At 56.4% G+C, this 230,686-nt stretch carries 204 protein-coding genes, 5 tRNA genes, 1 riboswitch and 2 other annotated features (2 of these 212 running past the window's edge); of the genes, 154 read left to right on the top strand and 55 right to left on the bottom strand.

The genetic code is table 11. From position 1 onward, the window contains the following. Both gltB and MJA45_RS23160 read left to right on the top strand, forming a co-directional pair. Positions 1-3,010 carry the 3' portion of a glutamate synthase large subunit gene (gene gltB / locus MJA45_RS23165; RefSeq protein ID WP_315604261.1) on the top strand. 1,583 nt of this gene lie to the left of the window's left edge, so the window shows 3,010 of its 4,593 coding nt (coding positions 1,584-4,593); its start codon lies beyond the left edge, outside the window; its stop codon occupies positions 3,008-3,010. Between the two features lie 19 nt (positions 3,011-3,029). Next, positions 3,030-4,514, top strand: a complete 1,485-nt coding sequence (locus tag MJA45_RS23160) for a glutamate synthase subunit beta (protein ID WP_315604260.1) — start codon at positions 3,030-3,032, stop codon at positions 4,512-4,514. A gap of 186 nt (positions 4,515-4,700) precedes the next feature. Here the strand turns inward: MJA45_RS23160 and MJA45_RS23155 are convergent, their stop codons facing one another. Beyond that, positions 4,701-5,075, bottom strand: a complete 375-nt coding sequence (locus MJA45_RS23155) for a c-type cytochrome (protein WP_315604259.1) — start codon at positions 5,073-5,075, stop codon at positions 4,701-4,703. A gap of 193 nt (positions 5,076-5,268) precedes the next feature. Here MJA45_RS23155 and MJA45_RS23150 point away from each other — a divergent pair, with 193 nt between their 5' ends. The 6 genes from MJA45_RS23150 to MJA45_RS23125 all read left to right on the top strand — a co-directional run bounded on the left by MJA45_RS23150 (position 5,269) and on the right by MJA45_RS23125 (position 15,786). After that, entirely contained in the window at positions 5,269-6,072 is an 804-nt protein-coding gene (locus tag MJA45_RS23150) for a gluconate 2-dehydrogenase subunit 3 family protein (protein WP_315604258.1), read from the top strand. A 31-nt stretch (positions 6,073-6,103) separates the two neighbouring features. Further along, on the top strand, positions 6,104-7,828 hold the full coding sequence (locus tag MJA45_RS23145) for a GMC family oxidoreductase (protein WP_315604257.1): 1,725 nt from the start codon (positions 6,104-6,106) through the stop codon (positions 7,826-7,828). Positions 7,829-7,845: 17 nt separating this feature from the next. Continuing rightward, positions 7,846-8,574, top strand: a complete 729-nt coding sequence (tatC, locus tag MJA45_RS23140; protein WP_315604256.1) for a twin-arginine translocase subunit TatC — start codon at positions 7,846-7,848, stop codon at positions 8,572-8,574. Between the two features lie 13 nt (positions 8,575-8,587). After that, positions 8,588-8,782, top strand: a complete 195-nt coding sequence (locus MJA45_RS23135) for a twin-arginine translocase TatA/TatE family subunit (protein ID WP_315604255.1) — start codon at positions 8,588-8,590, stop codon at positions 8,780-8,782. A gap of 189 nt (positions 8,783-8,971) precedes the next feature. Then, a complete protein-coding gene (locus tag MJA45_RS23130) occupies positions 8,972-14,620 on the top strand; it encodes an S-layer homology domain-containing protein (RefSeq protein ID WP_315604254.1) in 5,649 nt (1,882 codons plus the stop codon). After that, positions 14,617-15,786 carry a HupE/UreJ family protein gene (locus MJA45_RS23125; protein WP_315604253.1) on the top strand — a complete coding sequence of 390 codons (1,170 nt, stop codon included), beginning with the start codon at positions 14,617-14,619 and terminating at the stop codon, positions 15,784-15,786. Before MJA45_RS23130 ends, MJA45_RS23125 begins: the two co-directional genes overlap by 4 nt. Before the next feature lie 302 nt (positions 15,787-16,088). Here the strand turns inward: MJA45_RS23125 and MJA45_RS23120 are convergent, their stop codons facing one another. Both MJA45_RS23120 and MJA45_RS23115 read right to left on the bottom strand, forming a co-directional pair. Further along, entirely contained in the window at positions 16,089-17,288 is a 1,200-nt protein-coding gene (locus tag MJA45_RS23120; RefSeq protein ID WP_315604252.1) for a MalY/PatB family protein, read from the bottom strand. A 109-nt stretch (positions 17,289-17,397) separates the two neighbouring features. Next, positions 17,398-17,991: a DUF421 domain-containing protein gene (locus MJA45_RS23115; RefSeq protein ID WP_315604251.1), complete on the bottom strand. Its 594-nt coding sequence runs from the start codon at positions 17,989-17,991 to the stop codon at positions 17,398-17,400. A gap of 165 nt (positions 17,992-18,156) precedes the next feature. On the opposite strand from MJA45_RS23115, the gene MJA45_RS23110 reads away from it, so the two are divergent. Both MJA45_RS23110 and MJA45_RS23105 read left to right on the top strand, forming a co-directional pair. Then, complete coding sequence (locus MJA45_RS23110) at positions 18,157-18,828, top strand: response regulator transcription factor (RefSeq protein WP_315604250.1); 672 nt, start codon at positions 18,157-18,159, stop codon at positions 18,826-18,828. Beyond that, positions 18,825-19,889 (top strand): sensor histidine kinase, encoded by a 1,065-nt coding sequence (locus MJA45_RS23105; protein ID WP_315604249.1) that lies wholly within the window; start codon positions 18,825-18,827, stop codon positions 19,887-19,889. Before MJA45_RS23110 ends, MJA45_RS23105 begins: the two co-directional genes overlap by 4 nt. Positions 19,890-19,967: 78 nt before the next feature. On the opposite strand, the gene MJA45_RS23100 is transcribed toward MJA45_RS23105, so the two are convergent. Continuing rightward, positions 19,968-21,935, bottom strand: a complete 1,968-nt coding sequence (locus MJA45_RS23100; RefSeq protein WP_315604248.1) for an ABC transporter permease — start codon at positions 21,933-21,935, stop codon at positions 19,968-19,970. Beyond that, complete coding sequence (locus tag MJA45_RS23095; RefSeq protein ID WP_315604247.1) at positions 21,932-22,690, bottom strand: ABC transporter ATP-binding protein; 759 nt, start codon at positions 22,688-22,690, stop codon at positions 21,932-21,934. Before MJA45_RS23095 ends, MJA45_RS23100 begins: the two co-directional genes overlap by 4 nt. Before the next feature lie 185 nt (positions 22,691-22,875). Between MJA45_RS23095 and MJA45_RS23090 the strand changes: the two genes are divergently transcribed. Beyond that, entirely contained in the window at positions 22,876-23,199 is a 324-nt protein-coding gene (locus MJA45_RS23090; protein WP_315604246.1) for a hypothetical protein, read from the top strand. 127 nt (positions 23,200-23,326) lie between these two features. Here the strand turns inward: MJA45_RS23090 and MJA45_RS23085 are convergent, their stop codons facing one another. From MJA45_RS23085 to MJA45_RS23075, 3 genes are all read right to left on the bottom strand, one after another. Next, positions 23,327-24,073 carry an ABC transporter ATP-binding protein gene (locus MJA45_RS23085; protein WP_315604245.1) on the bottom strand — a complete coding sequence of 249 codons (747 nt, stop codon included), beginning with the start codon at positions 24,071-24,073 and terminating at the stop codon, positions 23,327-23,329. After that, on the bottom strand, positions 24,073-24,915 hold the full coding sequence (locus MJA45_RS23080; protein WP_315604244.1) for an ABC transporter permease: 843 nt from the start codon (positions 24,913-24,915) through the stop codon (positions 24,073-24,075). Before MJA45_RS23080 ends, MJA45_RS23085 begins: the two co-directional genes overlap by 1 nt. A 93-nt stretch (positions 24,916-25,008) precedes the next feature. Then, positions 25,009-26,091 carry an ABC transporter substrate-binding protein gene (locus tag MJA45_RS23075; protein WP_315604243.1) on the bottom strand — a complete coding sequence of 361 codons (1,083 nt, stop codon included), beginning with the start codon at positions 26,089-26,091 and terminating at the stop codon, positions 25,009-25,011. Between the two features lie 325 nt (positions 26,092-26,416). Between MJA45_RS23075 and MJA45_RS23070 the strand changes: the two genes are divergently transcribed. Continuing rightward, positions 26,417-27,634 carry a class I SAM-dependent methyltransferase gene (locus MJA45_RS23070; RefSeq protein WP_315604242.1) on the top strand — a complete coding sequence of 406 codons (1,218 nt, stop codon included), beginning with the start codon at positions 26,417-26,419 and terminating at the stop codon, positions 27,632-27,634. A 225-nt stretch (positions 27,635-27,859) separates the two neighbouring features. Here MJA45_RS23070 and MJA45_RS23065 read toward each other — a convergent pair whose 3' ends face one another. After that, on the bottom strand, positions 27,860-28,564 hold the full coding sequence (locus MJA45_RS23065) for a response regulator (RefSeq protein ID WP_315604241.1): 705 nt from the start codon (positions 28,562-28,564) through the stop codon (positions 27,860-27,862). A 54-nt stretch (positions 28,565-28,618) separates the two neighbouring features. Next, on the bottom strand, positions 28,619-29,836 hold the full coding sequence (locus tag MJA45_RS23060) for a sensor histidine kinase (RefSeq protein ID WP_315604240.1): 1,218 nt from the start codon (positions 29,834-29,836) through the stop codon (positions 28,619-28,621). Between the two features lie 207 nt (positions 29,837-30,043). Between MJA45_RS23060 and MJA45_RS23055 the strand changes: the two genes are divergently transcribed. The 7 genes from MJA45_RS23055 (at position 30,044) to MJA45_RS23025 (ending at position 38,504) form a co-directional block, all read left to right on the top strand. Next, a complete protein-coding gene (locus MJA45_RS23055; RefSeq protein ID WP_315604239.1) occupies positions 30,044-30,967 on the top strand; it encodes an ABC transporter ATP-binding protein in 924 nt (307 codons plus the stop codon). Continuing rightward, positions 30,951-31,904 carry an ABC transporter permease gene (locus tag MJA45_RS23050; protein ID WP_315604238.1) on the top strand — a complete coding sequence of 318 codons (954 nt, stop codon included), beginning with the start codon at positions 30,951-30,953 and terminating at the stop codon, positions 31,902-31,904. Before MJA45_RS23055 ends, MJA45_RS23050 begins: the two co-directional genes overlap by 17 nt. Positions 31,905-32,188: 284 nt before the next feature. Beyond that, positions 32,189-33,781 carry an extracellular solute-binding protein gene (locus tag MJA45_RS23045; protein ID WP_315604237.1) on the top strand — a complete coding sequence of 531 codons (1,593 nt, stop codon included), beginning with the start codon at positions 32,189-32,191 and terminating at the stop codon, positions 33,779-33,781. Positions 33,782-33,853: 72 nt separating this feature from the next. Continuing rightward, positions 33,854-34,753 carry an ABC transporter permease gene (locus tag MJA45_RS23040; RefSeq protein WP_315604236.1) on the top strand — a complete coding sequence of 300 codons (900 nt, stop codon included), beginning with the start codon at positions 33,854-33,856 and terminating at the stop codon, positions 34,751-34,753. Between the two features lie 16 nt (positions 34,754-34,769). Next, the gene (locus MJA45_RS23035) at positions 34,770-35,642 is read left to right on the top strand and encodes a carbohydrate ABC transporter permease (RefSeq protein ID WP_315604235.1); all 873 of its coding nucleotides are present in this window, start codon (positions 34,770-34,772) and stop codon (positions 35,640-35,642) included. Between the two features lie 35 nt (positions 35,643-35,677). Continuing rightward, positions 35,678-37,456, top strand: coding sequence for a cache domain-containing sensor histidine kinase (locus MJA45_RS23030; RefSeq protein ID WP_315604234.1), 1,779 nt, complete (start codon positions 35,678-35,680; stop codon positions 37,454-37,456). Next, entirely contained in the window at positions 37,449-38,504 is a 1,056-nt protein-coding gene (locus tag MJA45_RS23025) for a response regulator (RefSeq protein ID WP_315604233.1), read from the top strand. Before MJA45_RS23030 ends, MJA45_RS23025 begins: the two co-directional genes overlap by 8 nt. Before the next feature lie 66 nt (positions 38,505-38,570). Here the strand turns inward: MJA45_RS23025 and MJA45_RS23020 are convergent, their stop codons facing one another. The 4 genes from MJA45_RS23020 to MJA45_RS23005 are packed head-to-tail and all read right to left on the bottom strand — an operon-like array spanning position 38,571 to position 43,320. Beyond that, positions 38,571-40,295 carry a GerAB/ArcD/ProY family transporter gene (locus MJA45_RS23020; protein WP_315604232.1) on the bottom strand — a complete coding sequence of 575 codons (1,725 nt, stop codon included), beginning with the start codon at positions 40,293-40,295 and terminating at the stop codon, positions 38,571-38,573. Next, entirely contained in the window at positions 40,276-40,536 is a 261-nt protein-coding gene (locus MJA45_RS23015; RefSeq protein ID WP_315604231.1) for a hypothetical protein, read from the bottom strand. Before MJA45_RS23015 ends, MJA45_RS23020 begins: the two co-directional genes overlap by 20 nt. Further along, positions 40,533-41,714 (bottom strand): Ger(x)C family spore germination protein, encoded by a 1,182-nt coding sequence (locus MJA45_RS23010; protein ID WP_315604230.1) that lies wholly within the window; start codon positions 41,712-41,714, stop codon positions 40,533-40,535. The genes MJA45_RS23015 and MJA45_RS23010 overlap by 4 nt, the downstream gene beginning before the upstream one ends. Beyond that, positions 41,683-43,320: a spore germination protein gene (locus MJA45_RS23005; RefSeq protein WP_455430389.1), complete on the bottom strand. Its 1,638-nt coding sequence runs from the start codon at positions 43,318-43,320 to the stop codon at positions 41,683-41,685. Before MJA45_RS23005 ends, MJA45_RS23010 begins: the two co-directional genes overlap by 32 nt. Before the next feature lie 66 nt (positions 43,321-43,386). On the opposite strand from MJA45_RS23005, the gene cls reads away from it, so the two are divergent. Beyond that, positions 43,387-44,949 (top strand): cardiolipin synthase, encoded by a 1,563-nt coding sequence (gene cls / locus MJA45_RS23000; protein ID WP_315604229.1) that lies wholly within the window; start codon positions 43,387-43,389, stop codon positions 44,947-44,949. A gap of 2 nt (positions 44,950-44,951) precedes the next feature. Here the strand turns inward: cls and MJA45_RS22995 are convergent, their stop codons facing one another. Genes MJA45_RS22995 through ku form a run of 3 tightly spaced genes read right to left on the bottom strand, consistent with a single transcriptional unit; the run spans position 44,952 to position 47,565 of the window. Continuing rightward, the gene (locus MJA45_RS22995; RefSeq protein WP_315604228.1) at positions 44,952-45,836 is read right to left on the bottom strand and encodes a DNA polymerase domain-containing protein; all 885 of its coding nucleotides are present in this window, start codon (positions 45,834-45,836) and stop codon (positions 44,952-44,954) included. Beyond that, entirely contained in the window at positions 45,833-46,723 is an 891-nt protein-coding gene (locus MJA45_RS22990) for an ATP-dependent DNA ligase (protein WP_315604227.1), read from the bottom strand. The genes MJA45_RS22995 and MJA45_RS22990 overlap by 4 nt, the downstream gene beginning before the upstream one ends. Before the next feature lie 17 nt (positions 46,724-46,740). Then, positions 46,741-47,565 carry a non-homologous end joining protein Ku gene (gene ku / locus MJA45_RS22985; RefSeq protein ID WP_315604226.1) on the bottom strand — a complete coding sequence of 275 codons (825 nt, stop codon included), beginning with the start codon at positions 47,563-47,565 and terminating at the stop codon, positions 46,741-46,743. Positions 47,566-47,753: 188 nt separating this feature from the next. Here ku and MJA45_RS22980 point away from each other — a divergent pair, with 188 nt between their 5' ends. From MJA45_RS22980 to MJA45_RS22940, 9 genes are all read left to right on the top strand, one after another. Next, complete coding sequence (locus MJA45_RS22980; protein ID WP_315604225.1) at positions 47,754-47,960, top strand: hypothetical protein; 207 nt, start codon at positions 47,754-47,756, stop codon at positions 47,958-47,960. 36 nt (positions 47,961-47,996) lie between these two features. After that, the gene (locus MJA45_RS22975) at positions 47,997-48,179 is read left to right on the top strand and encodes an H-type small acid-soluble spore protein (protein WP_315604224.1); all 183 of its coding nucleotides are present in this window, start codon (positions 47,997-47,999) and stop codon (positions 48,177-48,179) included. A gap of 114 nt (positions 48,180-48,293) precedes the next feature. Then, positions 48,294-49,637, top strand: a complete 1,344-nt coding sequence (locus tag MJA45_RS22970) for a cytochrome P450 (RefSeq protein WP_315604223.1) — start codon at positions 48,294-48,296, stop codon at positions 49,635-49,637. Between the two features lie 342 nt (positions 49,638-49,979). Continuing rightward, positions 49,980-51,020, top strand: coding sequence for a thiamine-phosphate kinase (gene thiL, locus MJA45_RS22965; protein WP_315604222.1), 1,041 nt, complete (start codon positions 49,980-49,982; stop codon positions 51,018-51,020). 235 nt (positions 51,021-51,255) lie between these two features. After that, on the top strand, positions 51,256-51,741 hold the full coding sequence (gene tsaE / locus MJA45_RS22960; RefSeq protein WP_315604221.1) for a tRNA (adenosine(37)-N6)-threonylcarbamoyltransferase complex ATPase subunit type 1 TsaE: 486 nt from the start codon (positions 51,256-51,258) through the stop codon (positions 51,739-51,741). Next, positions 51,738-52,730, top strand: coding sequence for a tRNA (adenosine(37)-N6)-threonylcarbamoyltransferase complex dimerization subunit type 1 TsaB (gene tsaB / locus MJA45_RS22955; RefSeq protein WP_315604220.1), 993 nt, complete (start codon positions 51,738-51,740; stop codon positions 52,728-52,730). The genes tsaE and tsaB overlap by 4 nt, the downstream gene beginning before the upstream one ends. A 28-nt stretch (positions 52,731-52,758) precedes the next feature. Further along, entirely contained in the window at positions 52,759-53,202 is a 444-nt protein-coding gene (gene rimI / locus MJA45_RS22950; protein ID WP_315608086.1) for a ribosomal protein S18-alanine N-acetyltransferase, read from the top strand. Between the two features lie 70 nt (positions 53,203-53,272). Beyond that, a complete protein-coding gene (tsaD, locus tag MJA45_RS22945; protein WP_315608085.1) occupies positions 53,273-54,316 on the top strand; it encodes a tRNA (adenosine(37)-N6)-threonylcarbamoyltransferase complex transferase subunit TsaD in 1,044 nt (347 codons plus the stop codon). 486 nt (positions 54,317-54,802) lie between these two features. Then, positions 54,803-55,119, top strand: a binding site (T-box leader). Between the two features lie 65 nt (positions 55,120-55,184). Beyond that, entirely contained in the window at positions 55,185-56,765 is a 1,581-nt protein-coding gene (locus tag MJA45_RS22940) for a 2-isopropylmalate synthase (RefSeq protein ID WP_315604219.1), read from the top strand. A gap of 453 nt (positions 56,766-57,218) precedes the next feature. On the opposite strand, the gene MJA45_RS22935 is transcribed toward MJA45_RS22940, so the two are convergent. Both MJA45_RS22935 and MJA45_RS22930 read right to left on the bottom strand, forming a co-directional pair. After that, positions 57,219-59,159 (bottom strand): ABC-F family ATP-binding cassette domain-containing protein, encoded by a 1,941-nt coding sequence (locus MJA45_RS22935; RefSeq protein WP_315604218.1) that lies wholly within the window; start codon positions 59,157-59,159, stop codon positions 57,219-57,221. Between the two features lie 150 nt (positions 59,160-59,309). Then, positions 59,310-59,690 carry a DUF2500 domain-containing protein gene (locus MJA45_RS22930; protein ID WP_315604217.1) on the bottom strand — a complete coding sequence of 127 codons (381 nt, stop codon included), beginning with the start codon at positions 59,688-59,690 and terminating at the stop codon, positions 59,310-59,312. Positions 59,691-59,875: 185 nt separating this feature from the next. Here MJA45_RS22930 and MJA45_RS22925 point away from each other — a divergent pair, with 185 nt between their 5' ends. From MJA45_RS22925 to MJA45_RS22885, 9 genes are all read left to right on the top strand, one after another. Further along, positions 59,876-60,511 (top strand): 5-formyltetrahydrofolate cyclo-ligase, encoded by a 636-nt coding sequence (locus tag MJA45_RS22925; protein ID WP_315604216.1) that lies wholly within the window; start codon positions 59,876-59,878, stop codon positions 60,509-60,511. Positions 60,512-60,588: 77 nt separating this feature from the next. Beyond that, positions 60,589-61,086, top strand: a complete 498-nt coding sequence (gene moaC, locus MJA45_RS22920) for a cyclic pyranopterin monophosphate synthase MoaC (protein ID WP_315604215.1) — start codon at positions 60,589-60,591, stop codon at positions 61,084-61,086. A 33-nt stretch (positions 61,087-61,119) separates the two neighbouring features. Beyond that, on the top strand, positions 61,120-61,611 hold the full coding sequence (locus MJA45_RS22915; protein ID WP_315604214.1) for a MogA/MoaB family molybdenum cofactor biosynthesis protein: 492 nt from the start codon (positions 61,120-61,122) through the stop codon (positions 61,609-61,611). Next, a complete protein-coding gene (locus MJA45_RS22910) occupies positions 61,608-62,639 on the top strand; it encodes a molybdopterin-binding protein (protein ID WP_315604213.1) in 1,032 nt (343 codons plus the stop codon). Before MJA45_RS22915 ends, MJA45_RS22910 begins: the two co-directional genes overlap by 4 nt. A 37-nt stretch (positions 62,640-62,676) precedes the next feature. Continuing rightward, complete coding sequence (locus MJA45_RS22905) at positions 62,677-62,943, top strand: twin-arginine translocase TatA/TatE family subunit (protein WP_315604212.1); 267 nt, start codon at positions 62,677-62,679, stop codon at positions 62,941-62,943. 50 nt (positions 62,944-62,993) lie between these two features. Next, the gene (gene tatC, locus MJA45_RS22900) at positions 62,994-63,749 is read left to right on the top strand and encodes a twin-arginine translocase subunit TatC (protein WP_315604211.1); all 756 of its coding nucleotides are present in this window, start codon (positions 62,994-62,996) and stop codon (positions 63,747-63,749) included. Between the two features lie 513 nt (positions 63,750-64,262). Then, a complete protein-coding gene (groES, locus tag MJA45_RS22895) occupies positions 64,263-64,544 on the top strand; it encodes a co-chaperone GroES (RefSeq protein ID WP_315604210.1) in 282 nt (93 codons plus the stop codon). Between the two features lie 108 nt (positions 64,545-64,652). Further along, a complete protein-coding gene (groL, locus tag MJA45_RS22890) occupies positions 64,653-66,290 on the top strand; it encodes a chaperonin GroEL (RefSeq protein ID WP_315604209.1) in 1,638 nt (545 codons plus the stop codon). Positions 66,291-66,573: 283 nt separating this feature from the next. Beyond that, positions 66,574-67,944 (top strand): sugar phosphate nucleotidyltransferase, encoded by a 1,371-nt coding sequence (locus tag MJA45_RS22885; RefSeq protein WP_315604208.1) that lies wholly within the window; start codon positions 66,574-66,576, stop codon positions 67,942-67,944. A gap of 40 nt (positions 67,945-67,984) precedes the next feature. On the opposite strand, the gene MJA45_RS22880 is transcribed toward MJA45_RS22885, so the two are convergent. The 3 genes from MJA45_RS22880 to MJA45_RS22870 form a co-directional block, all read right to left on the bottom strand. Beyond that, a complete protein-coding gene (locus tag MJA45_RS22880; protein WP_315604207.1) occupies positions 67,985-69,610 on the bottom strand; it encodes an S-layer homology domain-containing protein in 1,626 nt (541 codons plus the stop codon). Positions 69,611-69,713: 103 nt separating this feature from the next. Next, entirely contained in the window at positions 69,714-72,173 is a 2,460-nt protein-coding gene (locus tag MJA45_RS22875; protein WP_315604206.1) for an O-antigen ligase family protein, read from the bottom strand. Between the two features lie 101 nt (positions 72,174-72,274). Beyond that, the gene (locus MJA45_RS22870; protein ID WP_315604205.1) at positions 72,275-73,261 is read right to left on the bottom strand and encodes a Wzz/FepE/Etk N-terminal domain-containing protein; all 987 of its coding nucleotides are present in this window, start codon (positions 73,259-73,261) and stop codon (positions 72,275-72,277) included. 193 nt (positions 73,262-73,454) lie between these two features. Here MJA45_RS22870 and MJA45_RS22865 point away from each other — a divergent pair, with 193 nt between their 5' ends. The 12 genes from MJA45_RS22865 (at position 73,455) to MJA45_RS22810 (ending at position 86,951) form a co-directional block, all read left to right on the top strand. After that, complete coding sequence (locus MJA45_RS22865) at positions 73,455-74,684, top strand: hypothetical protein (protein WP_315604204.1); 1,230 nt, start codon at positions 73,455-73,457, stop codon at positions 74,682-74,684. A 137-nt stretch (positions 74,685-74,821) separates the two neighbouring features. Then, positions 74,822-75,745, top strand: a complete 924-nt coding sequence (locus MJA45_RS22860; protein ID WP_315604203.1) for a glycosyltransferase family A protein — start codon at positions 74,822-74,824, stop codon at positions 75,743-75,745. Positions 75,746-75,772: 27 nt separating this feature from the next. Next, positions 75,773-76,891 (top strand): GDP-mannose 4,6-dehydratase, encoded by a 1,119-nt coding sequence (gene gmd, locus MJA45_RS22855; protein ID WP_315604202.1) that lies wholly within the window; start codon positions 75,773-75,775, stop codon positions 76,889-76,891. A 10-nt stretch (positions 76,892-76,901) separates the two neighbouring features. Then, positions 76,902-77,819: a GDP-L-fucose synthase family protein gene (locus MJA45_RS22850; RefSeq protein ID WP_315604201.1), complete on the top strand. Its 918-nt coding sequence runs from the start codon at positions 76,902-76,904 to the stop codon at positions 77,817-77,819. After that, the gene (locus MJA45_RS22845) at positions 77,816-78,991 is read left to right on the top strand and encodes a DegT/DnrJ/EryC1/StrS family aminotransferase (RefSeq protein ID WP_315604200.1); all 1,176 of its coding nucleotides are present in this window, start codon (positions 77,816-77,818) and stop codon (positions 78,989-78,991) included. Before MJA45_RS22850 ends, MJA45_RS22845 begins: the two co-directional genes overlap by 4 nt. Beyond that, entirely contained in the window at positions 78,988-80,034 is a 1,047-nt protein-coding gene (locus tag MJA45_RS22840) for a CgeB family protein (protein WP_315604199.1), read from the top strand. Before MJA45_RS22845 ends, MJA45_RS22840 begins: the two co-directional genes overlap by 4 nt. After that, on the top strand, positions 80,024-81,451 hold the full coding sequence (locus MJA45_RS22835; RefSeq protein WP_315604198.1) for a lipopolysaccharide biosynthesis protein: 1,428 nt from the start codon (positions 80,024-80,026) through the stop codon (positions 81,449-81,451). The genes MJA45_RS22840 and MJA45_RS22835 overlap by 11 nt, the downstream gene beginning before the upstream one ends. A 19-nt stretch (positions 81,452-81,470) precedes the next feature. After that, entirely contained in the window at positions 81,471-82,250 is a 780-nt protein-coding gene (locus MJA45_RS22830) for a glycosyltransferase (RefSeq protein WP_315604197.1), read from the top strand. A 38-nt stretch (positions 82,251-82,288) separates the two neighbouring features. Further along, positions 82,289-83,164: a glycosyltransferase family 2 protein gene (locus tag MJA45_RS22825; protein WP_315604196.1), complete on the top strand. Its 876-nt coding sequence runs from the start codon at positions 82,289-82,291 to the stop codon at positions 83,162-83,164. Positions 83,165-83,200: 36 nt separating this feature from the next. Further along, positions 83,201-84,280, top strand: a complete 1,080-nt coding sequence (locus MJA45_RS22820) for a glycosyltransferase family 4 protein (RefSeq protein ID WP_315604195.1) — start codon at positions 83,201-83,203, stop codon at positions 84,278-84,280. A gap of 85 nt (positions 84,281-84,365) precedes the next feature. Beyond that, the gene (locus tag MJA45_RS22815; RefSeq protein WP_315604194.1) at positions 84,366-85,493 is read left to right on the top strand and encodes a glycosyltransferase family 4 protein; all 1,128 of its coding nucleotides are present in this window, start codon (positions 84,366-84,368) and stop codon (positions 85,491-85,493) included. Between the two features lie 48 nt (positions 85,494-85,541). Further along, positions 85,542-86,951 (top strand): undecaprenyl-phosphate glucose phosphotransferase, encoded by a 1,410-nt coding sequence (locus MJA45_RS22810; protein ID WP_315604193.1) that lies wholly within the window; start codon positions 85,542-85,544, stop codon positions 86,949-86,951. Between the two features lie 34 nt (positions 86,952-86,985). On the opposite strand, the gene galU is transcribed toward MJA45_RS22810, so the two are convergent. Further along, positions 86,986-87,870, bottom strand: a complete 885-nt coding sequence (gene galU / locus MJA45_RS22805; RefSeq protein WP_315604192.1) for a UTP--glucose-1-phosphate uridylyltransferase GalU — start codon at positions 87,868-87,870, stop codon at positions 86,986-86,988. Between the two features lie 105 nt (positions 87,871-87,975). Beyond that, positions 87,976-88,917, bottom strand: a complete 942-nt coding sequence (locus MJA45_RS22800; protein ID WP_315604191.1) for a carbohydrate kinase family protein — start codon at positions 88,915-88,917, stop codon at positions 87,976-87,978. A gap of 224 nt (positions 88,918-89,141) precedes the next feature. On the opposite strand from MJA45_RS22800, the gene MJA45_RS22795 reads away from it, so the two are divergent. From MJA45_RS22795 to MJA45_RS22770, 6 genes are all read left to right on the top strand, one after another. Beyond that, complete coding sequence (locus MJA45_RS22795; RefSeq protein WP_315604190.1) at positions 89,142-89,276, top strand: hypothetical protein; 135 nt, start codon at positions 89,142-89,144, stop codon at positions 89,274-89,276. Positions 89,277-89,752: 476 nt separating this feature from the next. After that, on the top strand, positions 89,753-91,114 hold the full coding sequence (locus MJA45_RS22790) for an outer membrane lipoprotein carrier protein LolA (RefSeq protein WP_315604189.1): 1,362 nt from the start codon (positions 89,753-89,755) through the stop codon (positions 91,112-91,114). 163 nt (positions 91,115-91,277) lie between these two features. Beyond that, positions 91,278-92,456 (top strand): alanine racemase, encoded by a 1,179-nt coding sequence (gene alr, locus MJA45_RS22785; RefSeq protein ID WP_315608084.1) that lies wholly within the window; start codon positions 91,278-91,280, stop codon positions 92,454-92,456. A 523-nt stretch (positions 92,457-92,979) separates the two neighbouring features. Next, positions 92,980-93,258, top strand: coding sequence for a CopG family ribbon-helix-helix protein (locus MJA45_RS22780; RefSeq protein ID WP_315604188.1), 279 nt, complete (start codon positions 92,980-92,982; stop codon positions 93,256-93,258). Positions 93,259-93,261: 3 nt separating this feature from the next. Continuing rightward, complete coding sequence (locus MJA45_RS22775) at positions 93,262-93,612, top strand: type II toxin-antitoxin system PemK/MazF family toxin (protein WP_315604187.1); 351 nt, start codon at positions 93,262-93,264, stop codon at positions 93,610-93,612. Positions 93,613-93,761: 149 nt separating this feature from the next. Further along, the gene (locus tag MJA45_RS22770; protein WP_315604186.1) at positions 93,762-95,975 is read left to right on the top strand and encodes a Tex family protein; all 2,214 of its coding nucleotides are present in this window, start codon (positions 93,762-93,764) and stop codon (positions 95,973-95,975) included. Positions 95,976-96,140: 165 nt separating this feature from the next. Here MJA45_RS22770 and cmpA read toward each other — a convergent pair whose 3' ends face one another. Continuing rightward, positions 96,141-96,272 (bottom strand): cortex morphogenetic protein CmpA, encoded by a 132-nt coding sequence (gene cmpA / locus MJA45_RS22765; protein ID WP_315604185.1) that lies wholly within the window; start codon positions 96,270-96,272, stop codon positions 96,141-96,143. A gap of 232 nt (positions 96,273-96,504) precedes the next feature. Further along, positions 96,505-96,861 carry a hydrolase/acyltransferase gene (locus MJA45_RS22760; RefSeq protein ID WP_315604184.1) on the bottom strand — a complete coding sequence of 119 codons (357 nt, stop codon included), beginning with the start codon at positions 96,859-96,861 and terminating at the stop codon, positions 96,505-96,507. Positions 96,862-97,142: 281 nt separating this feature from the next. Between MJA45_RS22760 and MJA45_RS22755 the strand changes: the two genes are divergently transcribed. The 3 genes from MJA45_RS22755 (at position 97,143) to MJA45_RS22745 (ending at position 97,809) form a co-directional block, all read left to right on the top strand. Next, positions 97,143-97,616: a SprT family protein gene (locus MJA45_RS22755; RefSeq protein WP_315604183.1), complete on the top strand. Its 474-nt coding sequence runs from the start codon at positions 97,143-97,145 to the stop codon at positions 97,614-97,616. A 17-nt stretch (positions 97,617-97,633) separates the two neighbouring features. Further along, a tRNA-Asn gene (locus MJA45_RS22750) sits at positions 97,634-97,709 on the top strand. Between the two features lie 9 nt (positions 97,710-97,718). Continuing rightward, positions 97,719-97,809 (top strand) — tRNA-Ser (locus MJA45_RS22745). Positions 97,810-98,077: 268 nt separating this feature from the next. Here the strand turns inward: MJA45_RS22745 and corA are convergent. Beyond that, positions 98,078-99,010: a magnesium/cobalt transporter CorA gene (corA, locus tag MJA45_RS22740; protein ID WP_315604182.1), complete on the bottom strand. Its 933-nt coding sequence runs from the start codon at positions 99,008-99,010 to the stop codon at positions 98,078-98,080. 173 nt (positions 99,011-99,183) lie between these two features. Here corA and MJA45_RS22735 point away from each other — a divergent pair. The 3 genes from MJA45_RS22735 (at position 99,184) to MJA45_RS22725 (ending at position 99,502) form a co-directional block, all read left to right on the top strand. Further along, positions 99,184-99,258 (top strand) — tRNA-Glu (locus MJA45_RS22735). Between the two features lie 26 nt (positions 99,259-99,284). Continuing rightward, positions 99,285-99,360, top strand: a tRNA-Lys gene (locus MJA45_RS22730). Positions 99,361-99,417: 57 nt separating this feature from the next. Then, positions 99,418-99,502, top strand: a tRNA-Leu gene (locus MJA45_RS22725). Positions 99,503-99,777: 275 nt separating this feature from the next. On the opposite strand, the gene MJA45_RS22720 is transcribed toward MJA45_RS22725, so the two are convergent. Genes MJA45_RS22720 through MJA45_RS22710 form a run of 3 tightly spaced genes read right to left on the bottom strand, consistent with a single transcriptional unit; the run spans position 99,778 to position 103,693 of the window. Then, positions 99,778-100,992 (bottom strand): Ger(x)C family spore germination protein, encoded by a 1,215-nt coding sequence (locus tag MJA45_RS22720; protein ID WP_315604181.1) that lies wholly within the window; start codon positions 100,990-100,992, stop codon positions 99,778-99,780. Further along, the gene (locus MJA45_RS22715) at positions 100,989-102,581 is read right to left on the bottom strand and encodes a spore germination protein (RefSeq protein ID WP_315604180.1); all 1,593 of its coding nucleotides are present in this window, start codon (positions 102,579-102,581) and stop codon (positions 100,989-100,991) included. The genes MJA45_RS22720 and MJA45_RS22715 overlap by 4 nt, the downstream gene beginning before the upstream one ends. After that, positions 102,578-103,693 (bottom strand): GerAB/ArcD/ProY family transporter, encoded by a 1,116-nt coding sequence (locus MJA45_RS22710; protein WP_315604179.1) that lies wholly within the window; start codon positions 103,691-103,693, stop codon positions 102,578-102,580. Before MJA45_RS22710 ends, MJA45_RS22715 begins: the two co-directional genes overlap by 4 nt. Before the next feature lie 165 nt (positions 103,694-103,858). Between MJA45_RS22710 and MJA45_RS22705 the strand changes: the two genes are divergently transcribed. The 3 genes from MJA45_RS22705 to MJA45_RS22695 all read left to right on the top strand — a co-directional run bounded on the left by MJA45_RS22705 (position 103,859) and on the right by MJA45_RS22695 (position 106,856). Next, the gene (locus MJA45_RS22705) at positions 103,859-104,986 is read left to right on the top strand and encodes a GerAB/ArcD/ProY family transporter (RefSeq protein ID WP_315604178.1); all 1,128 of its coding nucleotides are present in this window, start codon (positions 103,859-103,861) and stop codon (positions 104,984-104,986) included. 212 nt (positions 104,987-105,198) lie between these two features. Then, a complete protein-coding gene (locus MJA45_RS22700) occupies positions 105,199-105,558 on the top strand; it encodes a Lin0512 family protein (protein ID WP_315604177.1) in 360 nt (119 codons plus the stop codon). Positions 105,559-105,716: 158 nt separating this feature from the next. Continuing rightward, positions 105,717-106,856, top strand: a complete 1,140-nt coding sequence (locus tag MJA45_RS22695; RefSeq protein WP_315604176.1) for an LCP family protein — start codon at positions 105,717-105,719, stop codon at positions 106,854-106,856. 257 nt (positions 106,857-107,113) lie between these two features. Here MJA45_RS22695 and MJA45_RS22690 read toward each other — a convergent pair whose 3' ends face one another. Then, entirely contained in the window at positions 107,114-107,932 is an 819-nt protein-coding gene (locus MJA45_RS22690) for a phytanoyl-CoA dioxygenase family protein (protein WP_315604175.1), read from the bottom strand. Between the two features lie 72 nt (positions 107,933-108,004). Between MJA45_RS22690 and MJA45_RS22685 the strand changes: the two genes are divergently transcribed. From MJA45_RS22685 to MJA45_RS22655, 7 genes are all read left to right on the top strand, one after another. Next, positions 108,005-108,838, top strand: coding sequence for a helix-turn-helix domain-containing protein (locus MJA45_RS22685; RefSeq protein WP_315604174.1), 834 nt, complete (start codon positions 108,005-108,007; stop codon positions 108,836-108,838). 66 nt (positions 108,839-108,904) lie between these two features. After that, positions 108,905-109,192 (top strand): alpha/beta-type small acid-soluble spore protein, encoded by a 288-nt coding sequence (locus MJA45_RS22680; RefSeq protein WP_315604173.1) that lies wholly within the window; start codon positions 108,905-108,907, stop codon positions 109,190-109,192. 91 nt (positions 109,193-109,283) lie between these two features. Further along, positions 109,284-111,173: an MHYT domain-containing protein gene (locus tag MJA45_RS22675; RefSeq protein WP_315604172.1), complete on the top strand. Its 1,890-nt coding sequence runs from the start codon at positions 109,284-109,286 to the stop codon at positions 111,171-111,173. An 87-nt stretch (positions 111,174-111,260) separates the two neighbouring features. After that, a complete protein-coding gene (locus MJA45_RS22670; RefSeq protein WP_315604171.1) occupies positions 111,261-111,731 on the top strand; it encodes a hypothetical protein in 471 nt (156 codons plus the stop codon). Positions 111,732-111,908: 177 nt separating this feature from the next. Beyond that, on the top strand, positions 111,909-112,634 hold the full coding sequence (locus MJA45_RS22665) for a superoxide dismutase family protein (RefSeq protein ID WP_315604170.1): 726 nt from the start codon (positions 111,909-111,911) through the stop codon (positions 112,632-112,634). 175 nt (positions 112,635-112,809) lie between these two features. Continuing rightward, positions 112,810-113,124, top strand: coding sequence for a hypothetical protein (locus MJA45_RS22660; RefSeq protein ID WP_315604169.1), 315 nt, complete (start codon positions 112,810-112,812; stop codon positions 113,122-113,124). 22 nt (positions 113,125-113,146) lie between these two features. Beyond that, positions 113,147-113,641, top strand: a complete 495-nt coding sequence (locus MJA45_RS22655) for a type II toxin-antitoxin system VapC family toxin (RefSeq protein ID WP_315604168.1) — start codon at positions 113,147-113,149, stop codon at positions 113,639-113,641. A gap of 80 nt (positions 113,642-113,721) precedes the next feature. Here the strand turns inward: MJA45_RS22655 and MJA45_RS22650 are convergent, their stop codons facing one another. The 3 genes from MJA45_RS22650 to MJA45_RS22640 all read right to left on the bottom strand — a co-directional run bounded on the left by MJA45_RS22650 (position 113,722) and on the right by MJA45_RS22640 (position 117,975). Continuing rightward, on the bottom strand, positions 113,722-116,130 hold the full coding sequence (locus MJA45_RS22650) for an ABC transporter permease (RefSeq protein ID WP_315604167.1): 2,409 nt from the start codon (positions 116,128-116,130) through the stop codon (positions 113,722-113,724). After that, positions 116,123-117,217, bottom strand: coding sequence for an ABC transporter ATP-binding protein (locus MJA45_RS22645; protein ID WP_315604166.1), 1,095 nt, complete (start codon positions 117,215-117,217; stop codon positions 116,123-116,125). The genes MJA45_RS22650 and MJA45_RS22645 overlap by 8 nt, the downstream gene beginning before the upstream one ends. A gap of 323 nt (positions 117,218-117,540) precedes the next feature. After that, positions 117,541-117,975 (bottom strand): DUF2621 family protein, encoded by a 435-nt coding sequence (locus MJA45_RS22640; RefSeq protein WP_315604165.1) that lies wholly within the window; start codon positions 117,973-117,975, stop codon positions 117,541-117,543. Between the two features lie 205 nt (positions 117,976-118,180). Here MJA45_RS22640 and MJA45_RS22635 point away from each other — a divergent pair, with 205 nt between their 5' ends. The 6 genes from MJA45_RS22635 (at position 118,181) to ppnP (ending at position 125,074) form a co-directional block, all read left to right on the top strand. Next, positions 118,181-118,657 carry a MarR family winged helix-turn-helix transcriptional regulator gene (locus tag MJA45_RS22635; RefSeq protein WP_315604164.1) on the top strand — a complete coding sequence of 159 codons (477 nt, stop codon included), beginning with the start codon at positions 118,181-118,183 and terminating at the stop codon, positions 118,655-118,657. After that, complete coding sequence (locus MJA45_RS22630) at positions 118,650-120,296, top strand: MDR family MFS transporter (protein ID WP_315604163.1); 1,647 nt, start codon at positions 118,650-118,652, stop codon at positions 120,294-120,296. The genes MJA45_RS22635 and MJA45_RS22630 overlap by 8 nt, the downstream gene beginning before the upstream one ends. 184 nt (positions 120,297-120,480) lie before the next feature. Beyond that, positions 120,481-121,599 carry a deoxyribonuclease IV gene (locus MJA45_RS22625; RefSeq protein ID WP_315608083.1) on the top strand — a complete coding sequence of 373 codons (1,119 nt, stop codon included), beginning with the start codon at positions 120,481-120,483 and terminating at the stop codon, positions 121,597-121,599. A gap of 121 nt (positions 121,600-121,720) precedes the next feature. Then, the gene (purU, locus tag MJA45_RS22620; protein WP_315604162.1) at positions 121,721-122,614 is read left to right on the top strand and encodes a formyltetrahydrofolate deformylase; all 894 of its coding nucleotides are present in this window, start codon (positions 121,721-121,723) and stop codon (positions 122,612-122,614) included. Between the two features lie 99 nt (positions 122,615-122,713). Next, a complete protein-coding gene (gene tkt, locus MJA45_RS22615; RefSeq protein ID WP_315604161.1) occupies positions 122,714-124,732 on the top strand; it encodes a transketolase in 2,019 nt (672 codons plus the stop codon). A 24-nt stretch (positions 124,733-124,756) separates the two neighbouring features. After that, entirely contained in the window at positions 124,757-125,074 is a 318-nt protein-coding gene (ppnP, locus tag MJA45_RS22610) for a pyrimidine/purine nucleoside phosphorylase (RefSeq protein ID WP_315604160.1), read from the top strand. Between the two features lie 79 nt (positions 125,075-125,153). On the opposite strand, the gene MJA45_RS22605 is transcribed toward ppnP, so the two are convergent. Next, positions 125,154-126,080: an NAD(P)-dependent oxidoreductase gene (locus tag MJA45_RS22605; protein ID WP_315604159.1), complete on the bottom strand. Its 927-nt coding sequence runs from the start codon at positions 126,078-126,080 to the stop codon at positions 125,154-125,156. A gap of 325 nt (positions 126,081-126,405) precedes the next feature. Here MJA45_RS22605 and MJA45_RS22600 point away from each other — a divergent pair, with 325 nt between their 5' ends. The 4 genes from MJA45_RS22600 to MJA45_RS22585 all read left to right on the top strand — a co-directional run bounded on the left by MJA45_RS22600 (position 126,406) and on the right by MJA45_RS22585 (position 132,897). Further along, positions 126,406-127,761: a glucose-6-phosphate isomerase gene (locus MJA45_RS22600; protein ID WP_315604158.1), complete on the top strand. Its 1,356-nt coding sequence runs from the start codon at positions 126,406-126,408 to the stop codon at positions 127,759-127,761. 113 nt (positions 127,762-127,874) lie between these two features. Continuing rightward, positions 127,875-128,513: a YigZ family protein gene (locus MJA45_RS22595; protein WP_315604157.1), complete on the top strand. Its 639-nt coding sequence runs from the start codon at positions 127,875-127,877 to the stop codon at positions 128,511-128,513. 76 nt (positions 128,514-128,589) lie between these two features. Beyond that, complete coding sequence (locus tag MJA45_RS22590; RefSeq protein WP_315604156.1) at positions 128,590-129,177, top strand: TetR/AcrR family transcriptional regulator; 588 nt, start codon at positions 128,590-128,592, stop codon at positions 129,175-129,177. 153 nt (positions 129,178-129,330) lie between these two features. Then, entirely contained in the window at positions 129,331-132,897 is a 3,567-nt protein-coding gene (locus MJA45_RS22585) for a CheR family methyltransferase (RefSeq protein WP_407083068.1), read from the top strand. A 28-nt stretch (positions 132,898-132,925) separates the two neighbouring features. Here MJA45_RS22585 and MJA45_RS22580 read toward each other — a convergent pair whose 3' ends face one another. Further along, a complete protein-coding gene (locus MJA45_RS22580; protein WP_315604154.1) occupies positions 132,926-133,942 on the bottom strand; it encodes a DUF1835 domain-containing protein in 1,017 nt (338 codons plus the stop codon). A gap of 5 nt (positions 133,943-133,947) precedes the next feature. Next, positions 133,948-134,346 carry a secondary thiamine-phosphate synthase enzyme YjbQ gene (locus MJA45_RS22575; protein ID WP_315604153.1) on the bottom strand — a complete coding sequence of 133 codons (399 nt, stop codon included), beginning with the start codon at positions 134,344-134,346 and terminating at the stop codon, positions 133,948-133,950. Between the two features lie 134 nt (positions 134,347-134,480). Here MJA45_RS22575 and MJA45_RS22570 point away from each other — a divergent pair, with 134 nt between their 5' ends. Further along, positions 134,481-134,705 (top strand): DUF1128 domain-containing protein, encoded by a 225-nt coding sequence (locus tag MJA45_RS22570; protein ID WP_315604152.1) that lies wholly within the window; start codon positions 134,481-134,483, stop codon positions 134,703-134,705. A 136-nt stretch (positions 134,706-134,841) separates the two neighbouring features. On the opposite strand, the gene MJA45_RS22565 is transcribed toward MJA45_RS22570, so the two are convergent. Next, positions 134,842-135,339: an SRPBCC family protein gene (locus MJA45_RS22565; RefSeq protein ID WP_315604151.1), complete on the bottom strand. Its 498-nt coding sequence runs from the start codon at positions 135,337-135,339 to the stop codon at positions 134,842-134,844. A 326-nt stretch (positions 135,340-135,665) separates the two neighbouring features. On the opposite strand from MJA45_RS22565, the gene MJA45_RS22560 reads away from it, so the two are divergent. The 4 genes from MJA45_RS22560 to MJA45_RS22545 all read left to right on the top strand — a co-directional run bounded on the left by MJA45_RS22560 (position 135,666) and on the right by MJA45_RS22545 (position 143,116). Continuing rightward, entirely contained in the window at positions 135,666-137,525 is a 1,860-nt protein-coding gene (locus MJA45_RS22560) for an NHL repeat-containing protein (RefSeq protein WP_315604150.1), read from the top strand. Next, on the top strand, positions 137,522-138,562 hold the full coding sequence (locus MJA45_RS22555) for an alpha/beta hydrolase family protein (protein ID WP_315604149.1): 1,041 nt from the start codon (positions 137,522-137,524) through the stop codon (positions 138,560-138,562). Before MJA45_RS22560 ends, MJA45_RS22555 begins: the two co-directional genes overlap by 4 nt. Before the next feature lie 225 nt (positions 138,563-138,787). Continuing rightward, the gene (locus MJA45_RS22550; protein ID WP_315604148.1) at positions 138,788-141,628 is read left to right on the top strand and encodes a carbohydrate binding domain-containing protein; all 2,841 of its coding nucleotides are present in this window, start codon (positions 138,788-138,790) and stop codon (positions 141,626-141,628) included. 129 nt (positions 141,629-141,757) lie between these two features. Beyond that, positions 141,758-143,116 carry a hypothetical protein gene (locus MJA45_RS22545; protein ID WP_315604147.1) on the top strand — a complete coding sequence of 453 codons (1,359 nt, stop codon included), beginning with the start codon at positions 141,758-141,760 and terminating at the stop codon, positions 143,114-143,116. Between the two features lie 164 nt (positions 143,117-143,280). Here MJA45_RS22545 and MJA45_RS22540 read toward each other — a convergent pair whose 3' ends face one another. Beyond that, on the bottom strand, positions 143,281-144,222 hold the full coding sequence (locus tag MJA45_RS22540) for a hypothetical protein (protein WP_315604146.1): 942 nt from the start codon (positions 144,220-144,222) through the stop codon (positions 143,281-143,283). A gap of 256 nt (positions 144,223-144,478) precedes the next feature. On the opposite strand from MJA45_RS22540, the gene MJA45_RS22535 reads away from it, so the two are divergent. The 7 genes from MJA45_RS22535 (at position 144,479) to MJA45_RS22505 (ending at position 152,291) form a co-directional block, all read left to right on the top strand. Continuing rightward, the gene (locus MJA45_RS22535; protein WP_315604145.1) at positions 144,479-145,495 is read left to right on the top strand and encodes an NAD-dependent epimerase/dehydratase family protein; all 1,017 of its coding nucleotides are present in this window, start codon (positions 144,479-144,481) and stop codon (positions 145,493-145,495) included. Between the two features lie 3 nt (positions 145,496-145,498). Then, positions 145,499-146,566, top strand: coding sequence for a dihydrodipicolinate synthase family protein (locus MJA45_RS22530; protein WP_315604144.1), 1,068 nt, complete (start codon positions 145,499-145,501; stop codon positions 146,564-146,566). Between the two features lie 26 nt (positions 146,567-146,592). Next, the gene (gene sdaAB / locus MJA45_RS22525) at positions 146,593-147,270 is read left to right on the top strand and encodes an L-serine ammonia-lyase, iron-sulfur-dependent subunit beta (RefSeq protein WP_315604143.1); all 678 of its coding nucleotides are present in this window, start codon (positions 146,593-146,595) and stop codon (positions 147,268-147,270) included. A gap of 50 nt (positions 147,271-147,320) precedes the next feature. Next, entirely contained in the window at positions 147,321-148,241 is a 921-nt protein-coding gene (gene sdaAA, locus MJA45_RS22520) for an L-serine ammonia-lyase, iron-sulfur-dependent, subunit alpha (protein WP_315604142.1), read from the top strand. Next, positions 148,222-149,430 (top strand): M20 metallopeptidase family protein, encoded by a 1,209-nt coding sequence (locus MJA45_RS22515; protein ID WP_315604141.1) that lies wholly within the window; start codon positions 148,222-148,224, stop codon positions 149,428-149,430. Before sdaAA ends, MJA45_RS22515 begins: the two co-directional genes overlap by 20 nt. Before the next feature lie 520 nt (positions 149,431-149,950). Further along, positions 149,951-150,763, top strand: coding sequence for an SDR family NAD(P)-dependent oxidoreductase (locus tag MJA45_RS22510; RefSeq protein WP_315604140.1), 813 nt, complete (start codon positions 149,951-149,953; stop codon positions 150,761-150,763). After that, the gene (locus MJA45_RS22505; protein ID WP_315604139.1) at positions 150,750-152,291 is read left to right on the top strand and encodes an AMP-binding protein; all 1,542 of its coding nucleotides are present in this window, start codon (positions 150,750-150,752) and stop codon (positions 152,289-152,291) included. The genes MJA45_RS22510 and MJA45_RS22505 overlap by 14 nt, the downstream gene beginning before the upstream one ends. A 37-nt stretch (positions 152,292-152,328) precedes the next feature. Here the strand turns inward: MJA45_RS22505 and MJA45_RS22500 are convergent, their stop codons facing one another. Continuing rightward, positions 152,329-153,219 carry a helix-turn-helix domain-containing protein gene (locus MJA45_RS22500; protein ID WP_315604138.1) on the bottom strand — a complete coding sequence of 297 codons (891 nt, stop codon included), beginning with the start codon at positions 153,217-153,219 and terminating at the stop codon, positions 152,329-152,331. A 236-nt stretch (positions 153,220-153,455) separates the two neighbouring features. On the opposite strand from MJA45_RS22500, the gene MJA45_RS22495 reads away from it, so the two are divergent. Then, positions 153,456-154,307, top strand: a complete 852-nt coding sequence (locus MJA45_RS22495; RefSeq protein ID WP_315604137.1) for a sugar phosphate isomerase/epimerase family protein — start codon at positions 153,456-153,458, stop codon at positions 154,305-154,307. Beyond that, positions 154,307-155,332, top strand: coding sequence for a Gfo/Idh/MocA family protein (locus tag MJA45_RS22490; RefSeq protein ID WP_315604136.1), 1,026 nt, complete (start codon positions 154,307-154,309; stop codon positions 155,330-155,332). The genes MJA45_RS22495 and MJA45_RS22490 overlap by 1 nt, the downstream gene beginning before the upstream one ends. 161 nt (positions 155,333-155,493) lie before the next feature. On the opposite strand, the gene MJA45_RS22485 is transcribed toward MJA45_RS22490, so the two are convergent. Together MJA45_RS22485 and MJA45_RS22480 are read right to left on the bottom strand one after the other, a co-directional pair. Then, positions 155,494-155,907 carry a collagen-like protein gene (locus MJA45_RS22485; protein WP_315604135.1) on the bottom strand — a complete coding sequence of 138 codons (414 nt, stop codon included), beginning with the start codon at positions 155,905-155,907 and terminating at the stop codon, positions 155,494-155,496. A 103-nt stretch (positions 155,908-156,010) separates the two neighbouring features. Continuing rightward, complete coding sequence (locus MJA45_RS22480) at positions 156,011-156,985, bottom strand: RluA family pseudouridine synthase (RefSeq protein ID WP_315604134.1); 975 nt, start codon at positions 156,983-156,985, stop codon at positions 156,011-156,013. Positions 156,986-157,217: 232 nt separating this feature from the next. Between MJA45_RS22480 and MJA45_RS22475 the strand changes: the two genes are divergently transcribed. The 3 genes from MJA45_RS22475 to MJA45_RS22465 all read left to right on the top strand — a co-directional run bounded on the left by MJA45_RS22475 (position 157,218) and on the right by MJA45_RS22465 (position 159,711). Further along, on the top strand, positions 157,218-157,454 hold the full coding sequence (locus MJA45_RS22475) for a hypothetical protein (RefSeq protein ID WP_315604133.1): 237 nt from the start codon (positions 157,218-157,220) through the stop codon (positions 157,452-157,454). A 228-nt stretch (positions 157,455-157,682) separates the two neighbouring features. Beyond that, entirely contained in the window at positions 157,683-159,455 is a 1,773-nt protein-coding gene (locus MJA45_RS22470; protein ID WP_315604132.1) for a B12-binding domain-containing radical SAM protein, read from the top strand. A 19-nt stretch (positions 159,456-159,474) separates the two neighbouring features. Further along, complete coding sequence (locus tag MJA45_RS22465) at positions 159,475-159,711, top strand: hypothetical protein (RefSeq protein ID WP_315604131.1); 237 nt, start codon at positions 159,475-159,477, stop codon at positions 159,709-159,711. A 166-nt stretch (positions 159,712-159,877) separates the two neighbouring features. Here the strand turns inward: MJA45_RS22465 and MJA45_RS22460 are convergent, their stop codons facing one another. The 3 genes from MJA45_RS22460 to MJA45_RS22450 all read right to left on the bottom strand — a co-directional run bounded on the left by MJA45_RS22460 (position 159,878) and on the right by MJA45_RS22450 (position 162,471). Beyond that, positions 159,878-160,840, bottom strand: a complete 963-nt coding sequence (locus MJA45_RS22460; protein ID WP_315604130.1) for a type I phosphomannose isomerase catalytic subunit — start codon at positions 160,838-160,840, stop codon at positions 159,878-159,880. A gap of 93 nt (positions 160,841-160,933) precedes the next feature. Next, positions 160,934-161,512 carry a tRNA 5-(aminomethyl)-2-thiouridylate-methyltransferase MnmM gene (locus tag MJA45_RS22455; RefSeq protein ID WP_315604129.1) on the bottom strand — a complete coding sequence of 193 codons (579 nt, stop codon included), beginning with the start codon at positions 161,510-161,512 and terminating at the stop codon, positions 160,934-160,936. A 2-nt stretch (positions 161,513-161,514) separates the two neighbouring features. Continuing rightward, positions 161,515-162,471 (bottom strand): tRNA modification radical SAM protein MnmL/YtqA, encoded by a 957-nt coding sequence (locus MJA45_RS22450; RefSeq protein ID WP_315604128.1) that lies wholly within the window; start codon positions 162,469-162,471, stop codon positions 161,515-161,517. A gap of 166 nt (positions 162,472-162,637) precedes the next feature. On the opposite strand from MJA45_RS22450, the gene MJA45_RS22445 reads away from it, so the two are divergent. From MJA45_RS22445 to trmB, 3 genes are all read left to right on the top strand, one after another. After that, entirely contained in the window at positions 162,638-163,108 is a 471-nt protein-coding gene (locus tag MJA45_RS22445) for a WGxxGxxG family protein (RefSeq protein ID WP_315604127.1), read from the top strand. A 280-nt stretch (positions 163,109-163,388) separates the two neighbouring features. Then, positions 163,389-163,595 carry a hypothetical protein gene (locus MJA45_RS22440; RefSeq protein ID WP_315604126.1) on the top strand — a complete coding sequence of 69 codons (207 nt, stop codon included), beginning with the start codon at positions 163,389-163,391 and terminating at the stop codon, positions 163,593-163,595. A 133-nt stretch (positions 163,596-163,728) separates the two neighbouring features. Then, on the top strand, positions 163,729-164,442 hold the full coding sequence (gene trmB / locus MJA45_RS22435; RefSeq protein ID WP_315604125.1) for a tRNA (guanosine(46)-N7)-methyltransferase TrmB: 714 nt from the start codon (positions 163,729-163,731) through the stop codon (positions 164,440-164,442). A gap of 120 nt (positions 164,443-164,562) precedes the next feature. On the opposite strand, the gene MJA45_RS22430 is transcribed toward trmB, so the two are convergent. Continuing rightward, on the bottom strand, positions 164,563-165,087 hold the full coding sequence (locus MJA45_RS22430) for a phosphatase PAP2 family protein (protein ID WP_315604124.1): 525 nt from the start codon (positions 165,085-165,087) through the stop codon (positions 164,563-164,565). 580 nt (positions 165,088-165,667) lie between these two features. On the opposite strand from MJA45_RS22430, the gene MJA45_RS22425 reads away from it, so the two are divergent. The 10 genes from MJA45_RS22425 (at position 165,668) to MJA45_RS22380 (ending at position 174,987) form a co-directional block, all read left to right on the top strand. Beyond that, on the top strand, positions 165,668-166,903 hold the full coding sequence (locus tag MJA45_RS22425) for a glycosyltransferase family 2 protein (RefSeq protein WP_315604123.1): 1,236 nt from the start codon (positions 165,668-165,670) through the stop codon (positions 166,901-166,903). A gap of 52 nt (positions 166,904-166,955) precedes the next feature. Next, positions 166,956-167,091 (top strand) — a sequence feature (ribosomal protein L20 leader region). Between the two features lie 52 nt (positions 167,092-167,143). Continuing rightward, positions 167,144-167,638, top strand: coding sequence for a translation initiation factor IF-3 (gene infC / locus MJA45_RS22420; protein WP_315604122.1), 495 nt, complete (start codon positions 167,144-167,146; stop codon positions 167,636-167,638). 41 nt (positions 167,639-167,679) lie between these two features. Beyond that, positions 167,680-167,880, top strand: coding sequence for a 50S ribosomal protein L35 (rpmI, locus tag MJA45_RS22415; RefSeq protein WP_315604121.1), 201 nt, complete (start codon positions 167,680-167,682; stop codon positions 167,878-167,880). Positions 167,881-167,923: 43 nt separating this feature from the next. Further along, positions 167,924-168,283 carry a 50S ribosomal protein L20 gene (gene rplT, locus MJA45_RS22410; RefSeq protein WP_315604120.1) on the top strand — a complete coding sequence of 120 codons (360 nt, stop codon included), beginning with the start codon at positions 167,924-167,926 and terminating at the stop codon, positions 168,281-168,283. Positions 168,284-168,420: 137 nt separating this feature from the next. After that, positions 168,421-168,849, top strand: a complete 429-nt coding sequence (locus MJA45_RS22405; RefSeq protein WP_315604119.1) for a MarR family winged helix-turn-helix transcriptional regulator — start codon at positions 168,421-168,423, stop codon at positions 168,847-168,849. A gap of 72 nt (positions 168,850-168,921) precedes the next feature. Further along, entirely contained in the window at positions 168,922-169,443 is a 522-nt protein-coding gene (locus MJA45_RS22400) for an NAD(P)H-dependent oxidoreductase (protein ID WP_315604118.1), read from the top strand. 469 nt (positions 169,444-169,912) lie between these two features. After that, the gene (ilvB, locus tag MJA45_RS22395; protein WP_315604117.1) at positions 169,913-171,655 is read left to right on the top strand and encodes a biosynthetic-type acetolactate synthase large subunit; all 1,743 of its coding nucleotides are present in this window, start codon (positions 169,913-169,915) and stop codon (positions 171,653-171,655) included. Then, on the top strand, positions 171,652-172,143 hold the full coding sequence (gene ilvN / locus MJA45_RS22390; protein WP_315604116.1) for an acetolactate synthase small subunit: 492 nt from the start codon (positions 171,652-171,654) through the stop codon (positions 172,141-172,143). Before ilvB ends, ilvN begins: the two co-directional genes overlap by 4 nt. A 123-nt stretch (positions 172,144-172,266) precedes the next feature. Continuing rightward, a complete protein-coding gene (gene ilvC / locus MJA45_RS22385; RefSeq protein WP_315604115.1) occupies positions 172,267-173,259 on the top strand; it encodes a ketol-acid reductoisomerase in 993 nt (330 codons plus the stop codon). A gap of 180 nt (positions 173,260-173,439) precedes the next feature. After that, positions 173,440-174,987: a 2-isopropylmalate synthase gene (locus MJA45_RS22380; RefSeq protein ID WP_315604114.1), complete on the top strand. Its 1,548-nt coding sequence runs from the start codon at positions 173,440-173,442 to the stop codon at positions 174,985-174,987. 167 nt (positions 174,988-175,154) lie between these two features. Here the strand turns inward: MJA45_RS22380 and MJA45_RS22375 are convergent, their stop codons facing one another. Then, the gene (locus MJA45_RS22375) at positions 175,155-176,351 is read right to left on the bottom strand and encodes an aminotransferase-like domain-containing protein (protein WP_315604113.1); all 1,197 of its coding nucleotides are present in this window, start codon (positions 176,349-176,351) and stop codon (positions 175,155-175,157) included. A gap of 307 nt (positions 176,352-176,658) precedes the next feature. Between MJA45_RS22375 and MJA45_RS22370 the strand changes: the two genes are divergently transcribed. Then, on the top strand, positions 176,659-177,204 hold the full coding sequence (locus MJA45_RS22370; protein ID WP_315604112.1) for a peroxiredoxin: 546 nt from the start codon (positions 176,659-176,661) through the stop codon (positions 177,202-177,204). A gap of 95 nt (positions 177,205-177,299) precedes the next feature. After that, a complete protein-coding gene (gcvH, locus tag MJA45_RS22365; RefSeq protein ID WP_315604111.1) occupies positions 177,300-177,686 on the top strand; it encodes a glycine cleavage system protein GcvH in 387 nt (128 codons plus the stop codon). Between the two features lie 144 nt (positions 177,687-177,830). Here the strand turns inward: gcvH and MJA45_RS22360 are convergent, their stop codons facing one another. Then, entirely contained in the window at positions 177,831-178,304 is a 474-nt protein-coding gene (locus MJA45_RS22360) for a DinB family protein (protein ID WP_315604110.1), read from the bottom strand. A gap of 308 nt (positions 178,305-178,612) precedes the next feature. Here MJA45_RS22360 and MJA45_RS22355 point away from each other — a divergent pair, with 308 nt between their 5' ends. The 4 genes from MJA45_RS22355 (at position 178,613) to MJA45_RS22340 (ending at position 182,757) form a co-directional block, all read left to right on the top strand. Then, positions 178,613-179,035 (top strand): hypothetical protein, encoded by a 423-nt coding sequence (locus tag MJA45_RS22355; RefSeq protein WP_315604109.1) that lies wholly within the window; start codon positions 178,613-178,615, stop codon positions 179,033-179,035. A 259-nt stretch (positions 179,036-179,294) separates the two neighbouring features. Beyond that, positions 179,295-180,116 (top strand): RNA polymerase sigma factor SigI, encoded by an 822-nt coding sequence (gene sigI, locus MJA45_RS22350; RefSeq protein ID WP_407083067.1) that lies wholly within the window; start codon positions 179,295-179,297, stop codon positions 180,114-180,116. After that, entirely contained in the window at positions 180,109-181,551 is a 1,443-nt protein-coding gene (locus tag MJA45_RS22345; protein ID WP_315604107.1) for an anti-sigma factor domain-containing protein, read from the top strand. Before sigI ends, MJA45_RS22345 begins: the two co-directional genes overlap by 8 nt. 189 nt (positions 181,552-181,740) lie before the next feature. Continuing rightward, positions 181,741-182,757: an aldo/keto reductase gene (locus MJA45_RS22340; protein ID WP_315604106.1), complete on the top strand. Its 1,017-nt coding sequence runs from the start codon at positions 181,741-181,743 to the stop codon at positions 182,755-182,757. 98 nt (positions 182,758-182,855) lie between these two features. Here the strand turns inward: MJA45_RS22340 and MJA45_RS22335 are convergent, their stop codons facing one another. Continuing rightward, positions 182,856-183,407: a hypothetical protein gene (locus MJA45_RS22335; RefSeq protein ID WP_315604105.1), complete on the bottom strand. Its 552-nt coding sequence runs from the start codon at positions 183,405-183,407 to the stop codon at positions 182,856-182,858. Between the two features lie 194 nt (positions 183,408-183,601). Here MJA45_RS22335 and MJA45_RS22330 point away from each other — a divergent pair, with 194 nt between their 5' ends. The 5 genes from MJA45_RS22330 (at position 183,602) to MJA45_RS22310 (ending at position 188,389) form a co-directional block, all read left to right on the top strand. Continuing rightward, positions 183,602-184,192 (top strand): sulfite oxidase-like oxidoreductase, encoded by a 591-nt coding sequence (locus tag MJA45_RS22330; RefSeq protein WP_315604104.1) that lies wholly within the window; start codon positions 183,602-183,604, stop codon positions 184,190-184,192. Between the two features lie 140 nt (positions 184,193-184,332). After that, positions 184,333-184,746, top strand: a complete 414-nt coding sequence (locus MJA45_RS22325; protein WP_315604103.1) for a hypothetical protein — start codon at positions 184,333-184,335, stop codon at positions 184,744-184,746. Positions 184,747-185,000: 254 nt separating this feature from the next. Next, positions 185,001-186,377 carry a sugar porter family MFS transporter gene (locus MJA45_RS22320; protein ID WP_315604102.1) on the top strand — a complete coding sequence of 459 codons (1,377 nt, stop codon included), beginning with the start codon at positions 185,001-185,003 and terminating at the stop codon, positions 186,375-186,377. 223 nt (positions 186,378-186,600) lie between these two features. Next, positions 186,601-187,074: an SRPBCC family protein gene (locus MJA45_RS22315; RefSeq protein ID WP_315604101.1), complete on the top strand. Its 474-nt coding sequence runs from the start codon at positions 186,601-186,603 to the stop codon at positions 187,072-187,074. A gap of 61 nt (positions 187,075-187,135) precedes the next feature. Next, positions 187,136-188,389 (top strand): ATP-binding protein, encoded by a 1,254-nt coding sequence (locus MJA45_RS22310; RefSeq protein WP_315604100.1) that lies wholly within the window; start codon positions 187,136-187,138, stop codon positions 188,387-188,389. A gap of 18 nt (positions 188,390-188,407) precedes the next feature. Here the strand turns inward: MJA45_RS22310 and MJA45_RS22305 are convergent, their stop codons facing one another. Beyond that, a complete protein-coding gene (locus MJA45_RS22305) occupies positions 188,408-189,898 on the bottom strand; it encodes a GGDEF domain-containing protein (protein ID WP_315604099.1) in 1,491 nt (496 codons plus the stop codon). A 187-nt stretch (positions 189,899-190,085) separates the two neighbouring features. On the opposite strand from MJA45_RS22305, the gene MJA45_RS22300 reads away from it, so the two are divergent. Together MJA45_RS22300 and MJA45_RS22295 are read left to right on the top strand one after the other, a co-directional pair. Continuing rightward, positions 190,086-192,470, top strand: coding sequence for a TPM domain-containing protein (locus MJA45_RS22300; protein ID WP_315604098.1), 2,385 nt, complete (start codon positions 190,086-190,088; stop codon positions 192,468-192,470). Positions 192,471-192,594: 124 nt separating this feature from the next. Further along, entirely contained in the window at positions 192,595-193,062 is a 468-nt protein-coding gene (locus MJA45_RS22295) for a GNAT family N-acetyltransferase (RefSeq protein WP_407083066.1), read from the top strand. 104 nt (positions 193,063-193,166) lie between these two features. Here MJA45_RS22295 and MJA45_RS22290 read toward each other — a convergent pair whose 3' ends face one another. Beyond that, positions 193,167-194,009 carry an NAD-dependent epimerase/dehydratase family protein gene (locus MJA45_RS22290; RefSeq protein ID WP_315604096.1) on the bottom strand — a complete coding sequence of 281 codons (843 nt, stop codon included), beginning with the start codon at positions 194,007-194,009 and terminating at the stop codon, positions 193,167-193,169. Between the two features lie 129 nt (positions 194,010-194,138). Here MJA45_RS22290 and MJA45_RS22285 point away from each other — a divergent pair, with 129 nt between their 5' ends. The 3 genes from MJA45_RS22285 to sigJ all read left to right on the top strand — a co-directional run bounded on the left by MJA45_RS22285 (position 194,139) and on the right by sigJ (position 197,158). Continuing rightward, positions 194,139-194,963: a helix-turn-helix transcriptional regulator gene (locus MJA45_RS22285; protein WP_315604095.1), complete on the top strand. Its 825-nt coding sequence runs from the start codon at positions 194,139-194,141 to the stop codon at positions 194,961-194,963. Between the two features lie 89 nt (positions 194,964-195,052). Further along, positions 195,053-196,249, top strand: a complete 1,197-nt coding sequence (locus tag MJA45_RS22280) for an NAD(P)/FAD-dependent oxidoreductase (RefSeq protein WP_315604094.1) — start codon at positions 195,053-195,055, stop codon at positions 196,247-196,249. A 45-nt stretch (positions 196,250-196,294) separates the two neighbouring features. Continuing rightward, the gene (gene sigJ / locus MJA45_RS22275) at positions 196,295-197,158 is read left to right on the top strand and encodes an RNA polymerase sigma factor SigJ (protein ID WP_315604093.1); all 864 of its coding nucleotides are present in this window, start codon (positions 196,295-196,297) and stop codon (positions 197,156-197,158) included. A 123-nt stretch (positions 197,159-197,281) separates the two neighbouring features. Here sigJ and MJA45_RS22270 read toward each other — a convergent pair whose 3' ends face one another. Further along, complete coding sequence (locus MJA45_RS22270; protein WP_315604092.1) at positions 197,282-198,961, bottom strand: alpha-keto acid decarboxylase family protein; 1,680 nt, start codon at positions 198,959-198,961, stop codon at positions 197,282-197,284. Between the two features lie 188 nt (positions 198,962-199,149). Between MJA45_RS22270 and MJA45_RS22265 the strand changes: the two genes are divergently transcribed. From MJA45_RS22265 to MJA45_RS22195, 15 genes are all read left to right on the top strand, one after another. Beyond that, entirely contained in the window at positions 199,150-199,524 is a 375-nt protein-coding gene (locus MJA45_RS22265) for a hypothetical protein (RefSeq protein ID WP_315604091.1), read from the top strand. A 26-nt stretch (positions 199,525-199,550) separates the two neighbouring features. Next, on the top strand, positions 199,551-200,021 hold the full coding sequence (locus MJA45_RS22260; protein WP_315604090.1) for a hypothetical protein: 471 nt from the start codon (positions 199,551-199,553) through the stop codon (positions 200,019-200,021). Positions 200,022-200,272: 251 nt separating this feature from the next. Then, positions 200,273-202,147: a 3D-(3,5/4)-trihydroxycyclohexane-1,2-dione acylhydrolase (decyclizing) gene (gene iolD, locus MJA45_RS22255; protein WP_315604089.1), complete on the top strand. Its 1,875-nt coding sequence runs from the start codon at positions 200,273-200,275 to the stop codon at positions 202,145-202,147. Between the two features lie 26 nt (positions 202,148-202,173). Next, the gene (gene iolE, locus MJA45_RS22250; protein ID WP_315608082.1) at positions 202,174-203,085 is read left to right on the top strand and encodes a myo-inosose-2 dehydratase; all 912 of its coding nucleotides are present in this window, start codon (positions 202,174-202,176) and stop codon (positions 203,083-203,085) included. Between the two features lie 2 nt (positions 203,086-203,087). Continuing rightward, positions 203,088-204,098, top strand: coding sequence for a 5-dehydro-2-deoxygluconokinase (gene iolC / locus MJA45_RS22245; RefSeq protein WP_315604088.1), 1,011 nt, complete (start codon positions 203,088-203,090; stop codon positions 204,096-204,098). A 25-nt stretch (positions 204,099-204,123) separates the two neighbouring features. Further along, positions 204,124-205,569 (top strand): CoA-acylating methylmalonate-semialdehyde dehydrogenase, encoded by a 1,446-nt coding sequence (locus MJA45_RS22240; RefSeq protein WP_315604087.1) that lies wholly within the window; start codon positions 204,124-204,126, stop codon positions 205,567-205,569. Between the two features lie 44 nt (positions 205,570-205,613). After that, complete coding sequence (gene fba, locus MJA45_RS22235) at positions 205,614-206,492, top strand: class II fructose-1,6-bisphosphate aldolase (RefSeq protein ID WP_315604086.1); 879 nt, start codon at positions 205,614-205,616, stop codon at positions 206,490-206,492. Then, positions 206,489-207,532 (top strand): inositol 2-dehydrogenase, encoded by a 1,044-nt coding sequence (gene iolG, locus MJA45_RS22230; RefSeq protein ID WP_315604085.1) that lies wholly within the window; start codon positions 206,489-206,491, stop codon positions 207,530-207,532. Before fba ends, iolG begins: the two co-directional genes overlap by 4 nt. Positions 207,533-207,581: 49 nt before the next feature. Next, positions 207,582-208,421, top strand: a complete 840-nt coding sequence (iolB, locus tag MJA45_RS22225) for a 5-deoxy-glucuronate isomerase (RefSeq protein ID WP_315604084.1) — start codon at positions 207,582-207,584, stop codon at positions 208,419-208,421. A gap of 238 nt (positions 208,422-208,659) precedes the next feature. Beyond that, on the top strand, positions 208,660-209,673 hold the full coding sequence (locus tag MJA45_RS22220) for a LacI family DNA-binding transcriptional regulator (protein WP_315604083.1): 1,014 nt from the start codon (positions 208,660-208,662) through the stop codon (positions 209,671-209,673). 186 nt (positions 209,674-209,859) lie between these two features. Beyond that, positions 209,860-211,050, top strand: coding sequence for a hypothetical protein (locus MJA45_RS22215; RefSeq protein WP_315604082.1), 1,191 nt, complete (start codon positions 209,860-209,862; stop codon positions 211,048-211,050). Further along, positions 211,047-211,691, top strand: a complete 645-nt coding sequence (locus MJA45_RS22210; RefSeq protein WP_315604081.1) for a DUF4129 domain-containing protein — start codon at positions 211,047-211,049, stop codon at positions 211,689-211,691. Before MJA45_RS22215 ends, MJA45_RS22210 begins: the two co-directional genes overlap by 4 nt. Next, complete coding sequence (locus tag MJA45_RS22205; RefSeq protein ID WP_315604080.1) at positions 211,675-212,817, top strand: DUF4350 domain-containing protein; 1,143 nt, start codon at positions 211,675-211,677, stop codon at positions 212,815-212,817. The genes MJA45_RS22210 and MJA45_RS22205 overlap by 17 nt, the downstream gene beginning before the upstream one ends. After that, positions 212,814-213,734 carry an AAA family ATPase gene (locus tag MJA45_RS22200; protein WP_315604079.1) on the top strand — a complete coding sequence of 307 codons (921 nt, stop codon included), beginning with the start codon at positions 212,814-212,816 and terminating at the stop codon, positions 213,732-213,734. Before MJA45_RS22205 ends, MJA45_RS22200 begins: the two co-directional genes overlap by 4 nt. Next, positions 213,685-215,112, top strand: coding sequence for a DUF58 domain-containing protein (locus tag MJA45_RS22195; RefSeq protein WP_315604078.1), 1,428 nt, complete (start codon positions 213,685-213,687; stop codon positions 215,110-215,112). Before MJA45_RS22200 ends, MJA45_RS22195 begins: the two co-directional genes overlap by 50 nt. 33 nt (positions 215,113-215,145) lie before the next feature. Here the strand turns inward: MJA45_RS22195 and MJA45_RS22190 are convergent, their stop codons facing one another. Next, a complete protein-coding gene (locus tag MJA45_RS22190; protein WP_315604077.1) occupies positions 215,146-216,111 on the bottom strand; it encodes a stage II sporulation protein M in 966 nt (321 codons plus the stop codon). Positions 216,112-216,172: 61 nt separating this feature from the next. On the opposite strand from MJA45_RS22190, the gene MJA45_RS22185 reads away from it, so the two are divergent. From MJA45_RS22185 to MJA45_RS22165, 5 genes are all read left to right on the top strand, one after another. Beyond that, complete coding sequence (locus tag MJA45_RS22185) at positions 216,173-216,964, top strand: RDD family protein (RefSeq protein ID WP_315604076.1); 792 nt, start codon at positions 216,173-216,175, stop codon at positions 216,962-216,964. Between the two features lie 118 nt (positions 216,965-217,082). Beyond that, entirely contained in the window at positions 217,083-217,844 is a 762-nt protein-coding gene (locus MJA45_RS22180; RefSeq protein WP_315604075.1) for a sugar phosphate isomerase/epimerase family protein, read from the top strand. 263 nt (positions 217,845-218,107) lie between these two features. Further along, the gene (locus MJA45_RS22175; RefSeq protein ID WP_315604074.1) at positions 218,108-219,709 is read left to right on the top strand and encodes an ATP-binding protein; all 1,602 of its coding nucleotides are present in this window, start codon (positions 218,108-218,110) and stop codon (positions 219,707-219,709) included. Between the two features lie 33 nt (positions 219,710-219,742). Beyond that, complete coding sequence (locus tag MJA45_RS22170; protein WP_315604073.1) at positions 219,743-221,434, top strand: thiamine pyrophosphate-binding protein; 1,692 nt, start codon at positions 219,743-219,745, stop codon at positions 221,432-221,434. A 113-nt stretch (positions 221,435-221,547) separates the two neighbouring features. Continuing rightward, complete coding sequence (locus MJA45_RS22165) at positions 221,548-221,925, top strand: carboxymuconolactone decarboxylase family protein (protein WP_315604072.1); 378 nt, start codon at positions 221,548-221,550, stop codon at positions 221,923-221,925. Here MJA45_RS22165 and MJA45_RS22160 read toward each other — a convergent pair whose 3' ends face one another. Further along, the gene (locus tag MJA45_RS22160) at positions 221,926-222,723 is read right to left on the bottom strand and encodes an AraC family transcriptional regulator (RefSeq protein WP_315604071.1); all 798 of its coding nucleotides are present in this window, start codon (positions 222,721-222,723) and stop codon (positions 221,926-221,928) included. 127 nt (positions 222,724-222,850) lie between these two features. Here MJA45_RS22160 and MJA45_RS22155 point away from each other — a divergent pair, with 127 nt between their 5' ends. The 6 genes from MJA45_RS22155 (at position 222,851) to MJA45_RS22130 (ending at position 230,366) form a co-directional block, all read left to right on the top strand. Further along, a complete protein-coding gene (locus tag MJA45_RS22155; protein ID WP_315604070.1) occupies positions 222,851-225,100 on the top strand; it encodes an FAD-dependent oxidoreductase in 2,250 nt (749 codons plus the stop codon). 257 nt (positions 225,101-225,357) lie between these two features. Beyond that, a complete protein-coding gene (locus MJA45_RS22150) occupies positions 225,358-227,448 on the top strand; it encodes a sensor histidine kinase (protein ID WP_315604069.1) in 2,091 nt (696 codons plus the stop codon). Positions 227,449-227,547: 99 nt separating this feature from the next. Further along, positions 227,548-228,252: a response regulator transcription factor gene (locus MJA45_RS22145; protein ID WP_315604068.1), complete on the top strand. Its 705-nt coding sequence runs from the start codon at positions 227,548-227,550 to the stop codon at positions 228,250-228,252. Between the two features lie 153 nt (positions 228,253-228,405). Further along, positions 228,406-228,489: riboswitch (cyclic di-GMP riboswitch) on the top strand. A 21-nt stretch (positions 228,490-228,510) separates the two neighbouring features. Continuing rightward, positions 228,511-228,735: an anti-repressor SinI family protein gene (locus MJA45_RS22140; protein WP_315604067.1), complete on the top strand. Its 225-nt coding sequence runs from the start codon at positions 228,511-228,513 to the stop codon at positions 228,733-228,735. Between the two features lie 152 nt (positions 228,736-228,887). Next, the gene (locus tag MJA45_RS22135; RefSeq protein ID WP_315604066.1) at positions 228,888-229,844 is read left to right on the top strand and encodes a thymidylate synthase; all 957 of its coding nucleotides are present in this window, start codon (positions 228,888-228,890) and stop codon (positions 229,842-229,844) included. A gap of 24 nt (positions 229,845-229,868) precedes the next feature. Beyond that, on the top strand, positions 229,869-230,366 hold the full coding sequence (locus MJA45_RS22130) for a dihydrofolate reductase (protein WP_315604065.1): 498 nt from the start codon (positions 229,869-229,871) through the stop codon (positions 230,364-230,366). Between the two features lie 235 nt (positions 230,367-230,601). Here MJA45_RS22130 and leuB read toward each other — a convergent pair whose 3' ends face one another. Next, positions 230,602-230,686 carry the 3' end of a 3-isopropylmalate dehydrogenase gene (leuB, locus tag MJA45_RS22125; RefSeq protein WP_315604064.1) on the bottom strand. It continues 1,010 nt past the right edge of the window, so the window shows 85 of its 1,095 coding nt (coding positions 1,011-1,095); the start codon falls outside the window, past its right edge — the gene reads right to left on this strand; it ends in the stop codon at positions 230,602-230,604.

The raw sequence follows: 230,686 nt of genomic DNA, 5'->3' as shown, positions 1-230,686 counted from the left end.
CCCGCCGATCGACTCCAACTTCGAGGAGATCATCACGGCCCAGGAGACGACCATCGGGGCCGAGGGCAACCTCATTCAGCCGGCGCCCGAAAGCTGCCGCCAGATCCGGATCAAGACGCCGATCCTCACGAACGACGAGCTGGCGAAGCTGAAGCACGTGTCCCGCCAGGGCCACAAGGCAGTCACGCTTTCGATGCTCTATCCGGTTGCCGACGGGGCGGCCGGGCTGGAGCAGGCGCTCGAGGAGCTGTACGCGGAAGCGGACCGGGCGATCGCGGACGGAGCCACGCTTCTGATCCTGTCCGACCGCGGCATCGAGGCGAGCCGGGCGGCCATTCCGGCGCTGCTCGCGGTTTCCGGAACCCACCATCACCTCATCCGCGAAGGAACGCGCACGAAGGTGGGGATTGTCGTCGAGTCGGGCGAGCCGCGCGAGGTGCATCATTTTGCCCTGCTGATCGGCTATGGGGCGGGGGCCATCAACCCTTACCTCGCGCTCGAAACGCTGGATGACATGATCCGGCAGAACCTGCTTAAGGACACGACCCACGAGAAGGCCGTGTACAACTATATCAAAGCCGCTACCAAGGGAGTCGTGAAGGTGCTGGCGAAGATGGGCATTTCCACGATCCAGAGCTACCGCGGCGCCCAGATTTTCGAGGCGATCGGCCTGAACCGGGCGCTTGTCGATAAGTATTTCACCTGGACGGCTTCCCGCGTCGAAGGAATCGGCCTGGATGTCATCGCCCGCGAGTCGGAAATGCGGCATGAGCGTGCGTTCTCGCCGCAGGAAGGCGTGGATCCCGTCCTGGATACGGGGGGCGACCTGCAGTACCGGGTGAACGCGGAGGAGCATCTGTATACGCCGGAGACCATCCATGCCCTGCAGACGGCCGTGCGCACGAACAACTACAGCATGTACAAAACGTTCGCCGGCTTCCTCCAGCGGGATTCCGAGAAGCAGTTCAACCTGCGCGGGCTGTTGAAGTTCAAGAAGAACCGCCGTCCCGTGCCGATTGAGGACGTCGAGCCGGTGGAAGAGATCTTCAAGCGCTTCAAGACCGGTGCGATGTCGTACGGCTCCATCTCGAAGGAAGCCCATGAAGCGCTCGCCATCGCCATGAACCGCATCGGCGGCCGCAGCAACACGGGCGAGGGAGGGGAGCACCCCGACCGCTTCACACCGGATGCGAACGGCGATCTGCGCCGCAGCGCCATCAAGCAGGTGGCGTCGGGACGCTTCGGCGTGACGAGCAGCTATCTCGTCAATGCCGACGAGATCCAGATCAAGATGGCGCAGGGCGCGAAGCCGGGCGAAGGCGGCCAGCTGCCGGGCACGAAGGTGTACCCGTGGGTAGCCGAGGTCCGCGGCGTGACGCCGGGCGTAGGCTTGATTTCGCCGCCGCCGCACCATGACATCTACTCGATCGAGGATCTGGCCGAGCTGATCCACGATCTGAAGAACGCGAACCCGCGGGCCCGCATCAGCGTCAAGCTGGTGTCCGAGGTCGGCGTGGGCACCATTGCCGCCGGCGTGGCCAAGGGCAAGGCCGACGTCGTGCTCATCAGCGGCTACGAGGGCGGCACCGGGGCGTCTCCGCAAACGTCGATCCGCCACGCGGGCCTGCCTTGGGAGCTCGGCCTCGCCGAGACCCACCAGACGCTCGTGCTGAACGACCTGCGGAGCCGCATTACGGTGGAGACCGACGGCAAGCTGCTGACCGGCCGCGACGTCGTGGTCGCCGCCCTGCTCGGAGCCGAGGAATTCGGCTTCGCGACGACGCCGCTTATCGGGCTCGGCTGTATCATGATGCGCGTCTGCCATCTCGATACATGCCCGGTCGGCGTGGCGACGCAGAATCCGGAGCTGCGCAAGCGGTTCGCGGGCGATCCGCAGCACGTCGTGAACCTGATGCATTTTATTGCCCAGGACGTACGCGAGCTTATGGCGGAACTCGGCTTCCGCACCATCGAGGAGATGGTGGGAAGAACCGATGCGCTGGAGCCGAAGCAGGCGGTCGCCCACTGGAAGGCGAAGGGCGTCGACCTGAGTGCGCTGCTGCACCGTCCGGACGTGCCGGATAGTGTGGGACAGTTCTGCAGCCAGGAGCAGGATCACCGGTTGGACCGTTCGCTCGATATGACGCGGCTGATTCCGATCAGCAAGCCGGCGCTCGAGAACAAGGAGCACGTTCATGCGATCCTGCCGATTCATAACACGAACCGCGTCGTCGGGACGATTCTCGGCAGCGAGGTGACCCGCCGCTATGGGCTCGAGGGGCTGCCGCACGACACGATCCGTCTGCATTTCAACGGATCGGCGGGGCAGAGCTTCGGCGCCTACGTGCCGAACGGCATCACGCTTTCGCTCGAAGGCGACGCCAACGACTATGTCGGCAAGGGCCTCTCGGGCGGCAAGCTCGCGATCTTCCCGCCGGAGCGCTCCTCCTTCGTTCCCGAGGAGAACATCATTATCGGGAACGTGGCGTTCTACGGGGCGACGAACGGGGATGCGTACATCCGCGGCCGCGCGGGCGAACGGTTCTGCGTGCGCAACAGCGGCGTGCGCGCCGTTGTCGAGGGCGTGGGCGACCACGGCTGCGAGTACATGACCGGCGGACGCGTGGTCGTGCTGGGCCCGACGGGACGGAATTTTGCCGCAGGGATGTCGGGCGGGATTGCGTACGTCTACGACGCCGACGGCCAGTTCAGGAGCCGCTTGAACGCCGAGATGGTGCACGTCGAGCCGATCACGGAGTTCTATGAAGTAAATGAAGTCCGGACCTTGATCCGCAATCATCATAAATTCACCAGCAGTACGGTCGCACACCGCATTCTTGAGAACTGGGAAGAGGAAGTCTTCAACTTCGTGAAGGTCATTCCGAAGGATTATAAGCGGATGTTCGAAGCGATCGAGCGGGGCAAAAAAGCCGGGCTCGACAACGACCAGGCGATCATGGTCGCCTTCGAGGAAAATACGAAGGACGTTTCCCGCGTAAGCGGAAACTAGAGAGGAGCGGAGGAGAACAATGGGTAAACCGACAGGATTTCTAGAATACAAGCGCGAAGTTCCCAAGGAAGACGATCCGCTTCTTCGGGTAAGCCATTACCGGGAATTCCACGAGCGTATGCCGGAGGAGAAGCTTCGCGTGCAGGGAGCACGCTGCATGGACTGCGGCATCCCGTTTTGCCACACGGGCAAGCTGATCAGCGGAATGGCTTCCGGCTGCCCGGTGAACAACCTCATTCCCGAGTGGAATGACCTGGTGTACCGCGGCCAGTGGAGGGAAGCGCTCGACCGGCTGCACAAGACGAACAATTTCCCGGAATTCACCGGACGCGTCTGCCCCGCTCCTTGCGAAGGCTCGTGTACGGTGGGCCTGAACGATTCGGCCGTTACGATTAAGACGATCGAGCGGAGCATCGTGGACAGAGGCTTCGACGAAGGCTGGATCGTTCCCGAGCCGCCGGAGAAACGCACCGGCAAGAAGGTGGCTGTCATCGGCTCCGGCCCGTCCGGACTCGCCGCCGCGGCCCAGCTGAACAAGGCCGGCCACAGCGTGACGGTGTTCGAGCGCAACGACCGCATCGGCGGTCTGCTCATGTACGGCATCCCGAACATGAAGCTCGACAAGAAGATCGTGCAGCGCCGGATCGGCCTGATGGCCGCGGAGGGCGTGACCTTCATCACGAACACCGAGGTCGGGGTGAACTACCCGGTGGAGCGGCTGAAGGAAGAATTCGACGCCATCGTGCTTTGCGGCGGAGCCACGAAGGGCCGCGACCTTCCGATCGAGGGCCGCGAACTGAAGGGCATCCATCTGGCGATGGAGTTTCTGCACAAGAATACGAAGAGCCTGCTGGATTCGAATCACGAGGACCAAGCGTACATCTCGGCAAAGGATAAGGACGTGATCGTCATCGGCGGCGGGGACACGGGGACCGACTGCGTGGGCACCTCCATCCGCCACGGCTGCAAGTCCGTGACCCAGTTCGAGATCATGCCGAAGGCCCCGGAGAAGCGGGCGGCGAACAACCCTTGGCCGGAATGGCCGAAGGTGTACAAGATGGATTACGGCCAGGAGGAAGCCGCAGCCAAATTTGGCGGCGACCCGCGCCAGTACCTCATCAACACGAAGAAATTCGTTGGCGATGAGAACGGGAACCTGAAGGAGCTGCACACCGTGCTCGTCGAGTGGAAGAAGGACGACAACGGCCGCTTCTTCCCGGCGGAAGTTCCGGGCAGCGAGAAGGTCTACCCGGCACAGCTCGTGCTTCTGGCTATGGGCTTCCTCGGACCGGAGAACCAGCTGCTCGACCAGCTCGGCGTCGAGAAAGACGAGCGCTCCAACGCGAAGGCCGAGAAGGGCAAGTACGCCACGAACGTAGAGGGCGTCTTTGCCGCCGGCGACATGCGTCGCGGCCAGAGCCTCGTCGTCTGGGCGATCAACGAAGGCCGCGAGGCGGCGCGCGAGTGCGACCGGTTTTTGATGGGCGCGACGAATTTGCCGTAAGCCCGGCCCGTTCCGGCGCCCGAAACACGGCGGGTGGGCGTGATCCGCTCCTAGCGTTAGCCCCACCTGCGCCAGGCGAAACCCATAACCCAAAGACCCGAAGCGGCTCCTAACGGAGAAGCTTCGGGTCTTTTTGGTGTTGGGGAGGGAAGCGGGGGTAAGCCCCCGTTATCCCTGGTAAATGGCTTATTTCTTGGCCGCGAGCCAGTCCGCCAAGGCGGAGATCTCGTCCGGCTTCAGCTTGCTGCCGAAGGCCGGCATGCCGTTGCCCCCGTTCGTGATCTGGGCGGTAATCTGGTCCTTGGATTTCCGTCCCCCTACCTTCGTCAGGTTAGTGTTGCCGCCCATGCGGCCCTCCAGGTTGTCCCCGTGGCAGGTTACGCAGTTCGCTTTGTAAACGGCTTGGGCATCCACCGTAGCGCCGCCGGTCGTACCCCCTGGCGTAGCGGCGCCGCCTCCGGGGCTCGGACTTGCTCCCTGCTTATTCCCTCCGCAAGCGGAGAGGGACAGAGCGAGAAGAACGGATACGGATAGGCCGGCCCATCTGCTTTTTGACATCATGAATGATTAACCTCCTTGCCAGTTAAGATGGCTAAGTTCTTAGAGCTTCGGTTAGCTTATCCTCTTTTTGTCGTATCATTCATCCCTTACCCTCCGGAGAGGCCTTTCAACCATATAAAAAATAACGGATAAAGAAAACATTCCCGGGCATAATTCCTCCAAAGGCATTACCATCCAGCGAGGAGGTCCAGGCATGGCTGACGAAACAAAAGAACCTACCGGAGGGACACCGGGAGACTCCCCCCGGCGGCCGCCCGATGAATCCCGTCGAAGCTTCCTGAAAGTTTCAGGGGCTGCGGTAGGTGGAGTGGTGGCAGGCGGGGTCATCGGGGGGCTTATCGGGAACGCTATCGGCCGAAAGAACAAGCCCCAGCAAGGGGGAGGCGGCGGAGCGGCACCCGCTCCGGCCAAAGACTTCAACCAGGCGTTAATGTTCTTCACCCAGGATCAGTTCCGGATTGCGGAAGCGGCCGCGGAGCGCATATTCCCGAAGGATGATCTGGGACCGGGCGCCAAGGAACTCGGCGTCGCCTATTTCATCGACCACCAGATGGCCGGGCAGTACGGCATGAACGGGAAGGACTACATGATGGGTCCCTTCTCCAAGGCGGAAGCCACCCAGGGCTATCAGGCGAGCTTTAAGCGGCATGAGCTGATCACCATGGGGCTCGAGGCTCTGAACGAGTACAGCCAGAAGAAATATTCCGTGAACTTTCCGGAGCTGAAGGAAGATCAGCAGGATGAGGTGCTGACAGCCTTTGAGAAGGGACAAGGGGTGCTGCTGAAGGATGTGCCGGGCAGCCTGTTCTTCAACCTGTTCCGGTCGCTTACGATTGAGGGAGCTTATGCGGATCCGCTGTACGGCGGAAATAAGGGCATGGGGGGCTGGAAGATGAAGGGCTATCCGGGAGACCAGATGGCTTACATCGACAAGATCGAGAAGGATGGCTTCATCAAGATGGATCCCGCCAGTCTGCATGATCATATGGGACATTAACCGTTAAGGAGAATTTAAGGAGGGATAACCCATGGCTACCAAATTGCCCAAGGTTCCGGTCGTCATCGTCGGGATGGGCTGGGCGGGAACGATTATCGCGTCGGAGCTGACGAAGGCGGGAACGAAGGTCGTCGGCCTGGAGCGCGGCAAAAACCGCAGCACCCAGGACTATTTCATGGTTCACGATGAGCTTCGCTATGCTCAGCGGTATGAAATGATGCAGGACCTTTCCCGGGAAACCATCACGTTCCGTAACACTGAGAAAGTGAAATCGCTGCCGATGAGGTCTTACGGTTCTTTCCTGATGGGAGACGGGCTTGGAGGCGCAGGAATTCACTGGAACGGGCAAAATTTCCGCTTCCTCCCGTATGATTTCGAGATCTACTCGAAGACGGTGGAGCGCTACGGCAAGAAGAAGATCCCGGACGGGATGCAGCTGCAGGACTGGGGCATAACCTATGACCAGCTGGAGCCTTATTTCGATAAGTTTGAGAAAATGGCGGGCATTTCCGGTGAGAAGGAACAGAATCCGATGGTGGGTAAGCGCTCCGCCCCTTTCCCGGTTGGTCCGATGAAGAAGTCGCCGATGATGAAAATGTTCGAGGACGCCTCGAAAAAGCTCGGGTTTCACCCTTATGTGATCCCTTCCGCCAATCTGGCGGACGCCTACACGAACTCGGACGGCATCTCCCGGGCGGCCTGCCAGTACTGCGGGTTCTGCGAACGCTTCGGCTGTGAATACGGAGCGAAGGCGGACCCGGTCGTTACCGTGCTGCCCGTCGCCCAGAAGACCGGGAATCTGGAGGTTCGTACGTTCTCGAACGTAATCCGGGTGCTGCACACCGGGAGCAAGGCGACCGGCGTCGTGTATGTCAACACGATGACCGGGGAGGAATTCGAGCAGCCTGCGGACGTGGTCGTTCTGACGAGCTATGTCTTTAATAACGTGAGACTGCTGCTGACCTCCAAGCTCGGCAAACCCTACGACCCGCAGGCCGGTACCGGGGTCATCGGCAAGAACTACGCCTACCAGATTGTCGGCGGCCAGACGGTCGGCTACTATGACGACAAAGAATTTAACCTGTACATGGGAGCGGGTGCCCTGGGCAGCGCCATTGACGATTTCAACGGGGATAACTTTGACCATGGGAGCTTGAATTTCCTCCATGGGGCGAACATTCGGATCACCCAGACGGGCATGAGACCCATCGCCAATAACCCGACTCCGAATGGAACGCCCAAATGGGGCAAAGCTTTCAAGCAGGCGTCCATCAAGTACGCGAACCGCAATCTCGTTGTAGCGACCCAAGGGTCGAACATGGCGTGGAGGCATCATTATCTGGACCTGGATCCTACTTACAAGGATGTATACGGTCTGCCGCTGCTTCGCCTGACATACGACTTTGAGGACCAGGACAAGGAATTGGTTAAGTTCATGGCTACCAAAACCAGTGCGATCATGAAGGAAATGAAGCCGACCAAGCAGGAAACGGCCAATGTCATCACGACCTACAACATCGTCCCGTACCAGTCCACTCACAATACGGGCGGGGTCATCATGGGAGCCGATCCGGGCACTTCGGCGGTAAACAGCTACCTGCAGATGTGGGATGCGGATAATGTCTTCGTGGTCGGAGCTTCGGCTTTCCCGCACAACAGCGGATACAACCCGACGGGGACGGTGGGAGCGCTCGCGTACCGGGCGGCCGATGGTCTTCTCCAGTATTTGAAAAAAGGCGGAGGCTCGCTCGTCTAGAAACGGAGGGATGCAGCATGGAAGCGAAGGAGATGGTGGGGCATCTAACCGAGCTCCGGCGGAGGCTGCTCATTGCCGCGGCGTGGTTCCTGCTGATGCTGGTGGCGGGACTGTATGTCTCGCCCCATCTGCTGCGGTACATCCAATCGCAGCCTGCCGCGGTTCCCATCGAGTGGAACGTGTTCGGCTTTACCGACGGACTGGCCATCTATATGAAATGCGCGTTTGTCTTTGCGGCTTTGTTTACCCTCCCGGTGCTTATGTACCAGGTCTGGCATTTTGTCCGGCCGGGTCTCACGGAAGAAGAAGCCAGGGGAACGCTCCTGTACGTGCCCGCCTCGTTCGTGCTGTTCGGGATTGGACTTACGTTCAGCTACCTCGTGGCGTTTCCCATGATGGTCGGCTTCATGAAGAAGCTGAACGGCAGCATCGGAGCGGTGGAAACGTACGGGATCGACAAATACTTCACGTTCCTGTTCCACACGGTGGTCCCGCTCGGCTTTGCCTTCGAGATGCCGCTTGTGGTGCTCTTCCTGACCCGGCTCGGGCTGCTGACGCCCGAGCGGCTGAAGGCTACACGCAAATATGCTTACGTGGGACTGGCCGTGCTCGGCACCTGCATTTCGCCGCCGGATTTCGTTTCCCATCTGTCCGTGACCATTCCGCTTATTCTGCTGTTTGAGGTTAGTACGGCCGTGGCGGGAAGGTACTACCGCCGCCGTTTGTCGGCTGTCCCCACTCCATGAAAGGAGGTAAACCATGTTTAACAACATAGGCATTTCCGGCCTGGTGATCATTCTGCTCATCACCCTCGTCGTATTCGGGCCGTCCAAGCTGCCGCTCCTCGGAAGAGCGGTAGGCGACACCTTGCGGGAGTTCCGCAATTCCACCAAAGGAATGGTGGAGGAAGCGACGCTGGAGGAAGGCAAGACGGAGAAGAAGACTTGGGAATAGGGGAATAGGGAAGCTTAGGCTTCCTGTGAAGACCGGTCTCCTCGGAGGCCGGTTTTTTCGCATTTTAACAAATTCTTCAAGCTGCCGTAATGCGGCGCATACAATCCTTTTCTACAATTTAACAAATAGGCTTGTCTTCTAATTCTGGAAAAGGAGACCGGTTAGTAGGAAGAAAGGGAAGGGTGAATAATGGTCAAGCGTAAGATTTTGAGCATGTTTCTGTCGCTAAGTGTTCTGGTTACCGGATTTCCGCTGGCCGGAACGGTCCCCTCGGTTAGCGCCTCGGCCGCTCAGCCGTATCTGTTGATAACGGAGCTGGTTGCCAACTCCAAATCGGCTCCAGGCGGGACGAGTGAGGCTTATGAGTTTATCGAGGTGTACAACAATAGCAGCCGCACGGTTAACATGAAGGATTACAAGGTCGTTTACGATTATTACGACAACCGGACTCCGCTGGAGTGGGATATGGCGGACGACCGCCCGCTCGCCCCCGGAAAGACGATGGTTCTGTGGAACCTCACCGATCCGGCGACCAACGGCGGAATAACTTACGACTTGGAAAAGTTTAACGCTATGTATGGAACGAATCTGACCGATGCCCAGGTGGCGGTCTTTCATTCCGGAGGGATGGCCAACAAAGGCGGCCGCAGCTTGTCCATCGCCCCGGATCACGGCCTGAACCGGATCTCGACGGCAAGCTACAACGGACCTACCTCCGACGACAGCACGGATGATGCGGACGGCAAGAGCGTCACCTACGGACCTCCTGCAGAGGGGACGAGCCGGATGACTAAGCTCGCCTCCAAGCAGGTGCCGACACCGGGAACGCTTGTGGCCGGTCAAACGCCTGGACAGCCGATCGAGCTTCCGGAGGATTATTTCGAGCCGGTCATCCAGCACAGCCGGCCCTTTGCTAACATGGAGGTCCAGGATTTGACCATTTCCGCCTCCGTCTACGAGGAAACCCGGCTCGACTCCGTCACGCTTTATTATGAGACGGATAAACAAGACACTTATACGTCAGTGCCGATGAGTGTGACAGGTGCCGCTTATTCCGCCGTCATTCCCCAGGCCGTTCTCCAGGGAGCTTCTTCTCTGAAGTATTACCTGGAGGCGTCGGACGGCACCCACGTCACCCGTCTGCCGGAACAGGCGGATCAAACGTTTGACATTTCCATTTTCGAAGCCTTGGATTACACCAAGCTGCCCGACCTGCTTATTACCGAGATCGTGCCGAACCCGGACAGCGCTCAAACCTATGAGTACATAGAGGTTTATAACTCGACGGATCAGCCCGTTAACTTGAAGGACTATAAACTGAAATATATCTATCCGAATAATACCTTCAAGGACTGGGATCTGGATGAGGACAGGCTGCTGGCTCCGCAGCGCAGCATGGTGCTGTGGATTAACAACCTGGCAAGCCAGGGCAAAACCTTGGCTGATTTCAACGCCAACTTCGGGTCCGCCGTCACGGAAGACCAGATCATGCGCACCACTCCTAACGATGGGATGATCAATTCGGACAAACGGACCTTGGCCATCGTCACCGACACCGGGCTCGAGATCAGCCGCGCCTCCTACAATGACGGAGAAGTGATGAACGAAGCCGTCAGCAAGAAAGGGATCGGCTACGAGTATCCGAAGGACGGAACCAACGTCATGATCAAGCAGGGCTACGGCCTGACGGCCAGCCCGGGGAGTGTAACCGCGAGCCAAGTGCCCGGCCAGCCGAAAACTCTGTCCGCGGATGCCACCGCTCCGGTGATTTCACACACCCCGCCTTTTGCCATGACTCCTCCCGTGGATATTATCTTGAAGGCAGGGGTAACGGATGACAGCAGCATCAAGCGGGTCACGTTCTACCATAAAGCGAAGGAAGAGGACACCTACCAAGGGGAGAACCTGGAGAGGGACGCGGAAGGGAATTATACGGCCAAAACCATTTCCTTCTACGACCTGCTGAAAACGAAGGCTCTGGAGTATTATTTCGAAGCCACCGACGGGCGGAATATGATATCCAGCCAGGCTCAAAATGGCGGCAAGCCTTATTCGATCACCATTCAGCACGAAGAAGTGGATCCGCTAACCTTGAATGTTAAGGACGGGGACTTCCTGTCGGGAACCCGTAACCTGCTCGGGGCGAGCAGCGATGAGAATGAAGCGACCAGCCTCTGGATCGATGGGGTCCAAGTGCCCGCGGTGGACAAGATGGTCCGTTCCGCTACCTTCGTCATGGAAGTGGACGGCTTCAACAAAGGCTACAAGAACGGTGTTCTCGCCGGGAACAAGGTGCTGAAGGTATTCGATGAGAGCATCACCGGCAACCGGCTGGTGACGGTCGATATTCCGGCAGAGGAGCTAAAGGCGGGCGCCAATGTCTTCTCCGTTTCCTCGGGCAACCGGGTGGATCCTCTCGATACGACGGACAACAACGATGATTTCAGCATTCAGAACGTCCGCCTGGTGCTTCCTGACGGGACGGTCATCCCGGTGGAGTCCACCAAGATCAAAATCGGGAACGGCACTTATGCCGACGGACCGATTACCAAAATCTCGCTTGGCGACGGGTCTTTCAACGACCAGACGGCCAAGGAGCGCGCGGACATGACGTTTACCATCCCGGAATCCAAGCTGACCGGCCGGTCCTACGATTGGGATACGAGCCGGGTGGCAGAGGGCGGGCACCTGGTGGCTCTGCAGGTGGACGGGACGACTCCACTGAAGCAGATCACAGCGAACGTCATCGTGGACAACACCAAGCCGGCGTTTACCTCCCTGTCCATTGAGGATAACAAGGCTTACCGCGGCGAAATCACCTTCTCGGCGGAAGCCTCGGACGACCGTTCCGGCGTGGCCGGGATCAAGGGCAAGCTGGATGGGCAGGAGATCGCGGTGCCGATGACGGCCCCCAACCTGTCGCTCACGCCGGGTGCCCACCAGGTTGAATTCATCGTAACGGATAAGGCGGGCAATGAATTCAGCCGGACGGTGCCGTTTACGGTGCTGCAGGAGCATCCTTACCAGCCCGAGAATCCAGCACCCGCACAGGGCGAGACCGGGGTGGACCGCAACGCGAAGCTTGGGGTAACGGTCAGCGACCCGACCGGAGATCCTCTGAACGTAAGCTTCTACAAGGCGTATCAGTATGATTTTACGGATAACACCGCAAAGCAGGCCTTCTCGAACGGCTCGGACCGGGAGCCTCCTCTGGAGCTTGCCCCGGCGGGAGAGGTTCCTTTCAGCCAGGAAGCGATGAATTCGGTTAAGGCGGTGGACGGGCAGTATTTTACGACCGACTACAACGAGAAGTTCCCTTACCAGCGCTTCGAATTCACGGTAGCCGATGATTTGACGGGGATCGAGCAGGTAGAAGTGCTGTGGCGCGGCCATTCGAAGCCGGACCGGCAGGTCACGCTCTACACGTGGAATCATACAACGGGGAAATGGCAGGCCGCCGCTTCCGGGGTAGGGGAGCAGGATTTCACCCTGAAGGCCAATGTAAGCGTTGCGGACATGGTCAAGGACGGCAAAATCGACGTGCTGGTGCAGGATCTGGTGCCGTCTCCGGACGATTATGATTTTGCTTTTGCGTGGATGAGTGATACCCAGTATTACTCCGAGAGCTGGCCGCAGACGTACAAAACGATGACCCAATGGATCGCCGACAACCATGTCGAGAAGAAGATCGACTATGTGGTTCACACGGGAGACATCGTGGACAACTATGATGTGCCGGAGCAGTGGGATGCCGCCGATGCGGCGATGAAGGTGCTGGACGATGCCCGTGTTCCTTACGGGGTCGTAGCCGGGAACCATGACGTGAACCATGTCGAGGCCCGCTACAACGAATATTGGGACCATTTCGGCCGCCAGCGCTTCGAGAACAACCCTTGGTACGGCGGAGACTTGAACAACAACCGTGACCACTACGACCTGATCTCGTCCAAAGGCAACGACTTCATTATCCTGTATCTGGGCTGGTCCATTACGGATGAGACGATCCAGTGGGCGAACGATGTTCTGAAGCGGTACCCGGACCGCAATGCGATTATCGCCACCCACGAATACATCGCCCCGGGCGGCTTCTATGCCGGACAAGGGGAGGACCTGTGGAAGAAGCTCGTGGCGAAGAACCAGAACGTCTTCCTGGTGCTCTGCGGCCATATTCACGGCGTCGCCTATAACGTCAAGCATGCGGAGGACGGACACGCCGTCATCGAGATGCTGATGGACTACCAGTCCGGACCGGAGGGCGGACTTGGCTATATGCGCCTTCTGCAATTCGACATGGACAACAAGCAGATGCTCGTCAACACCTACTCGCCGAAGCTGGATGACTACATTTACTTCGACGACAAGCCGGAATCGGAGGAGTTCAGCCTCCCGATCAACCTGAAGCCGATTGCGAAGCAGGTGGCAACGGATTATATCGGGGTGAATGTGTACACGGACGAGCTTATCGGGGAGCGTAAGAACGTCAAGAGCGGCGAACGCGCCGAAGTGCCGTGGAATCTGGACAAGCCGTCAAAGATGTACCATTGGTATACGACGCTCGCCGATGATTTTGGCGGGTATACCCGGTCGGATCTTTACGAGTTCACGACGGAGGCCTTTGAACCCGGCAGCGGAAACGGCGGCGGGAATGACAACGGCAACAACGGCAATAACGGTAATAACGGCAGCAACGGCAACGGTAGTGGGAATGGCAGCAGCAACGGCAATGGAAACGGCGGAGGGACCGGCGAGGGCAGCGGCAAGCCGAATCTTCATACGGTGAAGCCGGAGGAGCTCAAGCAAGCGGAAGGTAAACCGATGATCGCCTTGCCAGAGGGTAAGGTTGGGGTTTCCCTTCCGGCCCGTGCTGTCGAATCGATCGGAGAGCACGGCTCGCTTACCTTGGCCAAAGGAGAGCTGAAGCTCACCCTTCCGGCGTCTGTCCTCGCCTCGGCGGCCTCTCTGCTTCCGGCAGGGGAGCTGGATTCCGCCAGCCTGGAAGTGCAGGTTAAACCGGTGGAGTCCGCTTCCAAGCCCGGACTTAAGCCGTCCGGAAGCACCTATGAGCTGACGATCGAAGCCGTGTCGAAGGACGGGAAAGCCTACCGGCTGTCCCAATTCTCCACGCCGGTTACGATCACCCTCCCGGCTGATTTAACGGACAGTCCGAAGCTTGCGGGCATCTATTACATCGATGCCGACGGACGCTTCGAGCGGATTGGGGGCACCTACAAGGACGGGGCCTATACGGCTGAACTGAGTCATTTCAGCACGTACGGAGTCTACGAATACACCAAAACCTACAAGGATGTTCCTGCGGCTCATTGGGCCTTCCCGATGATTCAGCAGCTATCCTTCCAAGAAATTGTTCAGGGTGTGACGGACGACCGGTTTGCACCGGAGCAGCAGGTCACCCGGGCGGAATTTGCCGCCCTGCTCGTCCGGGCCCTAGGCCTTAAGGCGGACCCGGCTTCCAAGCTTCCTTTCTCGGATGTGAGAAGAGAAGACTGGTTTGCGGAACCCGTGCTGGCCGCCTACGGAGCGGGCCTGATCGAAGGAGTCAGCGCTTTGGCATTCGATCCGAACCGGTCCATCTCCCGGGAGGAGTTGGCAGTTATGACGGTAAGGGCGCTGGAGAAGAAGCAGGGACGCGCGCTTGCGGAAGGGGTTCTGCCTTTCGGGGACAAAGCGGAGATCAGCGGCTGGGCACAGGCCGCTATTGCCAAAGCCTCGGTCGCCGGCATTCTTGACGGCCGGGCCGAAGGCAGGTATGCGCCCAAAGGCAGCGCCACCCGCGCGGAAAGCGCCAAGCTGATTCTCAGCCTGGTGGAACGGCCATGATCCGGGCGATCCGGTATGCGGCATCGATTCTCTTCGCCGTCCTCCTAATGGCGGGGACGGTGGGGAATCCCGCTCGGGTCCAGGCCCATATCGGGACGATCGGATACTCGGAGATCCGTGCGGCGGACCATACCCTGTCCTATACCCTCCACCTGGAGGCGAGGGAGGTAGAGCAGTGGGTAACGATCCGCAGCCGGAAGACCGTTGTCATCGACCCGGATTCGACGGCTAAGCCGGACGGCCCCTCGTGGACGGATTCGGACCTGCTGAGGATGATCGGAGAGACGCTGGAGGTAACGGCGGACGGACAGAAGGGCCGGGTGGACCTGAAGGCTTCCTCGGTCGACAAGAAGAACGGGATCGACATGCTGACGCTTCAGCTGGAATATCCGTTCCCCAAGCCGGTTGGGGAATATAAGGTCAACTATCACTTCTTCTATGATCTCGATGACCCGCAGCATCAAAATTTCGTCACTCTGTGGGAAAACGGAAAGCAGGTGCAGAGGGTATTCAACAAGGACCTGAGGGAGATTAAGCTTACACCATCCGGAGCCGAACAGACGACAGCGGCTGCGTCTAAGCCCGAGAAGGAGCTTTCCTCCCATGCAAAAGCCGGCGGGTCCTGGACCATCACTTTCCGCGACTTCTTCGTGACGGGAGTCAGGCATATCTGGACGGGCTATGATCATCTGCTGTTCCTTCTCGGGCTGCTCATTCTGAAGCAGAGCACAAAAGCGTACATCCGGATCGTATCCGCTTTTACAGTAGGGCACAGCGTCACACTCGCCCTTGCCGCTCTGGATATCGTCCGCGCGCCGCTTTCGGTCATCGAGCCGCTGATTGCCTTGAGCATCGTCTTCATCGCCGTGGAGAACCTCTGGTTCAAGCGGCACGGGCACCGCTGGCTGATCGCCCTTGGGTTCGGCTTCATCCACGGGTTCGGATTCGCGGACATTCTGCATGGAGCCCTCGGGGAGCATTACTTGTCGGCCTTGCTCTCGTTCAATCTGGGTGTGGAGGCGGGCCAGCTGGTCGTGCTGGGAGCCCTGCTGCCGCTTCTTCTCTACCTGAGACGGGTAACGTGGTACCCGCGGGTCCTCTATGCGGCCTCCGGCCTCATTGCCTTGATGGGCACCTATTGGTTCATCGGACGAATAGCCATCTAAGCTCGTAAAAAGAAAAAGGTACCCGCCGGCTTACGCTGTAAGCCGAGGGTACCTTTTTGGCGTGGTGGGAACCAAACCGGCTGCAGGCATCGCTTCCCGCCTGGCCGCCAAACCGGTCGAATTTGAAGCAGAGGCCTCGTCCGGCTGAGAACCATGGCGTCTGGGGGAACAGCAGCCGCGTCTGACCGGAAATCCCGGCCGGATGGAGAGGCAGAAGCCATGCGCGCGCCAAACCGGTCAACCGGATGGAGGGGCAGCCTTAACCGGAAATCCCCTCCGGACCGGCGTAGGGACCAGCTGGCTTAAGGACTCGGCTGCCCCTCGGTCTCCCGCCATTGCTCCATCGCCTTGTGAAGCCGCCTCATGGCCTCCTCGACCATGGAGCGTGGGCAGCCGGCGTTCAGGCGCATGAAACCTTCTCCTCCCGGACCGAAGGCTGTGCCCGCATTCAACCCGAGTCCCGCTTTATCGGCCAGGAAACGCGCGAGCTCGCGGTCGTTCATGCCGAGCCGGCGGAAGTCCATCCACAGCAGGTAGGTGCCCTGGGGGATGTTCACGCTTATCTCCGGAAGGTGTTCGCCCACATAGCCGCGGATGTAATCCAGGTTTCCTTTTACATAGGGGAGGAGGGCGTCGAGCCATTCGCTTCCCTCCCGGTACGCCGCTTCCGCAGCGGCCATGCCGAGCGGGGTGATGGAGCCGAGGAAGAAGCGCTGGATTTCCTTGCGGAACCTGTTGCGCAGCCCAGCATTCGGTATGATGATATTCGCGGTATTAAGCCCAGCGATGTTGAACGTTTTGCTGGGTGCGGTACAGAGGAACGTCCGGGAGGCGGCATCCGCCGAAAGAGAAGGGTACGGAATGTGCGAGCCGGGCTCGTGGACGAGGTCGGCGTGAATTTCGTCCGACACGACAAGCACGTTGTAGCGGCTGAGCAGCTCCTCCAGCCTCGTCAGCTCCTCCCGGGACCAGACGCGTCCGACGGGGTTGTGCGGGCTGCAGAGGAGAAACATCCGGATGTCCCCGCCGGAGAGCTGCTTCTCCAGATCCTCGAAATCCATCGTATAGCCGCCGTCTTCCCCGAGCTTCAAGGGATTCAGGGCCACCCTCCGGCCGTGTCCATCCACCACCTTGAAGAAGGGAGGATAGACCGGCGACTGCACGACAACGGCATCCCCGGGCTCCGTGAAGGCCTGAACGATAAGGCCCATGGCCGGAACGACACCGGGACAGTGCTGGATCCACTCCGGCTCGACCGGATAGCCATGACGGGTGCGCATCCAGCCGGCAAGCGACGCCTTGTAGGAATCCGTCGGATACGTATACCCGAGCACCCCGTGGTCCACACGGGAATGGAGGGCTTTAAGGACCGGCTCGGGTGCGGCAAAATCCATGTCCGCCACCCACATCGGAAGAATATCGGACGCTCCGAACAGGGAAGCCGCCTGGTCCCACTTCTCGGAGGCGGTCAGCTTGCGGTTAATCGGGTTATCAAACTTCATGAGTGTCTCTCCTATAAGAAAGATTGGTCCTCTCCCCGGGCAGGCAGGACCTTGCACTTCCTAGTATAGACATAACCGGTTCCCAACTCCACAGGCCTCCAGCCCTTCTTTACTGCAGCGGCTCGGGGGCCTTTTCCCCGGGCGGGTAGCCCGTCGTGATCTCCGTGAACAGGTTCTTCTGCGCGGGTTCTTCTCCTTGACGCCTACTCATCGGAAAGCGTTGCTCCAGAAGCTTCTCCATATCCGCCAAGGTCAGCGGCCGGGCGTGAGGAAAGAGCTCGTACCCGAGCTCTCCGTTATCCTCGATCGTTCCGTTCTTGATGTCCTCGATTCGGGAGAGCCCGGCCATCCGAAGCCTTTTTTCGAGGTCATCCACAGAGATTCGTAGGATTTCAAGGTTGCGGGTCAGAAGGCGGCCTTCTTGAATAACCGTTACCGCTTTGCCTTTGAGAAGGGTCTCGGCCCGGTTCCAGTGGACGGTCAGCCATTCGAGTCCTGTCAGGAAAACGACGAAAACCGCGACGGCGGCTAAGGAATACCTCACCCCTTTGCCGCCCACTTCGGAGCCCAGAACCGTACCGATCATGAGCAGGATGGTGATTTGCGGGGGAGCCATTTGGGCAATGGATTTCCGTCCCGCCAGTCTAAGGAGAATGACGCCCGCCACAGCAAGCACCAGGGAGCTTCCGATAATCGTCCACATAACCGTTTCCTCCTTTTGGATGGGGTTAGGTTCCCCGGATTCCTTTCGCCCCATCCATTTTTCCCCATGAGGTGCCGTTGTCACATCCGCATCGCCTCTCTCTTCTTCTTACGTTAGCGTGCTATACTGGTCTTACTACCGATTAGTGGAAGGGAGTCAGTGCTTTTGTTTCGGATTATGCTGGTGGAAGACGACGAGAGAATCCGCTCCATCGCGGCGGAAACCCTTCGCAAATGGCAGTACGAGGTGATCGAGCTAACCGCCTTCGGCCAGGTCAAGGACGATTACGAACGGCATCAGCCCCATCTGGTTATTCTGGATATCAACCTGCCGGTGTACGACGGGTTTCATTGGTGCCAGCAGATCCGCTCGGTGTCGAAGGTGCCGATTCTGTTCCTGTCTTCCCGCAGCGAGAACCTCGACATCATTATGGCCATCAACATGGGCGGAGACGATTTTATCCAGAAGCCGTTCGACCTCGGGGTGCTGGTGGCGAAGGTAAGCGCCCTGCTTCGCCGCAACTATATGTATCAGGAAGAGAGCCAGAAATGGAGCCACCGGGACTTGAGCTTCCATCTGTCCAACTCCACCGTCGAGTATGGGGGGCGGACGGCCGAGCTGTCGCGCAATGAATTCATCCTTATGCAGGCGATGATGCGCCGCATCGGCCGGATCGTTTCCCGCGAGGACCTGATGCAGGCGCTTTGGAACGACGACCAGTTTGTGGACGACAACACCCTGACCGTTAATGTCAACCGCCTCCGGCGCAAGCTCTCGGACCTCGGCCTCGAGTCCTTCATTGCCACACGCAAGGGAATGGGGTATATCATCGAATGAGCATCCTCCGGTTTCTGCGTTATGAATGGCCTTATCTCTTCCTGTATGGAGGCGGCCTGTTCCTGACCGTTGCCGTGGTTTACGCGGAGTCCCCGGCCGCCATAAGCTGGACAGGCTTCCTTTATCTTCTGATGCTCCATGGCTTGCTGCTAGCTGCTTTCGTGGCATTCAGGTATGGGCAAGCGCTCAAAGCGATCCGCCTGCTGGGGGAGGAAGACCACGAACCGATGTCCATGGAAGCGGAGGCATACGGGGAGGTTCTGGAGGCGAGGGAACGGGAACACATTCTGGAGCTAAACGAGATGCAGGAGAAGCAAAGGGAATACCACGATTTCATCGTCTCCTGGTTTCATGAGATCAAGACCCCCATCTCCGTTCTCCGCCTTATGCAGCAAACCGAGGTGGACAAGGCAGGCTTGGAGCAGGAGCTGTCGCGCATCGAGCATTATGTGGACCAGGCGCTCTATTATGCTAAGCTCGACAGCTTCAGCCAGGACTACCGGATTGTTCCCTGCGAGCTGGAGCCGCTTGTGAAAGAGATCGTGAAAGCCCGCGCGACCGCCTTTATTTCCCGCCGGATCCGGCTTCAGCTGGACGTAGGTGGACTAACGGTCCAAAGCGACCCCAAGTGGCTCCGGTTCATTGTGGATCAGCTCGTGTCGAACAGCCTTAAGTATACAAGTGCAGGGGGAACCGTCCGCATAACCGGTCATTCGGCATCCGACGAGAAGCAGCTTATCCTTCGCGACAGCGGAATCGGAATCGATCCGGAGGACCTGCCCCGAATCTTCAACCGGGGCTTTACGGGGGCCAACGGGCGCAGCTTCAGCCAATCCACGGGGATGGGCCTCTACCTGGCCCAGGAGCTGTCGGTTAAGCTGGGGCATTACTTGACCTGTTCCTCGGTGCCGGGTGAGCATACCGAAATGAGGATTCATTTTCCTAAGAACAGCGACCGGTACTTGGACACGCTGCGAAGCGGGAAGGACGGAGGAAGGGGAGGGACCGATAAGGCCTTATCCAGCAAAGGAAGCTCCGCTTCTCTTGTCGGACGGAGATAAACGAAAGTAAACAACCCTGCGGTGCACGGTCACTGCAGGGTTGTTTTTGGCGTATAAAGAAGGGGGCGGCTGCCTGTGTCAAGCGGTCCGCCCGCTTGCGATTTTGTAGTACAGGCTGCTGGAGGAGAGGTAGAGCAGGGCATAGAGGAGGAAATAAGCCCCGAGGGTCCCCCAGACGAGAGCGCTTATGTTGGGATAATCCTTGACCGAATCGACGATGTAGGTTTTGATGATCAGTCCGCTGTTCATCAAACCGAGGGCGAGCGGCGGCAGGAAGACGAAAAGCAGCTGCTTGCGGATGACGCTTTTCATCTGGCGCTGCTCCACACCCATTTTGCGCAGGATGGTGAAAGACGGCCGGGCTTCCGTGGCTTCCCGCAGCTGCTTGAAGTAGATGACGCTCGCCAGGGCGAACAGGGCGATAAGCGCGAGGAAAGCCCCGGAGAACAGCATGAGCGAGGAACCCTCGATCTGCCTGGAATAAACATCCGCAAAGGAAGAGTAGTAGGCTCCCGGGGTTTCCGTTACGGCCGCGTGCAGCTTCTCTGACAGCTTCTCCGCTCCTTTGGCGTTCCCGATCTGGTACAGGTGAAAGGTCCGGTGGGGAGCCTTGCCCGCCAGCTCCCGATAAGCTTCGTCGGATACGACGAGCACGGCGGGCTTCTTGAGCATGGACGAAGCCGGATCCGTAGCCCAGCCGAGAAGGGCATAGTCCTTTTTCTCGACTAAGGTGAAGGAGGTCTCCGTCTGGGCATTCACCCGGAAAGGCGGCTCCCCGCCTGAAGGATAACGCTGCGGAAAATCGGAGCCTTGGGCCAAAGCGGCCGCCTGCTTCCCTTGAAGCTGAACCGACTGGCCGTCTCCCCGCATCGCGGCGATCTCGTTGTAAGCCGACTGGCTCACGAGCAGAACCTTGGGGAGGTAATACTCCGGATTCTCGAAGGCCGTATCCAGACTCGTGACCGGTTCGGTCTCCAATGCTTCCAGGGTGCGGTGCTTCTTCACGGGATGGCCCTCTTCCTCCATGAGAAGGGCAAGCCTGTCGGGAAGGGCAGGGTCCTGCGCCTCGAAGGCGACATCATTGGGCAGGTTTTGCCCAACCGCCTGGAATTGCACCGTGTAATTGATCGAGACGAAGCACATGAGCATGATCAGGACCGTGCTGAACAGGGAAATGAAGCTGAGGTTCAACGTGTTCCCCCGGATCTGGAACCGGAGGGCGGCCGTCCACAGGACGGTATTGCCCTCATGGTAGCCTTTTCTGCGGCTGACCAGCCGGAGAAGCCAGCCGGCAAACTGACGGAAGAACAAGTAAGTTCCGGCGATGATTCCAATCGTGCAGGCAATCAGACTTGCGGACGTATAGTCCTGCCACATGACCGAGCCTTTGCCGCTTGCCAGGAGGAGATAGGAGGCCGCCAGCATGGCCGCAGATAGGATCGCCCAAGGGGCCGACACGGCTACCGGCTTCTCGCTCCGGGCTTTGGCGTGAAACAGATCAATGAGCTGAACCCGGCGGACCATGAAGAAGCTCTGGATGCTTATGATCACGGCGAGCAGCAGGAAGACGCCGGCGGTGGACCCGACCGCCTCTAATGGAAAGGACAGGGAGACGGCCTGCTCGTAGTCCATCAGGTTCATCAGCAGCATCCCGAACAGCTTGGACAGAAGGCCCCCTAGCAGAATGCCGGCGGCAAGCGAAACCGCTCCGATCGTGAGCGTTTCATAGAAGATCATCAGGGTAACCTGTTTCTCGCTCATGCCGTACAGCAGGTACATGCCGAATTCCTTTTTGCGCTGCCTCATGAAGAACGAGTTGGCATACAGGATGAAGAAGACGATGAACAGGAAGATCACCACCGATGCGATGGTGACGCCCGTTTGAAAGTTCTGGCGGGCCTTCAGAGCGTTGAGAATATCTTCGTTGTACATCAGTGACGAGAACGTGAAATAAATAAGGACGCCCGTAATCATGGAGAACAGGTAGACGGAATAGAGGCGGAAATTGCGCCGGACGTTTCTCAGCGTGAGGTCCAAGAGGCTCATCGGATCCCCCCTCCAAGCAGGCTTTGGGTTTCGAGGATGCGGTCGTAGAAAACTTTCTGGCCGATTTCGCCGGCATACAGCTCATTCACGATAACCCCGTCCCGCAGAAAAATGACCCGTTTGCAGAAGCTCGCGGCATAGACGTCATGGGTCACCATGAGGATGGTCGTCCGGAAGCTTTCGTTCAGGGCGGCGAGCTCTTCGAGCAGCTGAGTGGCGGCACGGGAGTCGAGCGCCCCGGTCGGCTCATCCGCAAAGACGACGGACGGCTTGGTGATGATGGCCCGCGCACAGGCGGTACGCTGCTTCTGGCCACCTGACAGCTCAGCCGGGTATTGGCCGAGGAGGCCGTCTAGGCCAAGCGCTTTCGCGATGGGGCCGAGCCGGGCTTCCATCTCGGTTTCCGCGACTTTCTGAAGGGAGAGGGGAAGCAGGATGTTTTCCTTGACGGTCAGAATGTCGAGCAGGTTATAGTCCTGGAAGATAAAGCCCATCCGCTCCTGGCGGAACCGGCGGAGCTCCTTCCGGCTTAAGGAAAGCAGGGACTTGTCCTCCAGCCGGACTTCTCCTCCCGACAGCCGGTCGATGGTGGAAAGGACGTTCATCAAGGTGGATTTGCCGGATCCGGACGGGCCCATGATGGCCGTGAATTCGCCGGAAACGACCGTAAGGTCGATATTTTTCAGAACCAGGGTTTTGCCGTAGCTTTTGGTCAGATGGCGTGCTTGGATAACGGGGGTTCGGGTTGTGGTCATAGCGCTTCTTCCTCCTTCTTCCTCTACTATAGAGGACAGGGGCGGATGGTTCCATCGATCGGGAAGACAGGCAGGTGACGGTTTTGTCACTTTGGCTTTTTTCGGAAGTAGGGCTCTGCGCTGACATTCCGGCACGATTGCGCTAGAATAGAAGCATCCATCCCCGTACGTTAGAAGGAGAGCTTATGGACCCCAAAGACATTTTGACGACCGAAGAACTGGAAGCACTTCTGTCTCCGGAGGAACGGGCCTACTACAGAAGCCGGCGTTCCTCCGGAGCTGACGATTCGTGGGTGGGGGAGCTGCTGCTGCGACTCCGCCGGTTGGAGAACAAGGTGGAGCAGCTGACGGCCCGGGTCGAGTGGCTGGAAGCCCGAGGGGAAAGCGCCCCTGCTGCGGAGCCGGCTGCCTCGCCGGTGGAAGTGGAATCCGCTGTCGCGGAAGAGCCGGCTCCCGTTGTCCTATCCCGGGTAGAACGTTATCGGCGGGAACGAAACAAGGGCCGGTAAGCCGGATTCCCTCCCCGGTCCACGTCCGTTCTGCCTCTGTCTGGCTTGGACCTCCCCACGTGAAAGCTAATGCCCCTAACCGAAAAGAACCGGCCTGGAAGCGAACTTCCAGGCCGGTTTTGTTATATTAGATCGAATACGTGCCGATGTCCAATCCGTCCATGATCTGCTGCCGCAGCTCCACGAAACGGGAGCCGTTGCGGTTGCGGGGACGCGGCATGTCCGCCTGCAGCGTTTGGACGATGCGGCCGGGACGCGGGCTCATCACGTAGATCGTATCGGCCAGGTAGACGGCCTCGTCGATGTCGTGGGTGATGAGGAGCATCGTCTTGCCGGTGCCCCGCCACAGCTTGATAAGCTCATTCTGCATCGTCAGCCGCGTAATCGCGTCCAGCGCGCCGTATGGCTCGTCCAATAGAAGCACGTCCGGGTCCATGACGAGCGCCCGGGCGATAGAGGCCCGCTGCTTCATCCCGCCGGACAGCTGGTGCGGATAGTACTTCTCGAAGCCGGACAGGCCGACCTTCTCCAGTATGTCCTTGATCCGGTCCTTGCGCTCCTTCTCCGGAACATCCGCCAGCTCCAGGCCGAAGCCGACGTTTCTCTCTACCGTCCGCCAAGGGTACAGGGCGTGCTCCTGAAAGATCAGGATGCGCCGGGGGTCGGGTTTGGTGATGGTCTCCCCGTTTGCCGTGACCTGGCCGGAGCTCGGCGTCTCCAGGCCGGCGAACATGCGCAGGGCGGTGCTTTTGCCGCAGCCGGAAGGGCCGACAATGGCGGCGAATTCCCCCTGCTTGATCGTCAGGTTAATGTTGGACAGGACCTCCAGCGGTCCGAACGATTTCGTAACGTTTTTCAGTTCCAGGGTCTGCATTATTTACCACTCCCTCCCGATACATAGCGCCAGTGCAGCAGTCGCCGTTTCAGCCGCTCAAGCAGCACCAGATCAATCAGGGCGGCGATCGTGCCGATCACGATGATGCTGATGAGAACGCCCTGCATGTCGGCGATTTCGGAGCGGTAGCTCAGGTAGCGGCCGAGGCCGACCGAAGCCCCGCCGAACATCTCGGCTGCGATTAGGGACCGCCAGGCGTTCCCGAAGGAAAGCTGGGCGCCGGTGACGAGGGCGGGCAGCGATTCGGGTGCGAATACCCGCGTGATCAGCTGCTTGCGGCTCGCGCCCAGTACCCGGGCGAGCTCCAGGTGCGTCTTGTTCACGCCCTCGGTTCCGTTAAGCACGGACAGGGCCATCGGGAAGAAGCTCGCGATGGTGATGATCGTGATGATCGTCTGGCTGCCGAAGCCGAGTAGAATCATGAAGAACGGAACCCAGGTGATGGGCGGAATCGACTGCAGGATGGAGATGAGGCTCCGCAGGTAGACGGCGAAGGTTCTCGAGATTCCCCCGAGCAGCCCGAGCAGCGCTCCGAACAAACAAGCGGTGGGATAGCCGATGGCCAGGCTGTACAGTGAGCTCCACAAGCCCTTGGTGAATTCCGGGTTAGAGAATACCTTCAAGAGCCGGGGAAGAACGGCGGGAATGCCCGGCAGCAGAAAAGGTTTATTCAGCGCCAGGGAGGTTAGCTCCCAAATGGCGAGCAGGGTGCAGACGGCGGCCAGATAGGGCCAGGTTTTGCCGAAGCCCCGGGTGAACGCGTTTCCTTGAGGCTTCTTCGGGGCAGGTATCGAATTGGGTTGTCCAGTATCTTTACTCACGGCGTTAGCTCCCTTTTAGAGATAGGGCCCGCTGACCCGGATTGGGAATCAGCAGGCCCTGATTAGGTTAAATGGATTAGCGCGGCAAACCGGTTACTTCTTAACGGACTGCTGCCAGCTCAGATCCAGGATGTCCTCCACCTTCATAGGCTTGTCAAGGGCTCCCTGCTTCTGCATGATATCGGCCATTTCCTGCATGCGCTTGACCTGATCCGGGTTGATTTCCCAGTTAAACGTCTGGGAAGCGATGGATTCCTTGATGACTTCCTTCGCGGAAACCTTGCCGTTAGGCGTGTCCAGCGAATCGCCTTCAATAAAATGCTTCGTGATCTTATCGGCCGCGGCTTGAGGATCCTTCTGCAGCATCTCGATCGCCTCTTTCTGGGCGTCGAGGGCACGGTTGATCAAATCGCGGTCTTTCTTCAGCACGCTGTTAGACGTGATCATCACCATGCAAGGGAACGGCCATTCCTTGCCTACTTCATAGATCGGCTTCGCCCCAAATTGCTTCTGGGCGATCTTGTCGAACGGCTCGAAGACGAAGGCGGCGTCCACCTGGCCGGCTTGAAGCGCCTGAATAGCAGCGGCCGGCTCGACATATTTCATGTCGAGGTCCTTGTTCGTCAGGTTGGCCTTCGCGAGGGCGACCCCGTTCAGAACCACGTCCGCGGTGCTGCCCGGCTTCTGCGAAGCAAGTTTCTTGCCCTTCAGGTCGGCTACGCTCTTAATGGAGCTGTCCTTGCCGACGAGAATGCTGTGGAAGCCCATCTGGGCGCCGCCCACTACCTTCAGGTCGGCTCCCTGCGCCGACCAGGTCAGGGCATTGGTGAAGCCGAGGACGCCCGCATCCAGCTGGCCGCCGGCGATGGCCTTGATAAGGTCCGTACCGCTGTTGAACTTCGTCATTTCGGCCTTCAGCCCCTGCTTCTCGTACAGTCCCGCCTCATAGGCCAGAATGGCTTGGGCGTCATCCATAACGGCGAGGTAGCCGATCTTGATCGTCTTCGTTTCTTTCTTGGCCGGTGCGGAGGCGCCGGGAGCGGCCGAACCGGCCGGAGCCGGCGAACCGGAGGAGCCGCTGCTCTCGTTATTGCCGCAGGCGGCGAGAGCGGCGGAAAGCGTAACGGCAAGAGCAATCGTTCCGAGACGGCGGCGTCCGGATTTGTTGGTATTCACGTATGAGTCCCCCTAGACTAAATTCCATAATTCCTACTAGTTTAATAGGAATATTATAAGTAGAAAGAGAGAGACCGTCAAGTCTTTTTCTGGATGGTTGTCCCGATCTATGGAGGGTTTTGTCGAACGGAAGACTTGCGGGTAACGAGCGAATGGGCCTTATTCACCCGAGGTACGCCGAGGGTTTGCTCAGCCGGAACGAGCTTCGGCGTCTACGGTCCCCGAACCGGCCTTCCGGTGCAAAGATGGGGTCGTTGGTTGAGTTGCCTGAGCCGGACGATTATAATGAAACCATCAACGACTATAGAAAATGGAGCTTATTCTAATGGAAGAAATCGAAGTGCTTGTTAACCGGCTGATCGGCGAAGGGCAGCTGCTGCAGGCCGTGCTAAGCGGGCCCCGGCGCAAAGCCCCGGACCAGGCATCCAAAATAAAGGTGAAACCCGTCCTGCTGAAGGGAAAGCTTCACTACCAGTTCTCGAGCACTGTGGGACAGAAGGAGCTGCATGACAACCTGGAGCCGGCTCCTGCGGCCTTGAAGCTTGCGGAGCTTCTTCGGGAGGCGTTCAAGCAGGGGCTTCTTCAGTCGGCGGAGGCGGATTACCAGGTCCTCGTTAACAAGAAAGGGAAGGCGGCCCTTCTCCGGAAGCCCGCTACGAGGAAGCCGGAAGAGGCGGGTCTCTCCCACAACCGGCGCAAAAACTACCTGCTGGAGGAAGGCGTCCCGGTTCCCTTCCTGGTCGAGCTCGGCGTAATGACGCGCGAGGGGAAGGTGGCGGCCGCCAAATACGACAAGTTTCGGCAGATCAACCGCTTCCTCGAAATGATCGACGATGTCATGCCTGCCCTGGCGGACAAGGAGCAGATCCGTATCATCGATTTTGGCTGCGGCAAATCTTACCTGACCTTCGCCCTGTATCACTATCTTGTGCAGCTGCAGGGGAAAAAGGTGACGGTCACCGGCCTTGATCTCAAGGAGGATGTCATCCGTCACTGCAGCGCTCTGGCCGCCCGGCTCGAGTACAGCGGGCTGCGGTTCGAGATGGGCGACATCGCTGATTATTCGGACGCGGGCCGGGTCGACATGGTCGTGACGCTTCATGCGTGCGACACCGCGACCGACGCGGCGCTCGAGAAGGCCGTGCGCTGGGAGGCGGATGTGATCCTCTCCGTGCCGTGCTGCCAGCATGAGCTCTTCGGCCAGGTCAAGAGCGAGACGCTGGCCCCGATGCTGACGCACGGCATCATCAAGGAGCGGTTCTCCGCGCTCGCCACCGATTCCGTGCGGGCCCGGCTGCTGGAGCTGGTCGGCTACCGGACCCAGCTGCTCGAATTCATCGACCTGGAGCACACGCCCAAAAACCTGCTCATCCGGGCGGTTAAGCAGAGCCCGCCCGATAAGGAGACGCTGGCCCGTCTGGCAGCGGAATACAAGACCTTCCGGTCCTTTCTCGCCATTGATCCTTATCTGGAGCGGGCGCTGGCCGACCGGCTGGGGGACGTTCTTGCCGGCCGTCAGGACCAAGACGCTGATCGGCCCTAAGGCCCGGAGGTAGCTGCAGCGGTCCCTGCCACTCTTCCCTCTCAGAAAGAAAGCCCGCCCCGGTCGGCGACCAGGGCGGGCTTTCTTTCATGTATCCTTCGAATTATCCTCGAAGCGGCTCTCCAACTCGGTCAACACCCTTACCGGAAGGAGGCGAAAGCCGTTTCCCGTTCGTTTGGATTATCCGGCTTTCTTTAAGTCCATCGCGGGGAAGGCGAGCTGAGGCTACAGCATGCCCTCCTGCCGGGCTTTTTTCGCGGCCTGGATGCGGTCCCGCACGTCCATTTTGGAGTAGATGCTGGAAATGTAATTCTTAACGGTTCCCTCCGACAGATAAAGCTTCTCGGCGATTTCCCGGTTGTTCAGGCCGTCGGCGATGCAATGAAGCACCTGCAGCTCCCGCTCGCTCAGGCCGTAGGTTTCGGGCGGGGCACCCGTGGGTGCTCCACCCGATTCGCGTGACGAGCCGGCTTGTCCGGTCCCGGGCTCGGCCGCGGCGGCTCCGGCCCCCTGCGCCTTCGCCACCAGCATCCTCGCGATGTCCTGGGGAATCAGGGTGCCTCCCCGGCTGACCCATTTGATTCCGTCGGCCAGCTCACGCGGGTGAATGGCTTTCAGCAGGTAGCCCTCCGCGCCGGCTGCCAGGGCATCGACCACATAGTCCACTTCCTGGAAGGTGGTCAGAATAATGACGCGGATCTGGGGCCAGCGGGCCTTGATCCGGCGCGTCGCCTCCACCCCGTCCATCTCGGGCATATGGATATCCATCAGCACGATGCCGGGAGCGGCGCTTTCGCAAAGCTCCAGCGCCACACGGCCGTTCTCGGCCATCCCGACCACTTCTATCTCCGGATCCATATCCAGCACGATGTGAAGGCTTTCCCGGATCAAATCCTGGTCGTCCACGAGCAGCAGTTTGATGTCTTTCATTCCCATCCTCCTTATCGTAAAACGGTTAACAAGAACAGTCCCGTCTTCCGCCTTCTATTGTTCACCCTTGTTCCCAGCACCTGCCGCAGCCGGCCGGACAGGCACCGTGCAGACGACCGTGGTTCCTCCGTCCGGCTGGGAGCGGATGTCGAGCGAGCCGTTCAGAGAAGCCAGCCGTTCCTTCATCGCGCCAAGGCCGAAGCCCGCCACGAGCTCGCCTGTGCCTGTGCCGTTGTCCACGACATACAGCTGCAGCTGGGCAGGCTGGTAGGCCAGCACGATCTCGACCGAGCTCGCCTCCCCGTGCCTCTTGGCGTTGGTGAGGGACTCCTGCAGGCAGCGGACCATCGTCAGAACGGCGGTTTGAGGGAGATCGGTTTCTACGCCCACGGTCTCTATCCGGATCCGCGTCCCCGTATGAGCGCTGAACTCCCGGGCCAGCTTTTCCAGCTGCTCGTAAAGGGTTCCTTCCTCGGGCGGGGCAATCTGATGGATGCTTTTCCGGACTTCCTCTAAACCGCGGCGGGTGACGTTCCGAAGCACCTCCAGCTTGGCGGCCGCCTTGTCGGGAGCGGAAGCCAACAAATACGAGACGGCATCCATCCCCATGATAACGGAGGTGAACGTATGGCCCACCGTATCATGAAGCTCCCGGGCCAGCCGGTTCCGCTCCTCCAGAAGCGTCAGCTTCTCCACCTGCCCGGCATATTGGGCAAGAGCGGCATTCTGCTCCCGGATCAGCTCATACTGGCGGAGGTTCTCCTCGTAGAGCCGTTTGGTTCTCAGGTGGGTCCGCCAGATCCGCTGAATGGCATAGCCGATTCCATACAGGAGTCCATGGTTGAGCGTTTGCCCGATCATGTCTCCGACATAGGGATAGTCGCCGACCAGGAGCCAGTCCGCCAAGGGAATCCCCAGCACGAACACGGGTGCGGTCCACCAGGGCGAACGCCCGCGGGAGAAGAACCCGATGACGAGGCAGGGAAGCGTAAGGATGCCCGCGGCTTTCCCGGTCTGTAAGCTCAGGTACAGCTCCGCCGGCCCGCTTGTCAGGAGCAGAGCGAGCAGGAACCACCGGCGGCGGATATAGCCCGGGCGCCAGAACACGAAGGGAAGGTAGCAGAGAAGCATCAAGCTTCCCGTGACCGGCCAGGAAGCCCGCTCGGCAAGCTCGGGATCCAGAATCGTTTTGATAAAGGCAAGTCCGTACCAGGAGGCCAATACCCCGTAGAGGGCCCAGTCCAGCCACTGCCATTTGGTTTTCTCCGTCATGGGACCAACCGCTCCCGTCGTTAAAGGCACTTGTTACCCTACAGTTTACTTGACCCCGGGGGAAGACTCCAGTGAAATCGGTCATATGACTTAGTCATGACGGAGGGCACTAGCTTTTTGGATAGGCGAAAGCTTATGATGAAGCGGACAGAGCTGATCTTATGGATAACCCGGCCGCTTTGGGGGCCGACAGATAGGGAGGAAACCATGAACGAACCGATTGTACAGCTGCGCGGCGTGACCAAGCGCATTGGGTCCAAAACCATTGTCGACGGCTTAAGCTTCGATGTCCCGAAAGGGGAGGTATTCGGCTTTCTGGGACCGAATGGAGCGGGGAAAACCACCACCATCCGGATGATGGTCGGGCTGATGAACATTACGGAAGGGGAAGTGCTGATCGAGGGCCACAGCATCGCCAAAGACTTCGAGAAGGCCATCCGGCACGTAGGGGCCATTGTCGAGAACCCCGAAATGTACAAATATTTGACCGGGTACCAGAACCTCGTCCACTTTGCCCGGATGGTGCCGGGGGTGACCAAGCACCGCATCCAGGAGGTGGTCTCGCTGGTCGGCTTGAACAACCGCATTCACGACAAGGTGAAGACGTATTCGCTTGGGATGAGGCAGAGGCTGGGCGTGGCCCAGGCTCTTCTTCATAAGCCGTCGCTGCTTATTCTCGATGAGCCGACGAACGGGCTCGATCCGGCGGGAATCCGCGAGCTGAGGGACTACCTGCGCCAGTTGACGAAGGAAGAGGGCATCTCGGTCGTCGTCTCGAGCCATCTTCTTTCGGAGATGCAGCTGATGTGCGACCGGGTCGCGATCATCCAGCAGGGCCGGCTGATTGACGTCCGGCTGGTGAACGAATATACCGACGAAGTGGGCAAGCGTTCCGTGCTTTTCGAGGTGGATGATGCGGAGCGTGCGCTGGCGGCGCTAACGGAAGCGCGCGATGACCTTAAGGCCAATACCGGCCAGGGCGGCATCGAGGTTTCCCTGGACCGGGAGGAGACTGCCGAGATCAACTCCATGCTGGTGGGAGCCGGGGTCAAGGTTTATGGCATCCGGGCGCTCACCAAGACGCTGGAGGATAAATTCCTGGAGATTACGGGGGGTGATCAGATTGCTTAACCTGGTCCGCAACGAAAATATGAAAATCTACCGCCGTCTCCGCACCTGGATTCTCGTCGGTATTCTGATGGCCATTACCGTGGCCGCCGCGATTCTCATCGAGCGCAACAGCCCGAGGGCGGATAACGCCGACTGGCGTGCGGAGACTTCCCGGCACATCGAGGAGAACAAACGGAATACGGCTCAGCCGGGCGTTCCGGATTCGTATAAGCAGATGCTGGAGCGCGACACCAAGGTAATGGAGTACCGGCTTCAGAACGACCTCCCGCCGGCGGATAAGAATACCCTCTGGAAAGGGGTGCTGGATTCCGCGAACCTGATTTCGCTCGTTACGATTTTCACGGTGATCATTGCCGCGGATATCGTAGCGGCTGAGTTCGCAACGGGGACGATCAAGATGCTGCTCATCCGTCCGGCCAGCCGGGCCAAAATCCTGCTTTCCAAATATGCGGCGACCCTGGCCTTTTCGATCCTGCTGCTGGTCATCCTGTTTGCGACGTCGTTCGTCATCAACGGCATCCTTTACGGCTTCGGCGGGGCGGACCTGCCCTATCTGTACGCGTCGAAGGACGGCGCCGTTCACCAGACGGGCATGCTGGTTCACGCGCTTCAGACGTACGGGCTTAACTGCGCCGGACTGGTGATGATCGTGACCCTGGCGTTTATGGTTTCGACCATCTTCCGGAGCTCGTCCATGGCCATCGGCCTCTCGCTCGGGGTCATGTTCCTCGGCCAGCTCATTCTCGGCTTCTTCAGCAAATACAATTGGATCAAGTATTACCTGTTCGCGAATACGGACCTGACGGTCTATCTGACGGGAATGCCTCCGAAGGAAGGCATGTCCATGGGGTTCTCGCTTGCGGTTCTCGCAGTCTATTTCCTGATCTTCAACATCCTGTCCTGGTCCATCTTCATGAAAAGGGACGTGGCGGCCTGACCGGTTGTCATCCGGGACCGGCCGGACACGGCTGACCCGCCGGATACCTCCGGGAACGCAGAGGTAACAAAGAGGCTTCATGTCTAGCAGTCCGTCGGCATGAAGCCTCTTTGTCCTGCAGGCGCCGACGCTTCCTCAGCCGGGACAGAGACGGATTCATTTTTTTGAAAAATCACATAGCTGCTCTTAAAAATGACATAGGAAAGCGCTTTAATTCCCTGTACGATGAAAGCGAATCGAGGAATTCGATTCGGTAACCTATGTCATGAAAGGGGATACAAGGTTTGAAAAAAAAATGGACCGTTCTTCTCGTGACCTCATCGCTCTGTCTGGGCACCGCGCTTTCCGCCTGCAGCAAGTCGGAGCCCGCTGCGTCGCCGCAGTCGACCTCGCCCGCCGGAACGGCGGCAAATGCTCCAAAGAAGCTTCACGTCCTGCTGTCCCATTCGGAAGCCGCCTACGCGAAGCAGGCGAAGGATGACGATCCTTATGTCAAAGAACTCAGCAAACTATCCGGCTATGACCTGAAATTCGAGTTCCTGGGGCATGCCGATTACGGCCAGCAGTTGTCTCTCCGGTTCGCTTCCGGCGAGCTGGCCGATCTCGTTCGTACGGACTCCATCAACTCGACGAACCATTCCGGAGCGGTCGACCAAGGCGTCTTCCAGGAGCTGGGGCCGCTGATAGACAAATACGCGCCGAGCCTGAAGAAAAAAATCCCGGAGACGGCCTGGAAGAGTCCGCGCGTCACCAAGGACGGCAAAATCTACGGCATCCCCGTAGGGACCGGAATGCCCGCCGACGGAGTCGTCTTTATCCGGCAGGATTGGCTCGACAAGCTCCATATGAGCATGCCGAAGACGCTTGACGACTATCTGAAATTTTTCGAAGGCGTCAAGAAAGAGGACATGAACGGAAACGGCGATCCGAACGACGAGTACGGAATAGGCATCTTCAACAGCTTCTGGGGCGATTACTTTATCCCCGCCTTCGGCGTTCATCCCGGCTTGTTCAATCTGCGCGACGGCAAGCTGACGCCCGATTTCCTCGATCCGAAAATGAAGGATGCGATAGCGTTCTGGAAGAAGCTGTACGACAACGGCTATGTGAACCCGAATCTGTTCACCAAGAAGGAGGACGAACACAACGCCTCGATCGCCAAAGGGGAGGTCGGGTCCTGGGGAGCCGCCGTCTACCAGTATTCGGCGGGCTATGGTAAGGATAACGCGCCGAAGACGTTCATAAACCAGCCGGGAGCCTCGATCAGCATGGCCGAAGCGCCCAAGGGCCCGGACGGCAAGGGCGGAATCGGCGTTCAAGGCGACGGCATTTATTTTGTCTGGGTCATCCCGTCCAAGTCGAAGAACGTAGAGGAATCGCTGAAGTTTCTGGAATGGGCATGGACCAGCCCGGAAGCCGAAAAGTTTTACGCCTACGGCATCAAAGGCGTGAACTACACGGAAGAGAACGGCAAGATCAACTACGATTCCTCCGCTCCGGCCAATGCCGACAAGAACGCCTTCCAGATGTATCAGCTGTCGCTGAACATGAAGGAAATCGGCTTCGCTTCGCCGCTCGTGCTCAAGGTGGCGCCGGAAGCCGACAAGCTTATCAAGGGTTATGAGACCGCCTCCCGGAATATGATCAAGCATGACGGCCTGTATATGCCGCGCTTGAAATCACTCTCCAATAAACCAGAGCTGGCGCTCGGCTTGGGCAGCTCCAATCTCTTCACCGACATGTTCGCCAAGGTGGTGACCGGAAAAGCCCCGCTCGACTCCGCCTTCGACAATTTCGTGGCCGACTGGAAGAAGCGGGGCGGCGACGAAGTCATTCAAGAGGCGACGGAATGGTACAACAGCTTCCATAAGAAATAACCGTTCGCGCGGGCGGCGGCCCGGCAAGGGCCCCCCCGACGCTAACGGTTGGAAGGGAAGGGAGAGAGCCCAGTGAACAAATCGCTCAAAAAGAAGGATGCGCAGGTTCTGTTCCTGATCGCGCTGCCCGGTCTGCTGCATTTTCTGATCTTCAAGTACGTCCCCCTTGCCGGCAACGTCATCGCGTTTCAAAATTACAATCTCTTCCAGGGTTTTCTGAACAGCGAGTGGGTCGGCTTCGATCATTTTATCCGGATGTTCCGGTTTGAGGACTTCTCCCGCATTTTCCTCAACACGCTCCGTCTGGGCATCTACTCGATTGTGTTCGGGTTTCCCGCCCCGCTGGTGCTTGCGCTCCTGCTGCATGAAGTCCGCGCCCTGTGGATGAAGAAGCCCGTCCAGACGCTGCTCTACTTGCCGCATTTTCTGTCCTGGGTCATCGTGGGCGGTATCTTCCTTAATTTTCTGGACGTAAAGGGGCTGATCAACGGCCTGCTCCTGCGGATCGGCATCGGTCCGATTGACTTTATCGGGGATTCGGCCTACTTCATCGGCACCTTGATCTCCATCGGCATATGGAAGGAGGTCGGCTGGGGAATGATCATCTACCTGGCCGCTCTGGCGGGGATCAATCCCAATCTGTACGAGGCTGCCATGGTCGACGGGGCCGGGCGCTGGAAGCGGATGTGGCACATCTCGCTGCCGTCGCTCATGCCGGCCATCGTCGTGCTCCTGCTGCTGCGAATCGGGAATCTCATGGACGCCAACATAGAGCAGATGCTCATCTTCCTGAACCCGCTCGTCCGCGACGTCGGCGAAGTGTTCGACACCTATATTTACCGCGTCGGCCTACTCGGCAGCCAGTTCAGCTACACGACCGCCATCGGGATCTTCAAGTCCGTCATCGGGCTGCTGCTGATCGTGTTCGTCAACTCGCTCAGCAAGCGGACGACCGGCGAGAGCATTTATTGAGAAAGGAGAGGTTGCCATGATCCGCACGAGACAGGACCGGATGTTTGCCTGTATCAACGGATGCCTATTGCTCGGAATCAGCTTCCTGATGGTCGCCCCCATGATTCATCTGCTGGCGGTGTCCTTGAGCGCTCCGCAGTTCGCCAACGCCAAACTGGTCGGGCTTTGGCCGCGGGGCATCCAGTTCGACGTCTACAAGAGCATTTTGGACTCCGACTCGCTCTGGCGGGCGATGTCCATCAGCGTCTACATTACCGTGCTGGGCACGTTCCTGGCGCTTCTGCTGAACGGCTCGCTTGCCTACGCGCTGTCGAGAAGCGTCATGCCGGGGAGGAAGCTCGCGCTCCAGCTGATTCTGGTGACGTTCATCTTCCCGGCCCCGCTCATCCCGACTTATTTGCTCATCAAGGAGCTCGGCATGGTCAACTCGCTGTGGTCCTTGATGATTCCGGGAGCGATGGGCGCCTTTTACGTCTTCATCATGAAGACCTTCTTCCAGGGCATTCCCGGCGAATTGTTCGACGCCGCGAAGATCGACGGCAGCGGGGAAATACGCCTCTTCGCCCGGATCGTCCTCCCCTTGTCGATGCCGGTCATGGCGACGATCGCCCTGTTCCATGCCGTTGGGCAATGGAATTCGTATTTCTCGGCGCTCATCTTTTTGCGGACCAAGAGCTTGTATCCGCTTCAAGTGATGCTGCAGAATCTAATCGTGCAGGACGGTGCAAATTCCGGCGTCGACAACAATTTTCAGCTGAGCATGCAGTTCACGCCCGAGATGATGAAGGCGGGAGTCGTTCTGTTTGCGACCGCTCCCATCCTGATCGTTTATCCGTTTCTGCAAAAATATTTTGTCCAAGGCGCGCTGCTCGGTTCGCTGAAGGAATAACACCGGCCCAACATTAGAAGCAAAGTGGTGAAGGTATGCGGAGAGGGAAGCCGACAATCAAGACGAGGCTGCTGCTGCTGTTTTTCGTGTTTTTTCTCGTACCGTTCTCCGTGTCCGCCGCGATTTGGTACGGCAAGTCGAGCAAGTCGCTGGAGGACAACGCGGTCGATTCGACCGGTCTGCTCGTCAAGCAAATCAATCACAATCTCGATTTCTACTTTGACGATATCGAAAAGGCGACCCTGCCGCTCTTGACCAACAAGCTCGTTCAGGAATTCGTGAAAATCGATCCCCAGGACCAGTACCAGTATTTCTATACGAGCAATCAGCTGCTGGCCGAGGTCTATCCCCGGTATGTGTACGGCAGAGGAGATATTTACGGCTTCACGGTGCTGTCCAACCGCGGCGTCTACTACAGCAGCACGTCCCTCGCAGACAGGATCGAGCAATACCGGAACGTCAGCGCGGACGGACCCAATTACCGGATTCTCGGCATCAGCAAGGTCAACGATACACCCGTGCTTACGGTGCACCGCCGCATCATCGACAATCTGACGTACCGTCCGGCCGGAGCCATCGTGATCGACTTGTTCCTGGACCGGATTCTGGAGATTATCGATGAGGTGCGGATCGGGGGCACCGGCTTCGTCTACATTGTCGACGAAAACGGCCGTTATCTGTACCATCCGGACCATGAGCTGTGGGGCAGACCCGCCTCCGTCCGTCCGGAGGGAGGCTCGATGATAACCGGGAAGGGGCATGACCGGAAGATGGTCATCTCCGACCGCTCCTCTCTGACCGGGCTTACCCTGGTCGCGGAAATTCCGCGGGACATGCTCATGGGCAAGCTCAACGCGACGCGCGATATGACGGTTTTCGTCGGGGGGCTGCTGTTCCTCTTCGCCCTGGTGACGGCGGCCATGTTATCACTGTCCATAACCCGTCCGCTGTCCCATCTGCTGAAGCTGATGAAGAAGGCCGAGATGGGCGATCTGCATGTGCGCGCCCCGGTGCGTCAGGACGAAATCGGACGGCTGAATCAGGGCTTCAACCACATGCTGGACGAAATCGGACGGCTCATTGATGTGGCCCACCGTTCGCAAATGCGGGAGATGGAGATGGCGATCAAGCAGCGGGAAGCGCTTCTTCAGTCGATGCAGTCCCGGATCAATCCGCATTTTCTGTACAATACGCTGTCGGTGATCAATTCCCACGCTATCGTGTCCAAGGTGAAGCCGATCAGCCAAATGACGGTGTGGCTGTCCCAGATTCTGCGCTACAGCCTAGACGTCTCCGAGAAGCCCGTCCCGCTGGAAGAGGAATTGAACCATGTGCTGACCTATATCAAGATTCAGAAAGCCCGGTTTAAGGATCTGGAGGTGGATGTCGGCTTGAATCCCGACTGGGGCGTTCGGGTCGAGAGCCTGAGGCTAATCATCCAGCCCGTCGTGGAGAATGCGTTCGCGCACGGCTACGAGAAGCACGGGCGCAAGCCCGGCTATATCGGCATCTGGGGGGAAGCGGACAGCCGCTGGTTTACGCTGCGCATCGCCGATAAGGGAAGCGGGATGGAGCCGGATCTGCTCGGGCGGTATCGGGACGCCCTCGCCTCCTTCTCTGAGCAGGATATGCTGGATACGGGACGCCAGCCCTTCGAACGCATCGGATTGTGGAACGTGCACTGCCGGCTGCGGCTCGCTTTCGGGCCGCCCTACGGCGTCTCCATCGCCGCGTCGGATACGGCCGGTACCATCATCGAGCTGAAGCTTCCTTACGCGCCTGCGGACGAAAGGAGGGGACTCCGTCTTGTATAAGGTTCTGCTGGCGGATGACGAGCATATGGTCACAACGGGGCTGCGGACGCTGATCGATGCCGATGCGGACGGCTTCACCGTTATCGGGGAAGCGGAAGACGGCATGCAGGCGCTTATCCTTGCTGAAGAACTGACTCCCGACCTCATCATTACGGACGTGCGCATGCCCGTGATGGACGGCCTCACGTTCATGAAGGAGCTGCAGCGCAAGTCACATCGGGCCGAAATCATCGTCGTGTCCGGGTACGGCGAGTTCGAGTACGCCCAGCAGGCGATCCGGTGTGGAGCAGCCGATTATTTGCTGAAGCCCGTCGACTCCGATTATCTGCTGGAGGTGCTCGGCCGCTTCCGGGATAAATTCAACGAGCGGAGTCCGCTTCCCGAAGGCGATCCCGACCGTCTGATGCTCCTTGACGATTGGCTCGCGAAGCAGACCGCCGAGGAGCTGTGGAACTGGAACGAAGAGGGGATTGCGCGGATGCGCCGTCTGCTCACAGGCGAGCTGGCGTCCGAGAAGGCCGGCGCGGAGGAGAAAAGGCGGGGGGCGCATGCTTTTCTTGCCGGACTGTATCAGGAGCTTCGCGAGAAAAGCGGGGGAGCGTGCTGTGCGTCCGATCCGGCCGAATACGGCGCAGAAGAAACCCTGACGCTGCCGGAGTGGCTCCTGGACCGGCTTGACGATGCGGCCCGGCAGGTACGGCTGTCGCGTCACTGGGGCTACAAGCAGCTGGTGGCGTCGGTCATGCCGTACATCGAGAGCCGGATCAGCGACCCTGGGTTCTCGATGGCCGAGGCTGCGGAGCGGTTGAATTTGTCTCCCGCCTACTTCAGCTATATATTCAAGAAGGCCGAGAGCATGACCTTCATGCAGTTCCTGAGCGGCCGGCGGATGGAGCAGGCCAAGCTCTTATTGGCCGATCCCGCCAGCAAAATCTACGAGGTCGGCCATAAGGTCGGCTACGCGGATTACATTCATTTTACGAAAGCGTTCAAGAAGTACGTAAGCATGACCCCGACGGAATATCGCAGGCAGCGGGCCGGCCGTTAACGGCTGTTCCGCGGATTGGATTAGCAAAACGGGGGTTATCGACAAGCTGAAAGCAAAGCAGGGAGCCTACTGGCTCCCTGCTTTTTTGGATTCCATATAGGTGGTCAGGACGGCCAGCGTCAGGCAGACTGCGTAGCCGATGGCACAGAGAAGACCCACCCATTGATGATTGAGACCGAAGCCATGGCCGGCGGCGATCAGGACGATGCCAAGGCCGAGCAGCAGATGGGTAACCCGCCGCCACACCGGGAGGGACCATCGCTTCTTCAGCTTCTTGGCGGCAGAGCCGGGCGTATGGCGGTAGGTCGGTTGGTCAGCTCCACCGTGGTTCCCGGAGGCGGAAACCGCATCTTCCCGGCCGGACCGCCCTTTGCCGGTTTCCGATTCTTCCCGAAGGACCCGCTCCCGGTCCCCGGCTCCACCTTCCTTATTTTCGCGCGCCCGGTTAGGGGCCTGGGAGTCCTCGTCTCCTTGGGCGGAATGAGCGATCCGGGATTCTTTTCCATCGTCAGCTTGCTGAGGGGGTTGGGATTCCCCTCCTCCGTGGGCATGATGAGAGACCCTGGATTCCTCCCCCCCTTGGGCCTGCTCCTCCTGCCCTTCCTTCTGCATCTTCCGGGCTTCCCTTTCTTCCCGGGAACCGTCCCGTTCTTCTTCCTTGCCGTTTGCTCCCTCTTCTTCCTCCTGCTGACCCTTCTCGTGCCCGGATCGGGTTGTCTTTTTCCAAAGGGCCAGCATCAGCAGGACAAGAAACAGCACGGGCTGAACGGTCAGGACGAAGGGAGGGAAGCTGTAGGTGGCAAAGGTACGGGTCTCGGGCCCCCCCGGGAAGGCCAAGTAGACGGCGAGGAGCATGAGCCATCCCATGGAGCGGCTGTAGAAGGTATAGTCCCGCGTCTTGGTAAAGCTCGCCACTCCGATCAGAAGGGCGAGGAAGGCGGTCATGATGCTGACCAGGAAGGTCGGGAAATAAATGCTGAACAGGATGAGCTCCACCCGGTCCAGAAAATCGGAAATGTGAATCTGCTCGGCGAGCACATAGGACGGGTAATTCTCTTTGCCTAACGTATTCGCTCCGAGCACGGCGATGCCGACGATGCACAGAATCGTAAGGCCGAAGACGGACAGCAGAATTCCGTGCCTCATCGCGCTGTACAGCTGCTTGGAATTATAGATCGTATGCAGGAAGGCTCCTACCACGATAACATCCCCATACCAGGAGGAGGCGATCAGCCCGCTGAGCGTCAGATCGGAAGCCGGCTTGACGAGAACCGGCTCCAGCTGGTAGATCGATAGCTCATTGCTGAGCAGAATGGGAAGCATCAAGGTACTCAGAAACAGGAAAGGGAAGAACAGCTCGTTTACCCTGGCGGTGACCTCGATGCTCGTTGACCCGTAGTAGATCAGAACCACCACCAGAAGCAGCAGCAGGATTTCCTCTGGCGTGGAAGGGAGCAGGTTCAGCTTGACGAAGTTGATGAACAGCCGGGAGTTTCTTACGAATATCAGCCAGATGTTAAAGAGAATGATGATATTCAGGAGACTCCCGATCCATTTGCCCGCAAGCAGCTTGGTGATCTGAAAAATTGTCTGTCCCGGATAGCGCTTGGCCAGGCGGTAGAAGACGTAGCAGGCTAGAAGCGCATAAATGGCGCAGAAAAGGGGCGCGAACCACGCGTCGTTGCCGGAATACAGGGCGAGCTGCTGGGGCAGCAGAATGGTGGTGGAGGTCATGAACCCGGCGGCGATCAGCCAGGCCAGCTGGCGATGGCTAATGGTTTGATTTCTCACGCTGGTACCCTCCTACGATGGATTCTCCGGTGGGCCCCAGCAGCTGGTTAAGCCAACGGGTGGGCATAGGGGGCCTCACATGCAGGAACAGGCTGACCAGAAGAACAATAGTGATCCCGTTGATCGTTAGGTAAAGAGGAAGGTTGATCTTCCTCTTGTTCCCCCCGCGCAGAATCATCAAATCCCGCAGCAGGTAGTACACGAAAATCACCACGAACGCGAACAGGAAGATCGGACTCATCGAGGCACCTTCTCCGCAATGTTTTGGGTAATGAGGCCGATTTGCGTAATGGAGGTCTTGATCTGAAGATCAAACTCCGCCTTGCTCAAAATATCCGGCCAGTCTTTCTCATACTGCTCTTTCCATTCTCGGGGAAACTTATGCCATATGAACCTTCCCAGTCCAGCCGGATCGGCTTTATGTCTTTGGATCAGCGCGATGGTTTGAGTGATTTCCCGGCGGATGGCATTATTCGCTTTGTCCTCCAGCTCCTGGGAGATTTCCTTAGAGGACATGTTGAAGTCCGACAGGTTCTCCTGGACCGTGAGCAGGGCTTTCACCTTTATGGTGAATTTTCCTTTGCCGTTCTTCTTCTCCGCGGAAACAAAGTCGGCCGTTCCTTCCGACATGATTAGGGCCACCTTCCGGCCTTCCAGCTCCACCTGAAAATTGTAAGGTTTCACCTTCTTCTGAAGCCAGAAAAGTCCCTGGGCCGCCTCCTGCTGAATGGAATCGACCATCTTGTCGTCCTTGAACATGGCATAGCCGAGAATATCGACCTCGCTTGAGCGGGCTTCGCTTTTCTCGGTTTTCTTCGTGCCCACGTAAGCGAGAACGGGGTCGATCCCGTAGGAGCTGAGGGCGCTTGCCGCCGATTTGATATTGATGATTATCCGCCCTTCGGATTTGACAAGCTCCCGGATCGCCTCGCCCGAGAACCGCTCCAGCTTGGGCTGGGCGTTAAGCAGGTCATAGCCCTTTCCCTTGGCCACAATCATATAGCCGGAAAGGCGGTTCTCCGGGGTGCGGGCCACCACGTCGAACAAAGGCCGTATTCCTTTGCGGGCTAAGTCTTCTCCGATGATGAGAACGCGGCGGTGGGCAAAAACAAGGGTGCGGGCCATCCGCAGCTGCAGCTTATTGGCCGCCTCGGTTATCGTGGTGCCGGACTCGGAATCAACATAGTAGGTTTTGCTTCCTCCCGTGCCGCCTCCGCCTCCGCTCGCTCCGCCGAGCTGTCCGGCCAGCGGTACCTGGACGGAGACCCGATACTGGCCGTTTTCGTCGAGATCGATGGCGGAGGCGATGACGAAGGCGGAGTCGTTAATTTCCCGGCGGTCCCAGCAGCCGCTTAGAACAAACGGGACAAGCAGGAGAAGCAGCATTCTAGGAAGGTTCTTTCCCGACAGGATGATCATGCTCGGCCTCCTTACCGTTTTCGTCCCCGCGGTCCAAGGACTGGGCATCCCGGAAGCCGCCTTGGGCCTTGATAATAGACTTAAGCTCGGTTCCCTGCCGGGTAATGTCCGGCACGTCCAGGAAGGAGGGCCGCTTGTTCATCGCCCAGATAGGGGCTCTCCACAGCACGTCCTTCAAGTCTCCGAGCGACATAGGGCCGACGGGAGCAAGATAAGGCACCCCAAAGGAGCGGAGATTGGCCATATGGCCGACGATGATCATGCCGCCGATCAGAATCCCATACACGCCGAAAAGGGAGGCGGCGATGATGATCGGAAAGCGCAGCATGCGCAGGGCGATGGCGCCGTTATAATGCGGGATGGTGAAGGACGCGATTCCGGTTATCGAAACGACAATAACCATCGGAGCGGACACGATCCCCGCCTGGACGGCGGCCTGGCCGACGACAAGCGCGCCGAGAATGCTCACGGCGGAGCCGACCGCCTTCGGAAGGCGGATTCCGGCTTCCCGCAGCGCCTCGAAGATGATCTCCATGATGAGCGCCTCCACGACGGCGGGGAAGGGAATCGCCTCCCGGGCCGCGGCAATGCTTAGCAGCAGCGTGGTCGGGAGCAGCTCCTGGTGAAAGGTCGAGATGGCCACGTAAAGCCCCGGCGTCAGAATCGACAGCAGCAGGAAGAGGTAGCGCAGCCAGCGGATGAGCGTCCCCATCTGGAACCGCTCGTAGTAATCCTCGGTCGCTTGCAGCAGGTGGGAAAAGGTGGTCGGAACCAGCAGGACCATCGGCGTTCCATCCGTAAAAATAGCGATCCTTCCCTGGGCCAGGGCCGCCGCCACCGCATCCGGCCTTTCCGTATACTGCACCTGGGGAAAAGGGGAGAAGGCGCTGTCCTGAATGTATTCCTCCAGGTAGCCGGACTCGAGAACCGTATCGATATTGATTTTCTTCAGCCGGGCAACCGTCTCTTTGACCAGCTCGGGATCGGAGATTCCCTCGAGGTAAGCGACAACCACGTTCGTGTTGCTGTGCTTGCCGATTACAAGCGGCTTCATCTTGAGCCGCGGGGTTTTGATCTTGCGCCGGACGAGGGACGTGTTCGTTCGCAGATTCTCGATGAAGCCTTCCCGCGGACCGCGGATAACCGTCTCGGTCTCCGGCTCTCCCACGCTTCGGGTTTGGGCTCCCCGCAGCCCAAGCAGGAGGGCCTTGGTGTTGCCCTCGACCAACAACGCCGTATCGCCGCTCAGCATGCTGTTCAGGAGGTCCCCGTAGTTATCCACCGCTTTGATTTGTGAGACGGACAGATTGCGGAGCTGGATCCGCTCGATATCGACCTCGCCCCCTTCGAAAACCATAATGTTCTCCAGGGCATTCTCCAAGAGCTCCGTGTTGACCAGCCCGTCCACGAAGACAGCCACAGCCGGAATCCCCGTTTCCAGCTGAAAGGGGCGGATGACGACGTCGGAGCAGTCCGTGAACATCTGCTTGAAGTATTGCTGGTTAACTTTCAAATCGGCCGGGATCGGGACGGATTTCAGATCGTCGATATACTCGAATTCCAGATACTCCTGAACCTTATTAGGTTTGTTCTTTTTTGGGTACACTGAATAATCACCTGGTTCCAATTATGACGTAGGGGCCGGCAGCTGCCTCAAAAGGAGGAAGACACCTTGTACTGGGCAATCGGCGCGTTAGCGATCTGGATCCTTCTGCTGCTCACAGTGCTCGTAGTGGAATTCCGCCACCCGTCAAAAAGCGTGGCTTGGCTCCTCGTTCTGTTTATTTTCCCCATACTTGGATTCGTTATGTATTATTTCATGGCCCAGGAATTCCGGCATAAGCGGATGATCGGCGGGAGGGAGCGGGGTCAGGCGGAAGGGGGGCACGGGGAGGAAACGGGGATTCCTTGGAAGGGGAACGGGATTCACGAAAAAAGAAGCTATGGCTATCCGGCACCTTCCCGTCCTTATGACCGGTGGACATTTCCGGAGCTCGGGGTACCACCGGGCGTGGAGGTTTCCGCCGAGCTGACGCCCTTCGAGGCAACCACTCTTTCACGGCCCGGGGACGAGGGGCTTACCGGAGTAGACAGCCGGCTGGCCTCGTTTCTGCGGGGCCTGCCGGAAAGTCCGGTTACCGATGGCAACGAGGTGGAGGTCTACACCGGCGCCGAAACGGCGTACCCCGCGATCCAGGAAGCGATGGAGAGGGCGAAGCATCATATTCATTTTCAGTTCTATACCATCCGGGATGACGAAGCGGGAAGGGACTTTCAGAAGCTGCTCATCCGCAAAGCGAGGGAAGGGGTGCGCGTCCGGGTTCTCTACGACGGCATTGGAAGCTATAAGCTCACCAAAGCTTATCTGCGGGAATTAATAGAAGCAGGGGTGGAGACCGCCTGCTTCCTCCCGCCGATGATTGCCTTTCTCGACAGACGGATCAACTTCCGCAATCACCGGAAGATCGTGGTGGTGGACGGGACGACCGGCTTCCTCGGGGGCATCAACATCGGGAACGAGTACCTTGGAGGAAATCCCCGGCTCGGCCACTGGCGGGATACGCACCTGAGAATCCGCGGTCCGGCCGTATACGGCCTCCAGCGTCTTTTTTTATCGGATTGGCGTTTTGCCGCCCGGACGACAATCGACGCCTCCGCCTATTATCCCGTACAGCCGCCGGCGGAAGGGGAGAAGCTGCAGGTCGTCTGCAGCGGGCCGGACGGCCACTCGGATCGTCTGCTGGAGGTATGTTTCTCCGCCATCTCCACCGCAAGGAAGAAAGTTTACCTGGCTTCCCCGTATTTCATTCCCGACGACAGTCTGATCATGGCGCTTAAGACGGCGGCGCTCAGCGGAGTGGACGTGAGGATTCTCGTCCCGTCCGTTCCGGATTCCCGGCTCGTCCAGCTGGCCTCGTTCTCCTATCTGGAGGAGCTCCTGCAAGCGGGGATCCGTTTCTACCGGTACCAGAAGGGCTTCCTCCACAGCAAAATCATGCTGGTTGACGATGCCGTCGCCACCGTCGGGACGATGAACTTGGACATGAGGAGCTTCTTCTGCAACTTTGAGCTGAACGCGGTGCTTTATGGAAGAGAAACGCTGGACAGGCTGGCGGCGGATTTTGACAGGGACCTGGCGGCAAGCGAGGAGCTGCAGCTGGATTCGTTCGCCCGTCGTCCGGCCGCCCAGAAGGCAGGGGAAATCGTGCTCCGCATCCTCTCGCCCCTCTTGTAGAGTCAGCGGAGGAAGGAGAGCACGTGATCGAGGGATTGGGGCTTGACGCGGTCGATGAGATCGCCGAACTTGTTCAGGCGCTCCTCGATGGTGAGCAGGTTATACTCGCGGGGATCGACCCGGCGGTGCACCTCGTCCCAGAACAGAGGGGTGGACACGGTGGCATGTGCACGGGCGCGGGGGGTGTAGGGGGCGGATAACGTTTTGCCGTAATAATGCTGAAGGTAATCGACGTAGATGAGGTCGCCGCGGTTCTTCTTCAGCCGCTCGATCGTAAACAGCTTGGGGTATTTCTCCACGAGAAAGTTCCCGAGAAAAAGCCCGATGCCGCGCAGCTGGTCGAACGTATATCCGCGCTCGATCGGGATGAAGAGCTGAACGCCGGTCGCGCCGGACGTCTTGGGAACGGCCTGGATCTTCATCCGGTCCAGGGCGTCCCCGATTTTATCGACCGCGTCCATGATTCTCGGCTCGACTTCAAGGGTCGGATCAATGTCGATGACCCACTCGGCCGGCAGCTCATCGTCTACATAGTGGAAGGACGGATGAAACTCCAGGCAGGCCAGATTGCCGAGCCAGATCAGGGTAGGAACCGAATCCAGCACAACGTAATTAATGCCCTGAAGCTCAGCCGTCCGGACGAAGGAGGGCACCGGCTCCGGGGCGTTTTTCTGGTAAAAGGACTTCTCGTCGCCCGCCCCGTGGGGGAAGCGGATCGTCGTCAGGTAGCGGTTCGTGGTGTACTTCAGCAGGTAGGGAGCAAGCCGGATAAGCTTCTGCAGGTACATCAGCTTCGTGATCTTCATCTCCGGCCACAGGGGCTTGTCCGGATTCGTAATCGTCAGCTCGTGGCCTTCGATCGTGACAGTGCCTTTGACGGTCTTCATGGATGGATGCCTCCCGGGTTAACCAGTTTCGGGTGCCGGAGCTGGCCGGCTTCCGTTATTTCGAGGCCTGTGACGGTCACGGGGAAGGGGACGGATAGCCACAGAAGCGTCTCCTTCCGGAGATCGGCGGGCAGCGGGGACCAGAGGGCCAGACCGGGGGTGAGCCGGGCGGCGTAGTCGAGCAGCTCCCGCTTCTTCGCGGTATCGAGCCCGAGCGAGACGCGGCCGAAGTAGACCCCGTCCCGGAGCATGACCAGGCTCGAAAGCACCCCCGCCTTCATCGTATAGGCGACGATGGAGACGTCGAGCACCAGGGCGGTCTTCTTCTTGAACCAGTCCCCATGCTTCTTGCCGGAGCGGTATTTGCTCGCGAGACGCTTGCTTACGACGCCTTCCCAGCCGTTCGTTTCCACCCAGGTCCACAGCGCCTGTCCGTCCGGAAACAGGTCCGTCACGAACAGCCCCGGCTTCTTCTCGGGAAAGAGCTCCAGTAAGCGTTCATGCCGCTCCCGGAAGGGCTGATCCCGGAGATCCTTTCCGTTCTGCTCCAGCACATCGAAGAGCACGTAAGCGACCGGTTCCCGGGCGATCGCCTCGCGGATGCCCGCCGGCTGCTTCAGCCGCTCCCGCTGGAGCACCTTCTGGAATACCGGCCGGCCCTTGACCGGATCAAACACCACCGCCTCTCCATCGAGAACCAGCCGGCCTTTCACCCGGGACAGGGTCTCCACCAGCTCGGGGAATACGGCATTCTTCGGCAGCTGCCGCTTGGAGTAGAGCTGAACGCTCCCGTTATCGAGGCCGGTGAGGAGGCGGACGCCGTCCCATTTAAGCTGGTAGCCCCATTCGGGACCGGCGGGAAGACGTTCGTCCAGAATCGGGGACATGGGCTCAAGCGGCAGCATCAGGAAACGGAGTCCTTTGCTTTTTTGCCCTTCCGTTTGCCTGCGGCCGGCTTCTCCGGCTTCACGGCGTCGAGGCTCGCCTGCAGGGCGGACATGAGGTCGATGACGTTCGCCCGCTGCTGCTCCGGAGCCACGCGGATTTCTTCGCCCGAAATCTTCTGCTGGATCGCGTCCATAAGGGCGGACCGGTACTCGTCCTTGTATTTCTCAGGCTCGAACGGTGTGGAGAGCTGCTCGATGAGCATTTTGGCCATGGTCAGCTCCTTGTCGTTGACCTGACTCGCCTCGGGAAGATTAGGAACCTGGCCCACAGGCCGGATTTCATCCGGGTAGAAAATCGTGTTCATCGCGATGCAGCGGTCGATAACGCGGATGGCGGCAAGTGAGCTCTTGGACCGGAGGGAGACGGAAGCGATTCCGATCTTGTTCGTCTGCTTGATGGACTCGAGCAGCAGGCTGTAAGCGTTCGAGCCCGTGTCGCCCGGGGAGAGGTAGTAGGTTTTCTGAAAATAAATCGGGTCGATCTCTTCCAGGTCTACAAAATCGAGGATTTTGATCTCGCGGTTCACTTCCTGGTTCAGCTTCTCCAGCTCGTCCTTCTCGAACAGCACGAAGCGGCCCTTCTCATATTCATAGCCCTTCGAGATCTCGTCCCAGCCGACCTCGCGGTCGCAGCTTTGGCATTTGCGGACATACGAGAGGGGGGTGCTGCACTCCTTGTGGACATACCGCATGGAGATGTCCTTGTCTTCCGTGGCGGCGAACATTTTGACGGGCACATGGACAAGCCCGAACGAGATGGCGCCTTTCCAAATGGTATGCATGAACGATTCCTCCTGGCGCCTTATCCGGTCCATCCTTCGGTCGAATAAGGCTGTTGGCCCGGCAGTCGGGCAGATTGTTATCTCCTAGTCTATCCCGATTTCACCAATTTTATGAATGAAGCCGGCCCAATCCGGATAAGCTATTCCCGCTTAGGCTGATGACACAAGCCGCTGAAAGGAGGATTTCCATGGCAGAACGTACCGATGAGCACGGGGACACCACGCTCGAAGGCCGGGACGAGCATTTTATGGACATTGACCGGATGATCAACGAAGGCTTGGGCGGAGGAGTCGTTTCCTATGAGAACGGCTGGATCAACAGTTCCACCACGGACACGATGACCTTCCCGGAATCCGTAGCGGCCGAAGAAGACCCCGAGCGTGACGGGGAATAGATCCCCACAAGATCAACAGGAAAAGGAGAACGGAGCATGGACATTACCCGCGCCCAAGAGATCTTACAGGCAAGCGAACGCATTACGGTGGAGATGAACGGCGTACCTGTCTGGATCGACAGCGTCGACCGGCAGGGAAACAAGGTGAAGGTGCACGCCGAGAGCAACCCGGCGGATACGAGAACCGTTTCCGTAGAGGAGCTGGACGAGGTTCATTGATTTGACCAACGGTTTATTAATATGCCTCGTTTCGGTGGTAATAAAATGGAGACGCCTCCCCTTTTCGGGCGAGGCGATTTTTATAAAGGTGCAGGAAGAGGAGGAGGAAGCCGAATGGCTGTAAACGGAGCAGGACCCAAGGGCCGGCCGATTACCGGCAATTTGCTGGAATTCCGCAAGGACCCGCTCGCTTTTTTGCAGAAGGCTTATAAGGAATACGGGGATTTCGTGCCGATCCGGTTCGGGCCGACCCGCCATGTCTACCTGATCAGCGACCCCGATTCGATCAAGGAGGTTCTATTGACGAAGCAGGCGAGCTTCCGCAAGGCAAAAGGTCTTCAGACGGCTAAGGCCGTCATCGGGGAAGGCGTGCTTACGAGCGAAGGCGAACAGCACATGAGGCAGCGCCGCATGCTGCAGCCGGCCTTCAAGAAGACGACCATCAGCCGCTACGGGGACACGATGGTGCGGTATTCCGAGGAGCTGATTTCGGAATGGCGCAGCGGCGAAGAGCGGGTGATCACGAACGACATGATGCGCCTTACCCTGAACATTATCACCCAAACCATGTTCGGCATGAATCTGTCGGAAGGGTACGGGGATGTGAGCCATGCGCTGGAGGTCGGGATGAAATATGTCTCGAGGCGGGCGAGCTCCTTTATCGACCTTCCGTTCGAGCTGCCGACCAAGAACAACAAGGAATTCAAGGAATCGGCGGAAATGCTTGACAAGATTATTTATGGCATCATCCAGGAGCGCCGGGCCAAAGGAGAAGAGGACCGGGAGGACCTCCTAGCCATGCTTCTGGCGGCACGCGATGACGAGGATGGGACCGGCATGACCGACAAGCAGGTACGCGACGAGGTCATGACAATCTTCCTGGCGGGGCATGAAACGACGGCCAACACGCTCGCCTGGACGTTCTACCTTCTGTCGCAAAATCCGGACGCGCGCGCCAAGCTCGAGGAGGAGCTGGACCGGGTGCTAACGGACCGTCTGCCGACGGTGGCCGATCTGGAGAAGCTTCCTTACACCGGCAATGTGATATGGGAAGCGCTGCGCATCTACCCTCCGGTATGGGCGGTCAACCGCGAAGTGTCGGAGGAGGTGGAGATCGGTGGCCACCTGCTGAAGCCGGGCGACACCGTGATGATGAGCCAATATGTCATTCACCGGTCCGACCGCTACTTCGAAGACCCGGAGGTCTTCCGGCCCGAACGGTTCGAGGGCGATCTGCTGAAGCGCATCCCGGGTTTCGCCTACTTCCCGTTCGGAGGAGGCCCGCGCATCTGCATCGGCAACCACTTTGCGTTTATGGAGGCGAGCCTGGTGCTGGCCACGATCGCCCGCCGGTTCCGGCTGGATCTGGCGGAGGATCACCATAAGGTGGAAGGCGAGCCGCTCGTGACGCTGAGACCGAAGCATGGGCTGCGGATGGTGGCCGAGAAGCGCAGGTAGCTAAGCGACCTATTTTATCGAACGGCAGGCGAAGGCCATGTGCGTTTCGACGATGCCCAAGGCAGAAAGAGCGGATTTTTCCCGAGCCAGGTTCTGACTATTTAAAGCCCCTCCCCATGAGTAAACTGTACTCTACGTAAAGGACAGTTTAGAGAATGGGCGGGCTTTTTTTCTTTCGCCGGCCCTGCCCTCACCCGCTGCCCTTGCATGGAGGCAACCTTAACGGGAGCCTTCCCGCAAGGGACATTCCCAACCGAAAGGTGCCGGGTCTATGCCTTGCTTGCGTAATTCGGTAGGGCTATAATAAAGGTCAACCATAGACGGGAAAGCGGGTTATGCCCAGTGGAAGAGTTTGCCCTGATCCGGCATTTGACGGATCGTCCGCCCGGCCGAAGGACGGCTGCGGAGACCCATCTCGTCGTCGGGATCGGCGACGACGCCGCGGTGACGGAGCTCACCCCCGGCATGCAGCTGGTGCTCTCGTGCGACACGATGGTGCAGGACGTGCACTTCAACTCCAAGACGATGTCTATGTATGACATCGGCTGGAAGGCCATGGCCTCGAACGTCAGCGACATGGCCGCCATGGGTGCCGTCCCGCGCAACGCGCTGGTCGCGCTCACCGTGCCGGCTTCCGTGCCGGCGGACCGGCTGCGCGAGCTCTACGCGGGCCTCTACGCCTGCGCGGACCGCTACGGCGTCGCCCTGGCCGGCGGGGACACGACCTCGACGCCCGGAGGGCTCACGGTCACCGTGACCGTGACCGGTGAGGTCGAGCCCGGCCGCGCGCTGCTCCGCTCCGCCGCCCGGCCCGGTGACGCGGTGTTCGTCACCGGCTGGCCGGGCCGCTCGGCGGCGGGGCTGCACGCGCTGCTCGCCGCAGGCGCCCGGCCGGAGGCAGCCGCAGACGAGCCCATCCCGGAGGAGGCGTTCCCTCCTCCGGTGAGGGGGCTCGTGGCGGCGCACCGCCGGCCGGAGCCGAGCGTAGCGGCCGGGCGCCGGCTGCTCGCGGGCGGAGCCGCTCCCGCGCTGAACGACATCAGCGACGGCCTGTCGAGCGAGGCATGGGAAATCGCCGAAGCGTCCGGCTGCGGCCTGCTGCTGCGGGAGGCCGATATCCCGGTCGCCCCGGAGCTTAAGGCCTATGCCGATGCCGTCGGCGCGAGCGCGCTGGAGTGGATCCTGACCGGCGGCGAGGACTACGTCCTGCTCGGCACCCTCCCGGAAGAAGCGATGGCCGTCACGGCCGAAGCCTTCGCCGCGGAAGGGCTGCCATTCTTCCGCATCGGCACGGCGACCTCGGCCTTTGCCGGGGTCCGGCTCGTCGGAATCGACGGGGAGGAGAGGCCGGTCGCCAAGTCGGGCTACAACCATTTCGGCTAGCCCGAAGAGACCTTACGGGAGGCCCGAAGGAAGCTTCCGGGCACCCGAACGAACGCGGGGCGGATAGGCTTCCAAAGCCGCAGGCGGCTTTCTTCGGTCTCCGGCTCAAGCCGGGGGCGCCCGATTGTGCGGGCCTAATCCGCCTGCGGCACTATTCCGATCTGTACGGCCTATCTTCAGAAGAACGGCCTATTTTCCGATTAAGAACCCCATAACGCATAAGGAGCTGCAGACCATGGACGAACCGCAGGTCTTCCTCTATGAATCGCACGGGCTGGAGGACACGGCACGCCTCGCCCGCGCTTTGGCGGAGCTGGCCGTCCCCGGCACGGTATGGGCGCTCGACGGAGACCTCGGCGCGGGCAAAACCGCGTTCTCGCAGGCCGCCGCCCGGGCGCTCGGTGTAACGGATACGGTAAACAGCCCGACGTTTACCATCATTAAGGAATACGAGGGAACCGAGTTTCCCTTTTATCATATGGACGTCTACCGCCTCTCCTCCGAAGAAGCCGGAGAACTCGGGCTGGACGAATATTTCTATGGAGGCGGGCTGACCGTGGTGGAATGGGCCAGCTTGATCGGTGAGTGGATGCCGGAGGATCACTTGGCCGTCTACATCGAGAACAAGGGGCCGGACGACAGGCTTTTCCGCCTGACCCCGCGGGGACTTCCCTACACGGACTGGTGCCGCCGCCTGAAGGAGAACGGATTGCTGATATGAACGACACCGTGACGACAACACAAGCACCGGCCGGCCGCTGGCTGGGCATGGATACCTCGACGGCCTGCATGACGATAGCGCTGATGGAGGGCGGCCGGCTGATCGAAGAGCGTACCGAGCGGGCGGAACGCAACCACTCGCTTTATTTGAATCCGATGATCGACGCCCTGCTCGAAACCCACGGCATGAGACCGGGGGATTTGGCGGGCTTTGCCGCGGGGCTCGGCCCGGGCTCCTATACCGGGGTGCGCATTGGGGTTACCGTGGCGAAGACGATGGCCTGGGCTTTGGGGAGGCCGGTGATCGGCGTATCGAGCCTGGAGGCGTTGGCCTACGGGACCCCGGTGGAAGGGCAGACGGCCGGCTCGGAAGCGGGGCCGGAGGCGGGGCGAACGGACGAAGCCGGCGGAAAGCTGTGGATCGTTCCCCTAATGGATGCCCGCCGGGCCCAGGCGTATACGGGGCTTTTCGAGCTGGCATATGGTCCCGGGAAGCTCTTGTCCGTCTCTTCCGAAGGGGCTTCGGTTGTACCTGCATCTTCCGCTGCGGCTTCGGCTGCGGCCATACCGGCCGCGCCGGAACCGGGAGCCGTCCGCGTTTCGGATGCAGGTGACCGGTCGGCGGCCGGCGGCCGATGGACGCGGCTTGCCGAGGACGGCATCCGGCGCATGGAGGACTGGACGGAGCGGCTGCTCCGGCTCGCCGACGAACACCGTCCGGACCGGATCCTGCTGGTCGGCGAAACGGCCGGCTTCGGCACTTTCGCCGAGCGGCTTGCGGCCGGACTGTCCGCCGAGGTGCAGGCATTCGGCCAGGACATCCGTGCTTATTCCATTGGGAGGCTCGCCCGGATTAAGGAGCAGCTAGGGGATTACAGCCGCGATCCACACGGGATCGTGCCGAATTACACTCAGCTCGCGGAGGCCGAGGTTAACCTTCTGGCCAAGAGCGGCGGCGGGGAGGTGCCGGGTGGAGCAGATCGTGCCTGACGAGGGCTTTCAACTGACGTTCCGCGCCATGAAGCTGAACGACATCGACACCATATGCGAGATTGAGCAGGAGGCCTTTCCGACTCCCTGGTCGGCGGGAGCCTTCTACAATGAGCTGGTCAACAACCATTTTGCCCATTACATGGTCATGGAGGTGGACGGTGTCATCGCCGGGTATGCCGGCATGTGGCTCATCATGGATGAAGCCCACATTACGAATATCGCCGTCCGGGCCCCCTTCCGCGGCCGCAAGCTGGGGGAACGCCTCGTGGGGGAGCTTCAGAAAACGGCCAGCTTCATGGGAGCGGCCAAAATGACTCTGGAGGTCCGCGTGACGAACGTGGTCGCCCAGAACCTCTATGTCAAAATGGGTTTCCGTTCCGTAGGAGTGCGCAAAGGCTATTATACGGATAATAACGAGGATGCTTTGATCATGTGGGCGGAGCTGGAGAAGTACCATCCACAATCCTAACGGGGAGGGCCGGAGCGAACAAGACGGCCTTCCCCCGGTTTCTTACAGAGAGTGAGCGATAGCCATGAGGATGAACACCCGGGACCGGTCCGGCCGGCCCTGTTATATACTGGCGCTGGAGACAAGCTGCGATGAAACCTCGGTAGCCGTCATAGAGGACGGCAAGGTCATCCGCTCCAATGTGGTCTCCAGCCAAATCGAAACCCATAAAGCGTTCGGAGGCGTCGTGCCCGAGGTCGCTTCGCGCAAGCACGTGGAGTCGATCACGCTCATTATCGAGCAGGCGGTCCGCGAGGCCGGGCTCGGGCTCGGCGACCTGTCGGCGATCGCCGTGACGCAGGGCCCCGGTCTGGTCGGAGCCCTGCTGATCGGGCTCGTGGCCGCCAAGTCGCTCGCCTCGACGCTCGGGCTGCCGCTGATCGGCGTGCATCACATCGCGGGCCACATCTACGCGAACGCGCTCGTTCACGAGCTGGAGTATCCGCTTCTCGCGCTGGTCGTCTCCGGCGGCCACACCGAGCTCGTGCACGTCGAAGCGCCGGGCCGCTTCCGCATCATAGGCCGCACACGCGACGATGCCGCCGGCGAGGCCTACGACAAGGTCGCACGGGCGCTCGGCCTGCCGTATCCCGGCGGGCCGCATGTCGACCGGCTCGCCGCAGAGGCGGACAGCGCGCTGCCGCTGCCGCGCGCCTGGCTGGAGCCGGAATCGTACGATTTCAGCTTCAGCGGGCTGAAATCGGCGGTACTGGCGGCTCTCAACACGGCGCGCATGAAGGGCGTGGAGCTGCCGGCGGACCAGGTGGCGCGGGGCTTTCAGGAGTCCGTCCTCGACGTCCTCACGGAGAAAGCGATCCGCGCCGTCCGGGAGACCGGCTCCCGGCAGCTGCTGCTGGCCGGAGGCGTCGCGGCGAACCGCGGCCTTCGCACCCGGCTGGAGGAGCGCTGCGCGGAGGCCGGGATCCCGCTCCTGGTCCCGCCGCTCAGCCTCTGCACCGACAACGCCGCCATGATCGGCGCCGCGGCTTTCCTGAAGTGGGAGCGCGGCCAATTCGCGCCCCCTTACCTGAAAGCCGAGCCGTCCCTCTCCCTGGAGGACTGGTCGGTGCAGTAGCCCATTCTTTTTTGCATGTATTGACAGGCCGCAAGCGGCATATTATAATCAACAACAATTCAAATAGCCAAACGCTGGGAACGGGAGCAGTAAGGTGACAGCCCTTTGATCAGAGAGCTGCGGGAAGGTGCGACGCAGACGAAGGAACCCTGAACTCACCCGGGAGCGGCAGAACGGAACACGCGGCAGGTCCGCAAGCCACTTCGGCTTGCCGGCCGAACGACGAGCGGGCAGCCGTCCGGAATCCTTACGGATTTCGGCATAACGGCCAGTCCGGCAGCTCGGTCAGCCGGGTCTCACGTTCTGACGGGCAGCCTCCGTAATCGGGCGGGCGAAGCTTGACGGGTAAGATGACCGCCGGCCGAGCCGATAAGGGGATCCGCCCTCGGCGGGTCAACGAGAGTGGTACCGCGATGGCTAAGCCTGTCGTCTCTTGAAGAGACGACAGGCTTTTTTTAATTGGGATTGGCCAAGATATCTTCAAATATGCAAGCGTAGAACGGGAGCAGTAGGAATGGCCTTTGCTTAAGAGAGCTGCGGGATGGTGCGACGCAGCGCAAGGTTATACCGAATCTCGCCCGGGAGCTGGATCACCGAAAGCCGTAAGGTGTTAAGTGATCCCGGTTTGCCGCCGTTAGCCGGTATTGCCGCCGAAGCAACCTTTAAGGCTGTCCGTCCCCCTTTCCGTCTATTACGAATTGGGGCGAACGCCAAAAGAGGACCGGCGGCGAACGAGCGGATTCAGGTTGCCCTGAATCAACGAGAGTGGTACCGCGTCGGGTTTACAGCCTGTCGTCTCTTACGAGACGGCAGGCTTTTTTGTATACCAAGCTAACCAAAAATCCCCATTCGAAAGGAAGAGATGAGCATGAACCGCATCCGCATTTTTGACACGACATTACGAGACGGGGAGCAAGCTCCGGGCGCCTCCCTGGCCCCCGAAGAGAAAGTGAGGATCGCGCTTCAGCTCGCCCGGCTTGGCGTGGACGTCATCGAGCCCGGGTTCCCGGTCTCAAGCCTTGGGGAATTCGAAGCCGTCCGGCAAATTTCCCGGCTGCTTCCCGCCGTTGAAATATGCGGCTTCGCCCGTGCCGTAAAGGGAGACATCGACGCCGCTGTCCGGGCCACCGAGGACGCCGCGAGCCGGCGCCTGCATATGTTTCTTTCCTCGTCGGACATCCACCTGGACTTTCAGCTGCGCAAATCCCGGGAGCAGGTGATCCGGACGGCGCGGGAGATGGTCGCCTATGCCAAGCAGTTTGTGGAACAAATCGAATTCTCTCCGATGGACGCCACGCGGACGGGAGAGGAATTTCTGCTGGAGATGGTCGAAGCTGTCATCGCCGAAGGGGCCACCATCATCAACATCCCGGACACCGTCGGCTATGCGCTGCCGGAGGAATACGGCCAAGTGTTCCGCACCGTGCGGGAGAAGGTAAGGGGCGGAGAGACCGTCGAGTACAGCGCCCACTGCCACAATGACCTGGGGCTCGCGGTCGCGAACAGTCTCGCGGCGATCCGTAACGGAGCGACGCAGGTGGAGGTGACCGTGAACGGAATCGGGGAGCGGGCCGGCAACTGCTCCCTCGAGGAGCTGGTGATGGCGATCGAAACGAAGGGGGCGGCGCTTCAGGCGGAAACCGGCATCGCGGCAGAGGAGATTTACCGCACGTCGCGGATGGTCAGCCAGGCGATGCATTTCCCGATTGCGTTCAACAAGCCGATTGTCGGACGCAACGCCTTTCAGCACGAGGCGGGCATTCACCAGGACGGCCTGCTGAAGAACCGGAGCACTTACGAAATCATGGATCCGGAGCGGCTCGGCATTCCCCGTCAAATGATCATCCTGGGCAAGCATTCCGGCCGTCATGCCATCCGGCACCGGATCGGAGAGCTCGGCGCGCAGGTGAACGACGAACAGATGGAAGAGATTTACCGCCGGTTCAAGGAGAAAGCCGACGCCCAGAAGGTTGTCACCGACGAAGAGCTGATGCGGCTGGCCGGAGCGGTGACGAAGGAAGCCCTGGAGAGCTTCACCCTCACCGAGGTTCAGGTCGTCTCCGGAAGCGAACGGAGCCGGATGGCCTCCGCCGTGGTCCGGTACAACGGGACCGGGCAGCAGGTGAGCTCCTCGGCCATCGGCAAAGGCCCGATCGAGGCCATCATCGGCTGCATCAAGCAGGCGGTACCGTTCCCGGTCGAATTCGTCGACATGGAGCTTCACTCCCTTTCGGCGGGAGAATCCGCCGGAGGAGAAGCGGAGGTCACGATAGCGGCCGGGGGGCAGGCTTACCGGGGAACGGCGGTGCACCAGGACATTCTGCTCGCCGTGGCCCATGCTTACCTGGCAGCCTGCAACCAGGCGGCCCGGAACCAAGGCCTCGTTCCTCACGCCAAGGCGGAGAAAGCGGGGGAATCTTTTGCGGCACCGGTTCATTTCTGGCCATAACTTGTCGCCGGATAAAAATTCTCAACTTTTTCTTCAAAATCTGTTTCAAAAGGGTGTGGATATAGTTATCCACACCCCCTGTGTATAATGTGGACAAAATGGGGAAAACCCTTTTGGGAGTAGGTCCTAAACGTTGCCGCTAGTTCGGGATAAGTTTTCCCAAGAAAAATGTTAATAATGGGGATAACTCTGTGGAGAAGCGGGAAAACCTTGTCCAAACAGGCCTAAAGACCCTGTGATTATGGGGATAACCCTGTGGATAAGGCGATGGTTTGCTTCCTGGAAGGGATTATCCAGGTAAACGTTTGCGCAACCAATATTATGGTATAAACAAGGAAGGGAGCCCCCAATCGGAGCTCCCTTTGGTACTTTATCCCGTAACCGTTATATGCAAGGGGTTCCTGTGTGTATAACGGTAATTTTAAGCGGGGAAAGATTAACGGCATTGCTTATTTAGGCCAAAAGCTGTTCCCATTCTTCATACCCGGTCTGAAGCTCCGCCTTCTTGGCGTCGATGGCCTGGTTCCTCTCTTGTACGAGCATATAATCCTGGTACACTTCCGGTAAAGCCAGCTCTTCCTCGAGAGCGGCGATTTCGCCTTCCAGCCGGGCAATGTCCTGCTCGAGCTGCTCCAGCCTCCGCTGGCGGCTGCGTTCTTCCCGCTTCGCCTTTTTGTCGGCCTCGTAGTCGGTCGGCTTCTCGACAGGAGGGGCGGAGCCTTTCTTGTCGACGGCGGCGGCTGCGGCTGCGGCCAGCCGGTCGGCTTCGATCGCGGCGAGTTCGGCCTTCTTCTCCAGGTAATCGTCGTAGTTGCCCAGATAGGCTTCCACTCCGTCCGGCTTCAGCTCAAGGATGCGGTCCGCCATTTTGTTCAGGAAGTACCGGTCATGGGAGATGAAGAGCAGGGTGCCCTCGTAGTCCATGAGCGAGGCCTCCAGCACTTCCTTGCTGTACAGGTCCAAATGGTTGGTCGGCTCATCCAGAATGAGCACGTTGGCGTTCTGAAGCATCAGCTTGGCCAGGGACACCCGGGCCTTCTCTCCTCCGCTTAGGCCGGCAATTTTCTTGAAGACGTCCTCTCCGCTGAACAGGAAGCTCCCGAGCACCGACCGGATGCGCGCTTCTTCCAGATGAGGGAAAGCGCTCCACACCTCATCCAGCACGGTATGCTCCGGATTCAACCCGGTCTGCTCCTGGTCGTAGTAGCCGAGCTTGACGTTGGCTCCCCACTTGAAGGTCCCGGCGTCCGGGCGGCGGTCCCCGATGAGCGTCTTCAGCAGGGTGGACTTCCCGATTCCGTTCGGGCCGATGAGTGCCGCCGTGTCGCCGCGGGACAGCTGAAACGACACATGACGGAAAAGCGGGGTAGTGCCGTCGAAGGAAACGGACAGGTTCTCGGCGTTCAGGACGTCCTTGCCCGTCGTCTGCTCGATTTCGAACGAGAAGGAGGCCCGTTTCAGCTCGCCGAGAGGCTTGTCGATGCGGTCCATCCGGTCCAGCGCCTTGCGCCGGCTCTGGGCTCTTTTCGTGGTGGAGGCACGGACGATGTTCTTCTGGATAAAATCCTCCATCTTCGCGATCTCGTCCTGCTGCTTCTCGTACTGCTTCATTTGAATCTCGTACTCGGCGGCTTTCGTTTCGACATAACGCGAGTAGTTGCCGGTGTACCGCTTGGACGTATGGCGCTCGATCTCGTAGATGGTGCCGACAAGCGCATCCAGAAAGTAACGGTCGTGGGAGACGACCAGGATGGCGCCGGGATAGCCTCGCAGGTAATCCTCCAGCCACGTCAGCGTCTGGATGTCGAGATGGTTGGTCGGCTCGTCGAGCATGAGCAGATCCGGCTCCTGGAGGAGCATTTTGGCCAAGGCCAGCCGCGTTTTCTGGCCTCCGCTCAGCGTTGAGACCACCGTGTCCGCGGGGAAGCTTCCGAAGCCCATCCCGTGCAGGATGCTGCGGATTTTGGATTCGATCTCATAGCCGCCCTGTTCCCGGAACCACTCCGAGCGGGCCGCATAGCGGTTCATCGTTTCGTTGTACTTCTTTTCGTCGGCGAGCAGGTCAGGATCCGACATCGCCTGCTCCAGGCCGCGCAGCTCCTTCTCCGCCGTCAGCAGATGGGAGAAGACCTCGCGCATTTCCTCATAAATCGTCTTGTCGGAATCCAGTCCGCTGTTCTGGGCCAAATAACCGACACGCGTTTCTTTCGCTTTGTAAATCTCGCCGCTATCGTACGACATTTCCCCGGCAATAATTTGTAGAAACGTAGATTTTCCGGCACCGTTTACGCCGACTAACCCGATTTTTTCCCGTTCGTTGACTTGAATGGATATATGGGACAGCACGGGGCGGACCCCGTAGCTTTTGGTAATGTTGACAGCCTGCAGCAGCATGGTACACAAACCTCCATCATTTTTCGCCTTCTGCAATGCCCGGGCCATCTCCAGGTAAGAAGGGGAGGCGGGCGGCATGTTGATGCCTTTTTCGGGCGGTTCTTATCCTCAGTTTACATGAAACGCCGGCAAAGCAGAAGACGAAGGCCTTTATTCCCGCTGAAAAGCATGAAAACGGGTCCCCTGGTAGTCCAGGGTGCCGGTATCCCCTTCGGCCAGCAGCCCGTACTCGGCTCCGCGCAGCTTCATTTCCAGGCGGCTGCGGTCGGGCAGCTCGAAGGTTACATAATAGTCGGTTGACGCGCTGGTGTCCCCCGACCCTCCGTACACCTGGGTGCGTTTGGTGACCACGCGGGCCCACTCCTTCCGCCGTTCCGCCTGGTTGTTGGAGGACCACTGGGAGACTCCCTTAACGGACTTCACCAGAATCGTACCGATCACCAGTACAAAGACCGTCCCGAAAATAATCGGGAAGAGGGAAAACAACGCATGGCTTATTCCGCCCCCGCCAAAACCCGGATTGGTCATCATGGGGCCCCACCTCCTCGAGGATGTGATAGCAAGCTTACTCTTTTTGCTTCTTGCTTATCTTTTAGTACGCAAGGAACCCCCGGAATGTTTCTTCTTTAGTAGACTGCTTTTTCTTACGGACAACCTTGTGCTAAAATGAGATCAACTGCCAGTACGTGATCAAACAAGAGGAGACGGGAATTCCCATGCAAGCGCCCCAATCGAAAAAACGGCTCCGCCGGGAGATCGAGGAGAAGCGGTCCGCGCTTCCGCCGGAAGAGAGAAGCCGGATCTCGCGCATCATTTGCGAACGGGTGGCGGAACGGCTGAGGGAGTCAGCCTCTTCCTATCCGCCGGTTGTCTTCTCGTATCTTTCCTTTGGCGCGGAGGTCGACACCTTTCCCCTGCTGGAGTTTTGCTGGCGTGCCGGAATTCCGACGGCCGCCCCGCGGACCCTGTCGAAGACGAAGGAAATGAAGCTTCATCTCCTTTCCTCCCGCGAGGATGTGCAGCAGGGGATATGGGGAATCCCGGAGCCCAAGCCGGAGTGCCCGGAGCTGCCGGACACCGCTCTTATCGGCTGGGTTCTGATGCCGGGCCTTGCTTTCGACCCGAAGGGCGGCAGGCTTGGCTACGGCGGGGGCTATTACGACCGCTTTTTATCCGAGTATGCCCGCCGTCACGGCACGCTGCCGTTCCTGCTGGCCCTTGCTTTCGAGCTTCAGCTTGTGCCGGAGGTTCCTACGGAGCCTCACGATATACCCGTGCATGCGGTGGTGACGGAGTCCCGCTGGGTAGCCGCCGGAGAGGAGCCCTTTTTGCCGGGGCGGGATGAAGGTTAACGGCGTTAATTTTTTTATGTTTTGCGACACCTCCATAACGATACGATTACACGATACTTATAAAGGAGGCGGATGCCATGCCGGAGAATGAGGGGTTGACCCATTTTAATGAGCAGGGCCGGGCCCGGATGGTTGATGTGACGGAAAAGCAGGAGACCCGCCGTGAAGCGACTGCCCGGACCACGGTCCGCATGAAGCCCGGCACGCTGGACGCAATCCGGCAGGGCCGCATCGGAAAGGGCGATGTGCTGGCCGTCGCTCAGGTGGCCGGGGTCATGGCGGCCAAGAAGACGTCCGAGTGGATTCCGATGTGCCATCCGCTTGCCTTGCGGGGAATCGACATCCGCTTCGACGACAACGGGACAGATGAATTATATATAGAAGCAACGGTCCGCATAACGGGTCCTACCGGCGTGGAGATGGAGGCGTTGACGGCGGTTTCCGCCGCGGCGCTGACCGTCTATGACATGTGCAAGGCGCTGGAGAAGGAAATGGAGATCGGCCCGACGCATCTTACCCACAAAACCGGCGGCAAGAGCGGAGATTTTCACAGAAACGATACGATTTCTTCCTGATTATTTGATACACTAGGAGAGAGGTGAACGGCCATGCGCTGGAAGGTAGCGATTCTAACAGCCAGTGATAAAGGCTCGAGAGGGCAGAGAGAGGATACCAGCGCCCAAGTCATCCGCGAGCTTGTCGAAGAGGAGCTCATGGGGGAAATCGTCGAGTACCGCATCGTCCCCGACGAAATGAACGAAATCATGGCCTCTCTGATCGAGATGACGGAATACTATCAAGCCGACCTGATTCTGACGACGGGAGGCACCGGCCTGGCGCCGCGGGATGTGACCCCCGAGGCCACACTGCAGGTCGTGGAACGGCTCGTTCCCGGTCTGCCCGAAGCGATGAGGATGGCGTCCATGCAGCGCTCCCCGCGCGCGATGCTGTCCCGCGGGGTGGCGGGGATCCGCGGCAAGACGCTCATCGTGAACTTGCCGGGCAGCCCGAAGGGAGTCGCCGAGAATCTGGCGGCGATCATCGACGAGCTGCCTCACGCGCTCAGCATTCTGACGGGAAGCGGAGCGGATCATTCATGACCGCCCCCGCCGGAATGCTGCGCGAAGTGAAGGTGGAGGAAGCGGTCGGGCTGGTGCTCGCCCACGATTTAACCCAGATCCTTCCCGGGGAATTCAAGGGAAGGCTGTTCAAGAAAGGCCACGTTGTCCGGGAAGACGACATTCCCGCGCTCCTTTCCATCGGCAAGGAGCACATCTACACGCTGGATTTGGCCGACGGCTATCTTCACGAGGATGAAGCCGCCCTGCGGATGGCGCACGCGGCGGCGGGAGAGCATATTGTGCTGACCGACCCGCATGAGGGAAAGGTAAGCCTGAAATCCTCGATTCACGGCCTGGCCAAAATCCCCCGGGATTTTGTCAACGCCGCCAACGCGCTAGAATCCGTCGTCTTCTCGACGGTTAAGACCAACACCGTCGTGAAGCCCGGACAAGCTCTCGTCGGCACGCGGGTCATTCCCCTCGTCATCGAGGAGGAGCGCATTCGGGAAGTCGAGCGGCTGGCTGAAGCTCACCGGGCCGGGGGAGGATCTGGACCGGGTGAAGCGGGGCTCGTCTCGGTGAAACCTTTTCGTTCGCTGCGGGCAGGACTTATTACCACCGGCAGCGAAGTATACAAGGGACGGATCCAGGACAAGTTCGGTCCGATCGTCCGGGAGAAGCTGGCCGCCCTCGGCTCGGAGGTCGTGGAGCAGCGGCTTGCGCCCGACGAGAGCTCCCGGATTGTCGAAGACATCCGGTACTTCCGGGAGCAAGGGGTCGACCTGCTGCTCCTGACGGGCGGCATGTCCGTCGATCCGGACGACCGGACGCCGGGGGCCATCCGGCAGGCCGGAGCGGACATCGTCAGCTACGGGACCCCGATGCTGCCGGGCTCCATGCTGCTGATGGCTTACCTGGACGGGATCCCGGTTATGGGGCTTCCCGGCTGCGTCATGCATGACCCTTACACTTCGTTTGACGTGCTGCTCCCGAGAATTTGCGCCGGCGAAATCATCCGCAAGGAAGACATTGTGGAGATGGGCTACGGCGGGCTTCACGGCTGCTGATGCTTAAGGCATAACATTTAGATTAGGAGATGATTCTATGCACACACCGAGTGCGATAGGAATCCTGTTGATCGTCCTGGTGGCCCTGCTGCTGTTCGGACCGAACAAGCTTCCGGAGCTCGGAAGGGCATTCGGCAAAACGCTGAAGGAATTCAAGAACGGGGCCAAGGACATTATGAACGATGACGACGACTCGAAACCGGTCCGCAAGGAGATTCCGGCCGAAGAAGTCCGCGTTCATGAAACCCGGTCCGAGGCTCAGCCCGAAGCGAAGAAGCCGGACAACCGCCGACTGCCCGATTAAGCCCGCCCGCGGGCTCGAAAGGGCACATACAAGCATGGGGTTGGTGAACTATGGAAGAAGATCAAATGTCGCTGGTGGACCATCTGGGCGAGCTGCGCCGCCGCATTATGTGGGTGGCGGCCGTGCTTGTCGTCACGATGGTCGCCGGCTTTTTTATCGCCGTTCCGGCTCTCGATTACTTGAAAAGCATTCCCCCCGCCACCGGCATTTCCTGGCACGCCCTCGCGCCGGGAGACGGGATCCGCGTTTATTTTCAATTCGCCTTTCTTTTTGCGGTGGCGGTGACGCTGCCGTTTACGCTTTATCACCTCTGGGCGTTCGTCAAGCCGGGGCTTCGCGAAGAGGAACAGAAGGCCACGATCAAGTACATTCCGTTTTCCGTGCTGCTTTTTCTGGCCGGCTTCTCGTTTGCCTACTTTGTGGTCTTCCGGCTCGCCCTGGCTTTCACCACGAGCCTTAACGAACGAATGAGCCTTATCGAGACGTACGGAATTACGCAATATTTTACCTTTATGTTCAACATCTTGCTGCCCGTCTCCCTCGTGTTTGAGCTGCCGGTTGTGGTGATGTTCCTGACCAAGCTCCGGGTCTTGAACCCGATACGGCTGCGGAAGCTTCGCCGGTATTCGTACCTTATTCTGGTCATTCTGTCCACCTTGATTGCGCCGCCCGATCTCTTGTCCAACCTGCTCATCGTCCTGCCGCTTATCATTCTGTACGAGATCAGCGTGGTGCTGTCCGGACGCATCTACCGCCGGCAGCTGGAGCAGGACCGGGAATGGGAGGAGGAGTACGGTCCGAAGTGATGGGGAAGAGGGATACGGCCCGAAGTGATGAGGAAGAGGGATATGGCTCGAAGTGATGGGGAATGAGGGGACCAAGCTTCGCTTGTCGGGCGTTAGTAAGGTGAACCTTCGGGCAGCCAGCACCGCGTTTTCGTTTGCGCCCTTCTAATGGGGAGGGTGACAGCCATAGTGTCGAAAGCCATTTATGCGCCGAAGCGGAAGTCGGGTTCTGAGGGTTCAGCCCTTTCAGCCGTAGGTGAGAGGCTTGTTCCGCAGCCACTTACCCGCCTTCCGTCGTGTCTAACCTAATCGTGCGATGCCTCTAGAAAACCCGCAAGCGTTAGCCTTTTCCGCCATATGGCCGGTCAGGTTGTCGATTGGCGGGTTCTTTTGGCGAATCGGATAAACCTTTGAAAAAATGTCCAAAAAGACTTGCAAAATCATCCCAAAATTATTATCATAAATAGTGTTGTTAGCACTAACCAGTCTTGAGTGCTAACCCAAGCTACATAAATTAAAGGAGGCAGTTTTTCCATGATCAAACCTTTGGGTGATCGCGTAGTTATCGAAGCCGTTGCTAAGGAGGAAACCACAGCAAGCGGAATCGTATTGCCGGATACGGCAAAGGAGAAGCCGCAGGAAGGCCGTGTTGTAGCTGTTGGCGCCGGAACCTTCAAGGACGGAGAACGTGTTCCTTTGGAAGTGAAAGAAGGCGACCGCATCATCTTCTCCAAATATGCCGGCACCGAAGTGAAGTTCGAAGGACGCGAACTGCTCATCATGCGTGAAAGCGACATTCTGGCCGTTCTGGGCTAATGATCATATTCGGGTTCCTCGCGAGCCCAGCTTTAAATAAGGAAATCCGTCCGGTTCATCCGGCCGGTTCGCAACCAAACCAATTCGATTCGGGAGGTTTTCGTTAACATGGCTAAGGATATCAGATTCAGCGAAGAAGCTCGCCGCTCCATGCTGCGCGGGGTGGACGCCCTGGCTAACGCCGTTAAAGTAACTTTGGGACCTAAAGGACGCAACGTCGTTCTGGACAAAAAATTCGGAAGCCCGCTCATCACCAATGACGGCGTGACGATCGCTAAAGAAATCGAACTCGAAGACGCCTTCGAGAACATGGGCGCTCAGCTCGTTAAAGAAGTAGCGACCAAGACCAACGACGTAGCCGGTGACGGAACGACGACGGCAACGGTTCTGGCTCAAGCGATGATCCGCGAAGGCTTGAAGAACGTAACGGCCGGCGCTAACCCTATGGTCATCCGCAAAGGGATCGAGAAAGCCGTTAAAGCCGCTGTAGCCGAGCTGCAGAACATCGCCAAGCCGATCGAAGGCAAGAACTCCATCGCTCAAGTAGCCGCTATCTCCGCTGCTGACGAAGAAGTCGGCCAGCTGATCGCCGAAGCCATGGAGAAAGTCGGCAACGACGGCGTTATCACGGTAGAAGAATCCAAAGGCTTCGCTACGGAGCTTGAAGTGGTAGAAGGGATGCAGTTCGACCGCGGATACATCTCTCCTTACATGATCACCGACACGGACAAGATGGAAGCCGTTCTCGACGAGCCTTACATCCTCATCACCGACAAGAAGATCTCCAACATACAGGAAATCCTTCCGGTTCTGGAGAAAGTGGTTCAACAAGGACGTCCGCTCGTTATCATCGCGGAAGACGTAGAAGGCGAAGCGCTAGCAACCCTCGTGGTTAACAAGCTGCGCGGAACGTTCACCTGCGTAGCGGTTAAAGCTCCTGGCTTCGGCGACCGCCGCAAAGCCATGCTGCAGGACATCGCCGCTCTGACCGGTGCTCAAGTGATCACCGAAGAGCTGGGACTGGACCTGAAATCCGCGAAAGTGGAGCAATTGGGCCGTTCCCGTCAAGTGCGCGTAACAAAAGAAAACACCATTGTGGTCGACGGTTCCGGAGACAAGAAGGACATCGGCGCCCGTGTTCAACAAATCAGAACCCAACTGGAAGAAACCACTTCCGAGTTCGACAAAGAGAAGCTGCAAGAGCGTCTGGCTAAGCTGTCCGGCGGCGTAGCGGTTATCAAAGTCGGTGCTGCAACCGAGACCGAGCTGAAAGAGCGCAAGCTTCGCATCGAAGACGCTCTGAACTCCACTCGCGCTGCGGTAGAAGAAGGAATCGTTTCCGGTGGCGGTACGGCCCTCGTTAACGTCTTCAACGCAGTAGCTGCTGTAGATGCTCAAGGCGACGAGAAAACGGGCGTTAACATCGTTCTCCGCGCTCTGGAAGAGCCGATCCGCACCATCGCTTCCAACGCCGGCCAAGAAGGCTCCGTAGTCGTTGAGCGCCTGAAGAAAGAGCAAGTAGGCGTAGGCTACAACGCCGCTTCCGGCGAATGGGTCAACATGTTCGAAGCTGGAATCGTAGACCCTGCGAAAGTAACCCGTTCCGCTCTGCAGAACGCAGCTTCCGTAGCGGCTATGTTCCTGACCACCGAAGCGGTTATCGCCGACAAGCCGGAGAAAGACAAGCCAGCTATGCCTGACATGGGCGGCATGGGTGGAATGGGCGGCATGGGCGGCATGATGTAATACAGCCTATGGGCTAAAATAGAGAAGCCTCCCGGGAGACCGGGAGGCTTTTTTAATTGTGTATTTCCTGTATTAAGAGAATCTTCTATCTTCTAAAGTAGCTTGAAACAAGTCTTTGAACTATGCTGTGTTTTGGAATAATATTGCCATTATATCAAAATGTCGTATAATAAACAGTAGAGCCGCCATCCAAAGGATGAAGTGGCTTTGTTCTTTTATTGACCCTTTAGTGTAGGATAGAGATTGAGGAGAAGGATAAGAAAAAATAAGGATGTGTTCAGGTATGAAGTTAATTCTTCTTTCCGGAGGCTCGGGAAAAAGATTGTGGCCACTATCGAATGATTCAAGATCTAAACAATTTATTAAAGTTTTAAGTAACAAAAACAATGAGATGGAGTCGATGGTTCAGCGGGTTTGGAAGCAGCTTGATTCCGTTGGATTGGCTTCTTCCTCCTATATAGCAACTAGTAAGTCACAATCAGAGTTGATCCAGAGTCAATTGGGAGAAGATGTTCCGATAATTATTGAACCATCACGTCGAGATACGTTTCCTGCTATAGCTTTAGCTTCAACTTACTTGTATTCCCATGTAGGGATAAGCTTAAATGAAGTTGTAGCAGTGCTTCCCGTGGATCCTTTTGTAGAAGACACTTTCTTTAATGAAGTTAAGGAGCTTGAAAATATATTATTTCATTCCAAAGCAGATATTGCGTTAATTGGAGTAAAACCGACTTATCCGTCTGAAAAGTATGGATACATCGTTCCAGAAAATACGACTAGATTTTCCGCAAGGTACTTACCAGTTCAAAGATTCGCAGAAAAACCTGATCAGGCGGGTGCAGAAAGATTAATAGAACAAAATGCCTTTTGGAACTGTGGAGTGTTTGCTTTTCGGCTCGGTTTTCTTATCTCCTTGCTTGAGAGAAAGAGATTGCCTGTCCAGTACGAGGAGCTAACTAAGCAGTATGGGTTACTTGATAAAATAAGTTTTGATTATGAAGTGGTAGAAAAATGTGAGAAGATCGTTATGCTTCCTTACGCTGGGTGTTGGAAGGATTTAGGCACCTGGAATACTCTTACGGAAGAGATGCAATCTCATCAAATTGGAAAAGGAAGTATATCCAAGGATTCGACAAATACTCACTTGGTCAACGAGTTGGATATTCCGGTAACTATTATTGGAATGACTAATGCAATAATTGCGGCTAGCCCCGACGGAATATTAGTGGCAGACAAGCAAGCCAGTCCACGGATAAAAGATTTCGTCAAAAACACGGAATTACCCATAAGGTATGAGGAGAGATTATGGGGATGGTACCGGGTTCTGGATTATACGAAAACCGAGGAAGGAAGTGAAGTGTTAACCAAGAGAATTTGTATCTCGGCCAATAATAATATAAGTTATCACTTTCATAGATTAAGAAAAGAAACATGGAACGTAATTTCAGGAAGAGGACTGGTTAAATTAGAAAACAACATCGTGTCCGTTTCAGCGGGAGATGTTATCCAAATTCCTGCAGGCTTAAAACATGCTATAAAAGCTTTAACGGACCTTGAAATTATTGAGATACAAAACGGACGATTATTGGAGGAAGACATTCATCGGCTTCAAAGAAGCTGGGAAGAAATAGCGGATCAAAGCATAGTAAATTAAAAAGACTTGGTGCCAAGGCACCAAGTCTTTTTGAGCAGAATTAGTTGATGAAGTCCGTTTTTTCCAAGAAGCGCTTCAACATCGTGGCCGATTGAGCACGAGTAGCATCCGAACGAATGCTCAAGGTCGTATCGGTCATACCATCCACGATACCGGATTTAATGGCAGCAGCCACTTCGGCTTGTCCCCATACGATTTGTTTCGCATCGGTGAATTTAGTCAACAGGGAAGCTTGCTCCGTAGCATCAACGGTTACTTCTTTGCCTGCATATTTCATAGCGCGGACAACAAGGGCAGCCAATTCTTCACGGTTGATTTTTGCATTTGGTTGGAAAGTACGGTCAGCATAACCATCAATCAAACCAGCGCTAGCAGCCGTATTTACAATATTGGTGTACCATTGTCCTGTGGCTACATCAGTAAAGTACGTGTTCGAAGTTACCGTAGGGGTAATACCCAGTGCACGTACGATCAAAGCAGCAAATTCAGCGCGGGTAATGCTGCGCTCCGCACCAAACGATCCATCTTCATAACCATCCACAACAAGCTTATTGGCAAGCAGCTCGATGTTGCCTTTAGCCCAGTGAGTGGCAATATCAGTGAAGCTGTTGTTACTTTCAAGTACCGTATAAACGGAGTTACCTACACGCCAGATAACAACTTCAGCTTTTTCACCCTTAGCACCAAAAGTGGAAGGAACAAAGCTCAAGGTTTGAGTGGCAGGGTCATAAACAGCTGCAGTGTTCGTGTTAGTATTAATAGTGGTGTAGCCTTTGTCAATGTTGATTGTACGCTTTACATACGTTTGACCGAAGGATACATCAATCGCGGTCTTACCAGCAGTTTCAGCCGTTACCTTAAAGTCAACAGAATCTCCGATTACCGTTCCGTTTACTTCTTTAGCAGCACTTTGCACGGCTGTCAAAGCATCCCCGGAAACTTTTGCGATTTGTACGCGGATCCACAGGTCTTTTGCATCGACACCAAGTGCTTTAGCGTGAGCATCAATATCGAGCTTATCCAGTGGAAGGGTATAAGATCCAGTATCATTGAAGATAGTTAGATTCTTACCAGCTGCCAATGCTGTTGCAGGCAACAATACAAATTCTCCGGAGATTTTCAGTTCAGCGTTAGTGTTGTTCTTAACAAGAGCTTCCAATAATGCGGCATTAGCACGACCGTCACTGTTTACAATATTGCTTCCAGGGAACAATCCGCCACCATAACCGGCTGGTGGTGCAGGAGTTACGTAAACGGCATCGGTTACTCCATCAGCCCACAACTTCAAAGAACTGTAAGTGTTAGCCGTAACGGAGCCAGTTACATCGTAATAATAGTATGTAGCTCCACTCACAGTAGTTTCATATCTTTCATAAGTAGCGTCGTTAACAGTTGTAATATAATTACCGTTTTGATCGTATACCTTTACGGAAACTCCAGCAGGGTTATAAACATCAGTGGATACCGTTGTGGCGAATTTACCAGTACTGGATTCATAGGAGTTATTATTCAACCAACTTCCTGCAAATGCAATAACAGGTGAGAGTACAGAAGCAACTAATGCTGTAGATAGAATAGCAGAAGTTTTTTTCATTACAGGCTTCTTAAACAAGTTTTTCTCCCTCTTTTCTCTTTTTTGGTTTGCATTACTTTGTCTAGGTTGCATTGGATTTCACCTCCTTTACCTAGAAATACTTAAAATAATTGTCGCATGATGAAACATATGGAAACAACTTTTTAAGTTTATCACTTTTAATTGGAAAAATCTATTAGTTGTTAAAGACATTATTATTTAGAAGATTGATTATTTCATCTCTTTCTTTTGGTTCCACTGCGATTAGCTTGTTGTATAATTGAATATCGTTCTTTCTTTGTTTTTGCAAAGAAACTAGATACCATCGGGCAGCTATTTGCTTTTCTTGATCCTCTAAGTTATCAAAGTTATCACTAGGAAGTAATGTTTTAAAATATTGCTCAGCTTTTTCGTAATCCTTCCTGTAATAATATATTTCTCCTATGCATTGGGTCATTTTAGGTCTCGTACGAAAATCTCTTCCAATTTGCTGCCCTGCCGGTAATTTTTTTAATTGCTCTACTTTTGATAAGACAATATTGTAATTTGAAATTGCTTTATCCCAAAACATATTAGATTTGTTAATGTCACCTTGTAGATTTGCTTGTTTTCCTAATTCAAACGTTAAGCTAATTAAACGTTCATAGAAACTAGGCTGTACGTTGGCACCTTCGTATACTCCGGAGTCCCAGGGGAAATATTCCAATGCATTTTCTAAAGTGCCCACTGCCTGTTCAAATTCTTTTTTCTGCAAATGCATAGCCAATTTTTGCTCAATAATTATACGATTGCTTGGCTCGATTTGTTGCGCTTCCAGTATTAAATTTTTCATTTGAATATAAAAAACATCATTTTTTGTCTGAGAATATGCCTGACTTAGCATATTTGCTTTTGTCGAAATATATTGTATGTTCTTAGGTTGCATTTCAATAGATTTATCAAGTGATGCTAAGACCTCATTAAAAGGTAACCTATTCTGGGCAGCTGATATACTTTTGTTGAAAAAATTTGAAGCAATCTTTTTATCTAAACCACTTACTAACAATAAGATTGAAACAAATAATAAAAAGCCAGTATAAATATAATTAAACCTTAAAGATATCGCTTCAGTATTGATCAAAGGTTTTGAGATCATGATTCCTAATCCCATAAATACTAAGGCCGATATGTAGGCGAAACTCATATCGAAATCTATTGCACTATGGACCAATATTGACGTTGTAATAATAAAATAAATTAGCTTGCTCACGTCATTGGAATCATGTTCATTGTAACGACGAATGAAATGGTAATAAACGTAAATTATTAGTGATAAAAGTATGATAAAACCCAGCAGTCCTACCTCGGTCAATAGCTGAAGAAAGAAATTATGGGCTTGACGTGATTCGTACGGATTACTTTGATATTTTTCATATAGAGCAGCCCAGGCACCACCTCCCGCGCCGATTATTGGTTGGTCTTTGAGAAATTTCGCAGTATCTCTATAGAAAGTTAATCGTTCCAAGACGCTGTTTTGGGATAGATTTGTTTTTTCGATTTTACTTGAGATACTTGCAGGCAAGAGGCTACGAGCAGCGGGTACTGAAAATGTAATTCCAATTAGTACTGAAAAGATTATGACTAGTGCGGAAGGTAATATTAATTTATTAAATTTGAATTTTGTTAATTGCTTAGTCATTTGTTTGATTTTCGGGGAAAAGAAGTGGTTAATTAATAATGAAAAAATAACCATAGCTGTTGAACCTAATAATAGTAAGCCCCATGCCATTAATGACTCAGTGGACATTAGTGGTAGTTTGAAATTAGAGTTTTGCCAAAAATTTTCTCTAATATCAATACTGATGTTTTTGATGGGCTTTAGTACTAAAAATGAAGTAGTTGCCCCTAGAATTAAATTTATTAAATATATAATCTGCTTAGGAGGACTAAGAAACGGAAGCAAGCAAAGCAATACAATTGGCGCCATAAGCAAACCACCGCGTGAATCAGTGAGAATAAATGATATGATTATCGGGACTATCATCGCTGAGATAAAACCTAGTCTATACTTATTCTCTGAATTTGTAATTAAAAATAAGCTTGAAAATAATAAACCTACTAATACCGCAGAATAGGTATTTGCATATTGAAATACGGATGTGATTCTCATCCATGTTTTAAAGCCCATTACAGCATCCATCATATTCATATTTCCAAATAAATTCGCGAAACCCACCATAACCACGCAGTAAAGTGAGAGAAGTAGTCCAGAGGAAAGTACTCGAAATGCCAAGGTATTCTTATATAAAAAAAGACCAATAAGAAAAAAAATTGAATAAGTTACATTTAAGTTAAAAATATTTTCTGCTGAATAAGGGGAAGCAGAGTTTATGCTAGAAACAAAATAAAGAATAGGTAATACCCAAACAAAAACTAACCCCAATTGTTCTTTCTTGTCTATTAAGTTTGTATGAAACAATAAGTATATTGAGAGTAACAATAACAATAGGGACGAAACAATCATAAAAGAGAAGAGGGGACCATCAAAAGTAATGTTGAGTCCAACAAATAATCCTTTATAGAAAGGGGCTGTAAATAAAAAAAATATAGTACAAATACAAATTATCCAAAGTATAAGTGAACTACTATTCTCTTTAGTTTTTCTGTGAAAATCCATATAGCTATTCTCCTTTGTTTATAACTTATAAACACTCCTATAAAAAAACCCTTAACGAAGAGCACACAATAGTTTGTGTCCGTTAGGGGGTCTCTCTATTTCTACGAAATTAATTCTTTTTTCCAAAATTCTTTAAGGAAAACAAAAGTTATCGAGAAGATAAAAGTGAAAAATCCCGACAGAATAACGATCAATTTTTTGTTAACGCTAATTGGTTCTCTAGGGGCAATTGCTGGATTGAAAATTACTGCCTTATAATTTGTGTTGATTTTTTGTATGTTCTCCTCAGTAGAACTATTTTTATCAATCTCATTAATAAATTTTTGATTTTCAACCATTTTATCAGTAAGTGATTTTAATTGTGCTTGAAGCTTGGACAACTCAAGTGAAGCTTCCGCTGCCTTAGTTTTAATCTCTAAAAATACGGTATTCACCTCTTCACTAGTCATTTCAAAACTTTGGTCAGTTTTTTGATTTTTCATATTATTTACTATGGAGTATAGCATGGGGTCATCAAGCAAAGATTTTTTTGTTACTAATTTTTCTGGGGTTGTTTGCAACAATTGATTAGCTTCTTGAATCTGGCTTTCTTCCATCTTTATTTTGTCTTGCAACTCTAGGGTTTGTTTGTTATAAGATACAATCAAGTCCATTCTGTCAGAAATTTCAATATTTTTCCCGATCTCAATAGCAACGGTGTTTGCTAAATTTTTTGCAAATTCAGGATTTTCCCCTTTAGCAGTAATTGAAATTAGTCCAGCGTCTTTCTCAGTGGTTATACTTAATGCTTGACGAATGGTATTTATGGAATATTTATTCGAGTCAAGCTTCAAATAGTTGATAATTTTGGATAACCCCGAATCACTTCTAACTTGTTCGGCCAAGGGACTCAGGTCTCTACTTTTTGTATTTTGATCTTCATTCATTTGATTAACTATGACTAAAGATTCCGTTCTATATGTAGGCTTTATGAGGAATATTAAATATAGGGCAGCAATTAGCATTATTAAGAAAGTAACTAACAAGACAGCTTTTAAATTGGTTACTATCAGAAAAATAAGATCTCTTAATCGAATTTCTTCCTTCATAGCTTCTCAGAAACGCTCCTTTGCTAGCATATTTTGACACGTCTTTTAGCAGTATATCTTCATTTTCTACATTAGGCAATGTTATTAAAACAATAGAAGTTCCGCTTTTAGCACGTTTATTGTACTTATTTTTCTATTTAGTTATAATTGCTGAGAATTATTATTTGTTATTTTAAGAGAAGTCGGTGGAAAAATGCATTCAAGTAAAAAAGGTCTAAGTATATTTGTTTCAGTCTTGTTTTTTCTTGGCTTGTTTTACACTGCATATAGGTATCCCTTTAAAATTAATTCATCAGTAACTAGTCCTACCTATTCGGACACACCAGGTTGGTTATCAATCGGCAAATATATAATTTTTTCTATAATAATGTATTACTTTGCGCTTCGAATTTTATTAGGGGATAAAATTGTCAAAATATACAAACCTATCTATTTATTTGTTTATTCTTTCTTATTTGCTATTCCTTTAGTATCCGGAATTTTAACACAAAGAATAGATATAATTGAGAGTGGTATATTCTTTCTAATACCTGGATTTTTTCATTTTTTTTCAGAAAAGCTTGATGTGAAGCACTTCAATAGAATAATTTATATTGCGATTTATGTTTATGTGTTTGTTGAGTGCCTTCAAATACTTCTTTTTGTTCTTTATGATAGGCTGCCTGCTCTTGCATACGAAGGAACTTTCTCTATAAGATTTGGCAGCCTATTGGATGATCCGAATTCATTCGGTATTCTAATCTCTTTTTTTATAGGTTTCATGTGGGAAAATAATTCAAAGCGGGATAAATTATTATTTTTATTATTAGGGATATTTTTGTTGTTAACCCAATCGCTAACCTCGATTTTTTCGGTTATGATTGCAACGATTGCATATATATTGCTATTTATTATCCGCTATCCTAACCGGTTTATTAGAATTTTGTTGGTAAGTGTAGTGTTTTTCTTGTTATTCTCTATTGTGACTTTCTTTAATTTCAATAAAATTCTTAGTACTGTGGACCTTTTTTGGGAAATGAAACTGGGAAGTATTATTACTCATTTATCTGTGATCGATACTCTTAAGCAAATTACTATAATCCAGTACTTAGGATTAAATCCTATAGTGCCACTAGGGGAGTCTGGGTACATAAATATATTAGCAAACATGGGTATAGTGTACCTGTTGGTATATATTGGAATAGGTTTATCATCTATTCTAAAAACTTACATCATTATTAATAATAAAAATACAAATATAGAAGATAAGCGAATTGCAAGGGGGATATTTTTTTTCCTAATTACAGTGTATATAGCTATGATTAATTTACCTTTTGAACAGGTTTTTCCAATCAATATCGTGCTTACAATTTTTGTTGGACTACTTAGTACTGATTCGCTAATCATTGAAAGAAAGCAGGAAGAGGTTGAACAGCTTCATTGACCCTTAATTCCTCGTATGCTAAAATTTTGGAGTCATACTTGACAATATTAGCCTTAATTGAAATCTAAAATAATAAGATCTTCCTAAATACTTGCTAAGTAAAAATGTCTTAAGAATTTATCAAAGGGGGGGATATTATGCAAAAAAATACAAAGAACGGGTTATCAGTAGTAATATGTACTAGAAATCGTCAGAAAGATTTACAAAAATGCATAGATTCATTAGCAGAGCAAAAGATTGATGACATTTCTGTACCTATTGAAATTATAATCATTGATGATGGTAATCTAACTGAGGAAACAATAGATCAATTTGAAAGTCAACTCAGCCCCCGCTTTTCTTTCCGATATCATCAAAAGTCAGATCCAGGACTAATTTTTTCTCGGGTGGAATCGATCAAATTAGCTTCTTACGAAATCATGTTATTTATTGATGATGATATTGAGTTGTTTCCAAATTATTTATCTACCCTCTATAAAACATACCTCAAAAACCCAGATGTTGTAGGAGTAGGGGGAGTGGATCAATTTATTAACAGTAGAAGAAAATGGAAGTTTTTTGGGATGATTATTGGATATCATTCCGGAAATTGCGGTAAATTGTCAAAGAGTGGTTATGGTGGCTCGATGCAAGAATGGATCAAAATAAAAGAAGCCTTCCAAACAGAATATCTAAGTGGTTGCAATATGTCCTTTTTAAAAGGAACGCTGGCAGGTCTAAAACCTACTGAATGGTTGACAAGTTATAGTCTTGGTGAAGACTTATATCTTTCATTATATGCAAATAAACGAGGACCATTGCTGATAAATCCAGATCTAAAAGTATTACATCATCAGTCACAAGCATCAAGAGATAAAGTCGAAACGGTTGCATATACGGAAGTCGTAAACCATTATCATCTTCTAAATTATACAGATAATAATTTCAGCAGAAAAATATACCAACTATATACAGCGAGTGGGCTTTTCTTGAAGTCACTCATCCAAAGGAAACATCGTAACAAGGCGAAGGGATATTTTAAAGGAATTCTATATGTGGCAAGAAATTTGTATAAAACTTAGGTACACTTGTACACTTGGAGGAACTATATGAAAAAGAAGGTAGCTTTAATTACTGGCATTACTGGCCAAGATGGCGCTTACTTAGCCGAGTTCTTGTTGAAAAAAGGCTATAGTGTTCATGGTATTAAACGAAGAACCTCACTCTTTAATACGGATCGTATTGATCATTTATATCAAGACCCCCACGAGAAAAATATCAACTTTCACTTGCAATATGGAGATCTAACAGACTCAACAAATTTAATAAGAATAATACAGGAAGTGCAGCCGGATGAAATTTACAATTTGGCCGCAATGAGTCATGTACATGTAAGTTTTGATACACCAGAATACACAGCAAATGCTGATGGACTAGGAACATTGAGGATATTAGAAGCAATAAGAATATTAGGATTAACAACCAAAACGAAAATTTATCAAGCTTCCACTTCAGAACTCTACGGGTTAGTGCAAGCCGTTCCCCAGAATGAGAACACTCCGTTTTATCCAAGGAGTCCATATGCAGTTGCCAAGTTATATGCATATTGGATTACAGTAAATTATAGGGAAGCTTATAACATGTTTGCTTGCAATGGAATCTTGTTTAATCATGAAAGCCCCATAAGGGGTGAAACTTTTGTGACAAGAAAAATTACCAGGGCAGCTGCAAGAATTGCGTTAGGAACCCAAGAAAAACTATATCTGGGGAACTTAGATTCGAAAAGAGACTGGGGACATGCAAAAGATTATGTTGAAGCTATGTGGCTTATTCTTCAGCAAGCTCAACCCGAGGATTATGTTATTGCTACGGGTCATACTACTACGGTTAGAGAATTCGTCCAGCTAGCCTTTAACGAATTAGGGATAGAATTGTATTTCAAAGGAATAAACGAAGCTGAAAAAGGTTATGTGAAATCGTGCAACAATCCAGAATATCAGCTCCCAATTGACAAGGAAGTTGTTGTTGTAGACTCCCGCTACTACAGGCCAACAGAAGTCGATTTGCTACTAGGGGATCCCTCTAAAGCAAATTTAAAACTCGGCTGGATTCCAAAATACGATCTACAATCTCTTGTCAAAGATATGATGCAAAGTGATATTAAAGAGGCTAAAAAGAATGAATACTTAAAACAAGGTGGCTATCATGTTTTAAACTATTTTGAATAGGAGCATATTTGTGAAAATATTATTAACAGGTGCTTCCGGTATGGTTGGTCGTAACCTAATGGAAAAAAATGAATCGTTTAATTTTCTTACACCTTCAAGTAATGAATTAGATCTTTTGTCATATGATAAGACATTTCAGTACTTAAAATTTCACAAGCCAGATTTCATTGTCCATGCCGCGGGCCGTGTGGGAGGCATCCAGGCTAATATTAGTGACCCGGTAAGGTTCCTTATTGAAAATTTGGACATGGGAAGAAATATTGTGATGGCAGCTCGCAATCTTAAGATTCTCAATTTGCTTAATTTGGGAAGTTCCTGTATGTATCCTAGAAACGGGGTAAACCCCCTTAAAGAAGATAGTATATTAAAAGGTGAGCTAGAACCGACTAATGAAGGGTATGCACTGGCAAAGATTACAATTTCAAAACTTTGCCAATACATAACTAACGATAATAATGATTTTCAGTATAAGACTTTGATTCCTTGTAATTTATATGGGAGATGGGATAAATTCGATCCGAGACATTCGCATATGATACCGGCCGTAATACAAAAAGTTCATAAAGCTAAGATATCTGGTGAGAAGGAAGTCTTAATTTGGGGAGATGGTACTGCAAGGAGAGAGTTTATGTATGCTGGTGACCTTGCAAATTGTATATTAAAATCAATAAGCAATTTTAATAGCTTGCCCAATATTATGAATGTAGGATTAGGGTATGACTATTCAATTAAAGAATATTACGAGACTATAGCAAATATTATAGGTTTTCAGGGTGTATTTGTTTATGATCTTGAAAAACCTACAGGGATGAAGCAAAAGCTAGTTGATACTAATTTACAAACTAAATGGGGATGGAAACCAGAAACTTCCTTAAAAGATGGTATTTCAAAGACATATAATTTTTATATGGAGGAAAAAATAGGATGACGAAATATTCCTTGGCTTCAAGTACTTGGGATGATTTTGAAATTGAGGCAATTAATAAAGTGGTTGGTTCAGGTATGTTTACTATGGGAAAATATGTGCAACAATTTGAAGAAAATTTTGCGAATTACGTAGGAAGTCGCTATTGTGTGATGGTTAACTCAGGTTCATCCGCCAATTTATTAGCCACAGCCGCTCTTTTTTACAGGAGGGAAAACAAACTTAAGCCGGGAGATGAAGTGATAGTACCAGCTGTGTCTTGGCCAACGACTTACTATCCACTGTATCAATATGGATTAAAACTAAAGTTTGTTGATATTGATCATTTAACCCTGAACTATAATTTAAAATCCCTTAAGGATGCAGTAACAGAGCAAACTCGGATGATCATGGTTGTTAATTTATTGGGTAATCCAAATAACTTTGATGAAATACAAAAAATAATTGGTGAAAAAAACATTATCTTAATTGAAGATAATTGCGAGTCGCTTGGAGCAACTTTTGGAAGTAAACAAGCAGGTACTTTTGGTGAAATGGGTACTTTTAGTTCTTTTTTTAGTCATCATATTTCAACAATGGAGGGGGGCATGGTTGTCACTGAGGATGAAGAGCTATATCACATCCTACTTTCATTAAGAGCCCATGGTTGGACAAGAAATCTTCCAAAACAGAATTATGTTTGTGGTACTAAAAGCGACAATCCTTTTGAAGAGTCTTTCCGCTTTGTCTTGCCCGGTTACAACGTAAGGCCAATTGAAATGAGTGGTGCGATAGGCCTGGAGCAGTTGAAAAAGCTCCCGGAGTTTATTGAACAAAGACGGGAAAATGCAAGATTGTTCAAGGATCTATTCCAAGAAAATCCTTGTTTCTATATTCAGCAGGAAGTTGGGAACAGCAGCTGGTTCGGGTTCTCCTTGATCTTAAAGGAAGATGTGCCATTCACACGTTCTGATGTTATTAGGACTCTTCAAGAAAATGAAATTGATTGTCGACCAATTGTGGCAGGTAATTTTGCAAAAAATGAAGTTGTTAAGTACTTTGATTATGAAATACACTCTGAGCTGAAGAACGCCGAATATATTGATAAAAATGGTTTTTTTGTAGGAAATCATCAGTTTAATATTCATAATGAAATTCGTTTTTTACATAATCTGCTTAGGAATCTTCAGTCATGACTTACTGGAAAAAAAAAATACTAACTGTTATGTTGCAATATGATTATGGAGATAAAAATAGAGGTTACTCCGGTGAAAAAATGTGGTTCCATGATAATTTAAAAAAAATGTCTACTAAAGTCGAAGCTTTTTGGTACGATGATTATTTAAATGATAAATTTGCTCTAGAAAAAGATTTAATGGTCAAAATAGATAGTTTAAATCCAGATTTAATATTTTTTGTGCTCTACCAAGATCAGTTTGATCCAAACTTTCTGAAAAGACTTAAGGAGAAATATTGTACCTACTGCTGGTTTGGAGACGATCAGTGGAGATTTGATAATTTCACAAAGATTTATGCTCCTTGCTTTAGTTTTGTCTCTACAACTGATCCTTGGAGTATAATAAAATACAATAAAATCGGTATTTCACCTATACTTACAGATTGGGCTGCACAACAATATAGCGAAGAAATAGGGCCTTTGGATCTGCAGGAGTCGTATAACTACGAAGTTACCTTTGTTGGCGGCTATAACCACTATAGAGGTTGGTTAATAAATACATTAACAAAGAAACATGGTATAAATGTGGAATGCTTTGGAACTGGTTGGCCAAATGGAAGAGTGTCCTACGAACAGATGGAAAATATCTTTCGTAAAAGCAAAATTAACTTGAATATTTCTAATAGCGCAAGCCACGACATCAGATTTATTTTTGGTGATATTAGGAATTTGAAAGAGTGGCTTACATCTACCAAGCGGTCAGAACAAGTTAAGGCTCGCAACTTTGAAATTCCATTAGCGGGGGGATTTCAATTAACTAATTATTCCCTCGGCCTTGAAAGACACTTCATAATTGGAGATGAGGTGGCAGTTTATAATAATCCCGAAGAATGTGCTAACCAGATCTTTTTTTATTTAGAAAACGATGGTTTGCGTAGAGGGATAGTCCAAAAAAGTCATACTAAGGCTAAAGAAAATCACAATTACATTGAAAGATTAAATAGCATTATGGAAAATATTTTTAATAGTGCGAGTAAAATGGAGAAATATGGTGAAGCGTGATTTCATTGTAGTACTCGTTGGCAGAATTATTCAAACTATCAGTGCCATAATAGTTTTACGAGTAATGAGTTCAGTTTTAACATCAATAGAACTTGCAAAAGCTGTATTGGTAACCACAATAACTAATTTATTTGCATTAGTTTCTATTAATCCAGTACAAATGTTTTACTATAGGAAATTGAATGATTGGTTGGATAATAAAACACTTGGCAACAAGTTTTTATTATTATTGATCTATGTAATTGTAATTAATTGCTTTCTATCTGCCGTTTTATTATGTTTATACGGGTTTTTTGGTTCACTTACAGGAATAGACATTTTCTGGTTGTTAACTTTGGTGAGTGGCAGTATCATATTTATCACTATTAACCAAACAGTTATTCCAACATTAAATATGTTGGAGAAAAGGCGAGAGGCTGTTTTATTTACTATTATTACAACTTGGAGTAGCTTGCTCCTTTCCACTTTACTGACTTATCACGGCGGAAAGGGCGAGCACTGGATATTAGGCCAAATTATTGGAGCAATTCTCGGCTCTTTTTTCGCTTTTCTTTCCTTTTTTAAATTTGTTGATCTCTCTAAACTAAAACAAATAAAAAAATATTATAATCAAAAGACAAGGGTAATAAAAATGATTGCAGTCTTTTCTATTCCCATTTCAATTACGGTGGGATTAAATTGGCTGCAGCTTCAATCCTATAGATTTTATACCAGCAAATTAGTAGGGTTAGAGTATCTCGGAAAATTCTCAGCGGGCTATACCTTAAGTGCCGGTATTATGTCAGCTTTTGAAGCAGTAGCGATGCAATTTTTCTCTCCAATTTTCTATAAAGGTTTAGGTAACTCGAATGATGAAAAAAAGGCAAAAGTATGGAATGATTATGCCGCATATTACTTCCCCCTTGCAATTTTAACAGCAAGTTTCGTTGTCACAATGGCTCCCTATTTAACTCGATTATTACTTCACAAAACTTTTTGGGACGTTTCAATATATGTCATCTGGGGGGCGATTATTGAGTTATTTAGAATTTTAGGAAATGCTTATTCAATGGTCTCTCATGCAACTATGAAAACTAACAAATTAATTCACCCTCAGTTAATCGGTGCTATTGTAGCATTATTGTTGGTTCCAGTGATGCTCATCTATAATAAAGAATATTTAGGATTATCCCTAGTAATCTCTTCTTTTATTTATTTAATAGTTATTCACAAAAGTATGACAAAACAGTTGGCTATTCAAATATCTTTTAAAATGGTCATCAAAGTTCTAGGTTTTGTATTTCCTATGATTGTTATTTCATATCTTGGAAGTACTATTTCTTATAAATTTATTTTTAACTTTCTTTTACTGATGGGGTCAGGGCTCTTTTATTTGTTAGGATGCTACTTTATTTATCTCAAGAGTAGACGTATCTAGATGAGAAAAGGGAGTTATTATGGAAGAGATAAAAATTTCTCTTATAATGCCTAATTATAATGGGGAGAAGTATTTAAAAAGAAGCATCGAAAGTTTTTTAGAACAAGATTATGAGTACAAGGAACTTATTATTATAGATGGAAAGTCCCAAGACTCTTCTCACGAAATCATCCAAGGTTACGCAGAAAAATTTGACTCTATTGTTTGGCTCAGATGTCCGGATTCTGGTATTTCTGATGCTATAAATAATGGATTAATGCAATCAACTGGAGACATTATTGGCTATTTGGGAAGCGATGATATACTTATAAAAGATATTTTAACTGTAGTCTATAGTACCTATAAGAATTTAGTTGAACTAGATGCTCTTTATTTTAATTCCTATACTTTCAATAAAAGAAACAATGAAATCGAATTGAGAAGATGTCCACGTGTAAAATTTACTAAAGAGAACTTAATAATATATGGAACGATTGTTGGACTTCAAAATATATTCTTTCGAAAATCAATTTATAAAGACATTGGTTTTAATGTTTTAAATAAATACTCAATGGATTATGAGTTTTATTTAGAAATAAGCGAAAAAGGATACTTGTATTTGCATTTAGACGAGGCAGCAACAATTAATATATTTGATGGGAACATCAGCGGGACACTACAAGATCGTCAGTATCTTGAATCATTATTTGTGGCAAAAAAATTTGCAGATAGGCCATCCCTTCAGGTGTTAATTAATTTAAAAATAATAAAATTTAGAATTAAAAATGTTCTCAAGGGCGTACTGAGAAAGAACCAATAAAATAAAACTGATGAAATGTATTCAAAAGAGGGAGTACGATGCCTAAATTGAGTTTAGTCATTCCTACATTGGGAAGAAGAGCAGAGCTTAAAATGTTATTAGAGTCAATAGAATTAAGCGTATATCAAGACTTTGAAGTCATTATTGTTGATCAAAATAAGGATAATTTGATTGATGAATTATGCTATGATTTTTCCCCTAGTTTTCCCTTATATCATCATAAAGTCGACTTTATTGGTGCGGCCAAGGCAAGGAATTTTGGAGCCTTCTACGCTAGAGGTGAAATTCTTAACTTTCCTGATGATGACTGTGAAATTTCCCCTTCTTTATTGGGAGATGCTATCGAATTATTCAATAGTGATAGTGAATTAGGTGTGCTTTATGGTAAAACACTAGACAAAGTAACAAAACGGGATTCAGTTTTAAATTTCGCTGACAAAACTCAGGAAGTAACAAATGTAAATATGTATCATACCACTATTGAATGCACTATGTTTATTAGAAAGAATATATTTGAACAAGTTGGTTGTTATGATGAGAAATTAGGAGTAGGAACCTTTTACGGAGCAGAAGAAAATGCCGATCTTGTACTTAGATTATTGTACTTAAACAATAAAATATTGTATAATCCCAAGCTAATTTTCTACCATCCGCAAACAGTAGGAGGCTACACGGAGAAAGAAAACAATCGAGCTTATACCTACGGAAAAGGGTTTGGGAGATTAACAAATAAACATGTTATTATGTATAAAAATCGAACTTTTTTTCTTAGATTTTTATATGCGCTTATTAGATCGACTACTGCAATAGTAATAAATATCATGTTATTCAAGTTTAAGAAGGCAAAGTTTTATTATTTTTCTTCAAAAGGAAGAATTCACGGGGTATATTTTTCGTTAAAAGAGTTTATGTGAAATAATAGATTGTTTCCAGAAACGAGGCTTAATTCAATGAAAAGAGTTACTGTGGACATTCGAATGGCTTCTTACTCTGGTATAGGTACCTATATAAGAAGTATCTTACCTTTGATTATCCCTTCTATGCCAGATACGAAATTTTATCTATATGGTTATGAGAAAGATGTCTTGAATTTAGGTAATCTCCCCAATGTCGAGCTTATCCATGCCAATACCAGTATTTACTCATTAAAAGAACAAGCGGAATTTAACTTAAAAATCCCGAGAGATACTGATCTTTTTTGGTCTCCACATTATAATATACCTCTAACTTTTAGAGGGAAGTTATTAGTGACTATACATGATTTGTTTCATCTTGCTATGCCTCAATATGTAAAGGGTATGCATAAACAAATGTATGCTAAATTCATGTTTTGGAGTATTAAAAAAAAGGCTAGGCATATCATTTTTATTTCGAATTTTACAAAAAAGGAGTTTAACAGATTTGTTAGTTTTGAGGAATCAAAAACTTCCGTAATATATGACGGGGTTGATGAAAGTTGGTTTAAGAGTGAGAGAATACAAAAGTTTTTTTCTTTCCCGTACATAATATACGTTGGTAATGTCAAACCACATAAAAATCTAGTTTCTCTAGTCAGAGCTTTCGAGAACATTAAGGGGGAAATTCCTCACAATTTAGTCATTGTGGGGAAAAAGTCTGGGTTTATTACTGGAGACAGGGAAGTAATAAATATTGCAAATAGCATGGAAGATCGAATAGTTTTTACCGATTTCGTTGAAGATCACTTGTTAAAGCAACTAGTATCCGAAGCCGATTTGCTGGTCTTTCCTTCCTTTTATGAAGGATTTGGTTTGCCACCATTGGAAGGAATGGCAAGTGGATGTCCTGTGCTGGTTTCTAATGCCGCGTCGCTACCTGAAGTGTGCCAGGAGGCAGCTGAATATTTTGATCCCTATAATATACAGGAGCTTTCAGATAAAATGAAATTTATTTTGGGTAATGAAAAATTACAGGGGGAAATGGTGGACAAGGGAAAATGCCATGCGATGAATTACACATGGTCTGATTGTGCAAAGCAAACCTCATCAATTATCTATAAGTTATTAAAATAGTATCTCTCTAAGTGATCAATTATTAGTGCACCGATTATAGAAGATTAAAAATAATATAAGAATTGTGATATGATGGGAGAACAGAATGAAGGTTGCGATAGTACATGAGTGGTTAGTAACTTATGCAGGGTCAGAGAAAGTTTTAGAACAATTAATCAATATTTTTCCAAATGCTGACTTATTTTGCATAGTTGAGTTTCTTTCAGATAAAGATAAGAGATTTATAAAAAATATGAATATTAAAACTTCTTTTATTCAAAAACTCCCCTATTCTAAAAAAAAATATAGACTTTACCTTCCTTTGATGCCGTTCGCGATAGAGCAGTTTGATCTAACCGGGTACGACCTCATTATATCTAGTTCACATGCGGTAGCTAAAGGTGTAATTACAGGCCCCCACCAATTGCATATAAGTTACGTTCATTCTCCAATCCGGTACGCTTGGGATTTACAACACCAGTATTTAAAAGAGTCAAACTTAAGTCATGGTGTAAAGAGTGTAGTTGCTAGATGGATGCTTCATAGAATACGTTTATGGGATTTCCGTACCTCTAACGGTGTTGATCATTTTATAGCTAATTCAAAATTTATATCCAGTCGAATTAATAAAGTTTATAGAAGAGACTCAACTGTAATTTATCCACCAGTAGATGTAGACTCTTTCACATTTTACCCAGAGAAAGATGATTTTTACTTTACAGCATCACGTATGGTACCCTATAAAAAAATGGATATAATTGTTGAGGCATTTACTAATATGCCGCATAATAAATTAATCGTTATTGGAAATGGCCCCGACTTTGAAAAGATTAAGCTAAAAGCAGGTCCAAACGTTACCCTTTTGGGATATCAATCTTTTTCTGTTCTTAAGGAATATATGCAAAAAGCAAAGGCATTTGTTTTTGCCGCAGAAGAAGACTTTGGGATAACCCCGGTTGAAGCTCAAGCTTGTGGGACACCTGTCATAGCTTATGGGAGAGGAGGAGCACTAGAAACTATAAGAGATTCTAACTCTCCTAAACCAACAGGGCTGTTTTTTAAGGAACAGTCAGTTTCTTCCCTTATTGAGGCTGTTAATGAATTTGAGGAGAGTTCAAATTTATTTCATCCAAGAGATTGCCGTGAGAATGCTCTCCGATTTTCTACCCAAAGATTTGTAAGCGAGATACGGCAATTTATCAGTACCAAATGGGATGAATTTAATTGTCGATAAATTTGAATATTAGTAAATTACTTATTAAAGAAACTAGAAGGTGATTACATGATTCGGAGGAATGAAAGGTTTCTATCTGAAGCCTACGTATTATCCGATATAATTACGATTGGAATTGCATCTATTCTCTCTTGGTGGATCAAGTTTTCAAGCGGAATCATCCCGAGTGAATACCGGCCAGCTGAATTTAATACTTACTTCCCTTGGATCATCGCCTATATAATAATTTCTGCTGGTTTTGGTTACTTGTTGTCTCTTTATTCTCCAAAAAGGAAAAAAAGTTTTACCTTTGAGATTTATAAGGTAATTCAAGTTTTGTCATTAAGTTTATTAGCGTTATTAAGTCTACTATTTGCTTTAAAACAGGTTGATATTTCAAGGCAGTTTTTAGGTATCTTGTATGTACTTAACATTGGACTTGTTTTATTGTATCGTTATTTCGTAAATGTATTTCTTCATACAATTAGGAAGAAAGGGTACAATAGACAGTTTGTTTTAATTTTAGGGGCCGGTACATTAGGAAGTCGATTTTATGAAAATCTAAAAAATCATCCCAAGCTTGGGTTTGAGGTGATTGGATTTTTAGATGACATATTTAATTTTCCCACGTTAAATTATAAATTAGATAAACCGCTTTTAGGTTGCATAGATGACTTGGAATCGGTACTTAAAAATAATCTCGTAGATGAAGTGATAGTAGCTTTACCTCTAAACGCTCATGAAAAATATGCTACGATAATTAACACTTGTGAAAAATATGGCCAGAGGGTTTTAATAATTCCTGATTATTTTGACTACCTTCCAGCGAAACCTTATTTTGATAATTTTGCTGGGATACCGCTCATTAATGTACGGGATATCCCTTTAGATGAATATGGCAATAAAATATTGAAGAGAGCCTTTGACATTGTCTTTTCCTCAGTAGCCATTCTCTTAGTCTCTCCTTTACTGATCCTGATCGCAATAGGCGTTAAACTTACTTCACCGGGTCCAGTCATCTTTAAGCAGGAAAGAGTAGGTCTTAATAGACGAGTTTTTTCTATGTATAAATTTCGTTCTATGAGAACTTTACCACCTGGAACTGTAGACTTAGGATGGACAACTAAAGACGATCCAAGAAAGACGAGGTTTGGCTCTTTTTTGCGCAAAACCAGCTTGGATGAGCTGCCGCAATTTTTCAATGTCCTGTTTGGGCATATGAGCGTGGTAGGTCCTCGCCCTGAGCGGCCGCATTTTGTGGAGCAATTCAAAGAAGAAATTCCGAAGTACATGGTAAAACATCACATCCGCCCCGGCATTACCGGGTGGGCCCAAAGCAATGGCCTCCGCGGCGACACTTCGATTGAAGACCGCATCTCCTACGATATTTTCTACATTGAGAACTGGACTTTTCTATTCGATCTTAAAATTATTTATAAAACGATTTGGAACGGATTTGTTAATAAAAATGCGTACTAAAAAAGCTAATTCCGAGCGGAATTAGCTTTTTTCGTCAAGACGATTTTCCCAACATCTGCTTCTCCATCACGCTATGCAAATAGTTCAACAGTTCATACTTGAGGTCTTCCCGCTCCAAAGCAAAATCGATGGTGGTTTTCAAGAATCCCATCTTTTCCCCGACATCATAACGGGTCCCGTCAAAATGATAGGCAAGGACCTTTTCTTTACGGTTAAGCTTGGAAATGGCGTCGGTAAGCTGGATTTCCCCGCCGGTTCCTTTTTCCTGGTTCGCCAAGTAATCAAAAATACCCGGAGCCAGAATGTATCTTCCCAAAATCGCCAAATTGGATGGTGCTTCTTCCTTCTTGGGCTTCTCTACCAGGTGGTTAACTCCGTATAGTCGTTCCTGAAGAGCTTGGGCATCCACGATGCCGTAGCGGGAGACCTCGTCATCTCCGACCGGTTGGACCCCGATAATAGAGCATTGATGCTCATCGTAGAGCTCCATCATTTGCTCGATGCAAGGTTTCTCGGCCTGAACGATATCATCCCCGAGCAGGACGGCGAATGGCTCCTGGCCGATAAATTTGCGTGCGCACCAGATGGCGTGTCCTAAACCGAGGGGTTCTTTTTGCCGGATGTAATGGATTTCCACCTTGGCGGACTTTTGGACCTCGTCCAGAAGATCCAGCTTTCCTTTGGCCAACAGATTCTGCTCGAGTTCGAAATAGTTGTCAAAATGATCTTCGATGGCCCGTTTGCCCTTACCCGTTACAATAATAATATCTTCAATCCCCGAATTGACCGCTTCTTCCACAATGTATTGAATGGTCGGCTTGTCGACGATTGGCAGCATTTCTTTGGGCATGGCCTTGGTCGCAGGTAAGAACCTGGTCCCTAACCCAGCTGCCGGTATTATGGCTTTTCTAACCTTCATTTTCATCCTCCCTTGCCTGTCCTATCCATTTTACAATATTTTAGGGGATAAATGAATGAGAGGTTAGAGGCTAGAGTGGGCATGGGCTCAGGGCATGTCATGTCATCAACCTCCAAACAACCCGTCCTCCGCCGCCTTCTCCTTAAGATCCGGGCAGTTGCTCTCCGGGGACTCGATCGTCCAGCCGGCGACCTTGGTGCCGGCGATCACGGCTTTCTCCAGCGGCAGGCCGAGGATGAGCCCGGTCACGGTGCCGGAGATGAACGCGTCGCCCGCACCGCTGGAATCGACCATCCGGACCGGGAAAACCGGCTGGTGGCCCGACATCCCGGTGGCGGAATCATAGTAGACGGAGCCGTTAGCGCCCAAGGTCACGACCATGGAGCGCAGCGGGCGGGCGTCTACGAAGGCCCGGAGGGGCTCTAGGCAGGCTGCCGGCTCTAGACCGGTGAAGGGTGTCTGCAGCAGCTTCTCCGCTTCGACGTCATTGCAGATGAAGCACTGGAGGTCATCCAGCATCTCCATATGCGGAAGGATAACGGACAGGTTGCCGGGAATGCCGTAGACCGGCTTGCCATGTTTGCGCGCGAAAGTCAGTATGTCCCGGGAAATGGCAGCGTTTAGGTCGATTTCGAGGATCATGTGGTCCGACGCGCGAACCATGTCCTCGCCCTTCTCGGCCACCAGCCGCTCAAAATGCTCGAGCTCCGGCATCTGAGAGATGGAGCCCGCCAGGTTGCCGTTCTCGTCGAGAATGGCGAGCCACAGGCCCATTCCGCCGCTGGCGGTCTCGCCGAGGTACGCGGTGCGGACGCCTTTTTGCTGCAGCCGGGCGGTGACTTCCTTTCCTATCCCGGACGTATCCACGGTGCTGACGAGAGCGGTGTCGAGCCCCAGGTCGGCCAGATTCTCCGCCACATTCCGGCCGACGCCGCCGTGGACGAACGAGATTTGGCCCAGGTTGGTTCCGTTGGCCTGGTAGGCTTGATGGGGAAAGCCTTTGCAGTCCACAAAAATAGTACCGATAACGGAAACGGAAGGATTCATAAAGGAACACTCCTTATTTATAGTAGAATGGAAGCAGGGGGCAAGCTGCCCGGGCTTAAACCGGCCGAAAAAGCATAGACATGAGAGTATATCGGCTTCCGTTCGTTGGTATACATTCAGGCTCATTCATTATAGGCAAAAAAGGCTTCCTAATAAAGAGCGCTGTTTATTTTAAGGAGGAAAGCCGATACTTATGGTAACGTTGATCTCCGGGAGGGAGTCCGATGGTGGATCGGGAGGAAGAGGAGAAGGACGGCCTCCGTCCGGCAAGAGGCTTGGTACTCGGGCTGGTGATCGGTGCCCTGATGTGGGCCGTCATACTGATGGTCGTTTGGCTGTGGCTTTGGCCGAATTCCTAGAAAAAGCAGATAAGCGGGGAAGCCTTTCCTGGATGGAGAATATCGTCTCCCTATAACGGAACGGCTCTTCGTATAGCCCGGATGCACTCTCAGCGCGCTGATAAAAGGGTACAAACCCTCCGAGTACGCTCGGAGGCTGGAGGATTAAGGATACTAGCTAAATAAGTTTACGAGGCTTTAGGAGCCTCCAAGATTTCTCCTTGTCCCGAACCCCGCCTCGAGGGATCGGGGCTTTTTGTCATGAACTCATTTTGTGACTTTAATGAAGGGGGATGGCTTATTCCGGCTTTGGCAAGATGGCGGACCGGGCCCTTGTTTAGGGTGATCTACTAATAAGTCTGCCTTTCCAGGCGGGAAGAATAAGGCTTATCCGCGTTTTCCGGCCAAGCCGGGGCTAGTCTGCATAATCGTCCAAGTTCCCTCATAGACATGTTATCAGTTGGATAAGCCTAAGCGAAAAGAGAGGATGGATGGGAATGCGTCGGATCACATGGATGATGACATCCCTGATGCTTGTGCTGGCCCTGGCGCTGGCGGGCTGCGGGAAGAAGGATGCGGGCTCGCTGTCAAAGGACCTTGACCAGAAGGTCAGCAAGCTGGAAAGCTATCAGGGGTCGGGCAAAATGGTGCTGTATACGGGACAGCAGCCCCAGGAATACGCGGTGGACGTATCGTATAAGAATCCTCATTACTACCGGATTTCGCTCACGAACGAGAAGAAGGACATTGAGCAGATCGTGCTCCGCAACGATGAGGGGGTTTTCGTTCTGACTCCCCACCTGAACAAAAGCTTCCGCTTCCAGAGCGACTGGCCGAATAACCAGGGACAGGTTTACCTGTATCATTCCCTTGTTCAAAGCATTGTGGCCGACAAGGACCGCAAAATGACCACGGACGGCAAGGATGTCGTTTTCGATGTGCTGGCCAACTATGGCAATCCTACGCTGGTTCGTCAGAAGATTTGGCTGGACAGCAAAAGCTACAGCCCCCGGCACGTAGAGGTGCTCGATGCCAACACGAACATTATGGTGACGGTGGATTTTGACACCTTTAAATTCGATGCGTCGTTCGATAAGGATTCGTTCGACACGCAGCGGAACCTGACCGGCTCGCTGTCGTCCATGCCGACTGTGGCGGGGACGGATGGCAAGGCAGCGGGCACCGACGCCAAAGCAACGGGTACGGACGCGAAAGCCAGCGGCACCGATGCGAAAGCTGCCGGCACGGACAGCAAAGCAACGGGCACGGATGCTAAGGCTACTGGCACGGACGCTAAGGCTTCGGGTACCGATGCTAAAGCCACTGGCACGGACGCCAAAGCTACCGGCACGGACGCTAAGTCCACTGGCACCGACGCTAAAGCTACCGGTACTGACGCGAAAGCAACGGGCACCGACGCCAAGGCAACGGGCACGGATGCCAAAGCCACCGGCACGGATGCGAAAGCTACGGGCACCGACGCAAAAGCCACCGGTACGGCAGCTCCATCCGCCGCAGCTAAGACGGTTACCGCCGTCGATCCGTGGTACCTGCCGAAGGGCGTTGCCCTGAAGGGCTCGAGCGACATCACGCTCGGCGGCAACCCGGCCGTCATGCTCCGCTATGGCGGCACCTACAACTACACGCTGGTCGAATCCAAGCCTGCTGACAAAGCGGTGGCGGCTCTCCCCGGCAAAATGGTCAGCCTCGGCTACACCCTCGGTCTCCTGACCGGCGACCAGCAGAAGACGCTGACGTGGACGTACGACGGCATGGAGTACCGCTTGTCCTCGGGAGACCTGCCGTTTGACGAGATGGTGAACATTGCCCAGGCGGTCCAAGGCGATTCCATGAAATAAAGGACCGTTCCGACGGGTCCTTCATTGACAGCCTTCCCCTCTTCCGTTTACCATAATAGTTAGCCATTTGGCTTTACAATTGAACACAAACCATAACAAGGGGTTCCCCGTCAGCCGTGAGGCAGGCGGGGACCCCTCTACTTGCAGAAGAAGGTGGATGGACGTGGATTCCTTTTACCGTCCGACCTGGGTGGAGGTTTCCTTGGACGCGCTGCGCCATAACCTCTATGCCTTTCGGCGGAAGCTACCCGATGAAATTGAAATGATGGCCGTGGTCAAGGCCGATGCTTACGGGCATGGCGCCATCCAGGTGGCCAAGGAAGCGCTGGCGTGCGGGGTGAGCTACCTGGCGGTGGCATTTCTCGACGAGGCGCTGGAGCTGAGAAGGGCGGGCATTGACGCCCCTATTCTGGTGCTCGGCTATACCCCGGTTCAGGGAGTCGCCCTTGCGCTTCCTCATGACATTACCCTTAACGTTTATGACGAAGAGGTGCTTGAAGCGGTTAATGCCTGGGGGCAGGAAGGCCGGCGCCGGGGCAAAATCCACATCAAGCTCGACACCGGCATGGGCCGGGTCGGTTTGATGGACCATCACGAAGCCGTCGCCTTTATCGACAGGGCGCTCGATCTTCCGGGTGTGGAGGTGGAGGGACTTTTTACCCATTATGCCAGTGCGGATGAGGCCGACAAAACCTACACCCGGGAGCAGTACACCCGGTTCAAGCAGGTGGTGGACCACTTTGCCGCGAAGGGAGTGGCCTTCCGGCATCTGCACGCGGGCAACAGCGCCGCCGCCATCGACACGCCCGAGCTGACCTGTTCGATGGTGCGTCTCGGCGTCAGCATGTACGGCCTCTACCCTTCCGCCGAGGTCGACAGCAGCCGAATCGAGCTGCGGCCGGTCATGAGTATGAAGACGGGGATCGTCATGCTCAAAAGCATGCCGGCCGGAGTCGGGATCAGCTACGGCTCGACTTACCATACGGAGACGGACGGCGAGCTTATCGCAACCCTTCCCGTCGGGTATGCCGACGGCTACTCGCGTATGCTGTCCCGCAAGGCCTATGCGCTCGTTCGGGGGAAGAGGGTGCCGGTCGTGGGCAACATCTGCATGGACCAGTGCATGATCCGTGTCTCGGAGGTACCCGGGGTACGCATGGGCGATGAAGTCGTCCTGTTCGGAGCCCAAGGGGACGATTCGATCCCGGTCGAAGAGCTGGCCGACAAGCTCGGGACCATCAACTACGAGATCACCTGCATGATTTCGCACCGGGTGCCTCGGGTCTATGTGTCCGAAGGGAAAATCGTGAACACGGTGAACCTTTTGCAGCACTATTCTTAACCGCAGGTGCCCGGGCATGAGGGTGGACGGTCTTTTAGCAGCAGGGCCGTCTACCCTTCGTGTGCCTGATCCGTGAGTATTGTTCTGCTTCCTTTAAGATTATCGTGCGCTTACGAGGACTCCCGCAACAAAAGTAACCGGGTAGGGTATTGGCTATGCCGAAGATGGAAGGAACTGGATCGGTTGCCCTTTTGGCGTGACCCTAAGGAGAAGTCCCTGCTGAAGAAGGTGACGGGGACTTCTTTTCCTTGGGTAAGAGGGAGTTTAGCCGCCGGTCTGGCCCGTGAGAAGCCAAGCGGGAAGCGGATTGTTCGGCAAGGACAGCCTATCCGTGAAATGCCATTTCACGCTAAAAAACGCCATTAAAGGATAAAAAGTTTCCCCGGGCCCTTGCCTATTTGGAAATTACGGTATAACATACATGATATACAACGTGCATATATTAGTTTTTGTATGAAATGGCTTGGATCACATCATAATGGTAATATTGTCTTCGCTAACGTCACTTGGGGGTGCTAAACCTGTGTCAAACATGAACACGAAAAGGATCATGATCAGTCTGCCCGACAATCTGCTGCAGGAAGTAGACGGGATTGTAGAAATGGAAAATTCGAACCGCAGTGAATTTATCCGTCAGGCCATGAAGCTGTACCTCATGGAACGCAAAAAGAGGCATCTCCGCGAATCCATGCAAAGAGGCTATATGGAAATGGCCAAAATCAATCTCCACATCGCTTCGGAAGCATTTCAGGCGGAAGAAGACGCAGGAAGTACCGTAAGCCGCTTGGTTAGCGGGGTGTAGTCCTTGATAGTCAAACGCGGCGATGTTTTTTTTGCTGAACTGTCCCCCGTCGTCGGTTCGGAGCAGGGAGGGGTAAGGCCGGTGCTCGTCATTCAGAACGATATCGGCAACCGCTTCAGTCCGACCGTCATCATTGCGGCCATCACGGCCCAAATCCAGAAGGCCAAGCTGCCGACTCACGTCGAGATCGATGCCAAGACGCACGGCTTCGACCGGGATTCGGTGATCCTGCTCGAGCAGATCCGGACCATCGACAAGCAGCGCCTCACGGACAAAATCACGCACCTGGACGACGAAACCATGCGCAAGGTGGACGAATCGCTTCAGATCAGCGTGGGCTTGATTGATTTCTAGAAGAATAGAGCCACAAATCATGAGAGCTCCACGCGGTGGGGCTATTTTGATGCCTATAAACAGGGATTCGCCGATGCCGTGCCGAAGAAAATCCTACATAGAAGAACGCAAGGAAGCAAAGGAAGCAAAGGAAGCAAGGAGGACAACGAATGGCAAACGATACCGGCCGGGAGGCCGTAAAGACTGTTCCGGAGACGGCAGGAGAGGACCAGCAGGTCCAGGAACGGATTCGGAAGCAGATCGCCTCGGAGCTTAACTTGCCGCAGGCGAAGGTGAAAACGACGGTCACCCTGCTCGATGAGGGGAACACCATCCCGTTCATCGCGCGGTACCGCAAGGAAATGACCGGGGAACTCGACGAGAACGAGCTTCGCTCGATTGAAGAACGGCTTCAGTACCTGCGCAGCCTCGAGGACCGGAAGAAGGAAGTCCTCCGGCTGATCGACGAGCAGGGCAAGCTGACGGCGGACCTGAAGGCGTCCATCGAGAAGGCGGGGAAGCTGCAGGAGGTCGAGGACCTATACCGGCCGTACCGCCAGAAGCGCAAGACGCGGGCAAGCGTGGCCAAGGAAAGAGGGCTGGAGCCGCTCGCCGGGTGGATCCTTTCGCAGCCGCGCCGCGGCTCGGTGCTGGAGGAGGCGGCGAAGTATGTGAACGCCGCCAAGGAGGTGCCGACGGCCGAGGATGCCGTGCAGGGGGCGATGGATATTCTTGCGGAGAGCATCGCCGATGATCCGAAGGTACGCGCCTGGGTCCGCCGGCATACGCAGGACCACGGCATCGTGGTGACGGCGGCAAAGAACAAGGAGCAGGAATCGGTATACGAGATGTATTACGAATACAGCGAGCCGGTCAAGCGGCTTCCTCCGCACCGGACGCTCGCGATCAACCGTGGAGAGCGGGAGGATGTGCTGAAGGTGAATCTGGACGTCCCGGCGGACAAGATTCACGAGTTCATCGCGCGGCAGTATATCCGCGGAGACTCCGCTGCGAAGGAGACGCTGCAGGCCGTCATTGCGGACGCCTACAAGCGGCTGATTGCTCCGGCGGTAGAGCGCGAGGTGCGCGGCCTTCTGACGGAGCAGGCGGAGGAGCATGCGATCCGGATCTTTGCGGAGAACCTCCGCAACCTGCTTCTGCAGCCTCCGGTGAAGGGCAAGGTGGCGCTCGGCGTCGATCCGGCTTACCGGACAGGCTGCAAGCTCGCCGTCGTGGACGAGACGGGCAAGCTGCTGGAGATCGCCGTCACTTACCCGACACCGCCGAACAACAAGGTGGCGGAGGCGAAGGCGAAGTTCCGGCAGCTGATCGACAAGTACCGCGTCGAGCTGATCGTGATCGGCAACGGGACGGCCTCCCGCGAGACGGAGCAGTTCGTGGCCGACCTGCTTAAGGAGCTGGGCCGGCCGGAGCTGCAGTACATCATTGTGAGCGAGGCGGGGGCCAGCGTGTATTCGGCGTCCAAGCTCGCCCAGGGCGAGTTCCCGGACCTCGACGTGGCGGAACGGAGCGCCATCTCGATCGCCCGCCGGATGCAGGACCCGCTCGCCGAGCTCGTGAAGATCGACCCGAAATCGATCGGGGTCGGGCAGTACCAGCACGACGTAACCCAGAAGCGGCTCGAAGAAAGCCTGGGCGCCGTCGTCGAGTCCGCCGTTAACCATGTCGGCGTTGACCTGAACACGGCGTCCCCGTCGCTTCTCGGCTATGTAGCCGGCGTGAACGGCACCATCGCGAAGAACATCGTGGCGTACCGGGAGGAGAACGGCAAGTTCACCGACCGCAAGCAATTGCTCAAAGTCCCGCGCCTCGGCGCGAAGGCGTATGAGCAGTGCGTCGGGTTCCTGCGGATCAGCGGGGGGAAGAACCCGCTGGACGGCACCCCCATCCACCCCGAGTCGTACGGGGTGGTGGACAGCCTGTTCCAGGAGCTTCGCCTGGAACGGGAGCAGCTGGGCACGGCCCAGCTGAAAGCGCGGCTGCAGGAGCAGCAGCCGGAGGAGCTCGCGCCGCAGCTCGGCGTCGGCGTCCCGACCCTGCGGGACATCCTCGACAGCCTTCAGCGGCCCGGCCGCGACCCGCGCGAGGAGCTTCCTCCTCCGATCTTCCGCACGGATGTGCTGAAGCTCGAGGACCTCGCGCCCGGCATGGAGCTGCACGGCACGGTGCGCAACGTGATTGACTTCGGCGCCTTCGTGGACATCGGCATCAAGAACGACGGCCTCGTCCACATTTCGCAGCTGAGCGACCGCTACGTGAAGCACCCGATGGACGTGGTGTCCGTCGGGGATACGGTGACGGTCTGGGTGCTCGGCGTGGACGAGAAGAAGGGCCGCGTCAGCCTGACGATGAAGAAGCCTTAGCCGGCTTTTGGTTACATCCCGTAGTGTGCTTTTCGTGGATAGCCGAGTACGGCGCGATGAGTCCTCAGGAGCAGCCGGCATCGCTGTCCCCGCTAAATCCAAAAAGAGCAGAACCGGTCGAATTTCTTCGATCGATTCCGCTCTTTTTTTGCACGCCTACTTAAGCTATTTGACCTGTTCCGTCTGCCCGGTCTCCCGGGTACGGTAGAAAAACCAGCAATCGTTCAGCAAACGGATTTTACGGCGGTTCTTCGCATGAAAGGCCCGCATCAGCTGATTGGAAAGCCATTGAGGCATCCGTTTCGCTCCTTCCCGGCATCGGCCCGCAGCCTGGAAACCCCATCCAGCGGCAGATGGCGCCCGCAGGCCCCGTTACCCTTTTTAACAGTCTATGGGGAGCTGGGCGTTTTGGTGCAGGTCCGAGCGGAACCCGACGGATGTCCAGGAACGGAAGCCCGGCCGGCTTAGGGGGCGAGGGAGAACTTGCCGGTTTCTTTCGGCGTTTGGTCCGATCCGTTCTTTCCGAGAATTAAGACAGCTCGGCTTCTTCCTCGTACCATTGCTCCAGCTGGGCCTGAAGGGCGCGGATTTCGGTCAGCAGGGACACGAGAGGGTACTCTTTCTCGGGGATGGCGGCGAACGCCTCCTCCAGTCGGTTGATATACTCCAGGCCGTTCGTTACCGGGTAAACCTGGTCGATGACCTCGAGGTTGTCGCATTCCGCCGCCATGCGGGGCAGCGCCGGAACCCGGTCGGCCGTCAGTTTCTCGATTTCCTTGTGCAGGCGGCGGTTCAAGGCGGTCAGCTGGTACATGTGGGTAGCGGGCATTTCCACAAATTCCAGCGATTCTCCAAGCTGAAGCAGTCCATATCTCATCTGTGCCATAGCCAATCGTTTCTCCTCTTCTAAGAGCCGGACAGCCGGCATCGTTTCTCTTGACAGTGTAGCCCAACCTACGGTACAAATTCAAGAGAGGAGCTAGTCCCTTATCCGGTATCTTGGCTGGTGAGAAAAACTCTGGAGGAACACGAAGATCACTAGGAAAGCCGAACAATACTCACGGATTAGGTACTAAGGTTGACTGCTCTTCGGGATGCAACCGAAAGACCGCTTTCTCTTCCTCCATAAGGGAATAAAATCTTTCCAAGCAAGGGAGTCTATAAACCATGAACGACCAACAGCTGCAGGAGTGGGTGGAGCGGGTTTCCCTTCATTCGTTCGGCCGGCCGTTCCGCCACCGGGCGACCTTCAACAGCAGACTTCGTTCCACGGGCGGCCGCTACTTTACGAAATCCCACAACATCGAGATCAGCACGCGCCAGTTCGAGGTATTCGGGACCGAAGAGGTCGAGAAGATCATCAAGCATGAGCTGTGCCACTATCATCTCCACTTGGAGCGCAAAGGGTACAAGCACCAGGATGCCGATTTCAAAACCTTGCTCCGCCGGGTAGGCGGCTCCCGGTTCTGCTCCGCGCTGCCTCAGGCCAAAACGAGGGAGACGTACAAATACCGCCTGCGGTGCACGGCCTGCTCGATGGAATATTTACGCAAAAGAAGGGTGGATCCCGGCCGTTACGTCTGCGGAAAATGCCGCGGTAGGCTGATTCTGGAACCGCTTGACTTGGCCGCCAAACCGTGATAATTTAGTAGTACTGTTCCCTGATAGCTCAGTTGGTAGAGCACTCGACTGTTAATCGAGTTGTCACAGGTTCGAGTCCTGTTCGGGGAGCCAGCTTTTCTTGGAGAGATACCCAAGTGGCTCAAGGGGACCCTCTGCTAAGGGGTTAGACTGCGCAAGTGGTGCGAGGGTTCGAATCCCTCTCTCTCCGCCATACATACCAGTAAAAAGCCGCGATTCCGCGGCTTTTTTGCTTTTTGTGCCCTTTGGGTTTTCGAGCCTTTTGGGAAGCTAGGGGCTTTTTGATTTGGCTCTTACCGGGTCCCCGAAAAGTATTAGGAATAACCCTCGAAGCATCGGCTTCCCTTTTTGGGGTGTTTCTTCACTTTTTGGGAGCTTTTCAAGGTGTTTTGGTCTTACTGGGGCCCCCAAAAAGTATTAGGACTAACCCTCGGAGCATCCGCTTCACTTTTTGGGGTTTTCTAGAGCCATTTTTTCCGCTTGTAGAAAATCCACATCGCGGCGGCGACCGCGGCCATGATGACCACGACGTAGGCGTAGCCGTATTTCCACTCGAGCTCCGGCATATGCTTGAAGTTCATCCCGTACAGGCCGACGATAAACGTCAGCGGCAGGAAGATAGAGGAGATGATCGTGAGCGTCTTCATGATCTCATTCATCCGGTCCGACTTCATGGCCATCTGCAGCTCCAGCAGGCCTGAAGTCGATTCGCGGTAAATGTCGACCGTGTCGATGACACGGGAAATGTGATCGTAAATGTCGATGAAGTAGACGTCGGTTTCCTGGCGGGTAAACGACAAATTCTGATGGCTGATCGTGCTGAGGATCGTTTTCTCCTCGACCAGGATGCGCCTTGCCTTCTGCAGGTGTCGTTTCTGCCGGAAAATGTCCTGGGCGATCCGTACGTTCGGGTTGCGGTAAATGGCCCGCTCGAGTCTTTCCGCATCCTCCTGAATCTCGGTGGTGAGCTCGCTGTATTCGTCCACGCAGTGATCGAGAATGTGATAGAGAATATCGCCGGCGTGCTTCATCCGGTCTTCGACCTGCTCGAATTCCCGGTAAAGCTTCTCGAGAAAAGGCAGCTCTTCTTTGTAGATGGTGATAACGTAATTGCTTCCTAGTACATGGGCCATTTCCACCGGCTTAAGCTCCTTGCGCCGGAAAGAGTAGAACGTAAGGAACACGTTCGTTTTGTACCGGTCGAGCTTGGGCCGCTGGTTGAATTTGATGCAGTCCTCCACGAGCAGGGGATGGCAGTGGAAGAGCTCCTCCAGCACGTACTGGATTTCCTTCTCATCGGGCTGGTACAGCCGGATCCAGGCCACTTCCCCTTCAGCGGGAACGCGGACCTTCTCATTGGTAACCTGGCCAGTGGATGTATGATAAACGAGCATGCCGGACCTCCTATCGTCATGGCCTAAGCATAGCACAAAACGGGCCAGGCCAGCTTACCGGGACTTCAACATATTGGCAGTAAAACTTTTTTGAAAAAGGGCTTGTCTTCTTCAAAAGAATCATATATAATCAATTTTGTTGTCACGGAGACAGCAGCCAAGAAGCGAAGCAAGGCCCGTTGGTCAAGGGGTTAAGACACCTCCCTTTCACGGAGGTAACAGGGGTTCGAATCCCCTACGGGTCACCATTTCAACTTGAACCAGCTTCCGCTGCGAGCCATTAGCTCAGTTGGTAGAGCACCTGACTTTTAATCAGGGTGTCGAAGGTTCGAGTCCTTCATGGCTCACCACTCTATCCTCAAGAGGGAAGGCTGAATCCGGTAAACAAATCCTCGTTTTTCTTACATGCGGTCGTGGTGGAACGGCAGACACGCTATCTTGAGGGGGTAGTGCCCACTGGGCGTGAGGGTTCAAATCCCTCCGACCGCACCATACATACCAACCGAAGTCCGGGAGACCGGACTTTTTTTATTTCCTTTATCTTTGATCAAAAAGCCTGGCGCGAGCCAGGCTTTTGCCGTTTGGGAAGGGACGCCCCCGCTTTCCTTGCATAGAGAGCCGCTCGAGGGGAGCGCTCCTTGCCCGATCCGGCCGGCACCGCGCGGAGGGAATCCGGAACGGCTGCCTTCCCCCTTCCGTCCCGGTCCGGCCGTCCTGACAGCCCTCCTCCCTCGGTCAGGAGCACGGCCCTCCGCCCATCCCACGTCTTAATCGGCCCTCATCTTCTGTTCAATCGACTGGATGGACTCTCCCGTGCGTTTGATCGCGATGTCCACCTTCACCCGGACGGGAAGCTCGGGAAATTCCTTATCCCACTGATCCTTGACTCCCTTCCAGTAGGCGGGATAGGACCGGTGGATGACCTCCCCGAAGCCGAAAATATCGGTCTTCAGCTTTCGGGCGCGGGTTAGGGCCTTCTCAATTTTCTCGGTGATGTCCTTATCGGTTTCCTGCTCGAGAGCCGCGAGGGTCTCCAGCTTGGACAAATCGGCCTTGCAGCCGGATTCCGAAACAATCGCGTCTCCCTTGATGGCCAGGTCGATGACGGGGCGGCCGTTCTCCATCCGGGCTTTGAGCTTGCGTTTGGTCCGGACCACCTGAATACCCATATTGTCGGGACTCTTTTCGCCGGAAGGGCAGGGGACCGTTACCAGTGTACTTCTCACTTGCCCCTGGCTGTAGTTGAAGCCCTTGCTTTCATTCTCGCTTAACCAACCGACAAGCTTATCCTTGCGAAAAGCGGCCATGCCCGAATAGGCCAGGATGGCATCGCTGCGAGCCTTCTCCGTATTCTCCTTACTTATTCCCTTCTCCCGGTTTCCCCTCACTTGAACACCCGTCAAGACAGGCTCTTTGCCTTTGCTGACGATATCCGACACCAGATCGTCCAGCGTTATGCTGCCGGTCGCCGCCCACGCCTTCTCGGACATTTCCAAGGAGGTAAAGAGATCGTTTGCCGGGATCGGCTCCAAAGTAGTCATCGTCTGCAGGACCGTTTGGACCGAGACGCCCTTCGTGATCACGATATAGAAATCTCCCCGGACCTCCTGGTCGCGAAAAAGCAGATCCAAAGCCTGCGCGATCCCTTCCTTCGCCAGATTTTCCCCGAGGACGATGACGCGAAGGTGGGCGCCGTAAATTTTGCGGGGGGCTTCGGTGGTCATCCGGCGGATGGCCTCCAGCACCGAGCGGCCATCCGTCCGGTAGGTCACGACCGGAGCACGGCCGCTTCCGTTCTTTTTGCTCGCCACGGCACCCGGGTTGACGATCTGAACCGATACCTGGTACCGGTCTCCCTCTTTGTCCAGGCCGAAAGCGGAGGAGATGGCCAGCATATCCAGCTCCCGGCGGCTCCAGCACCCCGTGAGCAAAGGGGTAAGCAGGCTAAGAAGGACGAAGAGGCGGAGTCCTTTTTTTATCATGCGTGGTCCTCCTTTTGGGGCTGGGCCGCCGTGTTTTCCTCACGGATAAGGTTATTGTCCGTACTCATGCGGGGGCGGGAGAACATGGCCCAGCGAGGAAGCCTGATAAGTGAATCCTTTTGCTCCGCCGGCATAAAGGGAGCGAAGGGAGCCATGTAGGGAACCCCGAAGGAGCTCAGGCTGGTCAAATGCAGAATCATGCCAATCATGCAGATGACGAGACCGAACAGGCCGAAGGAGGCCGCTAGCCCCATAAAGAGCAGGCGGAGCATCCGGATGGAGATCCCCATGCTGAATGCCGGAATGACGAAGTTTGAAATGGCGGTAATGGAGACGATGATGACCATCGCCGGAGAAACGAGACCGGCCTCCACGGCCGCCTGTCCGATGACGAGGGTACCGACAATGGAAACGGACTGGCCGATCGTTTTGGGCATCCGGACGCTCGCCTCGCGGAGAATCTCGAAGGTGATCTCCATGGCCAGGGCTTCCACAAAGGCGGGGAAGGGGACTCCTTCCCGCTGGCCAGCTAGGCCGATAAGAAGGGGAGTCGGCAGCAGCTCCTGGTGAAACGTCGTGATGGCAATATACAAGGACGGTGCCAGAAGAGCGATGAAAAAGCACAGAAACCGGAGCAGCCGCAGAAGCGCCGCGAAGTCCGCCCGCTGGTACGAGTCCTCTGGTGCGTGAAAGTACTGGTTGAACAAAGCCGGAGCAAGCAGAATAAAAGGTGTTCCGTCCACGAAGACCGCCACATGCCCTTCGAGAAGCCAGGCCGCCGCCGTATCGGGGCGTTCCGTGTTGAAAAGCGTAGGGAAGGGGCTAAAGGGGGCGTCCTGAATCATTTCCTCGATATACCCGCTTTCCAGGATGCCGTCGATGTCGATACGGCTTAGCCGGTGGCGGACTTCTTTAAGCACGCCTTCGTCGGCAAGCCCTTTGATATACATAAGCGCTACCCGGGTATGGGTGACCTTCCCGATCCTTTGATTCTCGATCCACAGGCGCGGATCTCTGATTTTACGCCGGACCATGGCGGTATTGACGTCGATTGTCTCCGTAAAGCCCTCGCGGGGGCCGCGGATGACCGACTGCGTGCTCGGCTCCTCCACGCCCCTTCGTGCCCCTCCCTCGGTGGAGACGGACAAGGCCCGGTTGATTCCCTCCACGAGAAGAATCGTTTGTCCCGAAAACAACGCATGCATCATCTCATCGTAGTCGCCGATTTCATTAACCTCGGAAACCGTAATGACGACATGCTTCAGATAGGAGATGGCTTTGGCAGGGGGGTAGGACTTCTCCCCGTCCCAAACGATCCGGTCCGCGAGGAGGGATTGGATCAGCTGGGTGGCATCCGTCAATCCTTTGACGTACAGGATGCCAACCGGAATGCCCGGCGGCTCTCCCAGGTAAATGCGTCGGGATACAATGTCGGGACTATTCCCAAACCGGTGAGTCACCTCCTGGAAGACGTTTTTTATGCTGTCCTCTAGAGGAACCGGCGGCTTCGGTTTGGGAGGCACGGCGTTAGGCTCGGTTCCCGGCACTCTTTTTTTGACCTTTTGGAAGAGAGAAAACAGCTTGTTCATGGAGCAGACCTCCCTTGGCCTTTGCCTTGGATTAGCTTGCGGACATAGAGCATTAGGAGCAGCAGAACAGGGATGATCATTTGCATAGGAATATGCACATAACGCGGGACGATGTCGAGACCGACTTTAGCATGCTCCGGAAAGCTCCGCGCCATGAGAAGGGAAACCGACCAAACGGCCAGGGCCAGCAGCCCACACATTCCCTTGCTGAACTTTCCCGGCTTACCGTCAAAAAGGATTTCGCCGAGTCCGAGCACGCCCCCGAGAAAGAAGAGCACAATCTTGAAATAGCCTCCCACGATAAGCAGAAGAATGGTAAAGGCCTCCAGCCTTTGAAGGAAATTTCCGACCTTAATGAGGGCGGTCGTTTTGAGGAGAGGAAAGACGGCGTTGGTTAAGCCGAAAGTGCCGAGAGCCCCGATGTTAAGGGCGGTCACAAAGGCCAGGATAAGTCCACTGACGATCATCCCCCGGTAGGCGGTCCGAATTGCCCCACGGGTGTGGATGAGGTAGGGACTGAACATGGTAAACACAATAACCTCGCCAAACGGAAAAGTGACCGCTTGGGGAAAAGCCGCTGACCAAACCGGGCCCCATCCGTTCTCGAGGATAGGCAGGAAGTTTTCCAGTTTGATCACATTGGAGAAGAGGAGCACGATCACGCCAAGCAGAGCAATAAGCACACAGATATACAGAAAAATTTCTCCCGCACGGGCAAGGGCCCCTATTCCCAGAACCGCACCGTAAAGGATGACGAGGATCATGATCAGGTTGACGGCGGACATGGGCGTATCCGGCAGGGCGGAGGTGAGCAGCAAGGCCCCAAAGTCCCGCAGAACCCTTGCCGAGAGATAGAGAAAATAAACGCAATACGCAAAAGCAAGCGGTCGCCCGATATAGCGGCCAAAGGCTTTCACGAAGCATTGGGTCAAACTCATGCCGGGGCAGAGCCTTAGAATCAAGACATAGAGCGTCAGAAGCACGAGTCCGCCAAGCAGGCCGGCAAGAACGGCCAGCCAGGCATCCTGCTTGGCACGGACGGCCAGGCCGATGACAATGGAGCTCCCCAACTCAAACAGAACGATGAGGGAAAACAACTGGTGGTTGGTCATTCTCGTAGGGGTCATAGGCTTCCTTTCCTGTAGGCGAAAAGGTCGTGTGTCATGGAGTTCTAAGCGATAGCTTGTTCACTTTTCTGCCTATTCATCCGGGAAAAGCGTTTAGAATAGGGCTCGGGTGAGAATGTTAACAACAGGAGGAAGAAGGGAGGAGGAGGCATGAAAGCGGATGGGCAAATCTCGACCCGGCAGCTGTTTATCCTGACTGTGGTCTTCGTCATAGGGACCTCCATTCTGGTAGCTCCCTCGGTCCTTATTTCGGTAGCCCGGGAGGATGCCTGGATTGCTGCGATGCTGGGGGGGGCGGTTGGAACGGGGACGACCCTGTTGTACGGGTGGGTGGGGATACGGATGAGGGGAAGCACGCTGATGGAATTTACGGGTCGGCTCCTTGGCCGCTGGACAGCCAAAGTTCTAGCCGTGCTGATCTTTGGGTATGTTTATTTCACCTGCGCCTTAATCCTGCAAAACACCGCAGACTTCGTTACGGGGGAAATCCTGCCCGATACGCCCGACTGGGCGGTAGAGGTTATTTTCCTGGCCGTCGTGGTGATGGCCGTCTGGATGGGCCTTCAGCCGCTTGCCCGGACGGCCGAAATTTTCTTTCCCTGGATTCTGCTCCTTATCCTGATCATTTATGTTCTTCTTCTACCAGATGTAAATCTTCAGAAAATCAGACCCATTCTGGGGGAGGGAATCCTCCCGGTTGCCAAGGTGTCGGCTTTGCTGTGGGCGTTCCCTTTTCTCCAGTTGTTCCTTTTTCTCCTTATTTTCCACCATGTGGGAAATCCCGAAAAGGGGAAGAAGGCGATGCTTGCAGGATCTGCTGTGGGAAGCGTGGTTCTCGTCATTTTGATGTTTTTGAGCATTGCCGTCATGGGATCCCCTTTAATGGAATTGAGGCTGTACCCAACGTTTACGCTGGCTCGCAAAATCAACATTGGCAACTTTCTGACAAGGATTGAAGTCGTGCTTGCCGGTGCCTGGTTTCTGTCCAGCTTTCTGAAGCTTTCCATTACGTACTATACGGGAATCAAGGTGCTGACCGCTCTCTTTAATCTGGCTAACGGGCGTTGGCTTATTGCTCCCTTGGCCGCTCTTATGATGTACCTGGCCCATGTCACCAACCCCAATATTCTGTTTAGCCTGAAGGTATACTCCCAGTTTCTGCTTTACCCGAGCATCCTTCTGGGCTTCGTTTATCCCCTTCTTCTGCTGGTGCTATCCTTCTTCCATGGGAAGCAGGGAAGAGGAAAGGGGGGGCGAAAGAGAGCGGAGGAGACCTGACCGCTGCCTGCCGTAAGCTCGAGGAGTCAGGCCATCATTCGTTAAACACAGCCGGGAACGGGGCCAGGTCCTGATCCCCGCATTCCCCCGGGCTGCCTGGCGGATGGGGACCGAGGGTTCCGGAAGAAGCCCGGGCCCGTTGCTTTGGTCCCTAATCTGTGTTACCTTGTCTGGGAGATAAGCGGTATGAATCCCTGACAGGAGGATGACGGATGGACAAAGTGATCTTCATTGAGCTAGGCACGGGCATCGATCTGCATGGGCAGGATGTGACGAAAGCGGCCGTTCGGGCCGTGAAGAACGCCATTCACCACAACTCCATGCCCGGCCTGCGGGCGATGCTCCCCGGCAACAGCCTTCATAATATGAAGGTTCGGGTGAAGCTGGCGGTTCCCTGTGACAAGGAGCAGCTGGATGTGGAGCAGGTGAAGGCGGTTCTCCCTTACGGGGAGGTAACCGTCGAGCTGATGGACGGCGGCATGCTCACGACAAGCGGCGTGGTGCTTGAAGACAAGAACGACAAGAACGATCTGATTTATGTGGTCAACGCCTCCGTGGAGGTCGGCTATTGATCATCCGGGAAACCCGCAGGCTCTTTTAGGGGCTTGCGGGTTTTCTTTTCGGTTTAGACACTTATTGTCAGGTTTCGTCACATTTCTGTAACCTACTCCCGGCTAACTTCCGGTACAATTAGGGGCGGCTTACCCGAATACTTTATCAGGAGGAGATCATGAGGAACCGAAGACAGCCCCGAAAAACCTTACGCAAAGTAATCATTACGTTATTCATAGGGATGGCGCTGGCGGCCGGAGGCGCAGCCGCTTACGCTGGCTATCTGTATACGAAGGCCAACGACGCGCTGGATAAAATGGCCGGCAGCCAACCGAGCGCCGGTGCGGAGGAGAAGGCGGACGACTCCCGGAAGTGGAGGCCAATGACTTTTTTGCTGACCGGAATTGACAGCCGGGAAGGAAGCGGAGGGACCATGAACATGGATGTCATGATGCTGGCCGCGCTTAATCCCGAGACTCATAAAATGACCGTTGTCTCTCTGCCCCGCGACATGCTGCTGAAGTCCAAGCATCACGGTCGGCACAAGGCCAACTATTTCTTTCCTTACTTCTATAACCAGGACAAGAACACCGCTCTCCAGGAAACCAAACGTTTCTTCAGCGACATGCTGGAGGTCCCCATCGATTATATGGCGGTCATCGACTTTGACGGCTTCAGCCGGACGGTCGACGAGCTGGGGGGGCTGAAGCTGGACGTGGACATGGACATGAAATACACGGACCACGCGGACGGAACGGATATCAACCTGCGCAAAGGCCTGCAGGAGCTGGACGGCAAACAGACGCTGGACTTTGTCCGGTACCGCAAGTCCAATGAAGGGACCGGGGAGTCGTCCGATCTGGAACGAAACACCCGCCAGCAGCAGGTGATAAAGGGACTTCTCGATAAGCTGACCTCCCTGGGAGGGATATCCAAATGGGGCGGCGTTCTCGACATTGCCGGGGAAAGCGTGCAAACCGATATTCCCGCCCAGGAGCTGAAGCAATGGATTCTGTCCTTCAAGAAGCTTAAGCCGGAGCAAATCCAGTTTGAGCATCCCGGGGGGATATGGGACAGCCCCTATCTGCTCATGCACCAGAACGAGCTGGAGGATGCGCTGCGCGCTTACAGAGCGGAGCTTGGCCTGCCGGCGGAAAGTTCCTCTACCGGAGACCTCTCCAAGGCGGTTGGCGTGAGCGGCATGAGCACCGGGTCTGACGAGCCGGAAGGGGAGAACGGCGGAGCCTCCTCGGGAGCGGGAGAGGATAACGGGTCCGGTCGAGGGACGGATTCAGAAAAGTCCGGAAGGCGTTCCTAAAAGCCCCTGATCAAGTCCCGCTTCCCTTCACCCGGCTGCCGGTAAGTAGGGGGAAGCGGAACAAGGGGTATATCGGAAAGGTGTCCGAGCAAGACGAACCTCCCGTTTCCTGCGCAAGAAAGACCTCGGTCTCCCAACATAGGGAGACCGAGGTCTTTCTTTTTTGGCACCTGGTGCCTTATCGGGTAACTTTGTTGGCACTTTGCGGATAGGGCACCTCCCCGGCTTTGGGCCGGGGGCTTACGACGGCTCACAGCCTAATGAGGCTGGTATACCCCGCCCTGGTTATGCTCGGTGCCGCACGGACCGGAAGTGGGATTCGCATCCCGGTCGATCGGCTTTCCCGACGCTTCATAGAGAGGAGTATAGTACTGTCCGATCCGGGTGGTGGAGACTCCCGTGTAGTGGCTGATGAACGCCCGGCGAAAACGGTCCTCCGAGGTGTTGGGATAAGAGCCGTGAATCATGCTCCCGTTGAAGAACAGCACGTCCCCCGCTTTCATCCGGGCGGGAACGGGCTGAAGACCGTCCGGAACATCGACTTCATCCCGGGTGAAAGATACGGCCGGGTCCGCCAAATGAGGGCAGAGCACCTCCAAGGCGTTCGATTTCGGAACGAGGAACATTCCTCCGTTCTCCTCGTCCGCATCATCCACGGCGATCCAGGCGGCGATGCAGGTGCCCGGCTCCACCTTCAAGTAGAAGTTGTCCTGGTGCAGAGCCTGGCCCTTCGCTCCGGGCGGTTTGAAGTAGAACATGCTCTGGGCGGCAAGGGGCTCCTCCTCCAGGAGTTCCCTCAGTACGTCCAGAATCCGGCCGTCCAGCATCATCTTCATCGAAAGCTCATCCACCTTGTGGGGATGCATCATCCTCGGATAACGCTGCAGAATATCCTTGGCTTCTCCCTCGGGAACGGGGCTGAAGCATCCGGGAATCGGGCCTCCCGCTTGGAGCTTCATAAAATGCTCCCGCAGCCCTTCCGCTTCCTCCGTGGACACGAGCCCTTTTACAATAAGGAAGCCTTCTTCGTCGTAATGCTTTTTATCCTCAACTGTGATTTTGGTGCCTGTCGCCATGATTGACTCCTCCTTGTTTTCCCGCTTATGGCTTTATAATAAAATAGAGAAAACGAAAAAGGGATGAAGCATATGGTCGATAACCATAACGATCCTGCTGCGAATCACGCCGCCCCCAATCCGGGTGTCCTGATCGCCGATCATTATAACCGGGCCTTCGGGTACACGACCCGCAGGCCGAGGGGGACCCGGGACTGGCTGATCACCTGCACCATCGGCGGGGAAGGCCGCTTCCGCCTGAACGGAAGGCTGTTCTCCTGCCGGAGCGGGGACATTGCCATCCTTAAGCCGGGAACTCCCCACGATTACGAAGCGGCCGAGGGAGAAGGCTGGGAGTTTGTGTGGGCCCACTTTGTTCCCCCGCCTTATTGGGGAAGAGCCGTTCAGCTGCCGGAAGAGGAGAATGGGCTCATCTTTCTGGCGCTGGAGGACGAAGCCCTTCACCGGCGAATTCTGCAGGCATTCGAAAGGCTCATTCTTGATGCGAGAACATGGAAAGGCGGCGAGGAGCTTGCCATGAACGGTCTTCATGAAGTCTTCCTTCTCCTCTCACGGAAATTCGCCGCCCGGGAAGGGCCGGTGCTGGACGAGCGGGTGGAGAAGGTGCTTCAGCGGATGACCGAAAGCCTCCAGGAGCCGCATTCGGTAGCCTCCTTGGCGGAAGAGGTTCATCTCTCGGCGTCCCGGCTCGCTCACCTGTTCAAGGAGCATATGGGCGACTCCCTCATGGAAACCCTGCTGCAGCTCCGTCTCCGCCACGCCGCCAAGCTGCTAGCGTTCACCCGCCGGCCGGTGTCAGAGATTGCGGAGAGCGTCGGCTTCGCGAGCCCTTTTTACTTTACCAAGCAGTTCCGGACCTTCTATGGCTGCCCCCCGACCCGCTACCGCAGGGAACAGTCTTTATGAGAGAAGCATGGTTAAAAACCGGCCGGAAGAGACATGTTAGAACCAAAAGAAAGGACAGGTGACAGCATGTCGAGAAGAAGCCGAAGAAGACACGTGGTCGAAGGGGCCGAGAAGGGACTGGAGGCCATCAAAACGGAGGTGATGCGCCGCGAGGGCTACTCCGTCGATCCGGCCAGGCCGGATGACGTCAAATATGAGGTGGCCCAGTCGCTGGGCGTCCCGCTGAAGGCAGGGAACAACGGAAGGCTGACCACCGAGGAAGCCGGCCGGGTAGGAGGGCCGATCGGGGGAGCGATGGTAAGGGAAATGGTGAAGATGGCCAAGGAACAGCTGGTCCGCAACCGCTCCCGGTAAGGAATTAGGAAATTAAGGATGGCGCCGGCGGCGGACTCCTTTTATAATAAAGGTAGATCTTACTCCCGGGGATGTGGATCCTTTGAACCAAATGGAAGGAAGTTACAACCTGCTGCTCGTCTTCCTGTCGGTCCTCTTAGCCGTCCTCTCGTCCTATACCGCGATCGATATCGTCAAGCGGGGGCTCGCTTCCCGCACGCGGGGCGGACTGGCCTGGATGGCGGCCGGCTCCTGTGTGATGGGCATCGGCTTCTGGTCGATGCATTTTGTCGGGATGCTTGCCTATCACATGCCGATTCCCGTCACTTATGAGTTTCGCATCATTTTCCTATCCATTCTCTTTCCTGTGGCCGCCTCGTTCGCGGCTCTTTATGTATCCAGCCGGCCCCGTATGAGATGGGGGGCTTTTACAGGCGGGGGAGTCTTCATGGGACTGGCCATCGTGGTCATGCATTTTGCTGGAATGTCCGCTATACGGCTGGACGCCCGGCTGTCGTACAACCCGTATTTGTTTTCTCTCTCCTCCGTGATCGCCCTGACGCTGTCCTTTGTGGCGCTGCGTATTTTTTATCGTTTTGTTCAGGGAACGCTTTCATTTCACTTTCAGATAAAATTCCAGGTCGCTTTGCTGCTTGGCGTGGCGGCCGCCGCCATGCACTATATCGGCATGCAGGCGGCCCGGTTCACCCCTCTCGCCCGCCCTGATCTGGATCCGCCCGGCCGCATCGTAGGTCCGTATACCATTGCCCTGTTGACCGGAGGGGCGACGCTCCTCGTTCTGGCGCTGGCGGCGTTAAGTCTATACCTCGACAAGAAATGGGCCCTTCGCGCCTCTTACCTCAACGAGCTGCGCTACAATTCGATTTTCGAGAATAACCCTGACATGGTGTGCCTGTTTAACCTGGAAGGCCGCCTTCTTAGGGCGAACCCGGCCGCGGAGAAGATAACCGGCTATTCCATTCTGAAGTATCTTAATAAGCCGTTTACGACGTTCGTGATGAAGCGGGATATCCCTAAGGCAATGGCGGCTTTTAGCAAAGCGGCTCAGGGAAGCCCGCAAACCGTGGAGTTTTCCATACGCCACCACAACGGGACCCCCCTTCTGCTCAGCACCACGATGGTTCCCATGATGGTGGACGGCCAAACCGTGGATGTCTACACCATATCGAAGGACATCACCGACAGCCGGAAGGCCGAACGCGAGCTGCTCCAAGCGAAGGAAGAGGCGGAGTCTGCCGTCCGGGTTAAGAGTGAGTTCCTGGCCATGATGAGCCATGAAATCCGGACGCCGCTCAACGGAGTCATTGGAATGAGCAGCCTCATGCTCGACACCGGTCTTGACGACGAACAGCGGGAATATGCGGAGATGATCCAGAAGAGCGGCACCGCGCTGCTCAGCGTCATCAACGACATTCTTGACTTCTCCAAGATGGAGGCCGGTAAAATGCAGATCGAGGAGGAGCCGTTCGAGCTCCAGGCCTGCATCGACGAAACCTTCTCCCTGTTCAAGGCCGCGACCAAAGAGAAAGGGCTGGAGCTCCGCTGCAAGCTCGACCCCGAGCTACCCCGTTATCTGGTCGGGGATGTGAACCGGATCCGACAAATTCTCCTCAACCTGGTCGGCAACTCCGTGAAATTTACGCAGAAGGGCGGCATCTACCTGACGGCTTCCTGCGGTAAACGGGAAGGGGAGACGCTTCAGATCGAGTTCCGGATCCGGGACACCGGGATCGGAATTCCCCCGGATAAGCTCGGGCAGCTGTTTCAGCCCTTCTCGCAGCTCGATACTTCAATGGCCCGCAAATACGGGGGGACCGGCCTCGGTCTTGTCATTTGCCGGTCTCTCGTCGAGCTGATGGGCGGCGAAATAGAGGCCGACCCGGATGTGCGGGAAGGGGCGGCCTTCCGCTTCTCCATCCGAACGCGCCTCCCCGAGGATGCCCGCTTGAGGCCGTCCCATCCAATCAATCGCTCGGGATAATGGGGGAAAGCCCTGTCCCTTGGTTTTAACCCCGCACTCATGGCATATATATGTACTCACATACCATGAGAAAGTGGGGATATCCGCATGAAACGGAACGGTCTTACGAGCTGTGCCAGTCTGGAACTGCTGGTTTCGATGCTTGTTGAGGCGCAGCACAAAATCCATGCCAAAGACCTGGCCGAGTTCAAGCTAAACAGCCGGACCATCCAGTGGAACATCGTGGAACTGGTCGACCGCGAACGGATCCGGCATTCTTTTCATGTGGACGAAGTGAAGCACCTGGAATGGTTTCATGTGGAGCCGGCCGAATACAGCCAGCGGTACCGCGTGGGCGGCCGTATGGAGCTCTCCCTTTCCCGGCTGCCGGGAGACGACATGGTGGTGGAGCCGTGGGCGGGCGGCGAACTCCTCCTCCCCCGTTCGATTCTGAATACGCGGCCCGTTCTGACGATTCCGACCAGCCGGGAGCATGTGTTGATTCAAGTCCGCCGGCAGTTGTTGAAATGGGTGCCGGAAAGATCGAGAGACATCCTGCCCGTCAGCGCCTTATACTAGTGCTTGGCTTCCGCCGATGGCGGGAGTCTTTTTTTATGGGGAGAAGAACGGAATAGGCCGGGCCGGCCGTTCAGGATCGGACGGATCGAAGCCGGCGGGGAAATCCGGGAGCGGTTTCAGGCAGGGGGTTTTTGGGGAAGGTAGTTAAAAGAACCGTCAAACCAAGGAGGGACCTTCATGAAAAAGATCTGCCTGGTCCTGTCGCTCCTGCTGGCTACCGTTCCTTTGAGTGCGTGCGGCAGCAGCGACCCGACCTCCAATTCCGATAACGGAACGACACTCGGCGAAGGCTCCGGCAAAACGATCGATTCCGGTGCGAGTTCTCCCGATCCGGGTTCCGGCAAGCCGACCCCTACGCCGAAGCGCCAGGAAGGAACCGCTGATAATCCCCTGACCGGGACACCCAAAGCTTCCGGCAGCCCGGGTGGGGCAAGCGCTTCTCCTTCTCCTGCCGGCAAGAGTGTCTCGGCGGACCTGCTGAACACGAAGGGGGAGAAAATGGGACTGGCCATTCTCACCCAGGAGGGGGACGGCCTCAAGATTAAGGTAGAAGCGGGCGGCCTGACAGCCGGCAAGCATGGAATCCACCTTCATCAAGTCGGCAAATGCGAAGCGCCCGATTTCAAGTCGGCGGGCGACCATCTGAACCCGGAGAAGAAGCAGCACGGAACCGGTAACCCGAACGGTCCCCATGTGGGCGATTTGCCGAATCTGGAGGTAGGGGCGGACGGCAAGGTTTCCGTCGAGCTGAAGGCGATGCACACCACCCTGGAGAAGGGAGCGGTCAACTCGCTCTTCGACGGGGACGGAACGGCTCTGGTCATTCACGAGGGGCCGGACGACATGAAGTCGGATCCTGCCGGAAATTCCGGCGGCCGTGTTCTGTGCGGTGTCGTAAAATAAGAGGAAGAACGGCCCGGCTGCCCGGGCTTTTTTTCTGGGCGGGAAGCAGGAAGAACCCTCCGCTTTTCTTTGCAGGTGATTTTCGTTAAACTATCAACAAGGGCGGGCCCCCTCAAAGTCGAAGCCCGCTGTCGAATTACTATACAAATTCCGCGTAAAAGAGGTATCAATTCACATGGACAAAAATTTGGATAAAATCAAAGGTTACATGGAGAAGCTGAAAGCCTCGGCCTCTAACCTGGTCACCGAGCGCCAGGGACAGGAGGAAAGAGACGAAGAGGACACGTCCGTCATCCTCGACCGGAGGGTTTACACTATGCTGAAGCAGCGGGCGGAGCACCGGCACACCACCGTGGAGGCCTTGGTGGAGCGGGCCGTGCAGCAGTACATAGCGGCTCAGGCCGCCGAGAAGACCTTGCAGGTAAGCGTCGAGCGCAAGGAAAACAATCCTCTGCTTTACTTGGACGGCCTGACCAAAAACCTGGACTAACGAAGGAAAGGAGCCACGAATCATGAATGTTACCGAGAATTCGGCCGTCACTTCGGCCCCTTGGGATTTTGAACAGTCCGTGTTTCTGGACGACACATCCTTGAAATCCTTTATGAACCCTGATCATGAGCACTATGCCAAGGCGCGTTCTTTCTTTCTGGACCTGGACGACTTGGACCGTACGTTCGTGACGACGAGCTACATTGTGTTCGATACGCACGACTGGCTGCGCAACAATTTCGGCTACACCCAGGCGGAATTCTTCCTGAACACGATCGAGAAGGCCATCTCCCGCGGAAAGATCGAAGTCATCTCCGGCAATGAGCGGTTGGAGCAGGAGGCGAAGAAGCTGCTGCTTCAATTCCCCGACTGCCAGTTTTCGCTGGGCGAAGCGGTGACGGCGGTGGTCATGCTGACGTACCGGATCAAGCGTATTTTCACGTTCAACCGTAATTTCCAGTCCTTGACCAACCTGTACGACCAGATCAAGATCATCCCATCCACCACATCGGCCTGATTTCCTTTCTTATTTGAATAACAAAATGGACAAAACCGCTTCCTTCCTGCCTTAGGCAGGGAAAGAAGCGGTTTTTGTTGTTATTCATAGGCGAGCACATCCCGGATCTCGAGCCGTGCCGCTTTCCAGGCGGGGAGCAGGCTGGCCGCCGCGGCGACGACCAGGCTTCCCGCCAGCCAGAGCAGCACCCCGCTCAAGGGAAAGCGGTAGTCGAGCGGCTGCTCGAAGAGGGAATGGCCCACAGCGGCGCTTAGCTGCCGGGAGACGGGATAGGCGAGGAGGGAGCCGACGGCCCAGGACACGAGGCCGAGCACCAGGCCTTCGCCGATGATGAGGCCCAGCATGCTGCGGTCGGAGGCCCCAATGCTTCGCATAATGCCGAATTCGCGCGTCCGCTCCAGCACACTCAAGCTCATCGTGCCCGTCAGGCCAAGGGCGGCGACGATCACGAGCAGCACGGACATGACCGCAAGAAAGGCAAGCACCGTTTGGAAGCGGTTCTCCTGAACCTTGCGAAGATCGTCCGTGATCAGCGTGCTGGCGGACCCGTATCCCTTCTCCTTGAAGCGGGTCTGCAAAGCGGCGGCGGCTTGGGCCTGCCCCTCCCGGGAGTGATCCTTCGTGACGGTCTGGACGGTCATCGCCTTCCCCGCCTCCCCGGCCGCTTCGGAGAGGGCCTCGAAGGGAGCATAGGAGACGACGTCCCCGGACACTTTCCGGGTGATGCCGATGACGGTCCAGGTGTCCCTGCGCCCGTTAACGGCCAGGGTGACTTCCGAACCGGCATGAAGATCCGGATTATCCTGCAGCAGGAAGGAATCGAGCACGACCGCCTTCCGGTCGCCCGGTTGGAGCCACCGCCCCTCGAGGAGAACCGGCTCGATCAGGGCGGTGCCCGGGGGAATCCCGGCGAAGGCCAGGTCCTTGCTCTCGCTGCCATCGGCACCGACCCGGTTGGCCGTCTTCCACGTCCAAGCCTCCGCCGTCTCCACCCCGGTCACCGTCTGCGCCTCGGCAACAAGATCGGAGGCCGTGCGGGATTCCGGGAAGCTGAGCTGGACGTCATAGTGGGTATAGCGGAGCGAATTGGCCTTTGTCAGCTCCATGGAGGCCTGAACGGCGATGACCGAGATGACGATCGCCCCGCCGAGGCTCATGGTCGCCAAGGTCAGCGTCAGGCGCACACGGCTGCGGAAGGCGTTGCGGATCGGCAGGAGCAGGGGGCCGGGCAGCCCCTTGACGGCCTCAAGCATAGCCGCGAGCCATCCTCTGGAGCCTCCGCTTCCCGCGGCTGGACCGCCAATGGCTTCCCGGATCGTGATCCGGGTTCCGGCGGCAAGCGGATATAGGGCGGCGAGTATGGGAATCAGGAGCCCGACGATAAGCTCCAGCCCGAGAACGGGAAGGGTTAGCCCGTAGCCGGAGCTGTCGAAATTAAGCAGCCGGATCGATTGGGACGCCATGGCCCGCGCTCCGAGCATCCCGAGGGGAATGCCGAGAAGAGAGGCCAGCAGGCAGTAAAGCAGGACCGTGCCGAGGTACAGCCGGAAGAGGCTGCCCCGGGTGGCGCCGAGCACCTGCATGACACCGATCTGGCGGAGCTGCCCGGCCAGCATGCCGAAGATCGTGTTCATGACGAGGCACGCGCCGAGGGCCAGAGCCAATCCCCCCATCGTCTGGAGAATAAGGGCGAAGGACTGCACGATGTCCTCCGCCCAGTGCTTCCCGGGCTTCGGGATTCGGGTTGACACCGGGGTCAGGCCTTCGGCCGTCATCACTTGCCGGACATCGCCGGCAAGCCTCTCCAGCTTCGCGGAATCGGCCTCGGGATCGGAGGCCATCACCGAAAGCGTGTTGAAGGCTTCAGGGCGGCCGAGCTCTCCTAGCGTTGCCATGGACAAATAGCCGTAACTGACGCCGGTCATGGAGGAGGTTTCCCGGAGAGGGTCCTGAACGATTCCGCCGAGCTTAAGCTGCCGGAGGGTTCCGTCGGGCAGCTCCACTTCCAGCTTGTCTCCGATACTGACCCCGAGGTAATCCACGGAGGTCCGTTCCATGAGGAGCTCCCCCTGGGCGGGAGGCCAGGCTCCTTCGACCGGCAGCATTTTGTCCATGGGGATGTGGTTATAATCCTCCAGGGCAAACAGCCGGATGGTCCGCCAATCGCCTGCCTTAACCGGCCCGTCTTCCGCCCGGACCGGATGAGCCCGGAGCTCGAAGGAGGCTCGTCCATCCACTGCGCTTACTCCCGGCACCGCGGCCGCCTTGTCCATCACCCGATGATCGAACGGCTGCAGCGTGGTAACCGAGAAGGCGGAGGCCTCCGCCGACCGATGGCTGTCGTTCATCCCCCGCTGCATCATCTCCAGGGTCTGGGAGATCATTCCGACGCCGACAATGCCGACGGCAATGGACAACGAGACAAGCACGGTCCTGGCTTTATTAGAGGACAGGTCGCGGAGGATCTTTCTCCAGCGGGGGCTAAGCATGACGGCCCCGGAGCCCGTGAAGGGCCAGCTCCTCCATCCGCTGGCGGATGAGCCGGTCCATATCCTCGCGGGTCGGATCCGACTGGCCTAGAATGTCCCGCAGGGCACTGCGGCCGAGCACCGCCAGCTCAACCGGCTCCGTCCCGGCGGCCCGGACCGTCGCCGTTCGCCTTACCTGTCGGATGAGGGCGATTTCACCGAAATACTGGCCGGCGCCGAGCCGGTTCACGAGCGTCTCCCGTCCATCGGCACCACGGACGGATACCTCCACCTCGCCCCGGGTGATGATGAAGGCCTCTTCCCCCTCGTCGCCTTCGCGGATAATGACCGCGCCCGGCGGATACTCCCGCCTGCCGAGAAGCGGCTGCAGCTGGGAGAGCTGGTCGATGTCGAGACGGGGGAAAGCCTGAAGGACCGACTCGCTCACGATCTCTCCATCGGCTACCACCACGGTGCGGCGCACCTTCTGGGCAAGATCGTTGTCATGGGTGACCATGACGACCGTTTTGCCCGAGTCGGCCAGGGTGCGGAACAAGCCGAATACGGATTCCGCCGTCTTCGAGTCGAGGCTGCCGGTCGGCTCATCGGCGACGAGGATCGGCGGATCGTTCGCCAACGCCCGCGCGATGGCCACCCTCTGCTGCTGCCCGCCGGAAACGGCCGAGGGCATTTTGCCGGCCTGCTCGGCCATGCCCACCCGATCCAGCAGCTCCAGGGCGCGGCGCTTGCGGTCGCGGGACGGGTAGGTGCCGCAGAAGTCCATCGGCAGCATGACATTCTCCACCAGGCTGAGGGTCGGAATCAGCTGAAAGAATTGAAAGATAATTCCGAGGTTCTTCCCCCGCCAAACGGCCATGCGGCTTCGTTTAAGGGCGTGTACGTCCTGCCCGGCCACCATGACCTTCCCTGACGTGGGACGGTCGATTCCCGTAATCATATTGATAAGCGTCGATTTGCCGCTCCCCGATTTCCCGATGACCGCGACAAACTCCCCGGCGCCGATTTCCAGATCGATTCCTTTCAGGGCGGTATAAGCCCCTCCTTCGCTTTGGAAGGTTTTAACCACCTGCTCCAGCCGGATATTCAACTTGCTTCTCTCCTTTGACCCCGTCTCTTTATGGAAAAAGTCCGGCAGGTCTCGATTCTCCGAAAAGATTGGAGGACCCGATGCCCTCCCGAACCGAGGTTCATCGCGGGGGTGAATCCTTCCGGTCGGACGATTGGGTTTTTTCCTGCTCCTTCCATTGTAATACAGGACCCTTGGGCCCAACAGCCCACCGGCCAAAAAAATCATGCCTGGCTGTATTGGCCTCGCCCTTCCCTTGTTTCTTATCCTGCCCAGCCTGACCGATGACAAAAGCGGGCACAAAAAAAACGCCGGCCCGAAGGCGCGGCGGAATAGCGGCGGTACTATGGCTGCTGCAGAAGGTGGCGGAAGCGGCTGTAATCGATGCCGTTCTTGTCGAGAAAGGATTCCAGGCTTTTGTAATCCCGCGGGGGGGTCGCCAGAATATAGCCTTCGAGGCAATGATCCCGCGTCACTTCCTCCGCTCCTTGTTCAAGAGCGACCTGCCCGATGCGGGCGGCAATGGAATGGCGGGCGATATCCCGGAAAGGGCCAGGTACGGGAGAGACCAGCGTCTCGAGGAAAGCCTTGGAGTCTTCCGTCCACAGATGCCGGGAGGAATCCACATAATGGTTCTGCCAGTCCAGCTTGGACTTGCCGTCCGACATCGGCAGCACCTTCATGAATTTGCGGAACATAAAAAATCCGCCTACCGATAATAGGAAAATAAGCAGGATCGCCCAAAGCACGGCGAAGGTGCCCAGTGTGCTTGATACCATGTAAAGAATTCACCTCTAATTAATTAAACTCCTAACCGAATTATACCTTATTCGCCCATAGAATTCGAGGGAGCGGGAAGAATAAGAAATCCCCGTTGACAGAAATCCTTTCACTATTTATAATTTAAACTATTGAAATAATAAGTTGTGAAAATAGTTAATGGTGAAAGGTTGATTGCTAAAAGGAGGAAGAACGATAGATAAGTTGAAGCAGTTGGTAGACCGCTATGACAAGGCCGTGTCTCTTCTCATGCGTACCCTTTGGCCCGAGATGACCCAGTTCAAGGAATTCGGCCTGACCATGCCCCAGTTCTCTCTCTTGCGCATGATTCATAAGATCGGAGATGCCAAGATTACCGATCTAGCCGAGACGATGGAGGTCAAGCCGAGTGCGATTACGGTCATGATAGACCGGCTCGAAGCGGGCGGCTTCGTGGAGCGGAGGCATGGAGAGAAGGACCGCCGGGTGGTTCGGGTCAGCATCACGAAGGATGGGGAGTCCATTCTCGAGAAGGCTCAGGAGAAGTCCAAGCAGGTGCTCGCCAAATATTTTGCCGGACTGGAGCCGGAGGAGCTGGAGCAGCTCGTCACCATCAATGAGAAGCTGGCCGTTATAGCAGAGAACATTAAGAAGGCTTCGGAGACTAGAGAGGAAATGGAGAGTTGTTGTACTCATGAGTGAGAATTTGAAAATGGCCGAGGATTCCCAGACGGTGACGTCCCATCGGGGAATGCTGATTGCCGGTCTGATTATTGCCATGCTGTTCGCTGCCCTGGACGGGACCATCGTCGGAACGGCCATGCCGCGGATCGTAGGGGAGCTGGGCGGGCTGAGCCTGATGACCTGGCTGACCACCGCGTATATGCTGACGTCCACGACCGTGGTTCCCATCGCGGGTAAGCTAGCGGACCTTCTTGGACGCCGCGTGGTTTACGTGACCGGGTTGATTATCTTTATGGTGGGTTCCGCGCTTTGCGGCGTGACCCAGAACATGACGGAGCTTATCATTTACCGCGGCGTTCAAGGCTTGGGCGGCGGGATCATGATGCCCATGGCGATGATTATCATCGGGGACCTGTTCACGGGTAAGGAACGGGCCAAATGGCAAGGGATCTTCGGAGGCTTGTACGGTCTGTCGTCCGTCATTGGCCCGCAGGTAGGCGGCTGGATCGTCGACAGCCTGAACTGGCGCTGGGTGTTCTACATCAACCTGCCGGTCGGCATTATCGCCGTTATCTTTATCTCCCTTGGTCTAGGCAAGCATGTGAACAAGGGACCGGTCAAGATTGACATGGCGGGGATCTTTACCATGGTGGTCGGGGTCGTCAGCCTGCTTCTCGCCCTCACGTTCGGAGGCAGCGAGTACGCTTGGGATTCCTGGCAGATCATTGGGCTGTTCGCCCTGGCCCTCGTCTTTATTATCGCCTTTATCCGGATCGAATCGCGGGTGCCGGATCCCATCCTGCCGGTAAGGCTGTTCAAGAACCGCACGTTCAGTGTCCTGAACGGAATCGGCTTCCTGATGGCGGTCGGCATGTTCGGAGCTATTATGTTCGTGCCCTTGTTCATGCAGGGCGTGGTAGGGGTCAGCGCTTCCCAATCGGGAACCATTATGACTCCGCTGATGATTACCATGATTATTTTCAGCATTGCCGGGGGCCAGCTTGTCTACAAGCTCGGTGTGAAAATCCAGATGATCGCCGGTATGCTCGTGATGGCGTCAGGCTTCTGGATGATGACGACCATGACGCTGGAAACGACGAAGCTGCAGGCTTCCTCCTACATGGTCCTGCTCGGGGCGGGCATGGGACTTGTGATGCCGATCCTCACCTTGGCCCTTCAGGAAAGCTTCCCGAAATCGGAGCTCGGCGTCGTGACGTCCTCCTCGCAGTTCTTCCGTTCGATCGGAGGCACCTTCGGGATGACCATCCTCGGTGCGATCATGAACCACCGCTCGGGCCAGCTGTTGAACGAGAACCTGGTGCCCGTGCTGCAGAAAATGCCGGCCGAAGCGAAGGGCTTCGTGGATGCAACCTTAACGACCATTCAGGATAAACCGCAAAATGTTTATTCGTACCTGTACAGTCCGGAAGCCCAGAAGGCTCTTCCCGACGCCATCAAGCAATTGATTTTTCCGATTCTGAAAACCGACATGGTGGACGCCCTTCAACAGGTGTTCCTCTGGGGGCTGGTATTTGTCATTCTGGGGGCGGTTCTCTGCTTGGCCCTTCCTCAGATCAAGCTGACCTCCCGCAAAAAAGGGGAAACGCCTGCCGTCCAGAAGGAAGAATCCCTCAGGGGACAGCCGGAAGGGGCTTAAAGCAAGGAAGAGCCGGATCCGGATAGTCTCAAAGTCAAGAGCTGGTGCCTAGCGGTTGCCAGCTCTTTTCTATGGAAAGGGAATCCGGTTTCCCCCGGGAAGAAAAGCTGAAAATTAAGCCGGTTTTATGGTAAAATAGGTGGCAGTGTTTCCATAAACGGTTAAGAGAATGCGAGGGAACGATATGCTCAAAATAGGATCGCACGTCTCCTCCGGAGGCAAAGGGCTGCTGACATCCGCCCAGGAAGCCGTCACCTACGGCTCCAGCACCTTCATGCTGTACACGGGTGCACCCCAGAATACGAAACGGAAGCCGATCGAAGACTTCTACGTCGAAGAAGGCAAGGCCGTCATCCAAGAGAACGCGATGGAGGACATTGTCGTTCACGCTCCCTATATCATCAACCTCGGGTCCTACAAGGATTGGACCTATGAGCTCGCCGTCGATTTTCTGCAGGCGGAGATTCACCGCACCCATTACCTCGGGGTCCGCAACATCGTGTTGCATCCCGGCGCTTATACCGATAAGGATGCGGAGTACGGCATCAAGCGGATTGCCGAAGGGCTGAACCAGGTGCTTCACGGGGTCAAGGAAACCGACGTCAACATCGCGCTCGAGACGATGGCCGGCAAAGGCTCCGAAATCGGCCGCAGCTTCGAGGAGATCGCCGCCATCCTCGACAACGTCGCGGATAACGACCGCCTGACCGTCTGCCTCGATACGTGCCACGTCCATGACGCCGGCTACGATATCGTGAACGACCTGGACGGGGTGCTTGACCGCTTCGACAAGATCGTCGGGCTCGACCGGCTGGCGGTCGTCCACCTTAACGACAGCAAGAACCCGTGCGGAGCCGGCAAGGACCGCCACGCACCCATCGGCGCGGGCTACCTCGGCTTCAAGACGATCCAGTCGGTCGTCCGCCACGAGAAGCTCCGGCATCTGCCGATGATTCTCGAAACGCCGTGGATCGGCGAGACGGATGCCCCGATGTACGAGGCTGAGATCGCCCTGCTGCGCGGGAACGCCGCCGAGCGCTTCGGCACGGACTACCTGGAGGACGTGGCGAAGCTCGAGAGCTTCTTCACGGGCAAGGAGATCGACCACCGGCAGTTCGTGCTGGACACGTGGGAACTGCTTAGGACCGACGCCAAAGCGAAGAAAGCGGACAAGCGCGAGCCGATCGAGCGGCTCTACGCCATGGTCGCCGAAGCGGGGCTGTTCCCGGAACTTACGGAGCAGCAGATCAACCACCGGCTGATCGGGTGGTTCAGCGGCAAAGAGATCTTCACGGCCGTGTAACCCGGTTGCACGCTTCCCGTTCTGCCTGCCGTCTGATTCCTTTTCGAAGGGAGGCGGCAGGTGTTTTGCCGAAAAAGGGCTTTACAGGTTTAAAGCTTTAACAGACATTAGGGGGATAACCATGAGTAAAGAGGGAACAGCCAAGAACGCGGATTTGAAAAAGAACCGGGCGCGCATGCTCATCTCCTGCCCGGACCAGCCGGGGATTGTAGCCGCGGTATCGCGGTTTCTGCACGAGCATGGGGCGAACATCGTCCAGTCGGACCAGTACACGATGGATCCGGAGGGCGGCATGTTCTTCATCCGTATCGAATTTGACTTGAACGAGCTCAGCCGGCGGTTGGAAACGCTGGAGCTGGATTTCGAGGAAGTGGTGGCCCGCAAATTCCAGATGGACTGGAGTATTTCGAAAGCGGCCGAGAAGAAGAAGCTCGCGGTGTTCGTTTCGAAGGAGGATCACTGCCTGCTTGAGCTGCTGTGGCAGTGGCAGGCGGGGGACTTGGACGCCGAGATCGCCATGGTGGTCAGCAACCACCCCGATTTGCGGGACCGGGTCGAGCCTTTCGGCATCCCGTATCATCATATTCCGGTAACGGCGGATACGAAGCGGGAAGCGGAAGAGAAGCAGCTGGAGCTGATCTCGGGGCAGGCTGACACCATCATTCTCGCCCGCTATATGCAGATCATTTCGCCGCAGTTCATCGAGCATTACCATAACCGCATCATCAACATCCACCACTCCTTCCTCCCGGCCTTCGTCGGAGGCAAGCCTTACGCCCAAGCCTACCAGCGCGGGGTCAAGCTCATCGGCGCAACGGCCCATTACGTGACGCAGGAGCTGGACGGGGGGCCGATCATCGAGCAGGACGTCCAGCGGGTCAGCCACCGCGACAATGTCGAGAACCTGAAGCGCATCGGCCGCCATATCGAGCGGATCGTGCTGGCGCGCGCCGTTTCCTGGCATGTGGAAGATCGCATCCTCACCCATCATAACAAAACGGTCGTCTTCAATTAGGAAGCCGGCCGTTTGGCATCGAAAGAAGCCAAGTGGTAGAATGGAAAGAATGAAGCCAGCAATAAGTTTTGCCTAAATAGATGAGGAGGGAAACACCTAATGGTAGTAGCCAACAATCTGATCGAGAAGCTTGCCGTTAACACCATCCGCACCCTGACCATCGATGCGGTCGAGAAAGCCAACTCGGGGCATCCCGGGATGCCGATGGGAGCGGCTCCCATGGCTTACGAGCTGTGGACCAAATTTCTTGCCCACAACCCGTCCAATCCCAAATGGTTCAACCGCGACCGTTTCGTCCTGTCGGCCGGCCACGGATCCATGCTGCTTTACAGCCTGCTGCACCTGACTGGGTACGATCTGCCGATCGAGGAGCTGAAGAACTTCCGCCAATGGGGCAGCAAAACCCCGGGGCATCCCGAATACGGCCATACGGCTGGCGTGGATGCGACCACGGGACCGCTCGGACAAGGCTTTGCGATGGCGGTCGGAATGGCGATGGCGGAAGAACACCTTGCGGATACCTACAACAAGGATGATTTCCGCGTCATCGATCACTATACATACGTGATCTGCGGAGACGGGGACCTGATGGAAGGCGTAAGCGGCGAGGCGGCTTCCCTGGCGGGCCACCTGAAGCTCGGCAAGCTGATTGTCCTGTACGATTCCAACGACATCTCCCTGGACGGCGAGCTGAGCATGTCGTTCTCCGAGAACGTCGCCAAGCGTTTTGAAGGGTACGGCTGGCAGGTGCTGCGCGTGGAAGACGGCAACAACCTGCCGGAAATTCACGGAGCCATCGCCGAAGCCCGTGCGGACTACCGTCCTACGCTGATCGAAGTGAAGACGATGATCGGCTACGGAAGCCCGAACAAGGGCGGCAAGGGCGGCCATCTCGGCACGCACGGTTCTCCGCTCGGAGCCGAGGAAGCTCTGCTCACCAAGGAATTCTACGAGTGGCCGGGCAAGGAAGACTTCTTCGTGCCGGAGGAAGTGCGCGAGCATTTTGCGGCGGTGAAGAAGCGCGGGGTTCAGGCGGAGGCCGATTGGCAGAAGGTGTTCGACGAGTACACCAAGGCTTATCCGGAGCTGGCCGCCCAGCTGAAGCTGGCGATCGAGGGCGGACTTCCGGAAGGCTGGGACAGCGAGCTTCCGGAGTACAAGCCGGAAGACAAGGGACTGGCAAGCCGCGACTCGTCCGGAAAGGCATTGAACGCCATCGCGAAGAAGGTGCCTAACCTTGTAGGCGGATCGGCGGACCTCGAGTCCTCGACGAAAACCGGCATGTCGGTTTCGGGGCGGATGACGGCGCATGATTACAGCGGCCGCAACATTTTCTTCGGCGTGCGCGAGTTCGCCATGACGGCGGCGGTCAACGGCATGCTGCTTCACGGCGGGCTGCGGGCTTACGCGGGAACGTTCTTCGTCTTCTCGGACTACATGCGTCCGGCCATCCGGCTTGCGGCCATTCAGAACCTGCCGGCCATCTATGTCCTGACCCACGACAGCATTGCCGTCGGGGAGGACGGGCCTACGCATGAGCCGATTGAACAGCTGGCCGCGCTCCGCTGCATGCCGAACGTGACGGTGCTTCGTCCGGCCGACGCGAACGAAACGACCCAGGCTTGGCGCTATGCCGTGGCGAATACGGACGGGCCGGTTGCCCTCGTGCTTACCCGCCAGGCGCTTCCTAACCTGGAAGGAACGGTGGACAAGGCCAAGGACGGCCTGACCAAAGGCGCTTATGTCGTTTCGGACGCTACGGACGGAAAGCCTCAGGCGCAGATTCTGGCCACCGGCTCCGAAGTCGGTCTCGCCGTGGAAGCCCAGAAGAAGCTGGCCGAAGAAGGCATCTCGGTTCGCGTCATCAGCATGCCGAGCTGGGAGCTGTTCGAGAAGCAGTCCCAGGAGTACAAAGACTCCGTCATTCTTCCCGAGGTGAAAGCCCGTCTTGCGGTCGAAATGGGCTCTCCGATGGGATGGGACCGTTATGTGGGAGAGAAGGGCGGCAAGCTCTGCATCGATATTTTCGGAGCCTCCGCTCCGGCCGGCCGCGTGCTGAAGGAATACGGCTTCTCGCCTGAGAACGTGGCGGCTCGTGTGAAAGAGCTGTTAAACTAGGAGACAAAGGGGAAACAGAAGGCTATGGCGGAATTCAACAACGTAACGGTGGTCAAGAAAGCGAACATTTACTTTGACGGCAAGGTCACGAGCCGCATTGTTCAATTCGCGGACGGAACGAAGAAAACGCTCGGCATCATGCTGCCGGGGGAGTACGAGTTCGGAACGGATTCGAAGGAGATTATGGAAATCCTTGCAGGCGAGCTCAAGGTGCTGCTTCCCGGGGAAACCGAGTGGCTTGAAATTAGCGGATCCGGGGAATTTACCGTACCGGCCAACGCCAAGTTCAAGCTCCAGGTGAGCAGCGTGACGGATTATTGCTGCTCGTATATCCACGAATAAACAAGAGCACGTTAAAGAGCGCCCGGTCTCCCGGGCGCTCTTTTAACGTTTTGCTTCTTTTCCATGAGGGCCTGCTCCGTCAGGAGGACCGGCCGTCCGATTGGGCAGACGGGGTACCGCCGGAGGAAATCTTCAGATCCAGCCATTCCTCGTAGCACTCTACAATGGAACACAGGTCCTGTTGGCCCAGGCCCTTGGCCAAGCCCATCTGGTACAGGCTGGTCGCGCTGTGGAGCATAGGGGAAGGCATCTGGAAGCGGGCGGTATCCCGGGCGGCAAGCAGCATGTCCTTTAGCATAAGCCCTAGCGAGAACTGAACGCTGAAGTCATGCTCGATGATCTTGCGGCCCTTCAGCTCGGCCTGCTTGCTGCCCGCTCCACCGTTCAGAATGATCGTGAGCAGCTTGTCCGGGTCGACCCCCGCCTTGGCGGCGAAGGACATCCCTTCCACAAGCGCGGCGGCGTTGATCCCGACGATGGTGTTATGGGCCAGCTTCGTGTAGGAGCCGGCTCCGCTCGGGCCCATGTGCAGAATCCGGCTGCCGAGCGTCTCGAACAGGTCCATATGCCGGTTCAGGAGCTCCTCGCTGCCGCCTACCATGAAGACGAGCGTTCCGTTCTCCGCACCGGGGCGGCTTCCCGTCACGGGAGCATCGAGAAACCCCGCTCCCCGCTTGGCCAGCTCCTGCGCTGCGGTACGGCTCGTTTCAGGCGCTACGGTGCTGCAGTCCACCACCGTCAGTCCGGTGTGGGCGCCTTCCAGAATGCCGCCCTCCCGCTGCAGAAGCTCAAGCAGGGCGGCATCGTCGCTAACGTTGGTGAACAGCACCTCGGCCGCCCTTGCGGCTTCAGCCGGGGTGTCCACCTGTACGGCTCCCAAGGCCACCAGCTCGGCGGCTTTCTCCGGTGTCCGGTTGTAGACCGTCAGCGGGTAGCCTTTCTTGATCAAGTTGCGTGCCATGGGAAAGCCCATCGTGCCCAGTCCGATAAATCCTACGGATTTCACGTCGTTCGCCTCCATTTGATTTAAGTCTCTTAGTGCCTTATCCGAGAATAGGGTTTGGTCACCGGGTAAGGCACCAGGCCTGCTGTCACACCCGCCGGAGGACGGCCTCTGTCTTACTAGAGCTCCAGGTTCTATTCTAGCATTAGGCCGGCAAAGGGGGAAACCGGCCGCTTGATTTTCTTGCCGGAGATCAGTATCCTTAGCATAGGCTTTACTTAAAGATCGGAAAGTAACAACTTTCACAAGGAGCCGGAGCCCCGGTCCGCTGGGATCCCGCACCGGTAACGGCCGCCGTTATCATCCATTTCCGTAAGGAGGACAAGCAATGAACAAGAAGCTGAATTTCGATTACAGCAAGGCGCTTTCGTTCGTAAACCGTCATGAAATCGAGTATTTCGAAGGAGCCGTGCGCCTGGCGCACGAGCAGCTGCACAACCGGACAGGAGCGGGCTCGGATTACCTCGGCTGGATCAACTTGCCCTTGAACTATGACAAGGAAGAATTCGGCCGCATTCAGGAAGCAGCCAAGCGCATTCAGTCGGATTCCGACGCGCTCGTCGTCATCGGGATCGGCGGCTCCTATCTGGGCGCACGCGCGGCGATCGAAATGCTCACGCACTCGTTCTACAATCTGCTGCCGAAAGGCTCCCGGAAGACGCCGGAAGTCTACTTCGTCGGCAACAACATCAGCTCGACGTACGTTTCCCACCTGCTGCAATTGCTCGAAGGCAAGGACGTTTCCGTCAATGTCATCTCGAAGTCCGGAACCACCACGGAGCCGGCCATCGCCTTCCGCATTTTCCGCGAGCTGCTGGAGAAGAAATACGGCAAGGAGGGCGCCCGCAAGCGCATCTATGCCACCACCGACAAGGAAAAAGGCGCTCTCAAGAAGCTGGCCTCGGAAGAAGGCTATGAAACCTTCGTTATCCCCGATGATGTGGGAGGACGTTATTCCGTGCTGACCGCGGTAGGGCTGCTTCCGATCGCGGCGGCGGGAGTCGATATCGACGCGATGATGCAGGGGGCGTCCGACGCGATGATGGAATACGCCAATCCTAATCTGGCCGACAACCAGGCCTACCAATATGCGGCGGTCCGCAACGCCCTGTACCGGAAAGGGAAGACGACCGAAATTCTGGTCAACTACGAGCCGTCCCTTCATTTCGTTTCGGAGTGGTGGAAGCAGCTGTTCGGCGAGAGCGAGGGCAAGGACAACAAAGGGATTTACCCGGCCTCCGTCGATTTCTCCACCGATCTGCACTCCATGGGGCAGTTCATTCAAGAAGGCACCCGCAACTTGTTTGAAACGGTTATTCAAGTGGAGAAGGTGGCGGAAGAGATTGTCATCGGTACCGATCCGGACGACCTGGACGGCTTGAATTTCCTGAGCGGCCAAACGATGGACTTCGTCAACAAAAAAGCGTTCCAGGGTACGATGCTGGCCCACACCGACGGGGGAGTGCCTAACCTGATCGTCACCATTCCCGATCTGTCTCCTTACACCTTCGGTTATCTCGTCTATTTCTTCGAGAAGGCGTGCGGCTTGAGCGGCTACCTGCTTGGGGTCAACCCGTTCGACCAGCCGGGCGTGGAAGCCTACAAGAAGAACATGTTCGCCCTGCTGGGCAAGCCGGGCTATGAAGAAGAGAAGGCCCGTCTGGAAGCCCGCTTGAATTCGTAAGCGTGTCACCCATCCACAGAATAAATCAGCGATTCATCTTCCCGATGGATCGCTTTCTTTTATCTTAAGTGAGCCAGTTGGCTGCTGTTCGCTATAGCGATGGAGGAGGAATAATGCTAGAATATTACAAAACGGTAAGCCGCCGGGGGGCGGCCGAGCTCGTCATCAAGAAGTCGCGGTTTATCGGCTTCGCCAAGCCGGTATCCACCGAAGAGGAAGCCGTCCGGTTTATTGCGGAGATCAAGAAGGAGCATAGCGCGGCGACCCACAACTGCTCGGCCTACCGGATCGGGGAACGGGACGAATGCCAGAAGCAGTCGGATGACGGGGAGCCGAGCGGAACGGCAGGAAAGCCGATTCTGGAAGTGATCAAGAACCAGGGCTTGAAGAACACGGTCGTGGTGGTGACCCGTTACTTTGGGGGCATCATGCTGGGAGCGGGGGGATTGATCCGGGCTTACACGGACGGGGCGGCAGCGGGGATTGCGGCGGCGGAGCCCATCAACCAGGTGCTTCACCGGGAAGTGATGGTGGAGCTGGACTATACCTGGCTTGGCAAAGTGGAGCATGAGCTTCGCCTCCGGGGGACCCTCTTGGGAGAAACCCAGTTCACGGATAAGGTTACCTTGAGATGCCTTCCTCTTAACTCGGAAGCGGAAGAGTTCGTCTCCTGGATGACGGAGGTCACCCAGGGGCAGGGAACCATCGCGGCCGGGAAGGCGGAGTATATCGGGCATAAGACCTTTCCTTGAAATCCGGTTATAGCAGGAAGCCGGCCGTTCATGACAGCGGAGGACCGAAAACGTAAAGGGAGCGGGGGGCTGGGCGATGTCACCTAGAAAAGCGGTTGTCCATGAGTTGAGCAGAGAGAGAATTTTAGCCGAGGCCCAAGAGCTGTTCGCTACGCAGGGATACCGGAATTTGACGATGAGGAGCATCGCGAAAGGAATGGGGTACAGCCATGGGGCGCTCTATTACCATTTCAAGGACAAAGGGGAATTGTTCTATACGCTCGTCAAAGAGAACTTCAACCTGCTCCTGGAGATGCAAAGGGCGTGGGTCGTCCAGGCCCCGCCGGGGGACTTGGCCAATCTGGAGCAGATGATGCTGGAATTTATCCGCTTCGGCCTGGAGCATCCCCATCATTACGAAATCATGTTCGTGATTACCGATCCCGAGCTCCGCAAGTATTCGCGGACCGAGCAGGCCGAGTGTCTCGATCTGTTTGCCGAGGCGGTCCATTCCGTTCTGGCGGGCCGGCCGGATGAGAAGCAGAAGGCATTCTCGCTGCCCTGGAGCCTGTTTATGTCCATGCACGGATTCATTACCTACTGCATCTCCTTCGGCCAAACCTTTGAAGATGCGGAGAAGCTTGCCCAGGATCACGTCCGATATTTATGCCGCGGAATTCTTTAATGGAGCTTCTCTTGCCAGCCGCAAGATTCGACTCCTGCGAGACGGGCCGGCCTCCTCTGTTCCATCGTAAGAAGGATAGATGAAGCCGGCCGCTTCGTGTATCATGAAGATAATGGTGAAGCCCAATTCGAAAGCGAAAAGGGGTAGGAGTCTATGTCTACTGCAGAACCACGGAGGAGCCGGCAGCTCTCCGGGATTGTGGGCATCTCAGTATCGGCAGACGGGAGGAATGCCCTGGAGGCATTCATGAACCGGGTTCCGACGGAAAGCGAAATGGCGTTCGTGGCCGTTCCTTGCCTGCCCGCCGATTCCCGGAGCTTGGAGCCGGACGGATGGGCCGGGCATTCGCCTAGGGAAGCCCTTCCCGTCCGGAACGGGACCCAGGTGGAGCCAAACCGGCTTTACTTGAACCTGACGGGAAAGGACATGACTCTGTCGGGAGGCCGCCTATGGCTCGAGGAGCACCCCTTACCGGGACCGCGCCGACCGGTGGACCTTTTCTTGACGAGCCTGGCCCAGGAATGCGGGCCGAAGGCGGCGGCCATTCTGCTTTCAGAGGCGGGAGAGGACGGGAAAGCGGGAGCCGCTGCGGTGAAGAAAGCCGGAGGGCTCGTTTTGGTACCGGCCGGAGAAGCGCCGGGTGACGGGAACGCCGGTTTGTCGATTAATCTTTCGGAGGGATCAGTGGATGCCGTGCTCCCCCCGGCCGAAATGGCCTCGTTTCTCGGGAAGCGACTAGACGCCGGGGAACGGGAAGCCCAGGACCAAGCCGCCCCGGAATCCGAAATGGACGCTGAGGAAAGGCAGAAGGAGAAGGTGCTGAAGAAGCTCGAGCTCGAGACCGGCATCGACTTTTCCTCTTATAAAAGGAACGGAGTGAGCCGGCGGCTGGAACGCCGCATGAAGCTTCATGGAATAGGGAACACGGCGGATTACATGGCTTTTTTGGAAGCCTTTCCAGACGAGGCAGCCGCTCTTCAGAAGGACCTGCTTATCGGAGTGACCAAGTTCTACCGGGATCCGCAAGCCTTCGAGGTGATACGGTCTACGGTGATTCCCGAGCTGGTGGACGCGCTGCCCGATCACAGGGAGCTGCGTGTCTGGGTCGCCGGCTGCTCGACAGGAGAGGAAGCCTATTCCCTCGCCATCCTGTTCAAAAGCTATCTGGACGAGCAAGGAAGGGACCTTAGTGTCAAAATTTTCGCCACGGATTTGGACAAAGGATCGATTGATTTTGCCGGTCAGGGGATTTACCGGGAAGACATCAGCCGGTATTTGCCCCGCCGGGAGCTGGACCGGTTTTTCGTCCGGAAGGGCTCGTCGTATCAGATCGGCAAGGAAATTCGCCGGATGGTCGTTTTTGCCGTACATAACTTGATCAAGGATCCCCCCTTCATCAACCTGGACCTGGTCAGCTGCCGAAACATGCTTATCTACCTGCAGCCGGCCATGCAGCATAAGGTACTCTCCATGTTTCATTTTTCCCTTAAGCCGAACGGGTTCCTGTTCCTGGGTCCGAGTGAATCGCTCGGCAAGCTGGCCGAGCACTTCACGGTGCAGGACCGGCGGTGGAACGTTTACCGGCGGAAGCCGGCGGGTCCTCTCTCCCGGGTCAACGGACGTCCAGGCCCTCTTCCTACTCCCCTGCCGATCCGTTCGAAGGGGGAGAGACCTTTCCCCCGCCTGCCGGAGGGCCATCCGGTACAGCCCTCCAACGGGGTGGCCGAAACGCTTATGGAGCAATACCTGCCTCCTTGCCTCGTGGTGAACGAGAACAACCAGGTCGTCCACCTGGGCGGGCCGGTTAACCGGTTTCTGCTTCCCGGCCGGGCCCGAACCGGCAGCTTTCTCTACCAGCTGACTTCTTCCCGGCTCTCGGCGCTGATGGCAACGGGGCTTCATAAAGCCCGCCGGGAAAAAAGGGAGGTCCGCTTGACGGGCATCCTCCTTCCAGCCGGAGAGGAGGAGCAGGTGGTGAGCCTGGTCATCAAGCCCTTTATGGACAAGCCGTCCGGTGACCTGTTCCTCCTTCTTTTCGAAGAAGCGACCAAGGGCTTGGAGAACGCAGCCGAGCCGGAAGGGTTCGTCAGCGAGGGACAGGCCGACATGAACCACCGGATCGTCGAGCTCGGGCACGAGCTTCAGATGGCACAGGACAGCCTGGAGGATACGGTAGAGAAGCTCGAGGCTTCTAACGAAGAGCTGCTGGCGGCCAACGAAGAGCTCGTTATATCCAATGAGGAGCTGCAATGCACGAACGAAGAGCTCCAGTCCGCGAACGAAGAGCTCGTGACGGTCAATACCGAGTACCAGCTGAAAATAGCGGAGTTGTCCGATCTCACCAACGATATGGACAATCTGCTGAGCAGCACGAAAATCGGGACGATTTTTCTCGATAACGACATGTGCATCAAACGGTTTACGCCGGTGATTACCAAGGAAATCAACCTGATGGCCGTGGACATCGGACGCCCCTTGGGACACATCTCCCACAATCTGAAATACGACGGGCTGGTAAGAGACGCGCAGGAGGTGTTCCGAACGCTGATTCCTCTCGAAAGGGAGGTTCAGAGCCGAAGCGGCAGCTGGTACAGCATGAACATTCTGCCTTACCGCACGAAGGATCAGGTAATCAAGGGCATTATTCTTACGTTTGTTGACATCTCGGAAATCAAATCCGCTGCCGAAGAGCTCCGGACGCTGTCCTATGCCATTGAACAAAGCCCAAGCATTGTCGTCATTGCGGATACGACCGGCGCCATCGAGTATGTGAACCTCCGCTTTACCGAGCAGACGGGTTACCCGCCTCATGAGGTGATCGGCCGCAGCCTGCGGGATTTGCATGCCCCCGGGGGGAGCCGGCAGCTGTACGAGGAAATCTGGGAGGTCGTGAACAGCGGCAGCAAATGGACCGGAGAGATGGAAACCGTGCGCAAGAACGGGGACACTTTCTGGGAAGGGGTCTCCATTCTGCCGATCACGAACCCGGAAGGAGAGATCATTCACGTTCTCCGGGTGTCGCAGGATATTACGGAGCGCAAGAACACCGAGGAGCTTCTGCGCAAATCCGAAATGCTGTCGGCTGTCGGGCAGCTGGCCGCGGGCATAGCCCACGAAATCCGCAATCCGCTGACAGCGCTTAAAGGGTTCACCAAGCTGCTGGACGCGGGTACGAATAACAAAACCTACACGCAGATCATGACGGCCGAGCTGGACCGGATCGAGTCCATTATCAGCGAGCTGCTGGTTCTGGCCAAGCCCCAGGTCTGGAATTTCCATCGCAAGGACGTCGTTCTCATTCTGCAGGATGTCATCATGCTCCTGGATACGCAGGCCATCATGAACAAGGTGGAGATCGACGTCTCGTTTGCGCCGGATATTCCACCCATTCAATGCGTGGAGAACCAGCTGAAGCAGGTGTTCATCAACCTCCTCAAGAACGGAATTGAGGCCATGCCGGAAGGGGGACGCCTGCAGGTCAAGGTAGAGCGGGCGGACGGGAACCGGCTTAGGATTCTCTTCATCGACGAGGGAATGGGGATCCCCGAAGAGAAGATCCCCAAGCTGGGGGAGCCCTTCTACTCCACGAAGGAAAAAGGAACGGGCCTCGGCCTCATGGTCAGTTTCAAAATCATCGAGAACCATCAGGGCCAAATGCAGATCACCAGCGAACTGGGTAAAGGAACGACGGTTCAAATTGTGCTGCCTCTTTCATCGTAAGAGGTTACGTGGGGCGGGGAACAGAAGCTTAGGGACGGAGCACCGGCGCTTCCGCGTCGGCGTCCCAGCGCCACAGCGGCCCGGAGGCCGGCTGGCGGACGCCGCCCAGCCAGTGCCCGCGGGCGAGCGTCTCCGCCGCATCGGCAACGCCAGCGAGCACCCGGCGCGCCCGCGGCGTCAGCGCGAGCTTCGCCTCGCGGAAGGCCGCCGGCGGCGGGCTGCCGAAGCGCAGCGGCGCGATGGGGCGGTCCCAGGAAAGGAGCGGAGCCGGGCCGCCGCTCATCCTTTCCAGGTACGCCCCATAGGACAGATCGCCGAGCCCATAGCCGGGCTCGGCTTCCGTCACGCGCCGGAACAGCTCCGCCGGCGCCGCCGGACCGGGCTCCAGTGCTTCGAGCGTAAGCCGTTCGGCGAGCCCGAGCCCGTCCCGCACGGCCGGGAAGCGCTGCAGGTGCAGCCGCATCGCCTCGGCCGTGTAGGGCAGCGCGCCCAAGGCGTCCTGCCGCAGCAGGCTGGCCAGGCCGCGCGGGTCCGGCGCCGCGAAGGCCGCCCATGCCCGGCGGGCGGCGTCGAGCTGAGCGGCCGTGACCGCGAAGCCGTTCGGCCGCAGGCCGGCGAGCTGGCCTGCGCCCAGCTGGCCCATGCCGAGGAAAGGAGTGAGACCCGGGTACGCGTTCAGCGTCACCAGGGTCAGCTTTCCGGACAAGGCCGGGCGGGCGGCCAGGCGGGCCAGCAGGTAGACGAGGATGGCTTGGTCGAACAGGTCATGCTCGAACCAGAGCACCGTTTCGTCATAGGCCTCGGCCCGTCCAAGCCCGGTCTCCTGCTCCTCCCATCCGGCGAGGAAGGTGGAGACGGGAATGCCGAAGGCTTCCTCCAAATACCGGGCTCGGTCCTGGAGGAAGGCCGGATCCTCCAACCGGAGGGCGACGGGGCCGTCGGTCAGCATTTCCCTCCAGACGAGGACCGTTTCTTCCGGATATACGTTCTTGAGCTTATCTCCGACCGAATCACCGTTGACGATATGAAGGACCCTTGGGTTCATCCTTCCTATCCCTCCAGCAGCTTCACATGGAAGGTGCGGTCCCGGGGGCCGTCAAACTCGCAGAAATAAATCCCCTGCCATCTTCCCAGAACGAGCCGGCCCCCTTGGATGAGGACGGTTTGGGAGGTGCCGGTCGTAATGGCTTTCAGGTGGGAAGCCGAATTGCCCTCGGCGTGCCGGTACTGCGGATGCTCCCACGGATAGATTTCATCGAGCCGCATGAGCACGTCATGCTTAACGTCCGGGTCCGCGTTCTCGTTGATGCAGATGCCGGCCGTCGTGTGGGGGCAGTAAACGACCGCAAGCCCTTCCGCGATGCCGGACTCCCGGACGGCGGCGGCCGCCTTGGCGGTGATGTCGATCATTTCGTCCCGCCGGGTGGTGCGCAGAGTAAAGGTTGGCATGAACATTCCCTCCTGGTCATCGGTTTTCCCCTATTATACCAGGCGGAAACGGGGGACCCAAACGGTCGGGCTTTCGGCGGAGCGGCGGGAGTGCTACAATGGAACCCAGAACAAGTGGGGAAAGGGGTACAAGGATGGACCTGTCCGTTAAATCTTTGGAGAACGTAGACTATATGATAGAGGCGATCAAAACAAAGCTTCGCGTCGCGTCCGGCGCCGCCATCAAAGCCGAGCATTTCGATTATGAGAAATACGAAGACCTCCTGGACATCTACGAGCACGTCCAAAGCAAAAACCAATTCAGCGTAAGCGAGATGGACGCTTTGGTGGTCGAGCTGGGCCGCTTGAGAAAAGGCTGAGCCTTCGCGGTGATTGCCAGATGTAGGCAGCAAATAAGCCCGTCCGGGAAGGGACGGGCGAAAGAACGGACACCGGGCGGCAGCGCCCGGTGTTTTTTATGGTTGAGGTTACGGCCGAAACGGTTATCCGGCTTCCTTAGCGCTGCTCGGCCAAGTAAGCGTCCAGCTGATCGAAGGTTCCCTTGAAGCCCTCCTGCACCATCGGCTTCATGCCTTCGAAGGCTTGCAGCTCTTCCGGGCTGGCGTTGACGGGGCCGCCTTTGAACGTAACGGTGGTCTTCCCTTCGTGCTCGATCAGCGTCAGGTCGTTCAGGATTTCAAGCGGCCAAACGGGACTGAACGGGGCGCGGATCGTGTTGCCTTCTTCATCGGAGAAGGATTGGATATAGACCAGCTTCTCGGGCGGCGTAATTTCCTGATAGACGAATTTGCCCCACATGACATGGCCTTCGGGGGAGCGCTGGCTGCCCAAGAACATCCCGCCGGGGCGAAGATCGAGCTGCTTCACTTCCAGGGTAAAGCCTTTCGGGCCCCACCATTTGGCCAGACGCTCCGGCTCGGTCCAGGCTTTGAAAACAAGGTCACGGGGGGCAGCGAATTCGCGGGTAATCTCAAGAGCATAAGTTACGGACATGGATAATTCCTCCTTAAAGGGATCGTAGAATGGGTGGAGCAGGATGAGAGCAAACGTGTTGTCATAGGAGTGAATCTGGGGAAGGGCAGGACGGCCGCGCCATCCCGTAACTTCCATAGCTGGTAACGTTATCCTGATTTGAATATACCATTAATGGAATATACCTGTAAAGGAATTTTTATAATAACGAAAACAGAAAAATGGTTCCACACGATTACACCCGGAAAGGCCGGGCGGGGGCCCTGCCTGTTCCATTGACAGTCCTTAGCGGGACAGGTACCATACGGGTGTAACGCCGTGCGGTTGGGGCGGAAAGGAGATGGGGTATGACGGAACGATTGGAATGCTTGGGAATCCCGGTGCGGGCCGATGAAACCCGCTCGGGCGCTGTCTGCCGGAACGGCAGCGGGGAAGAAAGGGTAGTGCTGGCGGCCCGCGGTTACGTGCTGATCGTGAATCCGGAGACGGGGGAATGCCGGCAGGTTCCTTTCCCGGAAGGACTTTGCGATTATCCTTTTGCTTCTCACAGCACGGAATCCGGGCTCTTCCTGACGGGAGCGGGGCCCCTGCTGATGATTCTCGATCCTTGGCAGGGAGAGTTTCTAGCCTGGTTCCGGCCGGAGCCGGAAGAGGAAATCGTTGGCTTCGCCTTTGCCGAGGGACCGGATGGCACCGTGTACGCCACGACTTACCCGGGCTGCCGGCTGATCGGCTGGAACCCGAAGACGGGAACTTGTCTTCGGGTGGGGCGGCTGGATGACCGTTCCCGGTATGCCATGACGTTGGCGGCGGGGGCGGATGGCTGGCTTTATGCGGGACTGGGAACCGAAGCCGCCGGATTGGCGGCTTATAGGCCCGCAGATGGAGCCCGGTCCACATTCCGGGGCGGGACGCCGTGCCGGGGAAGCGGCCAGGTTCACCTGGGAGCGGACGGCGCGGTCTATGGCTCCCTGCCCGCAGGCGAAGCGGAGATGGAGGCGGCCTCAGAGCCGAAGCGATGGTTCCGGCTGGCCGAAGGAAAGGCGGTCCCGGTGAGCGAAGCGGAGGTTTCCCCGTCCGCCTATGGCGGAACGGGCTACAACAAGCTGCACCGCCCGCGGACCGGCGGCCGCCGGATTCTTGACTGGCAGCTGGCCGACAGCCGGCTGGTGATCGAAGGGGAGGGAGAGGCTCGGACGGTTACCCTTGTCTACGAAGGGAACGGCACGGCTCTCTCCCCTCTTGCCCTGGGACCGGATGGCTGCCTGTACGGCACCTCCAACCATCCGATGCATCTCTTTCGGTATCGACCCGAGGAGGGCCTTCTGGAATCCTTCGGCGGCCGGGTGCTGGAGAAGGGGGGCGGGGGCAACATTTGCGCCTATGCCGCCCAAGGTCCTGTCCTCCTCGGGGCCGCCTATGCGGGCGGGAAGCTGTATAAGCTGGATACCCGCCTGCCGGTCGGCCCGGAGCCGGGGAGAGGGCGGGGAGAAAGCCCGCGCCTTTTCTATGAGAATGATGCTATTCACCGCCCCCGGGCGGCGCTTACCCATCCGGACGGCCGGCATGTTCTTTACGGCGGATTTCCCGGATATGGAGCGGTAGGCGGATCGCTTGGGATCGTCCAGGTGGAGGAGGAGAGGGTGGAGCTTCTGCCGCATACGGACCTGGTTCCCCATCAAAGCACCGTCGCGCTGGCCGCCCTGTCGAACGGGGATGTGATCGGGGGGACCAGCATCGAGACGCCCGGCGGCGGGGTCCCGGCCGCCCGGCAGGGAGCCGTTTACCGGCTCGATTGGAGAAGCCGGAAGACGGCTGCCGTCTGGTACCCCGTGCCGGGGGCAAGGGAGGTTTCCCAGCTGGTTACGGATTCCTGCGACCTTGTTCATGGGCTCACCTCGGACTCCGTCTATTTCGTGATGGAAGCGGATACGGGACAGGTTCGGCAGCAGACCGATCTTTCCGCATGGGGAGGGGTCGTGAGACAGGGCCTTGTGGCGGCTGAGCTTTCCGGGCGTCCGGTTATTCTGGGCCTTCTCAGCGGGGGGATCTTTGCGGCGGAGCCCGAAACCGGGATGGTTAAGCTTCTGGCGTCTTTGCCGGCTCCGGCCACCTGCGGAATGGCCGTTCATAACGGCTATGTGTATTACGGCTCGGGAAGCGAGCTTTGGAGATACCGATTGGAACAAGGAGGAACAGAGAGATGAGCTACCGGTTATCGGAGCTGAAGGTGGATCAGCCCCCTCAGCTGCTGCAAGGCATCGAAACGGACGAGCAGTGGGCCGCGAAGAGGGAAAGGATTAAGCGGGCCTGGCTGGAGCTGTTGGGGGAGGAACCGGAAATTGCCCCCTCTGCCGGCACCAGTCCAAAGCCCTACGAAGTGATCGGGAAGGTCGAGGAGGCCGACCATACCCGCTTGGACATCCGGTATCCGGCGAACGACGGAGATACCATAGGCGCTTATCTTCTGCTCCCTCGGGATTCATCGGGAGAAAAGACGAAGCGGCCGGCCATTCTGGCACTTCACCCGACGGCCGAATCCGGGCGCCGCGATACGGCGACGAAGGAAGGGAGAGACAACCGGCGTTACGGCCTGGAGCTCGTATCGCGGGGCTACGTGGTACTCGCTCCCGATTCCATCGGCTTCGGCAGCCGGATTTACCCGGGAGCCGTGCCTTTCCAGACGGCTCCCTTTTATGAGCGGTATCCCAAGTGGACGGCCGTCGGCAAAATGCTGTCCGATCACCGGCGGGCGCTGGATGTGCTCGGGGCGGTGGAGGAGGCCGATCCCGCCCGGATCGGAGTCATCGGACATTCCCTTGGCGGCTACAACGGGTGGTTCCTCGCCGGACTTGATGAGAGGGTCCGGGCGGTTGTTTCCTCCTGCGGGTTCGCTATGTTCGCAGGCGACCCGGAGCCGAACCGCTGGGGGCAGCGGGAGTGGTTTTCCCATTTTCCGGCTGTCACCAAGGGGCTTCAGAAGGACACGGTTCCCTTCGAATGGCACGAAATTGCGGCACTGGCGGCCCCCGTTCCGCTGTTCATGTGGAGCGGAATGGACGACCGCATCTTTCCTAACGCGGAAGCGATCGTTTCCGGAATGAAGGATCTGGGTACGCTGTATAAGCGGGCGGGAGCATCGGAAGCGTTCCAATTCTGGCTGGGGGCGGCGGGGCATGACTTTCCCGGACAGGCCCGCGAGCTCGCTTATACGTTCCTGGACCGCTGGCTAGGCCATCAATAAATACCTGTATACAACTTGTCTATTTCGTCCCCCTGTGCTACAATCCTAATCGACCGGAATGGCGCAAGAAAGCCCCCGGTCGTGCATCCGCGCGAAATGTAAGCGCTGTCTTATGACTTACCCGGCCGTCTTGTTCGCGGGAAAGGCTGCACAGACCTGTAAGGACCAGGAGAAGTGGAGCAGCCTCGCGGATAAGGCACCACCTACATGGGAGGAGAGATGGACATGAAAGGAAGAAGAGGAAGCTGGAAGTCCGTGCTGAGGTCGGCCTCATTGGCGGCGGTTCTGCTGGCTGGGGCCTTGCCGATGAATGCGGGCCTTCCGGCGGCGAAGGCCGCCGCCCTGGATTCCCTCGTAAACGGAGGGTTCGAGGCGGACGGAGCGAACGGGCAAGCGGCCGGCTGGATACCGGAAGGCGGGGCATCGTCGGTCACGGTAAGCACCTCCGTTTATGCCGAGGGCAAACGAAGCCTGCGGGTGGAGGATCCATCTCCTGCGGTCAGCTACGGCGCGGTCAGCGACGCGGTAGCGGTGACTCCGTTTGTGAACGTCGAGCTGACGGCCAAGGTCAAGAGTGAAAGCGGGGAGGGCGGCAAGGCGGACCTCCGGTTCTATAACGGGGAGGGCAAGCTGGTCTCCGTGGTCAGCGGGCTTGTTCCGGGCGGAACGGGCGAGTGGACCGATCTCCGGGTGGCCGCTTCCGCTCCGAAGGATGGCGCCCGTGTAACGGTATCCTTTTATTATCCGAATGAGAAGACCGGGGTTTACTATGCGGATGCGGCCTCGCTGAAGGTGGGCAAGGAGCAGTCCTACATAACGAATCTCGGGCCGCAGTCCACCTCCCTGACACTTATGACCGGGGCCTACGGCACCGATAAGGACGGACGGGCGAGCATGTATACGGTAATCCAGGGAGATCCGGCCCAATTCGTCGTTTCGGATGTCGTGACGAAGGAAGTGAAGGCCCAGCATCCTCTCGTGGCGCTGGACGGCAGTCCCGTCACAGCCGCATGGGCGATTACCACGGCATCGGACGGAAAGGTGTATATCGGCAGCACCCCGAACGGCACGCTGTTCCAGTACGATCCGGTGAAGGACACCATGCGAACGATCGGCAAGCCGGTGCCGACCGATACGGTCATCTGGGTGCTGGTGCCCGGCGAGAACGGCAAGGTGTACGGAGGAACGGGCTATTCGCAGACGCTGTTCGAATACGATCCCGCGACGGACAAATCTAGAATTCTGACCTCTTTTAAATCGTCCTCGAAGGAAAGTCATCTCCGGAGTCTCGCTTATGACCCGGACCACAAGGTGCTGTACGCCGGCGGGGCGGATGTGGCGAAGCTGTACCGCTATGACCTGGCCACCGGCAAGAAGACGGCTCTGACTCCTCCCGAGTTTGCCGGCAAAACGTCCGTCTACGATCTTCAATTTACGGCGGGCAAGCTGTTCGTCCGGGTCGACCCGGGTCCGGTCATGTTCGTCTATGATCCCGCTGCGAACAGCTGGATTGTCAAGAACAACGCGCAATACAACACGCGCGGCTTCTCCCCGGTTTCGCCGGACGGAAGGGTGTTCTACACGTATTACGAAACGCTACCCGACGGGCGCCAGCAGTGGTCGCTCCATGCGTATAATACAGCCACCGACACGTATTCCTCTCTTGGCCTTGATGTCAAAGGCGCAGGAGTCGCCTTCGGATACGTTAAGCTGAACACGCCGGACTATCCGGGCGTGACGCTGGTGGGACTCGCCGGCAACGGCGGCCGGGCCTTCTACTACAACCTGGAGACCGGAAAGCTCGAGACGCCGGAACTGCCGCTGCCTCCTCAATTCGTAGAGCTGTTCAACATCGCCAAAAGCGTGGACGGCCAGATGCTCTCCTCCGGCTTTATTTCGGGCGGCGGGATGGGGATCTATTCCCCGACCAAGGACGAGACCAAGCTGTATCCCTCGATCGGCCAGGTGGAAGGCTTCGGCTCCCTGAACGGCAAAATGTACTTAGGCGTTTATCCCCGCGCCACGATTTTTGAATACGATCCGAAAGAGCCCTGGAACCGGACCGACCCGTCGGCTCCCCAAAATCCGCTTAGGCTGGGCCAGCTGGGCGACGAGCAGGATCGTCCCGTCTCCATGGTAGGGGTGGAAGAGCTGAATAAGCTGTTCATCGCCTCTTATCCCATTGCGGGCAAAATCGGCGGGGCCTTATCGGTCTACGACCCGGTTACGAAAACCTTCGACGTGAAGCGCAACCTCGTCCCCGACCATTCCATCAACAGCCTGGTTTACCGGGACGGCTTGCTTTACATGGGCACGGGGGCGATGAACGGGGGAGAAGGCAAGCTGGTAACGTATGATCCGTCCACGGGGCAGATCCTTTCGGAACGGGTTCCGGTCAGCGGCAAGAAAGCGGTCACGTCCCTGTTCTGGGGACCGGACGGCAACCTGTGGGGCATGGCTCTAGGAGCCCTGTTCGTCTATGACCCGGCAGCAGACCGAATCATCTACAGCGAAGACTTGTTCCCGACGGCCGACTACTCGCACAGCAACCCGAGGCTGATGACCGGCACGGACGGGAATGTGTACGGAACCATCTATACCGGCTATGTCGCCGACAAAACGTACACTTCCAAAATGATCAAAATCGACGCCGTGACCAAGGAAATGACCGTGCTGCTTGAAAGCAACGCCGAGAAGCTCGCTCAGGATGACTTCGGCAACTTCTACTTCAAATACGGCAGCGAGCTGATGAAATACAGCGACCCGAGCCTGGTGGTGGGGCTCGAGAAGGTGACCCTCTCCACGGATGCTCCTTCCCTTCTTCATCCGGGGGATGAGGCCAAGGTGAGCTTTGACGTCCTGCTGCAAAAAGGGCGCACCACGAACGAGCTGTCCGGGGCAAAAATCGAGTACGTAAGCTCGCGTCCCAAATCGGCCGAGGTGACGCCGGACGGAAAGGTCATAGCCAAGCATCCGGGAAGGACGGAAATCTTCGTCCGGGTTACCTTGAACGGAGTGACCGTGGAGTCGGCTCCCGTTGCCTTTCTCGTGACGGGCCCCTTCTAAAAGAGAAGGGGAAGGAAAGCGGGGTTGTCGGCCCGGGGCATAGCGGCTATAATGGGGGAAAAAGTCGGTTTAAAGTCCCTGTCTCTAAATCGGGAAAGGATTTCTCTACTGACCCCAGGAGGTTTATCCATGCCGCCCGATAATTTGATTCCTATCGGCGTCCTAGGTCCCGAGCCCATGGTAAGCAAGGTGCTGAAGGTCATTTCGGCCTCGTTTCCTTCCTTCCGTCCGCTGGCCCTGCCTTACTCCTCAGAAGAGGAGGCTACCCGAATTGCCCAGGAAGCCCTTCCGGACATTGAAGTGCTTCTGCTTACCAATCCGGGGCTGTACCGCCGGCTGAAGGAGGAGCTTCCTCCGGCGAAGCCGATTCAATACCTGCCGTTGACGGATACGGCGCTTTACCGGGCCCTGTACCGGGTAAGGTCCCGTCTGCCGGCCGGGGAACTGCTGCTCTCCGTGGACTCCTTCACGCCGCAGGCGATATCCCGGCTGAAGGGGGAGATCGGAGAGAAGGAGCTGCGCTTCGTTCTCTTCGAAGGAGAGGCGCATCCTTCGGCCTCCGAACTGGCGGGCTTCCATGCGGAGGCCTGCCGGTCCGGGGGGGCCCATGCCGCCTTGACGACCGAGCCGGAGGTGGCGCGGGCGCTCCGGGAGCAGGGCGTCCCTCATGAATGGGTCGTCCCGACCGATTCCAACATCGTGGTCGCCCTGGAGCGGGCCCTGCTCTCCACCGAAACCCGCCGCAGCAAGGAGGCCCAGATCGTCGTTGGCATGGTCAATGTCGACGACTTCAGCAAGCAGATCCGCCTGCGCAGCTCCGAGCACGACATCCAGCGGTTTAAGCTCGACATTCACCGCATGCTTATCGATTATGCCGAGTCGTTGGAGGGCTACCTGACCCACGTAGGCGGCGACGAGTACCTGTTTTTTACGACGCGGGGCATCTTCGAACGGGAAACGGGGGGCTACAAAACGATCCCGCTGGCCCGGGAGGTCGGCAAGGCGCTGGGCCTCTCGCTCAGCATGGGCATCGGCTTCGGCCGCTCGGCCAATGAGGCGGGGACGCATGCCCGCACGGCCCTCCGCAAGGCGAAGGAAGCGGGAGGCAGCTCCTGCTTCATCGTCCGCGAGGACCGGACACTCATCGGTCCGCTCGAAATGGCCGATCCCCTTAACCATGACCTGTCCGTCACGGACGGGGCCCTGTTGAAGGCGGCCGAAGAGGCGGGGATGACCTCGGCTTATTTAAGCCGGCTGATGGCAAGCGTCGCCCGCACCGGCAAGCTGGAGTACGAGGTCCAGGAGCTGGCCGCGGTGCTCGATATCACGGTCCGGTCCACCCACCGCCTGCTGACCCAGTGGATCGACCACGGCTTGGTGGAGGTGTCCGGTTATGTGAAGGTGCCGAAGGGCCGTCCCAAGCAGACGTTCCGGCTCCGGTTTTTGGAGGATCATGCGGCGGCCCGGCTGGAGGAATCCTTCCGGTAGACCGGTCTACAACTCCCTAGACAGAGTTGCCGTGCTGCCGAGTTACCGCCTTATCAAGTGATCCGCTAAGAAAAAGCCCTGCGTCCAAGCCGGAATTCCGGCCGGGTGCAGGGCTTTTGGTTTTAACGGCGAGGGGGAATTGGCAGGCGTTCCGGCTCAGTGCTTCAGGCCGGGGGCTTCGGAATCAGCGGTTCCAAACCGATTCCGCTGATGAGCATGCGTTCCTTGCGGTTGGATAGCAGCTGCTGGCTCCAATCCACCAGACCGCCGTCTCCGATCGTAAGCACTTCGCCGTGAAGGCGGACCTCCACTTTAAACTGGATGCCCCGGTAATAGGAGTTGGGTTCCGGATCCTCCCGGACGGATAGGTCATAGGGTCTGCCCTCCTGCGAGGCGATCAGCTTAGGCATCAGGCCATCGGATTCCTTATAGCCCCCGCGGGGAATCAGAACGATTTGGAAATGGTCGGCCCCTAAAGCCTGAAAGAGCTCCCGGTATAGGTCTATATGTTCTTGGAAGGCTTCGGTCTCGAAGGAGCAGGAGCCTTTGTCTTTTCCGGAAGTGACCATGGCGAATAAGGGGAAGTGAGGCAGCATGCCGGCGGCGTTATTCCAGAACTGGGTCCTTACATGCCGGTGGACGGCCGAGAAGCGGACGAAGGCTTCCCGGTTGTCGATCCTGCCGGATTTGAGCAGGCTGCTGATGTGAAGGGCGAGCGTGTTGGTGGCATCCGCCACGACTTCCGTTCCCCTTAAAGCCGAGAGCACCTTGTTCTGATCGGCCGACGCTACAAGGGAGCAGGTGCCGAGAGGGGTCACAGGGGAGAGCTCGACCGGAAGGTAGTCGTATCGGGCGGCAAGCTCCAGGCAGTCCAGCTCCAGCCTCCTCAGAGCAATCGGATCGGCGCCGGCCGGTTGGACGAAGCGGTTGGCGTCGTAACGCTTTAGCAGGTCACCGGGTGAGGAGCGGCGGGTTTTCCTGCGGAACAGCTCCAGCAGCAGGGTGTTTAAATCGGAGGGCGAAAGGGAATCGGTTAACCGGTCGAGAAGACCGGGGATACCCAGCCGTTCGGCTATACGTTCAATCGGAGAAGAGGAGCGATTCATAAATAAGACCTCCTTTACGGGTCGGATGGATAACGGAAGCATATAAAGACAGAGCTGAATTGTCGATTTAAAGACAAATTAAAGATTTGTCTTTAATGACGGGGGCAGAGTAGAATGGAGATATAGAACGGCCATTCGTTCCCCGGTCCTGCCGGAACGAAAACGCATGAAGGATCCCGGCGTTGCCCGAAAGGGGCCCGGAAAGCCGCTGCAGGCCGTAATCGTTGTAACCACCGAAGGGAGCTGGATTTGCGAAATGAGAACATTGGAGCAGCTGGAACAGGTCATGGCGAAGCCGTCGGCCCGCTTGATCGAAGATATGAAGAACCTGGAAGGGGATATCATGCTCCTTGGGGTCGGCGGCAAAATGGGGCCGAGCCTCGCGAAGCTGATCATGAACGCGCTTAAGGAAGCCGGTGTCGAGAAGACGGTCTACGGGGTATCCCGTTTCTCCGAAGCGGGACTGAAGGACGAGCTGGAAGCCTACGGGCTGAAGACGATCGCCTGCGACCTGCTCGACGAAGCTTCTCTGCAGGCTCTGCCGGAAGTTAAGAACGTCATTTACATGGCGGGAACGAAATTCGGAACGACCGGACGCGAATATTTCACATGGGCGATGAATGCTTATCTTCCCGGCCGGGTAGCGGAGAAGTTCAAGAACTCCCGCATCGTGGTCTTCTCCTCGGGCAATGTTTATCCTCATTCCCCGGTCGCGCTTGGCGGGACGTCGGAGGCGGTTACCCCGAACCCTGTCGGAGAGTACGGGCAATCCTGTCTTGGCCGCGAGCGGGTTTTCGAATACTTCAGCCACCGTTACGAAACGCCGGTCCTCATCTATCGTTTGAACTACGCGATCGACATGCGCTACGGGGTTCTTCTCGAGCTCGCCAAATCCGTTAAAGAAGGCAAGCCGATTGAGCTCGCTATGGGTCATTTCAACTGCATCTGGCAGGGCGACGCCAACGAGATTGCGATCCGTTCCCTGCTTCACTGCGAGAGCCCGGCGAACAAGCTGAACGTAACCGGTCCGGAGACCATTTCGGTCCGCTATGCGGCAACGGAGCTAGGCAAACGCCTTGGCATCGAGCCGAAGTTCACCGGCCAGGAAGCCGAAACGGCTCTTCTCAGCAACGCCTCGAAATGCATGCAGCTGTTCGGCTACCCGTCGGTATCGCTTCTGCAGATGATCGATTGGATGGCGGAATGGGTGGAGCATGAAGGCGTGACGATCAACAAGCCGACTCATTTCCAGCAAAGAGAGGGGAAATACTAAATCATGGCAGCCAAACGCAACCTTAGTGAAGCTCAGCTTCGGGCGCTGCACGACGGAGTCGTGATTCCTGCGCATCCTCTCGCTCTTAACGAGGACCGCACGCTGGATGAACGGAGCCAGCGGGCGCTCTCCCGTTATTATATCGCTTCCGGCGCAGGCGGCGTAGCCGTCGGCGTGCACTCCACCCAGTTTGAAATCCGCGATCCGAAGATCAACCTGTTCGAGAAGGTTCTCCGCCTTGCGGCGGAGGAAGTCGACAAGGCGCAGATCGACCGCCCTTTCCTTAAAGTAGCGGGTATCTGCGGTCCAACGGAGCAGGCTCTTGCCGAAACCGAAACGGCTTCAGGCCTTGGCTACGATGCAGGGCTGCTCAGCATGGGCGGCCTCGGCGATTGGACCGAAGCGCAGATTCTGGAGCGGACGGCCCGGATCGCCGAACAGATCCCGGTCATTGGCTTCTACCTGCAGCCGTCGGTCGGCGGGAAGATTTTCAGCTTCGATTTCTGGAAGGAATTCGCGAATATTCCGGGAATCGTGGCGATCAAGATGGCGCCGTTCAACCGGTACCAGACGATCGATGTCGTACGTGCCGTTTGCTATTCCGACCGGCGCGACGAAATCGCCCTCTATACGGGCAATGACGATAACATCGTGAACGATCTGCTGACCGTATACCGCTTCCAGGTAAACGGGGAGCCGGTTGAGAAGCGGATTGTCGGCGGTCTGCTCGGCCACTGGGCCGTTTGGACCCGCAAAGCGGTCGAGCTACTTGAGGAGATCAAGACCGCCCGCAGCGCTGGCAAGCTGGATCCCGAATGGCTGACGCGGAATGTGGAAGTGACGGACACGAATGCGGCCTTCTTCGATCCGGCCCACGGTTTCGCCGGCTGTATCCCGGGCATTCATGAAGTGCTGCGCCGTCAGGGTCTCATGAAGGGAACCTGGTGCCTGAATCCTCATGAGGAGCTGTCGCCGGGCCAGAAGGAAGAAATCGACCGGATGTACCGCGATTATCCTCATTTGAACGACGACGAGTTTGTGAAAGCGGGCTTGGCCGAGTGGCTGGCTTAATTCGATAAGAAAGACCGGTGGTTCGTATGCGGTTTAAAGATGTGTTCTCGATTATAGGGCCGGATATGGTCGGCCCTTCCAGCTCGCATACGGCCGGCGCCGTCCGGATCGGAAGAGCGGCCCGGCAGTTTTTCGGGCCGCTGCCGGAGAGGGTGGAAATCACCCTCTTTCGCTCGTTTGCCGAGACCTACCGGGGACACGGAACGGATGTCGCTCTAGCGGCCGGGCTGCTGGACTGGGATACGCAGGACGAACGGATCCCGGAGGCGTTGCAGCATGCCGCCGGGCTTGGGGTGAACATTGAATTCTTCCCTGCCCACGGCGACTTCGCTGAGGCTCCGCATCCGAATACCGCCCGGCTTCGGATGACGGCGGGGGACCGGACGATGACCGTAACGGGAACGTCGATCGGAGGCGGGAACATTGAGATCGTGGGAGTGGACGGCTTCGACGTCCGCTGCTCCTGTTCTTATCCCACGCTTGCCATTTATCACGACGACCGGGTCGGGATGCTTGCCGACATCACCCGGCTGATCTCCCAATGCTCGCTCAACATTGGGCACATGGATGTGGACCGCGCCTCCCGGAGCGGCAAGGCGCTGACGCTTATCGAGGCCGACGGGCGATTTGAGAAGGAGCTGGTGGAAGCCCTGCGGGCTCTGCCGGGCGTGACATCGATAAGAACCGTCGACCTGACCGGATGACCCTCTCGGACGGCCGGCGGTAAGACGAAAGAACAAACGGGGGATGACGAATGAGGTTTACAAGCCTGGAGGAGCTGATCGGGCTCTGCGAGCAGGAGGGCAAGCCGATTCACCGCCTTATGCTCGAGGAGCAGGCCAAGGAGAGCGGCCGGTCGGAGGACGAAGAGTTTGCGAAAATGGCCAGCTACTATGCCGTCATGAAGGAAGCCGTAAGCCGGGGGCTGACGCAGGACACATCCTCCCGAAGCGGATTGACGGGCAATGACGCCAAGAAGGTGCGTTCCCTGGTCGAGGGCGATGCCTCCTCCCTGGGAGGACCGGCCGGGAAAGCGATGGCGTATGCCCTATCCGTTTCGGAGGTCAACGCCAGCATGGGGAGAATCGTCGCGACCCCGACGGCCGGCTCCTGCGGAGTGATTCCGGGTGTGTTCGTCAGCATGCAGGAGCAGTACGGCTGGGACGACACGCATATGACGGAAGGGCTGTTTACCGCAGGCGCCCTGGGCTACGTCATCGCCAACCGCTCCTTCGTTTCGGGAGCGGAGGGAGGCTGCCAGGCCGAGATCGGCTCGGCCATCGCCATGGCGGCCGGCGCTCTCGTCGAGCTGCGCGGAGGCACGCCCCGGCAGGCCCTGCACGCCGTCGGGCTTGCCCTGAAGAATTCCCTCGGCTTGATCTGCGATCCCGTCGGAGGGCTGGTCGAGATCCCGTGCATCGTCCGCAACGGCTTCGGCTCGGTGACGGCGCTTGCCGCTTCCGACATGGCTTTAGCCGGCATCCGCAGCGCCATCCCGTCCGACGAGGTGATCGGGGTGATGCTGGAGGTTGGCGCCAACATGCCAGAGCGCTACCGTGAAACGGCCAAGGGCGGGCTTGCCGCTACGCCGACCGGCCAGCGCATCATGTCGGACCTGTACGGGAAACCAAAGAAACCCGGGGAGGAACCAAACGATGAACACAGTGGAGGATAAGCTTCGGGCGGAGCTCCTGGAGGAAGCGGAAGCTCTAAGCGGAGAGCTGACGGCTTTCCGCCGGGAGCTTCATGAGAATCCGGAGCTCAGCCTGGAGGAATCGGAAACGGCGGCGAAGGTGGCGGAGCGGCTGCGCGCCTTAGGGTTAACCGTACGGACGGGCGTCGGCGGGCACGGGATGATCGCGGACCTGGAAGGGTCCCTTCCGGGACCTACCGTCGCCCTCCGGGCCGACATGGATGCCCTTCCGATCCAGGAGGAAACGGACCTGCCCTTCGCTTCCCGTGTCTCCGGGAAAATGCACGCCTGCGGCCATGACGCTCACACGTCCATGCTGCTTGGCGCGGTCCGCCTGCTCGTCAGCCGGCGGGATCGCTTGGCGGGACGGGTGCGCTTCCTGTTCCAGGCGGCGGAGGAAATCAACGCCGGGGCCAAGGCGATGATCCGCGACGGCGCCTTGGACGGCGTCGATGAGATTTACGGCCTGCACAACCTGCCGACGCTGGCGGCCGGCCTGACGGCTACCCGCCGCGGGGCGCTCATGGGCTCGGTCGACCGGCTCGAGATCGAGCTGGAGGGACGCGGGGGCCACGGCGCCATTCCGGATCAAAGCATTGATCCGCTGGTGGCCGCCTCGGCCATCGTGATGTCCCTCCAGACGGCGGTGAGCCGGGAGATCTCGCCCTTCGCGCCCGCGGTCGTCACCATCGGCAGCTTCCAGGCCGGCGAGGCTAACAACGTCATCCCTCACCGGGCCCGGCTGACCGGGACGGTGAGGACGTTCTCGCCGGACGTTCAGGCCGGCATGGAAGAGCGCTTGCGGCGGCTAGTGGCCGGCACGGCGGAGGCTTACCGGTGCCGCGCCGAGCTGCGGTATATCCGGCAGACGCCGGTGCTCGTGAGTGACGACCGCTGCCTCGGGCATGCGGAGGCGTCACTGGACCGGCTGCTCGGACCGGAGCGGCGCGTGGAAGCCGACCCGACCATGGCGGGCGAGGATTTCTCGCTCTTCCTGGAGCAGGTGCCCGGCTGCTTCTTCTGGCTCGGCTCCGGCCCGCAGGAGAACGCGAAGGAAGCCTACGGCCTGCATCATCCGAAATTCCGGCTGCACGAGGAATGCCTGTCGGTCGGAGCCGCCGCTCTCGCCGCCATTGCGCTGGACCGGTTGTCCGGCCGTGCGGACGGCTAACCCCCGCTTTGAAGACCGCTCCGTTCCTCTGCACAAATTAGCCATAATTGACAAGAAGGCAGCCCCCGCGGGCTGTCTTTTTCTTTAGAGAGGGGGAGTTTTATAGTAACATAAAAGGGAACACGCCGTTTTGGTTTATAGGCTGATCGGCTTCTCCCGAAACGGAGAAGATATTCATAGAGAGGGGTAGCGTTCGGCATCCCTTATTGACTTTAGAGGAGGTGGGCACATGTCTTCTGGTATGGCATTATTCTGGGGGTTATTTCTGGCTGGGATTATTCTCGCGATCACGATCTGGGTGACGAACAAGGCGTATTCCAAAAAATGGGAGGAGTCCGATGAATGAGGGGAATCAGTAGCCGCGAATGCCGGGAAGGGAAGGGAAGGGATTCCGATGACGGACCGAAACGGATCCTCCGGGAAGGAAGACCACCGGTCTTCAGGGGAAAAGCGTCCCGGCCGAAGGCCGGCTTCCTGGGGTGGAACGCTGTTGGAGCGCCTCTTGTTTCCACCGGCACCCTTGAACAGCGACAGGCTTTCCAGCGCCCTGCATGGCAAAAGGGTGCTGATCACCGGCGCCAGCTCCGGAATCGGTGAAGCCCTGACCCGTCTGCTCGCCGGCAGAGGGGCTCATCTGATTCTGGCCGCCCGGCGGGAGGGTGCCCTTCTGGCTCTGCAGCAGGAGCTCGGGACCGACTCCTCCCCCATAAGCGTGTACCCGGCGGATCTCCGGGATCCCGCTGCGCTTGCCGGCCTCCTCGCCTACCTTCACGAGCTGCCGGGAGGACTGGATATCGTCGTGAGCAACGCCGGTCATTCCATCCGCCGGCCGATCCGGGAGTCGCTCGACCGCTACCATGATTTCACCCGCACGATGGCCCTTCATTACCTGGCGCCGGTCCGGCTCCTTCTCTCGGTTCTTCCGCTGCTTGAGAGGAACGGGGGGCAGGTCGTCAGCGTCTCGACGGTTAACGTCCTGCTGCTTCCCGTTCCCCATTGGGCGGCTTACCAGGCATCGAAGGCGGCTTTTGACACTTGGCTGCGGTCGGCAGGTCCGGAGCTCGCCCGGATAGGAGTGGCCGCCACCTCGCTCTATTTTCCGCTGGTACGGACGCCGATGATCCTGCCTACGGAGGCCTACCGGAGATGGCCGGCGATGTCTTCCCGGCAGGCGGCCCGGCTCATTGGACGGTGTCTTTATACGCGGAGGCGGGTCTGGAAGCCGTGGTGGTTGTTTCCGGGACAGCTGGCCTCCGTGCTGCTCCGCTGGGCGTGGGAAGCCTTCGCCGCCCGCAAGCGGAAGGAAAGGGGGGACCGCCATGAAGGCCATTAGGCTGCTTAGGGTGATGGCCGCGATCGGCCTGCTTACTCCGCGGGCCCTGCTCCGGCTGGCCGCGGCTCTTCTTACTCATGGCGTCAACCTGATGACGCTGCTGAATTTCTCGGCCCGGACCTACGGGGAGAGGACTGCCTTAACGGACGAAAGGGAAACGCTTACTTATGACGAGTGGTACCGGCAGTCGGAGCAGCTGTCGCAGGAGCTGAGAGCCAGGTATGGACTGGGAAAGGGCAGCAAAGTGGGGCTTATGGGGAAGAATCACGCTTCCTTGGCAAAGGCCCTTTTTGCCGTTTCCTCGACGGGGGCGGACCTCTATCTGCTTAACGCGGAGATGAGTCCAAGGCAGCTGACGGACCTGCTCGGGAGCCGGGAACTGGACCTGCTTATCCATGATGAAGAGCAGGAAGCCCTCATCGGGCTGTCCTCTTACCGGGGATCCCGGCTGCTCAACTATCACGAAACCTTACCGGCGGTCAACCGGCTGGCGGCGGCCGCTTCTCCTATGAGAACGAAAAGCTTCAAGTCTTCCACCGGCAAGCTGATTCTGCTGACCGGCGGAACGACCGGAAAAGCGAAGGAGGCGCCGCATCGGCCTTCTTTGTTTGCTTATCTCGCGCCCTTCGAGGCCCTGTTGTCCCGTTTAAAGCTGGCCGACCGGCATACGGCCTATGTCGCGACACCGTTATATCACGGGTATGGGCTTGCCGTGCTGCTGCTCTTCTGCGCCTTGGGCAAAAAGGTGCTCCTGCGCCGCGGGTTCGAGGCGGAGGCGGCCTGCCGGCTCATCCGGGATCACCAGGCGGATGCCGTGTCGGTGGTCCCCTTGATGCTGCGGCGGATGCTGCAGGCCGATCCCGAGGCGTTGAAGTCTCTGCGCTGTGTGGCCTCGGGCGGAGCCGAGCTCAGCCCCAAGCTGGCGGAGGAGACCCGAAGACGGCTCGGGAACGTGCTCTACAACCTGTACGGCACGTCCGAGGCCGGGCTGGCTGTGATCGCCACGCCGCAGGATTTGGAGCGCTCTCCCGGTACCATAGGAAGAGCCATGGAAGGGGTCGGCTTGACGGTGCTTACAGATGCCTCGACCGAGGCGGCTCCAGGCGCGGCGGGCCGGCTGTGCGTCCGCAGCCCGAGGTCCGGAAGAAGAGGGGAGCCTCGGTGGATCGAAACCGGCGATTGGGGCTGGCGGGATGAGGAGGGCCGTTATTTTCTGTCCGGCCGGACAGACAGCATGATCGTCTCCGGGGGAGAGAATGTTTATCCGTTCGAGGTGGAGCAGGTGCTTCTGGCCCACCCCCAGGTTGAGGATGCGGCCGTCGCCGGCATGATGGATGAGCTGTACGGCCAGCGGCTGAAGGCGTATGTCCAGCTTGTCCCCGGCGGGCGGCTGTCCGCCGAGGAGCTGAAGGAATGGCTGCGTTCCCGGCTGGCCCGCTACCAGCAGCCGAAAGAAATCGTCTTCGTCCGGCGGCTGCCTTACACCCCGCTCGGAAAGCTCGACCGAAAGCGCCTTACCCAACAATAAAGCCGTCTTCTGCCAGCGGGCGGAGGACGGCTTTCGATCATATGCGGGCCATAACGGATTTGGCATATTCCGATGGAGACATGCCGGTCAGCTTGCGGAAATCCCGCGAGAAGTAGTGGATGCTGCCGTAGCCCAGCTCCTGGGCGATTTCCGTGAAATTGGACTGCCTCTCGCGGATAAGTAGCTTGGCCTGCTCGATCCGCAGCCCCCGGTAATATTCCAGGACGCCGGTGCCCGTCTGCGACTGGAAGAGCTCCTTGAGCCGCGTTTTGCCGAGATGAAATTCTTTGGCGAGCTGCTCCAGCGTAAGGGGGCGGGACAAATCACGCCGCATAAAGTCTGTGATCTGCTGGACGAGCTGTTCCTCACTCCGTTCCTTCGGAAGGAGACTCAGCTTCGGTTCCCGGCTGTCGGCGGATGCTTCGCTGCGGCACAGGTGAATGAGCAGCGCTTCCAGGTACAGCTTGATCAGATGCTCGCTCCCGAACGCCGCTTCCTTCCGCCGCACCAAGGTGTGGTCATTGGGCTTGTCGAACGGGGCCTTGAATGCCTGGAAGCCTTCCTGGAGCAGCAGGGAAAGCCAATTCCTCTCCCGGTCCCCGACGTTCATTACGCGCCCGCCCAACGCCGTTAGGGCGGGGGAGGCGCATTCGAAGGAAATGACGATCAGGTTGGGTGGCTTGTGCTCCTGGCGGACACGGACGGTGTGGAACTCGTTCGGCTTGTGCACGATGAGACTTCCCTGCTTGAGCTCCAGCGTCCGTTCGTCCGCCCGGACCTCGACTTCACCTTTGTCCACATAGAGAAATTCCCAGAAGTCATGCTGCTCCCCTTCAAAGACAAAGCCTTTGGCATATTCAAAATAATGGAAGGAAATCAAGTGCTTGACGGTGATGGTTTCCTGCAGGGAGTATCTTGAGAAATTCATTGACCCGCCATCCTTTGAACCCGTTTCGAACCTTTATTTTACCACAAGGGAGGTCCTTCCGTTAACCTCGGCGGCAGGGACACGTTACGCAGCTCTCCCGACCCGCCGGGAAGCATAAGCTTTTGGCGAAACCGGGACAGGGCTTGTCTCCCGTGCAAAAAAAACGGCTTTTTGGATAAATTCGCTTCTTCCGGAGGGAGCTATAATGGACTCAAACGAAGAAAGAGGGTGCTTCCATGAAGAAAGGAATTAACGTCTGGTCCTTTCCGGCCGGGATGAAGGCGGCCGACTGCATGGCTTTGGCCAAGGAGGCCGGCTTCGACGGAATCGAGCTGGCGCTGAACGAAACAGGAGAGCTCAGCCTCGAAAGCACGGAGGCGGACATCCGCCAAATCAGGCAAACAGCCGATGACATCGGCATCGAGCTCTCCAGCTTCGCTACAGGCTTGTTCTGGTCTTACTCACTGACGAGCTCGAATGCCGAGACGCGGGAGAAGGCAAAGGGCATCGTGCGCAAGCAGCTCGAAGTTGCCTCGATTCTCGGAGTGGATACGATTCTCGTCGTCCCGGGTGCGGTAGGCGTGGATTTCATTCCGGATGCCGAAGTGGTTCCCTACGACCAGGCTTACGATTATTCGTTGGAAGCGTTTAAAGAGCTCGCGGCTGACGCCGAAGCCCGGAAGGTGAACATCGGGATCGAGAACGTTTGGAACAAGTTCCTGCTGTCCCCGCTTGAGATGAAAGGCTTCATCGATGCGGTCGGCTCGGATTATGTCGGATCTTACTTTGATGTGGGCAACGTCTTGTATTCCGGCTACCCCGAGCACTGGATTTCGATTCTCGGCAGCCGGATCAAGAAGGTGCATTTCAAGGATTACCGGCGGCAGCCCGGCGGGATTAACGGGTTCGTGGACCTGCTCGCAGGCGACGTGGATTACCCGGCTGTGATGAAGGCTCTCGAGGCGGCCGGATACTCGGATTATGTGACGGCTGAGATGATCCCGCCTTACACTCACCACACGACCCAAATCGTCTTCAACACTTCCGCCTCTATGGATGCCATTCTGGGCCGAAAGGAGATCCGCTAATGATCAGAATAGGATTGGTCGGATTAGGTTTTATGGGAAGGACGCACCTGGAGACGTATCTACGCCTCGAGAAGGAAGGGCAGCCCATCCAGGTTGTGGCCATTTGTGATATTAACCCTGCCAAATGGGAAGGACAGGCCACCGCAGGCAACTTCGATACGAAGAGCGAGAGTATCGACTTCAGCCGGTTTGCCAAGTATACGGACATGGCGGAAATGCTGGAGAAGGAAGAGCTGGATGCGGTTGACCTCTGCCTCCCCACTTACCTTCACAAGGACATGTCCGTTCTCGCCCTGAACCGCGGCAAGCATGTTATGTGCGAGAAGCCGATGGCGATGAATGCGGCGGAATGCTCCGAAATGGTGGAGGCGGCGGACCAGAACGGCAAGCTGCTTATGATCGGCCAATGCCTCCGCTTCTGGCCCGCTTATGTATACCTGAAGGAGCAGGTGGACAGCGGCAAGCTGGGCAAGGTGCGGGGAGCCTACTTCTTCCGCGGGGGCGGTACTCCCGACTGGGCCGAATGGCTGACGCAGAAGGACAAGAGCGGGGGCGCTCTGCTCGACATGCACGTTCACGACATCGACACGGTGAACTGGCTGTTCGGCATGCCGAAGGCCGTCTCCTGCCTTGCCCTTAACGCAGTGGAGGGAAGCGGGTATGACATCGTCTCCACTCACTATGCCTACGAGGACGGCAAGGTAATCAACGCCCAAGTGGACTGGACCCTTCAAGGGGATTTTGGCTTCGACATGACCTACCGGGTCAACTTTGAAAAAGGAAACATTGTCTTCCAGAACGGGACGGTGAAGGTCAACCCTTCCGATGGCCCCGGCTTCGAGGCGGAGCTGTCCGAGAATTTCGGCTACTATTATGAAATGAAGTACTTCCTGGAGGCCATCACTAATGGAACGCCGGTCGATAAGGCTCCTCCTCTCAGCACCAAAGGCAGCATTGAGATCGCCGAGGCGGAGATCGCATCGGCAGACCGGCAAGGAGCCTGGATCGAACTGAGCAGCCGCTAGAGCCTATAGAAGCGCATCCTGCCTAGGGGCACCTCACGACAACAGAGAAGAACCCGGACCTTTCTCGGTCCGGGTTCTTCTTCTTGCGGCCGTGGCCGAACGGGTTCCTGTTCCGCCGGGGGAACCCGGGCAGGGGAGCCCCGCCTGCCTTCCCCCGTTTGTCAGAAGCAGGTAAACTGCTCGATCTGCCGGGTATCGATGCCGAAATACTGCCAGAATCCGACCCAGCGGAAGCCGGCCACGGATCTCCTCCCGACGAACGTAAGGTAGGCCCAGTACGAGAAGCCGTTGCGCTGCCAAATGTAGGTGTAACGGAAAAGGCAGCGCGAGATGGCTCCCGGGTCTACCGCGAGGGCCGAGGGACCGCCGAGCGGCTTCGGCGGAATGAAAGCCGGAGGCGGAGCCGCGGGAGGCCCTCCCGCCTGTGGTCCCCCCGGGAAAGGCTGCCCGGGAACCCCTCCCGGCCCAAAGCCTCCACCGGGTCCGAACCCTCCTCCCGGTCCAAAGCCCCCGCCGGGGAACATGCCGGGGCCGTAGGCGCCTGGCTGGTATGGCAGCTGTCTGTACACGCTCATCATCCTTTCCTTCTTATCCCGATTGCCCACAGTATATGAGGCGGGAGTCCAGAAAGGATGGGCGGCGGCCCGGACAGCGCCATTTTATCTCTTAAGGCTTGGCTCAGCCATTTCCTTCCTGGAAGACCTTCAGAAAAGGCTTGGGGATGTCCGTACGGAAACGGAGCCTTTCCCCGGTAACCGGATGCAGGAATGCAAGGACACGTGCGTGCAGCCCCAGCCGGCCGATGGCCGACGAGCGGGCTCCGTACTTCTTATCTCCGACAATGGGATGCCCGATATCCTGCATATGAACGCGGATCTGGTTCTTGCGGCCGGTCTCGAGCCGGACCTCGAGCAGGGAGAAGCCGTTTCCCGATTGAAGCACCTTGTAATGGGTAACGGCATGCTGGCCGTCTCCGGCGTAAGGACTGGAGTACATGCGGAGCGTCTTGCTCTCCTTGAGCCACGAAGAGACCGTTCCTTCCGGCTTCCGGACGATTCCTTCCACAAGGGCCGTGTACACCCGCTCCTCCACGGATTCCCTCCACGCCGTCTGCAGCGCCTGTTGAACCTCCTCGCTTTTGGCGAACATCATCACCCCGGATGTGTCCCGGTCCAGCCGGTGGACGACGAAGATGCGGTTCTTCGGGTGCGCGCGCTTCACGTGCTCCATGAGCTGGTTGTACGCCGTGATCTCGTTCTCTTCATGGCGGGCGGCGATCGAGAGCAGGCCGGCTTCCTTCCGGATGACGATCAAATGCTCGTCCTCATGGAGGATGGCAAGGCCCATGAACGGCGGAGCGTCATCGATTCGCTCCTTGCTGACCGTTACCGTTTGACCGGGGGTCAGCGGATGGTTGTAGGCGGTTTGGGCCCGGCCGTCGACGGAAACCTGCCCCCGGGCGAGCATCGCCTTGATGGCGTTGCGGCCGGAACCGGTTACGTGCTCGAGCAGGAACGCCAGAAGCTCGCCTTCCTGAGCCACCGGATAGGTTCTGGCTTTCGGTGCGGTCTTGCCGGCCTGTCCGGTTTTGGCGGCGGGTTTATTACGGGAATGGCCCGTTGTCTGGTTTTTGGGTCTGGGGTCGCGTTTCAATAGGTTCACTCCTGAGTGAGAATGGTCTCTATACTATACCACAGGAGCCCCATCGGATTCCTCCCGGCAGGTATGAATAAGAGCCCAAACGATCATGCTGATGGTAACCGGGGCTATGCGGGTGCGTCACAGAACCGTAACGAAATTTTCATCTTCGGTTAATCTTTTCCTAATCCCGGTTTAATGCAAACCCGTTATACTGGTAATGAAATCACATAAGGAGGACAAATCGGTGATCCTGTATCAATTGTCGAAATGGATGGAAGAGCGGACGCGGCTTAGGAAGCGCATTCTGGAGACATCAGGAGATGCAAGCGATTTGTTACATAGAAAAGAACAGGTGGAAGAAACGATGATGCGGCAGGCGAACCGGTGGCTCGAAGGCAGCCTGGAACCGGTTTCCCTTCCGGAATGGGAGGGCGAGGCCGCCGAGCGTTACGAAGAGCAGATGTCCCCGCCCCTGGTCTAACCAATGCCCAACTCCAAAAACCCCGAGGCCTTGAGAAGGCCCTCGGGGTTTTTGCCTATGCGGGAGAAAAAGATGGATTCCTGAAGCCGGGGGCAGCAGGAGCGTTTTCTTGATGAAGCGGATTTGATCCAGGCGGTAAGCCTTTCCTGCTTGTTTTTTTTGATATTTCCGCGGGGCCTCTGTAGAATATAGACAGGCCCGAACTAAACATGCAAAAGAGGTTATGATATGAAAGTCGTCCTGTCGACGCTTAACGCCAAATACATCCATACTTCTCTCGCGCTCCGATGCCTGAAGGCCTTCTGCCGGGACGAGTACGAGGTGGAGATGGCGGAATATACCATCAAGGATCCGGTCATGAACGTAGTGGCCGATCTCTTTCAGAGGAAGCCTTCCGTCCTGGGGTTCTCCTGCTACATCTGGAATATCGAAGAGACGATCACGATCATCCGGATGGTTAAGAAAATCATGCCCGAAACGGTCATCGTCCTCGGAGGACCGGAGGTTTCCTACGATACCGATTATTGGATGAACCGCCTGCCGGAGGTCGATTTCATCGTCATGGGGGAAGGGGAGGAGACATTCCTTCATCTTCTGCGAACCATCACCGGGGACCGGAAATATCATTTCGTTTACGGGCTGGCTTACCGCAAGAACGGCGAGGCGGTGCTAAATCCGGGACGCCCCAAGCTCGATCTGAACGAGCTCCCGACGCCTTACCGGTTTCCGGAGGATGAGGCGGCGCTTGCGAACCGGGTCGTCTATTTCGAAACGAGCCGCGGCTGCCCGTTCTCCTGCCAATTTTGCCTGTCCAGTATAGAAGTAGGCGTACGTTATTTCGACATGGAACGGACGAAGTCCGATCTTCTCTATCTGATCGGGGCGGGGGCGAAGCTGATCAAGTTCGTGGACCGCACGTTCAATATCAAGAGGGACTATGCCCTCGAGATCTTCGAGTTTCTCATCAAGAATCACGGGGGCTGCGTCTTTCAGTTCGAGATTACGGCGGACATCATGCGTCCCGAAGTGCTGCAGTATCTCTCCGAGAATGCCCCTCCCGGCATCTTCCGCTTCGAGATCGGCGTGCAGTCCACCAATGATCTGACGAACGACCTGGTCAAGCGCCGTCAGAACTTTGCGAAGCTGTCCCGGACGGTGACGACGGTCAAGAACAGCGGGAAGATCGATCAGCATCTCGATCTCATTGCGGGCCTTCCGCAGGAGGACTACTCGTCCTTCCGCAAGACGTTCAACGATGTCTTCGCCCTCGGCCCGGAAGAGCTTCAGCTCGGGTTTCTCAAGATGCTTAGAGGGACGGGCATGAGGCAGGATGCCGGCCAATACGGGTATGTGTATATGGATAACGCCCCTTACGAAATCCTGGGCAACGACATCCTGCCGTTCTCCGACCTGATCCGCATCAAACGGGTGGAGGACGTCCTAGAGAAATACTGGAATGCCCACCGGATGGACCACACCGTCTCCTACCTCATCCGGGAGGAATTTGCTTCGGCGTTCGATTTCTTTCAGGAGTTTGGGGATTACTGGGAGGAACGGGGCTGGCAGAAGATCGGCCACCAGCTCGAGGACCTGTTTACCCGCCTGCACGCCTTTCTCCTGCATAGGGGAACGGCGCGCTTGGAGGTGGCGGAAGGGCTGATGAAACTCGACTATTTCCTCAACCATAAGTACAAGCCGCGCAAAATCTGGTGGGAGTTCACCCTCGACAAAACGCGGCAGGCCTCCATCCTGCGACTGGCCGCCGACCAGCCGGAGGTCTTCTCAGCCGGGCTTGCCTCCCGCGGCCTGAGCGAGAAGGAGCTCCACAAGCATGCGGTGGTCGAGCTGCTTCCTTATGACCTGCAGGCTTATCTGCAGGACGGAAGGGTGGAAGCCGCCGATACGCTTTTACTGGTTTATTACCCGCCGGACGGCGAAGGGCGGCCGGACGTTTATACCGCCGGTGCCGACCGGCTCGCCATACCACGCGTTACCCCATAACAGGAGGTAGGAGGTTGTCATGCGCAGAGATTCGGATATCCCTTTGGATGTAAGGATCCGAAATAAATATTTGGGGCTTAGCCTGGTGGCCGGGATCGTTCTCGGATCGGTGATCGGCTACATCGCCGGACAGGCCTCGATCGGCATCATCATCGGCGTTACGCTCGGCGTGGTCGTGGGTATTATCACCGGAGCCGCACGGGCCCGCTCGGTCACCCGCGGTCAGCCCGATTCCCCGGACGAACCGGACCGGTGATTTCCGGCCGGCAGGCCGGTTGACGGGGGACTTCATCTCGGGATGCCTTCTTGGAGCAAACAGCAAAAACAAAGCCTCAGCCGGCAAGTAAGCGGCTGAGGCTTTTTGGGATTCTCTTGGGTGAGGAGGCGAAGCGTTAAGGGTTAGGTTCCCGCGACCGCCCGCCTTACGGCAGGTAGCTGCGAAGAACGGTTACCTCGCCCTCGAGGGAATAGGACCCGAGGCCGGCGGGAAGCAGGAAGGCATCGCCCGGCTTGAGATCGAGCGAGCCGTCCGTCCAGACGAGCTGCCCGGCGCCTTCGCAGACGATGTGAATGACGAAGCTCTCCGGGGAAGTCTGGAGCGCCCAGCTTTGCTCCACCCGGCCCTTCTCCACGACGAAATAAGGAGATTGGGCCAACGTAAGCCAGCGGTTAGGCTCTTCGAGCTCCGTTGTCATCCGGGTGGCCCCGGCGCCTTCGTAGGCGATGACATTCAGCGAGTCCTCGATATGCAGCTCACGCGGCTTCCCGTCCAAGCCCGGACGGTCGTAATCGTACAGCCGGTAGGTGGTATCCGAGTTCTGCTGAATCTCGGCGGCAAGGACGCCCGCGCATAGAGCGTGGACCGTTCCGGCGGGGATGTAGAAGGAATCCCCGGCCTTCACCGGCACCTCCTGGAGGCTGTCCATAATCCGGCCGCCTTGGATCGCCTCCTCGAGGCTTTCCCGTGTTACTCCTGGTTTCAAGCCGTACAGGATGCGGGCTCCCGGCTTGGCGTTGAGAATGTACCACATCTCCGTCTTGCCAAGCTCTCCGGCCGGCAGTTTCTCATAGGAGTCATTGGGATGAACCTGGACGGACAGGTCGTCCTGGCAGTCCAACAGCTTGATGAGGAGCGGGAAGCGTCCCCCGTTCGTCTGCCCCTTCGTTCCGAACAGCTCCTGGCCGTATTTCTCACGGATTTCATCCAGGCCGAGGCCGGCCAGCTCCCCGTTCATCGCTTTGGTCGTTCCGTTCGGGTGGTCGCCGATCATCCAGCCTTCCCCGATGTGGCCGTCCGGCAGCTCCAGGCCGAAGCGCTCCAGCGCCCGTCCTCCCCAGACGCGTTCCTTCATTTCCGGTTTGAATTGCAGAGGATACAGATTCAAGGAATTCTCCACTTCCTTCTATATAATATAAGGTTCCCTAGTGCCGGGCACTATTATCTATAAGATTATAGCAAATGCCAAGGGCGGAAAGAATCATTTTCGAACGACGGCCATGGCGTACGGGGACGTCTCCGCCCGATTGAGGAAGCGATAGCTGACGGCCTGCCATTCTTCCTGGGGCAGCGCAGCGGCCCACCGTTCCACCTCCCGGCACTCCTCCGCTCCACCTTCATGTCCGGGGTACAGGAGCACCGTCACGATCCCGCCGGGGCGCAGAAGGGAGAGAGCTCCGTTCAGGGCGGGCAGGGTCGAATCCGGGCGGGTGATGATGCGTTCGTCTCCCGATCCGGGAAGGTAGCCCAGGTTGAACATGACGGCGGCGAGACGTCCGGCATGCTCGTCGGGGATGACCTCCGCCAGACGGGCATGGGACAGCTTGAACAGGTGCACCGGAGCCTGTCCTTCCGGCTCGGCGGCGAGCCTCTGCCGCGTGTTGGAGAGCGCCTGCTCCTGCACATCAAAGCCGTATACGCAGCCCTTAGGCCCGCTCAGGCGGGCGAGGAAGAGAGTATCCACCCCATTGCCCGTCGTGGCATCGACGGCCGGTTCTCCCGGACGCATCCGTTCGGAGACGAGCTTGTGGGCGAAGCTCAGCACGGACAAGAATCCCATCGTCAGGCATCCTCCCGCCATTTTTTGCCCTGCCAGGTGTTCCGTCTGGTGAGCTCGGCATCGAAGGCATTCAGCACTTCCCATTTCTTCAGGCTCCACATGGGGCCGATCAGAAGATCGCGCGGCGCGTCCCCCGTCAGACGGTGAACGATCATCTCCGGCGGCAGAAGCTCCAGCGTATCGACCACCAGGTTCACGTACTCGTCCTTCTCCAGGAAGCGGAGGAGCCCCGCCTCATACTGCTTTACCATCGGGGTCTTGCGCATGAGATGGAGAAGGTGAATTTTGATGCCCTGGACGTCCATCTTGGAGACGGCCCGCCCGGTTTCGAGCATCATGTCGTGCGTCTCCCCGGGAAGGCCGTAGATGATGTGGGCGCAGGTCCGGATGTTGTGCCTGCGCAGCTTCGCTACGGCGTCGAGGTAACACTGGGTATCATGAGCCCGGTTGATGAGCGTGGAGGTCGACTCGTGGACGGTCTGAAGGCCCATTTCCACCCACAGGTAGGTCCTTTGGTTCAATTCGGCGAGATACTCGACGACATCGTCGGGCAGGCAGTCGGGTCTTGTGGCAATCGAGAGGCCGACGACTCCGGGCTGCTGCAGGATCACCTCGAAATATTCCCGGAGCTCCTCGACGGGAGCATACGTATTGGTGTACGCCTGAAAATATCCGATGTACTTGGCTTCGGGCCATTTGAGGTGCTGCCGGTCCCGGACTTTGTTGAACTGCGTGACGAGATCGTCCCGGCGGCTTCCGGCGAAGTCGCCCGAGCCCCTTGCGCTGCAGAACGTGCATCCGCCCGTGGCGATCTTCCCGTCCCGGTTCGGGCACGTAAAGCCGGCGTCAAGCATGACCTTGAAGACCTTGGTGCCGAACTGACCGCGCATTTCGTGATTCCAGGTATGAAACCGTTTATCGCCCCAGAGAAGGGGCTTATCTATAGAAAGCTGATTCATCGCGAATACTCCTTTTGTTGAAGGCATTAGTCCTTATTTTAGCCCAAAAAACGCGGAAAAGCGACCCGGAAAGGGGATTGGAGGAAGGAGCATAATCAGCGGCCCTCAGGACCAAACTAACGAAGTCACCCATCATCCCATCCTACACCAAGAAAGGGGCATCATCTTGAAAAAGAGCGGTATTATCTCCATGGTTATGACGACGGCTATCGTTTTTGGCGCAAGCGGAGCTTCCGCTGCAGGCGTAATGAGCACGAACAACGCGGGTACGGGCGGTGCGGCTTCTACGGGCACTACGACGGGCACCATGACCGGCACCGGCACCACGACGGGGAACACGACGGGCCTCGGAACGCTGGCCAATTCGCCAAGCCCAAGCGCCATCGGCAACACGGGAACTTATGGCAACTACGGAACGACCGGTATGGGCACGACGGGAACCGGCACCTATGGAGCCCGCGGCAACTACGGAACGTATGGAAACGGAACGACTGGGAACTACAACATGAACACGTACCGGACACGCGCCGTTGATACGAACCGCGGCAGCAACTGGGGATGGCTCGGCCTTCTCGGCCTTCTCGGTCTGGCGGGTCTGAGAAACCAGAACCGGACCGAGTCGAGAGACAACCTCTAAGCGGAACCAAGGAAAGCCCTTCTTAATCGGAGGGCTTTTTTGTGCCGCCGGGAAGATTCTGTTCGCACGGGGAGACCGAAACAGGGCTTCCGTCTGCTCTTTCCTTCCTGGACGGGAGCGGAAATATTCACAAAACAGACAAAAACTTAAGCGTTCCCATTGCAATACCTTACACCATGTGTTATATTAAAAGTAAGCAAAATCAATGCTTTTTCTGCTTCCACCGCATAGACGCAGGCCGTTCAGGAAACGATATTATTAGTCTAAGGAGTGAGCCCACATGAATTCTCAAGTTACCATCCCTCAAGGCGAGCAGAAGGTCACAGTGGAACTGACGGTTAAACAGGCGATGGCTTTAACAGGGCTAAGGTTCAACCAGAACCCGGATCTTGCGGCAGATGCCCGCAGGCAGCTGAAGAAGTCACTGGAACGCACGCTTCTCCACTCCGACAACAACAAGGTTCATTATCACGAGCTGAATTTGTAAGATAGTCCAATAGGTACGGAGGCTGATTCCGCTGGGGCGGGGGAGGCCTCTTTTTTAATGGCGTTCGCCTTTGATTTTTGGCGGGGGATCGTCTATTCTTTATATGACAATCATGGTGTATGGAGGAACGGAAATGCGTTTAAGAGGCAGGAAGGGGATCCGGGAGGAACTGGAACGGCAGAGCGATCTGGTGATCCTGGATCCGAAGCAGTACAAAGGACGCTGGAGCGAATTTTTCGGCAACGACCATCCGATTCATGTGGAGCTTGGGATGGGGAAGGGCAAATTCATCAGCGAGCTTAGCTTCCGCAACCCGGAAGTGAATTATATCGGAGTGGACATGTATGATGAGCTTATCCGCCGGGGAGCCGAGAAAGCACGCAAATTCCGCGTGGAGAACGGGCAGCCGGAGGAGCCGGAGAACCTGGCTTTGGCTCTACTTAATATAGAGCACATCAGCGAGGTATTCGCCGAAGGGGAAGTGGAGCGCATCTATTTGAACTTCAGCGACCCGTGGCCGAAGAAGAAGCATGCCCGCCGCCGGCTGACCCACAGAGGCTTTCTGTTGAAATACAAGGGCTTTTTGAACGAGTGGGGGCAGATTCACCTCAAAACCGATTCCCGGTCGCTTTTTGAGTTTTCCTTGAACTCTTTTGCGGATATGGGTCTTTGGATGCGGAATATTTCGCTCGATCTGCACGGGGAGGGTCTTAGGGAGGATCTGGTGCTTACGGAATACGAATCTAAATTTGTCGAGCAGGGCATCAACATTCACCGGTGCGAAGTGCTGATAGGAGACCGTGCCTTGGAGGAACACCGCCGCAGCCTGCAGGAACAGTCCGTCTAGAACGGGCTGTTTTTTTTGCCAGGCTTTTGGATAAGCCGGCCGGCCGCAAGCCGCATGTCGGGTCCGGCCTTCTGGCTTCTTATCATTCCATGGAAGAATTACCGTTTGAAACCGGGCCTACTATGACAAAATATAAACAATGACGGCGGTCATGGTGCCGAGCAGCGCCCCCGCGAGGCAGTCCGACGGGTAATGAAGGCCCAGGTACATGCGGGAATAGGCCACAAGAAGGGCGAGCGGGATCAGCAGGAAGCCAAGCGCCGGGCTGACCAGCACGAAAGGGATGACGGCCGCGAAAATGGCGGTGGAATGCCCGGAGGGGAAGGAATGGTCGGTCAGCGGGTTCTCTCCGGTGGCCGTCCCCGGCAGGACCAGGTAGGGCCGGAGACGCGGGTATTTCTTCTTAATGGCGGCGACGGGCAGATGGCTGACGGCTAGCGCGATCAAGCTGATCAGACCGGCCTTGCGCCAAGGCTGCTCCGCGAATAGGACGAGAGCCAGCGTAACCGATATCGTGGCGGTCGCCCCGCCCAAGTGGGTGATCTTATTAAAAAAGATGTCGATGAACGGGACCTGCCGGCGCCGGTTGACCCAGCGGAAGACAGCCTGTTCCTGTCCTAGAAGCCATTGCAGCATACGACCCATGGCGTCTGTACCTCCTTGCCGAATGTCGGAATAAAAACAGGGTAAGGGTTGGGTGTTAAGGCCGTGTCAAGGCGGTGTTAAACGTTGAACAATTATTACCCGGCGAAGGCGGCCCTGACCCAGCCATCCGGAGGCTAACCAATTATTTCCTGTTTCAAGACCGTCGGAAAGGGTTAGATAGTTTTAGAAGTCTGCATTCCTTTAGGGATGCATCGCAAAATGCCGTTCAGATTTTCTTAAGTTGTTTTTGCCCGATGGGGTCGCTTATAATGGAACGGTCAGAAAAGGGAACAAGCCTTTTTGACCCGGATTTTATCGGCTCCAGTGCTGGAATGCGGCGCAAATCGGGTGCAAAACGGTGAAAATCGCAGCTGCGGCGAAGAGGCGGATTGGATTTACCGGCGAATTCCCTTTATATTCTGGAATTGAACGCGAGCGGGAGATTAGGAGCTTTTGACAAATCCCCCCTCGGCGGGAGAAAATCAGAATCGATGCTTTGCTTAAAGGGCTTACGCCAAGCACATACACACAGAGAGAAAAATATTAAAAAAGGCGACAACTAAAAAAAGGGGGTTAATTGATGCTGGACAATTTTTTACTGGTTTTGCAGGTTGTACTGGCGTTGATCGGAGGCTACCAGCTTCTTCTCAGCTTTTTCGGCTGGTACCGACGCAAAACGAATGTACAGCACGCTCCGCAAAAGACTTTTGCCGTCCTGGTAGCCGCGCATAACGAGGAACAGGTCGTAGGGGCGCTGATTGAGAACCTCAAAAACCTGGATTATCCGAAAGAACTTTACGATGTATTCGTGATTTGCGATAACTGCACCGACAACACCGCCGATATTGTAAGGCAGCACGGGGTGTATGCCTTTGAACGTCATAACGCGAGCCTTCGCGGGAAGGGCTACGCCATCGAATGGATGCTGAAGGAGCTCTGGAAGCTTCCGAAATCCTATGACGCCGTCGTGATGTTCGATGCCGACAACCTGGTGGACGTCGATTATCTTCGCCACATGAACAATGATCTCTGTTCGGGCTCCAAGGTTATCCAGGCTTACCTCGATACCAAGAACCCGCATGATTCCTGGATCACTTCCGCTTACGCGATTACTTACTGGTACTGCAACCGTCTTTGGCAGCTGCCCCGTACCAATCTCGGGCTGGCCAACTACCTGGGCGGAACCGGCATGTGCTTCGATACGCAGCTCCTGAAGGAAATGGGCTGGGGGGCGACAAGCCTCGTCGAGGACTTGGAGTTCACCATGCGCTGTGTTATGAGGGGTGTGAAGCCGACCTTCAACTACGAGGCCAAAGTGTACGACGAGAAGCCGCTGTCCTTCAAGGCATCCGCCAAGCAGCGTCTGCGCTGGATGCAGGGGCACTTCGATGTGGCCCGCCGCTACTTCTTCCCGCTGTTCTGGCAGGGCCTGAAAGAACGCAACTGGTCCAAGATCGATACGGCCGTGTATGCCTTGAACGTATACAACGTCCTTCTCGGCTCCCTGTGCAGCATTGTGCTGTGGATCAACAAATCGATTCCGGGGATTACCCCGTTCAAGTCCCTGTTCGAAATGGCGCCGCTGGTTTTCATTTTCGTGACCATTGCGAGTGTGGTCCAGTTCCCGATTGCGCTTATCATCGAGAAAGCACCGGCCCGGATCTGGAAGTCGCTTATTACCTTCCCGGTGTTCATGCTTTCGTGGTGGCCGGTTACCCTTTACGCGTTCTTTACCCAGAACAACAAGCAATGGAGCCATACCGAGCATACGCGTGTCATTCGCCTCGAAGAGGTACAGAGCAAACAAGCCAGCTAATCAGGAGTTGACACGTTATATCCCGCGTGGTATAGTAAACCAGTATGTTTTATCTGCAAAGAAGAAGCGCCCGCTTCTCACCTGACCGACACCCTTGTTGGCTGGTTATCAGATCATCGGTTATACTACTAACCCTGTGATTGAGATTGAAGATGTGGGCATTCGTTTGCCCGCATCTTTTTTATTTTGTAGGGCGGCTTTAACTTATTTTGGAGGTGGAGGATTATCAGTAAAGATCATATGATCAACGACGAGATTCGCGCTAAGGAAGTTAGGCTTATTGGGGCTGACAGTGAACAGCATGGAATCGTACCGATTCGCGAAGCGCTTCAGATGGCGGCCGATGCCAATCTCGACTTGGTGAATGTAGCTCCGACGGCCAAACCGCCTGTATGCCGGATTATGGATTACGGAAAGTACCGTTACGAGATGCAGAAGAAAGAGAAGGAAGCCCGCAAGAATCAGAAGATCGTGGAGATCAAGGAAGTCCGCTTCAGCGCGACGATTGACGAACACGATTTTCAGACGAAGCTGCGTAACGTGCTCAAGTTTCTGAACGAAGGCGACAAGGTGAAATGCTCCGTGCGTTTCCGCGGACGGGAGATCACCCATGCCTCCATCGGGCAGAAGGTTCTGGAGCGTGTAGCGGCGGAAGCGGAGTCCATCTGCAACGTGGAGCGCCGGCCTAAGCTCGAAGGGCGCAGCATGATCATGATCCTTTCTCCAAAGGCGTAACACCGAATACCATCAGGTAGAAATCAAGGAGGATAAATACGATGCCTAAAATGAAAACTCACCGTGGCGCCGCTAAGCGCTTCAGCAAGACGGGTACCGGTAAACTGAAAATCAACCGTGCCAACAGACGCCACCTGCTCGAAAGCAAATCCCCGGGAAGCAAACGCAGCAAGCGCAGAGGCGTTCTCATGGCCTCCGGAGACGTTAAGCGCGTAAGCCAACTGCTCGTTTACATGAAGTAATTCAAGCTTTCCATCTTTGAACAAATCTAGGAGGTAGAACACTATGGCAAGAGTTAAGGGCGGGTTCGTCACTCGTCGTCGTCATAAAAAAGTATTGAAACTGGCAAGAGGATATTTCGGATCGAAGCACAGACTGTTTAGAACCGCTAAGCAGCAAGTGATGAAATCCCTGCTGTACGCTTACCGCGACCGCCGCACGAAGAAGCGCGACTTCCGCAGACTGTGGGTTACCCGCATCAACGCGGCTGCACGCGTGAACGGCTTGTCCTACAGCAAATTCATGTACGGCTTGAAGCTCGCCGGCGTGAACGTAAACCGCAAAATCCTCGCGGATCTGGCGGTTTCCGATGCGAAGGCCTTCTCCGACCTGGCCAACGCCGCTAAGCAAAAGATCAACGCGTAATGCTCGAAAGACCGGGATTCCCGGTCTTTTTTTTGTTGCAGGGGGAATCAAACAATCATTGACTTCCACTACTCTTCATGGCATAGTTGTATATGCAAATGATAATTTGTATATACAAACGAAAAGAGGGGGAAGCCATGCAGGAGGAAGAAAGCATCCTGACGTTCTGTCTATATTTCACAGCCAATCGATTTGCCCGGGATATCACGAAGCTGGCGGAGAAGAATTATGAATTCAGCGACCTTTCCCCGTCCTATCTGTACCTGCTCATGGTCGTCCATTTCAATCCGGACATTACCCAGAAAGAAATCTGCCATAAGCTCTCAATCGCTCCGTCAACCAGTACCCGATTTATCGACAAGCTGGTGAAAGAGCGTCTGGTGCTCCGACGGATGAAAGGCAAGGAGAGCTTCATCTCCCTAACCGAGGAAGGGGAGAAGACGTACCAGGCATTCCGTTCTTCGCTTAAGAAGCTGTTCGACGACTACTCCGAGGTGCTGGGCAGGGAGTTCAGCCTGAAGCTCAGTGAAATGCTGCACGAGGCTAGCTTGAAGCTGGAGAAATAGATGGCTTTCTTTTTTTAGTATTCATTTGCATATACAAATAAAATAAATTTTAGAGAATGGAAGGTATCCAAAATGAAAAGAACCCTAGTACTGGCCGCTCATCCGAACCTGCGGGAATCCAAAATCAACAGAGCCTGGCTGGAGAGGCTGGCCGGGGAGGAGAAGGTCACGATACACGACCTGTACGCCGAATATCCGGATTTCCGCATCCATGTGGAAAAGGAACAGGAGTTGGCGGCCTCCCATGAGCGGCTCGTATTTCAGTTTCCGTTCTACTGGTACAGCAGCCCGGCGATTCTGAAGGAGTGGCAGGACGCCGTACTGACCTACGGATGGGCTTACGGGTCAGCAGGAAAGGCTCTGCATGGAAAAGAGTTTATGCTGGCTCTCTCGACAGGCGGGCCTGAGGAGGCCTACGGAGAGGGCGGCTACAACCGGTATCCGATCGGAGAGCTGCTTCGTCCCTTCCAGGCGATGGCCAACCTGACCGGGATGACCTTCCTGCCCCCGTTTCTGCTCCATGGGGTTCGGACTCTGTCGGACGAGCAGATCCGGGCCAGTGCCGAAGCTCTTGCCGCCCGGCTAAGCGAGTAAAAGAGCAGGCCAATCCGCTGCTTTATGTCTTTTACGCAATAAAGTGTTGACTATTTCCGGCGGGATGCCTATAATAAACTTTAAATCAGTTGCAAGGTTTACCGTTGAACAATGCGATCGGCTGTGAAGAGGACGAAGTGATAAGGGCTCTTATGAACCAGAGAGCACAGGATTAGCTGAAACCTATGCCTTAATCCCTTATTAACGAGCTCACCTCGGAGCTGTTTTCCTGAAAAGCAGGCCAACCTGGCTAGTAGGGAGAATCGGAATGGCACACGTTACCGTGCTGAAGGTATCGAGCAGGCTTGCCTGGCGATACCCGTTAAGGTTACAGGCTGTGAGGCCTATAACAAATTTGGGTGGTACCGCGGAAGATAACCCCTTTCGTCCCGTCGAATGCTCTCGCAATGAGCGTTTGGGATGAGAGGGGTTTTTTGATTTCTTTGAAGATTCGAAGGGAGGGTTTAGGATGAGTATTCAAAGTCCTACCAAAGTGTTAAAGGAAGAGCTGAGGGCCCGGCTGGTGAAACCCGACACGATTTCGGGGTCCGAAATTCTGCTTCGCAGCCTGCTTCTGGAGGGTGTCGAATGCGTATTCGGTTACCCGGGCGGTGCGGTTCTCTATATTTATGATGCCATGCACGGCAATCCCGATTTCCACCATCTCCTGACCCGCCATGAGCAGGGGGCCATCCACGCCGCGGACGGTTATGCACGCTCCACCGGCAAGGTGGGGGTTTGTATCGCCACCTCGGGTCCCGGGGCCACGAACCTCGTAACGGGCATTGCCACGGCTTATATGGATTCGGTCCCTCTGGTCGTCATCACGGGGAACGTCGCCACCTCGGCGATCGGAACGGATGCTTTCCAGGAAGCGGACATTACGGGAATCACGATGCCCATCACGAAGCACAGCTACCTGGTGCGGAAGGTCGAAGACCTGTCCCGCATCATCCACGAAGCGTTCCACATCGCCAACACCGGACGCAAGGGGCCGGTTCTGATCGATATTCCGAAGGACGTTTCGGCCCAGCTGACGGAATTCAAGCCGGTGGAAACCGTAAGCATCCGGGGCTACAACCCTACGACGGATCCGAACAAGCTTCAGGTCGACAAAATGATCAAGGCGATCAAGAAAGCGGAGCGTCCGGTCATTCTGGCGGGCGGCGGAATCGTCTATGCCGATGCTTCGGCGGAGCTGATCGAATTCGTGGGCAAGACGAGAATTCCGGTTACGACGACACTTCTCGGACTTGGCGGCTTCCCGAGCGCCCACGAGCTGTGGATGGGCATGCCGGGGATGCACGGAACCTACACGGCGAACACGGCGATTCAGAACGCCGACCTGCTGATCGCCATCGGGGCGCGCTTCGACGACCGGGTGACGATGAAGCTGGACGGTTTTGCCCCGAAAGCCAAAATCGTTCACATCGACGTAGATCCCGCCGAGATCGGCAAGAACGTGAAGACGGATATTCCGGTTGTCGGCAACGTTAAGAATGTGCTCCAGTACGCCAACACGAAGGCGGAGCAGGCCCCGGCCGAGGAGTGGATCGCCCAGGTTCAAACCTGGAAGGAGCAGTACCCGCTCCGGTACAAGGATTCCGACACCGAGCTGAAGCCGCAGTATGTTATCCAGATGATCAGCGACACCACGGACGGCGAAGCCATCGTCACGACGGACGTAGGCCAGCATCAGATGTGGACGGCCCAGTATTACAAGTTCAAGAACCCGCGTTCCTGGATCACCTCCGGCGGACTTGGAACGATGGGCTTCGGCTTCCCTTCGGCGATCGGCGCCCAGATGGGGAACCCGGATAAGCTGGTTGTCTCGGTAAACGGGGACGGCGGGATGCAGATGTGCTCGCAGGAGCTTGCGATCTGCGCGATTAACAACATTCCGGTGAAGATCGTGGTCATCAACAACCAGGTGCTCGGCATGGTGCGCCAGTGGCAGGAGATCATCTACGATAACCGCTACAGCCACATCGATCTGGCCGGCAGCCCGGATTTCGTTAAGCTGGCCGAAGCCTACGGAGTGAAGGGCTTGCGGGCAACGAACAAGGAAGAGGCCCAGCAGGCTTGGAAGGAAGCCTTGGACACCCCGGGACCGGTTCTCGTGGAGTTCGTGGTCCGTAAACACGAGAACGTCTATCCGATGGTCACGCAGGGCAATACGATAGGCGAAATGATAATGGGGGATTCGGAATGACAACACAGCGGCATACGATTTCCGTCTTGGTGAACAACCAGCCCGGCGTGCTGCAGCGGGTTTCCGGCCTGTTCGGACGCCGCGGGTTCAATATCGAAAGCATTACCGTAGGAGCTTCCGAGGAACAGGGGCTTTCCCGGATGATCATTGTCACAACCGGAGACGACAACATGCTGGAGCAGGTCTCCAAGCAGCTCTATAAGCTGGTGGATGTCATTAAGGTCATCGACTTGAGCTCGAATCCAATGGTGGCCCGCGAGGTGGCGCTGATTAAAATCAGCGCCGAGCCGTCGCTCCGGCCTGAGGTGCTGGGAATCGTCGAGACGTTCCGCGCCTCGGTTGTCGACATCGGCCCGAATTCCCTGATCGTACAAGCCGTCGGCGATACCGACAAGATCGACGCCATCGTCGAGCTGCTGAAGCCGTACGGCATCCGGGAGCTGTCCCGGACCGGCGTTACCGCCATGATCCGCGGCAGCGTCCGTTAATTACACGCTCTATTTCTTCGCTCATTCCGTACGGCCCGTTTGAGCGGGGGTTTAAGGGGACGAGGCTCGCCCCGTTAAACACCCGCTCAAAGGGTTTTCAAAATCAAAGGAGGCAATCATTTCATGGCAGTTACGATGTTTTATGAGAAAGATGCAGACTTCGGCGTTCTTCAAGGCAAAACCATCGCGGTTATCGGGTACGGAAGCCAGGGCCATGCCCAAGCTCAGAACCTGCGCGACAGCGGACTTAACGTAATCATCGGTTTGCGGGAAGGCAAATCGTTCGAGCAGGCCAAAAACGACGGCTTCGAAGTGCTGCCGGTAAGCGAAGCGGCAAGCCGCGCCGACATCGTGCAAATCCTGATGCCGGACGAAACGCAGGCCAAAGTATACAACGAAGAAATCGCCGGCAACCTGAAGAAAGGCGCTGCGCTTCTGTTCTCCCACGGCTTCAACATTCACTTCGGCCAGATCGTACCTTCGAAGGACATCGACGTGCTCCTGGTGGCTCCTAAATCCCCTGGACATCTCGTTCGCCGTACGTACGTGGAAGGCTTCGGAGTTCCCGGCTTGATCGCTATTCACCAGGATGCAACGGGCAACGCTCAAGCCATCGGTCTTGCGTACGCCAAAGGAATCGGCTGTACCCGCGCCGGCGTTATTGAAACGTCGTTCCGCGAAGAAACCGAAACCGACCTGTTCGGCGAGCAAGCGGTTCTGTGCGGCGGCGTAAGCGCGCTGATCAAAGCCGGATTCGAAACGCTAACGGAAGCCGGCTACGCTCCGGAAATGGCTTACTTCGAGTGCCTGCACGAGCTGAAGCTGATCGTCGACCTGATCTATGAAGGCGGACTGGCTACGATGCGCCACTCCATCTCCAACACGGCGGAATACGGGGACTATGTTACCGGACCTCGGATCGTAACGGAAGAAACGAAGAAAGAAATGAAGCGTGTGCTTTCCGATATCCAGCAGGGCAAATTTGCCCGCGACTTCATCCTCGAGAACCAGTCGAACCGCGCCTTCCTGACGGCTACCCGCCGCAACGAAGCCGAGCATGAAATCGAAGTGGTCGGCGGCCAGCTGCGCGAAATGATGCACTGGATCAAAAAGTAAGCTTTTCACGCATTCCTTTACGTTTTTATCCATATAGTTAGACGACAGAAAAGCTCCCTCCGGAGTTTTTCTGTTTATAACAGGGCTTGAGTGGAAAGGATTCTCAATCCGACCGCTCGTTAGGCCGTATCCCGCATCACAAGCCGTGAAAGACGGAAGTTTACCAGGAGGTGAATGGACATGAGGAAAATTTACTTGTTTGATACGACTCTCCGCGACGGAGAGCAGTCCCCCGGCGTCAACCTCAATACGCAGGAGAAGGTGGAAATCGCCCTCCAGCTGGAGAAGCTCGGGATTGACCGGATCGAAGCGGGCTTTCCGGCGGCATCGCCCGGCGACCTGGCCGGTGTCAACGCCGTCGCCCGCGCGGTGAAGAATGCGACCATTATCGGCCTGGCTCGCTCCCGAGAAAAGGACATCGACGCCGTATGGGAAGCGGTTAAGGATGCGCAGGACCCTTGCCTGCACGTCTTCATCGCCACCTCGCCGATTCACCGCAAGCATAAGCTGCGCATGGAGAAGCATCAGGTGCTCGAAGCCGCGGAAGCCGCGATCAAATACGCGAAGAAGTATTTCAGCAAGATTGAATTCTCCGCCGAAGATGCGGGCCGTACGGAACTGGATTTCCTGTGCGAGGTCACCGAGCTGGCCATCCGGACCGGAGCCACGGTGGTGAACATTCCGGACACGGTGGGATACATGACCCCGCTCGAGTACGGAAACATTTTCAAGACGCTAAAGGAGAACGTGCCCGGGATCGAGAAGATTCAGCTCAGTGCGCACTGCCACGATGACTTGGGCCTGGCTACAGCCAATGCGCTAGCGGCCATCGCGAACGGGGCGGACCAGATCGAGGGAACGATCAACGGCATCGGAGAACGCGCCGGAAACACCTCGCTCGAAGAAGTGGCCATGGCCCTCGAGACCCGCAAAGAGCTCTTCCAAGCCAAGACGACGATCACGTACGGGGAAATCTACCGCACGAGCCGTCTCGTTAGCAAGCTGACCGGAATGGTCGTGCCGGGCAACAAGGCGATTGTGGGCGCGAATGCGTTCGCTCACGAATCGGGCATTCACCAGGACGGCATGCTGAAGGAGAAGACGACGTACGAGATCATGTCCCCCGAGATGATCGGGGTGAAGGAGAGCAAGCTCGTGCTCGGCAAGCACTCCGGCCGCCATGCGTTCCGCGAGAAGCTGTCCGACCTCGGCTACGAGCTGTCCGAGGAGCAGGTGAACACGGCCTTCGGCAAGTTCAAGGAGCTGGCGGATAAGAAGAAGGACGTGTCCGACGAGGATCTCATGGCGCTGATCGAGGAGAAGCTGATCACGACGCCGGAGGTATTCGTGCTCGACACGATTCAGGTTGCCTACGGCAACCAGTCGGTGCCGTCGGCCACGATCCGCCTTCATACGATCGAAGGCGGCGTTCTCGAAGAAGCCGCCATCGGCAACGGCTCGGTGGATGCGATCTACAAGGCGATAGACAAGGCGACGAAGGAAGAGGTCGAGCTCGACGATTACTCGATCAAGTCCGTCAGCCACGGCAAAGATGCCCTGGGAGAAGTCCACGTCGTTCTGAAGCAGGGGGATTTCTCCGTTCAGGGACGCGGCATCTCCACCGACATCCTGGAGGCGAGCGCCAAAGCCTACCTCGATGCCGTAAACCGGCTGATCGACAAGCGCAAGACCGGCCCGAGCCGCCGCGACAACCTGTCGCTGATCTAGTGCCTTATCCGGTAACTTTGTTGGCGAGAAAGCCTCGGTATGCGCACGAAAATCAATGAGAAAAGAAGACCTTTCTTTGCGGATAAGGCGCTAAGCCAAAATGCAAAGAAGCCCTCTCCTTTCCCCTGTGCGGGAAAGGAGAGGGCTTTTTGTGCGTAGAGGAGGGGCTATACCCGCACGCTAATTTCTTCCAAGGCTGCGGCAAACCGCTCCATGCCGGTAATCATGGTTTCCCGGTCGGAGTGGGTGAAGTTCAGCCGGATCGTGTTATGCTTCGGCCGCTCCGCGTAGAAAGAGGAGCCGGGCACGAAGGCCACGCCCTTCTCTACGGCCAGGGGAAGAAGATGCTCGGCATGCAGCGTTTCCGGCAGCTCCAGCCAGAGGAACATGCCGCCCTTCGGCTCGTTCCAGCGCAGATCGCTGCGGCCGAGTCCTTCCAGCAGGGAAACCATGAGCCGCATCCGTTCTTCATAATTGGCCCGGATAAGCGCAATATGGCCGTCCAGGTCGAAGTCGCGCAGCAGGTAGTAAAGCGCCTGCTGGTCCATGGTGCTCGACTGGAGGTCGGCTGCCTGCTTTGCCTGGGCCATGCTGCGGATGATGGTCGGATCACCGATTACCCAGCCGGTGCGGAGCCCCGGAGCCGCGATCTTCGAGAAGGTGCTCGTGTAGACCACCGCGCTGCTTTCGGGGTGCTGATCGAGCGAGAAGATGGAAGGGTAAGTTTCATCTGATCCGTACTGCAGCTCGCCGTAGGGATCGTCCTCGAGAATGAGGACATTGTTCCGGCGGCAGCTGTCGAGAAGGGCTTGCCGGCGCTCCAACGACCAGACATAGCCCGTCGGGTTCGAGAAGGTCGGGCTTACGTAGACCATCTTGGGCCGGTGCTCCGCTATTTTGGCCTCGAGCTGTTCGGGGTCCATTCCGTTCGGGTCCCCGGCTACCGAGATGACCTTGGCCCCGTGGGACTGGAACACCTGGAGGGCGGCCAGGTAGGTTGGCTCCTGAACGAGCACCGTATCACCCGGATCCAGGTAGACCTTCGCCAGAAGATCAATGGCCTGCTGGGAGCCGGTGGTGACGAGCATGTCCCGCGGGGTGACCCGCATGTTCTTGCGCGCCATACGGGCGCAGAGTGCTTCACGAAGCGGAAGGAAGCCTTCGGTCAGCCCGTACTGAAGAGCCGAATTCCCCTGCTCGAAGATGCGGTTGAACGCTTCGCGAATGGCCGCCGCCGGGAACAGCTCCTCGGCCGGAAGCCCTCCGGCGAATGAGATGACCGATTTGCCCTGGGTCAGCTTCAAAATCTCCCGAACGGCACTCGATTGAAAATGTTTCATCGTATCTGCAAATCTATAGTCCATGGTTCATCCTCCTGGTTGAAAAAACAACTATATTTTAACCAGTTTATTGGTTTTCCCTTGGACTGACAATGATCTTTTTTCTATAAGAATGATAGGTTTAGGCTATGGTAAGGGCTTCCAAGGGTCTGCCAATATTTTATTTATAATAATTCTAATTTAATAATTGTTTTAATATTGACAATCAAATATTGGAATGTTAGGATTTATCATGTGATCACAACAATAACCACGGCCTGCTGAAGAAAGCAGCGTACATAAGGCATCGGCGCTTCAGGGGGCTTTATTTTACTAAAGGAGGATATTATTCATGGCAGAGCGTTTGGTAGGTAAACAAGCACCATTCTTCAAGATGGAAACGGCACTAGGAAACGGACAGGATTTCGGTACCGCCTCCTTGTCCGATTACAAAGGCAAATGGCTCGTTCTGTTCTTCTATCCGCTGGACTTCACCTTCGTATGTCCGACGGAAATCACGGCTCTGAGCGACGCCGCTTCCCAGTTCAAAGAGCTTAACTGCGAAATTCTCGGTGTAAGCACGGACAGCATCCACACTCATAAAGCATGGATCAATACTCCTAAGAACGACAACGGTCTCGGCCAGCTGAACTTCCCGCTCGGCGCCGACCTGACTCATGCGGTATCCCGGGATTACGGCGTTCTGATCGAAGAAGAAGGGATTGCTCTGCGCGGTCTGTTCATCATCAATCCGGAAGGCGAGCTGAAATACCAAGTCGTTAACCACAACGACGTAGGCCGCAGCGTGGAAGAAACGCTCCGCGTTCTGCAAGCTCTGCAAACCGGCGGCCTGTGCCCGATGAACTGGAAGCCTGGTCAAAGCACCCTGAAAGTATAATTCACTCCAATAAGAAGGCCTTTCCGTCGGCCCCGGCCGGCGGAAGGGCTTTTTGCCCATCAGGGCTCGATTTAAGGAGGAAGGGAGGGATTACCGTGAATCAAGGCGAGGAAATCCGTTACAGCGAAGAGCATACCTGGGTTCGCCAGGAAGGCAAGCGGGTGCGGCTCGGGATGACCGATTTTGCCCAGAATGAGCTGGGGGACATCGTCTTCGTCGAGCTTCCGGAGACGGGAGATGCGCTGAAGGCGGGGGAGCCGTTCGGCAGCGTGGAGTCCATCAAATCCGTGACGGAGCTTTATTCTCCCGTGTCCGGCAAAGTGGTGGAGACGAACCGGGCGCTGCTGGAGCTGCCCGGGCAGGTTAACCTGACGCCCTATGCCAGCTGGATGGTCGTGGTCGAGCTGGCCGATCCGTCGGAATTGGACAAGCTGTGGAGCAAGGCCAAGTACGAAGAAACGTTCGGTACGGAAGAACAGTAGAAAGCACCGGGTTGTCTGGTCCGATCAGACAGACAGCCGGTGCTTTTTTGCATAGGGAAAGGGGTTGCCATAGGGAGCCGGTTGGACCATGCAATGTAACCGTTTGCAAGGCGGGTTAGGAGAAAGGCTCAGCGGCTTTCCCCATCATCCGTGCTGGAGCTCCATCGTAACAGCGGGCGTCCGCATCTGTGAAAGGTAAAGAACCTGGCCCAAGTGCTCGGAGAAATGGGAGGCACACTGGTGAAGCACTTCCGGGTTGATGGCTTCTTCCGTTCCGGCCGCCTCCGTAAGGAAATCCCGTTCTCCCAGGCGGCGGACGGCTTCGTCCAGCCTTTGGAACGAGTCCTCGATGATCTCGAGCAGCTCTTCCTTGCTTTTCCACTGCATGGGGTTGAAGCCTGTCCAGGCGCCCGGCTCGGGCTCTCCGTGAAAATCGTTCTCGATACGGTATTGGATCGTTCCCGCCAGATACAGAATAAGGTTCGCTATGCTGCTGCTGTTCTCGTTAGGTCGCCAGTTGAGGCTGATCTCATCCAACGGTTCGATGGCCGACTTTAACCGCACTTGGATCTGGGCGTACTTGGCGGCAAGCATGGCGATAAACAGCTTGCTGTTCATATCCTCACTCCTTTTGATCGGGTTTGGGCAGAGGGCCTGGGCCAATGAGAGAATCTCGTTCCGGGTTGCATTCATATACTACTTAGACAAGTTCCCTCTTCTCTAAGCAGCTTTTGCTATAAAAATTACCGCTTGTTTTCAAAAAGGCCGAAGTTGGATAATAGTAACTAACATACCCCCTGAAATGGAACAAGGTCTTCGAAGATTCTTAAGTCTGCCTAAAGAAGTGTCCTCTGGAAATTAGGAGGAAAAAGAGGAATTTTCCGCCTTCGGGGCGAATAGGAAAAAGGAACAAGGGAGGGATCACCATGAGTTTTTGCTGCGGAGCCAGCATGATTGGAACCAAGGGAACCTTGAAGCACATCCGGACGCACATACACAATGTGCCTATCTTATTCTGCCCGGTATGCCATCGGGTGGAGGTACACCATCTGGCCCAGAACGAATATGAAATTCTGGCGGAATATGCTCATGGGGACGGAGCCCCGGAAATCGATTTTATGGAATACGTGGAAAGCGGCAGTGGAGATGAGCTCTTCGAGAACTGCGTCAACCATGAGAACGAGGACCCGCTCGATATCGTCCTGAGCCAGATCGACATGGCCTTGGACCTGATGACGGTAGCCAAGCAGCTGCAGGATTCCGAATGGGAAGGCCAGCTCAAGAAAAGGCTGCAAATGCTGAGCAAAAGGCGGGCCAAGCTTCGCCAGCGGAATACGGCGGCCGGGTGATCCGGCGGTTGAAATGCCTTACCATAACCTTTAGCGCCTCCCAACGGGAGGCGTTTTTTAATGGAATACCAGAAAGAACGATAGACATGGAGATTTTGGAAGCACATTCTACGGGACCCTCCTCTACGGAAAACTGTGGTATACTGTTAGAAGTTTTCTGCGGGAGACCAGCCTTCGTACATAAGGTCCGAAAATCTGTTAGTTTTGACTATAAATACCCCCGCAATCGCTGCCCGCGCGGCGAAATCTTTAGCGTGAGGTGGAATCTTTGATACTGGTGCTTTTTAAAAAGTTTTTAGGAAGAAGCCTCTCTCCCCGTTCCCGCATCCAGCAGGACTCCACTCCGGAGGAGGTTGTGGAGCGGATTCAACAAGGTGATCTGCGGCTGCGAAACCAATTCATTACGGACTACCAGCCCTACATCGCCAAGGTGACCAGCCGCTTCAGCAAACGATACATCGATCCTTCCAAGGATGACGAGTTCAGCATAGCGCTGACCGCCTTCAATGAAGCGATCAACCAGTTTTCCCCGACGGCGGGCAGGTCGTTCCTCGGCTTTGCCGAAACCGTTATCCGCCGTAGGCTTATCGATTACGTACGCAAGGAGCAGCGGTTTACGAAGCATGTGCCGTACAGCTCTTTTGAAATGGAGGATGAGGAAGAGAACATCGTCAACCCCGTCGAGGTCCATCAGGCGGTGGAAGCCTATGAGAGGCAGAAGGATACAGAGGAACGGAGCAGCGAAATCATCGATCTGAACCGGTGTCTGCAGGATTTCGAAATCACGTTCGCCGATCTGGTCAAGGCCGCGCCCAAGCATACGGATTCCCGCGAAGCGATGCTCGCCGTGGGCGTCCTCCTGGCCCAGGATCCCCAGCTGATGAAGGCGCTGCTCGAGCGCCGGCTGCTTCCGATCAAGGAGCTGATGGACCGGGTGGGCTGTTCGCGCAAAACGTTGGAACGGAACCGGAAATACATCATTTCCATAGCTTTGATATACAACGGGCCCTATCCCTACTTAAGGGATTTTCTGAAGCCCGTGCTTCACCACCCTACAGAAAAGAGTGAAATAGATGAGTAAAGGGATCGTAATGGAGCTTACCGCCAAAACAGCTATTGTTTTGACACCCCAAGGCTCTTTTGAGGAGATTCCAAAACCAAGCCGGGATTGCCGGGTAGGGGAAGAGATTGAATTCAATACCGGGCGTGCCCGTAAAGGGAACCGGTGGCTGGCTGCCACTTCTTCGTTGGTGGCCGCGGTGGTGTTTGGGGTTATTCTATTGGGGGGCTTAACGGGGGTATTCGCCGATAAGAAAGTTGTCGCTTATGTCTCGATCGACATTAACCCGAGTGTAGAGCTTGGCGTTGATTCGAAGGAAAAGGTGCGGGAGCTTCGGGCTTTGAATCCGGACGCCGCTTCCCTGATTCAAGGAGTTTCCTACGCCGGGAAGCCTCTTTCCGAGGTGACGGAGGATCTTCTCGCTCAGGCGGAAGCCCGCTACTTGAACAAAGGGGAAGCGGATATCGTCATTTCCAGCACCTTGGTTTCCCCATCCGCCCGGTTGAACGATACGTCGCTCAGCCAGGAAGTGAAGGAGCTGGTCAGCCGCCATGTGCAAGAGACGCATCCCGAGAACGCCCAGGCCTATGTGGTCACGGCCTTTGCCGCTCCTAAGGAAGTAAGAGACGTCGCACTCGACAACGGGTTGTCTACCGGAAAATATATCGTTTATCTGAACGCCAAAAGCAGCGGAGCGGAAGTGGGGATCGAGGATTTCAAGGAGCAGTCGGTTCACCAAATCGCCCGGGAGCAGGGCGGAATTCGCCAATGGATTCAGCCGGGTAAGGTGACGAAGGAATCCCTCCAGGAGCTGTTGAAGCAGGAGAAAAGCGGAGAGCTGGACCGCAAGCTTCAGGAACAGAAGGACAACAAGAAGGACGAATCCGGCAAACCGTCGGCCAAGCCATCCGATACGCCTTCTGCGAAGCCCTCCAGTGATCCTTCTTCCAAGCCGGCCGTAACGCCGGGCAAGCCGTCGCTTAAGCCTGCCGTCTCCACGACTCCGGGACGCACCCCCGAGCCATCCAAGCCGGGGAAAGCCAAAGAGGAAGACAAGGACAAGCCCGGCAGCGGCAATAAGGACGAGAACCAGAACCGGCAGGACGAGAAGAAGAAGGAAGACAACGAAAAAAAGCAGCAGGAGAATAAAAAACAGGGGGAGGACCGGAAGAAAGAGCAGGAGCAAAAGGACCAAGAGGGTAAAGGCAAAAAGGACGAGGAAGACGGCGGCAAGAAGGCCGAGTCAGCCGCGACCGCCAATAAGGGAAGTGACGAGGGGACGACTGATCGTCCTCTTGTTCCCGTCAGTCCGAAGCCGGATGACCCCGACAAGGGAAACGGCGGCAAGGACAATCCGGAAAATCCAGGACAAGCCAAGCAGAGGGACAAGCCGGATGATAAGAAGAACGGAGATTCCAAAGATGCCGGCGGCCCAAAGGAAGACAAGGCCTCTTAACTTACCAGGCGGGAAAACAGCCTTTCCCTCATATAAAATTCCACTCCGACCGGGTGGGATTTTTTTCTTTTGCCGGGAATAAATATCGGATAAAGGAGATTTATGCTTTAACACGTTCCAGCGGTTGTGTTACTATGAAAACGTACCTATCAAAAAAGCGAGACCATTACACAGCGGGAGAGAGATGCCATGCGCTACACCCCATTTGGAAAAATCGGTTACGAGGTGTCTTCGCTAGGATTCGGGGCGATGAATTTGCCGGGCGTGCCCCTGGAGCAAGCCCGGGCTGCCCTCAACTATGCGCTGGATCACGGAATTAATTATATCGATACGGCGGCGGGCTACCGCAACAGCGAGGAAATTATCGGCGAAAGCATCTCGCATCGGCGGCAGGAATATTTCCTCGCCACCAAGACGAACAAACGCGATTATGCCACGGCGAAGGAAGAAATCAACCGCAGCCTGATGCGGATGAAAACGGATCATGTCGATCTGCTGCAGATTCACTATGTGAATTACGTGACGGAATACCAGAAGGCGATGGACGAAGGCGGGGCTTATGAAGCGGCTCTCGAAGCCCAGCGGGAAGGGAAGGTGCGCCACATCGGCATAACCGGACACAGGCCTGAGCTGCTCGCCAAGTGGGTAAGAAGCGGCAAGTTCGATCAGGTGCTTTTTCACCTGAACCTGGCCCAGCCGTTTGCCAAGGAAGAGCTGATTCCCGTCCTGAACGAACTGAATATGGGCCGGGTGGCCATGAAGCCGCTGTCGGGCGGGTTCATCCAGCCGGTGGAGAAAGCGGTGCGCTATCCTTACAGCCAGGATGTGCACGTGACCATTTCCGGAATGGTCAGCGTGGACGAGGTGAGGGAAAATATCGCCGCGCAGGAAAGGGAAGTTGGGGAGGAGGAACGGCAGGAGCTGCACGGACTCGCCCTCGAGCTCGGAACGCACAGCTGCCGGCGCTGCAACTACTGCTCCTGCCCGCTCGAGATTCCTATTCCGGATGTCATGATTTCAAGCGTCGTCCGCGACAAATTCGGGCTTCTTCCGAAAGGAAACGGCTTCTACGACAAGCACCGGGAAAAGCTGCTGTCCTGTGCGGATTACGAGCCGTGCCGGGAAAAGCCGCTTTGCGAGCAAAAATGCCCTTATCATCTTCCTATGCGCCGGGTGATCATGGAGTCGGCCGCCGCCCTTGTCTAACTACCCGGTCCTTGCCAGGCGAGAACCTTCTCCAAACGAAAATCGGCAAGAAAGGCCCCGGCGGGAACGCCGGGGCCTTTATGGTTTGATTAGGGAATTCAAGCCTGAAGGTTTCGACCGCTGGAGGCGGGTCTGGAAGGTGCAGCGTGAGCATGCCGGACATCCTCCATCCGGATGACGATCCGGTTAACCTCCGTCAATGGAAAGGGAAAGCCGACGCTCCGCTGAATCACGTTGGGCAGCCGGATGCCGATGTAATTCTTGCGTCGTTTGGGGACCACAAGATCGTAGGCAAGCGCCGTGATCGTCGTCGCGTCCGCATCGCCGCCCTCGGCCGATTCGCGCTCATGAGCGGCCGGTATGGGAACGTATAGAATATGACGCTTCCACCGGATGGAGCCCTTCGGAAACCGGACCACCATCAGATCAGCCTCCGGCGAATCATGGATAGAGGTATACGCCTGAACGCCGCTTGCCCCCTGCTTAAGCCATTGGTTGGAGCGGATATCGGGCATCAAGGGCACGATGAGGATCGGCACGACACTGGCTGCGTAAAGCAGGTAAGCGGATTGCTGGAGAATGGCCACGGCAATCAGCAGTCCGAAAAGGATAATGCCGCATACGAGCAGCCATACGTTTTTGTTTTTCATAGAAGGCGGTACCCCTTACCTATTAAATGAGCGCATAACATCCCTATTCTAGCATACGGGTGCGGTTTCTGGGTATAGGGTCCTGTATTTTTTACCAGGAACGCATCCATTTGGTGGAACGGCGTTCTCTTTGTTATAATCGGGGGTAAACCGAAGATTCTAACGGGCGGTGCCCAAGGAGGAAGAGAACAACCATGTCAATCGACAAGGGCAAGGACATCGCAGAACGCGTCCCTCCCGGCCAGAAGCTGACGGACGGCTTCCCGGTGCTTCATTACGGGGATGTGCCTTACTACCGGGACATGAGCCAGTGGGATTTTCGCGTGTTCGGACTGGTGGAGGAGGAGCTAACCGTTCCCTACAAGGAATTCATGGCCCTTCCCCGGCAGGAATTCCGCAACGACATCCACTGCGTCACCACGTGGTCGAAGCTCGACAATACATGGGAAGGCGTGGCGGTCTCTACGATCATGGATCGGGTCAAGCTGAAGCCCGAGGCCAAATTCGTCATGCTGCACGCCGAGCACGGCTGGTCGACGAACCTGCCGCTGGAAGATTTTCTGAAGGAAACGAGCTTCTTCGGCATCAAGCATAACGGAGAGCTGCTCACCCCGGAGCACGGGTATCCCGTCCGGATGGTCGTTCCTCATTTGTACTTCTGGAAGAGCGCCAAGTGGCTGCGCGGGATTGAATTTATGGCAAAGGACAAGCCGGGCTTCTGGGAGCGGAATGGGTATCACATGTACGGCGATCCCTGGAAAGAGCAGAGGTACGATTGGGATTAGAACCGATAGATGGATAGAGGAATCAGGAAGTCTCTGATGCTCTATCCATTTTTTTCTTTGGACGGGTCAGGTCCCAATCGATATAATGGACCATACCGACCGTAAGCGGTTTCACGATTAGCTGGAGAGGAAGAGACGGTATGTTTTACACCCTGCGAAACCGATTGATTGCCTTTTTCATCGTCCTGCTCGCTCTATCCTTCGGGTCGATGAGCTACCTGCTTTTCAAAGAATCCCGGGAAATCATCCGGGCTTATATCGAATCCTCCGCGCTGGAGAAGATGGACGAATACGGCTCGTTCATCGATTCGGCTCTCCGCCAGATGTACGATGCTTCCTCCCTCGTTTTCAACAGCCCCACCACGAAGAACTGGGACCTCACCTTATCCGACCCCGCCATGCCGGACGGAGAAAAAATGCTCGCGAATATCTCCATGAGCCAATTCCTCACGCAGGCCACGAATAATTATTCCGGACTCTCCTCCATTACCGTATACCGCCGGGGGGGACTGCGCATAAGCGGGGAGAATCAGAAGAGAGAGACGGCAGGCTGACGGTGCGGGAATAATAAAGGATTTGGGCAAGAACCCTGCCGTGGCTAACGGCGGGGTTTTTCTTTTTACCCCGACAGGGGGATGCGGTGGATGGTTTAGGAGAAACTAGTAAATAAATCCGATTGCGGCCGGGCGGCATGCGGATTTTTGACAGGGTTCCGGATAATGTCTATGATGGGTTCATGTCATTTTGGGGAATCCCCTGTGACAGGCTCCATCATCTAGAGGCCACCACCCATAAAGGAGTAATCATTTTGACAAATCCACGTCCCCCAAAACGCAAAGCGTTCTCTCTCTTCTCGACGGTTTATTCCATCATTGCCGCCATTGGCGGTTTTTTGTTCGGGTACGACACCGCGGTTATTTCCGGCGCCGTCGGTTTTATTCAAGAACGATTCGATCTGAACCCGGGCATGCTCGGGTGGATGGTGTCCAGTCTGATCGTGGGCGCCGCCGCCGGGGCCGCTTTCTCCGGAGTGCTGAGCGATAAGTTCGGCCGCAAAAAGATGCTGATCGCCTCAGCGCTTATCTTTGTCGCCGGTTCAATAGGCTCCGCCATTCCGAGCACGGTAACCGGGCTTATTGTCGCCCGGATTATCGGGGGGATCGGCGTGGGGATGGCTTCGACGCTGGCCCCTCTGTACATTTCGGAAATTGCCCCCGCCCGGATTCGGGGCCGCCTGGTCTCCATTTATCAGTTTGCGGTCGTGACCGGCATCTTCGTCACCTTCTTCATCAACGCCCAGATTGCCGGCTTCGGGGACAACGCCTGGGATGTTTCCACCGCCTGGCGGTGGATGTTAGGCTTCGGCATAGCGCCGGGAATTCTGTATATGCTGCTGCTGTTATTTATTCCGGAAACCCCCCGCTGGCTTATGAAGAATAAACAGGAAGTGCGCGCCCTGGAGGTTCTGGAACGCATGAACGGCAAGGAGGCGGCGAAGGCGGACCTGCATGAAATCATGAACCTGAAGGAAAGCGACGAAGGGTCCTTCCGAGATCTGTTTCGCCGTGCTCTCCGGCAGCCGCTACTGGTGGGAGTCGCTTTGGCCGTTCTTCAGCAGATCACCGGGATAAACGCGATCATGTACTATGCCCCGGAAATCTTTAAACAAACGGGGGCCGGTACCAATGCCGCCCTGACGCAGACGATTCTGGTCGGGCTCGTGAATTTTGCCTTTACTCTGGTCGCCTTGTGGCTTATTGATAAAGCGGGGCGGAAGGCGCTGCTTCTGGTGGGTTCTACCCTGATGACGGTCTGTTTGGCCGTTGTGGGGTATGGTTTCCATTCCCCGGATATGCCGGGCTCCTGGATCCTCTTCTTTATTCTGCTGTATGTAGCGGCGTTTGCCGTTTCCCTCGGGCCGGTCGTGTGGGTCATGATTTCGGAAATTTTCCCTACCCGGGTCAGAGGCCGGGCCACGGCCTTCGCGGCGTTATGCTTATGGCTGGCGGATTACCTGGTTTCCCAGACGTTCCCCATGCTTCTCGACGGCATCGGCACCGCGGCCACGTTCTGGTTGTTCGGCGCTATTTCTCTTGTCGGGGTCTTCTTCTGCGCGAAGGCGGTCCCCGAAACGAAGGGCAAATCGCTGGAGGAAATCGAGCAGTATTGGGCCGACCGGTCGTAAGACGGATCAGGCTCGCGTGATTCATAGGCTTGACTATCATCAAAGGCACCCGGCCTCGGCCGGGTGTCTTTTTCTATCGGGAAGGATCCGCCTGCATCCCCTCCGCTCTCCCCAAGTTCTGCGATGGTTTTCAATCCGGTCCGCACCGGGTAGAAGATAGAAAACGGAACACGGGACGGGCCGTGTCCGGGAACAAACCGGAGTAAGGACGGAGGGATGAACGTTGACGGCCTATCAGTATGCCTTCCGAACCATTTGGGAGGTGGAAGCGGATCTTCCCCGCGTATGGGAGCTTCTCAGCGATTACCAGTACGGGCAGTGGTGGAAAGGGGTCTCGGCCTATAAGGTGAGGGAGGGCAGCCCGGGCAATGGAATCGGAAGCGTGTATGCCTCCATCTTTCGGACGAAGCTTCCTTACCGGCTTATCTTCTTGTCCGAGCTCGTCCACTGTGAGCCGATGCGGGCTCTGGAATTCAAGGCCTACGGGGAGTTGGAGGGAAGAGGGGCCTGGAAGCTGACCCAGCACGGGACCATTACCCGGATCGAATACCGCTGGCAGGTGAACACCAACAAGTCGTGGATGAACAGGCTTGCTCCGCTTCTGCGGCCGCTCTACCGGTGGAACCACCGCAAGGTGATGGACGAAGGGGCCCGGGGATTTGCCAAAAAATTGGGGGCCCGTCTTGTCTCCTGTTGACTACTGACCGGTCCTTTTCCGTGCTATGATAGAAGCATAATTCCAGGGAAAAGGTACCTTCATGAATGTGATCAAAGATTTCTTGCTGCAGCTGGCCCTTTCGGCCATCCCCATGTTTACCTACCAGCCGTTCTTCGAGGAGAGAGGGAAGCAGGGCTGGCGGGAAAAAGCCGTCATGGCCGCCCTGTGGTGCTTGGCCGTCATGCTTTGCATGACCTTCCCGGCCCATTTCGGAGAGGGCTACCGGCTCGATGTCCGGGTGGTTCCTCTTGTGCTCGGCACCTTGTACGGAGGCCCCACAACCGGTCTGTTTCTCGCCGTTTTCACGGTGGGGTACCGGCTTGCCGGCGGGTTCGATCCGGGGTTCTATAATACGCTCGGCGCTCTGCTGACGGCCTTTCCGGTTGTGCTTGGGAACGTCCGCCGCTTTCAGGCGGCCGATAAGGCGAAGCGAATCCGTCTTGGCGCCAGCCTGACCCTGCTCTACGCCTTCGTCGGGCTGCTGTGGTTTCAGGTGCTCAATGGGGGAGAGCTGGGAACTCTACCGGTCCAAGGCCTCCACCTGCTTTTTGTTACGGTGGTCGGAGGGCTCCTTACGGCCTTTTATGAGCATTTGCGGGAGATCCGGCGGCTGCGCAGCGAGATGCTGGAAGCGGAGAAATTCCGGGCTATCCGCGACTTGACGGGGATTTTTGCCCACGAGATCCGGAATCCGATGCAGGTGGTGCGGGGATTTCTGCAGCTCTTGGACGACCCCGCTCTTCCTCCCCGGAAGAAGGAATTCATCCAGCTTTCCATTGAGGAGCTGGACCGGGCCAACGAGACCATCAACGAGCTGCTCGATTTCGGCAAACCGGCTGGCGGGGACAACGAAGAGGTGGAGGCGGGCTTCCAGCTGCAGAGGGTGGCCAATCTGCTGCACTCGTATGCGGAGCTCCGCAGCGTCACAATCCACACCGAGAGAGATGCAGATTGCTGGATTCGGGCCAATCCCCGCAAGCTCAGCCAGTGCCTCGTCAATATCCTGAAAAATGCGGTGGAGTCCATGCCGGAGGGAGGAAGCATTCGGGCCGCCTGCTCGGCCGAAGGGGATTCCCGGGTCCTCTTGACGATTGAAGACCAGGGGGTGGGCATGACCCGGGAGCAGCTGGACCGGCTGGGGTCGCCGTTCTATTCCTTGAAGGAAAGCGGGACGGGCCTCGGCATGACGGTCAGCTTTCAGATCATCCGTTCCCTGGGGGGCAAAGTAAGGGTGACCAGCGAGAGGGGGAAAGGAACGCGGTTTGCCATTTCCTTCCCCAAGTCCGACCGGTAGACCCGTAGGCCGGGCTTATCAACCCTCCCGCACCTTATCGGAGGAAGGGGCTTTGAGCCTTTTTTTGTTCTGGTACATCTCGGCGTCAGCCCGTTCGATTAACGCCTCGGGGCTGAGCTTACTTCCGGGCAGGCTGCGGGTCAACCCGCAGCTTGCCCTTGTTTCGTAGGGCTTGCCGGCGGTGCGGTTAGCCTCCAGAAGGCCGTACTGCATATGGTCCCACCTTTGGCCGGCTTCTTTCAGTCCGCCTCGAAGGACCATTACGAATTCATCCCCTCCAAAGCGGAACAGAAACTCGCCGGGACGCAGATGCTGCTGCATAACCCCGCTCGCCGTGGCGATCAGGTCATCGCCTTCGGCATGACCGTACCGGTCATTGACCTGCTTTAACCCATTAATGTCCACGAAGCCTAGCACGAAGCCGCGGTGGGTCCGTTCCGACTCCTCCAATTCCCTCTGCAGAAGAAGCATGCCCTGCCGGCGGTTCAGCACTCCGGTCAATTCATCCGTGGTGGCATGGCGGGTGAGCTCGTCCTCCAGCCGCTTGAGCTCCGAAATGTCCGTCATGCCGATCAGCACGCAGGCTTCCCCCGCATAGTCCATCCGTTCGTAGTTGACGATCACCCATCTTGTCTCCCCGGAAGGCAGCGTTACGGGAAGCATCCGGTTCGGAATGCGCCCGTTCTGTTCCAGGCCGGCGGCAATCTCCAGACGGTCTGTCTCATCCCGGTACAAAAGGGAGGAGACGGGAGCCTCGCGGCCCTCCTCATAGAGCCCCAGCCAATCCTTCGCTTTGTCATTGTGCAGGATCACTCTTTCTCCGTCCATGCTGGTGAGCACGAGGGGAAGGGGATTGATCATGAACAGCCGGCGGAGGTGCTCCTCCTTCTCTTCGAGCATAACCCGGTGCCTGAAATTTTTGAACCGCAGGCGGTCGAACGTGAAAACCGCGACCACGCTCATCAAGGCGGCAGCCGATGTGTTGATCTGCTTGGAGACGAGGGCAAAGGGGTCCCGGCTGACGTGCGCCAGCAGAAGGAGAAACAGGGCGTGCCCCGCTGCCACTATAACAAGGAAGGGAACAGGCCGGTAGGGGAGCAGCACGGCGACGGCAAAGAGGATGACCACATAGGCATCGACATTCCCGGTCAGGCTTTGGCTGTTAAGCGACGCCAGAATCCCTCCCCCGAGATATAAGCAGGAATATGCAGTAATCACGACAGAAGGGGAAAGGCCGAACCGGTGGCCGGTCATCCGTTTGCGCGGATAGGGCATCAGGTACAGCAGGGAAAGCAGCAGTCCGATGACATGAATGGCAAGAAGGATGTAACGAAAGGAAGCGGGAGACGCGTCCCGGTACAGGAAGAAGTCGGCATAAAGCTGAAAAGGAGCCAAAGCCAAAAGGAGAAAAGAGGAGTAACGGAGCCTCTGAAGCATTTGGAGATCCCGTTCCTGTTGGTACCGTCCAAGATCGAGGGGCTGGAGGGAGCGGCGGGCGGTGGTTGGCAAAGAAGTCACTCCTCGGTTGCTTAAGTAGATAAGGGTATTTTACCATATTTTGTCGAAAGATAGACGGGTTCGGCAGAAAAAGCAGGAAAAAAGTCCTTTCTTCTGACGTGCCGGTGCGGGGGCCTTGCTTAGTTCCAGGGGCAATCGGGTAAAAAAGGGTAACGAGATTGCCGGGGGAGGGACAAGGATGCGTACCATTAGAAGCTTCCTGCTTGTGCTCGGGCTTATGCTCAGCCTGGTAATGCCGGCTTTCGCCGCGACTACAGGCCTGGTGCATGACGAGGCCGGAATGTTTCCTGCAGGAAATAGTAAGACCTTAGAAGAGACCGCGCAAAAGGGCGCTTATACCTTTCATATTCTGACCGTTACCAGTTTAAAAGGAGAGGAACCGCAGGCCTATGCAGACCGGGTGTACCGGGAGTGGGGGCTCGGCCCTGAAGATATTCTGCTGCTCCTTTCCCGGACGGACCGGCGGGTGGAGATGAACTTTCGCAATCCGGAGCTGCTGCGGAAGCTCGAAGCGCGCATGGGGCGCTCCCAGCCGATCGACGCTTTTGTGGCGGAAGAATTCATTCCCTATGCCCAAGCGGGGGATTTCACCGGCGGGGCGGTTAATTTAATGCGGGCGGTTCAAGAGCTTCCGACTGCCCCGGCCGCCGGGACCGGGTCGGCTCCCGAAGGTATTCCGTCGACGAACCGGACAGGGAGCTCCGGCTTGCCTGTCGGCCCGCTCGTGCTTGGTCTGGCCGCAGCTGCTCTAGCCATGTATCTTATGTACAGCTGGCGGATGCGGGGCCGGCTGGTCCGCCTGCGCGGCGAGGCGGAGTCCACGTTCGTGGCGATCACCCGCACGTCCGAGGAACTGAGGGAGTACATCGGACTCGTGCAGGGCGAGACGGAGAAGCTGGTTCAGGCCGCCGACGGGAAGTTGACGGATTTGACCGTAAGGGCGAATGAGCTGGTGTCTGCCTTGAAGGAGCATGGCGGTTCTTTCCTGAACGCAGCCGGTCTAGGACGGTTTCTGGGCGAGATGGAAGCCCGCCATGCTTCGTTGAAGTCGGAATACGATGAGGTCCATAAGGAAGTCGAGCATCTGGAGAAGGTCGACAAGTCCGTTAAGAGCAAGGTGACCGACCTGTCTTCCCGGCTGCAATCCCTGAAGGCCGAAACGGACAAGCTGGCGCAGGAAAATAGCTTCCCGTTAACGGAGCTTTACAGCCGGCTGGACGAACTGGAGAAGGCCATTGCCCAGGCGGGGGAGCTCGTCCCCTTTGATCCGGTGGAGGCCGAGAAGGCGGGCGGGGAGGCGGAAGCGGTCCTGACGATGCTTGCGACCGATGTGCAGGACGTCGGCCGGTATGAGAAAGACCGCCGGGCGTTTCCCGATTCGGCGGGCCGGATCCGGGAGGAGGTGGGCCGCCTTATCGCGGAGCATCGGCTGAAGCTGCCGGACTTCGATCCTTATGCCCGCCTCGAGCGGGCGGAGAAGCTGTCGGGAGAGCTCCTTGCCGCGCTGCAGGCCGGAAGGATGGAGGAAGTCCGCCGGCTGGCGGAGGAGCGGGACGGGCTTGCCCGGGAGGCGCTCGACCGGACGAAGAGACAGGGCGAGCTCCGGGAGCGCAACCGCGCCGATCTGGCCGGGCTCGAGGAAAGGATCCGGAGGATCCGGCAGGAGGACAACGGTCTTCAGGCAGAGCTTAGCCGGGTGAGGGCCGAGTATGACGAGACCCATTGGCGGGAGCTGCTAAACCGGGAGAGTGTGGTGGAGCAGACTCTAAGCGAAATCGACCGGGGGCTGCCATCGATCCGGACCGAAACGGATGAGGAGCACCAAGCGTTCGAGGCGGCCCGGGAGAAGCTCGATGCCCTGCTTACAAAAGCTTCCTCGGCCGAGAGCTGGCTCGAGGAAGCCGGCCGTCTCGGCCGGGAGCTCGACCGGACGCTTCAGAGCCTGAGGCTCCGGAAGCAGGAGGCTTGGCAGACGTACAATGGGCTGCTGGAAGCTGTCCGAAGCCGGGGCCTCAGCCTGGCGAGCTCCTCCGGACTCGGCGGACTAGCCGGGCAGCTCGCAGCCTGGAACAGCCGCTCGGAAGGCGCGCTGGCTTCCGCCCCGTACAACCTGGCGGAGGCCGACCGGCAGGTGTCCGGGCTGACGGAAGCGGTACGAAGCTTCGCTGAGCTGGCGAACCGGCTGGCTTCCCAGAAGGAAGCGGCCGAGCGCGCGCTGCTGGAAGCGGATGCCCGCTACCGGGCGATGCAGGGCCCCTTCGGGGGCTCCTCCTACGGGCGGTCCTACGCCTCCATGAGGCAGCAGGCCAGACAGCTTCTCGAGGCCGGCGCCTATCAAGAGGCCTACCGGCAAGGGAGCGAGCTCCTTCAGCTGGTCGCGGCGCTGGAGCTGCAGAACCGGCCAGCCGCCGGCCCGGGGGGCTTCGGCTATCCCCGCTCCCGCGGGGGAGGCGGGTATTCGGGCGGCGGGTCCTGGGGCCCCGGCTCGTCGGGACGGTCCTCCGGAGGAGGAAACTGGGGCGGGGGCTCATCCGGTAACCAATCCGGCGGCTCCAAGTGGTAGGCATGGTGAGACGCATCCCAAGCGTGAGCGCGGGACGCGTCTTTTTTGATCAGAAAGCTAATGGGTGATAATCTGTTAGCAATGTTTTCCTGGATGAGATTCGTCCCGGAATTTTGTTGAGAACTTGAGGAGGATAAAGAAAATGTCCTATCCCATCATTAGATCGGTTCATCATGAGGAGTTAGCCGCTCTCCTTGAATTGTACAAGCATCTTCACCAAGAGGATGATCCCGTTGACCTTGAACAAATCAGCGGACTATGGGAGGAGATCCTAAAGGACGAGATGATGAAGATCATGGTAGCGGAAGTTGAGGGCCAGATCGTTTCCTCCTGCGTCGTCACCCTAATCAAGAACCTAACTAGAGGGGGACGGCCTTACGGCTTGATCGAGAATGTGGTCACCCATTCCGATTTCAGAAAAAAGGGTTACGGTAGAATGGTTTTAAACAAAGCGATAGCTTACGCCAAAGAGAGGCGCTGCTATAAGCTCATGCTTATGACGGGCTCCCAAAGAGAAGAGATCCATACTTTTTACAGCAGGTGCGGCTTTCAGAAAGGGATAAAGACAGGTTTTCTTATGAAGATGGGGTAATAGGCAAACTTCTGATAGTAGATAGGGAGTTAACCGTCCTTCCCATGGGGGCGGTTTTATTTTGCTATTATTATAAACAAGGATAATAAACAAAGCCTTGTCCTTTAAAGAACACCGGCTTCAACCGCATCGCGCAGCGCAGGGTACAGGGGGCTGAACCCAAACCGATCCCGAATTTTAGTTGTGTCTACGAGCTGCAGCCAAGACCAATCAAGGGGACGATCCTTTGCGGTCTCGTCGATCGGTTCGTGGTGGATCTTCATAATTTCGGCTGCCGTCACCGGCTCACCGTCGGCTACATTATAAATTTGCCCTTCGCTATTTTTCGCTTCCATGGCAAGGATAACCGCCTGGGCTACATCCGTATGGTGGACCAGGTGAATCCGCTGTGTATGGTTCCAGTGGCGAAACCATTGCAAGCCTTCCGCCAGGTGCGGATCCCCCTCCCCGTATACAAAAGCCAGCCGAAGAATTTGCACGCCTAGACCGTGGTCACGGTGAAGCTCCATCAGGGCATGCTCGGCCGCAGCTTTGGCCCTCGGATAGGGGGCAGCCGGGTTAGGAGGATCCTCCTCTTGGAAAAGCCTGCTCTGACCCGGGCCGTAGACAAGATTAGTGCTTGCAAAGAGGAAACGTGAAACACCTGCCTGCACAGCCGATCGGGCTAAAGCCAGAGTCCCTGCCACATTAACAGCCTGTGTTTCCTCTGGGGTTGCGCCGCGGAAAAAGGCCCCCAAATGAATAACGGCATCCCGGTTAAGGACGGCATGAGACAGGGAGTCCGGCTGAAGCAAATCCCCTTCTATCATCTCCGCGCCCTGATCCTTCAAAGCTTGGGCTTGGGATGGCTGCCGGACCAGTACACCTACGGAATATCCGCGCTGCAGCAGACGCGGGACAAGCCGGCTTCCCACACGGCCGGTGGCACCTGTAACCAAAATCTTCATTTAACTTTCTCCTTTATCCGTTTTATTTTTTGAGCCGGGATGATACCATTCCATTATTAGGTATAGTTTATCGTAGGACCAGATTCAGTTTATCGTAGGATGGGAAGAGTCAGGATAGGGGGAAGCACAATGGACGATTTAGAGAGGCGGGAAGCTCTAGCCGATTTTCTAACGACACGCAGGGCCCGTTTGTCCCCGGCGGATGTAAATCTTCCTTCAACCAGCCGTCGTCGGACGCCCGGACTGAGACGTGAGGAAATAGCCCAATTGGCCAATATCGGAACCTCCTGGTATGTGGCCTTGGAACAGGGGAGAAACGTTCATCCCTCTGAACAAGTTTTGGAGAGCCTGGCCGAGGCGCTTCAACTGACTTTTGCTGAGCGCCGGCATCTGTTCCGGTTGGCCCAGCCGTTATCCTCGACCCTAACGAATACTCCGCCGGAGGAAACCGTCAGCCCTTCCTTGCGGCAGGCGGTACAAGCCCTCAATCCCCATCCCGCCTACATCATAGGAAGACGGTGGGACCTGCTGATCTGGAACAGGGCCGCGGAGCTTGTTTTTTCCTTTTCGGATATAGCTCCTCCTCATTCACGAAATTTAATTTGGCGGACCTTCACGAGTCCCGTGTTGCGCCGGCATTGGAATTGGGAGCAGCTTGCCCAAAGTCTGATTGCTCAGTTTCGCGCAGACTGTGCGCGTTACCCGGGAGATCCGTGGTTCGGGGAATTGATCGAAGATCTCAAGCAGAACAGTGAGGAATTCTCCTCATGGTGGTCCCGCCATGATGTGAAAAGAATCCCGGATGGTCTTAAGCAAATGGAGCACGAGAAGCTAGGGGCCCTCGAATTTGATCATGTCACCCTGGAGGTTGCTGACGGAACGGATCAGAAGTTCATTCTTTATACCTGTGCATCGAAGACCTCTGCCAAGCTCTCGCCGCTTTTGGAAAGGTAATTAGCCTCTCTCATTTCGTTCCCCTCCGATGTCACAAATCAGAGCCTTGCGTTGTTATATGGGCAAAACGCAAAAGGAGCTGGGGAAAGATGAACGACTTGACCTGTATAGTTATCGGAGGCGGCCATGTAGGGCTGGGAGCGCTCAAAGCGATAAAGGAAGAGACCCGGGACATGGCGGGCGGGCGGCGGATTCGGTTTATTCTGATCGACAAGCAGCCCGGTCATGTGCGCAAAATTCTTCTGTTCCGTCCGGCCGTGGGCGAGGAGCAGATTATGATTCCCTGGACGCACTATTCGTTTTTCGAAGGGGTTGAATTCATCCAAGGTACGGTTACGTCCGTGGACAGCAGAGGAAAACAGCTTCACTATGAGGATGGGCAAGGGAAGGAGGCCCGCCTGGATTATGACCTTTTGGTCGTAGCGATCGGCAGCATCGTTCGGCAGCCGAATCCCGATCAGGGCGGCATCGCTCTGACCGACCTGCAAACCGCGGCGGACATCCGGAGGCGCTGGCACGCCAACCTGCAGAGAGCTGCCGGCGAGACGAACCCTGCGGAACGAAAGCGGCTGATGTCCATAGCGGTTGCGGGAGCGGGCATCAGCGGTGTAGAGACATCCGCCGAGCTGGCTCTTGAGATGCGGAAGGAAGCCTCGTCTCTAGGACTTACCCCATCCGATATCTCGGTCTATTTGCTGAGTGGAGAGAAACGCTTATTCCTGGAAGGATCCGAGAAGGTTGGACGTAAATTGGATCAGATCCTCCGAGAATGCGGCGTAACCGTACTTTACAACCGTAAGGTGATGCAGGAGGAAGCAGGAGGGGTGACGCTCAGCAATGGGGATCGTCTGCCGGTTGGTCTATGCATATGGACGATTGGTCTGATTCCGAATCCGGCCCTTCGCCAGATGGGCTTGCCCCTTACCCCTGATGGCCAAGTGCTGGTGGATGAATGCTATCGCGTCAAGGGGGCGCCTGGCGTCTACAGCATTGGAGACTGTGCAAGAATTGTCGATCCGAGAAACGGCAAGGCGGATCTTATGAGATGCGGAGAAGGCGGGCTGCAGGCCGATCGGTTGGGGAAAATCCTGTTATCCGATCTGGAGGGCCGCCCCGCGCCGGTTCACAAATCCCCGAGTTCCATCTTGGAATTCTTCTGCATCGGTCTGGGGGAAAACCGCGGATTGGTGTGGGGACGCAAATGGGGACTGGATATGATCATAACGGGAAAGCTGGCGTGGAAAATCCGCAATCTGGCATGGGATGCAGGCAGTAGGCTTCGATAAAAACAAGAGACCAAGCTCAACAGCCCGGAGAAGGGAAGAAGGCGAATGGAGGAACTGTACGATCAATACAAAGCGCTGCTGTTTACACTGGCGTATCAATTGACAGGCTCGGCGGCAGACGCGGAAGATGCGGTACAGGACGTGTTTGTTAAGGCCTGCGACGTGCATCCCGAACGATTGGAGGAGCCGAAGGCGTATCTGTGCAAAATGGTAACCAATCACTGCCTTAATCAGCAGAAGTCGGCGCGGAAGAAGAGGGAGATGTATGTAGGGCCTTGGCTGCCCGAACCGATTCGGACACAGGAGACGGATACGCTCGAGATGACGGTCGTCCGCCGCGATCTGCTGTCTTACGCCATGCTGGTCCTGTTGGAGCGGTTGACGCCGGCAGAGCGGACAGTTTTCGTCCTGCGTGAGGGGCTGGGCTTCGATTATCCCGATATTGCGGAACTGCTCGGCAAGCAGGAAGCGAACTGCCGCAAGCTGTTAAGCCGGGCCAGAGGCAAGATGGGAATATCCGAAGAGGAGCCGGTTGCGGCGGAAGCGGTGGAAATGGAATGGGTAAGCCGGTTCCTTTCCTCTCTCGAGCAAGGGAACGTCGATCATATGATGTCTCTGTTGACCGAAGACGTCATGCTCGTCTCCGATGGAGGCGGCAAAGTAACCGCGTCGACGCGTCCTCTGCAAGAGCGCGATCGCGTGGCTCGGTTCCTGCTCGGCGTGTTTAAGAACGCCCAGTCCTTTTATCCGAATAGTCTTCAATTCGAGAGGGCCTCTCTGAACGGGGAGGCCGGAATCGTCTTTCGTTCGGGGAATGAAACGCTGGGCGCCATGTTTATCCAGCTCCGGCAAGGTAAGCTTGCCAGAATCTATTTCGTAGTGAACCCGGATAAGCTTGCCCGGGTTTAAGCAGTCGGCTGGAGCCCCCATCCCTCGCTGTTATGACCCATCGAAAGAACAGACAGCTTGTAAACGAGCGCGTACGCAAATAAACAGGCAGCCGCCCTGGCTGCCTGTTTTCTTCTTCTTCTGCTAGCTTTGCTGGTTCTCCTGCATCTTCAAATACTCCCTCATTTTGTGGAGATAGGCCGGCGCGTCCATCGGGTCGGTGATTAGCTCGATAATGCTCATGCTTTCCGCGTTCCGCCGGGCTGCCTCTTCAATGGCGTCATCCAACTCGCCGTTGGTTCTTACCTGGACGGTGTAGGCGTCTCCGCCAAAGGCTTCGACCAGCTTCGTATACGACCACTGGGGAATCTCGTTGTACTTCTGATTCCGGGTTTTGACATTCAGGTATTTCTCGATCGTATACCCGCTGTTGTTCAGAACAAAAATGATGGGGTGGTACCCGCCAGCCAACAGGGAGCTTATTTCCTGAACCGTCAGCTGCAGCGCCCCTTCCCCGGTAAACAACAGAACGCGGCGTTGGCCGCCCGCTACACTGGCCCCGAAGGCAGCCGGAGTGGCGTAGCCTATGCTTTCCCAGCCGGCCTGCGCGATGTAATCGACTCCCTGGGGAAGCCGAACCTGGGACAGGCCGTAAGTCAGCGTGCCCGTGTCGACCACCAAGATGTCGTCTTGCTTCAGCATCCGCTGGAACCGCGGGTAGTAGGAGGCCGAGGTAAGCGGCTCATCGGCTCCGCCGGTGACCGTGTCATACGGAAAAGAAACCTGCGGAATGCCCGCTTTCGGTTGAAACCCGACAGCCTGAAGGGCGGACAGCATGTCTTCCGCTTTAATGTTCCGGTAGGCGGCTTCCCCTATTTGCACATGATCCGGCTGGATCCGGATCATGCGGGAGGATTCCAGCTTGGCGGTAAAGTTAGCGGTGTTGCTGTCCGACCAGACGACCCCGACGGCTAGGACACAATCCGCCTCTTCCACCACGGCGCTAACCTCCTGGCTGCCAAACGCCCCGCCATACATTCCGATGTAGTTAGCGTGGCTCTCATCCAAAGAGCTCTTGCCGAGCATCATAGATGCCGTAGGAATCTGCATGGCTTCCGACAGCTTCTGAACCTGGGGGCCGAGCCCGTACCTCTGCACCGGATGATCCGCAAGAATCACCGCGCTCTTGGCGTTATCCAGCAGCCGACGGGCATGAGCCGTAGCCGCTTCCAGCGAGCTGGCGTTCGTTTGCTTGTCCTCGGGTTGAAAAGAACGGGGCACGATGGGCTGCGTCACCTGATCGATCGCGACGACCAGATAAACCGGTTTTTTCCGTTCTTTGGCTATTCGGATAGCGGCCGGAATTTCGATGGCGGCGTTCTGCGGGGTGACCACCGCGGTGTAGGCGGTAATCGGCTCATACACTTGGCGGAAAGCGTCGTAGTTGCCGTCATGCAGAGTATGGTGAAGCAGCTTATGCTCCTGCTGGAGCATGGATTTGGGCGAACCTACGATGTGAATGACCGGTACGCTTTCACTGTAAGAACCGGCGATGGCATTGCACGCGCTAAGCTCCCCGACGCCGAAAGTCGTAATGAGGGCCGCCATTCCTTTTATCCTGGCGTAGCCGTCGGCTGCGTATCCAGCGTTAAGCTCGTTGCGGCCGTTAATGAAATCGATGCCTTCGTACTGCTCCAGAGCATCGAGCAGAGTAAAATTATAGTCTCCCGGGATTCCGAAAATCTCGCGGATACCCTCCTTTTTAAGGCAATCCAGCAAAAACACTCCCAGTGTGACAGATGATTTATCCTGTTCTTCGGTCATTTTACTTCTCCTTTCCCTTCGGTCTCCTTACTTATTACCCTTGTTATTCGGCTTTATCCAAAAAACCAGAGTAACCGGGAACCGGTTCCCCTCTGGGGTTCATTCCGTGTTTGGTAGGATAAGGATTGGCTCTCAAGAGGAGGAAGTAATGTTATAATATGGATAATGGGGATTTAGGAACCCCTAGCATGGTCACAGAACAAGGGAGGTACGTTGTTGAAGAAGGACGGGAAGCCGGACTCCATGCGAGAAAATTTGGTGATCGCCATTCCGATTCATTTTGCAGCGTGGGTGAAGATCCTTTATTCTGGAGCTTTGAGCCGTTAAATGGGTTCTTGCTCCCCAATGTCAACAACACGCCTGCCTTTCTTACGCTGTCCCAATGGACGGCCCAGTCTTTACTGGTCATGAATTTATTTGGTTGCCTGATCCAGAAGGTCGTAAAGAAGTTCAATGGCTCGGTCACGGAATGGAAATTCTCTGCTCACCTTATTTTCACTATTGTTCATATCCTGGCTGTTGGGGTTCTGTCGGTTGCCCTCTTAGGGTTCGAGGATTTGTAGGAATAGACCGACGAAGGAGGCTCCGGATGAGAGCATTTCCGATTGTTCTGTTAGTTAGCTTTTTGTTGACGGGCTGCACCACTGCTGAAGAGAAATTTACTTCGAAATGGGTTTCGAGTGATGAAGGACTATACCAGGTCTATCTCGTTTACGCCGACAGCGCACAGATGAAGCTTTCTTTTAACAAAGCACTGCTCGATCTAAACCCCTACCAATCGAAAATAGAGAATATTATCGGGATGTACGACATGCCGGAGGCAAAGGAGGCATTCGGGCTTCAACAATTCCCCGCGGCCTTGGTTTTCGATTCGGAAAAGCTGCTCCTTAAGACGTCCAGCTACGCAGAACTGCAGAGGTTTTTTAGGAAGGCGGAACTAAAAGGCTGGATCAGCCACGATCCCTCCTTATTGCCGGTACCCCGGAAGAGAGAAGTTACGGTGGCAACGACCCGTTTTCCCTGCCTTCCAGCTTTCAAGAATTCATCCCGGATTGCCTAAAAAAAGATTGCGAAGGAAAGGGGTTTCATGATATCGTGAGAATAAGCGCTTAACCTCATCTTAAAAACCAAGGCCATTTCTTTATTCGGCCAGTGTAGAAACAGAAAAATTGCCTCCGGCAAGCCTAACCTTATATATAAGCAGGCCGGTAAACGGCAGGTGCAGCATAGTCCTAAATAAATTAGTAAAAAGACAAACGCTTTTTTTTACGGACAAGATTAAGCGCTTAATCCATTTGAAGGAGGACGCTCATGGGAACCATTAGGCTGACGATGGCTCAGGCTCTGCTGAAGTTTCTGGATCAGCAGTACCTGTCGGTCGATGGCAGGGAAACGAAGTTCGTGCATGGAGTGATGGGCATTTTTGGCCACGGGAATGTGACCGGCATAGGGGAGGCGCTGGAGCGGAGCCCGGGGAGCCTTGTGTACATCCAGGGAAAAAATGAGCAGGGAATGGTGCACGCAGCGGCGGCCTTCGCCAAGCAGAGCGCCCGGCGCCGGATCATGGCCTGCACCACCTCCATCGGCCCCGGCGCGCTTAACATGGTGACCGCGGCGGCCACCGCCACCGTCAACCGCATTCCCGTGCTCCTGCTTCCGGGCGATAACTTCGCTTCCCGGCAGCCGGATCCGGTTTTGCAGCAGCTCGAAGTGCCGGGGGACTATACGGTCTCTGCGAACGACCCGTTCAAGGCCGTCAGCCGGTATTGGGACCGGATCGTCCGACCGGAGCAGCTTATGTCCGCCGCGCTGCAGGCGATGAGGGTTCTGACGAACCCGGCGGAGACCGGAGCCGTAACGCTGGCGCTCCCGCAGGATGTGCAGGCGGAAGCCTACGACTACCCGGAGGAGTTCTTCACCCGGCGGGTTCATTATGTGGACCGGCAGCCGGCTTCTAAGGAAGCGGTAAAGCGCGCAGCGGACCTGCTTCGCGGGAAGAAGAGACCGCTCCTGATCGCGGGAGGCGGGGTTCTCTACTCCGGAGCGATGGAGGAGCTGAAGGAATTTGCCGAGGCGTTCCATATCCCGGTAGCCGAAACCCAGGCGGGCAAAAGCTCCCTGCCGTGGAACCATCCCCTGAATACAGGAGGGGTTGGGGTAACCGGCACGAGCGCCGCGAACCGGCTCGCCCGGGAGGCCGACCTCATCATCGGCGTCGGGACGCGCTACTCCGATTTTACGACCGCGTCGAAATCGGCGTTCGGTCATCCGGAGGTTCAGTTCCTGAACCTCAATGTAAGCGCCTTCGACTCCGCCAAGTGGGGAGGGGCGGCCATACAGGCCGATGCGGCCGAAGGCTTGGCCGCCTTGCGCGAGGCATTAACCGGGGAAGGCGATTCCCCTTACCGTTCCGGGTATGCCGAAGGGGAAATCGCGGCCTTAAAGCGGGAATGGGAAGCGGAAGTGGACCGGCTGTATGCACTGGAGCATGAAGAAGGACTCGCGCAGACCCGCGCCCTCGGCGTCATCCAGGAATCCATCGGGGCCGGCTCCGTCGTCGTATGCGCGGCGGGAAGCCTTCCGGGGGACCTGCACCGGCTGTGGAGGCCGGAAGAGCCGCGCACCTACCATATGGAATACGGCTTCTCCTGCATGGGCTATGAGGTAAGCGGAGCCTTCGGCGCCGCACTCGCCGATCCGGACCGGGAAGTCTATGCCCTCGTCGGGGACGGCAGCTACCTGATGCTGCATTCCGAGCTGATCACGAGCCTGCAGGAAGGCCGCAAAATCACCGTGCTGCTGTTCGACAACCACGGCTTTCAATGCATCCACAACCTGCAGCGCGGGCACGGAAGCGACGGCTTCGGCAACGAATTCCGCTACCGTGAGAAGGAAACGGGCCGCCTGACGGGCGGGTACCTGCCGATCGATTTCGCGGCGCATGCCCGCAGCCTGGGGGCCGCATCCTACAAGGCCAGTACCGCCGAGGAGCTGCGCCAGGCCATCGCCGATGCCAAGAAGGAGAACCGGACGACGCTGATCGAGATTCCTGTCGTTCCGGGAACCAACACGGACGGCTATGAGTCGTGGTGGAATGTGGGCGTGCCGGAGGTGTCGGAGAGCGGGAAGGTCGTCGAAGCCCACCAGGAAATGAAGAAACGGATTCAAGCCGCTAAACCATTCTGAATGAGAGGAAGATTCCATTTATGGCAATGCCGAATTGGCCTTTCCGGCTGGGGGCGCATCCGATCAACTGGGTCGGCGAGGACGTTAAGGAGCACGGGGAAAGCACCCCTTTTGAGCAGATCGTTGACGAAATGCAGGCGCTCGGGCTGCGCGGAACCGAGATGGGCCGCAAGTATCCGACGGATCCATCCATCCTCAAGCAGGAGCTCGCCCGCCGGAACCTTCAGCTCGTTTCCCAATGGAAGTCCGTGCTGTTCTCGGACCCCTCTTACCGGGAGGAGGAGCTGGAAGCATACCGGAAGCATGTGCTGTTCCTGAAGGAGATGGGCAGCGAAGTGATCAGCACCTGTGAGGTCGGTGGGTCGCTGCATTTCGATCCCCGGCGAACGCCGAATGAGAGGGAGGTTCTTCGTCTCGACGAGGAGGGATGGGCGAGTCTCGCCGAGGGCTTGAATGCCGCGGGAGCCATCGCCAGGGAGCACGGGCTGAAGCTTACGTACCACCATCATGGAGGCACGGCGGTCGAGCGTCCCGAAGAGATCGACCGCCTGATGGAAATCACCGATCCCCAATTGGTCTATCTTCTGTTCGATACGGGCCATGCCTATTACGGCGGAGCGGAGCCGCTGGATGTGCTGCGCAAGCATTACGACCGCATCGCCTATATTCATCTGAAGGATATCCGCCGCTCCGTCCTGGAGGAAGCAAGAGCCGAGAACGCCGATTTCATCACGTGCATCCGGCGGGGAGTCTTTACCGTCCCGGGTGACGGTGATCTCGATTTCCGGCCCGTCCTCTCGGAATTGTTGGATCGGGGCTACAGCGGCTGGGCGATGCTAGAAGGGGAACAGGACCCGGCGGAGCATCCGGCCTATGAGCTGGCGCAGCAAGCGATCAAGTATTTGGAATCCCTAACTCCGGCAAAGGCGGGTGACTAACGATGACTTATGTAGCTTTTCCTTCTTCCAAAGAGCTGGATTTTACGGCCATCGGCCGATTGTGCATCGATCTGAACGCAAATGAAATCAACCGTCCCATGGAACAGACGAGCACGTTTACCAAGTATGTCGGGGGCTCCCCTGCCAATATCACGATCGGGCTGTCTAGGCTCGGGCTCAAAACGGCCTTTATCGGCAAAATCGCCGACGACCAGATGGGCCGGTTCATCGAAGACTATTTGACCCGCAACGGGATTGAGACGGGAAATGTCGTGACGGACCGGACGGGCGCCGTGACCGGTCTGGCTTTTACCGAGATCAAAAGCCCGACGGACTGCAGCATCCTCATGTACCGGGACAACGCGGCGGACCTCAAGCTGACGCCGGGAGAAGTCCGCGAGGACGTCATCGCCCGTTCGAAAATGCTTCTCATCTCCGGCACAGCGCTTGCCGCAAGCCCTTCCCGGGAAGCGGTGTTCCTTGCCCTCGATTATGCCAAAAAGCATGGCTGCGTCATCGCCTTCGATCTGGACTTCCGGCCTTACACTTGGACCTCGGCAGAAGAAACCGCCGTGTACTACAACCTGGCGGCGGAGAAATGCGACATTATCCTCGGCACGCGCGAGGAGTTTGACATGATGGAGCGCTTCGAGCAGAACCCGGAGCGGAGCGATCAGGTGACGGCGTCCAAATGGTTCCGCCACTCGGCGCAGATCGTGATCATCAAGCACGGCAAGGACGGCTCCATCGCCTACACGAAGGACGGGCAGGAGCACCGCGCCCAGACGTTCCCCGCCAAGGTGGTCAAAACTTTCGGAGCCGGGGATTCCTACGCCGCCGGCTTCCTGTACGGCCTGATGCAGGGCTGGACGCTGGAGAAGAGCATGGAGTACGGAAGTGCCGCGGCCTGCATCGTCATCTCGAGCCACAGCTGCTCGGACGCCATGCCGACGTCGGCCCAGGTGGACGACTATATCGCCCGCTGCGAACGCGGGGAAATTACCGCCAATTAAGGAACGAGGAAAGGGGTACATCACGATGGCAGAACGGTTGAAGAATTGGATCGGCGGTGAATGGGTCGAATCCGCAGCACAGGAGACGGAGGCCGTCTATAACCCGGCGACGGAGGAGATTCTGGCCCAGGTCCCCCTATCTACTAAGGAGGACGTGGACCGCGCGGTGCAGGCGGCGGAGAAGGCCTTCGCGGGCTGGAGCCGTACGCCGGTTCCGAAGAGGGCGCGGGTACTGTTCAAGTACCAGCAGCTGCTCGTTGAGCACTGGGAAGAGCTGGCCCGGCTCGTGACACTGGAGAACGGCAAGAGCTACGGCGAAGCGTACGGCGAAGTGCAGCGCGGCATCGAATGCGTGGAGTTCGCGGCCGGAGCCCCCAATCTCATGATGGGCAAGCAGCTGCCGGACATTGCGACGAACCTCGAATCGGGCATGTTCCGCTACCCCGTGGGAGTCGTCGGCGGCATTACGCCGTTTAACTTTCCGATGATGGTGCCGTGCTGGATGTTTCCGCTTGCGATCGCCTGCGGGAACACGTTCGTGCTGAAGCCGTCCGAGCGCACCCCGCTGCTTGCGAACCGGCTCGCCGAGCTCTTCCAGGAAGCCGGTCTTCCGGAAGGAGTGTTTAATATCGTCCATGGGGCCCGCGATGTGGTGAACGGGATTCTGGAGCACCCGGGCATCCGGGCCGTATCCTTCGTCGGCTCCCAGCCGGTGGCGGAGTATGTGTACAAGACGGCCTCGGCGAACGGCAAAAGGGTTCAGGCTCTCGCGGGAGCGAAGAACCATTCGATCGTCTTGCCGGATGCCGACCTCGACCTGGCCGTGAAGGAGATCATCAACGCCGCCTTCGGCTCGGCCGGGGAACGCTGCATGGCCTGCTCCGTGGTGGTGGCCGTCGGAGAGATCGGCGAGGAGCTCGTCAGCCGGCTGAAGGAAGCGTCGGATAAGCTTACGATCGGCAACGGCATGGAGGAGGGGACCTTCCTCGGCCCCGTTATCCGCGGTCCTCACAAGGAGCGGACGCTTTCCTACATCGAGAATGGAGAGAAGGAAGGGGCACAGCTGGTACGGGACGGACGCAGCGATGAGGCGGTATCCGGCCAAGGCTATTTTGTCGGGCCCACGCTGTTTGACGGGGTTCAAACCGGCATGAAGCTGTGGGAGGACGAAATCTTCGCTCCGGTGCTTTCCATCATGAGGGCGGAAAGCTTGGAAGAGGCCATTGCTTACGCCAATCAGTCCGACTTTGCGAACGGGGCGTGCCTCTTTACCCGCAGCGGGGCGAACATGCGCCAGTTCCGCGAAACGATCGACGCGGGAATGCTTGGCGTCAACCTGGGAGTCCCGGCTCCGATGGCGTTCTTCCCCTTCTCGGGCTGGAAGAAGTCGTTCTACGGCGATCTTCATGCCAACGGCATGGACGGAGTCGAGTTCTATACCCGCAAGAAAATGGTCACCACCCGCTGGTAAGCTAACGGATGGCCGTCGTTAGGCCATGGGAAAGGAAGTTGACGATGAAGCTGGTTTCCATGACATCCATGCTACGGCAGGCCTTGGAAGGAGGCTATGCCGTCGGGCAGTTCAATTTAAACAACCTGGAGTTCACCCAGGCCATTCTGCTGGCGGCGGAGGAAGAGAAGACCCCCGTGATCCTTGGAGTCAGCGAAGCGTATATCCCTTACATGGGAGGCCTGCCCTGCATCGCGGGCATGGTCCGGTCGCTCATGGAGCATTACGGCACAACCGTTCCGGTCGCCCTTCACCTGGATCACGGCTCCTCCTACGAGGTGTGCCTACGAGCGCTCCACGCGGGCTTCACGTCCGTCATGATCGATGCGTCGCATCATGAGCTGGACCGCAATATCGACATCACGGCCCGCGTGACGGAAGCCGCCCACGCCCTGGGAGCCTCGGTAGAGGCGGAGCTCGGGCGGATTACCGGCCGGGAAGACGACCTCGTCGTGGACGAGGCGGAGGCAATGTACGCCGTCACGGAAGAGTGCGTCCGGATGGTCCGCGAAACGGGCATCGACTGTCTCGCCCCCGCCCTCGGCTCCGTGCACGGTCCGTACCGGGGCCAGCCGAAGCTCGGCTTCGAACGGATGGGCGAAATCCGGCGCCTGACCGGCCTGCCTCTCGTGCTTCACGGCGGAAGCGGCCTTCCGGAAGAGGAGATCCGTCAGGCCATCTCGCTCGGAACGGCCAAAATCAACGTGAACACCGACAACCAGGCCGCCTGCACGGCCGTTATCCGCGCCTATCTGGCGGAGCATCCAGAGGCCTATGATCCGCGGTCTTACCTTATTCCGGCCCGCCAGGCCATCCAGTCGGCGGTGCAGGACAAAATTCGTCTGTTTCAAAGCTCGGGAAAAGCAGGAGGAAGCCTATCATGACGAAGATCAGAATTGGAATCATCGGCGCCGGACGGATCGGCAAAATTCATACGGAGAACCTCCTCCGCCTGCCGGAGGTCGAAGTGAAGGCGGTAAGCGATTTGTTCGCCGGCCCCGAGCTGAAGGCCTGGGCGGACGAACGCGGCATCCGCACCCTGACGACGGACAGCGCGGACCTGATCAACGATCCGGAGATCGATGCGCTGTTCATCTGCTCGTCGACGGACACGCATGTTCCGCTGATCAAACAGGCTGCGGAGGCCGGCAAGCACGTTTTCTGCGAGAAGCCGGTCAGCATGGACATCGACCAGACCGAGGAAGCGATTGAAGCCGTCCGCAAAGCGGGGGTCAAGCTGCAGATCGGCTTCAACCGCCGGTTTGACCACAATTTCAAAAGAGTCCGGGAGCACATTGCCGGGGGAACGATCGGGGAGCCCCATCTCGTGAAAATTACGTCCCGGGACCCGAATCCCCCTCACCGGGATTATATCCGGGTTTCGGGAGGACTTTTTATGGATATGGCGATTCATGACTTCGACATGGCCCGCTTCCTGACGGGGAGCGAGGTATCCGAGGTGTACGCCCAGGGAAGCGTGATGATCGATCAGGCGTTCGCCGAGTTCGGTGATATCGACACGGCCGTGACGTTCCTCCGCTTCGAGAACGATGTGCTCGGCATGATCGACAACAGCCGCAAGGCGGTTTACGGGTACGACCAGCGGGTGGAGGTTTTCGGTTCGGGCGGCAGCGTAAGCGTCGCAAACGATCATCCCAATACGGCCGTCGTCAGTACCTCGGAAGGGATCACAAGCGACAAGCCGCTTCATTTCTTCCTCGAACGCTACAACGAGGCCTATGTCGAAGAGACCAAGCGGTTTATCGACTCGCTCGTTAACGGGACGCCGCTTGCGGTCGACGGCACCGATGCCCTGCAGGCGGAACGGATCGCACTTGCCGCCAAGCTGTCCCAGAAGCTGAACCGTCCGGTGAAGCTGTCCGAAATCAGCGAGCTGAGAAAGCAAGTAACCTTCGCTCATTAGAACACATCCGGCCTGACCGCCGGAATACTACGGAAACGAGGTGCGCACCATGTCCAACCTGATCGTATCGCCGGCCCAACCGCCCGGTCCGGAAGGAAGGCTGATGAACATTACCCCCGAATCCGCCGGGTGGGAGTATGTGGGCTTCGAGGTGCTCCGGCTTTCCCCCGGAGAGACCATACGCCGGGAAACCGGGGACCGGGAGGTTTGCCTGGTTCTGCTGAGCGGCCGGGCGGATGTCGCGACGGCCCGGGAAGCTTGGGAGAACGTGGGCGACCGGATGAGCATTTTCGAGAAAAAGCCCCCCTGCTCCGTCTACGTTCCGAACGGGGACCATTACCGCGTGACGGCGGTTACGGAGCTGGAGCTCGCGGTTTGTTCCGCGCCGGGGAAGGGAACGCATGCCGCCCGGCTCATTTCGCCGGGTGAAGTAGGAACCGAAACGCGAGGATACGGCAATCTGGAGCGGCAGATCCATAATATTCTGCCGGAGGGAGAGCCGGCGGACAGCCTGCTCGTGGTCGAGGTGTTCACCCCGAATGGCCACTGGTCGAGCTACCCGCCCCACAAGCACGACCGGGACGCGCTTCCGGACGAATCCTTTCTGGAGGAAACCTATTACTTCCGGGTGGATCCCGGCCAGGGCTTTGCCGTCCAGCGGGTGTATACGGATGACCGTTCGCTCGATGAAACGCTGGTGGTGCGTAACGGGGAAGCCGTCCTCGTGCCCCGGGGGTATCATCCGGTGGGGGCCCCTCCAGGTTACGACGTCTACTACTTGAATGTCATGGCGGGCCCGCACCGGACCTGGAAGTTCCATAACGACCCGGATCACAGCTGGATTATGACGCCGCCTGGTGCCTTATCCGGTAACGCGGCCGGCGAGTAAGCCTCTGGATACGAGCGATAGGAACGTAGAACCCTCCTCACGGATATGGCACCGCCAGCAAGCGGGCCGAGTAAAGGTTTGCAACTTCCTCTCCCTATCGGCATAATAGCAGTAGGAGATAACCGGGAGAACAGCCCCTTGGACGGGCGGAAGAAAGTCGGGCCGCTTCCCATTCCGGAGGCGGCCCGACCGCCGTTTAAGCCAGGGACAGAGGCAAAGGAGATTTCGGACAAGAGCGATGAAAGCAACCATTTACGATGTAGCCAAAGAGGCCGGGGTATCGATTGCAACCGTGTCGAACGCCATTAACGGCAAGGGCAAGGTCAGCCGGAAGCGGCGGGAGCAAATATTAGAAATTATGGAAAGGCTGCAGTACCAGCCGAGTGTCATCGCCTCCGCCTTGATGGGGAAGCAGACTTATACGGTAGGCATGCTCATTCCGGACATCTCCAACCCCTTTTTTGCGGAGATCGCGAGGGCGGTGGAGGACCGGGCGCATCAGGAGGGCTACAGCGTCATCATTTGCAGCACCGACAACCGGGATGAGCGGGTGGAGCGGTATTTAACCCTGCTTCAGCAAAAAAGCGTCGACGGCATCATCATCGGTACGGGAATCGAGGACCTCGACATCCTTCGCCGTCTTCAGGCCAATGGCGTCCCGCTCGCCATGATCGCGCGCGAAGCGCCGGCGTTATCCGTCGACACGGTGGTGACGGATGACGAGACCGGCGGCCGGCTGGCCGCGGAGCATCTCGTTTCGCTTGGCCACCGGAGATTGGCGGTGCTGGCCGAAAGCCGCAAGGTCAGCTCCTCCCGGGAGCGGATCCGGGGCTTCCGGGAAGGCTTGTCCGCGGCCGGGATCGCCCTGGAGGAGGAGAGCATTGCCGTCTGCGAATACAAGGTAGAGGATGGCAAGCGGCGGGCCTTGGAGCTGCTCGCCCTGCCGCCGGAGGAGCGCCCGACGGGGATCTTCTGCTGCAACGATCTGCTGGCGATCGGAGCGCTGCAGGCGGCCAAAGAGAAAGGAATCCCTGTGCCGGAGGGTCTTTCGATCGTCGGCTTCGACGACACCATTCTGGCCTCGGTCACCGACCCGCCGCTGACGACGGTCGCCCAGCCGATGGAGGAGATGGGCCGGCTCGCTTTTGACCGGCTGGCGGCCTGCCTGCAGAGACGGGATTCCGAGAGGCAGCGGGTGGTCCTGAAGCCGGAGCTGAAGGCCCGCCGCTCTACCGCCCCCGCCCCGCAATAACCCGAAATGATGAACCCTTTCAGGAGAGAGGCCAAACGGCCCGCCTGAAGGGGTTTTGTCGTTTTATTCCAGAAAAGGATAAGCTGATGCTGATAAAGATTGCCAGGGTAAGAATACTTTAGTGTATAATAGGGCAGGAAATTTAATTCTTTAGCCTTATACCAGACTAGAGGAGGACAAAAGAGAATGGAAAACACGCCGCTTCAGCCGGCAGGCATCGGCAAGCTGCTGGACCGGAGCTTCCAGCTGTACCGCAAGCATTTTGTTACGTTATTTTTAATCGGCCTTATTTTATTCGGACCGTTCTATCTGCTGTATCATCTGCTCTTAGGAACGTCCGACGCCGGAGATTCGGCTTCCTGGATAAGCGAGATCCAGTCGGGAGCGTCCGTCGAGGACATTTTGAGCCGCGGGGCGGCGAACCAAGTCGTGGCTCCGGAGGCCATCGGCCGGGTGCTGCTGTTTACTTTTTTGGCGCTGCCCCTCTTTATGTTCGGCTTGATGCCGGTTGCCGTGTCGTCGGTCGTGTACCTCGTCCGGGCCGTCCTTTACGGAGAGGAAGGGACCTCCATCGGGGAGCTGTTGAAGAAAGCTTTCCGCCGCTTCGGCGCCCTGCTCGGGAGCAGCCTTCTCTTTGGCTTATGCATGCTGGGCATCTACCTAGCGGTTGTGATCGGGGTCGTGATTGTGGCCGTGGTTCTGGGAGCCGCCGGCAATCTGTTCGGAGGTTCGGGCGGAATAGGAGCGGCCGTCCTGTTCATGTTTCTCATTTTTGCGGCTCTGTTTATCGGCATCTTCTTCTTTATGATCCGCTGGGGCTATTATCTTCCTTCCGTGGCATTAGGGGAAGATGCGCCCGGCCTCGGCCGGAGTTGGAGATTGACGCGCGGAAGCTTCTGGCGTCTGTTCTTCATGTATTTCGTGCTGGGGATTATCCTGTATGTCTTCATGCTGGTGGTTGGTCTTGTAATCGGGGCGGTTGCCGGCGGCGGGTTGGCCGGTCAGCTGCTGCAGACGCTCCTCACCCTGGTTCTCTTTCCGCTGTGGCTCGTTCCCTATGCGGTCAGTTATTTTGATCTGACCGTGCGGTCGGACGGAGCCGGTCTGGAAAGGCTTATCCAGAGTACGGTCTATGGAGGAGTCGGAGGAGCTTCCTACGGAGACCGCGAGGCTGCAGACCCGTTTGGGGTAAGCCGCGGGGAAGGGGAACAGGCACGTCCGGTCGAGGATTCCTATAGGGAGCGCCGCACGGAACGCCCCCTTTCCGATTCCCTGAACGGAAGCCCAAGCGGGGGCACCGCCGATCGGGAAACGGAGCCGGACCGCAAGGACGGCCGGGAGCCGGAAGCCGGGCCCCGGCCGGATGAGGAGAAATGATCCAGCCGGATTCCGCCGCCCGCGACCGGGAGCGGTTGGAAGAGATTTTGGCGGGGAAAGAATACCGGGCGTATGAGCAGGGGGACGGAGGGTCCTTTCTGATGGACACCCTGAAGCCGGTTGTCCGGTGGCTGCGCCAGCACTTTCCGGACGTCACCCTGCCGCGGGGAACCGCTTCTTTTCTGAATGATATCCTGCTCGTCCTCTTGGTGGCCCTGGCGGGCTATGCCGTCTATTGGTTCTCCAGGCAGCTTGTGCGAAAGGGCGCCTGGCCGGGCTACTCTTATTATCCGGCGGATGGCGAGGACCGGTCGTACCGGCATTACTGGAAGCTGGCGGAGGAGAAGGAGAGAGCCGGCGAGTGGAGAGAAGGGGTGAGGGCTTTCTATTTGGCCCTTCTGTTCTATCTGAATGAGAAGGAGCTTGTCCGGGTAGAGAAATGGAAAACGAATTGGGATTACGCCGGGGAGCTGGAGGAGACCGCTCCTTCGCTCTCCCCGCTTTACCGGGACTGCTCCCGCCTATTTGAGAGAGTCTGGTATGGACGGGAGGAGGCCGGCCCCGACAGCTGCGCCGCCATCCGCGAATGGGCGGAGCAAGCCGTCAGCCGGAAGGAGGACGCCTATGCGAAGGTTCCCTAAGCTGTATGCGGGGCTTGCGGCCAGCGTGGCCCTCTTTCTGCTGCTCGGCTTCTGGGTAGTCCAGCCGGCCGCGCGCAATCTTCCGGCCTACTTGTCCTTCTCGGCCGATACCGACGGGATCAAGGCCTGGAGAGAGCTGCTGCAGGAGCGGGGGCCCCAGGTGAAGGAATGGAGACTTGGCTGGGACCGGCTTCCCGAGGGAACCGGTCATCTGCTGGTCGCCGTTCAGCCGGCGGGGGTAACGGAAGAGGAGAAGAAGCGCCTGCTCCGCTGGGTAGAGCAGGGGAACGGTTTTCTTCTCTTCCACCGGTCCCCCGAGGGCTGGTCCACCTGGAGCGTCGCGAACGGAGCGGCTTCCGGCGGCAGCCCGTCCGCTCCGGGAGAGCTCCGCCGGGTGACCGGCCCCGGAGCGCCGGCCGGAACGGACGCCGAGGCGCGGGTCGAGACAGCGGACCGGCTCCTCCCGGACGGGGAGGCCGAAGTGCTGCTGAGCGACGCGGCCGGGGTGCTCGTGAGCCGTCAGCCGGCCGGCCGCGGCAGCCTGACGGTGGTGCTCGCCCCCGAGTGGCTGACCAACGGCCAAATTGCGAAGGAATCGCATTTTGACCTGGTCTGGCCGCTGATGGCCGGGGGCTGGTCCACCGTCCTGGTGGACGAAGCCCACCACGGCTACCGCACGAAGCCCGGCCTGCTCGCCGTCTATCCGGCCTGGCTGGTGCTGGCCGGCGTGCAGCTTGCCGCGGCGCTCCTGCTCTGGCTCTGGCTGCGCGGCAAGCGCTTCGGCCCGGTCTACACGCCCCGCGCGTGGACCGTCCGCCGCAGCGACGAGACGCTGCTGGCCGCAGCCGGCTGGTACGAGCGCCTCGGGTCACGGGCCGAGGCGCTCGGGCACCAGCAGCGCTTTCTGCGCCAGCTGCTCGCCGAGCGTTGGGGCCTGCGCCCGGGCGCGACGCCGCAGGAAGCGGCGGAGGCCGCCCGCCTGCGCTGGTCGGAGCCCGAAGCGGAGCGGCTCGCGCGGCTGCTGGCGGAGCCCGGCCCCGGCGGGGGGGTCCAGGCGTTCGTGGAGCGGACGCGGGAGGCCGGCGAGCTGATCCGCCGAATCGAGAAGGAGGGAAGGGACGAATGAAGAAGCTGCTGGAAGCGATGGAGGAGAAGCTGTACGGGCAGAAGCGCAACGTCCGCCTGCTGGCGGCCGCGATGCTGGCCGGCGGTCACGTCCTGCTCGAAGGCGTGCCGGGCCTCGGCAAAACGCGCATGGCCCGGACGCTCGCCGGTCTGACCGGAGGCGATTACCGGCGCATCCAGTTTACCCCGGATCTGATGCCGGGGGATATTACGGGCAGCGTCATTTTTAACCTGAGGGACAATGCGTTCACGACGGTCCGCGGACCGGTGTTCGCCAACATTCTGCTGGCGGACGAAATCAACCGCTCGGGCCCGAAGACACAGGCCGCTTTGCTGGAGGCGATGGAGGAGAGGCAGGTGACCATCCAGGGAACCACCTACGGGCTTCCCGATCCGTTCTTTGTTATCGCCACTCAGAATCCGGTGGAATACGAAGGGACGTATCCGCTGCCGGAGGCCCAGCTCGACCGGTTTCTGTTCAAGCTTGTGCTGGACTACCCCGGAGAAGAGGCGGAGAAGCAAATTTTACGCGGGCATGTTCCGTTCCATGAGGAGCGGGAGGAACCGGTCCAACAGGTGCTGAGCCTGGAGGAGATCCGGGCGCTGCGGAAGGAGCTGTCCGGGGTGATCGTCGAGGACTCGCTGATCGGCTACATCACGGCCATTATCCGGCGCACCCGGGAATCGAAGCGGGTCCAGCTCGGGGCGAGTCCCCGTGCGGGCATCGCCGTGATGATGGCGGCCAAGGCGTGGGCCCTTATGGAAGGCCGGACCTACGTCACGCCGGACGACATCAAGCTCGTGGCCCTGCCGGCGCTTAGGCACCGCCTCCTGCTTAATCCCCAGACGGAACTGGAGGGAGGGACCAGTGACCACATCATCCAGGAAACGCTCGCCGCTGTACCGGTTCCTCGATAGAGCGTTCGGGTCGCACTCGATTGTTCCGACTCCCCGGCTCGCTCTTCTCGCCGCACTCGGAAGCGCGGCCCTGGCGGCGGGTTATGCCGCTGGCCTCGGCATGACCGTTTTCTGGCTGTACAACGGCCTTCTTCTCCTGGCCGGGGGGATCGACCTTGCCCTGCTGCCGGCAAGAAGGGAGTGGACAGTGAAGCGGGAGATGCCGGAGAAGGCCGAGGTGGGGGAGGACCTGGAGATCCGCCTCGTGGTCATGACGGAGAAGCCCCGGCGGCTTCAGGTGGAGGTGGCTGACGACCTTCCCGTTACCTTTGCGGGAGCGCCGGAAGGACCGGACAGAGTGGACAGAACGGCCGGGAAAAACTCCCGGGAGGCGGAGGGCTTCCCGGTGGTAAGAGGACGGCTGGAAGGAAGGCGCCTGGTTCTACCCTATTCGACCCGGGCGGGGGAGCGGGGGCGCTATCTTTTCCGCTGCGTGACCATCCGGTACGGGGGCGGCTTGGGGCTGTGGAAGAAGCAGACGGTGATCGAGCACCGGAGCGAGCTCCGCATCTACCCCGACCTTTCGAACGTGCGCGGGGTGCTCGGGTCCATGCAGAATGCTCTCATCCTGGAAGGAACCCGGCTATTCCGCAAGCACCGCGGGGGTTCGGACTTCTCCCAGGTGAGGGAGTACGTGCAGGGGGATGAGCCCCGCCACATTAACTGGAAGGCGTCGGCCCGCACGGCCAAGCTCATGACGAACCTCTATCAGCCGGAGAAGGGCAAAATCGTCACGCTGCTCATCGACTGCGGCAGAAGAATGGGCGTCGAGCTGGAAGGACAGGTGAAGCTCGACCGCACCCTCGAAGCCGCCCTTGCGCTGGCGGCTGTCGCGCTTAAGCAGGGCGATCAGGTGGCGCTCCTCGCCTTCTCGAGCCGGGTGAAGGCCTACGTTCCTCCCGGCCGCGGACTCGCTCACCTGCAGATGCTGACGGAAGCCGTATACGACCTGAAGCCCGAGTTTGTCGAAACGAGCTTCGGAACGGCTCTCGGCCAATTGCTCCTCCGCCTGAAGAAGCGCACCTTCGCGGTGCTTTTCTCCGACATGGAGAACTACTTGACCGACCGGGAGCTCCCTTACTATGCGGGCCGGCTGAAGGGGAGCCTGCTGCTCCTTTCGCTGCAGGACCCGCTTCTCCACCGGTGGGGCCGGATTGCGGCGGAGGATAGCCGGACCGCCTATATCCAGAGCCTGGCGCACAAGTTCTCGGCGGACCGCCGCGAGTACCGGCAGAGGATGGCGGCCCGGGGCATCTCCGTGCTGGATGTCCCGGCCGACCGGCTCGCCCTGGAAGCCGTCACCTTCTACCTGGAGCGGAAAGCGCGGGACGCGCTCTAGTGCTTTATCCGGTACGGAACTTCCTTACGCGGATCAGGCGCTAACGGCGCTCTTATCGAGCCGGTACCTGCCGTAGAGATAATAGACGGCGAGCAGAAGAAGGGTGGCCCCGGCCACCAGATACTTACCTTCCAAGGAAAGGGTCGACGGGGTCAGGTAGCCTTCAATGACGCCCGCCGCCACAAACAGCGGAAGGGTGCCGAGCAGGAGCAAGGCCGATTCCTTGGCCGTTTGCTGAAACCGGTATTTGCGGGAGTAAGGACCGGGAACGAACATCCGGTAGCCCATGAACAATCCTGCTCCTCCCGCGATAAAAATCGCCGTAAGCTCGATAACCCCGTGAGGGAGAATGTAAGCCCAGAATACATAGCTTCGCCCCGCCTGCAGGAACACGGCCGCGAGCGCCCCGACCAGCACCCCGTTGTAGACGAGCAGATAGACCGTGCCGATCCCGAGCGTCACTCCGCTCAGGAAGGCCAGGACGGCGACCCGGATATTGTTCGTCATGATCTGGGTGGACACCAGTGGGCTGTGCAGGTCGCCGCGCGGTTGATCGGTCTCTTCCGGATGGATGCCTTCCGCAATGGACGGAGGGAGGATACTGTTCAGATTAAGGGGATCCGCCTGCACGGCGAGAAACCCCGAGAAGCCTCCAAGAACGAAGAGGAAGAGCGCCAGGAGGACAAAAGGCCCTCTCTCCCCGATCATTTGAGGAAACCGGTGGAGGTAGAAGGCCGACAGCCGTCCGCGGCTTCTCGCGCTTTCCTGGTAAACGGCGTTGTGGGCACGGCCCACCAGATGATTTAGGTAAGCGGTGCGCTCGTCCCCGGGATGGGCAGCCTGCATGGCGGCCAGATGAGAAGAAGCGGTCTGATAAAGCTCCGTCAGGCGGTCGATATCCGCCGCTTTCAGACGGCTTCGTTTTTCGGCAAGCGGGAGAAGCTCCTCAAGCTCTCTCCAGAGCGGTCTATTCCGTTTGACGAAGGATGGAATATCCAAAAAATACGCCTCCTTTGACTAAAGCTAAGGTTACCATATTTTCGGAAAGGCGGGGAGGCGATTGTACGATTCCCTTCAGAAAGAACAAACCATTCTAACCCCGGAGCAGGTACGGGTCCATTACCAGACGGCGGGAGTGGGCAGCCGCGCCATGGCCCAGGTGGTGGACGCCGGCCTTCTCCTTGCCGCGAACCTGATTATCGTCGCCGCCCTTGGCGGGCTGGGGTGGAGGAGCGGCTTCGGATCGACCGCCGATTATGCGCTGGCCATCGCGATTCTGCTTGTGGCGGTGCTGAATGCCGGTTATTTCATCGTCATGGAATATTACATGGGCGGCCAGACCGTCGGCAAGCGGATCATGGGCCTGCGCGTTCTGCAGGAAGACGGCCGTTCCGCCGGACTGCTTCCCATCCTTATCCGCAACCTGTTCCGTCCACTCGATTTTCTGCCCTTCGGGTATTTCCTCGGGGCGGCGGTTATGCTCTTCAGCTCCGGGGATAAGCGCCTCGGGGATATGGTGGCCGGGACGATGGTGGTTGCCGAGCAGCAGAAGGAGCGGCTGAGAAACCGCAAGCGGACCGACTCCGTTCTGCAGCAGTGGGAGAGCCGCATTCCTCATGTCGTGCTTTATGATTCGGACCGGCAGGCTTTTACCCGGGAGGACTGGGTGTTGTTGAGCGCTTGGATCGACAGCCTTTCTTCGGGAATGAGTCCCCTGCGGCTGTCCGAGCTTGCCCGTCCCGTAGCCCGCTATCTCGCGGAGAAGCTGCAGCATCACGAACGTCTGCTTCAAGACCCGTCCGCCTATCTGGTGGCCGTTTATCTTCAGCTGCGCGAAGACTGGGAGCTGTAAAGGGGACAGACCTTTAGGGTTGCCCCTTTCGGACGGGTTGGATTATGATAGACAAGAAGGTGTAAGCGGTTTACTGTTTCCCTAATTCTTATCAATCCAATTTCAGGGAGGACCACAGATGCAAAAGTCGACCATCGGCGCCCAGCTCTACACGTTAAGGGACCATGCCAAAACCCCGGAGGACCTGCGTACGACCCTGCGGAAGGTTAGAGAGATCGGATACGAGACGGTTCAAGTGTCGGGGATCGGCCCCATTGAGCCTGAGAAGCTCAAGGAGCTTGTCCAGGAAGCGGATTTATCGGTTTGCGCCACCCATATTTCGTTTGACCGGCTTAAAGAAGATCTGGACGGGGTGATCCGGGATCATAAGCTGTGGGACTGCCGGTACGTCGGGGTGGGCTCGATGCCGTCGCCTTACCGGGCGGATGCGGACGGATACCGCCGGTTTGCGGCGGAGGCCTCGGATGCGGCGAAGAAGCTGTCGGAGGCCGGGCTTCAGTTAATCTACCATAACCACAAATTCGAGTTTGAGAAGTTTGACGGAAGCCGGACGGGAATGGATATTCTGCTGGAGGAGTCCGATCCGTCCCTGGGCTTTGAGCTCGACATGTATTGGGTTCAGGCGGGCGGCGCAAATCCGGTGAACTGGATCCACAAGGTCAAGGGACGCATGGCCGTAGTCCACTTGAAGGATATGGCGATCGTTCAGGACCAGCAGGTGTTTGCGGAGCTTGGAGAAGGGAACATGAATTGGTACGAAATCATCGCCGCCTGCCGGGAAACTTCGGTGGAATGGTATGTGGTGGAGCAGGATGTATGCCGGCGGGATCCGTTTGAAAGCCTGGACATCAGCCTGCGTCACCTGCATACCCTGCTGTAAGCGGCAGAGGAAGCTGATTAGGAAGGGAACAGGAGGGACGAAAGCGGCTGCGCCGGCGGAAGCTCCCTCCCGATTTTTCTCGTTTCGATAAGGCCCGGACGTTCTCCTGATGGGGAAGGTTCGGGTCTTTTTTGATGAAAAAGGGGAAATAGGTCTTTAGATGGAGGATATTGTAAAATTTTTGAAGAAATTTTTATTGAAATAAAAGGGAATTTTTCATGATTGTAGAAATAGTAACTAACCAACTAATAAGGAGGGTTCAGGTGGAGGCGTCTTACGTCACGGAGTCCAAAGCCAGATGCCTGGCCGCCGGGATGGACCCGGCAAGCATTCCTGTTCCCGTAACGGTGTTAAGCGAAGCGGAATTGATGCAGCGCAAGATTAAATACAGTGAGGTAATCTCCGTTGTCAGCTTTTTTGGAACCCGTGTACTGGACCTATTGAGGGGGATGGAAGTCCTGATTCTTCTGGCCGATCAGAACGGCTTCATCCTCGAAATTTTTGGCGATCCCACCATGAAGGATGTCATTCACCAGCTGGGGATGAGAGAGGGCATCCTTCTGTCCGAGCAGGAGATGGGAACGAACGCCGTCCATTTGGCCCTGAAGCAGGGACACCCGGTAGAAGTCGTGGGAGAGGAGCATTTTCATCATAAGCTGAGTCTGTCCGCCTGCTGCTGCGTGCCGTTTCATTTCCGCGAGATTAACAACCTGGTCGGCACGGTGGGTATTATGAATGCGGCCGCGGATTACAGCGTCTTTCAGCTGGCGCTGCTGGAGAACATGGTGGATTCGATGGAAAGGGAGCTGCTTCTTAGAAGAAACAACCGCAACCAGTACCTGCTTAATCATCTGATGATCAACACAATCAAGAACGGGGTCATCGTCACCGATAACTTCGGCAACATCACGGAATTCAACTCGTTCGCGGAGAAGATTACCAAACGGCGCCGGGAGGATGCCGTGGGCAATTCGATCTTCAGCTTCGAGCAGTTCGGCAATTACCTCTACGAGGTGTTGAAGAACGGGCGGCACTATGAGGATGTGGAGCTGGTGTTTACGATTTCGCTCGACCGGCGGATCATCTGCCTCTTCGACGCCATTCCGATCTATGACGATAACCGGACGCTGATCGGGGCTTATGCGCAGCTGAGAGACATCACGGAACGGTTCGAGCTGGAGCAGCAGATCATCAATTCGGAGAAATTCTCAGCCATCGGCCGCCTTGCCGCGGGGCTTGCCCACGAAATCCGCAATCCTCTTACTTCCATCATGGGTTTCATTCAGCTGCTCCTCGAAAGGTTCCGTGATCAGGAAAGTGAACGGAAGTACCTCGATCTTGTTCATAAGGAACTGAAGAACGTCAACAAGCTTGTTTCGGATTTCGTCGTCATGGCCAAGCCCAGCACGCCGGACCGCCGGGAGTGCATCCTTCAGGAGCTTATTCTCGATACGGTCAACTTGATGAAGAGCCAGGCCATTCTGAACGATACCCAGCTGATTCCCGAGCTTCGCCCCTTTCCGGTCAAGGTGTTCGTGGATCCGATTCAAATCAAGCAGGTGTTCGTCAACGTGATCCAGAACGCTTTGGATGCCATGCCCCGGGGAGGAACGATCACCGTGCAAGTGAAGGACTACCAGGACAAGGTCAAGATCAGCATCACCGACACCGGGATCGGCATGACGGAGGAGGAGCGCAACAAGGTGCTCAATCCGTTCTTCAGCACGAAGGAGAACGGCCTTGGCCTCGGCCTGTCGGTCTGCTACCGGATCGTTGAGAACCATAAAGGAATGATGATCATCCACTCGCAAAAGGGAGTCGGCACCCGATTCGACATCATACTGCCGATCTGTGAGGACTGCTGAAGTCCGTTTATCCCGATAAGGATGGTGGAGCCTGTGAAGCGTGTAGTCACCGTACTGATGGAGCATTTCAAAAGATGGGGGGTCGATCATATTTTTGGGGTTCCGGGCAAAGCCGTCGTCCCGCTTGTGCTGGAGGCGGGCAACCAGGGCATCGACTATGTTCTCGCTCGTCATGAAGCCGGGGCAGGGTACGAGGCGGGAGGATACGCTTGGCGAAGAGGCCTCGGGGTGGCGGCGGGAACCTCCGGTCCCGGGGGGACCAATATGATTACGGCGGCCGGCCAGGCCAAGGTGTTCCATCAGCCGGTCTTCTTCCTGACGGGGCACCCGTCGATGAAGGAAACGGGCAAGCCCCTCGGCCAGGATTCGACCTTTTTCGGAACGGATCTGGTGCAGATGTTCCAGTCGGTGACGCTCTTCAGCGCCAGAGTGGAAAGAGGGGAGGTGCTGAAGAGCTACCTCGCCCATGCGGTAGAGAAGGCGGTAACAGGCCGCAGGGGGCCGGTTCATCTGGCGATTCCGTACGATGTGCTGACGGAGCCGATTGAGCCGTTCGAGCTGCCGTTTCCTGAGAGGGAGCCGGGAACGGTCTCCTCGCGCCTCGATCGGGTGTTCCCGCTTCTCTCCGGAGCACAGCGCCCTCTGCTCTTCCTCGGCAAGGGCGTCCACCTTTCCGGGGCCTACGAAGAGGTCCGGGCGCTGGCCGAAGGCTGGGGCCTGCCCGTGGCGACGACGCCCGGAGGCAAGGGGACGTTCCCCACGGTTCATCCGCTGTCTCTCGGCAGCTATGGACTGGGAGGCGGTCCGGAAGCGGAGGAGTATATCCGGAACGGCGTGGACCTGCTTATCGTCATCGGCACTTCGCTCAGCGACATGTCGCTGCCCGCCTTGAAGCCGGCGGAGTATCCCCGCCACGTCATTCAATTCGACGTGGAGCCGGCCTTCGTCGGCAAATCTCTTCCGGCTCCCACCTTGTTTATCCAGGGCTGTGCCAAAACGAACCTGCAGGCCCTTCTGAAGGAAATGAGGGCCTTCGCCGGAACGGGGGTCGCGCTGGCGGCCGCCGCGATCGACAGCCCGGCTGAGCACGCCGGCCTGCAGCCCGCTGCCGGTGAAGCGGCGCTGGCGGAGAGCGGGCAGGAGAAGGCTCCGGACGCTGACGCGCCGGCCCTCACGGCCCGCGAGACGATGGGCATCCTGGGAGAGGTGCTGCCGGAGGAAGCCACTGTGATCGGGGACGACGGGAGCCACAGCTATCATGCCGTCCGGCATCTGGCGGTCAAGCGGGCGGGCAGCTTCCTGTTCGACGACGTGTTTGCCTCCATGGGGCACGCGATCGGTTACTCCATCGGGGCCCAGCTGGCCTCTCCGAAGGAGCGCTTCGTCTGTCTGACAGGGGACGGCTGCCTCTTCATGAACGGCTCCGAGCTTTCCACGGCGGTTAACAGCGGAGCGAACGTGATCTTCGTTGTGTTGAACAACGGCCGTCTGGATATGGTGAACAAAGGAATGAGAGCTCATGTCGGGAGGACGGACGGCACCGTGTTCGAGATTCCCTTGAACGTGAAGGGCTATGCGGAGGCGATGGGCTGCCGGGCGTTTCGCTGCGGGACGGGGGATGAGCTCCGCCGGGCGCTGACCGCCGCCTTGGCCTTGGAGGAAACGGTGGTCATCGAAGCGATGGTCGATCCGGAGGAGCTTCCGCCTACTTTAGCGAGGGGGTAGGGCCTTATCCGGTAATTTTGTTAGCAAGAAGGCAGCTGCAGGTGCGCGAAATCATAAGGGAAGCAGAACCATACTCACGGATAAGGCACGAATAAAGAGAATGGGGTGGGGTTATGAACAGCAGCGAGCATTTTGAGACAGGGCTTAAGATGGCGGAAGCCATTGGCGGGGCAAAAGGCTACGAGGCGGTACAGGCTGTTCTCCGGGATATGCCCGAGCTCGGCCGGTATGTGGTGGAATTCGGGTTCGGTGGTATTTATGCCCGCTCGGGCCTCGATTTGAAACAGCGGGAAATCGCCTCGATCTCCTCTCTGATTTCCCAAGGGGATTCGGCTGACCAGCTCCGGTTTCACTTCCACGCGGCTCTTCACGTGGGGCTGACCCGTGAAGAAGTGGTGGAGGTCATCCTCCACTGCCTTCCGCATGTGGGCATACCGAAGGTCATGAACGCCATGCGCGTCTTTCAGACGATCGCCGACGGTCAAGAGTAATCATACCCTTCTTGTCTTTCGGTAAACGGAAGGCCGGACGCCGACGCGCTCCAGGAACACCCGGCTCAAATAAAAGCCGTTCTCATACCCGCACTGCCGGGCCACGCTATCGAGAGGAAGGTTCGTTTCGGTCAGCAGCCTGCATGCCCGGTTCATCCGGAGCTCCGTTACATAGGCCGAGGGCGTCATGCCCGCATGCTTATAAAACCGGCGGGTGAACGGGACGGGACGCAGGCCGAGCGATTCGGCCAGCTCTCTCATGCTGAAGGGCTCATTAGCCAGCCGCGATAACGCTTTCTCCGCCTTCTCCATAAGCGGATCGGCCGGGATTCCGTCCCGGCCCCCATTTCGGGTTTCCTCTGCTTTCTCGGCGGCAAGCAGCCGCCACAAGTCGTTCAGAAGGTGATCCTTCCATTTCCGGTCGGCTTCGTCCCAGGACTCGGCCGTCCGGACCCAATGGCGGTAAGTGGAGGTCAGCCGGGCCAGGTCGGCCACCGGCCTCTTGGCTTCCCCCCAATCGGCCGCCGGGTCTATTCCCGCAGCATCCTCCCCGGGATCCTCCCAAGCAAATTCCAGGTAATGAAAGGTCAGAGGCTCCAAGGTTCGTCTATGAAAGTCGAGCCCGGGCGGACAGACGACCAGATCCCCGAAGCCCGCTTCCCCCCGGCTTTCTCCAATCTCATAGGCAAACCGCCCTTCCTCCACGGCAAACATTGTCCAATTCCGGTAAACGTCGCTCTCCAGCATAAACTGCTTCTTGGCCCGCCAGTATACATGATTCAGGATCCGCAGCGGCATAAGATGATTCCCCTCATGGTATGAAATAATGGATATGCCCATTGTAATGCATAACATGTTATTTGGAAACCTGCTGGTTTATGATGAAACCAAGGATATTATTAAGCTTATTATCGGAGGGTGAGCCATGAGGCAGGAAACGGTAAAGACGGATATTGCGGTAATCGGCGGAGGATTGGCGGGGGTTTGCGCAGCGGTGGCCGCCGCCCGTTTGGGCCAGACGGTAGCGCTTGTCAACAACCGTCCCGTGCTCGGAGGAAATTCCTCCAGCGAGGTCCGGGTGTGGGTGTGCGGGGCGACGGCGCATGGCGCCCAGCGCTATGCCCGGGAAACCGGGATCATGGGAGAGATGTTCGTGGAGAACCAGTACCGCAACATCGATGGGAACCCCTACTTCTGGGACCTCGTCGTTCTGGAAACGGTACGCGCGGAGAAGAACATTCAGCTGTTCCTCAATACGGATGTGCATGAGGTGGAGGCCGAAGGTGGGGAGGAGGAGCGCACGATCCGTTCCGTAACCGGCTGGATGATGGGCTCCGAAAGGGAGATCCGCTTTGAGAGCGACTACTTCCTCGACTGCACCGGAGACGGGCTGGTCGGGTTCCTGGCGGGGGCGAAGCACCGGATCGGCCGGGAAGCGCGCCACGAGTACAACGAGGAATGGGCACCGGAGGAAGCGGACGGCATTACGCTCGGAAGCACCCTGCTCTTCTATACGAAGGATGCGGGACGCCCGGTTAAGTACATCGCCCCGGATTTTGCCGTGGATATCAGCCAGACGTCCATTCCCCTCAAGAGAGTCATCCGCAGCGGCGACAATGGATGCGCTTACTGGTGGATCGAATGGGGCGGGGAGCTTGATACCGTCCACGATAACGAGCGGATCCGCGACGAGCTGTGGGCGGTCATCTACGGAATCTGGGATTATATCAAAAATTCCGGTCAGTTCGATTCCGAGAACATGACCTTGGAATGGGTCGGCTCCATCCCGGGCAAACGGGAGTACCGCCGGTTTGTGGGCGATTACGTGCTGAACCAGAACGATATTCTCGCCCAGACTCCGTTCGAGGACCGGGTGGCCTTCGGCGGCTGGTCGATCGATCTCCATCCCCCTCAAGGGGTTTACTCGCAGGAGAGCGGGTCCAAGCATCTGCATGCCGACGGCAATTACCACATCCCGTTCCGCTCTCTCTATTCCGTTAACGTACGCAACCTTCTCTTCGCGGGCCGGGATATCAGCGCCACGCATGTGGCCTTCGGGACCACCCGTGTCATGGCTACCTGTGCCGTCATGGGGGAAGCGGCCGGAACGGGCGCCGCCCTCTGCGTGCAGAAGGGAGTCACCCCGCGGGAGCTCGCCGGGGACCATCTGCTCGACCTTCGGGAGACGCTTCTTCGGCAGGATGCTTCGCTCATCGGCGTGCGAAGCGAAGATCCCCGCGACCTGGCCCTGAAGGGAACGGCAGCGGCATCCAGCACCCTTACCCGGCTTGCTGTCGAAAGACCGGAGGGAACGCATCCGCTTCAGTCGGACGTCGGCCTGCTGGTCCCCGTGGCGGGCGCCTTCCAAGGGCTGGAGCTCCTGCTTGATGCCTCGGAGGCTACAACGCTTGAGGTTGAGCTGTGGAGCACCGGGAAGAGGGAGAATTACGTTCCCCATACGCGGCAGGCCCAGGGAGAAGCCTCTGTTCCCCAAGGAAGCAGGCAGTGGGTGAGCGTGCCGCTTTCCTGGGAGCCGGAGCTCGAGCAGAATGCTTTCTTGATTATCCGCCAGAATGAGGCGGTGACGCTGCACACTTCGGCCGAGCCCCAAACCGGTGTTCTCTGCTTCGTCAAGGGCTCAAAGCCTGTCGTCTCCTCGGACCTCGAGGATCACCAGCCGGAGCAGCCGCTAGTGCAGTGGAGCAAGCGGAGCTTCGAGCGGCGCCCGATCTGCTTCCGGCTTAGCGGCGAGTCAGCGGCCTTCGCTCCGGAGAAGGCCGTGGACGGGTACCTGCGTCCGTATGGAGGCCCTCACCTGTGGGCCTCGGAGGAGCTCACCTCCGGACGGGAGGAATGGCTCTCCGTTCAGTGGGAGCAGCCGGTGCAGGTGGGAACGGTGCAGGTGGTGTTCCATGACGACGTGAACGAGGACCTGATCAACCTGCATCATCACCGTACCCCATTCGAGATCCTGCCCGAGCTTGTGAAAGATTATCGGATTGAGGTTAAGCGGAACGGGGAATGGACGACGGTGGCGGAGGAGCACGGCAACCGCAGGCGCAGGCGCGTCCATGCGTTGCCCGCTCCGGTGAGCGCCGAAGCCGTTCGGGTTGTGGTGGAAGCCACGAACGGATGCCGCCGGGCCGAAATCGTCGAGCTGCGCGTGTACGAATAAGCGGAAGCGGCCCGTCCTTTCCGATCGATTGTTCCCCCAGGGCATGACTCCATCCCTTCTCCTTAGGAGAGGGGATGGAGTTTTTTCTGCCTATTGGGGGAAGGGAACCGGGAGCGTACTATTGACATGGAGATAAGGAGAAGGAAAAAATTTGTAGATAGGCGGGCGAAGTGTCTGGTAAAATCATCCTATGCGGAATTTCTGGCGATAGGCTGGAAGGCCTACCCTGGTTGAAATTCAGATTAGGAGCAGTAAGGATGAAATGGTGGATGGCCCTGATGGGCCTGCTTCTTTGGCTGACGGTCTGCCCCGGCCTTGCACAAGCGGAGCCGGCCGTCAAGGCCGCCGCGGTCCTGACGGAGGCGGAATTAAACGAAGGAAGGCCGCTTTCCCTGTCGGGAGAGTGGGAATTTTATTGGAAAGCCCTGTATACCCCGGGGGATTTGCATAACGGCGGATGGAAGAGAACGCCCGGTTATTTGACGGCTCCTTCCGAGTGGGAGGGCAAGACGGTTAACGGGGAGAAGCTGTCGAATCGGGGGTACGGAACCTACCGGCTGACGGTCCGCCTGCCTGAAGCTTATGTCGGCCGGACGCTTGCCCTGTACATGCCTCCGGTAGCGACCTCCTACCGGTTGTGGATCGACGGCACGGAATTCGCCTCCAACGGCGTGCCCGGAACCTCGGCGGACTCCATGGTTCCCGTCAACCATCCCAAGGTCGTCCCCTTTACTCCCCGGATGGAGAACGTAGAGCTGGTGATTCAGGTGGCCAATTTCGTTCAGCGCAAAGGGGGCTTGTGGAGTCCGATCAAGATCGGGGAGGCCCAGATGATCCTGTTTGAGCGGACCCGGAACGTCGTGAAGGAGATTTTTGTTTCGGGCTGCCTCGCTTTTATGGGGTTGTACCATTTCGGCTTGTATGTGTTCCGGCGCAAGGAACGGTATCCTGTCTATTTTGCGGGCATCTGCCTGTCGGTCTTTGTCCGTAGCCTGTTTGTTGGCGAAACCCTCGGCACCTACCTGTTTCCCGGCATTCCGTGGCAGGCGGCGACCAAGCTCGAATACCTCGGGGGCATCGGGGCCCTCGTCAGCCTGGTGCTCTTCGTCCATTCCCAGTACCCCGCCGAGTCCAGCAAAGGCTTCCGTACGTGGATGCTGTTTAACGGAGTGCTTGGCGGATTGACGATTTTGGTGACGCCCGGATCGTTCTATACGGAGTTTCTCCTGATCTTTCAGCTGCTGATGGCGGTGCCCTCCCTCTTCTATACGCTGTACGTGTACTTGGCCGCGATCCGGCGGCGAAGGGAAGGCTCGCTGCTTAACTGTATCGGATTCTTGTTCTTTGCGTACGCGATCCTGACCGACATGCTGTTCTACCGCCATATGGTGTCGTTCGGCGATATCATGCCGTTTGGGTTCATGCTGTTTCTCTTCACCCAATCCCTGAATCTGTCGGGTAAATTCTCCCGGGCGTTCCATCACGTGGAGATCCTGTCAGGGGAATTGCAGGACAGCAACAAGGACCTCGAAAGGAAGGTGGCGGCGAGGACGGCCGAGCTTCAGGGCATCAACCACAAGCTGGAGAAAGCGAACCGGGAACTGTCCCGGGTGGCCGAGAACCGCCGGATCTTCTTTGCGAACGTTTCCCATGAGGTCGGGACCCCGCTGACCTCCCTGAAGGGATATGTCAAAGCCATGATTGACGGCATCGTCAAGCCGGGCGATCTCAAATATACGGAACTGATCTATGACAAAATCCTTTTCCTCGAGCGGATGGTGGATGATTTCATGGAGCTCGCCCGGCTGGAAACCGGCCAGACCCGCTTCCGGCATACCGTGGAACCGGCCGTCACCTTCTTCCACTGGCTGTACGTCAAATATGAGACGGAGCTGACCCAGAAGGGGCTCAAGCTGGTCTGGCTCGAACCGGCCCCGGGCCGGCTGCCGATCCGTGACGCCATGATTTCGGCGGATGCGATCCGGCTGGAGCAGGTTTTCTCGAACCTCCTGTCCAATGCCGCGAAGTTCACCCCGTCCGGCGGGGAGGTACGGGTAAGGGTGGGCCTGGACGAGGAAAGGGTGGGGCCGCCGCATTTTGTCGTCCGCATCACGGATACGGGCGAAGGGGTGCCGGACTCCGAGCGGGGCCGGCTGTTCGACCGTTACTACCAGGGGGCTTCCGGCCGGCAGCGGGGAAGCAGCGGAGGGCTTGGCCTGGGGCTCGCCATCTGCCGCGAAATCATTTCCAGCCACGGCGGGGACATCGGGGTGGCTTCACCCGGGGAAGAGGGGAGCACGTTTTATTTTACTTTGCCGGTGCATTCCTTTCAGCAGGATCTCCCTTAGTCTCCGCCCATCTATTGGTGGCGAATAAGCGGATAGGATCCATCGTGTACCTGTCCAAAGATAAGTTAGCCGACAAGAAACCGGAGGGGGAGCAAGGTAATGACAGGCAGCAAATTGTTGATTGTGGAGGACGATGCCGGAATCCGGGAGCTGGTCTGTCTCTACTTGAAGGCCAAGGGGTATGAGCCGATTACGGCGGAGAACGGGCACCGCGCTTTAAGCTTGTTCCAGAGCGAGAAGCCCGCATTGGTGGTAATGGATGTCCTTCTGCCGGACATGAGCGGCCTGCAGCTGTGCCGGACCATAAGAGAGGAGTCGGATGTCCCGGTTCTGTTCATGAGCTGCCGAAGGGAATCCGAGGATATTGTGAACGGTCTCGGATCGGGCGGGGACGATTATATCACGAAGCCCTTTGATCCCGCCGTACTGGTGGCCCGGGTGGAAGCCCAACTTCGTCGCTATTCCATGCCGAGAAACGGGGAGGACAGCCCTCAGGTGTGGAAGGACGGCTACCTGGAAATTGATCCTCTAAGCTGTGAGGTTAGAATTCAGGGCAAGGAGGTTCCTCTGTTCGCCAAGGAGCGGCAGCTGCTCCTGTTTCTGTTCCGTCATCCGAACCGGATCTTTAGCACGGTGCAGCTGTACAACGAGATTTGGGGATGGGACAGCACAACCGATGAAAGAACCGTCATGGTGCACATTCATCACCTGCGAAAGAAGATTGAAGAGGAACCGGCACGGCCCAAGTACATCTTGACGGTTCGGGGCTTCGGTTACAAATTCGCCGAAGTGGCGGGAAGGTGATTTCCTTTCGCGGATAAGGCCCTAGTCGAATTTGGAAGTTTTTTATAAAAATTGTCTTTTGTTTAAACCAGTTTTAAACTTGTCCCTTTATAATGAAGAGGTACATAGCACAAGAAGATGAGTCGTCCGTCCTTTTTGCTTCGGATTGGCCACCTAATTTTCGGGAACGATGAAGCATGCTCCCTATCTGGGCACCTGGGGCATATGGAGTTAGTGGTGCAACCGCCCCGTGGCAACCTGCCATTGGAGGAGATAATCATGAATAACCAAGTATCGAAACAGGCCGCGCTGGATCCCGACTGGATGGATCTTATGGTGCTGGCCAAGCGTGCCGGCTTCACCCCAGACGAAGTAAGAACGTTTCTGCAATCGGCTAACGCACCGGCTGAAAAGAGGCTTCACCAGGATTTCCGGTTTCAGGGAACCTGGCAGGAAGACAACCGGGAAACCGAAGGAAACCCTTTTGCCGGGTTGAACCGGTAGACGAGAGTGTTTACCTATGAGAACTGCCCTTTGCGGCAGTTTTTTTTTGTGTCTTGGACCTGGACGGGCGGCGGGTTATAATTAAAGCAAGGTTACAGAAGCTCTCCTCCGCCGTTTTTCTGGCGGAAGGGAACAGGAAAGGTTGGAAGGAAATGAGCCGCAGCGAACACATGTATTTGGATCTGATGAAACATATCCGCGATCACGGAGTAAGGAAGGAGGACCGTACGGGAACGGGAACCCTTTCGGTTTTCGGCCACCAGATGAGGTTTGATCTGGCGGAAGGCTTTCCGCTGCTCACCACGAAGAAGATTCCCTTCAGCCTTATCAAGAGTGAGCTTCTCTGGTTTATTAAAGGAGACACCAATATCCGTTACCTGCTTCAGCATAAGAACAACATCTGGAACGAGTGGGCGTTCAAGAAGTGGGTGGAGCATCCTTCTTATACGGGACCGGATATGACCAACTTCGGGATCCGGTCGGAGAAGGATGAGGCGTTCCGCAAGGTGTATGAGGAGCAGATGGAGCTCTACAAGCGGCGGATGCTGGAGGACGACGTCTTTGCGGAACAGTTCGGCGAGCTGGGGGACGTGTACGGCAAGCAGTGGAGGCAGTGGAAGACCTCCCGCGGGGAAACGATTGACCAGCTGAAGGACGTCATCGGCATGATTCGGACCAATCCGGATTCCCGTCGGCTGATCGTCACCGCCTGGAACCCCGAGGATGTGCCTGCGATGGCCCTTCCGCCGTGCCACACCCTGTTCCAGTTCTACGTAGCGGAAGGCCGTCTGTCGTGCCAGCTGTACCAGCGGAGCGCGGATACTTTCCTTGGCGTCCCGTTTAATATCGCGAGTTACGCCCTGCTTACTCACCTGATCGCCGGGGAATGCGGCCTTCAGCCGGGGGAGTTCGTCCATACGCTCGGGGATGCGCATCTCTACGTGAACCATTTGGAGCAGGTGGACACCCAGCTCAGCCGGGAGCCGCGGGAGCTGCCTGTCCTGAAGCTGAACCCGGAGGTTCGTTCGGTTTTTGACTATGAGGTGCAGGACATCAAGCTGGAAGGCTACAATCCCCATCCGTCCATTTCGGCGCCTATCGCCGTCTAGGCATTCAAACAGAGGAGGATGACCATGATTTCTTTTATTGTGGCGATGGACGACAACCGGGGCATAGGGAAGAACAACGACCTACCCTGGAGGCTTCCCGCCGATCTGGCTTACGTCAAGAAAGTGACGCTCGGCAAGACGCTCATCATGGGACGCAAAACCTTTGATTCGATGGGCAAACCGCTGCCCGGCCGAAGGAACGTCGTGCTGACGCGCAGCGAAGATTTTCAGGCGGAGGGGACCGAGGTCGTTCATTCGGTGGACGAAGCCCTGGAGAAGTATGCCGGTGGGGAAGATGAGGTCATGATCTTTGGCGGCTCCGATATTTTCAAGCTGTTTCTCCCGCATGCCGACCGGATGTACATTACCCGGATCCATGATACCTTCGAGGCCGACACCTTTTTTCCGGAGGTGGACGAGTCGGAATGGATGATCGTCTCCCAGAAGCAGGGAGTCCGGGACGAGAAGAATCCTTATGATTACGAGTTCTACGTCTACGAGCGAGCGGCTGCACCGGTCTGATCCATCTCCATGAGAAGACTATACAGGCTGGGGCTTTTGTTACTAATGGCTTGGGCTTTCCTTGAAACCTTTGGTTTTATGGCGTTGAGCTACAAGGAAGAAGCTTTGCTAACGCTCCTGCTTATACTTGGATATGCCGGGATGACCTGGACGCCTAACCAAAAACAGCAAAACAAAAAGAGGAGAGCTCCCGAAGCGGGGCTCTCCTCTTTGATTAGCACTGACCGAAGGCCGGTTAGCCGGCGATGTAGGAGGTGATGATGTCGCCCATCTCCACCGTTCCGACCAGCTTCGACGCATCGTCCTGCGCTTCCTGGTAC

It is taken from the genome of Paenibacillus aurantius (assembly GCF_032268605.1).
Taxonomy (GTDB): domain Bacteria; phylum Bacillota; class Bacilli; order Paenibacillales; family NBRC-103111; genus Paenibacillus_AO; species Paenibacillus_AO aurantius.
This window is presented reverse-complemented; position numbering and strand designations above follow the sequence as displayed.

Coding starts and splice junctions, on each gene's coding strand:
- MJA45_RS23160 (WP_315604260.1), top strand. CDS start 3,030: ATGGGTAAACCGACAGGATTTCTAGAATACAAGCGCGAAGTTCCCAAG.
- MJA45_RS23155 (WP_315604259.1), bottom strand. CDS start 5,075: ATGATGTCAAAAAGCAGATGGGCCGGCCTATCCGTATCCGTTCTTCTC.
- MJA45_RS23150 (WP_315604258.1), top strand. CDS start 5,269: ATGGCTGACGAAACAAAAGAACCTACCGGAGGGACACCGGGAGACTCC.
- MJA45_RS23145 (WP_315604257.1), top strand. CDS start 6,104: ATGGCTACCAAATTGCCCAAGGTTCCGGTCGTCATCGTCGGGATGGGC.
- tatC (WP_315604256.1), top strand. CDS start 7,846: ATGGAAGCGAAGGAGATGGTGGGGCATCTAACCGAGCTCCGGCGGAGG.
- MJA45_RS23135 (WP_315604255.1), top strand. CDS start 8,588: ATGTTTAACAACATAGGCATTTCCGGCCTGGTGATCATTCTGCTCATC.
- MJA45_RS23130 (WP_315604254.1), top strand. CDS start 8,972: ATGGTCAAGCGTAAGATTTTGAGCATGTTTCTGTCGCTAAGTGTTCTG.
- MJA45_RS23125 (WP_315604253.1), top strand. CDS start 14,617: ATGATCCGGGCGATCCGGTATGCGGCATCGATTCTCTTCGCCGTCCTC.
- MJA45_RS23120 (WP_315604252.1), bottom strand. CDS start 17,288: ATGAAGTTTGATAACCCGATTAACCGCAAGCTGACCGCCTCCGAGAAG.
- MJA45_RS23115 (WP_315604251.1), bottom strand. CDS start 17,991: ATGTGGACGATTATCGGAAGCTCCCTGGTGCTTGCTGTGGCGGGCGTC.
- MJA45_RS23105 (WP_315604249.1), top strand. CDS start 18,825: ATGAGCATCCTCCGGTTTCTGCGTTATGAATGGCCTTATCTCTTCCTG.
- MJA45_RS23100 (WP_315604248.1), bottom strand. CDS start 21,935: ATGAGCCTCTTGGACCTCACGCTGAGAAACGTCCGGCGCAATTTCCGC.
- MJA45_RS23095 (WP_315604247.1), bottom strand. CDS start 22,690: ATGACCACAACCCGAACCCCCGTTATCCAAGCACGCCATCTGACCAAA.
- MJA45_RS23090 (WP_315604246.1), top strand. CDS start 22,876: ATGGACCCCAAAGACATTTTGACGACCGAAGAACTGGAAGCACTTCTG.
- MJA45_RS23085 (WP_315604245.1), bottom strand. CDS start 24,073: ATGCAGACCCTGGAACTGAAAAACGTTACGAAATCGTTCGGACCGCTG.
- MJA45_RS23070 (WP_315604242.1), top strand. CDS start 26,417: ATGGAAGAAATCGAAGTGCTTGTTAACCGGCTGATCGGCGAAGGGCAG.
- MJA45_RS23065 (WP_315604241.1), bottom strand. CDS start 28,564: ATGAAAGACATCAAACTGCTGCTCGTGGACGACCAGGATTTGATCCGG.
- MJA45_RS23060 (WP_315604240.1), bottom strand. CDS start 29,836: ATGACGGAGAAAACCAAATGGCAGTGGCTGGACTGGGCCCTCTACGGG.
- MJA45_RS23055 (WP_315604239.1), top strand. CDS start 30,044: ATGAACGAACCGATTGTACAGCTGCGCGGCGTGACCAAGCGCATTGGG.
- MJA45_RS23035 (WP_315604235.1), top strand. CDS start 34,770: ATGATCCGCACGAGACAGGACCGGATGTTTGCCTGTATCAACGGATGC.
- MJA45_RS23030 (WP_315604234.1), top strand. CDS start 35,678: ATGCGGAGAGGGAAGCCGACAATCAAGACGAGGCTGCTGCTGCTGTTT.
- MJA45_RS23015 (WP_315604231.1), bottom strand. CDS start 40,536: ATGAGTCCGATCTTCCTGTTCGCGTTCGTGGTGATTTTCGTGTACTAC.
- MJA45_RS23010 (WP_315604230.1), bottom strand. CDS start 41,714: ATGATCATCCTGTCGGGAAAGAACCTTCCTAGAATGCTGCTTCTCCTG.
- MJA45_RS22995 (WP_315604228.1), bottom strand. CDS start 45,836: ATGAAGACCGTCAAAGGCACTGTCACGATCGAAGGCCACGAGCTGACG.
- MJA45_RS22990 (WP_315604227.1), bottom strand. CDS start 46,723: ATGTCCCCGATTCTGGACGAACGTCTTCCCGCCGGTCCCGAATGGGGC.
- ku (WP_315604226.1), bottom strand. CDS start 47,565: ATGCATACCATTTGGAAAGGCGCCATCTCGTTCGGGCTTGTCCATGTG.
- MJA45_RS22980 (WP_315604225.1), top strand. CDS start 47,754: ATGGCAGAACGTACCGATGAGCACGGGGACACCACGCTCGAAGGCCGG.
- MJA45_RS22975 (WP_315604224.1), top strand. CDS start 47,997: ATGGACATTACCCGCGCCCAAGAGATCTTACAGGCAAGCGAACGCATT.
- MJA45_RS22970 (WP_315604223.1), top strand. CDS start 48,294: ATGGCTGTAAACGGAGCAGGACCCAAGGGCCGGCCGATTACCGGCAAT.
- tsaE (WP_315604221.1), top strand. CDS start 51,256: ATGGACGAACCGCAGGTCTTCCTCTATGAATCGCACGGGCTGGAGGAC.
- tsaB (WP_315604220.1), top strand. CDS start 51,738: ATGAACGACACCGTGACGACAACACAAGCACCGGCCGGCCGCTGGCTG.
- rimI (WP_315608086.1), top strand. CDS start 52,759: ATGAAGCTGAACGACATCGACACCATATGCGAGATTGAGCAGGAGGCC.
- tsaD (WP_315608085.1), top strand. CDS start 53,273: ATGAACACCCGGGACCGGTCCGGCCGGCCCTGTTATATACTGGCGCTG.
- MJA45_RS22940 (WP_315604219.1), top strand. CDS start 55,185: ATGAACCGCATCCGCATTTTTGACACGACATTACGAGACGGGGAGCAA.
- MJA45_RS22935 (WP_315604218.1), bottom strand. CDS start 59,159: ATGCTGCTGCAGGCTGTCAACATTACCAAAAGCTACGGGGTCCGCCCC.
- MJA45_RS22930 (WP_315604217.1), bottom strand. CDS start 59,690: ATGATGACCAATCCGGGTTTTGGCGGGGGCGGAATAAGCCATGCGTTG.
- MJA45_RS22925 (WP_315604216.1), top strand. CDS start 59,876: ATGCAAGCGCCCCAATCGAAAAAACGGCTCCGCCGGGAGATCGAGGAG.
- moaC (WP_315604215.1), top strand. CDS start 60,589: ATGCCGGAGAATGAGGGGTTGACCCATTTTAATGAGCAGGGCCGGGCC.
- MJA45_RS22915 (WP_315604214.1), top strand. CDS start 61,120: ATGCGCTGGAAGGTAGCGATTCTAACAGCCAGTGATAAAGGCTCGAGA.
- MJA45_RS22910 (WP_315604213.1), top strand. CDS start 61,608: ATGACCGCCCCCGCCGGAATGCTGCGCGAAGTGAAGGTGGAGGAAGCG.
- MJA45_RS22905 (WP_315604212.1), top strand. CDS start 62,677: ATGCACACACCGAGTGCGATAGGAATCCTGTTGATCGTCCTGGTGGCC.
- tatC (WP_315604211.1), top strand. CDS start 62,994: ATGGAAGAAGATCAAATGTCGCTGGTGGACCATCTGGGCGAGCTGCGC.
- groES (WP_315604210.1), top strand. CDS start 64,263: ATGATCAAACCTTTGGGTGATCGCGTAGTTATCGAAGCCGTTGCTAAG.
- groL (WP_315604209.1), top strand. CDS start 64,653: ATGGCTAAGGATATCAGATTCAGCGAAGAAGCTCGCCGCTCCATGCTG.
- MJA45_RS22885 (WP_315604208.1), top strand. CDS start 66,574: ATGAAGTTAATTCTTCTTTCCGGAGGCTCGGGAAAAAGATTGTGGCCA.
- MJA45_RS22880 (WP_315604207.1), bottom strand. CDS start 69,610: ATGCAACCTAGACAAAGTAATGCAAACCAAAAAAGAGAAAAGAGGGAG.
- MJA45_RS22875 (WP_315604206.1), bottom strand. CDS start 72,173: ATGGATTTTCACAGAAAAACTAAAGAGAATAGTAGTTCACTTATACTT.
- MJA45_RS22870 (WP_315604205.1), bottom strand. CDS start 73,261: ATGAAGGAAGAAATTCGATTAAGAGATCTTATTTTTCTGATAGTAACC.
- MJA45_RS22865 (WP_315604204.1), top strand. CDS start 73,455: ATGCATTCAAGTAAAAAAGGTCTAAGTATATTTGTTTCAGTCTTGTTT.
- MJA45_RS22860 (WP_315604203.1), top strand. CDS start 74,822: ATGCAAAAAAATACAAAGAACGGGTTATCAGTAGTAATATGTACTAGA.
- gmd (WP_315604202.1), top strand. CDS start 75,773: ATGAAAAAGAAGGTAGCTTTAATTACTGGCATTACTGGCCAAGATGGC.
- MJA45_RS22845 (WP_315604200.1), top strand. CDS start 77,816: ATGACGAAATATTCCTTGGCTTCAAGTACTTGGGATGATTTTGAAATT.
- MJA45_RS22840 (WP_315604199.1), top strand. CDS start 78,988: ATGACTTACTGGAAAAAAAAAATACTAACTGTTATGTTGCAATATGAT.
- MJA45_RS22830 (WP_315604197.1), top strand. CDS start 81,471: ATGGAAGAGATAAAAATTTCTCTTATAATGCCTAATTATAATGGGGAG.
- MJA45_RS22825 (WP_315604196.1), top strand. CDS start 82,289: ATGCCTAAATTGAGTTTAGTCATTCCTACATTGGGAAGAAGAGCAGAG.
- MJA45_RS22820 (WP_315604195.1), top strand. CDS start 83,201: ATGAAAAGAGTTACTGTGGACATTCGAATGGCTTCTTACTCTGGTATA.
- MJA45_RS22815 (WP_315604194.1), top strand. CDS start 84,366: ATGAAGGTTGCGATAGTACATGAGTGGTTAGTAACTTATGCAGGGTCA.
- MJA45_RS22810 (WP_315604193.1), top strand. CDS start 85,542: ATGATTCGGAGGAATGAAAGGTTTCTATCTGAAGCCTACGTATTATCC.
- galU (WP_315604192.1), bottom strand. CDS start 87,870: ATGAAGGTTAGAAAAGCCATAATACCGGCAGCTGGGTTAGGGACCAGG.
- MJA45_RS22800 (WP_315604191.1), bottom strand. CDS start 88,917: ATGAATCCTTCCGTTTCCGTTATCGGTACTATTTTTGTGGACTGCAAA.
- MJA45_RS22795 (WP_315604190.1), top strand. CDS start 89,142: ATGGTGGATCGGGAGGAAGAGGAGAAGGACGGCCTCCGTCCGGCAAGA.
- MJA45_RS22790 (WP_315604189.1), top strand. CDS start 89,753: ATGCGTCGGATCACATGGATGATGACATCCCTGATGCTTGTGCTGGCC.
- MJA45_RS22770 (WP_315604186.1), top strand. CDS start 93,762: ATGGCAAACGATACCGGCCGGGAGGCCGTAAAGACTGTTCCGGAGACG.
- cmpA (WP_315604185.1), bottom strand. CDS start 96,272: ATGCCTCAATGGCTTTCCAATCAGCTGATGCGGGCCTTTCATGCGAAG.
- MJA45_RS22760 (WP_315604184.1), bottom strand. CDS start 96,861: ATGGCACAGATGAGATATGGACTGCTTCAGCTTGGAGAATCGCTGGAA.
- MJA45_RS22755 (WP_315604183.1), top strand. CDS start 97,143: ATGAACGACCAACAGCTGCAGGAGTGGGTGGAGCGGGTTTCCCTTCAT.
- corA (WP_315604182.1), bottom strand. CDS start 99,010: ATGCTCGTTTATCATACATCCACTGGCCAGGTTACCAATGAGAAGGTC.
- MJA45_RS22720 (WP_315604181.1), bottom strand. CDS start 100,992: ATGATAAAAAAAGGACTCCGCCTCTTCGTCCTTCTTAGCCTGCTTACC.
- MJA45_RS22715 (WP_315604180.1), bottom strand. CDS start 102,581: ATGAACAAGCTGTTTTCTCTCTTCCAAAAGGTCAAAAAAAGAGTGCCG.
- MJA45_RS22710 (WP_315604179.1), bottom strand. CDS start 103,693: ATGACCAACCACCAGTTGTTTTCCCTCATCGTTCTGTTTGAGTTGGGG.
- MJA45_RS22705 (WP_315604178.1), top strand. CDS start 103,859: ATGAAAGCGGATGGGCAAATCTCGACCCGGCAGCTGTTTATCCTGACT.
- MJA45_RS22700 (WP_315604177.1), top strand. CDS start 105,199: ATGGACAAAGTGATCTTCATTGAGCTAGGCACGGGCATCGATCTGCAT.
- MJA45_RS22695 (WP_315604176.1), top strand. CDS start 105,717: ATGAGGAACCGAAGACAGCCCCGAAAAACCTTACGCAAAGTAATCATT.
- MJA45_RS22690 (WP_315604175.1), bottom strand. CDS start 107,932: ATGGCGACAGGCACCAAAATCACAGTTGAGGATAAAAAGCATTACGAC.
- MJA45_RS22685 (WP_315604174.1), top strand. CDS start 108,005: ATGGTCGATAACCATAACGATCCTGCTGCGAATCACGCCGCCCCCAAT.
- MJA45_RS22680 (WP_315604173.1), top strand. CDS start 108,905: ATGTCGAGAAGAAGCCGAAGAAGACACGTGGTCGAAGGGGCCGAGAAG.
- MJA45_RS22675 (WP_315604172.1), top strand. CDS start 109,284: ATGGAAGGAAGTTACAACCTGCTGCTCGTCTTCCTGTCGGTCCTCTTA.
- MJA45_RS22670 (WP_315604171.1), top strand. CDS start 111,261: ATGAAACGGAACGGTCTTACGAGCTGTGCCAGTCTGGAACTGCTGGTT.
- MJA45_RS22665 (WP_315604170.1), top strand. CDS start 111,909: ATGAAAAAGATCTGCCTGGTCCTGTCGCTCCTGCTGGCTACCGTTCCT.
- MJA45_RS22660 (WP_315604169.1), top strand. CDS start 112,810: ATGGACAAAAATTTGGATAAAATCAAAGGTTACATGGAGAAGCTGAAA.
- MJA45_RS22655 (WP_315604168.1), top strand. CDS start 113,147: ATGAATGTTACCGAGAATTCGGCCGTCACTTCGGCCCCTTGGGATTTT.
- MJA45_RS22650 (WP_315604167.1), bottom strand. CDS start 116,130: ATGCTTAGCCCCCGCTGGAGAAAGATCCTCCGCGACCTGTCCTCTAAT.
- MJA45_RS22640 (WP_315604165.1), bottom strand. CDS start 117,975: ATGGTATCAAGCACACTGGGCACCTTCGCCGTGCTTTGGGCGATCCTG.
- MJA45_RS22630 (WP_315604163.1), top strand. CDS start 118,650: ATGAGTGAGAATTTGAAAATGGCCGAGGATTCCCAGACGGTGACGTCC.
- MJA45_RS22625 (WP_315608083.1), top strand. CDS start 120,481: ATGCTCAAAATAGGATCGCACGTCTCCTCCGGAGGCAAAGGGCTGCTG.
- purU (WP_315604162.1), top strand. CDS start 121,721: ATGAGTAAAGAGGGAACAGCCAAGAACGCGGATTTGAAAAAGAACCGG.
- tkt (WP_315604161.1), top strand. CDS start 122,714: ATGGTAGTAGCCAACAATCTGATCGAGAAGCTTGCCGTTAACACCATC.
- ppnP (WP_315604160.1), top strand. CDS start 124,757: ATGGCGGAATTCAACAACGTAACGGTGGTCAAGAAAGCGAACATTTAC.
- MJA45_RS22600 (WP_315604158.1), top strand. CDS start 126,406: ATGAACAAGAAGCTGAATTTCGATTACAGCAAGGCGCTTTCGTTCGTA.
- MJA45_RS22595 (WP_315604157.1), top strand. CDS start 127,875: ATGCTAGAATATTACAAAACGGTAAGCCGCCGGGGGGCGGCCGAGCTC.
- MJA45_RS22590 (WP_315604156.1), top strand. CDS start 128,590: ATGTCACCTAGAAAAGCGGTTGTCCATGAGTTGAGCAGAGAGAGAATT.
- MJA45_RS22585 (WP_407083068.1), top strand. CDS start 129,331: ATGTCTACTGCAGAACCACGGAGGAGCCGGCAGCTCTCCGGGATTGTG.
- MJA45_RS22580 (WP_315604154.1), bottom strand. CDS start 133,942: ATGAACCCAAGGGTCCTTCATATCGTCAACGGTGATTCGGTCGGAGAT.
- MJA45_RS22575 (WP_315604153.1), bottom strand. CDS start 134,346: ATGCCAACCTTTACTCTGCGCACCACCCGGCGGGACGAAATGATCGAC.
- MJA45_RS22570 (WP_315604152.1), top strand. CDS start 134,481: ATGGACCTGTCCGTTAAATCTTTGGAGAACGTAGACTATATGATAGAG.
- MJA45_RS22565 (WP_315604151.1), bottom strand. CDS start 135,339: ATGTCCGTAACTTATGCTCTTGAGATTACCCGCGAATTCGCTGCCCCC.
- MJA45_RS22560 (WP_315604150.1), top strand. CDS start 135,666: ATGACGGAACGATTGGAATGCTTGGGAATCCCGGTGCGGGCCGATGAA.
- MJA45_RS22555 (WP_315604149.1), top strand. CDS start 137,522: ATGAGCTACCGGTTATCGGAGCTGAAGGTGGATCAGCCCCCTCAGCTG.
- MJA45_RS22550 (WP_315604148.1), top strand. CDS start 138,788: ATGAAAGGAAGAAGAGGAAGCTGGAAGTCCGTGCTGAGGTCGGCCTCA.
- MJA45_RS22545 (WP_315604147.1), top strand. CDS start 141,758: ATGCCGCCCGATAATTTGATTCCTATCGGCGTCCTAGGTCCCGAGCCC.
- MJA45_RS22540 (WP_315604146.1), bottom strand. CDS start 144,222: ATGAATCGCTCCTCTTCTCCGATTGAACGTATAGCCGAACGGCTGGGT.
- MJA45_RS22535 (WP_315604145.1), top strand. CDS start 144,479: ATGAGAACATTGGAGCAGCTGGAACAGGTCATGGCGAAGCCGTCGGCC.
- MJA45_RS22530 (WP_315604144.1), top strand. CDS start 145,499: ATGGCAGCCAAACGCAACCTTAGTGAAGCTCAGCTTCGGGCGCTGCAC.
- sdaAB (WP_315604143.1), top strand. CDS start 146,593: ATGCGGTTTAAAGATGTGTTCTCGATTATAGGGCCGGATATGGTCGGC.
- sdaAA (WP_315604142.1), top strand. CDS start 147,321: ATGAGGTTTACAAGCCTGGAGGAGCTGATCGGGCTCTGCGAGCAGGAG.
- MJA45_RS22515 (WP_315604141.1), top strand. CDS start 148,222: ATGAACACAGTGGAGGATAAGCTTCGGGCGGAGCTCCTGGAGGAAGCG.
- MJA45_RS22505 (WP_315604139.1), top strand. CDS start 150,750: ATGAAGGCCATTAGGCTGCTTAGGGTGATGGCCGCGATCGGCCTGCTT.
- MJA45_RS22500 (WP_315604138.1), bottom strand. CDS start 153,219: ATGAATTTCTCAAGATACTCCCTGCAGGAAACCATCACCGTCAAGCAC.
- MJA45_RS22495 (WP_315604137.1), top strand. CDS start 153,456: ATGAAGAAAGGAATTAACGTCTGGTCCTTTCCGGCCGGGATGAAGGCG.
- MJA45_RS22490 (WP_315604136.1), top strand. CDS start 154,307: ATGATCAGAATAGGATTGGTCGGATTAGGTTTTATGGGAAGGACGCAC.
- MJA45_RS22485 (WP_315604135.1), bottom strand. CDS start 155,907: ATGAGCGTGTACAGACAGCTGCCATACCAGCCAGGCGCCTACGGCCCC.
- MJA45_RS22470 (WP_315604132.1), top strand. CDS start 157,683: ATGAAAGTCGTCCTGTCGACGCTTAACGCCAAATACATCCATACTTCT.
- MJA45_RS22465 (WP_315604131.1), top strand. CDS start 159,475: ATGCGCAGAGATTCGGATATCCCTTTGGATGTAAGGATCCGAAATAAA.
- MJA45_RS22455 (WP_315604129.1), bottom strand. CDS start 161,512: ATGGGATTCTTGTCCGTGCTGAGCTTCGCCCACAAGCTCGTCTCCGAA.
- MJA45_RS22450 (WP_315604128.1), bottom strand. CDS start 162,471: ATGAATCAGCTTTCTATAGATAAGCCCCTTCTCTGGGGCGATAAACGG.
- MJA45_RS22440 (WP_315604126.1), top strand. CDS start 163,389: ATGAATTCTCAAGTTACCATCCCTCAAGGCGAGCAGAAGGTCACAGTG.
- trmB (WP_315604125.1), top strand. CDS start 163,729: ATGCGTTTAAGAGGCAGGAAGGGGATCCGGGAGGAACTGGAACGGCAG.
- MJA45_RS22430 (WP_315604124.1), bottom strand. CDS start 165,087: ATGGGTCGTATGCTGCAATGGCTTCTAGGACAGGAACAGGCTGTCTTC.
- MJA45_RS22425 (WP_315604123.1), top strand. CDS start 165,668: ATGCTGGACAATTTTTTACTGGTTTTGCAGGTTGTACTGGCGTTGATC.
- infC (WP_315604122.1), top strand. CDS start 167,144: ATGATCAACGACGAGATTCGCGCTAAGGAAGTTAGGCTTATTGGGGCT.
- rpmI (WP_315604121.1), top strand. CDS start 167,680: ATGCCTAAAATGAAAACTCACCGTGGCGCCGCTAAGCGCTTCAGCAAG.
- rplT (WP_315604120.1), top strand. CDS start 167,924: ATGGCAAGAGTTAAGGGCGGGTTCGTCACTCGTCGTCGTCATAAAAAA.
- MJA45_RS22405 (WP_315604119.1), top strand. CDS start 168,421: ATGCAGGAGGAAGAAAGCATCCTGACGTTCTGTCTATATTTCACAGCC.
- MJA45_RS22400 (WP_315604118.1), top strand. CDS start 168,922: ATGAAAAGAACCCTAGTACTGGCCGCTCATCCGAACCTGCGGGAATCC.
- ilvB (WP_315604117.1), top strand. CDS start 169,913: ATGAGTATTCAAAGTCCTACCAAAGTGTTAAAGGAAGAGCTGAGGGCC.
- ilvN (WP_315604116.1), top strand. CDS start 171,652: ATGACAACACAGCGGCATACGATTTCCGTCTTGGTGAACAACCAGCCC.
- ilvC (WP_315604115.1), top strand. CDS start 172,267: ATGGCAGTTACGATGTTTTATGAGAAAGATGCAGACTTCGGCGTTCTT.
- MJA45_RS22380 (WP_315604114.1), top strand. CDS start 173,440: ATGAGGAAAATTTACTTGTTTGATACGACTCTCCGCGACGGAGAGCAG.
- MJA45_RS22375 (WP_315604113.1), bottom strand. CDS start 176,351: ATGGACTATAGATTTGCAGATACGATGAAACATTTTCAATCGAGTGCC.
- MJA45_RS22370 (WP_315604112.1), top strand. CDS start 176,659: ATGGCAGAGCGTTTGGTAGGTAAACAAGCACCATTCTTCAAGATGGAA.
- MJA45_RS22360 (WP_315604110.1), bottom strand. CDS start 178,304: ATGAACAGCAAGCTGTTTATCGCCATGCTTGCCGCCAAGTACGCCCAG.
- MJA45_RS22355 (WP_315604109.1), top strand. CDS start 178,613: ATGAGTTTTTGCTGCGGAGCCAGCATGATTGGAACCAAGGGAACCTTG.
- MJA45_RS22345 (WP_315604107.1), top strand. CDS start 180,109: ATGAGTAAAGGGATCGTAATGGAGCTTACCGCCAAAACAGCTATTGTT.
- MJA45_RS22340 (WP_315604106.1), top strand. CDS start 181,741: ATGCGCTACACCCCATTTGGAAAAATCGGTTACGAGGTGTCTTCGCTA.
- MJA45_RS22335 (WP_315604105.1), bottom strand. CDS start 183,407: ATGAAAAACAAAAACGTATGGCTGCTCGTATGCGGCATTATCCTTTTC.
- MJA45_RS22330 (WP_315604104.1), top strand. CDS start 183,602: ATGTCAATCGACAAGGGCAAGGACATCGCAGAACGCGTCCCTCCCGGC.
- MJA45_RS22325 (WP_315604103.1), top strand. CDS start 184,333: ATGTTTTACACCCTGCGAAACCGATTGATTGCCTTTTTCATCGTCCTG.
- MJA45_RS22310 (WP_315604100.1), top strand. CDS start 187,136: ATGAATGTGATCAAAGATTTCTTGCTGCAGCTGGCCCTTTCGGCCATC.
- MJA45_RS22300 (WP_315604098.1), top strand. CDS start 190,086: ATGCGTACCATTAGAAGCTTCCTGCTTGTGCTCGGGCTTATGCTCAGC.
- MJA45_RS22290 (WP_315604096.1), bottom strand. CDS start 194,009: ATGAAGATTTTGGTTACAGGTGCCACCGGCCGTGTGGGAAGCCGGCTT.
- MJA45_RS22285 (WP_315604095.1), top strand. CDS start 194,139: ATGGACGATTTAGAGAGGCGGGAAGCTCTAGCCGATTTTCTAACGACA.
- MJA45_RS22280 (WP_315604094.1), top strand. CDS start 195,053: ATGAACGACTTGACCTGTATAGTTATCGGAGGCGGCCATGTAGGGCTG.
- sigJ (WP_315604093.1), top strand. CDS start 196,295: ATGGAGGAACTGTACGATCAATACAAAGCGCTGCTGTTTACACTGGCG.
- MJA45_RS22270 (WP_315604092.1), bottom strand. CDS start 198,961: ATGACCGAAGAACAGGATAAATCATCTGTCACACTGGGAGTGTTTTTG.
- MJA45_RS22265 (WP_315604091.1), top strand. CDS start 199,150: ATGGTCACAGAACAAGGGAGGTACGTTGTTGAAGAAGGACGGGAAGCC.
- MJA45_RS22260 (WP_315604090.1), top strand. CDS start 199,551: ATGAGAGCATTTCCGATTGTTCTGTTAGTTAGCTTTTTGTTGACGGGC.
- iolD (WP_315604089.1), top strand. CDS start 200,273: ATGGGAACCATTAGGCTGACGATGGCTCAGGCTCTGCTGAAGTTTCTG.
- iolE (WP_315608082.1), top strand. CDS start 202,174: ATGCCGAATTGGCCTTTCCGGCTGGGGGCGCATCCGATCAACTGGGTC.
- iolC (WP_315604088.1), top strand. CDS start 203,088: ATGACTTATGTAGCTTTTCCTTCTTCCAAAGAGCTGGATTTTACGGCC.
- MJA45_RS22240 (WP_315604087.1), top strand. CDS start 204,124: ATGGCAGAACGGTTGAAGAATTGGATCGGCGGTGAATGGGTCGAATCC.
- fba (WP_315604086.1), top strand. CDS start 205,614: ATGAAGCTGGTTTCCATGACATCCATGCTACGGCAGGCCTTGGAAGGA.
- iolG (WP_315604085.1), top strand. CDS start 206,489: ATGACGAAGATCAGAATTGGAATCATCGGCGCCGGACGGATCGGCAAA.
- iolB (WP_315604084.1), top strand. CDS start 207,582: ATGTCCAACCTGATCGTATCGCCGGCCCAACCGCCCGGTCCGGAAGGA.
- MJA45_RS22220 (WP_315604083.1), top strand. CDS start 208,660: ATGAAAGCAACCATTTACGATGTAGCCAAAGAGGCCGGGGTATCGATT.
- MJA45_RS22215 (WP_315604082.1), top strand. CDS start 209,860: ATGGAAAACACGCCGCTTCAGCCGGCAGGCATCGGCAAGCTGCTGGAC.
- MJA45_RS22210 (WP_315604081.1), top strand. CDS start 211,047: ATGATCCAGCCGGATTCCGCCGCCCGCGACCGGGAGCGGTTGGAAGAG.
- MJA45_RS22205 (WP_315604080.1), top strand. CDS start 211,675: ATGCGAAGGTTCCCTAAGCTGTATGCGGGGCTTGCGGCCAGCGTGGCC.
- MJA45_RS22200 (WP_315604079.1), top strand. CDS start 212,814: ATGAAGAAGCTGCTGGAAGCGATGGAGGAGAAGCTGTACGGGCAGAAG.
- MJA45_RS22180 (WP_315604075.1), top strand. CDS start 217,083: ATGCAAAAGTCGACCATCGGCGCCCAGCTCTACACGTTAAGGGACCAT.
- MJA45_RS22165 (WP_315604072.1), top strand. CDS start 221,548: ATGAACAGCAGCGAGCATTTTGAGACAGGGCTTAAGATGGCGGAAGCC.
- MJA45_RS22160 (WP_315604071.1), bottom strand. CDS start 222,723: ATGCCGCTGCGGATCCTGAATCATGTATACTGGCGGGCCAAGAAGCAG.
- MJA45_RS22155 (WP_315604070.1), top strand. CDS start 222,851: ATGAGGCAGGAAACGGTAAAGACGGATATTGCGGTAATCGGCGGAGGA.
- MJA45_RS22150 (WP_315604069.1), top strand. CDS start 225,358: ATGAAATGGTGGATGGCCCTGATGGGCCTGCTTCTTTGGCTGACGGTC.
- MJA45_RS22145 (WP_315604068.1), top strand. CDS start 227,548: ATGACAGGCAGCAAATTGTTGATTGTGGAGGACGATGCCGGAATCCGG.
- MJA45_RS22140 (WP_315604067.1), top strand. CDS start 228,511: ATGAATAACCAAGTATCGAAACAGGCCGCGCTGGATCCCGACTGGATG.
- MJA45_RS22135 (WP_315604066.1), top strand. CDS start 228,888: ATGAGCCGCAGCGAACACATGTATTTGGATCTGATGAAACATATCCGC.
- MJA45_RS22130 (WP_315604065.1), top strand. CDS start 229,869: ATGATTTCTTTTATTGTGGCGATGGACGACAACCGGGGCATAGGGAAG.